We start from the raw sequence: 230,686 nt of genomic DNA on the forward strand, positions 1-230,686 counted from the left end.
TCATTAGCAGTTGCTAAAGCTGCCGCTGATGAATTATATGTGCCCTTATATACATACTTAGGTGGTACTAATGCTTGTCAGTTGCCAGTCCCAATGTTAAATGTAATTAATGGTGGTGCTCATGCTGATAATAATATTGATTTTCAAGAATTTTTAATAATGCCAGTTGGTGCTAAAACATTTTCAAAGGCAATCCAAATGGCTGCTGAAACTTTTCATGCTTTAAAAAGTATTTTAAAAGGTAAGGGTTTAGTTACTGCAGTTGGTGATGAAGGTGGTTTTGCTCCTAATTTAAAATCAACTGAAGAAGCATTAGATTTAATTGTCGAAGCTATTAAAAAAGCGGGTTACACTCCAAATAAAGATATAAAAATTGCTATGGACTGTGCATCATCAGAGATTTATAAAAATGGTAAATATGTTTTTGGCAATAAAGATGGTAAAAGTAAAAATACTGAAAAATTATTAACTTCAGCGCAACTAGTAGATTATTTAGTTGATTTAACTAAAAAATATCCAATTATTTCAATTGAAGATGGTTTGGCTGAAGGTGATTGAGAAGGATTTAAATTATTATTAGAAAAATCAGAAGGTAAATTCCAAGTTGTTGGTGATGATTTATTCGTTACTAATCCAAAAATTATTAAAGAAGGAATTATTAAAAACGTTGCTAATTCAGTATTAATTAAACTAAATCAAATTGGAACATTAACTGAAACTATGGAGGCTATTGAAATGTGTCAAAAAGCTGGGTGAACAGCAGTAGTATCTCATCGTTCTGGGGAAACTGAAGATACAACGATTGCTGACTTAGCAGTAGCTTTTAATACTGGACAAATTAAAACAGGTTCAATGTCAAGAACTGATCGTGTTGCAAAATATAATCGTTTATTAACAATTGAAGCCGATTTAGCAGATCAAGCTAAATTTTTAGGTGACGATGTATTTTATAATATTAATTAATTAAAATCATATTTTATGGTTAAATTTACTGATATCCTTTTTAATTTTAAACAAATTATAATAATTATCACTAAAATAATGTAATTAGAAGAGAGGATGACTAAATATGCAAGAATTAAATAAAAGAAGAATTGGAATCTTAACTTCTGGTGGTGATTCACCAGGTATGAATAATGTTATTAATGCAGTATATAAGACTTTTCGTGGTATAAATCATGAAAATAGTAAAATTGCTACTGCTGATAAAAGACCATTTGAATTAGTTTTAATAAAAAATGGTTATAAAGGAATAATGACAAATGACATTCACGTTATTGATAACAATTGAGCAAATTTAATTGATCTAGGAACTGAGATGGGGGGAACAATCATTGGGTCTGCTCGTTTTAGAGAATTTGAGCAAGAAGAAACTCGTAAAAAATGTATTGAAATTTTAAAATCTAAAAAAATTGAAGGTTTAATTGCTATTGGTGGTGATGGCACATATAATGGTTTGCAAAAATTAAGTAATGAAGCAGCTATTCAATGTGTGGGTATTCCAGGTACTATTGATAATGATATTAGTTCAAGTGAGTTTACTATTGGTTTTGATACCGCTCTTAATACAATTGTTGAAAATCTTGATAAAATTCGTCAAACTGCTAATTCTCACGGAAGAATTATGATTGTTGAAGTAATGGGTCGTAATTGTGGTGATCTTGCTCTTCACAGTGCTGCTGCTGCAAATTGTGATTTAGTTGCAACTAAAGATTTAGGAATTGGAGAACAGTCATTGATTGATATTATTAAACAGTTGTACACTAAAAAACAACGTCGTTCATTAGTAATAGTAGTAACTGAACGTCAATATGATGTTAATAAAATAGCTAAAATCATTGAAAAGGATACTGATTGTGAAACAAGAGCAGTAATATTGGGTCAAATTCAACGTGGGGGAACACCAAGTGCATTTGATCGTTATTTAGCAACAATGATGGGTATTTTTGCTGCTGAAAGATTTGCAAATAGTAATAAATCTAGTATTTGTATTGGATTGCAAGATAATAAATTAGTAGCTATTGAAATTCAAGATGCATTAAACACACCTTCAATAAATAAAAATAACGTTGCTAATAAAATTTTACGTTTGTCAGGAGTTATTTTTAAAAAAAATACTTAATAAAAAGAGGTGAATAATTTGATATCAATTATAAAAAGAACTAAATGTGTAACTACTTTAGGACCTGCTTCAAATTCTGCTGATGTTATTAAACAACTAATAGAAAATGGCTCAATTTGTGGGCGTTTAAATTTTTCTCATGGTACTGATGATGAACATTTAGCAAGGGTTTTAATGATTAGAGAAGTATCTAAACAATTAAATGTACCAGTTGCTATTATGTTAGATACTAGAGGTCCGGAAGTTAGAACACATACCTTTACAAAAGGTAGTGTAGAAATCAAAAAAAATGAAATTATTACGATAATTGATAATAAAGAGATTATTGGTACTGCGGATAAGTTTTCTGTAAATTATGGTAATTTAGCAAAAGATATTAAAGTTAATGATAATTTACTAGTAGATGATGGTAAATTAACATTAAAGGTTACAGCGGTTAAAGACCATACTGTTATTTGTCAAGCTTTAAATACACATACTATTAAAGATCGTCGTGCTATTAATATTCCAAATGTTAAATTGTCTTTACCTTTTATTTCTGAAAAAGATAGAGCAGATTTAATTTTTGGTTGTCAGCAAAAAGTAGATTATGTTGCTGCATCATTTGTTTGTTCAGCAGCTGATATTAAAGAAATCCGCAAAGTTTTAGATGATAATGATGGTAAACATATTCAAATCATTGCTAAAATTGAATCACAATTAGCAGTTAATAATTTTGATGAAATTTTAAAAGAATCAGATGCTATTATGGTTGCTCGTGGTGATTTAGGAGTTGAAATTCCTTTTGAAAAAGTTCCTTTTTTAGAACGTGAATGAATTAAAAAATGTCGTACTGTTAACAAACCGATAATTGTTGCTACGCAAATGCTAGATTCAATGATAGATAACCCTCATCCAACACGTGCTGAAGTTACTGATGTTTGGGTTGCTATGGATTGGGGAGCAACATGTACAATGTTATCGGGTGAATCTGCTAATGGTAACTATCCTGTGTTATCAATTGCAACAATGAGTAAAATTCTTGTTGATGCTGAAAGTCATCAAGAACAGAGTAAAATTGCTACTGATTTATTGCATACAAAAGATCAATTGGTTGCTAAAACTATTAAAAAAATTATTGAAGAAAAACCACAATATTTAATTACTAATAGTCAAGATAGTAATTATATTAGAACTATTGCTAATGCTCATTTGCCAGTTTATATAATTCCTATTGTTAATAATGTTATTGATTATAATAAATTTGCAATAAACTTTGGAATTTATACTTTTTTAGCAACTGAAGGAATTCCAGTAGAATTAAGTAATTCTTCGCAATTAGTTAAAAGCATTAGTAGCACTTATATAATCCCTACTAAATCAAAAGTATTAGTAGTAGATATTAATAATAATACTAATCCTTTTACAACTTTTATTGTTAAATAACCTAGTACTACTGAGGTAAATTAGAAAAGGAATTAGGTAAAACATGAAAATTAATGTAATTAAATTAAATGGCAAAACGATGACTTATAATATTGAAAATCCAATTACTGGTTATCAATTATTAAAACAGGAAAATGAAAATATAGATTCTTCAATTATTGCTTTTACTCTGAATGGACAATTAAAAAATTTATATTGAGAAATTAAAGAAGATGCTGAAATCAAGTTTATTAAAAAAGATGATGCTTTAGGATGAACTATTTTAAATTATGGATGTGCTATGATTTTAGCTCATACTATTAAATTAATGTATCCACAAGCGTTAATTACGATTGCTAATACTAATGATAATGGTTTTTATTTAGATTTTGATTATGAAAAACGACTTTCTAATGATGAATTAATTAAAATTGAAGAGAAAATGCGTGAAATTTTAATAAAAAATATTGAAATTAAAAGAGTTTGTCAAACTAAAGAAGAATCTTTAAAAACTCATAAAGACAATCCTTTTGCTTTAGAATATATTAAATTAAATCATGTTAATGGATTAAAATGCTCTTATTTAGTTGATAATAAGACTTTAGTAGTAGCATCGGGTGTTGCTATTAATAATTCTTCATCAATAAAAGATTTTAAATTATTAAGTATTACTGGTGCATATTGATTAGGAAATGATAAAAATAAACAATTACAGCGCATTTCTGGAATTTGTGATTATTCAAAAGTAAAATTAGTAGATAAACTTAATGAACTTGAAGAACGAAAAAATCGTGATCATCGCAAACTAGGTAAAGAATTAAGTATTTTTACTTTTAATGATGATTGTGGTAAAGGATTACCTATATTTTTACCAAATGGTATGGTTATTAAAAAAGTTTTGCAGGAATATTTGAGAAAACAAGAATTTATGTGAGATTATCAAGAAGTAGCAACACCAGTTTTAGGTTCTGTTGAATTATATAAAAAAAGTGGTCATTGAGATCATTATCGTGAAAATATGTTTACTCCAATTAAAAAAGAAGAAGAACAATTGGTATTAAGACCAATGACTTGTCCTCATCACTGTATGATTTATAAAAGTGCTCTTCGTAGTTATAAAGATTTACCTTTGCGTTTAAGTGAGCATGCTTTATTATATCGTTATGAAGCAAGTGGGGCTTTAACTGGTTTAGAACGAGTAAGAAGTATGGAATTAACTGATTCTCATATTTTTGTTAGATTTGATCAAATGAAAACAGAGTTTAAACGTTGTTATCAGTTAATTGCTGAGGTTTTAAAAACTTTAAATATTAAAATTGATTATTTATCATTATCTTTACGAGATCCTGCTGATAAAGAAAAATATTTTAATGATGATAAAATGTGAAATCAAGCAGAAACAGCATTACGTGAAGTATTAGATGAATTACAATTAGAGTATAAACCAATGATTGGTGAGGCTGCTTTTTATGGACCAAAATTTGATGTTCAAATTAAAACAGCATTAGGTCATGAAATTACAATATCTACTATTCAATTCGATTTCTTATTACCGAAAAAGTTTAATTTAACTTATATTGATGAAAATAATAATGAAACAAATCCAGTTATTGTTCATCGAGGATTAATTGGTACATATGAACGTTTTATTGCCACATTATTAGAACAAAATAAAGGTGTTTTTCCACTATGATTAGCACCAAGGCAAATTGCAATTTTACCAATAAATGAAAAAGAAAAAACCTTAGAATATGCTAATAAATTATTGCAAACTTGTAAACAACATAATTTACGAACTGAAATTATTAGCAGTGGAACTATTGGCAAACGTATTGTTGAAACACAAACTCAAAAAATTCCTTATCAAATTATTATTGGTGATAAGGAAATAGAAAATAATAATTTAAGTTATCGTCAGTATGGTCAAAAAGAAAGTAAAATTGTTACCTTATCAGAATTTTTAAAATTATTAACAAAACAAGTTGAGAATAAAATATAACTATAAAAATTAAAAAACCATTTAAGGTTCTAATTCTTAAATGGTTTTTTAGTTAATTAAGCAATTTAAATTTTACTAAGTATATTAGTAAAATTTAAACCATTTTTTTATACGAAAAAAATATTTATATTTTTACTATTATTTTCATTGACATTGGGTTTTGTTTTCTGTAAGATACTTATTGTGCCCGAAAATAAATGGGTTACAAACTAGAAAAAACGATCTTTGAAAACTAAATAGAACAAGAATTAATCCGTCAATTTTTTATTAAAAATTAAATAAGTCAGACATCATCTTTTAACAAAAACAATTTTATTGAGAGTTTGATCCTGGCTCAGGATTAACGCTGGCGGCATGCCTAATACATGCAAGTCGAACGAAAGTAGCAATCTTTAGTGGCGAACGGGTGAGTAACACGTATCTAATCTACCATTTAGTGGGGAATAACTGTTGGAAACGACAGCTAATACCGCATATGTTATTTATTTGCAATGATAAATAATGAAAGGAGCATTTGCTTCGCTAATTGATGGGGATGCGGCGCATTAACTAGTTGGTAAGGTAATGGCTTACCAAGGTAACGATGCGTAGCCGATCTGAGAGGATGAACGGCCACATTGGGACTGAGACACGGCCCAAACTTCTACGGAAGGCAGCAGTAGGGAATTTTTCACAATGGGCGAAAGCCTGATGGAGCAATGCCGCGTGACTGATGAAGGTCTTCGGATTGTAAAGGTCTGTTGTAAGGGAAGAAGTGCTAGAATAGGAAATGATTTTAGTATCGACCATACCTTACCAGAAAGCCACGGCTAACTATGTGCCAGCAGCCGCGGTAATACATAGGTGGCAAGCGTTATCCGGATTTATTGGGCGTAAAGCGTGCGTAGACGGTTTTGCAAGTCTGAGGTTAAATTTAGGGGCTCAACCCCTAACCGCCTTGGAAACTACATTACTAGAGTATAGGAGAGGTTAGTGGAATTTCATGTGTAGCGGTGGAATGCGTAGATATATGAAGGAACACCAGTGGCGAAGGCGGCTAACTGGCCTATTACTGACGTTGTGGCACGAAAGCGTGGGGAGCAAATAGGATTAGATACCCTAGTAGTCCACGCCGTAAACGATGAGTACTAAGTGTTGCCATGAGGCAGTGCTGTAGCTAACGCATTAAGTACTCCGCCTGAGTAGTATGCTCGCAAGAGTGAAACTCAAAGGAATTGACGGGGACCCGCACAAGCGGTGGAGCATGTGGTTTAATTCGAAGCAACGCGAAGAACCTTACCAGGTCTTGACATACCTTGCGAAGCTATAGAGATATAGTAGAGGTTAACAAGGATACAGGTGGTGCATGGTTGTCGTCAGTTCGTGTCGTGAGATGTTTGGTTAAGTTCAGCAACGAACGCAACCCTTGTCCTTAGTTGCCAGCATTAAGTTGGGGACTCTAAGGAGACTGCTAGTGTAAGCTAGAGGAAGGTGGGGACGACGTCAAATCATCATGCCCCTTATGACCTGGGCTACACACGTGCTACAATGGCTGATACAAAGAGTCGCTAAACCGCGAGGTCAAGCAAATCTCAAAAAGTCAGTCTCAGTTCGGATTGAAGTCTGCAACTCGACTTCATGAAGTCGGAATCGCTAGTAATCGCGAATCAGCAATGTCGCGGTGAATACGTTCTCGGGTCTTGTACACACCGCCCGTCAAACCACGAGAGTTGGCAATGCCAGAAGTCGGTGTCCTAACCGTAAGGAGGGAGCTGCCAAAGGCAGGGTTGATGATTGGGGTTAAGTCGTAACAAGGTATCCCTACCGGAAGGTGGGGATGGATCACCTCCTTTCTATGGAGTTTGGTTTCTTATTAGAAACCAAGACAACAAGAAAAATTAGATGGATGATTTATTGGATTACTTCTTTTGTTCTGTTTAGTTTTCAGGGATTGTTTTCTCTGAGCAATTGTTCTTTAAAAACTGGATAATAGACATCTTTTAAAAAAAAATAAGATAATTTTTATCTTGCAATAAAATATTCTAAAAATAAATTATTAAGAGCGTATGGTGGATGCCTTGGAATTGGAAGACGATGAAGGACGCGATTACCTGCGATAAGCTTCGGGGAGCTGGAAATAAGCTTTGATCCGGAGATGTCCGAATGGGGAAACCCACTATCTTTAATCAGATAGTACTGTACAATGAATTCATAGTTGTGCAGAGTGATACCTAGAGAATTGAAACATCTTAGTACCTAGAGGAAAAGAAAGCGAATGCGATTCCCTTAGTAGCGGCGAGCGAAAAGGGAGCAGCCTAAACCAGTCGTCAGACTGGGGTTATAGGACTGTCTATTAGGTTCGACCTATGAAGAGTTACAAAATTTATATATAGCAGAAGTTGTTGGGAAGCAACGCCATAGATGGTGAAAGCCCAGTATGCGAAATGTATAAATCTCTTGACAGTATCCTGAGTACGGCGAGGCACGTGGAACCTTGTCGGAATTTGCGCAGACCACTGCGTAAGGCTAAATACTAACCAATTACCGATAGTGAACCAGTACCGTGAGGGAAAGGTGAAAAGTACCCCGAGAGGGGAGTGAAATAGTTTCTGAAACCATATGCTTACAACAAGTCGGAGCCCGTTAATGGGTGACGGCGTGCCTTTTGTAGAATGAGCCGGCGAGTTACGATTACATGCAAGGTTAAGTTGAAAAGACGGAGCCTAAGTGAAAGCGAGCCTGAATAGGGCGTTTAGTATGTGGTCGTAGACCCGAAACCAGGTGATCTAGCCATGAGCAGGTTGAAGTTAATGTAACAGTTAATGAAGGACCGAACCAACGTTCGTTGAAAAGACCGTGGATGACTTGTGGCTAGCGGTGAAATTCCAATCGAACCTGGAGATAGCTGGTTCTCCCCGATATAGTTTTAGGACTAGCGTCAGAATTAGTGCAATGGAGGTAAAGCTCTGAATGTATGATGGCCCCACCTCGGGGTACTGAATGCAATTAAACTGCGAATGCCATTGTTACATATCTGGCAGTCAGTCTATGGGTGATAAGGTCCATGGACGTGAGGGAAACAGCCCAGATCATCAGCTAAGGTCCCCAAATCAATGCTAAGTGGAAAACGATGTGGAATTGTTCAGACAGCTAGGAGGTTGGCTTAGAAGCAGCCATCCTTTAAAGAGTGCGTAACAGCTCACTAGTCGAATGATTCTGCGCGGAAAATGTACCGGGGCTAAGCATTGTACCGAAGCTATGGGTCTATATATATGTTTACATATATTGTGGGCGGTAGGGGAGCGTTCTAATCTGCGACGAAGTTAGACCGGAAGGACTAGTGGAGCGTTTAGAAGTGAGAATGCCGGCGTGAGTAACGATTGAAGGTGAGAATCCTTCATGCCGATTGACCAAGGTTTCCTGGGCTAGGTTCGTCCACCCAGGGTTAGTCAGGACCTAAGGCGAGGCCGAAAGGCGTAGTCGATGGATAACAGGTTGATATTCCTGTACCACCATGGTGACTGATGGAATGACGGAGAAGGCTAAAATGTCCCAGTGATTGGTAGTGCTGGGCTAAGTACAAAGAGGGTTGTGTAGGCAAATCCGCACAGCGTTAACCTTGAAGTACGATGGGGAGTGAACGGTTCGCTTAGTAACGAAGCATTTGATGCCATACTTCCAAGAAAAGTTTCTAAAGACATCACCATGGTGCCTGTACCGAGAACGGACACACGTGGTCAAGGAGAATATCCTAAGGCAAGCGAGATAACTATAGCTAAGGAACTCTGCAAAATAACCCCGTAAGTTAGCGAGAAGGGGAGCTCATAGCAATATGAGTCGCAGTGAAGAGGTCCGGGCGACTGTTTAGCAAAAACACAGCTCTCTGCTAAGTCGTAAGACGATGTATAGGGGGTGACGCCTGCCCAGTGCTGGAAGGTTAAAGAGATTTGTTAGCGTAAGCGAAGCTTTGAACTGAAGCCCCAGTGAACGGCGGCCGTAACTATAACGGTCCTAAGGTAGCGAAATTCCTTGTCAGGTAAGTTCTGACCCGCACGAAAGGCGTAACGATCCGGACGCTGTCTCGGCTATAGACTCGGTGAAATCTTAGTACCTGTGAAGATGCAGGTTACCCGCGATTAGACGGAAAGACCCCGTGGAGCTTTACTACAACTTGATATTGAATTTTGGTGTAGTTTGTACAGCATAGGTGGGAGACGTTGATATGCAGACGCTAGTAGGCATGGAGTCACCATTGGGATACCACCCTTGCTATATTGAAATTCTAACTTGAGACCATAATCTGGTCTAAGGACAGTGTCTGGTGGGTAGTTTGACTGGGGCGGTCGCCTCCTAAAAAGTAACGGAGGCGCCCAAAGGTACCCTCAATATGAATGGAAATCATATGTAGAGCGCAAAGGTAAAAGGGTGCTTGACTGTGAGACATACAAGTCGAGCAGGAACGAAAGTTGGGCTTAGTGATCCGGCGGTGCTGTGTGGAAAGGCCGTCGCTCAACGGATAAAAGTTACCCCGGGGATAACAGGCTAATCTCTCCCAATAGTTCATATAGACGGGGAGGTTTGGCACCTCGATGTCGGCTCATCGCATCCTGGAGGTGTAGTCGCTTCCAAGGGTTGGGCTGTTCGCCCATTAAAGCGGTACGCGAGCTGGGTTCAGAACGTCGTGAGACAGTTTGGTCCCTATCTGTCGTGGGCGCAAGAAATTTGAGGAAAGCTGTTCCTAGTACGAGAGGACCAGAATGGACCTACCTCTGGTGCACCAGTTGTCACGCCAGTGGCACAGCTGGGTAGCTATGTAGGGCATGAATAAGCGCTGAAAGCATCTAAGCGCGAAGTCAGTTCCAAGATGATATTTCTCATTCGAAAGAAGTAAGATCCCTTGAATACTACAAGGTTGATAGGTCAGGTGTGTAAGCATAGTGATATGTTCAGCTTACTGATACTAATAGATCGAGGATTTATTGAAGAATATATTCTCTATTGCAAATCAAAAGTAATCAAATTTAAAGATGTCTGTTTCTAGTTTTTAGGGAGCAATTGCTAAACTATTTGGTGTCCATGGCGGAGTGGTCACACCTGTTCCCATCTCGAACACAGCAGTTAAGCACTCCAGCGGCGAAAATACCAGCAATGGGAAAATAGCACGATGCCAAATTTTTTTTATTTATTTTAATGTAAAAATTAAAAAAATCTTAATTTTTACATTAAAATAAGTAAATAATTTTATTAATAAAAATAAAAGGGTGAAAAAACCCTTTTATTTTTAATTTATGATTGTTTTAATCCACTTATACGCTCTGCTATTGATAAATCATTTTTTATTCATCAATAAATAGTAATAATAAATCCAATTAATGATATATAAGTTATATATTGTAGTAAACTGCAAAGTCCATAGATTAGTTTTTCTTTACGATTTGATCCAACATTAATTCCGGTGACGATTTCACCAACGGATCTAATATTAAAAATTCATAAAATAGCATTAATAATAAATAAAAAATTATTAATTAAACTTTTAATTAAACGTTTTGTTTGCATATTATTCTCCTTTAAACTAAAAATATTAACAATAATAATTTTAACATTTTAGCGATAAAATATATTATTTTAAACATTACCTTTATTATTGATATTAAAATAATATTAAATTAAAAATAATCTTGATGCTTTATCATAAGAAATGTAACAAATATTAATATAAAGGAAATTGATATTAATTATTTTTTCATTGGTTTTTTATATATAAAAAAGAAGGAAAAACAATGATAAAATATTATTAATAATTTTTATTAATAAAAATTAAAAGGAAAATAGTATGCCAAAATTATTAAAAAACAGGTATAATTACCAGTCACTTCAAGATCTGGCTGTAACTATTAGAACCATATACCCTCTATTTAAAATTGATGAGTTTATCAATGACATTATAGATGAAACATGAGATAAGTTAGAATTGAAAGCCCGTATGAGGAAAATTGCTATTAATTTAGGAAGATATTTACCAACCAGTTATGAACAGGCACTTGCTATCATTGATAAGATCATTGATCTTTATCCTGTAGGATTTAATGATTTTTCACTAATGTATTTTCCAGATTTTGTTGAAATCTATGGACAAAATGAACATCATTGGGATTTGTCAATAACTGCATTAGAAAGGTATACTCAATTTTCATCTTCTGAATTTGCAGTGAGACAATTTATTATAAAACATGAAAAGCGTATGATGCAGCAAATGCTTGCTTGATCTAAGCATGATAATGAGCATGTGCGACGACTTGCTAGTGAAGGTTGTCGTCCCCAATTACCATGAGGACAAGTATTAACAAATTTCAAAAAAAATCCATATCCAATCCTTAAAATTTTAGAACAATTAAAAGCCGATCCCTCTTTTTATGTTCGTAAAAGTGTAGCAAATAATCTAAATGATATTTCTAAAACACATCCTGACTTGGTTACAAAAATTGCAAAGGAATGATATGGTAAAAACAATCAGACTGATTGGATTGTAAAGCACGGTTGTAGGACCCTTTTGAAAAAAGGCAATATGGAGGTAATGAAAATCTTTGGTTTTACCAATATTGATTGTGTAAATGTGATTGATTTTGCTTTAGGTGCTGAATTTGTTTCTATTGGAGAAAATATGACTTTTTCTTTTAAGATTGAGACAAAAAAAGCAATCAAGGTACGATTAGAATATGGTATTGATTATGTGAAAGCGAGTGGTAAACGGAATCGTAAAATATTCCAAATATCAGAGATATATTTAAAGGAAAATATGAAGAAATTTTACGGAAAAAAACATTATTTTGCAGATATAAGTACAAGGAAACATTACCCAGGAATTCATTCAATTACACTTATTGTGAATGGTACTGATTGAGATACATTAGATTTTAAGATATTGGCTATTAGATAGTGTAACTAATTATTTGATTAACCTAAATATCGATTTTATTAGATTACAAAATTGGAAAATTAAAAGATTTGTTTTTTATTTTAAAAGATTTAATATATATTGTATAGTGTAAAAAACTATTATTAGTATCAAAAAAGGGGTCTTTATGAAAAAAATAATAAAAACATTAAGTGTTTTAACACTTGCAACAACCACAGGAAATTTAACTAATTTATTAAACAGAATTGAGGAAAAATCTAATATTACAACTAATTATATGCAAAATAAAAAACGTTTAGAAAATAAACATAGTGCAATTAACTTAGCAGATATAATAGTAAATAATAATTTAGGACTTATTAATAGTGGTAAGGATTTAGCACCATCTAAAATGAGTTTACTAATAGGTATTATTGAAGCAAATCATGCAATTAAATCATTAACTATTAATGATTTTGATATTAAAAGACAAGATACTAGTATTGCTACAATTATTGGCAAAGGTGATTATATAGGAACAGTTAATTTGTATTATAGTATTACTAATTTTGTTTCTCAAAAATTAACAAATGGAAACATTTATGCTTTAGGTGTTGATTCACAAGGTAATATTTTTAGAGCACAAGAAGATAAGGTTTATAAGATTACTCCAACAGGATTAGAAATTTTAATGGCAGGATTAGAAGGATATTGGGCAGTTAGAGCCTTAGTAATTGATAATGAAGATAATGTTTATGTTGGTAGTGATAATGGCTTTGTTTATAAGAGCGATGGTGTACGTAGTTTTGAAAAAATTATAATACCAGGACCAAAAAACTGAATTTGAGCTTTAACATTTGATAAAAATACTGAAACCGTTTATGTTGGTAGTGATACTGGTGTATGCAAAATCAGTAAAAATGGAAGCATTAGTTTAATGCAAGGAACAAATGGTGATCATATTAGAAGTTTAGCAGTTGGTCCAGATGGTTCAATTTATGCTGGTGATGATGATCGTGGAATAATTTATAAAACTGATAAAATAAGTCAAACTTTTGGAATATTTCAACAAATACACGATGGACATCAAATTGATAGTTTAGTAGTTGACAAGGATAATACTGTTTTTGCTGGTTCTTGAAATGGTCGTCTTTATAAGATAAAGAATGGAATATATGAGGTAATCTTAGAAACAAATCCAAACCACGAGGTTAAACGTTTAGTCATTGATAGAGATAATAATTTATTTGTTGGTATTGACTCCAATAAAGTATATAAAAAAATAGAAGGTACAGATTTATGTTCTGAATTATCTGGAATAAAAAATACTGATGATCATATTTTTGCTTTAGCAGTTGGTCCAGATGATTCAATTTATGCTGCTGGATCGCAAGGAATCTTATATACAGCTAAAAATTTTAATAAAAGATAGGTTATATATAAGTAATTAGTATTAAAATTAATAAAAATAAAAGACTTGCTGGCTAATTATATAGTAAGTTTTTTTATTTTTATTTAAATTTATGTATTAACATATTAAAAAAATCTTGTAATTTATTAAAAATCTAATATAATAATACTTGACATAAAGAAAGTAGTTTTTACGCTCACCTGATAGCTAAGTTGTTATAGGTTCAATGCTTTAAATTTTTATTTTTAAAATAAAGTTTTGTAGTGGTGAGTGTGCGTTTTAGCACACTTTTATTTATGCAAATTAAAGGAGGTATGTATGGCTTTTAAAAATAATGATAATTTATGAAATAGTAATATTCCCTTTTATGAATTTTTATTAATTGGTAATAATGGTACTAATTATGGTTTAATGAAAAAAAATGATGCTTTAAAAAAAGCAGAAGATTTAGGATATGACCTATTATGTATATCACCAAATGCTAAACCACCTGTTTGTAAAATGTTTAAATTTGATACATATCGTTTTGAACAACAAAAAAAGGAAAAAGAAGTTAAAAAAGCACAAAAATTAACAATTGTTGAAGAAAAAGAAATTCGACTAAGTGTTGTTATTGATAACAATGACATTAAAACAAAGGCAAATAAGGCTCGTAAATTTCTAAGTAATGGTAACAAAGTAAAAGTTACATTAAAATATCGTGGTCGTGAATTACATAATCCTGAAGCAGGATTTGAAGTAATTACAAAATTTTATAAAGAATTAGAAGATATTTGTATTTATGATAAAAACTTTGATAAAAAAGAAAAAAATATACAAACTATTTATCTTTTTCCAAAAAAGAAAAATCAAGAAAATTAACAATAGGAGGTAAAATATGCCAAAAATGAAAACAAAAAAAGCTTTAAAAAAAAGAATTAAAGTAACAGGAAGTAGTAAATGAATGCGTAGTGGTGCTTTTGTTTCTCACTTAGCTCAAAATAAAACAACAAAACAAAAACGTCAATTACGTGGGTGAAGTGAAGTATCTGCTTCTGACTATAAGCGTTTAAAAGATTTAATTTAGGAAGGTGACAAAATAAATGGCTAGAGTTAAAGGCGGTTATACAACTAATCATCGCCGTAAAAAAATACTAAAAGCAGCAAAAGGATATTATGGAGCAAAACATAGTTTATATCGTACAGCAAATGAACAAGTAATGAACTCATTAGGATATGCTTATCGTGATCGTAAAAATTGTAAACGTGAGTTTCGCAAGTTATGAATTCAAAGAATTAATGCAGCTGTTCGTAATTATGATTTATCATATTCACGTTTTATTGATGGCTTAAATAAAGCTAATATTAATCTTAATCGTAAAATATTGTCTGAGTTATCAATTAATCAACCAGAAGAATTTGAAAAATTAGTTTTGGCATCAAAATCTGCTTTAGCAAAATAATTAATTGCAAAATTTTATATAAATTAAAAACACTTGAAATAAATTAAATTTATTATAAGTGTGGTAATGTTTAGTAATCTGTGTAACTTACAAAAATAACTATGTTTAATTAGTTCTAGTAAATATAATTAATTTTCTAGAAAGAGTGAGTTACAGATGGCTAAAAAGCAAAATATTAATAACAATGATCCAATATCACAAGCAGTAGATTTATTATTAGAAAATACTGAAGATTTAACAACAGTTTTTAAAGAGGGAGGATTATATAAAGAATTAACAAAAAGATTAGTAGAAAAAATGTTGAATTCTGAGATGCAAAATTATTTAGGATATGATAAGAATCAACATAGTAATAGTGACAATGCTCGTAATGGTATAAGTTCAAAAAAATTAATAACCCAACAAGGTAAAATTGAAATTGATGTACCAAGAGATCGTAATAGTAATTTTAATCCTGTAATAGTTGCAAAAAGACAAAGAAGATTTGATGGTTTTGATCAACAAGTTCTTTCTTTATATGCAAAAGGTATGACATTATCAGATATTAGAATGCAATTACAAGAGTTATATCATGGTGCTGATATTAGTGAAAGTGTTATTAGTCAAATTACTGATGATGTTATTGATGACGTCAAAGCATGGCAAAATCGACCATTAGATAGTGTTTATCCGATTGTTTATTTTGATTGTATAGTAGTTAAAGTACGACAAGATAAACGGATTATTAATAAATCAGTTTATATAGCTTTAGGAGTTGATTTAGAAGGTAAAAAAGATGTTTTAGGTTTATGAATTAGTGAAAATGAAGGTTCTAAATTTTGATTAGCCAATTTCACAGAAATGAAAAATCGTGGCTTAAATGATATTCTGATTGCTTGTAGTGATAATTTAACAGGCATGTCAGAAGCAATACAATCAGTTTATCCTAAAACCGAACATCAATTATGCATCGTTCATCAAATTAGAAATAGTTTGAAATATGTCTCATATAAGCATAGAAAATCTCTAGTTGCAGATTTAAAACCAATTTATACTGCATGTAGTGAAGAACAAGCAATGCAAGCTTTAGAATCATTTGAAAATAAATGAACTAAACAATATCCACAAATTGCTAAATCTTGATATAAAAATTGAGATAATTTAATGGTTTTTATTAGTTATCCTGCAGAAATAAAAAGGGTAATTTATACCACAAATGCTATTGAATCTGTTAATAGTCAATTACGAAAAGTCATCAGAAATAAAAAAGTTTTTCCTAACGATATGTCAGTTTTTAAAATATTTTATTTAGCAATTGACAATATAACAAAAAAATGAACAATGCCCATTCAAAATTGAAATACAGCAATTGCTCATTTTATGATAAAATTTGAAGACAGAATTAATCTGAATTAGTAACTTTGTAAAACAAAGAAACACAGATTATTAAAAAGCCTCATAAGTGTTTTTAATTTATATAATTATGATAAGTTTTAGAAATGTATTTAATATAAATTTCAAAGAATATTTTTTTATCACAAACTTTGTTTTATAATATATTTAATGGTAAAATTAAAAAATAAATTCGCTTCTTAGTATAAAAATAAGAAAGAAATTTAAAAAAAGAGGGGACCATTATGCAATTTGTTTTTCTTGGATTTTTTGATGGTAATCCACAAGCAGTTATTAATCCTTTATTTGGTATGTATTATTGAATTGGCTTATCTATATCATTATTCTTGATAATTAGTTTATTTATTTTTAAAAGGTTTTATGCTAATTTAAGTAAGTGCTATAGTTTTAAATGTAGTTTAGGTATTTTTCAAATACTTTTATATATTAGTTTTTATATTGTTCATGGATTGAATGGTGATAATTATCAATGGTATGATTATTTTCCTTTTCAATTATGTTCGGTATTAAATATTACTAGTGGTATACTATTAATTATTTCTAATAAAAGTTTATTTAATATTACTTTTCCTTTAATTGGTCCTGTTATTTTGGCATTTTTATTACCAGATAAAACAAAATGAGTTTTTGGTCCACAACATTTTCTTTATTGAAATTATTATTTTATTCATATTATTATTCTTTTTTCTTATTTACTTTTATATTTATATGGTCATATTGAATATGACAAAATATATATCAAAAAAAGTATATTATATTTAATTTTATTTGGTAGTGGTGTTTTTATTTTTAATACTTCTTTTGGTACTAATTACTTATTTATTGGTAATGCTGGTTATACAGCAAGTTTTGGTAAAAAAGTATTAGACACTTCAGTGTGGTTACCAATTTTACGTTTTACATTTATGTCTGTTGTTGGTATTTCATTACTAGTTTTAACATATATTTTTATTATAAAAACTTTATCTCCTTTTTATTTAGAAAAAGGAACAAAAATTAATCCTATTTACAAAGATAAAAAATCATTAATTACAAAATTTTATAAAAAATTAAATTTAAAAGATAAGAAAATAATGAAATCTTAATTAATAATTAAAAAAAAGAAAGTGAGTTAATTATGTTAAATTCAAAACAATTTTCAACAATTATCCAACTTCAAAATGAGTTAGATAAAAAAATAATTATTAATCGTGGTGTTAGCGATATTAAAACATTAAATTCTAGATTTTTAGCACTTTTAGTTGAATTAGGTGAATTTGCAAATGAACAAAGATGTTTTAAATATTGAAGTTCAAAACCAAGTAGTGAAAAATCAGTAATGCTTGAAGAATATATTGATAGTCTTCATTTTATTCTTAGTATCGGTAATAGCCTTAATATTGATTTTCAAAATTTTAGTTTTTCAGAAAAAACAAATTATCAAGATCTTAATCTTGCATTCATTGATTTATTTGCTTTTGTTACAACTCTTTTTAAATCAAAATCAAGTAATGATTTTTTTGAATTATTAAATATTTATTTTACAATTGGTAAAAAATGTAATTTTAATAGTGAAGACATTATTTCTTGTTATATTTATAAAAATGAAATAAATCATTTACGACAATCACAAAATTATTAATGGAAATAAGTGATCGTTTTATTTAGGAGATTAAAATGACTAATGTTAAAATTTTCAATTATAATAATACAAAATGAGAGTACATTATTACATATAAACAACAAAAACATATGTATTTAAAAGTGCGCAACGATCAAATTATTATTAGTGCTCCATTTTTTATGCAAGAAAAATTAATTGAAGATTTCATTTTAAAAAGTTTACCTAAAATTTTAAAAAAGAAAACTATATTAAAACCTAATATTGTTATTAATAATAATGACAGTTATCTTTATTTTTTAAGTAAAAAATATCAATTAATTACTAAGTATCATTCAAAAAAAACCATTATTTATTTTGAATTTAATAATTTGGTAGTATGCACAAATATTCAAGATGATAAGCAAATATTAATTAAAATTCAAAAATTTTTAAAAGAAGAGTCAAAAAATATTTTTATGAGTCGCTTACAATATTGATCAGAAATTATGAATATTGAGTTTTCAGTACTAAAAATTCGTTCGATGTTAAATAAATGAGGTGTTTGTCAACCAAATACTAAAATCATTACACTTAATTATAAATTAATTCATTTTGATTATGCTGTAATTGATTATGTTATAATTCATGAGTTAACGCATATAATTCATGCTCATCATAAAAAAACATTTTGAAATTTTGTTGCTCAATATTGTCCAGATTTTCAAGATTGTCAAAAAATATTAAAACAAGGAGTTATGGATGAAACAAATAACCTCACTTAAAAATCCAATAATTCAAGAATTAGTTTTATTACATGAAAGAAAACATCGCAATGTTAAAAAAATGTTTTTAATTGAAGGAGAACATTTAATTAGTATTGCATTATTAAAAAAAAGATTACTTGCAGTATATGTTGATGAGAAGTATTTAGACAAATATGCAAATTTATTAAAAGCTTGTAATAATATTGAAGTTATTGTTGTAAATAGTATGATTATTAAAAAAATTTCACAACAAAAAACACCACAACCAATAATTGGCGTTTGTAATATTGTTAAACCTTTAAATTATTTTTATTCTTCTCATATTATTCTAATTGATACAATTCAAGATCCAGGTAATTTAGGAAATATTTTACGCAGTGTTACTGCTTTTAATATTTCTGAAGTATATTTATCAAATGAAAGCGTTGATTTATATAATCACAAAGTAATTAGTGCAAGTCAAGGAGCTATTTTTTATACTAATGTGTATTATGAAAATTTTGATCAATTTTTATTAAAAGTAAAAAATGCAAATTATATGATTTATGGTACATTTCTACATGAAGATAATAGTACTAATTTATCTGAAATTACCTTTAAGCAAAAGAATGCTTTTTTATTTGGCAATGAAGGACAAGGTATTAATAAAAAGTATAAAGATAAAATTAATAGTAATATTTTTATTCCAACTTCTTTTAATGTTGAATCATTAAATTTAGCAACAAGTGTAGCAATAGTAACGTATTGCTTATTTACTAGTAATATATTAAAATAAATTATACTTATTTTGAATTATAAAATTTAATTATACATATTAACAAATTAATGGAGGAATAGAATGTTATCGGTTAACGATTTAAAAAAAAGATTAGAAATTATTAGACAGCAAGCATTTAATAATATTGATGAAGTTGCTGATTTACATAAATTGCAAGTTTTAAAATCACAATATTTAGGTAAAAATTCGGATATTAATAATATATTAAAATCTTTAGAAAAGTTTCCTCATAATTTTAGAATTGAAATTGGTCAAGCAGCTAATAAATTAAAAAAAGAAATTAATGAATATATAATAAAAAAATTTAATGAAATTGAGAAAGATAACATTAATGAGCGTCTTAAATCTTCAGAAATTGATTTAACACTACCGGGTATTGATTTTAATATTGGTCACATCAATCCTTTATTAAAAACTGTTACCGAAATATCTGAAATTTTTAAAAATTTGGGTTATCAAATCATTAGTGGTAATGAAGTAGAAAATGAAGAATATAATTTTAATCGCTTAAATTTACCATTTGATCATCCAGCAAGAGATATGCAAGATACTTTTTATCTTGAAAATAATAATGACAAACTTAATCGTTGATTATTAAGAACACACGCTACAAATATGACTGCACGCATTCTTAGCGAGCAAGATAAAAATTCAAAAGAAACCACAGCTATTATTAGTTTAGGAAATGTTTATCGAAAAGATGATGATGATGTTACTCATTCTCACCAATTTATGCAAGTTGATGGGTTTTTAGTTGGATCTAATATTACTTTTGCAAATTTAAAATGAACATTAAATTATTTTTGTCAGCAATTTTTTGGCATGGAAACTAAAACAAGATTACGTCCTAGTTATTTCCCATTTACGGAGCCTTCAGTTGAAGTAGATGTAAGTTGCCCAAAATGTAATACAGAAGGTTGTTCATTATGTAAGTATACTGGTTGAATTGAAGTTTTAGGTGCTGGTATGATTCATCCAAATGTTTTTATTGCTGCTGGTTTAGATGAAACAACAGCAGGTTTTGCCTTTGGTGTAGGCATTGAAAGAATTACTATGATTAAATATGGCATTGACGATATCAGATTATTTTATAATAATGATTTTCGATTCTTAAAACAATTTTAAAAATTAAAAGGAGTATAAAATAAAATGATAGTTTCACGTAAAATCATTTCGCAGTGATTGAATATTAATAGCATTAAAGATTATGAAATCGTTGATGCTTTAAATAGTTTAGGTTTTGAGGTTGATCAAGTAAAAAATTTAATGTTCAGTAATACAAACTTAGTTGTTGGTCAAATTACTAAAATTACTAAACATCCTAAATCAAATAAATTAAATATTTGTGAAGTAACAGTAGGCACTGAAATGTTAACTATAGTTTGTGGTGCAGCAAATGTAGTTATTGGTATTAAAGTTGTTGTAGCAAGGATAGGAAGTACTTTAGGTAATGGTCTTACTATTGTTGAAAGAACAATTCAAGACGTTGTTTCTTCAGGAATGCTTTGTTCATTAACAGAATTAGGATTAAGCGGTATTGTTCAGAATAAAGAAGAATTAAGTGGTATTATTCATTTACCAGATGATGCAATGGTTGGTAATATTAATCCATTACAATATTTAAATTTAGATGATACAATTTTTTTTATTGATTTAACAGTAAATCGTAGTGATTGTTTGGGGATTTATAGTATTGCTAGAGAATTAAGCGGTTATTTTAAAATTCCTTTAAAAAACATGGAAGTTAGTAGTATAGGAAAATTTGATAATAAAAGTCAAGTTAGTGTTCTTAATGGTAAAATTCAAGCTTTAGCAACATTAAAGATTGAATTTGATGATAAATCTGTAATAACACCAATTTGAATTAGAAGAACACTACAACTTGCAAATATTGTACCCAAAACTTTATCAGAAGATATTATTCATTTAGTAATGTTAGAATTGGGTCAACCCTTAATTACTTTTAGTGCCGATGTTTTAAAAAAACCATCTTTAAATATTTCACCTAAATCATACCCAGAAGGTAATTTGCAAATTAAAGAGGGTGATATTTTATTACACGATAAATATTTGGCTTTTAGTGTTTTAGGAGTTAGTCATAATATTGAATATGAAGTTAAACCAAGTTCCAAAGAAGTTTTTATATTTTCAATTAATCCTGATGTTACCTTAATGAGTAAACAAGCAAAGCGACATGGTGCTCTTATTAATACATTATTAGAACGTTTAACAAGACCAGTTGTTCCTGATTATTATTTAATTGCTTTACAACGTTATTTGTTTATTTTAGGACAATTACAAGTTAAATATGAAATTACTGGTTTTAGTAATGATGTTCCTTATCAAGTTAAAACAAAAGTGATCAATTTTAATTTTAATTTTATTAATAAAATTTTAGGTACAAATTTTGGGGTTAATGAAATAATTAATTATTTGACTATTATTGGTTGTCAAATTGAAATTGATGCAAAAAATCAAGAAATTTTAAAAGTAACAGTTCCTAATCATCGTAGTGATTTAAATAATGCTAATGATTTTAGTGAAGAAGTTGCAAGAGTATTTGGATATGATAAATTACCAGTTATTAAACCACAATTTAATGTATCATTTAAGTCACCAACGGCAATGGAAAATTTAATGATGAAGTGAAGACAACATTTAACAAGTTATGGTTTTAATCAAGTAAAAACATATAGCTTAACAAGTATGCAGAGATTAAATGATTTTAATTTTTTTAAATATAAAATACCTGTAAAATTAGAAGCACCTTTGACATTAACAAGAGAAGTTATGCGTTTTAGTTTGACAGATAGTTTATTAAGAATTTGTCAATATAATTATGCACGTAAAGAAACACAATTAAAAATTTTTACTGATGAAACTATTTATACAGGTGATGAAACTGATGATAATCATCATTTAGCTTTTATGATTATGGATAATTTTTGACCAAAAATTAATACTAATAAAATTACTAATAGTACGTATTATTTTATTAAAGGTTTTTTAGATGGTTTTTTAGCAAAAGTTATGCCAAATTTATTTAACTCTATTGTTTATAAAACAAATAATAATTCTTTAATGCATCCGTATTTAAGCGCAGATATTTTTTATGAGCAAGAACATATTGCTACTATTGGCGCACTGCATCCACAAACTGAAAAAATAATGAATGTTGAAAAAATATTCTTAGCAGAAATTAATTGTAGTAAGTTAGTTAAAATCATAGAAGAACAACAAAAAGTAGTTTCTAAATTTAAGCTTTGATCAAAATTTAATGCTTTAAGTCGTGATATATCAATTATTGTTAATAGCGATATTCAATTTTCTGATGTAAAAAATGCTATAATATTTGCAAATATTGATTTTTTAGAACAAATATCTTTGGTAGATTTTTATAATGATGAAAAATTAAAATCACAACATCAACACTCATTAACTTTTAATTTGAAATTTAATAGTCAAGAAGAACAATTAGATGAAACAAAAGTAAGTGGACAAATAAGTATTATTCAAGAAATATTAAAGAAAAAATTTCAAGCAATTATTCGTTAAAAATATAACAAAATATTAAATAATAACATTAATATATTTTTTTATTATATTAAATTTTTAAATTGGGTGAGATAATATGAAAACATTAAACAAAGATAATTTAAACTTTTATAAAATGGCGTTATTATTTATGATTCCAATTTGTGCACAATCTTTAATTGAAACATTAATAAACTTAATGAATAATTTTGTGGTTGGTCAATTTGGAAATGATGATGCTATTGCTGGAGTTGCATCATCAAGTAATATTTATGATATGGTTTGATATATCTTTTTTGCTATCGTTGCTACCGGTAATATTTTTACTGCTCAATATTTAGGTATTAAAGATAAGAAGAAAATTCAAGAAACTACTAATATAAAATTATTTTATACTTTAATTTTTTCAATATTTTTTGTTGTAATATTAGAATTATTTAGCAAACAAATTATGGGAGTAATTCTTGGTGCTGAAGATAATTCTCATCAAAATGCTATTGGTATTGCTGAAGAATATAGTAAATTAATTGCTTGAAATTACCCATTGTTAGGTTTTGCTTTTATTATGTCAATTACTATGAATACATGTGGTAATGTTAAAACACCATTGATAACTTCTATTTGCTCATTACTCTTAAATACATTTTTAGTTTGTATTTTATCATTACCATATAGTGGGGGACCACAATTAGGTATTGAAGGATTAGCAATAAGTTTAATTATTTCAAGAGCAGTAGAATGTTTTATATTGTTAGGTTATTTAATTTATAAAAAACCAATTTATGCTCCTAATTGAAATATTTTTAAATTTACAAAAGATTTACATAAAAAATATATTATTACTTTTATTCCTTTATTTGCTAGTCAAGTATTATTTGGTGTTTCAGTAGTAATGTTAACGGCTTTATATTCTCATTTTGGTGATACTGAAGTTGTTGCCGCTGTGCAAATTGTTGGTAGTGTTGTTGCTATTTTTTATTCTACTTTTAGGGGATATAATGCTTTAGTTGGATATGCTGTTGGTAGCAAGTTAGGTTCAGGAGAACTAGTACTGGCTAAAGAAAATGCTAACAAGATATTAAAATTGAATTTTGCTATTTCAACTGTTATTGCTTTAATTATTTTGGGTAGTGCTTTTTGAGTTCCAAAAGTATTATTTCCAAATTTATCTAATAATGCTATGAAACTTGCAGTTTGATATATGGCTTTTTCAGCAGTAACTTATTTTTTCATTAATATGATGCAACCATTATTTAGTTTTCTTTATGCTGGTGGCTATACTTTAATTATTAGTATTGCTGATCTATTTTTAATTTGATTTATTGATATTTTTATTACTTTTGCTTTATTGCAGTGAACTGACTTAAGTATTAAAATGGTAATTATGATTTCGTGTTTAAGTAAATCAGCTGATTTTATTTGTGCTTATGTATTTTATAAAGTAATTCCTTGAAATAAAAATATTATTAATTCTAAAGTAGAAAATGTACCTCATCCGACATTTGAACCACATGGATAATATAAAAATCCCTTTTTAATAATAGATTTTATTTTAATAAATTTTGTTTAAAAAATGTTAAAAAAATTCTATTATATTTTAGCAAATAAATTCATATTTATCGTTTTATTTTTATTGTATTTAATATACAATTATTATAGTTACTGGTGTGATTTTAGAGGATGGTAGAAGTAATGCTTTTTTTATTTTTAGTTATAATTAAACTTTTATAATAATTAAATTTTAATTATAACTAAATAAATACGGACATTAAAAATTTTGACATACCTTTATTATAAGAAATTTTTATTTTTTGAAAGAATTTTAAAAATAAGTTTAAGTAAATATATAAAAATAGTAATAACACCAGAACTAATAAAATCATTTTGGAATTAAAAAAGAAATTAAGAAATAATAAAAAAATAAAAAAAGCATGATTGTTTTAAAATTTTTGGAATGGCAACACTTTTTAGGACTATTTTTTGGTAGACATTTGTTGTTGATATTTAACTGGAGTTAAGTAGTTTAAAGTGCTGTGAATTCTTATATTGTTATATCAATTGATGTAATCAAATAATTCTAATTTTAATTGGATTAATGATGTAAAATTTTTATCATTAATAAATTCGGTTTTAAAAGTTTTAAAAGTTGCTTCAGCAACAGCATTATCATAAGGACAACCTTTTTTACTTAAAGAACGGTTAATGTTGAATGCTAGTAAAAGTTTATCAATAATTTTATTGTTAAATTCATTACCGCGATCACTATGAAATATTTGAATATCTTTTAAACAGCGATTTGATTGCATAAATGCTTGATGTACTAATGATGCATCTTTTTTAACTCCAACACTATGTCCGATAATTTCGCGGTTAAATAGGTCTATTAATAGGCAAATATAGTTTCACCTACCATTAACTTGTACATAAGTTAAATCACTAACAATAACTTCATTTTTAATCCTATTCTTAAATTTTCTATTAACAAGATTAGTTATTTGACTATCGTTAACTTTGTTATTATGATTTTTGAATGATAATTTAGTATATTTTGATATTAAATTATGTTCATTCATAATTTTTTTAATTTTTCTGCGCGATAAATAAATTTCTTGGTTTTCTAGAATTTTTTTTAATCTTCTAGTACCATAAACTTCTTTATTTTCTTTAAAAGCACTAATAACAGCTTCATCATAAATATTATTTTTGATTTTATTTTCTTTTTTCTTTAAATTAAAATAATATGTTGATTTAGATATTTTTAAAAAACGACACATTGTGCGAATTTTATATTTAGCTTTATTTTTGACAATAATTTCTATTTTCTGCCTATTATTAGTGCTGCTTGCTTTAAAATATCATTTTCCATTCGTAATTGCTTTAATTTTTTTCTTAATTTAATTAATTCATTTTCTTCAAAAGAACGATTATCTTTAGTTTTAAAACTTCCTGAATTACTAAATTGCTTAATTCAATTGTAAGTAGCTGCTCTTGGGTGGTTAGCCCTAATTACTGGACCATATTTTGATAGATATTTCTAAATTTTTATTTGTAATATTGGTGGTTTTAAAAATTTAGAATGTATTCTTTCATAATTATAAAACATAACATATTGATTTACATCATTAATAGCTTCATTGATTGTTAAATATTGATTTGAGTCTTTAGGCAATCATTCTTGAGATAAATGTGAAAATCAATTTTCAGATATGACATTACCGCCAATATCATATGGTTGTTTTTTGCTTAAAATTATTTGTTTGTTTTTTGCTCATTTTGTAATTTCTTGACAATAAAATTCGTTGGCGTTATCTGAATGTAAAATAACGTTTTTTATTTGATTTCAAGAAAATTGGTTGTTTATTTTTTCAAGTGCAGGAAGAATTAAATCTTGATATGATTTATTTGAAAATGTATTATAACTAACAACATTATTTGAATAAAAATCAATAATTACAAAAAGATATAGTCAACCTTCTTTGGTGTTTATTTGTTTAGTATCCATTGATCAAATTTGATTTGAAGCGGTTGTACTTTTGTAATCTTTGTTTACTTTATCCATTGTAGGTATTCACTTATTTGGATTTTTTTTGTTTTTAGGATAGTTATTTTTAGTTTGTTTTAATCCTTGAATATTGTGTTTTTTCATAATTTTTCGCATTTGTTTTGTTGATAATTCTATATTTAAAATGATATTTTTCTCTTGTTTTAATCACTCTTTAAAAGCTGAAAAAATTCTTAAATATCCATAAATTCTACCTTTTCTTGTAGAATGAAATTCGATTAAAAGTTGGCATAATTCTTGATATTTATGATTGCAATTAATAATATGATTTTTTTCTTTTTTAATAAGTTTTTGTTTATTTTTTAAAAAGTAATATGTTGATCTGTTTAATTGAAGATATTGACATAAGTTTCTAATTGAATATTGATTTTTGCAATCATCGATAATTTTAATTTTTTCTTTGATATTTAATTTGTTAATTATTAATGCTATTTGTTTAATTTTATCCATTAATAAAAATCCTTTCAGGTCAAAATTAGTGTTCATTATATAACACAATTGTTTTTAGAATACATTCAGATTTTTTAAATTAATGGTCTAGTAAAAAGGGCTAAGTGGCCCCATCCAATATTTATTGAAGAAAAATATCGTAAGCAACAATATGGTAGTTTACTTATTTACAAAATTTTTGAGATATGTCATAGCAATAATATCGAAAACCTTATTTTATTATCAGATCCAACTAATGTTACTGTCGGTGAATTTTATGAAAAATTAGGATTCACTTATGCATGAAATAAAAAAACTTTTTTTTATGATTATGAAATTAATATACCTCATGCAATTTTTAATAAAAGAGATGAAATTGAAAAGTGAAAAAATATTAAAATAAAAGAAATTTTTATTGATTTTGATAAGTCAAAATCAAAAGCTATAAATGATGAACAAAAGATATTAGAGGATAGTGAAATATTATCTAGTATTTTAGATGAAGTTTTAATACATGAAGAATCAATTTTCAAGGAAGATTATCAAAAAGTTATTGATTGATTTAATCAACAAAGAGAACAAATAATCAAAAATCCAAAACAATGATGAAATACTTTAAGCCCCAAACAAGTAGATGTTGTTAAAAATGAGGCAAAAAAATGATGAAATAACTTAACACCAGAACAAAGAAAAATAAAATTATTAGAAAAACAAGCATATCAAAAAAAGACAATAAAAAAAGATGATACTCCTTTATTGTGTGATTTTGATCAAAATATAAAAAATAAATTAGACTGCATGCAGTCTATGAAAACATCAACTCCTGTTTTTAAAAAAGATAATTTTAATATTTAGATTTTTTCTTTTCTCAAATGTCTTGTTTTTTAAAATTAACAATGTAAAATAAAATACATAATTAATTTAAAATATAAAAGAGTAAAATTAAATGGTAATTTAGAGACTTAGTGGTTGCTGTAAACTAAGCAAGTTTAATTTGAAGGTAACTTATATTATTAGCAATTTAAATAATAATTAAGTGCATTTACTTTGTAAATGAATTAGGATGGTACCGCGTTAAAAAACGTTCCTATTTGTGGAATGTTTTTTTATTTTAAAAAGGAGTATAACAAATGAATAGAAATTTAAACAAAAAATATAATCATATTGAAATTGAAAAGGATCGTTATGAACAATGAGTAAAATCTGGATTATTTAAGGCAAATGTTAGTTCTATTAATCCTACATTTTCTATTATCTTACCACCACCTAATGTAACCGGACTTTTACATTTAGGTCATGCTTGAGATAGTACTATCCAAGATTTATTAATTCGTTATAAACGTTTACAAGGATTTAATACTTTATTTATACCTGGTATGGATCATGCTGGCATTGCCACGCAAGTTAAAGTTGCACAACGTATTAAAGAAGAACAAAAACTTAATTTGCAAGAATTAGGTAAAGATAAATTTTTACAACAAGCATGAAAATGAAAAACAGAATATGCACAAAACATAAGAAAACAGTGAGCAAAACTTGGTTTAGCATTAGATTATTCGCATGAAGTATTTACTTTAGATGAAAATGTTAAGCAAGCAGTTAATGAAGTATTTGTAAAGTTATATAAAGAAGGTTTAGTTTATCGAGGAAAAAAGATAGTAAATTGAGATCCAGAATTAAAAACCGCTATTTCTAATATTGAAGTAAATTATCATGAAACAAAAGGAAAAATGTATTATTTAAAATATTTTATAGAAAATAGTAGTGAATTTATTACTATTGCTACTACCAGACCAGAAACAATGTTTGCTGATCAGTGTATAGTTGTAAATAGTAAAGATAAACGTTATTTACAATTTATTGGTAAAATGGTTGTTAATCCGGCTAATAAAATGTTAATTAAAGTCATTGCTGATGATTATGTTGATATGAATTTTGGAACAGGTGCTATGAAATGTACACCAGCTCATGATGCTAATGACTATGAAATTGCATTACGTCACAATTTAGCAATGCCTATTTGTATGAATGTTGATGGAACTATGAATGAATTAGCACAATCATATATTAATCAAGATCGAATGGTATGTCGTAAACAATTAGTTGAACAATTAAGAAAAGAAAATTTAGTTGTAAAGGTTGAAGACCATCTTCATCAAGTTGGTTATTCAGAAAGAAGTAACGCTATTATTGAACCATATTTATCACAACAATGATTCATAAAAATGAAACCATTAGTTGAAATGATTATTTATAAACAAAAAAATAAGAAAACAAAGATTGATTTTCATCCAATATTATTTGAACAACAACTTTTGCAGTGATTAAATAATATTCAAGATTGATGTATTTCTCGTCAATTGTGATGAGGTCATTCGCTTCCAGTTTGATATCATAAAAAAACTAAGAAAATTTATGTTGATACTAATCCACCATCACCAATTAACGATTATATTCAAGAATCAGACGTATTAGATACATGATTTTCTAGTGGTTTATGACCTTTTGTAACCTTGGATTGACCACAAAAAAATGTTGATTTGCAAAAATATTATCCAATATCAGTATTAGTTACTGCTTATGATATTTTATTTTTTTGAGTTGCACGAATGATGTTTATGGGTTGAAAATTTACTAATCAAAAACCATTTACTAATGTTTTAATTCATGGTTTAATTCGTGATGAACAAGGTAGAAAAATGTCAAAATCATTAAATAATGGAATTGATCCAATGGAAGTTATTAAAAAGTATGGTGCGGATGCTTTACGTTACTTTTTAGTTAGCAATTGTGCTCCGGGTCAAGATTTAAGATTTAGTATTATTAAAGTTGAGTCAGCTTGAAATTTCAATAATAAGTTATGAAACGCTGCACGTTATGTACTAATGAATATTGATGATAATTTTCAATTGGATGAAAATATTGTTTATAATAATTCATTATCATTTATTGATCAATGAATTTTACAAGAACTTAATCAATTGATTATTTATGTAGAGCAATATATGGAAAAATATGAATTTGTTTTAGTAGTTAAAGCACTATCAAATTTTATATGAAATAAATATTGTTCTTGATATATTGAATTAAATAAAGTTAATTTACAAAATCAAGAGCAACAAAGTAACTCATTACAAACATTATATTATGTTTTACAACAAATTATTATTATGGTTCATCCCTTTATTCCCTTTATCACAGAAGCAATTTATGAAGAAATGGGGTATAAAAATAGCATTTTAACAAATAAGTTTCCTAAAGTTAAAGTTATGAAAAAAACAAAAGATGTAACACAATTTGTTGAAATATTAATTGAAATTATTGGTAATATTCGAGAAATTCGTAAAGAACTTAATTTATTTTTAAAATTACCGTTAACTATTCATATCAATACGACTAATTCTTTTTTTGAATTAGAAAAAAATACTTTAAATCCTTATTTATTACAATTAACTAATAGTCAAATTGTTACTATTAGTGATAGTCCGTTGTCTGTTAATAATAAAATAATTAAAATTATTAATTCAGCAGTAATAGAAATTAATGTTTCAAATTTATTTAATAAAGAAGAACAATTAGCAAAATTAAAAGAGGAATTAGTTTATATTGAAAATGAAATAAAACGTAGTAAAGATATTTTAAGTAACCAACAATTTTTAGCAAAGGCACCACCAACAAAAGTTGAAATAGAAAAGCAAAAATTAGAAAAGTATCAAAATCAAAAAATTTTAACCAATGCCAAGATTAAAGAATTATAAAAAACTTTTATTTTAATTCAAGTTGAAAAATTTCATTATTTTCCAATTTAATATCATCGATACCTACTGAAAAATCAATAAATTCTTTACCATTTCAGTGTTCAATGTATCAAAATTTTTTATTTTCTTGAGTACCTTTTTTACCTTTTACAGCAACCAAAAATCTTCCAATTTGACTTTTTTCAACAGTAAAATCATTAGAACAAGCACTTAGTAAATTACCAAGTGTATTAAAAGTAGTAATATAATTAGTTTTTTCAAGAATAGTTTCCTTGCCGTTGATAGCTGTAATTTCAATATTAGTAGTAATGCTATTTTGATTAGTAGTACCATTTAAGAATTTTGGGATATAAATAATATTTAGTATTAATGAAGTTCCTAATATTAATATAATAGAATTATATTTGCATCATTTAATAAATGTTTTATTTTTAATTATTTTTATAAAATTATTTTCTCATTTCTTACCATCAGTTTTTATTTTTGTCATTATTATCAGCCTTTGCATTATCTTTTTTATTTTATTATATTAAAAAAAATAAAAAAAGGAAATTGCTTATCTCATTTTTAATAATTATTGAGGTGAAATTAAATGAGATTATTAATTATAACATTGACAATTCTTTTTCTTGCAAGTAATGGATTAGTTGTATTAAAGTTGATTAAAAATTTTAATGAAAATGAAATAGTTAGTAAGGAAAAAAATGATACAAAAATTATTACTATTACTGTTGAAATTAAAGAACATTTACCAATTAGAGAAGATTTATGTATACGAAATAAATATTATGTTAAAATTCTTAATTCAAAAATAAGTATTATTAATTTAATTAATACTTTAAATATTTCTAATGTTTATTTTGACATTTTAGCGTTAAATCTAAATCAAAATATTAGTGAAAATTATAAAGTAATATTATCACCAAGAAATAATGCTATTAAATATTATTCCCGTTATACTATTACTTTAGAGCCTTTAATTAATTTAGGTTTAAATAGTCAAGATGCCAAAAAAGTATTATTATTATTTAATAAAAAAAATTTAAATGCAAAACAGTTGTTAGAGAATTTAGAAAAATTATTAATAACTACAAAAAGAAAATATATACAATTGATGCATAAATTTATTAGTTTTTAATGATGTTTACTTATCATGCTTTATTAGTTTTATTTCTAATATTTTTAGTTTTCTTTTTATCAAGTTTTACGATATTTAGTGGTTTAGTTTTATTATTAATAATAATTATTATTTTGTATTTTATTTTTTTTAAAAAGCAATCATTTTATAAGTATTTCTTTTTATTATTAGTATTTACTTTTACTTCCTTAGTTAACATTAACTTTAAAAAAGATGAACATATAAATATTGAAAATGTTAATTTGAAAGTAGTAGAAACCCATCCAAATTATTTGATAGTACAAGAAGGATGAAAAAATATTATTTATTATCACATTATTATATTAATAATATGCAGTATACTATTAATGCCCAATTAGATGATACACTTATTTTTAAAGGTCAAACTAAAGATTTAAAAACTATTAATAATTTTTATGAGTTTGATTTTAAATTATTTTTAAATGCTAATAATGTTAATAAACAAATAGTAGTTAATGAAAATAAAGTAAAAGTTGTTTTTGGAAAAACTCTTAGAAGTATTTTTTTTAATTATATAAATACTTTTCCAAAGGAAATTAAAACTTGAACTAAATTATTATTATTTGGTCAGCAAACCGAAGAAAACAAATCTACTTTTACCATTTTTAATAAGTTTGGTATTACTCCAATTATTGTTGTTAGTGGTTTACACATTAATTTTTTCTTTGTTTTTTTAAAAAAAAGTTTTTGATTTATCAAAAATGAATTAATTAAACTTTTAATTTGCTTTGTAATTTTATGTTTTTATTTATATTTACTTAATTGATCTATTGCAGCAATGAAAGCATTATTTTTTTTAATTTTTAGTTGTATTTTAAAATTTAATAAAAAAACTATTCATCCAATTTCTATTCTTAGTTTTAGTGCTTATTGTTGTCTTTGTTTATGACCTTTACAATTCTATCTTTTAGGATTTCAATTTTCTTTTGGTATTACTTTTTTGATTTTATTTATTAATAATAAATTTAAAAAATATAGTTATTGGATTAGATTATTATTGATTAATATTGTTTTATTTTTATTCACTATTCCTATTCAGTGACAAATAAATCATGGTTTTAGTTTGTTAACTGTTGCATATTTATTATTTTTTACACCAATCATTATTTTTTCTGATGTTATTTTATTTTTAAATTTATTTTTAAATTCAATTTTAAATTTTTTAATTATTACTATTAAGTTAATAAATATGAGTAATATTTGAATCCCAACTTTTCAAATTGAAATTTGAATTTTACAACTTTATTTTTTAATTTTAATAGTTATTTATAACTGTTGACGATATTTTAATTGAAGAATGTTAACAGTTATTATTATTAATTTTGTTTTAATTTCAACATTATGAATGAATAGTATTATTAAACCTTATTATGAATTAACAATGATTAATGTTGGTAATGCTATGAGTTTTTTACTAACTAGTCCTTAGAACCTGTTTGGAATCTTTTTAATAAAATTATGCTAAAACAAGGAATAATCATTTATAAATACTTATTTAATTTTCATTTTATTTTCTTTTTTAATTTCTGGTTAAAAATATTTTATAATTTAATCAGTTGTCAACTAAAAATTTATTTTTTTACTATAAAATAACATTTATAATATTAATTTAATTAAAAATTAGTCAAAAAAGATTCCAAACAGGTTCTTATAATAAATCTGCTATTTTAATTGATGCAGGTACAGAAGATTTAAAACCAAGTAATCCAACTATTTATAATTATCTTTCAGCAAAAGGAATTCATAGTTTAAAAGCAGTATTTTTAACTCACCATGATTTAGACCATGTTAGTAATATTGGATTTTTAAAAATGCACTTAAAAATAGATAAAATTTATGAAAATACCAATCAATTATCACAATATATTATTGATGGTGGAATGGCAACACTTTTTAGGACTATTTTTTGGTAGACATTTGTTGTTGATATTTAACTGGAGTTAAGTAGTTTAAAGTGCTGTGAATTCTTATATTGTTATATCAATTGATGTAATCAAATAATTCTAATTTTAATTGGATTAATGATGTAAAATTTTTATCATTAATAAATTCGGTTTTAAAAGTTTTAAAAGTTGCTTCAGCAACAGCATTATCATAAGGACAACCTTTTTTACTTAAAGAACGGTTAATGTTGAATGCTAGTAAAAGTTTATCAATAATTTTATTGTTAAATTCATTACCGCGATCACTATGAAATATTTGAATATCTTTTAAACAGCGATTTGATTGCATAAATGCTTGATGTACTAATGATGCATCTTTTTTAACTCCAACACTATGTCCGATAATTTCGCGGTTAAATAGGTCTATTAATAGGCAAATATAGTTTCACCTACCATTAACTTGTACATAAGTTAAATCACTAACAATAACTTCATTTTTAATCCTATTCTTAAATTTTCTATTAACAAGATTAGTTATTTGACTATCGTTAACTTTGTTATTATGATTTTTGAATGATAATTTAGTATATTTTGATATTAAATTATGTTCATTCATAATTTTTTTAATTTTTCTGCGCGATAAATAAATTTCTTGGTTTTCTAGAATTTTTTTTAATCTTCTAGTACCATAAACTTCTTTATTTTCTTTAAAAGCACTAATAACAGCTTCATCATAAATATTATTTTTGATTTTATTTTCTTTTTTCTTTAAATTAAAATAATATGTTGATTTAGATATTTTTAAAAAACGACACATTGTGCGAATTTTATATTTAGCTTTATTTTTGACAATAATTTCTATTTTCTGCCTATTATTAGTGCTGCTTGCTTTAAAATATCATTTTCCATTCGTAATTGCTTTAATTCTTTTCTTAATTTAATTAATTCATTTTCTTCAAAAGAACGATTATCTTTAGTTTTAAAACTTCCTGAATTACTAAATTGCTTAATTCAATTGTAAGTAGCTGCTCTTGGGTGGTTAGCCCTAATTACTGGACCATATTTTGATAGATATTTCTAAATTTTTATTTGTAATATTGGTGGTTTTAAAAATTTAGAATGTATTCTTTCATAATTATAAAACATAACATATTGATTTACATCATTAATAGCTTCATTGATTGTTAAATATTGATTTGAGTCTTTAGGCAATCATTCTTGAGATAAATGTGAAAATCAATTTTCAGATATGACATTACCGCCAATATCATATGGTTGTTTTTTGCTTAAAATTATTTGTTTGTTTTTTGCTCATTTTGTAATTTCTTGACAATAAAATTCGTTGGCGTTATCTGAATGTAAAATAACGTTTTTTATTTGATTTCAAGAAAATTGGTTGTTTATTTTTTCAAGTGCAGGAAGAATTAAATCTTGATATGATTTATTTGAAAATGTATTATAACTAACAACATTATTTGAATAAAAATCAATAATTACAAAAAGATATAGTCAACCTTCTTTGGTGTTTATTTGTTTAGTATCCATTGATCAAATTTGATTTGAAGCGGTTGTACTTTTGTAATCTTTGTTTACTTTATCCATTGTAGGTATTCACTTATTTGGATTTTTTTTGTTTTTAGGATAGTTATTTTTAGTTTGTTTTAATCCTTGAATATTGTGTTTTTTCATAATTTTTCGCATTTGTTTTGTTGATAATTCTATATTTAAAATGATATTTTTCTCTTGTTTTAATCACTCTTTAAAAGCTGAAAAAATTCTTAAATATCCATAAATTCTACCTTTTCTTGTAGAATGAAATTCGATTAAAAGTTGGCATAATTCTTGATATTTATGATTGCAATTAATAATATGATTTTTTTCTTTTTTAATAAGTTTTTGTTTATTTTTTAAAAAGTAATATGTTGATCTGTTTAATTGAAGATATTGACATAAGTTTCTAATTGAATATTGATTTTTGCAATCATCGATAATTTTAATTTTTTCTTTGATATTTAATTTGTTAATTATTAATGCTATTTGTTTAATTTTATCCATTAATAAAAATCCTTTCAGGTCAAAATTAGTGTTCATTATATAACACAATTGTTTTTAGAATACATTCAGATTTTTTAAATTAATGGTCTAGTAAAAAGGGCTAAGTGGCCCATCCACCTTCAATGTTAATAACTACTATTACATCCAATATTAAGGAAGAAAAAACAGTTATTGATTATCATCAATTATACATTCTTGGTGATAGTCTTTCTGATACTGGGAGTTTTGTTGGAGCTGGGAGTGACTTTGTCCAAAAATCACCATTAGCACCTTGATGAGTCGCTCAAGTAGAATTAGGAGATCCATATTATTTAAATCGCTCTTTCAGTAATGGTAAGGTTGCAGCTGAAATTTTAGCTAATAAATTACATTTAAACTTACAAGCAGGATGAAAATATACGATTTTAAATGATGCAGCAACTTATGAACAATTTGGTAATAACTATGCGGTTGGGGGTGCTGTTGCAGCTGAAAATGATTCATGAACAGGAACATTTTATTCAAATCGTTTTAGCCTTCAACATCAAATGGCTGCTTTTTTATCTCAACATCAAGATTTACAAAGTGATGATTTAGTCTTTCTTGAATCAGGAAATAATGATATGTTGGCTGCTATTGATAGTGGTAACTATTATAAAGGACTTGATATTATTTATAATGCAATTATAAAAGAAGGAGATATAATTCAAGAATTAATTAATAAAGGCATCCAACATATTGTTGCTACTGATGTTCCAGATTTTAGTCTTGTCCCAAAATATTATGGAACTAAATCGCAAGTTTTAGCAAAACAATTATCTGATGCTTATAAAACACTTTGAAATCACGAGATATCTTTATATATAACTAATTATCCTAATTTTATTAGAAGATTTAGTTTAAGAGAAGCATTAAGTAAATATGCGCTGATATTTCAACAAGAAGGTAAAAATATTACTCAAAATGCAATTGAATCTGATTATGCTCATATGGCATTAGATGGTGCTGTTACAGCAACATATGTTAATGGTTCAACAAAAGAAACATTAAATAATTATTTCTTCTTTGATGAAGTTCATCCAACAACATTAGTGCATCAAGCGGTTGCTGAAGATCTTTATAATTTAGTTGAAAAGTGATAATGTTTTAAAACATTAGATATAATAATTACTATATAAGATAAAAGTTCAAATTTGGAATATTATCAAAAACAAAAGTATTTTCCGAATATTGAAACACTGAATAATCTTAAAAAAGTTTATTATTGAGGAAAAAATAAAAGTGTGATTATATATGAAACATTATGATATTATAACATTAACATAAAATATATTAATAATTTTGTGAGGTTGGAAACATGGTTTATATTGTTCATGGTCAAGATGAGTATTTAGTAAGAAAAAATATTGAACAATTAATTAAAAAAAATCATAAAAAAGAAAATTATGATTATAATCTATATGAATTACAAGAGGATACAATTGTTAATATTATTAATGAAATTCAAATTATGAGTATATTTGAAGAAAATAAAGTAATCGTAATTAATGATAGCAGTAATTTATGACAAAAATATATTAAAGAAAAAAAATTTGTTAATGCTTTGCTTAATCATAATCAAAAAACAATGATAATTATTAAAAGTTTAAATGTTGATTTTAAAATTAGTAGAGAATTTCAACAATTTAATATTATCAAAATTAAAAATTATACAAAATCACAATTATTATTATTAATTAATAAAGTTTGCAATAATTTTAAAATCAACATTACTCAAGAAGCAACTAATTTTCTTTTAGAATACTTGCCAAATGATGTCAGTATTATTTTAAATGAGTTATCAAAATTAAGATTAATTGGAAAAAAAATAACTTCAGATATTATTATTGAGGTGGTTCCTAAATATTTTGAAACAAATATTTTTAAAACTGTTGAATATATATTAAAAAAAGATTATAACAATTTTTGAACACAATATAACTATTATAATGTTATTAATTATGATAAAATTAAATTGATTAATATTCTTGTATATCAATTAGAATTAATTAGAGATATCAAAATTTTAGTTAAACAAAAAAAAAGTAATGAAGATATTTCCAATATATTAAATATTTCTAAGTTTCAAGTAAAAATATTAGAACAATATTTAAATATTAATTTAAATATTAATAATATTTTGTTAAAATTATATGAATTAGATTACAATATCAAAAAAGGAAAGTTTAATAAAAATATTGCAATTGATTTATTTTTTTTGAATATTTAGTATATAATTATAGATGTTTTAAACTCAAGAGGTGATACATATAATGAAAAGTAATAAAAATACTGATGTTACAGAAAAAAAGTTAGTAGAAGAAAATAGTGACATTACATTGGTTAAACCAAAAGTAAAAAGAGTTACAAAGAAAAAAACCGAAAAAGTGTACTCAGAAGAAGATTTAAATGTTGCATTATACTATGAAATATCAAGTACTATATATAACAGTTTAAATAATTTAATTGTTAGAAAATCTATTTTTGCTAATGAAGAACTTTTAAAAATTTTAGAATTACAAATTTCTAATTTATTTTTTCTTGAAAAAGAACTAAAAGAATTAAAAGATAAAAAGTATGCAATAGAATTTTTGCAGTTAATTTCTAATTTGGTAAATCGTAGTTTGAGTATTACTAAAAGTTCTCCTAAAAATCGTATTGAAATTCTTGAAGAGCGTAACTTATTAATAGTTACAATTACTAATATTTGTAAGACTGTGGAAAAAGAAAGTCTTGAACGAATAAGACAGTTTGATAATAATACTTTTAATGAATTAAATGATCAAATTACTGCATTAAATAATTTTAGTGATGATGCTACTGAGGTTAAGCCAAGTGTTACTCCAAATAATCAGAATGTTGATACAAATCCTAATATTGGTGGCATTGGGAATCTAGGTAATAATTTAAATATTAATAATCTTGATAATAATAGTTTAGCAAATTTAGCGAAGTTAGGTGTATTACCGCAACATCCCGCCACAAATCCTAAATTTTACCCGTATATGAATAAACCAAAATATATTCCACTTTTAAAGAAAATATTATCAGCTTTTTTCTTATTAACAACAGTGCTAGCAATAGCTACTTATATACTAACTTATTTTATAGCAGGTACTTTTCAAATTAAAAATAATAGTGCACCTGACTATTATAATTTTGCAAAACAATCAAAAACTATAGTTTTCACTATTGTTACAACAATAGTTCTAAATGGAGGCTTTTTATATTCAATTTTAAAACCACCAAAATTAGGTCGTGATTTATATCGAACATCATATTTTTTAATAGTTATTTTAATTTTTTGAATAATTTATACAATTTCAAATTTAATTTATATGACAACAGATGATTCATTAAAAAGAACATTTACTTCTTTTTTAGATAAACCTGATGATTTTAATCCTAATGCTTTACCTTGATTAAAAGGATTAGCAACTTTTAAAGCTTTTCAAATATTAACATATATTACAGCAGCATCAGCAATTTTACCAATTGCTATTATACTAGTTATTGCTATTCTTAATCCAAAAATTGATCGTAATAAAATTATGAGAGCCAATTCGGAATATCAAAATGCTATTAATAATGCTTTAAGTGGTAAACCCTATGAAATCGATCCATCACTTTTTGATGATAGTTTAGATAATGATAATAAAAAAGATACAAAAGATTATAAATTTTGACGTAATAGTGATTTATTTAAATAATAAAATTAAAAAGGACTTTTAGTCCTTTTTAATTTTATTATTTTTAATTATTAGATTTAATATCTTATGCTTGTCAACGTAATTTTGAACTTGCAACTATTGTGTAAATACCAATTAATCCAAGCGCAACTCCTAGATATATTCCATAAGTTGTTGTAAAAGTAAAACTTGTTCCACTTCAAGCTTGAATAAATGGATCCATAGCGTATTTAAATGGATTAAAGTAAGTTGCGTATTTTAAAACAGGACTACTATTAATTAACTCAGCTGGGAAAAATACCCCACTTAAAAGTGCAACTGGAAAATAAATTACATTTGATGCTGCAACTAAAGCAGTTACTGATTTGAAAATTGAGGCCAATAACATTCCTAAACCCATTGATGAAAAGAAAATTAAGATAATAAATGGGATAGATTCTCCAATAAAATTTGCTGTTACTATATTATTTCACCCATAAGTACCACCAAACATAATTCCAGCTCATAATAAAGATCATAAGAATGTTGCTATCATAAAGAAAAATCGGTAATGTTTAGTAATCTGTGTAACTTACAAAAATAACTATGTTTAATTAGTTCTAGTAAATATAATTAATTTTCTAGAAAGAGTGAGTTACAGATGGCTAAAAAGCAAAATATTAATAACAATGATCCAATATCACAAGCAGTAGATTTATTATTAGAAAATACTGAAGATTTAACAACAGTTTTTAAAGAGGGAGGATTATATAAAGAATTAACAAAAAGATTAGTAGAAAAAATGTTGAATTCTGAGATGCAAAATTATTTAGGATATGATAAGAATCAACATAGTAATAGTGACAATGCTCGTAATGGTATAAGTTCAAAAAAATTAATAACCCAACAAGGTAAAATTGAAATTGATGTACCAAGAGATCGTAATAGTAATTTTAATCCTGTAATAGTTGCAAAAAGACAAAGAAGATTTGATGGTTTTGATCAACAAGTTCTTTCTTTATATGCAAAAGGTATGACATTATCAGATATTAGAATGCAATTACAAGAGTTATATCATGGTGCTGATATTAGTGAAAGTGTTATTAGTCAAATTACTGATGATGTTATTGATGACGTCAAAGCATGGCAAAATCGACCATTAGATAGTGTTTATCCGATTGTTTATTTTGATTGTATAGTAGTTAAAGTACGACAAGATAAACGGATTATTAATAAATCAGTTTATATAGCTTTAGGAGTTGATTTAGAAGGTAAAAAAGATGTTTTAGGTTTATGAATTAGTGAAAATGAAGGTTCTAAATTTTGATTAGCCAATTTCACAGAAATGAAAAATCGTGGCTTAAATGATATTCTGATTGCTTGTAGTGATAATTTAACAGGCATGTCAGAAGCAATACAATCAGTTTATCCTAAAACCGAACATCAATTATGCATCGTTCATCAAATTAGAAATAGTTTGAAATATGTCTCATATAAGCATAGAAAATCTCTAGTTGCAGATTTAAAACCAATTTATACTGCATGTAGTGAAGAACAAGCAATGCAAGCTTTAGAATCATTTGAAAATAAATGAACTAAACAATATCCACAAATTGCTAAATCTTGATATAAAAATTGAGATAATTTAATGGTTTTTATTAGTTATCCTGCAGAAATAAAAAGGGTAATTTATACCACAAATGCTATTGAATCTGTTAATAGTCAATTACGAAAAGTCATCAGAAATAAAAAAGTTTTTCCTAACGATATGTCAGTTTTTAAAATATTTTATTTAGCAATTGACAATATAACAAAAAAATGAACAATGCCCATTCAAAATTGAAATACAGCAATTGCTCATTTTATGATAAAATTTGAAGACAGAATTAATCTGAATTAGTAACTTTGTAAAACAAAGAAACACAGATTATTAAAAAGCCTCGAAAAATCCAATTATCATAACTGAAAGAACAAAGAAAATTGGTTTAATATTTGTTGCTCCAATTCGCTTCATTAAAACACTATTTTTAAATTCAACAATTGTTTGTGGAATAATGAAAATTCCTACTGCCATTGGTTGTAACATTGAAATTGAACCAACTAAAGTATGTAAACTTTTTACAGTATCACCTTCCATTTGTTTAAAAGCAAAACCTTCTAAGAACAACATTAGAATTGGAAATAAAACTAGAAAGAAGGGTACAAAAAATCCTCGATAATAATATTTAAACATTAAGTTTATTAATGGTCGACTTTTTTCGGGCATTTTGGCTTTATGAATTCATTTATTTTTTTTCTTTGTTTTTTTGATTTCAGCATTTTTTTTATTTCTTCATATTGTTTTTTTAAATCAGCTTTTTTATTTTTATCAAACATTTTTCATGTAAAGTTATGAACTGAACCATATTTTTTAACAATATCTTTAACATTTCCTGCTTCTTTTATAATTCCATTATGAATGTAAATATACTTTTCACAAAATTCTTCAACTTCGCTCATATTGTGAGTAACTAAGATCATTGTCTTATTTTTGTCAATAATATTTTTTCTAAAAAATTCAAAAATTTCTGAACGAACTTCAATATCTAATCCTGTGGAAACTTCATCTAAAATAATTAGATCAGGATCATGAATAACAGCAAGTAAAATATTTAAACGTTGTTGTTGTCCACCTGAAAGTGTTTGAATAAACTTATTTTCAATTCCAAGTAATTGGTATGTCTTCAGTAACTCTAATAACTCATCTTCTTTCATTGAAATATTAAAAGTATGTAAATAATATTTAATCATATCCATAACAGATATTCCGGCCGGATATCTAGATTCTTGAAATTGTAAACCATTTACTAGATGTTCTTGACGAATTATTTCACCAGATGTTGGTTTACGAATACCACCAATAATTTCACTTAAAGTTGATTTACCACTACCATTTGCACCAATGATTCCAATTCGATCACCGGGATTAATAGTTAAATTAACTTTATCTAAGGCTACTTTATTTTTATATTCCTTTGTTAGATTCAAAATTTCTACTAATGGCCGAGATTTATCTATTTTTTTCTTATTTTGTTCATTATTTTCTATATATAATACCTCCTGCATTAGATTGTACTATAATTAAGTGTTAAAAAGCAATTATTGAAATTTGTAACAATAAAATAAACAGTATTAATTCTAAATATTTTGGAAAAATATTTTTTAATTTTTGTTTTTCATGTATATATAATATAGATTTGAAAATAGTGATTATGTAGTATAGCAATTTAACATATGCTTTAAATCAACATTTATGAATTCAAATCCCATTTAATTATAAAATCATATACTATTAATGATTACTTTTGTTGTTTTATAAATAAAAGTTATTATATTGTATAATTAATTATATTTGAGAAATTAGATAGAAACTCAGGAGGAACCATTGTGGAAAATTTAGTAAGTGAAGAAGTAATTGAAGAAACGTATTCAAAAATTAAAGATAAAATTAGTAAGACAAGTTTGATAAAAGCAGATAAACTTTCTTCATTTTCTGGTAATAATATATTTTTAAAGTTAGAAAATTTACAAAAAACAGGTAGTTTTAAAATTAGAGGAGCTTTAAATAAAATTCTTAATTTATCAAAGGAACAGCAAGCAAAGGGTTTAATTGCTGCTAGTGCTGGTAATCATGCACAAGGAGTCGCTTTAGCAGCTTCAAGTTTAAATTTAGTATCCAAGATAGTTATGCCTGTAACAGCACCACTAGCCAAAATTGCCGCTACTAAAGAATTTGGTGGTGCTAAATGTACTGTTAAACTTTGTGGTAATATGTTTGATGATGCAATGTCTGAAGCATTAAGACTTGAAAAAGAAGAAGGGTTAACGTTAGTTCATCCATATGATGATAATTTTGTTATTGCTGGTCAAGGTACAATTGGTTTATAAATATATGAGCAAATGAATGCAATGGGTAAAGAAATTGATTATTGTTTAGTTCCAATTGGTGGAGGAGGACTTTTAAGTGGTATTTCAATTTATTTAAAAAGTAAAAATCCAAATATTAAATTTATTGGGATTGAGGCACAAAATGTTGATTCTTATAATCAAGCTTTAAAACAAGGAAAACCATTTAAAATTCAAGGTAAAAGTTCAATTGCTGATGGAATTGCTGTTAAACAAACAGGAGAATTAACATTTAATATTTTAAAGAAAAATGTTGATAAAGTTGTTACTGTTAGCGAAGAAGAAATTGCGCAAGCAATGTTATTTTTATTAGAAAAATGTAAAATTGTAACTGAAGGTAGTGGCGCTGTTAGTGTTGCTGCTATTCTTTCTGGTAAATTAGATAAAATCATTGGTAAAGATAAAAATGTTGTTTGTGTAATTAGTGATGGTAATGTTGATATTACTACATTAGGAACAATTATTAATAGCGCCTTAATTAGTTCACATCGACGAGTTCCTTTTTCAGTTAACGGTAAAATTAATAATAGTACTATTAGCGAAATTATTAATATTATTACTAAAAATGGTGCCTCTATTTATAAAATTCACAGTACATTTGATCGTAATAAATTAGATATTAGTAATTTTAGTATTTTTATAGTTATGGATACATCAGATGAATTTCAAAAAAATAAAATTTTTGCTGAGATTAGAGCATCAAGTTCTAACTTTACATTATTAGCTAAATAGTTTTTAAATTTGGTATTTTATTAAAACAAAAATTTAGTTTAAAAATATCAATTATATTTTAAAAAGAGACACTATTAATAGTGTCTCTTTTTAAAATAAATTATAGTTATTTTGCTTTTGCTAATTTAGTCATAATTTTAGATTTTTGACGAGCAGCTTTATTAATGTGATAAATGCCTTTAACAACAGCTTTATCAATTAAACTACATACTTCATTAACAAGTACTGCAGCATTTTCTGCTTTGTTTTTTATTGATATTTCAGCTTTTTTTAAAGCAGTTTTAACTTTAGATTTATAACTTTTATTAATTTCATTTCTTTTTTGGTTTGTTTTAATTCTTTTAATTTGTGATGCAATGTTAGCCATTTTTTCTCCTTTTTTGTTTTGAACATGTTTTATAGATTAATTACAACAAAAATAATTATAACAAAAATCATAAATGTTGTATAATATTTTTTATTTTTTCAGTATAATTAATGTGTTAGCTTTTTGTTAATAGTATATTTTAATTTTTTTACACTTTTAATGTAAATTATTTATTTAAAAACTTTAATGATAAATGTAGGTGTGGTAAATAAATGAGTTACTATTTTCGTAACCCTTATCAATTTTCTTACCATAGTATTGGTAGGATTAGAACAAGATTAAAATTGCAAGACTTAAATGATATCCAATTACGTGAATATTGTTTAAAATTGATTAATGAGTCTTATGATATTGAAGAGACAAAAAGTTTTAAATATATTAGAGTAAATAAAACACATCTTTATTTTGTAATTAAAAAAGATGTTAATTTAATTTTAACAATTTCACCGATGAGTCCAACTAAACTATTAGCAGTAATCGAGGAAAATTTATAAATCAAAAAAGAGGAATAAAAAATGGGAAATTTATCTAGTCAATGATGAATGTTAGCGCTTATAGGAGTAGTTTTAATAATTTTTATTTTTACAACCATTTCAGCAAAAAAGAAGAAAAAAGAAGAGAAAAAACAACGTCAAAAAGAAGTAAAAAATATTATTAAATCCTTTATGCGTGATGAATTAAAATTGCAACATAAAACAGTAGAATTTGAACAAGTAGTTTCACGTAGTAGTAAAGAATATCGCTATCGTGATGTTTTTGATGTAATTGTAAAATTATATGATTCTAAGAAAAATGATTTATTTGCAACTAAAGCATTTGAGGTAGAAGGGTTTACTAAACAATTATCAAAGAAAGAATTTGAAACAATTTGAAAAGTAAATTGTGAATTAGATTTAGAAGAAACACTTAAGAAAATTGAAATGTCAAAAAAACGTAGTGGTAAAATTAAAATAAAAAGAAAGACAGCAGAAGAAAAAGCAACAATTAAAAAAGAAAATGAAGCCGTTAAACTTGCAATTGAAGAAGAACGTTTACAAAATAAAGAAAATAAAAAACGTGCTAAAAATTTAGAAAAACCTAAAATTGCAATTCATGATAAATTTTCTGGATGAAAAGATAAATAAATCTTTATTTTTAAGTAGGCAATTGGGTGATATGTAATGAAAATTTATAAAGATGATTATAAGCATTTCCGTATTTGTCGAAAACTTTCGTGATTTTTAAATGCAAAAAATTATGCTTTAGCTAAGCATTTAATTGAAGAGAAAAAGATAATAAATTTTGTTGAACTAACGCATACTAAAACAAGTAGTAAATTTAAATCTAATTTAATTACTATTTCTGATTTAGACGATGATACATTTGAAAATAATTATAATGAAGAAGATGATTCTGAATTTTATCTTGGTGAAACAATTGCAGACGGTATTGAAACTGGGCACTATGCTCAAGAATATTTTAAAGTAAAATATTCTTGTTTTAATTTTGAGTCTGAACCGGGTAATAATGTTATAGAAATTATTAATAATAAAGAGTATGATGTTTTATTTGAACCAAGATTTCAATATCAGGGCTGTGTTACTAAGTGTGATATTTTAAAGCGAAATAATGATGGTTGGGATTTAATTGAAGTAAAAGCAGTAACTTGAGTTAAAGAAGAACATATGTGAGATTTACTTTATCAGTATGATATTTTAACCAAATGTGGAATTAAAGTAGTTAATACTTATATTATGTATTTAAATAATAATTATGTTAAGAAAGAAAAAATAGATTTAAATGAATTATTTATTGTTAATGGATCAACTTGGCAAAAAAGTCCAAATACTAAAAAAAGTTTTAGTCTTTTTGAATCAATTCAAGATGAAATTTTAAATAATAATTTGAAATTACAATATGAAAATATTAAGAATATTATTAAAATTAGTGATATTGACGAAATAGTTAAATTATTAACTTTACCTTATTGTCATGAAAATAGTAATCAATTTTGTCCTCATATTTTTAAATATTTTTCTATTCATAATACTATTTTTGAATTATATCGTTTAAGAAAAACTAAGAAAGCATTGTGATATTATGAAGAAGATTTCTTAGAAATTAATGATGAAAGATTATTACCATTTTTAACAAAGTCTAATTTACATTTAAGACAATATGATGTAATTAAAAATGGTGAAAAATTAATTGATGGCAATAAATTTGTTGATTTAAAAATTGAATACAAAAAATACCAATATCCAATTTATATGTATGATTTTGAGACTATGAAATCTGCAATACCTAAGTTTAAAAATAGTAAACCATATCAACAAATTCCTTTTCAATATTCTGTCCATGTATTATTAGCACCAGATTTTGATTTTAAAACTTATAAATCAATTAAACATTATGAATTTTTAGCAGATGGCAATGATGATCCAAGAGAAATGTTAACAAAAAAATTATGTCATGATTTAATTAATATTCATGGTAAGGGTACGTATGTTGCTTATAATCAATCATTTGAGAAATCTGTTCTTAAAAAATTAGCTTATTATTACCCTCAATATAAAAATAAATTATCATTAATTCATGATGGTACTATTGATTTACAAGATTTTTTTAAAGAATTTAAAATTTATAAAGAACAGTTTTATGGTTCTCTTTCAATTAAAAAAACTTTACCAGCATTTGAACCTTCCTTTTCTTATGAAGGATTAGTTATTAAAAAAGGAGATATGGCATCAGAAGTTTTTCGTAGAAGAGTTGAAAATAACATTAGTTTAACTAATTGAATTCATAATTTTCGTGAAAATATGTTAAAATATTGTGCTCAAGATACTTTAGGTATGGTAGTATTATTCTGACATGTAAAAAATATTATTGAAATGTACAAAGCAAAAATTGAGGGCGAAAATTATGAAAAAATTTAAAATTTTATTTATGGGTTCTTCTTTTTTTTCTGAAAATATTTTAAAAACATTGTTATTAACAATGAAAAATGAAATTGAAATAGTTGGTGTTGTTTGTCAGCCAGATCGTAAAATTGGTCGTAAACAAGAAGTTGTTCCTTTAGCAATTAAACAATTGGCACAAGAATATCAAATCCCTGTTTTCCAACCCGAAAATATTATTGACAGTTTAAAAGATTTACAATTATTAAATATTGATGTTATTCTTACTTGTGCTTATGGTCAATTTTTACCAAAAGCAATTTTAAATTTACCAAAATATAAATGTTTAAATATTCATGCTTCATTATTACCATCATTGCGTGGTGGTGCCCCTATTCAATGAGCAATTATTAATGGATTACAAACTACTGGTATTACATTAATGAAAATGGTAAGTAAAATGGATGCAGGAGCAATTTATGTTCAAGAACAAGTTTCAATTGGTATTGAGGATACATATACTTCTTTAGTTAATAAGTTGATAACTTTAGCACAAAATATGTTAATAAAATATTTATTAAAAATCATTAATAATGAAATTGAAGAACAAGAACAAGATGAAAATAAAGTAACTTTTGGTTTAAATATTAAAAGAAGTGATGAAAAAATTAATTGAAATCTTTCAGCACAATTAATTTCATGTCATGTTCGTGGATTGTATAATACACCAATTGCTTATACTACGTTGAATGATAATATATACAAAATTCATCAAGTAGCAGTAACTAATGAATTATCAAATGCTCTGCCAGGAACAATTGTTGCAATAAATAAATTAGGTATTATTGTTGCCACTAAAACTAATAACATAGTAATTAAAGTTATTCAACCAGCAGGTAAAAAAGAAATTATAGCAGCTTGTTACTATGGTTCTAAAATTAATCCAATTGCAATTGGTTTTATCTTTAAATAATAAAAAAATAACTAATATTTTTTGGTAATCTAGGAGGAAAAGATGTATCGTTTTCGCTCAATTAAATATTTAGCAATGACTGGTATTATTACTGGTTTATTAGTAACAATTGGTTATTGTTCAACTTTTCTTTTTGGTTGAGCAATTACTAGTTTATTTGGTGGAAATTCTACTTTGCAATTATTTGATGCTGTTTTTATTCCATTTTGTGCTTTTTTTGAAGGACCAATGCTGTTATTTGCAGGACCAATTGCGGGTGGCATTTTTGATTTAATTAGTGGTGTTAAAATTGTGGTTATTCCTATTACAATTTTTATTAGAATTTTAATGTTTTTTGTTATTAAGTTATTAATTAATAAATCTTGATGAAGTACTGTTTATACTTTCTTTTTTGCTTCTATTTTACTACTTATTTACCCATTGTCTTATTTAGTAATTTATCAAGATTATGCTATTACAGTTAATGAATTAATTACTGATAGTATTCAAGCTATCTTTGCTTATTTTGTTGCTATTCCACTTTATTATGCTCTTAGTAAAAATAAAATTAGATCAAATTATAGTTTTTGAAATGATCAAGAATTTGATTATTTAAAAAATAAAAAAATAACTGTTTTAGAATAGTTTACTTATTATCCATTATTTATATCTAATATAGACAATATGGTATAATTTTATAAACTTAATATAAGTTTATACCCATTTACTTAAGTTTTAAGGTAAAGGGTTTTTAATTAAAATAAGGAGAAAAAGGTTTTATGAATAAAAAAATTAAAAAAAGTTTTAAAAAAATATCTAAGTTAAAAAGTGGATGGGGCCACTTAGCCCTTTTTACTAGACCATTAATTTAAAAAATCTGAATGTATTCTAAAAACAATTGTGTTATATAATGAACACTAATTTTGACCTGAAAGGATTTTTATTAATGGATAAAATTAAACAAATAGCATTAATAATTAACAAATTAAATATCAAAGAAAAAATTAAAATTATCGATGATTGCAAAAATCAATATTCAATTAGAAACTTATGTCAATATCTTCAATTAAACAGATCAACATATTACTTTTTAAAAAATAAACAAAAACTTATTAAAAAAGAAAAAAATCATATTATTAATTGCAATCATAAATATCAAGAATTATGCCAACTTTTAATCGAATTTCATTCTACAAGAAAAGGTAGAATTTATGGATATTTAAGAATTTTTTCAGCTTTTAAAGAGTGATTAAAACAAGAGAAAAATATCATTTTAAATATAGAATTATCAACAAAACAAATGCGAAAAATTATGAAAAAACACAATATTCAAGGATTAAAACAAACTAAAAATAACTATCCTAAAAACAAAAAAAATCCAAATAAGTGAATACCTACAATGGATAAAGTAAACAAAGATTACAAAAGTACAACCGCTTCAAATCAAATTTGATCAATGGATACTAAACAAATAAACACCAAAGAAGGTTGACTATATCTTTTTGTAATTATTGATTTTTATTCAAATAATGTTGTTAGTTATAATACATTTTCAAATAAATCATATCAAGATTTAATTCTTCCTGCACTTGAAAAAATAAACAACCAATTTTCTTGAAATCAAATAAAAAACGTTATTTTACATTCAGATAACGCCAACGAATTTTATTGTCAAGAAATTACAAAATGAGCAAAAAACAAACAAATAATTTTAAGCAAAAAACAACCATATGATATTGGCGGTAATGTCATATCTGAAAATTGATTTTCACATTTATCTCAAGAATGATTGCCTAAAGACTCAAATCAATATTTAACAATCAATGAAGCTATTAATGATGTAAATCAATATGTTATGTTTTATAATTATGAAAGAATACATTCTAAATTTTTAAAACCACCAATATTACAAATAAAAATTTAGAAATATCTATCAAAATATGGTCCAGTAATTAGGGCTAACCACCAAATATCAACAACAAATGTCTACCAAAAAATAGTCCTAAAAAGTGTTGCCATTCCACTTTTCATATATTGTTAAGTGATAGTTTAATATATTTATAACATTATCTGCAACTTTCGATTTAATTTTATTTAAACTTTGGTATACTAAAACATAGTAAATAGTTTATAAGCAAAAGATAGGTGAATAAATAATATTATGAGTATCGATAAAAAATACATTAGAAATTTTTCAATTATTGCCCATATTGATCATGGTAAATCAACTTTGGCTGATCGTATTTTAGAATTAACTAATGCTGTTTCAAAAAGGGAAATGAAAAATCAATTGTTAGATTCACTAGATTTAGAACGTGAACGTGGCATTACAATTAAATTAAATAGTGTACAACTTAAATATCAATCATTAGATGGTCATACTTATTTGCTTCACTTAATTGATACTCCAGGTCATGTTGACTTTACTTATGAAGTATCGCGTAGTTTAGCAGCATGTGAAGGTGCCATTTTAGTAGTTGATGCTGCTCAGGGTATTGAAGCACAAACTTTAGCAAATGTATATTTAGCATTAGATAATGATTTAGAAATTATTCCTGTTATTAATAAAATAGATTTACCAAGTGCTGAACCAGAAAAAGTTAAGGAAGAAATTGAAAAAGTATTGGGTTTACCTGCTGATTATGCGCCTTTAATTTCTGCAAAAACAGGTATTAATATTCGCGATGTTTTAGAAGCAGTTATTAAATATATTCCTTATCCAATTGATGCTGATGATAATGAACCATTGCGTGCTTTAATTTTTGATTCATTATATGATAAATATCGTGGAGTGATGGCATTTATTAGAATCAAAACTGGTGTAATTAAAGTTGGCGATAAAGTAAGAATGATGTCAACTGGTGCCGAATATGAAATTACTGAATTAGGAGTACGCACACCAAAAGAAGAAAAGAGAGAAATGTTAACAGCTGGTGAAGTTGGTTGAATTAGTGGTGCAATTAAAATAATTAGTGATATTCATGTTGGTGATACGATTACTAGTGTTATTAATCCTGCTGATGCACCATTACCGGGTTATAAAACTTTAAAACCAATGGTTTATTGTGGTTTATATCCAATTGATACTAATAAATATCAAGAATTAAAGGATGCATTATATAAAATTCAATTATCGGATGCCTCATTAATTTTTACTGCTGAAACATCACAAGCATTAGGTTTTGGTTTTCGTTGTGGTTTTTTAGGGTTATTACATATGGATGTTATTCAAGAACGTTTAGAGCGTGAATATAATTTAGTTTTAATTTCAACAGCTCCTTCTGTAATTTATGAAGTAAATTTAACTAATGGTGAAAAGTTAATAATTGATAATCCAGCAAAATGACCAACTGTGCAGACAATTAAAAGTGTAGAAGAACCATTTGTGCAAGTAACAATAATGACACCAGAACAATATGTTGGTGCATTGATGCAATTATGTCAGGATAAACGTGGAACTTATTTAGATTTAAAATATGCTGATAATTTACGAAGAACTCTTATTTATAATATGCCACTGAATGAAATTGTCATTGATTTTTTTGATAAATTAAAATCAATATCAAAAGGTTATGCTTCATTAGATTATGAATTAATTGGTTATCAGGAAAGTAAATTAGTGAAAATGGATATTTTATTAGCAGGTAATATTGTTGATGCATTATCTGTTATTGTTCATAAGGATTTTGCTTATGATCGTGGGCGTGTTTTATGTGAAAAATTAAAAAAATTAATTCCAAAACAAAATTTTGAAGTTGCTATTCAGGCTGCTATTAATAATAAAATTATTGCTCGTCAAACTGTGCAAGCAGTTAGAAAAGATGTTATTGCTAAATGTTATGGTGGTGATATTACAAGAAAAAGAAAACTTTTAGAAAAACAAAAAGAAGGAAAGAAAAAAATGAAATCGATTGGTAATGTTGAATTACCACCAGAAGCATTTCGTGCTGTTTTAAAAATAGATGAAGAAAATTAATAAAAAAGTTATAAATATTTGATTTGTTTTTTTCTAAATTGGATTATTTGAAAATAAAAAATTAATTGATCTATTTAAGTCAATTAATTTTTTATTTTCATAAAGCATATTTTGAAATAAAAATGAGATTTCTCACAATTTTATGTTAAATATATAGTATTTTTTTTAATTCTGCAATTATTTCCATTTTAATTTTTATGTAATTTTTTTGCATTTCAATATTATGGATGGGGCCACTTAGCCCTTTTTACTAGACCATTAATTTAAAAAATCTGAATGTATTCTAAAAACAATTGTGTTATATAATGAACACTAATTTTGACCTGAAAGGATTTTTATTAATGGATAAAATTAAACAAATAGCATTAATAATTAACAAATTAAATATCAAAGAAAAAATTAAAATTATCGATGATTGCAAAAATCAATATTCAATTAGAAACTTATGTCAATATCTTCAATTAAACAGATCAACATATTACTTTTTAAAAAATAAACAAAAACTTATTAAAAAAGAAAAAAATCATATTATTAATTGCAATCATAAATATCAAGAATTATGCCAACTTTTAATCGAATTTCATTCTACAAGAAAAGGTAGAATTTATGGATATTTAAGAATTTTTTCAGCTTTTAAAGAGTGATTAAAACAAGAGAAAAATATCATTTTAAATATAGAATTATCAACAAAACAAATGCGAAAAATTATGAAAAAACACAATATTCAAGGATTAAAACAAACTAAAAATAACTATCCTAAAAACAAAAAAAATCCAAATAAGTGAATACCTACAATGGATAAAGTAAACAAAGATTACAAAAGTACAACCGCTTCAAATCAAATTTGATCAATGGATACTAAACAAATAAACACCAAAGAAGGTTGACTATATCTTTTTGTAATTATTGATTTTTATTCAAATAATGTTGTTAGTTATAATACATTTTCAAATAAATCATATCAAGATTTAATTCTTCCTGCACTTGAAAAAATAAACAACCAATTTTCTTGAAATCAAATAAAAAACGTTATTTTACATTCAGATAACGCCAACGAATTTTATTGTCAAGAAATTACAAAATGAGCAAAAAACAAACAAATAATTTTAAGCAAAAAACAACCATATGATATTGGCGGTAATGTCATATCTGAAAATTGATTTTCACATTTATCTCAAGAATGATTGCCTAAAGACTCAAATCAATATTTAACAATCAATGAAGCTATTAATGATGTAAATCAATATGTTATGTTTTATAATTATGAAAGAATACATTCTAAATTTTTAAAACCACCAATATTACAAATAAAAATTTAGAAATATCTATCAAAATATGGTCCAGTAATTAGGGCTAACCACCCCATTCCATTAATTAAATTCTCTTGACTTTTTAAATGATTATTTTCTAAATTATTTTTTATTATTGCGTGACACTCAATTTCTCTAGAGTAATTTTTAATCATATTTTTTATGTTATTAATCATTTTATATTCCCCATTTCAAAGTTTTATAAATAATTTATTTATATTTTTTATTATATCATTTTATTTATAAAAATTATAAATAAAATGATATAATTTTCTATAATAAATCTAGTATTCATAGAAAAATAAATTAAAAGCAAGTTTAAATAAAATGATATAATAAAAAAACAATTCCCTAAGAACCTGTTTGGAATCTTTTATAAAATAACGTAAAATGACTATATATTTTAAGATAAGGGGTATATATGCATAAAAATTATCCAAGTCATGTTACTAAAGAACAATTTGAGAACATAAGATCAATTTTAGAAAATAACAAAAAGAAAACAAAACCAAGAAATTTAGATTTATATGAAGTATTTTGTGCAGTTTTATATGTATTAAAAAGTGGATGTCAATGAAGAATGTTACCAAAAAATTTTCCAAAATGACAAACTGTATATTATTATTTTCAAATTTGAAGTAAAAATAGTGATAAAGAACCTAGCACTTGACAAGTAATTTTAAAAAAAATTAGTTAGAAAAGTTCGTATCAATAATGGTAGAAAAGAACAAACTAGTTTTTGTATAATTGATTCACAAAGTGTTAAAAACACAGATACTGCTAAAAATAAAGGTTATGATGCTGGTAAAAAAATTTCAGGAATAAAGCGTCATATTGCTGTTGATTCTCAAGGCTTACCACATGCAATTTACATAACCACAGCAGAAAAAACAGATCGTAACAGTGCTATAATAATGATTGAAAATGAAAAAGAAAATTTATCTAAAGTTCAAAAAATACTAGTAGATGCTGGTTATACTGGTGAAAAATTTGCTTTTAAAATCAAAACAATCATAAATGCAAATGTTGAAGTTATCAAACGTAATGAATTACATTCTTTTGTAGTATTGCCAAAAAGATGAGTTGTAGAACGAAGTTTTGCATGATTAGAAAAATGCAGAAGATTATGAAAAAATTGTGAAAGAAAATTAAATACTAGCTTACAAATGGTTGTTCTCTCATTTATTTCAATTTTATTAAAAAGATCCTAAACAGATTCTAAGAAATTGATAAAATTTTAATTTATAATAAGTATATTAATAATAATTACTTAAATGGGGAGTAGGGGGTTATGTGAAAATTTTATTAAAAATAATTGATTGTTTGAACCCAATTTCTATTTTTAAAAGTATTAAAAAGTATATAGAAAATAGAGCTAAGATTGAAACAAAATTAATTGATAAAGAAAAGCAAAGACAACATGAAAAAGATTTACAAGATTCTAGATTTAAACATGAATCACTTGAAAATGAAAAAGACAGAAAATTACAAAAAGAATTAGCTGAAGAAAAAACTAAAAGATTAGGGTTAATATTAGAAAATAAATTAATTATAAATAGACAAAATTATTATTTAAAACATGATAATAATCCTAAATTAGAATTAGAACTTAAAAGAAAACGAATTAAAGGTAAAAAAATAAAGTAATATTGTATTTACAAAAATATGAGGTTAAAATTGATATAATCACTCTATTGAAGGTGATTTTAAGGAGTTTTGATAATGGATTTAAATATCAACAAAAATTTAAAAACAAAAGTTTTAAATAATTTTTTAAATTTATTAGCAATTAATTTAGCAGATACTTATTTAGAAACCTTAAAAAAATATAAATCAAAAGATGTAGATGAATTAGTATTAAATTTTTTAGATCAAGTAGTTTATTTAGTGGATGAAGAAATTGATATAACAAACGTTAAAAATAGTTCTAAAATATCCAAAATGAATACTAAACAAAAAGAAAAATTTAATAATGCTTTAAGAAAAGATAATAAATATCGAAAAATGTGTTCAGTTCTTAATTTTATATATCGAGTAATAAAAGAAGAAGAAACACAAGAGCAAGTATTCAATAATATATATCATTTTTATGAAAAATCTGATGCTGAAACTTTAGAAATATTTTCTAATGATTATAAAGAAAAAGAAAAATTTGATTTTTTTAAAGAAATAAAATTAAAGTTAAAAAATAGTAATAGTTTTTTATATAAATCAAATTTACAAGCAAATATATAAGTTTAATATATTTATAAAGTATCTTTAAAAACATCTCTAATAAAATATTAGAGATGTTTTATGAATAAACAAAATTATAAAAAATTAAAATTATTTATAATTTTACTATTAAATTTTCAATAAGTATTACAATTTTTTTAAAAAAAGAACTAACTTAAAATTAGTTATTTTAAATTAGATTATTTATTTTTATATATTCCATCAGTAGTTGTTGCATAAATAGTAAAATTATTAGAATTATAAATCAATTGATTAATTGAATTAAGTTTATTTTCATAGAATAAAGTGAAGTTTTTTTCTTGATAACTTTTTCATATATTACCATCTTTATCACCAACTAAAACCCCTGTTCCAAAAGTTATTACTGTTGTATTTATTGTTTCTAAAGTTTGCTTATATGGTAAAAAATTAGCAATAGTAATACGTTTATAATAAACTTGTTTACTCTTGTTAGTAACAAAGATTGTTTCTTTATTATCAACAGCAATACTTGTAATACCACCATCTTTTAGTTGCTCAACTAAATTAAAAGGATTACCCCCAATACTTTTAAAAATCATTCCTTCTGTATTACCAGCATAAATTAAACCATTTTTAGTTGTTTTTAAAACTGTAATGTTACCTATTGCCCCATCTATTTTTTTTAATTCAGTTGTTGGACTTGAATTAGTATATACCCCTTGATTTGTTCCTATATAAATATTATTTTCTTTGTCAAAAGTCATTGCTAATAATTGATGTGAACTTAAAGTATATTTTTCAGCAAGTTGATCATTTTTAAGAATATAAACTTTTAATTCATTATTTTTTTCATTATAAGTTCCAACATAAATTGTGCCATTAGGTGTTGTAATTAGTGATTTTATTTTATAATCATAATTAAGTAAATTTATTTCTTCAAAAGATTGACCATTGTCACTTTTATAAACAATACCTTCACTATTAACGGCATAAGTTTGTTCCCCCTTAAAAGTTAAACTATTAATTTCACCAGTAGTGCCTGTCATTTTGTTAAAGCTAATTTTAGAAACATTGTTTTTATTTAAAAAAGTAGTATTTTGATTGCTATTAATTATTTTATTATTTGATAATATCATCCCTAAACTTGTAACAGTGGTAATTAATAATAACAATTGTTTAAATTTCATTTTTATTCCCTCCTTTTTTTAAAAATTAAATTAAGATTTAGCAAAAATACATTATTTTTTGTATTTGTTTTTTGGTAAATCTTAATTTAAGTTTATATTTGCAAAAAATAATATACAATAAAAAAACTAAAAAAATGTGAATTACAATTACACTTTATCAAAATTATATATGTAATATGTATTGTTTGCCTTTATTTATATTGTGATTCTTAGTTAGTTATGGTATTCTATTATGGTATTCTATATTAAAAGATGGTCTTGTAAGTGAGGTGTTTGTTATGTTAAATTTAGATTTTGTTGGACCTCACGGCATTACTGATACTTATGGTGGATGGTTTCATGTTTATGCATTTGCTATTATGTCAGGTATTTTTGCTTCAATTATTGCTTCTTGAGTAAAATTTAAACGTTATCGTGTTCCTACTGATTCTTTAGCATGATCAATAATATTTATTATTCCTGCTTCATTATTTGGTGCTAGTTTTCTTGGTAAGGATGATCCTGATAAGTCAATTAGTTTTTTTGAAAAATTTGCATTTTGAAAACCAGGGATGTCTATTCATGGTGGTGTTTTATTTGGCATTATTGCTGGTGCAATTATTTTTTACTTTGTTGGTCGTAAGTATAAAATATCATTATGAATATATGGCGATTTAATTATTCCTAATATTTTATTAGGGCAGATATTAGGACGTTGAGGTAATTTCTTTAATCATGAATTACTTGGTAACGTTGTAAGTTATGATTCATTATCATGATTACCTGCTTTTATTCGTGATAATTGTTTTAAATTAATTGGTGGACCAAGTGGTAATCCCGAAATGATTAATGGTGAAATTGTTTATCGTGCACCAATATTTCTTTATGAATCAATTGCTAATTTAGGTTTATGATTAGCGATTACATTTATTGTTCCAAATCTTGGTAAATGATTTGGTAAAAAGCCATGAAAAGTAGAGCCAGATAAGTTTCAATTTGATTTTAAAGATAATTTTAAATACTGAGGAAAAATAACTTTTAATCCAAAATATTGAAATAAAATAAATCGTGATCCAAAGCATTTGACTTGAACTAAAATGTGAAATGAAGTTTACTATTATAATCAAGTACCAAAAAATGTAGTAAATAAAGCATTAGCAGAAGTCAAACCTTCTGGTAAGAAAATTAATGATTATATAAATAAAAGCAAAAAACTTTATGAAATAAATAATCCACATCATTATCGAATGATGCATGCAGGTGTTCAAATGGGACTTTACTTTTTTGGATGAAATTTAATTAGATTTATTTTAGAGTTACAGCGCCCACCAGAAGATTTATTTTTAATTAATCGTCCAATCCTTGATTATACAATTTTATTATTGATTACTTTCTTTGGTCTGTTTCTAGCAATATTTGCACAATTTGTTGCAGCAAAATATTTACGTAGCGAAGGATGAACATATGAAAAAGAATATTAATAATATTCTTTTTTATTATTAAAATAATTATTATAACAGAAAATAAGCTATTAAATAGATAATATTAATTAGATTTGGTGTTTTTGTTATAATATTTATATACTAATGTATGAGGTGAAATTAGTGTTAGCAGTAGTAAGTGATGATAGTAGTACTAATACCATTAAGTTTTTAGGTTTTGAGATTCCAATTACTACTTTTTTATATTCAATGGGTGGGTTAGCACTTTTGATTTTTCTGTTATTATTATCAATTTTATTAATAATGTATTTACGCAAAAGGATTTCTATTAAAGGATACTTAAGTTTAGAAGAAAAAGATTATCAATTTGAAGATAAAATTTTGGAAATTGAACATGAAATTGCCAAATTACAAAGAAAATTTTATTCAAGTAAACATATTTCTAAAAAGACAAAAAAATATTTTAACTAATTAAATGTAGGTGATGTATATGTCTAAAATAAAATTTAAATTATTTGATAAATTTTTTTCACAAAAAAATAGGTTATCAGATAAAGAAGGTTATCAAAAATCAACTAATAATAACACTTATTTTAGAAATGTTGTACCACCAATTAATAAAAATAAAGAAAATATTCATAATTCTGATTTTAATGAAAATGATTATAATGAAAAAAAATATGATGGTAAAAATATACAAGTTACTAGTTCTTATATAATACCTTTACAAGAAAAAAAGACAGTGCCGATCAATGAAAACTTTACTAAAGAAAAAGATATGTATTATGATCAACCACAAACATTTAATACTATGGAAATAGTTAGTTATAAAAATAGTTTTAAAATTCCAAAACCAATTAGCAGAGAAATTAAATCAGAGAAGCTAAAACAATTGATTTTATTATTTATTGGTGTTATGACATTAATTATTGCTTCAACTTTTATTGGTTTATATTTTGGTATGATTAACATAAAAATTATTCCTCATCCTGTAATTACTATTCCATTAGCAATTATTGCTCTTACTATTATTTTGATTAATATTATTGAATTTGTGACATTAAGAAGAGAAGTGGATTTATATATTGAAAGAACACTAAAAGGATCGCTATTACCTCCTAATTTTATAATTAGAAATTATCGTAAAATTCATGCTAACTTGATAATTGTTAATTGAATAAGTATTAGTAGTTATATTGTTCTTGGTATTATTATTGGCATTATGTTTTTGATTAGTGGTCAGAAATTAACTTTTATTATTCAAAAATGAACAGTTAATGTTCCTGATATTATTAAAGATGCAATAACATTAACAATTATTTTAGGTGTTATTTTCTTTATTCATATGATTAATATTGTTATTTTTAAATTTCGTAAACGTAATATTATAAGTTATTATGGCTATGAAATTATTAATCCACAAGAGTTAAATCAATACAAAAAAAAGATAAATAGAATATGTATGATTATTACTATTGGTTTTACTGCTTTAATATTTTTTGCAATTGTTATTCCAATATTTGTATTAAAAAGAAGAAAGAAAAAGTAGTTATTATTTATAATATATATAGCTAACTAAAGTAATGTTTACTCATATCTTGAAAAACAAAATCAATCGCGTTTTTAATATTTGGTCAATAATTTGGTAATATTTTTCTTATATTATGTTTTATAGCAAATCAAAAATGTTCAATTGGATTTAAATTAGGAGAATATGGTGGAAGAAATAATAGTTTGCATCCAGCATTTTCAATTAATTGTTTTGTTGCTTTAGATTTATGAAACGTCGCATTATCTAAAACTATAATTTGTCCACACTTTAATACTGGAATTAGTATATTTTTAACATATGATTCAAAAATTTTACTATTGCAATGTCCTTCAAATGCTCATAGAGCTTTTAATTTACCTTTATTTAGTGCACCAATTATACTCATTCTCTTTATTTTATATGCAGGTTTATTATCAAATAATCTTTTACCTTTTTCAGACCAACCATATTTATAAAATTCATTATCATCAATTCCAGATTCATCAATATATACCAAATCTTCATTCATTATTTTCGCTATTTCTTTTAAAAAATCTTCTTGTTTATTTTTATCTCTTTGTTCATATAGAAAAGTTTTTTTTATATGTATAATTTAGTTTTTTGAAATAGTTATAAACTGTTTCTTTTGTCATATCACCAAATTTTTCAATTACTTTTTGAACTGTAACATCTTTATTTTCTGCTAAATAATTTTTTAATTCATCTAAATCCTTTATTTTGTGGCTATGTCCTTTTTGATAATTCAAAATTGGTTTTATATTTCCGGTTTTTTGCTTTCTTTTTCTTCATAAAAATAAAGTCTTTCTAGTGATATTGAACACTTTACAAATTTCTTTAATTTTCATGTTTTTACTTTCATAAACTTCTATTACTTTTCTTCGTAAGTCCTCACTGTATGGTTTTGGCATAATTTAATCTTCCTAATCTATTTTAATTATTGCTGAATTATACTTGTAAGTGCAAGAATTGTTTAAATTACATATTATTATTTTACATTATTTATGAGTAAACATTACTTTCGTTAGCTATATATAGTAATAATCATTTTTATAAGGTGTTAATTATGTCAAAAAATTTAAATAAATGAGGAAGAGAAACAATTACTTTCAATGAATTCCAAAATAAAAAATGTCAATTTAAAAGTTGTGAAGAAAATATTTTTAGTCATAGTTTAGATTTAAATTATTTTAAAAAAATGATTTTTGAACATTTAACAAATTTAAATAAATTAGAACAAAATAAAGAGTTATTTAAATTTAGTAACTCTATATATGCATCTGATTTTTGCAAAAATCATTTATTTGAAATATATTTTTCTTATTTAACTAAACTTAAGATTATTGATTTTTTAATTCCTCGTTCAAATAAAATAATAGAGTCATGATTTTTTGATTTTTTAATATATAATCAAACTAATGATGAATGATTAAGATGTTACCATGATAATAAAGGTATTGACATTTTAAAACCTAGTTTGATAAAAATAATTCCTGATGATTTTTTTCAAATAAATAATAGTGAAATTAAGTGATTTAATGACTCTAATCATTATTTAGGAATTTCTATTAAAATAAGAAAGAATTATATTTTAAAAGAATATATAGGTACTACAAAAGAACAAGGTAGATTAAATGGCCCAGATTTTATTTTAGAAAATATAAATAATAAAAAAACATTAGGACTTGAAATTGTTGAATTAAATCCTGTGTTGTTTGTTTTTCCTAATGGAGTAAGAGATTTTGAAAAAGTTGGTAAAAAGTTAGATAAACAAATTAATGAACAAAAAGGTGGAAATTTTTATAGAAATTGAATTAATTTAATTAAAATAGTTGAAGATAAAATTAATAAGTGAAAAAAATTTCAAAAAACTGATGAAAAGGCAATTGAAATAATATTAAATAATTGAGTTCCCGATATTTGATATTATATTTTTGAAATATCTTTAAAATTTTCCAAATTTAATAATTAAATTGATTATTTTTTTATTCTTTAAAACAAAATTATTTTTTTTATTTTGAAATGATTATTTTAGTAAATTTATTTTTTATGAAAGCAATAAAAGAATTTTAGAAAACAATTATTAGTAGATGAAATTAATGATTATAGATTGACATATTATAATAAAAGTTACCTAATGGTAACTTTTATTATAATTAAATTTTTAAATATGATTACTTCCATAAGAAGGTAAATCAATTATTGCTCATTCATCTTCATCATTTATTGCTTCTTTTGCATCATCTAACATATCATATTCTTCTTCAACATTTTTGCTATTGTTATTATCTAAAATTATTTGATTAATTTTAGTTGCATTATCTAATGTCATATTATATTCATATTTACTTATATTACTTGATTGATTTGTTAGATTCTTTGAGTTTAATGTAGTTTTCTTTTCATCATTTTTTTGTATTACTTTTATATTTAATTCTTGTTTTTTATTTTTGTAAAAATTTCATGAATAGTAACCAATTCCACCAGCAAGACACACTAGTCCCACTGTAAGAAGATTATTTGGAAGTATTGATTGTAATAAATTAGAAAGTATTTCAGAATTAATTTCGCTCTCATTTGTGTTTAAAAATTTCATTTTTATGTTCCTTTCAAATCAAAATAAAAACCTATTTATTTACAAAAATAAATAGGATAAAAACTTATATTAAATTTTTACTAAATAAATATAGCATAATTTATATATTAATTGTTAATAAGTTATTTAAAATTTTTATAAAAAAGCATATATCCAAAAAAATATTGACTTTCGCGTTAAAGTTATATATATTACAAAATAGTATTTGAATAAAGCTAATAAATTATATATAGAGGAAGATATAAGATGCCATCAAAATTAGTAATCATGGAATCTCCAGTTAAAAGTAAAGCAGTACAATCATATTTAGGTAATGATTATTTAGTGTTATCTTCGGATGGACACATTCGTAATTTAGCAATTAAAGGTCAATATGGTTTGGGAATTGATTTAGAAACTTTTGAACCAATTTACAAAATTGATCGCAAAAAAATGCCAAAGGTAAAAGAATTAAAAAGTAAATTAAAAAGTATTACTCATGTTTATCTAGCAACCGATCATGATCGTGAAGGAGAAGCAATTGCTTATCATTTAGATCAAGTATTAGCAACAAGTAATATATCATCACGAATAACTTTTAATGAAATTACTAAAGATGCAATTTTAACAGCATTTAAATCTCCACATAGTATTGATTTACCATTAGTTCGTAGTCAAGAAGCAAGAAGAATGGTTGATCGTATCATTGGTTTTCGCTTAAGTAATCTATTACAAAAGAAGATCGGTTCACGTAGTGCAGGGAGAGTACAATCAGTAGCATTAAAATTAATAGCAACAAGAGAACGTGAAATTACTAATTTTATTAGCAAAGAATTTTGAACAATTAATAGTACTTATCAAAAAAAAATAATATTAAATTGTGAAAAATATAAAGAAGAACTGTTAGTTATTAATAATGAACAAGAAGCAGTTGCTATTAAAAATGCATTAAGTGATAGTTATCAAGTAATTTCTGTTACTGAACAAAATCGTAAGCGTAATTCATTAAATCCATTTACTACTAGTAGTTTATTACAAGCAGCATCAACACAATTAAATTTTAGTACTGCTAAAACAACGCTTATTGTTCAGCAATTGTATGAAGGAATTGATGTTAATGGAACACTTACTGGATTTATTAGTTATCCTCGTACTGATTCAATACGTTTAAATGATAAATTTATTGAAAATGCCAAAACATTAATTGTTAATGAATATGGTGAACAATATCTTGGGCAGAAGAAAGAACAGACTAATAAAAAAAATGTGCAAGATGCTCATGAAGCAATCAGACCAACTGATTTAACAATGAATAATAAACGTGCTATTGATTTTTTAAATAAAGATCAATTAAAACTTTATAATTTAATTTATTTTCGTGCCCTTAGTTCATTAATGGCACCAGCACAATTAATTAGTACTACTGTCTTATTTAAAAATAATGATTATCAATTTCGTTTAACAGGACAACAAATCAAGTTTAAAGGATTTTTAATGCTTGATGTAGAAAGTCTTGAAAATGAAGAACTTTTAGTTTTACCAAAATTTGAAAAAAATCAAATTATTAAAGTTGAGTCAGTAAATTTACAGCAACACTTTACTAAACCAAAACCAAGATACACAGAAGCTAAATTAATTAAAACATTAGAAGAACTAGGAATTGGTCGACCATCGACTTATAATCCAATTATGAACACTATTAAAGAACGCGGTTATGTTATTATTGAAAATAAGTCTTTTAAAGCTACTGAGAAAGGTCTTTTAACTAATGATAAACTTCAAGAGTTTTTTTATGATATTATTAATGAGACATATACTTCACAAGTTGAAACTCAATTAGATCAAATTGCTCATGGTAATTTTGATATGCATCAAGTGGTAAAAGACTTTTGAGTTAAGTTTGAACCAAGGATTGATGATGCTTTTGATAAAATGACTGAGTTTAAAATTAAACCGGTTTTATTAGATCAAGATTGTCCACTTTGTGGTGCCCCACTTGTGCAAAGAACAGGAAGATATGGTAAATTTAACGGTTGTTCAGCATTTCCAAAATGTCGATATATTCAAAAACAATTAGAAAAAATTAAACCTTGTTTAGTATGTACAGATGGTTGAATGGTTGTTAAATCTTCAAAACAAAATCGAAAATTTTTAGGATGTACTAATTATCCAAATTGTAAACATGTTGAAAAGTATCAAGAAGTAACTTCTGATAAAGAAGTAAAGTAGGTGAAACGCATGTTAAAAGATTATATATTATTAATAGATAAACCTTCATTTATGACATCACAAGATTGTCTTGTTGTTATTAAAAAACGTTTGAAATTAAATAAAATTGGTCATACAGGTACGTTAGATCCTTTAGCAACAGGACTAATGGTAGTACTTGTGAATGAAGCAACCAAAATTAGTGATTTTATTTTAAAAAGTGATAAAGTTTACATTGCAAAAATGCAACTATTTTTAAAAACCGACACCGGCGATATTACTGGTAAAATTATTGAATCAAAACCACATCTTGATTTAAAAGAATCAGAAATTGTTAAAGCACTTGAATTTTATAATAATCGTCAATATGGGCAAATAATTCCTGCTTATGCAGCAGTTAAAATTAATGGTAAAAAACTTTATGAATATGCTCGTGAGAATATTCCTGTTGAATTACCAAAACGTAAGGTTTATATTAAATCTTTAAAATTAATTAGTTTTAATAATGATTTAGTTACTTTTGAAGTAGTATGTTCAAAAGGAACTTATGTTCGAGCTTTGGTTACTGACATTGCTAGAATTTTACATACATCAGCAACTTTAACTTATTTGAGAAGAATTCATCAATCGGGTTTTGATTTAAGTAATGCCCTAAATTTAGATGTTATTAATGAAGAAACAGTTAGTAAAAATCATATTAGTATTTATGATGGTGTTAAAAATATTATGCCAGCGATTGTTGTTGATAATAGTAAAAGTGTTATTGATGGTAAACCCTTAGTTATTGATAGCACTAATGAGCCATATGTTTTAGTTGTTAATTCTGAACATTTGCCATTAGCTATTTATCGTAATCAAAAAAATAATTTATACGTAAGCCAACGAGGTTTTAAATGTAATGAAGATATTAAAATTGAAAAATCTAAATATTCAAAATCAAAAATTGATGTCTAAACCAATTATTGCTTGTTGAGGTTTTTTTGATGGTATTCATCAAGGTCATCAAGCCCTATTTAAACAATTATTAGTTAATTCAACAATAAATAATTATCAAACATGTATTATTAGTTTTGATAGAAAACCACAAAGTGTAATTAGTAATAAAAATAATGAGGTTTTATTAAGTAATGAAGATAAAATTAAAACAATTGCTAAATACAATTTTGATTATTATTGGGAAATTAAGTTTAGTAAAGAAATAGCAACACTTTCACCAGAGCAATTTATTTCGTGATTATTGGCAAATAATGTTAAAGCAGTAGTTGTTAACCCAAATATTAGGTTTGGTTATCAAGGGCAAGGTAATATTAAAACATTACAACAATCTTCATTACAAGTTTATCTTTGTAATGATATTATTGTTAATAATAACAAAGTTTCTTCAACTTATATTAAACAACTTTTACAAAATAAAGATATTAGTAGTGCTAATCTTTGTTTACAACAAGAGCCATATACAATTAGTGGTAAAGTAGTTCATGGTATTAAAGAGGCTAGAACGATTAATTTTCCAACTGCTAATTTATCGTTATTAACAAACTATGCATTACCGGGTCTTGCTACTTATATTACGCTTACTGAAGTAGATAATAGATGATATCAAAGTATGACAGTAATTATGTTACGTAATAATAAGCCGTTAGTTGAAACTTACTTATTAAACTTTAATCAAGATTTATATGGAAAAATCATTAAAGTTAGATTTTTAGATTTTCTTCGTGATAATTTAAAGTTTACTAATTTAGATGATTTAAAAAAACAAGTCGATAAAGATTTAATAGAAACAATTAAATATTTTGCTAATTCTAGTACTAAATTATTAAAGCCATAATAATTGTGATATTCTTTATATTTACAATAATTATTAACATTATAAATACTATTTATTAAAAACTATTTCCAATAAAATTTAATTTTATTGTATATGCTAATGAAAAATAAAAAAGAAAAAAGGGAGTAAATAAATAATGAAATATTGAGTAAAAGAATTTATAAATCAAATAAAAGATAATAATGAAATTTGCGCAAACTGTGATTATAAAGAAAATTTACAAAAAAATATTACTTCAAATGATAATTGTCAAATTGTAAATGATGAAAGAATGCCATTGTTACAAGAACACGCTTCAAATAATAAATGTATAGTTATTGAAATAGAATCAAACATTTCAGCTGTTAATAATATAGTAGAAATAAATTTACAAGGAAAACAAATTGAACAAAAAAAACAGACTACTAATAAATTACCTAATTATGGTTCAATTTGTTAAGAAGTTAAAACTACATAATCAGACTTAAAATGATGAATTATTTAAATAACTTATTTTAATAGATTAGTTAATTTACTTTCACTAATTTCTTTATATATGTTTAAATTAGTTTGTTCGTATAAATAACAAGCTCAATAATATCAAATTAAATTTTGATAATTCATTCATTTTTTAGCAATAATTATTTGTTCATTATTTAAATTAAAACAATTAAATCAAGTATTAATTTCGGTTTCAGAAGTTAAACTTTCAGAAGCAAAAGAGGCAATATCAAATAATTCATCATTTCAACAAGCAAAATCTCAATCAATTAAATATCAACAATTATTTTTTTTAACAAAATTATTTAATGTTAAATCATTATGAGATAAAACAATTGTTGTTGGTTGATAAGTAGCAATTCATTTGATTACCTCACTGGTTATTTTTTCTAAGCAAGGATTACTAGTAGTTAAATTACAGTATAAATTAAGTTGTTCTAAACCTTTTCAAGTTTTAATTAATGATTTATTATCAAATTTAATATTATGTAGTTGTTTTACCAATGATGAAATTTGTTCTAATATTTGTTTATTAATTATTTGTTCGCTTAAATTAATTAAATTATGATAATATGGCATTAAGGTTAATAGTTTATTATTATTAATATTGACTTCATTAATAGGTAATGTAAATTTTTTTGATTTAATTAATTTAATAACATTAATTTGATTTGTAAAATTCAAAAAAGGTTGCAAAATATCTTTAGATTGTTTTAAAAAAAAATGTTTATTTACTAAAAATAAGTCATTGGTTAAACCTTTTGTTTTTAATAGTTCTAATTGATATGGTGGTTTAATAGTTTTAAATTTCAAAATGACACCTCTATTTTGCTTGTATTGTCTGTAATAAAATTATACAATTTATTAAATAAAAAATATTGAAAGTAAGTGATAGTATGTTAAAAAAAGGTTATATTCATATTTATAAAGGTGAAGGAAGAGGTAAAACCTCAATTCTTAATGGTATGGTAATTAGAGCATTGGGTAATAATCTTAATGTTAGCTACTTACGTTTTTTAAAAAATCGTCCTTCTGGTGAAATTAATTTTTTAAAACAAAATACTAAACTTAAAATTGAAAGTTTTTATGAATCTTCGCAAAAATTTTTTTGAGAAATGGATGAAGAAGAAAAAAATAAATTAAAACAAGAAACTAATTATGGTCTTACTAGATTAAAACTGTTAAGTCAAAATGATAATACTGATCTTATTGTTGTTGATGAAATTTTAGGGTGTATTCAAAATAATTTGATTAAAGAACAAGACTTAATTGAAATTTTAAAAAATAAAAAATCACATATTGAAATTGCATTATCTGGTAGATATGCATCTTTTGCCTTAGAGCAATGTGCTAATTTAATTAGTGAAGTTAAATCAATTAAACATTATTTTGAAAAAAGTCAAATTGCTCGTGAAGGGATTGATTATTAATGACTGCTAAAACCTTATGGTTTGCATCTAATAATATCGGTAAAATTAATGAATTAAAGAGTATCTTACAGACAAAGGGATATAATGTCAAATCAATGTTAGATCTTAATTCTCCTCTTGAAATCAATGAAACAGGTACATCATTTATTGAAAATGCAATTTTAAAAGCAACAACACTTGCAAAATTAGTGAATGGTCCTGTAATTGCTGATGATTCAGGGTTAGAAATATTAGCTTTAAATAATTTTCCTGGTATTAACTCAGCACGATGAAAGGGTGAAATGTCCTATCATGATGCAATGTTAGACATTTTAGAACAAATGGAAGGTGAAACTAATCGTGCAGCAGTATTTATTTCTGCTATTGCTTATGTTGATTTTGATCATAAGATTACTAAAGCATTTATTGGTAAACTTGAAGGTGAAATCACTACTGAGATAAAAGGTAATGATGGTTTTGGTTACGATCAAATATTTTATGTTCCAGTAGTACATGCTACTTTAGGTGAATTGTCATTGGCAGATAAAAATAAAATTTCTCATCGTAATTCAGCAATTCAGCAATTATTAACATTTTTACAAGAACAAAATTAGATAGTTAAAATGAAAAATAAAAAGGATGGTTTAATTCTTTTTTATAGTTTTTCTTTTTTAAAGATTGAATTTTGTTTAGAAACTATTTTAAATAATAGTTTAAGTAAAATAGATAAATTAAAAAAAATTAGTAAAGATACTATGTTAGTTATATCATTTTAGTAATAGTTTACTTGTTTATTTTTTAGTGATATTTTTAAAAAATGAAAGAATGGTTTATATAAAAAAATAACGCAAAATGAAGTTGATTCATTACAAGAAGTAGTTGTTATTGGATTTCCTAGAACATATAATACTTTTGGTAATACTGAACTTTAATATTAAAACATAGTATTAGTTTTGATAGTTTTTTAATATTCAAGAAATAAATGAAAATGGTAAATGAGATTTTACTATTAATAGTAGTCAAAAATTTAATTTTATATCAATATAATTTGTTTAAAAATTAATTTTTAAAAAGCTTGTAACTTTTAAGTTACAAGCTTTTTTTACATTTTGGGTAAATTTGGTTTAAATTCACTTGTTGTTGATTGAGTTTGCAAATCCATAGTGTTAATCTTTGTGATTACTTGTTTTGGTCAAAATACTTCTTTTTGTTCTTCTGTAAAGTATTCAATTTGTTCTTTGGTAAATGATTGTATTTGTTGAATTGTAAAACTTTGTATTTGTTCTGCTGTAAGTTCTTTAATTTGTCAATTTGTTAATCATTTTATTTGTTTTGGTGATAATCTTTGTATTTGTTCTGTTGTTAGTGTTGAGACTAATATATTTGTGCTTCTTTTTTTATGTCTGTTTTTAATTTTAGTTGTTGTTAATGGTGTTGTTATTTGTTGTCTTAACTTTTTTCCTCATTCTTGTGATTTTAAAAAAATTTGATATGTTTGTTCAACTTTATTTTTGTGTTCTTGAATAGAATTTTTTCAAGTAATATTTTTTATATTAGTAGGATCTGTACTGTTAGTATTAAAAGTTACCAATTCACTGGTATTATTAATAAGTAAATCATTCATTTTAGATACCTCTTTTTAACTATAAAACTCATTACTTTAAAAAAAGTAATGAGTTAGAAATGTTTAGAATTATTGTTATTTTTACTAAATCTGCTTATCTACTAAAATTTTAGCACCTTATAAATAAAATACAATAAAAAATAAACACGTATCTTAGTTATATCAATTTATAAAAAATGGAATAATCAATATTAAGAAATAAAAAAGTAAAAGAAGATAATTATATATCTTCTTTTAAAAATTATATAGTTTTTTTAGCAGCAGTTTTTAATAGATTACCTGTGATTAAAGCTGTTAGTTGATCAAAAAACTGATTTGGATTATCAATAGTTCCTCATTCTTGGCCAACAGTTATTAGTTTACCTTTATTAACAATAAAAACAATTGGTAAAGCTTTAAATGCTCTTTCTTTATCAACAGGATTTTGAATTTCCTTGACACCTGAATCAGCAACAGGTGCTGAACTATTATCAGAAATTTTATGGTCAAGTAGTCAATGATAAATTTGTTGTTGTCAACTAATTTTTTTATCATTTCAAAATTGGTTAACAATATCACTACTAGGGTTGGCATAAGGAGATTTTTCATAAATTTTAATATCAATAGTCCCATTAGTAGTAACACTGTTTATTTCAGTTTTCTTTTCTGTTAATCAGTTATCTCATTTACTTGGTACATTATTATTTTTGATTTGCATTGTGTGTAAACCGTCAATAATTTGTTTAGAAAGTGGATTATCAGCAGCACCAAGTATGCCAAAAAAAGCATGCCCACTATTAACATCACTAATAAATTCTTGATATTTTGAATCATCTGTACAAGCACTAACTTGTAAACTAGTTGTTGTGCCTATTATTAAGGCTGCTATTAGTCCAAATTTTTTACGCATTTATTTTCATCACCTTCAATATAATATCATAAAGTTATATGAGTAATAAATTAATAATTAAATATAACGTACTAAGTATACTATGTTATAATCTTAATAACAATATAAAAATCAAAAGGAGTAGTTTTTTTTCTATATGGACAGTAATTGGTATATTTATTTAATAATATTGCTAGTTTTATTATTTTTAAGTGGTTTTTATTCATCTGCTGAAACATCATTAACTTCTTTAAATGTTATAAGAATTAAATCTATTGGTAAATTACGTAGTAAGAAAAGTCGTCGTGCTAATATTGTATTTAAGTTAGTTAAAAATTATAATGTAACTTTAACAACAATTTTACTTGGTAACACAGTAATTAATGTTGGAATTGGTACTTTAAGTACCATATTATTTATTGATTCTTTTCATGTTTCTCCTACTTATAGTCCTTTAATATCAACTTTAGTTTCAGCAATTGTTGTTTTAATTATTGGTGAAATTATACCTAAAAGTGTTGCAAAATTACATCCCGAGACAATAGCTTTAAATTATGCATATATTTTGTATATTCTTAATATTATTTTTTATCCAATAACTTTTATTGTTACTTTATTTCAATTTAAAAGTAAAAAACCAACAAGTTCTGAACAAGAACTTATTGAATTGATTTCAATAATTGAAAGAGAAGGAGTTCTTGAAAAAGCAGAACGTGATTTAATTGAATCTGCAATTAAATTTGATGAAAAATCAGTTTTTCAAGCTATGCATCCCAAAAGTAAAATTAAATATATTTATGATGATACGCCACCTAAAGTTATTAAACATCTATATTTAGAAGAAAAATATAGTAGAATTCCTGTTTTAGATCATGTTAATCAAAATGTAATTGGTATTTTAAATATTAAAGAATTTATTATTAATATGTTAGAAAATGAAAATCCAGATTTATTACAATTAATGTTACCAGCAATTTTTATTTCTAAGCGTACTAAGTTAAATGAAGCATTGGAAATTTTACAAACCGAAAGAATGCATATGGCTATTGTCTGCAATAATAAAGATAAAAAAGATTTTAATGGTATTATTACACTTGAAGATATTCTTGAAGAATTAGTTGGTGAAATTTATGATGAAACTGATGAAATTGGATTGATACAAGAAATAGGAACACATAAGTTTCGTGTTGATGGTTCTTCAAAACTTGAAGTATTATTTAAACGTTATTTAAAAAGAAAACCTCCAAATTATATTAAACAAACTGTCCAAGAATGATATATGTTCAAAACAAAAGTAAAGAAAGTAAGGAAAAATAGTCCACTTTTAAAATTTCGAAATTTTTCATTTAAAGTTATAAAGGTTCGCAAAGAATTTGCTGTTTTTGAAGTTGAAATTTTTACTAATAAAAAAATTAAAAATAAATGAGAATAGTTAGTGCAGGATTTTTATTTAAATGCTACAATGTAAAATCATAATTATAATTATGATATGAAGGAGAGGTTAATTATGAAAAAAGGTATTAAATTAGTAACTATGATTACAGCATTAAATCTTGTAACAGTTAATGGTTTAATGTTAACGTTTTCTCCAGACAGTGATCATTATGTCTATTTAAATAAGCATGATGCTAATGCTAGTTTATTAAAATGAAAACTTTCACCAGAAGATGCAAAGATGGTAAAAAAATATGAATATAAAATCCATCAAATGGCAAGTAAAGAAAGTATTGATGAATTTAATAACTTGTATGATAATAATAAAAGTGATGTAATTTGAAGTAATTATGATAGTTTACAATATGATTTAACTCATACTAAAATTGGTGGTAAAACCATTGATGTTAATTGAGTTGAAATGTATAAAAAAGCTGGTTTAAATAATGAACAATTACAATTAGCAGAGCAACAACAATTACGTTTTTATAATATTTTTGCTAAAGTTTTTCATAAAAACACTGTTATTAAACTAATTCAAAAAGTAGCACCAGTTGCTGTAAGTGATAGCACAGTAGCATGAACTGCTTTTAATTCAGAAGCTGATAATCAACGTATGGGTTATGGTCCTGAATTTGCAAATATTAATTTAATTGATCAACAATTTCAAGAGGGATTTTGATCTTCAGATCAAATAATTAGTGTTACAACTCACGAATATGGTCATGCTTTAAGTAATTTTATTGGTTGTAGTGCTGATGAAAGAAATTCATTTAATGCTAATTGAAAGTGACCAGATAGCAGTTATAGTGATGTTAATACTAATATGACATCAGTTTATCATAAACTAACTGTTAACAATGATAACAAACAAATTTATGATCGTACTTGATATTTAATTGATTATTTAGGTCAACAAGCAAAATTAACTAATATTAAGCAAAAATTATTATTTGATTTAATAACAGTTAATAGTAATTATGGTCGTAGTGCCTGATTTAATGGTAAATATAATATAAATCTTGATGATGAATTTTTTGCTGAAAGTTTTGCTAGATGAATTTTAACACCTCAGAATCAGCGTGATTGAGGATGAGAATTGGAAAATAGTTTTTTCTTACATTATTTACCAACGGTTTTATAACATTTTACTAGTTAAAAAGGAGAAATAATTCTCCTTTTTTATTATTTGGTATAATAAATTTAAGTAAAAGAATTGAGGAAAGTAGGTAATTTTATGTTTGGCAAAAATATCCATGATCATGAATCACAGCAAAATAGTTGTTTAAAATGTCAGTATGAAAAACTTTTTAAAACAGGTAAAACATTATTTGATGAATGAGATAAACAACCACCAGCACCTGCTCAATTACTTAAAATAAAAAAACAATTAAATGAATTAAAAATTAAAATTGAAGAACAAAAAAATGATTCGGAATTAAAGTTTTGTGCCAATCACCCAGAAATTTTTGACTTCTTGCCTTTAGAAGTTTTATAGTTTTTTGTATTAATAGTATTAAAATATTTATATTTAGTAGAAGTTTAATATAATTAATGCCCTATTGTTTTGAAAAATAAAACAATAGGTTTTTTATTTTAGTATATTAAATTTATAAAAAACTTTTTTAAATAAAAACCTATTTACTTTAAAAATAAAGTAAATAGGTTAAAAACTTATATTAATGTTTAAAAACTATATCATATTACAAGTATAGAAATAATAGTTAATATATTTTCATTTCCATTAAATATAAATTTCACTTTCTTCATAAAGATTTAATAATTTTGATAAATGATCACCAACGCCACCCTCATCATTAGTTTTAGTAGTAATATCATTGGCAATACTTTTAATAACAATATTACCATTTTTCATTGCTACACCATAGCCAACTTCCATCAACATTTCTTTATCATTAATTTCATCACCATAAGCAATAACATCTCTAATATCAACATTATAATATTGAGCCAAAATGCGAGCTGTCATTCCTTTATCAATAAATTTACTTGAAATTTCAAAGATTAGTTTATTATTATCATAACGATTTCAAGTATTTACCTTAATTGAGTTTGAATATTTTTCCAAGTCACGATATACTTGATCAAGATTAGTATTTTCTTTAAATTCAATTAAAATGGCATTAGCGCTCCCTTTTCAATCACGAATTAATTTACTAATTGTAAAAGTATCATTTTCAATAGTATCTAAATGAAAATAAGTTTCAAAGAAATCATCTTTTTTTCAACATACTGCTTTGTTGTAATATTCAATAACCGCGTTTTCAATTTGTTGAAAAATATAGTCTTCATTTAAAATATGTTTAACAATTGTTTCAGAAATTGGAAAAACTAATCGTTTGAATTTTTTGATTTTTGGATCATGAATATGGCCACCATTAAAATTGCATAGTAATGTATTAAGACCTAATTCACGATAAAATTTAATTGATCCACGATAAGGTCGACCAGTGACAATACAAACAATATGACCTTGTTTTTGAGCATCAATTAGTGCTTTTTTAGTATTAATATGAATTTCTCGACCACCACTTTTTAATAGAGTACCATCTAAATCAACTAGGATTAAATGTTTTTGTTTTTTATTGTATAAAGACATTGTCTCTTCCTCCTATCTTTCTTTCTCGATAAAATTAATACCCATTGTGTCTTGAACAAAGTTTAATTTTTTAGTAGCAATATTATTAGCAAAATTTGCACCTTCTTCTAAATATTTTGCTAATTGTGATGATTTTTCATTAATAAATTCTTGGTGTTTTTTTTGCATTGGTTCTAATAAATCATTTATTACTTTAATTACTTCTTCTTTTAAAAAACCATAATTGTGATTGCTGAAGTATTGTTCACAAGTTTTGATATCTTTTTTAGTAATGCTAGCATAAATAGTTAATAAATTACTAACTCCAGGCTTATGTTCTGGATCAAATTTAATAATATTTTCTGAATCAGTAACTGCTTTTTTAATTTTATTGGTAACTTCTTGTTTGCTATCGCTTAAAAAAATAGTATTTTTTAGATTAGTATCAGATTTTGACATTTTTTTTTCAGGTTCTTGTAAACTCATAATTTTCTGTGCTTGTTTATCAATAATTATTTTAGGAATTTTGAATAAATCAGTTTTATAATTGTTATTCATTCTTGTTGCTAAAGTTTTTGTCAATTCTAAATGTTGAGTTTGATCAACACCAACTGGCACAAAATCAGCGTCATATAGTAAAATATCAGCAGCCATTAATGCTGGATATGTAAGAATGCCTGTTGGAATACTAATCGTTTTATTTTGTTGATTTGTCATTTTTTGACTTTTATCTTTAAATTGTGTCATTCGTTCTAATTCACCGACATAACTATTACATAATAATATATATCCTAATTGACTATGGGCTAAAACATCAGATTGAATAAAAATATGAGATTTATTTGGTATAATACCAGCAGCAAAATATCAAGCGGCAATATCTTTAATATTATCTCTTAATTCTTGTGCTTTTATTGGTAGTGTTAATCCATGTAAATTTGCAACAAATATTAAGAGTTCATGTTCTTCTTGCAATTTTAAAAAATTATTAATTGCTCCCAAGTAGTTACCAAGAGTTAATTTTCCAGTGCTAGTTATTCCAGATATAATACGAGCCATATATTTTGCTTCCTCCAAATTAATTTTTTAATATAATTAATTATCAATGATAAAGTTAAATAATTTAATTAATTATATTAAAATTTGTTTGATTTTGATATAATAAAAACATAAATTAAAAATAGTTTTTGACCCATAGCTTTTATTTTTTTAAGAGTAATGGGTTTTTTACTTTATAAAGGAGTTTTTTTATGTTATTTGGAGAAGAAAAATATAAGGATGATTTACAAAAATATTTAAAGAAAATAGAAGATCGAAACAATGTGAAAGAATATCTTCAAACTCTTGGGTTAAAACTTGAGGAATTAGAAATCAAGAAACAAAATATTGCCGAAAAACAAGCAAGTTTTGAATTTGAAAGAAAACAACTAGAAGATATATTGAAGAAAGCTGAAAGTCAATTAAGAAATATCAAAGATAGTGAAGATAAAAAAACATTTATTGAACAATATGTTAATCAGATGACTGATAAATTAAAAGCAGTTAATGAAAATATATATACTTTAGAAGTTGAAAGTAAAGAAACTGATAAAGATATAAAAAACAGAAATCTAGACAAAGTAGATAACAGAAGAACCTTAGAAAGAATTAGAAATGAATTATTTAATTTAAAAGAAATAATTCAAGAATCATCTTTTTTTAATGGTAGTTTAAAAGCATTAAAAGAAAATATGACAAAATTACAAGAAGAAAAAACTAAAATATTAAATTTAAAAAAAGAAATTTTAAAAAAAGAAGAATTGAAAGCGGAATTACAAAGTTTAGAAAATTTAATTGCATTAATAAAACAAAAATCAGAAATTGAATTAGAAATTGAAAGATTAGAAAAAAACAAGGAACAATTAACAACAGACATTGATGCAAATAAAGGTCAAATACAATCTATTTTAAATGATAATGAAAGTTCTAAAGAACAATTAATCACAAAAATAGATGAAATAAATTTAAATATTAAAACATTAAATGACAATATAGATGCAAAAACTAATTCAATTTCTTGTTTAGAAAAAGAAATTAAAAGTAATGAAGAAAATATTAGTTTAAAACTAAAAGATTCAGAAAATATTTTTCAAAATATTATAGTTTTACAAGATTGAAGAGATAGTATTTGACATCGTGTTATTTCACTATTAACTTTTGGCATTTTTTGTAATTACAAAAGTGTTCAAAAAAAATTAGATAAAGAATTTGTTAATCGAAGTAATATATAGCTAACGAAAGTAATGTTTACTCATAAATAATGTAAAATAATAATATGTAATTTAAACAATTCTTGCACTTACAAGTATAATTCAGCAATAATTAAAATAGATTAGGAAGATTAAATTATGCCAAAACCATACAGTGAGGACTTACGAAGAAAAGTAATAGAAGTTTATGAAAGTAAAAACATGAAAATTAAAGAAATTTGTAAAGTGTTCAATATCACTAGAAAGACTTTATTTTTATGAAGAAAAAGAAAGCAAAAAACCGGAAATATAAAACCAATTTTGAATTATCAAAAAGGACATAGCCACAAAATAAAGGATTTAGATGAATTAAAAAATTATTTAGCAGAAAATAAAGATGTTACAGTTCAAAAAGTAATTGAAAAATTTGGTGATATGACAAAAGAAACAGTTTATAACTATTTCAAAAAACTAAATTATACATATAAAAAAAACTTTTCTATATGAACAAAGAGATAAAAATAAACAAGAAGATTTTTTAAAAGAAATAGCGAAAATAATGAATGAAGATTTGGTATATATTGATGAATCTGGAATTGATGATAATGAATTTTATAAATATGGTTGGTCTGAAAAAGGTAAAAGATTATTTGATAATAAACCTGCATATAAAATAAAGAGAATGAGTATAATTGGTGCACTAAATAAAGGTAAATTAAAAGCTCTATGAGCATTTGAAGGACATTGCAATAGTAAAATTTTTGAATCATATGTTAAAAATATACTAATTCCAGTATTAAAGTGTGGACAAATTATAGTTTTAGATAATGCGACGTTTCATAAATCTAAAGCAACAAAACAATTAATTGAAAATGCTGGATGCAAACTATTATTTCTTCCACCATATTCTCCTAATTTAAATCCAATTGAACATTTTTGATTTGCTATAAAACATAATATAAGAAAAATATTACCAAATTATTGACCAAATATTAAAAACGCGATTGATTTTGTTTTTCAAGATATGAGTAAACATTACTTTAGTTAGCTATAAATAAAGAAATTACTGATTTACGAATGGCAAATGAAAAAAAATAAAACAAGAAAAAGATTTGTTTAATGAGATATTAAAACATAAAAAAGAGACAAATATATTAAAGGAAAATTGACTAGTATTAAAAGCACAATTAAGCAAAAAGAATAGTACTAAAGAAATAGAAGATTTAAAAGTGACTAATAGTCAAAAACAATTTTTATTAGAAAATACAATACTAAAAATTAAACAACAAAGAGAAAAATTAAAAAATATTTCAATTGAAAATATGCAACCATTCATTAACCGATTTAGAAATACTTCAAAAAGAAAAAAGTGATAAATTAAATTCATTAAATGCCATTAGTTTAGATAAACTTGATAAAGATATAGAAACACTAATAGTAAGAGAAAGTGAATTAAAAATAAAAATTAATGAAAATAAATCATCTATTTCAGATTCTAGTTTAGATAATTTTAAGATAGAAGTAGAAATTGAAACAAAAAAACAACTTTCAGAAGTAGAACCATTTACTAAAGTAAAGCCACTCTTAGAAAAGAGTAATTCTAATGATTCTGGTATTGATATAATAACAGAATCAATTAAAATGATAAAATCAGTTTAATTTATTAAGCTATTTAAATTAAATTTTATTTGTCTTTAAAAGATAAATATTTATAAAGTATTAATTGTTACTTTATTATTTATATTATTGACTGGGTTTTGTAATTCAAAGTTATTGATGTTCGTTACATCATTATTTGCTAATAAAGGAGTTCTTTTTTTAGATTTTGAAAATGATACTAGCATATTTTCTATTAATCCTTTAGTGGCATTTGTTATTTTTTTATTACCAACTTGTGTTATGTTTAAACTATGAATTAAAGGTACAGAACCCATTATGCATACTACTAAATTATTTGGATTTAAAATAGTATTTAATTTATCTTTTATTGATTTTCCATTTTTTGTATTATCATAAAAAAATAAAATAGTGGATAAACTAAGACCAGTTAATAATATTCCGGTGGAACTAATTATAGTTCCAATTATGAATTCTTTAAAATATTTACTGTTATTATTTTGAATAGGCATGTTTAGTTAACTCCTTGTTTTTTTACTCATAAAAATTATTTATTTTTAATTATTTACTTTAAAATAAAGAAAATTTAATTTTATAATTTCATTATATTATAATTCAAATTATTAATAAAATTTGATAGTAAAATATATGTTAAATTTTTTTATAAAATTTAAGGAATAAAAGTATCTATTTTTCAAAAAATAATATGATATAATATGTGGGTGAAGGATATAGCGGAAAAAGTCTTTCATGTACTTATTTTCTAAGTTTGGTCAAAGATAGTGTGGAAATATATATTATTATAGTAATGTAGAGTTTATTAACTTTTATCTTTTAAAGATAAAAAAATATTAATTTTAAAAAAGAGTATTTAAATCAAATGTAGTCTAAAAGCAAAGAGGGGTATTGTCATGATTAAAATATATGTTTCGCCAAGTTGTTTGTCTTCAAAAAAAGTTATTCAATTTTTTGATAAACATAAAATTCCATATATTAAACGTAATATTATCCATAATCCATTGACCGATACTGAAATTAAATTATTATTAAGATTTGTACCAAATGGTGTTGGTGATATTATTTCAACAAGAGCAAAGTTTATTAAAACACATGCTATTAATATTGAAAAGTTAACAATGTTACAAGTTTTTGATTTAATTAAAACTTCACCAACTGTTTTAAAACGTCCAATTATTGTTCAAGAAAATAAACAACGTATTCAAATTGGTTATAATGAAGATGAGATTGAATTATTTTTACGTGGTTCTATTGAAAACGAATTTGAAGATTCTTGTGAAATATTTTAATTCAAATATGATTGGAATACATGATGAAAAATTATAAATTTACAATTATTGCTAATAAATATGAGAATTCTCAATCATTAGCTAAGGAATTAAGGGCCAAGTTATTGGCCCTTAAAGCACTTGAAGATACTTCTTTTCCAGATATTGTTTTTATTATTGGCGGTGATGGAACATTTTTAAAAGCTGTTCATGATTATAATAATATACTCAATACTGTTAAGTTTGTTAGTTTTAAATGTGGTAATCTTGGTTTTTATGAAAACTTTTTAAACACAGAAGTTGACAAAGTATTAATGTGAATTGATAAAAATGATAATAATTTAATAGTAAATAAATTTTCATTATTAGAAGTAAATATTAATAATAAGATTTTATATGCTATTAATGAAGTTAAATTTGTTAATTTAACAACAACTCTTTCATGTCAAGTGTTAATTAATAATCAATTATTTGAAAACTTTCGTGGTTCTGGTTTAGTTATTGCAACAAGAACTGGTTCGACGGGTTTAATGAAATCACTTGGTGGTGCTGTTTTAATTTCAAATCATAACTTAATGCAATTTCATGAAATTGCTCCAGTAGCTAATAATAGTTATCGCAGTTTAAATTCACCACTAATTTTGGATGAAAATCATGAAATTACTTTGAAAAATATTCAAAAAGATAGTAAATTGAGCGATTTTGGAAAATTAATTGTTGATACTTTTGATTTTAATGATAAACTAAATGATAAGGTAACAATTAAATTATCAGAATTAACGTTACAAGTTTTAGAATATCGACTTAATCATTATTCTTTACTTGCTAAAGTAAAAAAAGCTTTTATTCAAGAAGATTAAGAAAATATTTAAAAATATATTAATTAAGGAAGGTAATCATGCCAATTTGACAAATAGTATTATTAGTTATTGCATTGTTATTTGCTGTGGCTAGTATTGGGATTTGAATATGAAATGTTAGTACAGCTAAAAAATTACGCAATCAACAAGAAAGTAATTCAAAACCTATTAATAAACCACAAAAATTCCCATTTAAATTACAAAATTTTATTGTTGATTTAGGGGGAATTGATAATATTAAAGAGACAACAGCAACAGCAAATAAAATTAAGGTAGAGATTATTGATCATTCAAAAATTAATTTTAATAATCTTAAAAAAATTAAAAATCGTGGTATTTTAGACCAAGACGATAGTGTTAGTTTAGTCTTAGGAACTTATTGTAATAATTTAAGTATTGCTATTAATGATCTTATTAAATTAAATAATGAGAAATAAGTTATTTTTTGTAATATCCATAAATACCATTAATTAAAACATAAGTGTTAGTATAGCCCAATTCTCTGAGTGTTAGTGCAGCAGCAGTTGAACGATTTCCTGCATTACAAATAGTTATAATCACTTGATTTTTGTTTTCAATATATTTACTAGGATTTTTAATCAAATCATAGTAAGGAATATTAACAATATTAAGTTCACCATTATCATTTGTTATTTTTTTTAAAATTTGATATTCAGCAACATCACGAACATCAATAATTAAAGCTTTATTTTTAATTTTATCAAAGTCTTTATTTGAAATTGAAATTTCATTTTGTATTTTATGTTTAAACATAAGTTATGACCTCCTAAAATAAAATTGTTCTATAACTTATTTTAACATTTTATTATGCTATAATGCTCATAGTTGCGACAAAAAATGGAAGCTAAGGAGTAAATAATGTTAAAAGAAAAATTCCTTTTTAAAGAAGGAAAATATGAATTAATTGTTGAATTAGGTACAATGGCTAATTTAGCAGAAAAATCAGTAAAAATTACTTATGGAAATACAGTTGTATTAACAACTGTATCATATAATGAAGTTATTAATAATCAAGATTTTTTTCCATTACAAATAGTTTTTCAAGAAAAGTTATATTCAGTTGGTAAGATTCCAGGTGGTTTTTTAAAGCGTGAAGGTCGACCTAGTGAATATGCAACACTATGTGCTAGATTAATTGATCGTTCAATCCGTCCATTATTTCCAAAAGGTTTTGTTAATGAAGTGCAAGTTGTAAATAATGTTTTTGCGTTAGATGATGCTTGTGATGTTAGAGTAAATGCAGCTTTTGGTACTTCACTTGCTTTAGGATTAAGTAGTTTGCCATTTCAGGTTCCTAGTGCTACTGTTGTTGTTGGTAAAATAAATGATGAACTTGTCCTTAATCCAACACAAGAGCAATTATTAAATTCAAAAATGGAATTGATTGTTGGTGGAACAAAAGATGCCATCAATATGGTTGAAGCTGGATGTCATGATATTTTAGAAAAAGATATGATTAAAGCATTAAAATTTGCACATGAACATATTATTAAATTAATAATTTTTCAAGAAAGTATCATTGAAAAATTAAAACCAAATAAATTTAAACCACAGTTAGCATTAATTCCTGTTAATATTGAACAATTTGTAGAAACAAATTGTCAATCACAAATTAGTAAAATTAGTACTACTGTTGATAAAAAAAGTCGAAGTAACTTGATTAAAAATTTAGTTGAAGAAACATTTCAAAGTTTTAAAAATAAATTTAATCAAGAAGTTTTAAATGCTGGTGAAGAAACAACTATTCATAATTTACGCAAAAGTATTGATCAATTATTACAAAAAGCAATGCGTACTATGATTTTAAAAAATAATGTACGAGTTGATGGACGAAAAGCAGATGATATTAGAAAATTAACAAGTATGATTGATGTTTTACCTATTGTTCATGGTAGTGCAATGTTTACTCGTGGTGAAACACAAGTTTTATCAGTTTTAACTTTGGGTGCACTTGCGGAACATCAAATTATTGATGGATTAGGTAAAGAAGAGTATAAACGTTTTATTCATCATTATAATTTTCCTCCATTTTCTGTTGGTGAAACCGGAAGAATGGGTGTTCCTTCACGACGTGAGATTGGTCATGGCGCCCTTGGTGAAAAAGCATTATTACAAATTATTCCTCTTGAAAAAGATTTTCCTTATACAATTAGATTAGTATCAGAAGTATTAGCATCAAATGGTTCAACTTCACAAGCAGCAATTTGTGCTTCATCAATGGCATTAATGGCTGGTGGTGTACCGATTAGAGCTGCAATTGCTGGTATTGCCATGGGTTTAATTAAAGAAGAAAAAGATTTTACAATTTTAACTGACATTCAAGGATTAGAAGATCACTTAGGTGATATGGATTTTAAAGTGGCGGGAACAGCTAATGGTATTTGTGCTTTACAAATGGATATTAAAATTACTGGTATTGATTTTAATATTATTACACAAGCTTTAGAAAAAGCCAGAATTGCGAGATTACAAGTATTAGCAAACATGAATGAAGTAATTAAAAAACCTAGAACTACATTGGCACCTAATGCTCCAAAAATTATTCAAAAGTTAATTCCAATTGATAAAATTCGTGATATTATTGGTGTTGGTGGGAAAGTTATTAATAAAATTATTACCGACTGTGATAATGTTAAAATTGATATTGAAGATGATGGACGATTGATGATTTATCATAATGAACAATCAGCCATTGATAAAGCTTGACAAATTATTGAAAGTATTGTTAATCCTGTTCAAATTAAAATCGGTTCTGAATTTGATAGTAAAGTTGTAAAAATTGTTAATTTTGGTGTTTTTGTTAATTTACAAGATAAGATTGATGGTTTAATTCATATTTCAGAATTTTCAAAAAAATTTAATAAACGTATTGATAATTTAAATAATGTCGTTAAAATCAATGATATAATTAAAGTTCGAGTAATTAAAGTTGAAGATAATAGTAAGCTTAGCTTAGAAATTATTGATAAATAATTTGAAACTATTTTTAATGAAAATTAATTACAGTTTTATTATTAAATTAGTGTTAAAATACTAATAACATAATATAGCAGCATCTTGGGAATTTAAGTTAAAGTTTTAATTTTTATGTTCTTCTAAGATATTAAATTTTATAAAATAAAAATAAAGAAAGTAGAAAACTGGTGAAAACATGGCAAAGATAAAAGTATTTGCTCTGGGTGGATTAGATGAACGTGGTAAAAACTTATATGTTGTTGAAGTAAATGATAAGATATTTGTATTTGATGCCGGCATTAGACTCCCAGAAAGAGAAATTTTAGGAATTGATATTATTATTCCAGATTATACATATTTAAAAGAAAATAAACATCGTATTCAAGGTATATTTATTTCAAAACCATCTGATGATGCTTTTGGAGCACTACCTTATATTTTAAAAGATTTTAATAAAATAAAACCCGAGTATAAAGTTCCAATCTTTACTAGTAAACTAACTGATTTTATGATTAAGCAGAAATTAGAACGTTTTCGTTTTATTAATCAAAATGAAATTATAATTAAAACTATTGAACCTGAACAAAAAGTATCATTTGGTAATGTTGTTGTTAAAACATTTAAAACAACTACTTCAATTCCAGGTAGTTTAGGTTTTGTTCTAACTGTAAATAATGGTGAAAATATTAAATTAAATGAAACAATTGTTTATACGGGTGATTATATTTTTGATGGTGAACATCGTAGTGATTTTACTACTGATATTCAACATTTAGCTAGTGTTTCTAAAAATGATGTTTTATTATTAATTAGTGAAGCAACATGCGCCAATAGAAAAGCTTTTACAGCTCCTAAGCATAAAATTCAAACTATTATTGAACCAGTATTAAAAGAAGCACCAGGAAGAGTTATTCTTGCATGTTATGATCAAGATTTATATCGTGTTAGTGAAATTCTTAATGCTATTAAAGAAACTGACTCTAAACGTAAAATTGCAGTTTATGGTGCAACTTTATATGATATTTTATTAAAAGTTAATGATTTAAACGCTTTCAATATTGATAAATCACAAATTATTAATTTAGCACAAACAATTGGTACTAAAGATACAGTAATTATTGTTACTGGTAGTGGTGAGCGTTTATTTACTAGAATGAATAAAATTGCTATTGGTAATGATGATTATTTAAAACTTGAATCCCAAGATACAATAATTTTAGCAACTCCACCAATTCCAGGAAATGAATTGGCTCATGCAGCCTTATTAGATGACTTAGCACGTACTGATGTTAAAGTTATTAATATATCAGAAAAACAAGCTTGAAGTTTAAATGCTTCTTATGAAGATATTAAGTTAATGGTTAATATTATTGAACCAAAATATTTTTTACCAGTTAAAGGTTTATATAAAGATTTTGTAGCAGCACAAGCAGCAGCCATTGATGCTGGTGTATTACATAACAATGCTTTAATTCATGATAATGGTGAAGTTATTACTTTTGAAAATGCTAAATTAATTGATACTTTTGTTAAACAGTATGTTGCACGTCCTTCTCGTTTTAATGATAAAAATGCTACTAATAAAACAACAGATAACTTAATAAAAACTGGTGATGTATATGTAGATGGTATTGGTGTTGGTGATATTGGTTCTATTGTTATTAGTGAAAGAAAACAATTACAACGTGATGGTATTTTAATTACAGGAGTGACAATAAATCGTAAAACTAAAGAAATTATTTCTTTAATTGATGCACAAATGCGTGGTGTTGTTTATTTAACTAATAATGAAGAAATGTTGAAAAAATTGCAAAACATTATTATTAATGTTATTGAAAAATATAAAACTAATAATGCTTTTAGTCTTAGTGAAGTTAAGACTAAAATGAAAAATGACTTACAAGATTATATTAAAAAAGAAACTGGTAAGTTACCTATGATTTTAACAGTTGTTAATGAAATTTAAGGTTAATGATAATATCATTAACCTTAACTTATATAATTTTTCATATTTAAACTAATTTTAAAATTTATATAATGTTTAGTAAATTAGAACCAGTTTAGAAAAATTACTAAAAACTATTGAAAATAATTTATAGTGCATTTAGTAAAAAAACATGAAAATTATTGCTGGAGAATTTGAGGTAATGTTTAGTAATCTGTGTAACTTACAAAAATAACTATGTTTAATAATTAGTTCTAGTAAATATAATTAATTTTCTAGAAAGAGTGAGTTACAGATGGCTAAAAAGCAAAATATTAATAACAATGATCCAATATCACAAGCAGTAGATTTATTATTAGAAAATACTGAAGATTTAACAACAGTTTTTAAAGAGGGAGGATTATATAAAGAATTAACAAAAAGATTAGTAGAAAAAATGTTGAATTCTGAGATGCAAAATTATTTAGGATATGATAAGAATCAACATAGTAATAGTGACAATGCTCGTAATGGTATAAGTTCAAAAAAATTAATAACCCAACAAGGTAAAATTGAAATTGATGTACCAAGAGATCGTAATAGTAATTTTAATCCTGTAATAGTTGCAAAAAGACAAAGAAGATTTGATGGTTTTGATCAACAAGTTCTTTCTTTATATGCAAAAAGTATGACATTATCAGATATTAGAATGCAATTACAAGAGTTATATCATGGTGCTGATATTAGTGAAAGTGTTATTAGTCAAATTACTGATGATGTTATTGATGACGTCAAAGCATGGCAAAATCGACCATTAGATAGTGTTTATCCGATTGTTTATTTTGATTGTATAGTAGTTAAAGTACGACAAGATAAACGGATTATTAATAAATCAGTTTATATAGCTTTAGGAGTTGATTTAGAAGGTAAAAAAGATGTTTTAGGTTTATGAATTAGTGAAAATGAAGGTTCTAAATTTTGATTAGCCAATTTCACAGAAATGAAAAATCGTGGCTTAAATGATATTCTGATTGCTTGTAGTGATAATTTAACAGGCATGTCAGAAGCAATACAATCAGTTTATCCTAAAACCGAACATCAATTATGCATCGTTCATCAAATTAGAAATAGTTTGAAATATGTCTCATATAAGCATAGAAAATCTCTAGTTGCAGATTTAAAACCAATTTATACTGCATGTAGTGAAGAACAAGCAATGCAAGCTTTAGAATCATTTGAAAATAAATGAACTAAACAATATCCACAAATTGCTAAATCTTGATATAAAAATTTAGATAATTTAATGGTTTTTATTAGTTATCCTGCAGAAATAAAAAGGGTAATTTATACCACAAATGCTATTGAATCTGTTAATAGTCAATTACGAAAAGTCATCAGAAATAAAAAAGTTTTTCCTAACGATATGTCAGTTTTTAAAATATTTTATTTAGCAATTGACAATATAACAAAAAAATGAACAATGCCCATTCAAAATTGAAATACAGCAATTGCTCATTTTATGATAAAATTTGAAGACAGAATTAATCTGAATTAGTAACTTTGTAAAACAAAGAAACACAGATTATTAAAAAGCCTCGAATTTGAAAGTAATAAAAAAATTTCTTCAACTGGTATATTAGTTTTGGTTGAAGAAATTTTTTATTTTATTAATTAAAAATCTAATAACTTTGTAAACTACATTATATAAATTAATAGAAAAATTTAAAATTTAAAAATTTCATGGATTATAATGTCCTTTACCTTTTATTTTTGCTGCATTTTCTGCTTCTGCACGTTCTCTTTTTTGTCTTTCATCTTCTTCAGCTGCTCTGGCGCGTTCTCTTAATTCTTTAGCTCGATCTTCTTTTAATTTTTCTTGAAAAATTTTTTCTCGTTTTGCTTCTCTTTTATTCTTTGTTTTTTCCATATATTCATTTGCTTCTTTTACACGTTGGCTTTCTTCTTCAGCTTTTCTATTTTTTTCTTCTCTTTCTCTTTCTTCTTTTTGTTTTTGTCTTTCTTCTCTTTCGGCTTTTAATCTAGCTTGGTCTCTTTCAATTTTTCGTAGTTGTTCTGCTTGTTTTTCGGCTTCTCTTTGTCTTTCTTGTTCTTCTTTTTTATTTTTATTAAAACCCCACATTGTTTATGTCCCCTTTAAAATTAGAAAATAAAAACCCATTTTACTTTAAATAAAGCAACGGGTAAAACTTATATTAAGTTTACAATGATTATATAATATTATATAAATTAATTGTTAAATAAATATAAATAAGAAAAATGATTTATTTTAAATTTTTAAAATCTAGAAAATAATGAATATGAAATTTAAATAATACATTTTTTATGATAAAAGTATTAAAAAATTAATATTGTTTTTTGCAATAATAAATCAAAAATCGATTATAGAAAGATATTACATATATCAATTATGTTATACTATTTTTATAAGTTATTTTGTGGAGAATGTTAAGAGGTGATGTTCTTATGATTAAAAATGGCATTAAAATATCAAAATCTCAATCTCGTGGTGATGAAGTTGGATTACTTTTTTTCTTATTAGTAATCTTCTTTTTCCTAATAGTTAGTTTAACTAGATTTTCAATAATTGGTAAAGTACTTGATGATTTTCTTTTTTCTTTTTTATTTGGGTGAATGAAATATGCTGTTTATTTCTTTCTTTTTTTAATGATTATTCCTTTAGCTTTTGGTTATCGCATGCAATTTAAATTGAAGTATATTTTTGTTTATTTTTTATTTTTAGTGATTAGTTGTTGGACAACGCAAACTTTAACTTTAATAATTTTAGGAAAGAATAATTTATGAACTAGTTATTATAATTTAAACCTATTAAATATTAGTGAAATATACGTTAAAACATGATGAAATACAAATGGTATAAATAATTATCTAGGTTTTTTTGCTTCACCAATTTCTTTTAAAGATTTTAGTGTTGAAACCTTTTTTCCAGCATATGCTACTGGTGGCATTATTAGTAATGTTTTAATAGGTATTTTTAATTATGGTTTTTTTGTTACTAATTTAATTGCAAACTTTATTAGTATTTTTTCTTTAACTTGTTTATTTATTTTTAATAAACCTTTTATTTTCTTTAGCAAAATGAAACAAATTATTAAACAAATTATTATTAATAATAAAAATAAAAAGCAAAAAAATAAAATAAATGCTGATTTAAAACAAAAACATATTAAGTTAAAAAAAGAAAAATTATTAATTGATAAACAAGTTAAAAAATCTTTTAGAAAAGAAAATAATTTCAATAAGGAATCAAAGAAAGAACCACTTATATCACCAGTAAAAAAAGCAGAAATAAAACAAAATGAAATAAAACAAAATGAAATAAAACAAAATGATAATAGTGACATTATCAATAAACCTTCTTCGCCTATTGTTTATTTTAATGAAAATAGTTATTTAACTCCTTTTGGTAAAATTGACCCTGAAAAACAAAAAGATGTAATGAGTAATAGCAAAGGTACTCTGGTAGTTAAAAAAAGTTTAGAAGATAGTATTTTAAATCGTGAAATTCTTAATGATAACGAAACTATTATTAATAACAAATCATAAGTAATTAATAATGAATAAAATTAAGAGTTTACTTTAGGATAAAACATTATATTAATGTTAAAATCAAAGTATCTTTTAATTTGTTAATAAATTTAGGTGAACTAATGGCAGAAAAATCTTTACTACAAATGAAAATTAAACTTTTACCTAATATTGCTGGATGTTATTTATTTAAAGATATACATAATAATTTAATTTATGTTGGTAAAGCTAATTCATTAAAAAAACGAGTAACTTCATATTTAAATAAAGCCAGTAATTTTAAAACAATGTTATTAGTTAATGATATTCATGATGTTGAATACATTACGACATCTAATGAAAAAGAGGCTTTAATTTTAGAACAAACATTGATTAAAAAACATCATCCTAAATATAATATTTTGTTAGCAGATGATAAAAAATATCCTTATATTCAAATTACTAATAATCGTGATCCACAATATCGTTATGTACGTAGTGCTACTAAAAAAGAGGGACATTATTATGGACCATTTCCAGATGGTACTGGTGCGCGTGAAATTTTAAAGTTATTGGAACGAATTTTTCCATTACGAAAATGTGCTGGTAATCTTGGTAAACCTTGTTTATATTATCATTTACAGCAATGTTCTGGTGCTTGTTTTAAATCAGTACCTATTACTTATTATGAAGATATGATTAGTAAAATTGATCAATTTTTCAAAGGGAATGTTACTGCTGTTAAAAAAATATTAATTAATAATATGAATATTAGTGTTGAAAACTTACAATTTGAAAATGCTAATCGTATTAAAATTTTGTTATCAAAAATAGATTTATTTTTATCACAACAAGTTGTTGAGTTTCAAGATTATGGAAATCGCGATTTTATTAATTTTTTAATTGAAGATGAAATGGTTGTTTTAATTACTTTATTTTATCGTAATGGTAAATTGCAAGCTAAAGATGAACAAATAGTTCAAAATAATTACTTAGAAATTCAAGATTTAATTCGTAATTATTGTCAACAACTATATAGTAAAAATACATTGCCAAATGAAATATATTTACCATCAAATATTGATTTAAAACAATTAAAATTATTATTTCCACAAATAAAATTTATTAATCCAATTAAAGGAACAAAAGAACATATTTTAACATTGGCAAAAACCAATGCCATTTACGCATGAAATAATTATTTACAAACTAATCAATTTAATGCACCGTTAAATATGATGAAAGTATTATCACAATGATTAAAAATTCCTAATTTAAATCATTTAGAGGTTTTTGATGTTTCTAATCTTCAACAAAGTGCTAGTGTTGGCGGTATGATTGTTTATAAGAATGGTAATCCTAGTTTTAATGATTATCGCAAATTTTTATTAGATCCAAAAATTATTGATGATTATCATCGTTTTTGTGAAATGATTTATCGTAGATATCATCACTTAGTTATTAATAAATTGCCACTTCCTGATTTAATTATTATTGATGGTGGAAAACCACAAATTAGTGCTACATTAGAACAACTAACATTATTAAACTTAACAATTCCTATTATTGGATTAGTTAAAAATAAAAAACATCAAACTGATAAAATTATAAATGATAAAATGCAAATTATTAATATTCCTAAAACTGATGCTTGTTTTTTATTTTTGAGTAAATTACAAGATCAAGTTCATAATTATGCAATTAAATATCATAAAACAAAACGAAGTCAATCAATGATAAGTAGTGTTTTATCATCAGTACCAGGAATTGGTTTACAATTACAAAATAAAATATTACAGCAATTTCCAACTTGACAATTATTGCAAAATGCTACAAAAACACAACTTTCATCATTAGTTAAATCAAAAGTAATTTTAGAAAAACTATGAAAAGAATTACATAGTTTTGAATAATATATTATTAAGAAATAAATAATAACGTAAATAAGATATTTATCTAAGTTACTAATGTAAAAATATCAAAAATTAGATAAAAAATATCTTAATGTTTGGTAATGTTTAGTAATCTGTGTAACTTACAAAAATAACTATGTTTAATTAGTTCTAGTAAATATAATTAATTTTCTAGAAAGAGTGAGTTACAGATGGCTAAAAAGCAAAATATTAATAACAATGATCCAATATCACAAGCAGTAGATTTTTTATTAGAAAATACTGAAGATTTAACAACAGTTTTTAAAGAGGGAGGATTATATAAAGAATTAACAAAAAGATTAGTAGAAAAAATGTTGAATTCTGAGATGCAAAATTATTTAGGATATGATAAGAATCAACATAGTAATAGTGACAATGCTCGTAATGGTATAAGTTCAAAAAAATTAATAACCCAACAAGGTAAAATTGAAATTGATGTACCAAGAGATCGTAATAGTAATTTTAATCCTGTAATAGTTGCAAAAAGACGGTGGTTAGCCCTAATTACTGGACCATATTTTGATAGATATTTCTAAATTTTTATTTGTAATATTGGTGGTTTTAAAAATTTAGAATGTATTCTTTCATAATTATAAAACATAACATATTGATTTACATCATTAATAGCTTCATTGATTGTTAAATATTGATTTGAGTCTTTAGGCAATCATTCTTGAGATAAATGTGAAAATCAATTTTCAGATATGACATTACCGCCAATATCATATGGTTGTTTTTTGCTTAAAATTATTTGTTTGTTTTTTGCTCATTTTGTAATTTCTTGACAATAAAATTCGTTGGCGTTATCTGAATGTAAAATAACGTTTTTTATTTGATTTCAAGAAAATTGGTTGTTTATTTTTTCAAGTGCAGGAAGAATTAAATCTTGATATGATTTATTTGAAAATGTATTATAACTAACAACATTATTTGAATAAAAATCAATAATTACAAAAAGATATAGTCAACCTTCTTTGGTGTTTATTTGTTTAGTATCCATTGATCAAATTTGATTTGAAGCGGTTGTACTTTTGTAATCTTTGTTTACTTTATCCATTGTAGGTATTCACTTATTTGGATTTTTTTTGTTTTTAGGATAGTTATTTTTAGTTTGTTTTAATCCTTGAATATTGTGTTTTTTCATAATTTTTCGCATTTGTTTTGTTGATAATTCTATATTTAAAATGATATTTTTCTCTTGTTTTAATCACTCTTTAAAAGCTGAAAAAATTCTTAAATATCCATAAATTCTACCTTTTCTTGTAGAATGAAATTCGATTAAAAGTTGGCATAATTCTTGATATTTATGATTGCAATTAATAATATGATTTTTTTCTTTTTTAATAAGTTTTTGTTTATTTTTTAAAAAGTAATATGTTGATCTGTTTAATTGAAGATATTGACATAAGTTTCTAATTGAATATTGATTTTTGCAATCATCGATAATTTTAATTTTTTCTTTGATATTTAATTTGTTAATTATTAATGCTATTTGTTTAATTTTATCCATTAATAAAAATCCTTTCAGGTCAAAATTAGTGTTCATTATATAACACAATTGTTTTTAGAATACATTCAGATTTTTTAAATTAATGGTCTAGTAAAAAGGGCTAAGTGGCCCCATCCACCCATTCAAAATTGAAATACAGCAATTGCTCATTTTATGATAAAATTTGAAGACAGAATTAATCTGAATTAGTAACTTTGTAAAACAAAGAAACACAGATTATTAAAAAGCCTCTAATGTTTTAAGATATTGAAAATTTTAAGGTATTGCTTTCGTTTGTGAAAGAATTTTGCATTTGTAAATCGATACTACTAATATGTTCTCAACTTTCAATACTATTTTTATCTTTTGGCATATAATAGTCAATAATTTTTTTCTATTTTCACTGGCATTTTTATTAATTTCTTTTTTTTCAATTGGATTTCAATTTGGAGATGAAGGAATTAATTGTTTTATAAATACTTTATTTTTATAAGTTAATTGATGTTCTTTTTTAATAGTCAAAGTATTTTTTGATTGTAATAACATACAAGCATGATTTCATGCCGAATTTCCTGAATTATCTTTATAATCAATATCAACTGGTCATTCATTTATTAAATAAGTTACTAATTTTTGTCAATCATTTAATACTGCTATATGTAATAATGAATAATTTTCTTTTCCAAACTTGATAATATTAATAAAATCTTTTTTTAGAGAATGATTATTAAGTTCTGAATTAATATTTTTAAGTTTTTGATTTAAATTATGTTCATAGTTATCAATGATTTCAATAATTTCTTCTTGATTATTTTTTCAAATTTCATTATCATTTTCATTATCTTTTATTTCATTAGTTTTTTTTAGTTGTTCATTTAAAACCTTATTAATGTTTAGTATCATTTCTTTAGCATTTATTAAATTTTCTGCTTTTAGTTGATTTAGTTGATTTATTTGCTCGATTATTCTTGCTATTTTTATATGGTTATTTTTATTGGCCATCATTAAAGCTGTATTACCATTTTGATTTGCATAATTAAGATTAGCGTTATTTTCTATTAAAGCATTAGTAATTTCTAAAAAACCATTTTCAGCAGCTAAGATTAAAGCCGTATCGCCAACTTGATTTGTATGATTAACATTGGCGCCCTTTTTTATTAAAGCATTAGTAATTTCTAAAAAACCATTTTCAGCAGCTATCATTAAAGGACTGTAACCAGATTGATCTGAATAATTAACATTAACATTTTTTGTTAGTAAAGTGTTAACTATTTCCAAATAACCTTTTCAAGTACTTCATATTAAAGCTGTATCACCTTTTTCATTTACATAATTAATATTGGTATTATGTACTATTAAACTATTAACTATATTTAGATAACCATTTCGCGCGCTTCATATTAAAGCATTATTATTTATTTGATTTGTATGATCAGCATTAGCATTATGCGCTATTATAACATTAGCTATATCTAAATATCCGTTTCTGGCGGCTCACTTGAAAGCAGTGTAACCTTCTATATTTTCATGATTAATATTAATATTATGTTGCATTATTAAGCTATTAACAATATTTAAGTGTCCGTTTCTAACGGCTCATATTAAAGCTGTATCACCATAACGATTTTCATGATTAATATTAGCAAAATTATCGATTAAGAGATTAATGATTTCATGGTGTCCGTTTCTGGCGGCTAAGATTAAAGCGGTTTCATCATTATCTTCATTTATATGATTAACATTGGCATTATGTGTTATTAATACATTAACGATATTTAAGTGTCCATTTTTAGCAGCTAGTGTTAAAGCAGTATTATTAAAATTATTAGGATGATTAATATTAATATTATGTTGCATTATTAAACTATTAACGATATTTAAGTGTCCATTTTTAGCAGCTAATAATAAAGCGGTTTCATTACCATTATTTTCATGATTAATATTAGCGTTATTTTCTATTAGTGTATTAACTATTTCAATATGATTATTTTCAGCAGCTAATAATAAAGCAGTATTACCAAATATATTAGCATGATTGATATTAGCACCATTTTCTAGTAAAGTTTTAACGATATTTAAGTGTCCATTTCAGGCGGCTAGTGTTAAAGCACTAAAATTATTTATAGTTAAATAATTAACATCAGCACCATTATTTGTCAGTAAAATATTAATTGTATCTAAATCACCATTTCAAGCACTATTTATTAATTTTTCATTTAAATCGTCATTCATTTTTTTACTCCTTTAACAATAAAAACCCATTTACTTTGTAAATATTAAAATAAGTAAGCGATAAAATTCTATAATCTTTATAAGATTATTATATTTATTTTTTTTATGATTCAAATATTAACTTTTAAATTAATTAAAAGTTAATAGTTTTTTTATATTTATTTTATAACTGTTTTATTAATAATTAAAAATTATTAGATAAATATTTATTTTAAATCTATTATATTAAATTTTGTATAGAAACCTTTAACTTTAAATTATAAAATTGATTTAGTTCTTTTATCAACATTATCTTTAAATAAATAAATATATGATAAAATGAAAATGAAATAAATTGTAGTAAGGAGTTTTTTCATGGCAAATAAACCAAAAAGCAGTGTTTATAATGAATCATCAATTCAAATTTTAGAAGGTCTAGAAGCAGTTAGAAAAAGACCTGGAATGTATATTGGTTCTACTGATAATCGTGGTCTTCATCATCTAGTTTGAGAAATTGTTGATAATGGTATTGATGAAGCATTAGCTGGCTTTTGTACTAGTATTGTTGTTACTATTAATGTTGATAAGTCAGTTACTGTTGAAGACAATGGTCGTGGTGTTCCAACTGGTATGCATGCTTCAAAAAAAAGTACTCCCGAAGTTATTTATACGGTTTTACATGCTGGTGGAAAATTTGACACTAATAGTTATAAAACCTCGGGTGGTTTACATGGTGTTGGTGCTTCAGTAGTAAATGCTTTAAGTAATTGAATGATTGTTACTATTCATCGTGATAAAAAAATTCATGAAATTAAATTTAAAAATGGTGGTAAGATTGATCAAAGTTTAAAAATGATTGGTAGCACTTATAAAACAGGAACTAGGGTACAATTTTTACCTGATTTTCATCGTGTTTTTCTAGGTTGTGATTGAAATGTTCATTTATTTGAACAACATTTACGTGAAAGTGCTTTTTTAATTAATGATTTAAGTATTCAATTAATTGATAAGAGGACAGGTACTGAAGAAACTTTTCATTATGAAAATGGCTTAGTTGCTTTCATGCAATATTTAAATAAAGATAAAAAAAATTTATCACCAATTGTTAGTTTAAAAGGTAAACAAAATAATATTGACGTTGAAATTGTATTACAATATACTGAAGATTATAGTGAAACGTTAGTAGGGTTTGCTAATAATGTTAAAACTGTTGATGGTGGAAGTCATTTAGTTGGTTTTAAAAGTGGTTTAACGAAAGCTATTAATGAATATGCAAGAAAACAACAATTATTAAAAGCAAAAGATAAAAATTTAGAAGGTAATGATTTGCGAGAAGGTTTGGTTGCTATTGTTTCGTTGCGTATTCCTGAAAATTTAATTCAATATGAAGGTCAAACAAAAGGTAAATTAGGAACGCCCGAAGCAAGAATTGTTGTTGATAATATTGTTAATGAAAGATTTTCATTTTGACTTCACGAAAATAGTGATGCTGCTAAAAAAATTATTGATAAAGCCATTAAGGCTCGTGATATTCGTAATGCTTTAAGAAAAGAACGCGAATCATTGCGTAATAAAAGTAAAGATACGCAAAAATTTTTAGTAGGTAAATTGGTGCCTGCACAAAGTAAAAATCCTAACATTAATGAATTATTTTTAGTGGAAGGAGATTCCGCTGGTGGCAGTGCCAAGTCAGGTCGTGATCGTAAGTTCCAAGCGATATTACCGTTAAAAGGAAAAGTAATTAATGCCGAAAAAACTAAAGTAATTGATCTTTTTAATAATGAGGAAATTAGTATGATTATTAATGCGATTGGTGCTGGTGTTGGTAACGAATTTAGTATTGAAACTTGTAATTATAATAAAGTCATTATTATGACTGATGCCGATACTGATGGTGCCCATATTCAAATTTTATTACTAACTTTTTTCTATCGTTATATGCGAGATTTAATTACTTCGGGTAATATTTATATTGCATTACCGCCTTTATTTAAAATTTCTTTTAAAGAAGAAGAGCAAGAGAAACATGTATATGTTTGAAATGAGTTAGAATTAAAAGATAAAGTTGAAACAATTAAAGGTAAATATGACCTGCAACGTTATAAAGGTTTAGGAGAAATGAATGCTGAACAATTATGAGAAACAACTATGGATCCAAATGTCCGTCAATTAATTAAAATTACTATTGAGGATGCTCTATCAGCAGAAACAGAAATTCAAATATTAATGGGTGATAAACCAGAAAAAAGACGAAAATGAATTGAAGAAAATATTTCTTTTGAAGCTAGTGATTATTAAGAAAAAGGAGTTTATAAGTTATGAATAGTAAAGAAGAGATTCAACAAAATAATGAACAAATTTTATCTTATCCTATTGATGATATTGTTGCAGAACGTTTTGGTCGATATGCCAAATATATTATTTTAGAACGAGCATTGCCCGATGTCCGTGATGGTTTGAAACCAGTTCAACGTCGAATTTTGCATGCTATGAATGATTTGGGTTTAACCAATGATAAAGCATATAAAAAAGCAGCTCGTGTTGTTGGAGAAGTAATTGGTAAATATCATCCTCATGGTGATACAGCGGTTTATGCTGCGATGTGTAGAATGGCACAAGAGTGAAAGGTAGCATGACCATTAGTACAAATGCATGGTAATAAAGGTTCAATTGATGGTGATAATCCTGCTGCGATGCGATATACAGAAGCGCGTTTATCATTAATTTCAGAATTATTATTGAAGGATATTAAGAAAAATACTGTTAGTTTAATTAAAAATTTTGATGAATCAGAAACAGAACCAACAGTTTTACCTGCCTATTTTCCTAATTTATTAGTAAATGGTGCTTCTGGAATTGCTGTTGGAATGGCAACTAATATTCCACCTCATAATTTACAAGAAGTAATTAATGCAATTGTCATGAGAATTAATAATCCACAATGTAATTTAAGCGAATTAATGCGTGTTATTAAGGGTCCTGACTTTCCAACCGGAGGAATTATTCAAGGTATTAAAGGTATTAAAGAAGCTTATCGTTCTGGTAAAGGGCGAATTGCAATTCGTGCTAAAACTCATATTAATAATGAAGGTGAAATTCCACAAATAATTATTACCGAAATTCCATTTGAAGTTATTAAACAAGATTTGATTAAAAAAATTGATGATGTTAAAACATTAGCAAAAATTCATGGTATTAAAGAAGTACGTGATGAAACGGATCGTTTTGGTTTACGAATAGTTATTGATTTAGTAGAAGATAGTAAACCGCAAGAAATTTTAAATTATTTATTTAAAAATACCAATTTACAAATTTATTATAACTTTAATTTAGTAGCAATCGCTAACAAAAAACCAGTACAAATGAGTTTAATTAATATGTTAGATTTTTATATTAATCATCAAATTGATGTTGTTACTAAGCGTTCACAATATGACTTAGCACAATTAGAACGAAGATTAGAGATTGTTAATGGTTTAGTTATTGCATTAAGTGAAGTTGATAAAGTAATTAAAATTATTAGAACATCAACTGACCGTATGCAAGCAAAATTAAATTTAATATCAGCTTTTAATTTTACTGATATTCAAGCAGAAGCAATTGTACAATTGCGTTTGTATCGTTTAACTGCTACTGATATTCAATCATTAGTTTTAGAAAAAGCAGATATTGAAAGTAAAATTATTGTTTTACAAGAAATTCTTAATAATGAAAATTCACTACGTCAAGTTATTATTACTGAGTTAGAACAAATTAATTCTCATTTTTCTGGACTAAGAAAATCACAAATTCAAGGTGAAATTTCTGAAATTACAATTGATGAAAAAGCAACATTGCGACAAGAAAATGTATTTGTTAGTATTAGTTATGATGGTTGAATTAAGGTAATAAGTAGTAAAGTATTTTTACAAAATCTTGATTATCAAGATTTTGGACGTAAGCCAAATGATGTTATTATTGGTGGAGCAATGTTCAATAATTTTAATAATTTATTATTTTTTACAAATAAAGGTAATTATTTTTTAATACCAATTTTTAAATTAGAAGAAAATAAATGAAAAGATAATGGTATTCATGTTAATACGTTATGTAAACTTGAAGGAAATGAAAAAATTATTAGTGTTGCGCAAGTTAATAGTTTTGAACAGCCAAATATAAATATAGTAGTCGCTACTAGATATGGTTTAATTAAAAGAATGCCACTTTTAGAGTTAGCAACTACTAGATTTAATAAAACCGCCAAATATGTTAAGTTAAAAGAGAACGATAGTGTTATTAGTGTTAATAGTACTACCGGTCATGATTTTATTGTTATTAGTACTCGCAAGGGTATGACTTTAAAATATTTAGAAACGAAAGTTCCATTATTAACTAAAACTGCAACAGGTGTTAAAGCTTTGAAAATTAATTCTGAAGAAGATGAAGTGGTAGGAATGGCTTGTGGTAATAGTAATGATATTTATGCAATGTTAACATCAGTTGGAACAATTAAACGAATGTTATTCAATACTATTGAACAAACTTCACGAACAACAAAAGGTAATAAAGTAATAAAAGTTCCTAAAAGTAAAAGTATTAGTATTATTAAAACCTTCTTATCACCAGCAACATCTTTTATTAATATATTAACGAAAAAAGAAAAATGATTAGTGATTAAAGCAAGTGACATTAATCTTAGCAAGGTAAATGAAGGAACTGGCAAAGTAGTTGCTGATGATATTATTGCTGGTGGTAATAATTTAGTGATTGATTTAAAAACTGATGTTATTGATGCTGATATATCATCAATATCAGAAAATTTTAATACAAAAGAAAGCAACAATGGTATTTAAAATAAACTTTTTTATTGAAAATTATGAACTTTTTTAAAGAATTAGTTTTTTTGAATTTCATAATATAAATTTAAATAATAATTTTAGTTAAGAGTGAATAGGATAGGACTTATATCAATGCTATAATTATTATAGTAGTGATTTAAGGAGGAAGTATAGATGACAAATAATATTATTAAATATCAATCTCTAATTAATGGTGAGTTGTATGAAAATGGTAATTGAATATCAGTTATCAACCCCACTACTAATAAAATAGCAGGCCAAGTTCCTGCCTTAACTAAAGTTGAAATTAAAAAAGTATATGAATCTGCAAAATTTGCTCAAAAAAATTGAGAACAAATGCCTATTTTAAAAAGAATTTCTTTTTTAAATTCTTGAAAACAATTAATTATTCGCGATAAATTAATACTTGCTGAATTAATGACCAATGAAATTGCTAAAGGCACAAAAGCGGCTTGCAGTGAAATTGATAGAACAGTTGAATATATTGAATATACTTTACAAGAAGCATTACGTCTTCATCCTGAATCTTATACAGGTGATAGTTGAGGAAGTATGAACAAATTAGCTATTTTTGAATACGTACCAAAAGGAATTGTTCTTGCTATTTCTCCTTTTAATTATCCGATAAATTTATCAGTCTCTAAAATATTTCCAGCACTTGTGACCGGTAATAGTGTTGTTTTTAAACCCGCAACACAAGGATCATTGGTGGGATTACACTTAGCTAAATTAGCCAAAGAAGCTAACATTCCTAATGGTGTTTTTAATGCTATAAGTGGTAAAGGTAGTGAAATTGGTGATAGTTTAGTTGAAAGTGAAGCAATTAATGTTATTTCTTTTACTGGTAGTGCTGTTGTTGGTAATCGTATTTCACAGAAATCTTTAAAAGCTGATTTGATTTTAGAATTAGGAGGTAAAGATCCAGCAATAGTGCTTAATGATGCTGATCTTGAAGATACAGCAACCAAAATCATTAAAGGTGCATTTAGTTATTCAGGACAACGATGTACTGCTATTAAGAGAGTGTTAGTGCAAAGAACAATTAGTAGCAAATTAATTCCAATTTTAAAAGAAAAAGTTGAAAAATTAACTGTTGGTTTGCCCACAGATGATTGTGATATTACTCCTGTTATTGATCAACCAACAGTTGATAATGCTAAAAAATTAATTAAAGATGCTTTAGATAAAGGAGCCAATTGTTTAATTGGTAATAAATTTAAAGAAAATTTAATGTGACCAACTATTATTACTGACGTAACAACAAAAATGAATTTAGCATGAGAAGAACCTTTTGCACCATTGTTGCCGATTATTATTTTTGATGAAGTAAAAGAAGCAATTAATATTGCAAATGATTCACAATATGGTTTACAAGCTTCTGTTTTTACTACTAATATTAATAGTGCAATGAGTATTGCTAAATTATTAGAAGTTGGAAGTGTTAATATTAACGATCAGTCACAACGTGGTCCCGATCACTTTTCTTTTGTTGGTGTTAAGGATTCAGGTCTTGGCGTACAAGGTATTCGTCCTTCGTTACTTGCTTTTACTAGACCAAAAGGTATTGTTATTAATTGAAAAACAAAAATTTAAAAGAAAAAATAAAACTTATTTTAATAAAAAAATAAGTTTTATTTTTTTATTAAAATAGTGGTAAGATAAAAATGTAATAAATGTTTGTCCTTGTTAATTAGATTTTTATTTTTTTAACATTCTTATATAAAAAGCATAATAAAAATATTACATATCATTGTAACTTTTATTTTAAAAAGTAAGTTATTAAAATAGTGCCGAGGATAAAGTACTGTTACATGAAATGCAAAAAATATGGAGGTAAATATGGCAAAACGAAAAATTGTACTTGTTGGATGTGGAGCTGTTGGTAGTAGTTTTATTTACAGTGCCATTAATCAAGGTTTAGCCCAAGAATATGTATTAATTGATGCTTTTGAAGGTATAGCTGAAGGTAATGCAATTGATTTTGCTGATTGTCAAGCAGCTTTAGATCATCCTTTTATTTCAATTAAGGCTGGAAATTACAGCGATTGTAAAGATGCTGATATTATTGTTATTACTGCTGGAAGACCACAAAAAGATGGTGAAACAAGATTAAATATGGTAGCAGATAATGCCAAAATTATGAAGAGCATTGCTTTAGAAATTAAAAAATCAGGATTTAAAGGTGTTACTATTATTGCATCTAATCCTGTTGATATAATGACAACTGTTTATCAAAAAATTACACAATTTGATTATCATCAAGTATTAGGTTCTGGTACGATTTTAGATACCTTACGTTTACAATATTTAATTGGAGAAAAAATTGCAGTTAATCCAAAGTCAGTTGCTGCTTATGTAATTGGTGAACACGGTGATTCTTCAATGATTCCTTGAAGTTCGGTTTCGGTAGGTAATAAAACTATTTATCAACAAATTACTGAAGGTAGAATTAAAGAAAAAGATTTAGAAGAATTAAGAAAAGAAGTAGCACAAAGAGCTTATAAAATTATTAAATTAAAACGTGCAACTTTTTATGGTATTGGTGCAGCATTGGCATTATTAGTAAGAAATATCCTTGAAGGACAAAATCACGTTTTAGTAGCGGGTGCTTATTTACAAGGAGAATATGGACAGCAAGGTTTTTATATTGGTGTACCAACAATACTTTACGAAAAAGGTTGAAAAAGAGTAGTTCAGTTACCATTAACGAAAGAAGAGCAAACGGCATTTGATAAATCTTGTGCAATTATTAAAGAAACTTTAGAAACAGCTTTTGCTGCTATTAAATAAAAGATAGGAGTAGTTTATTCGTGAATACAAGTGTAGAAAATATGAATAATGAAGAAACATTAACAAGTATTGAAACTTATATTGCTGTTTATAAGTATGCATTAAAGAAAGCACAAAGTCCGTTATTAAAAACTTTTTTAATGGGTATTGCGGCCGGACTTTTTGTTGGTATTGCTTATATTGCGGCTATTTTTGGTAGTAGAGGATTAAGTGATAATGGTATTAAAAATTTAACATTTGGTTTTATTTTTACTTTAGCAATTACTATGATTGTCTTTATGGGTGGTGAACTTTTTACTTCTAATTCCATGATATTTATGCCATTAATAAAAAAACAAGTTAAGTTAACAAGAATGTTAATTAACTTACTAGTAGTATTAATTGGTAATTTTATAGGTTGTTTTATTCTTTCATTATTTACATGATGAGCAGGATTTTTTGATAATCAAGCTTTTTTGGATAATGCTGTTAGTATTTTTAATCATAAATTAGTAATGTCTTGATGAAAAGCCTTTTTTAGTGGTATATTATGTAATTTTTTAGTAGCAGGAAGTGTTTATATTTCTCATGCTACTCGTTCATCTACTGCTAAATTTTTATTAATAGGATTAGTAATTATGGTTTTTGCCTTATCTGGTTTTTCTCACGTTGTAGCAAATTCTTATGTTTGAGGATTAGGACCTTTGTTTAATATTTATGGAATTCATAGTGGATTTAATGACTTTTTACAATTTGGTTATCAAGTACAACTTCCAACCTTATTTGGTAATTTTATTGGTGGTGGTATTTTATTACCTGGTATGTATTATTTAATCTTTAGAAAAGAATTACCAAAAATAACATTATAAATATATTATTAGTTTAATATAAAAATAAATCCATTACTTAAAATTAAAGTAATGGATTTATTAATTTTATGAAAATAAATTAATTGTAAATAGAAGTTATTTGATAAGTATATTTTAAAATTTGTCAAATTAAAGATTTTAAAAAGGAGAATGGTTTTGATAAAAAATATTTTTTAGAAAATAGATTAGAATACCATGAATATTAATTTTTTATTGCATTTATTTTTTTTGAAAATTAAAATGTAATTAACTTCTTAAATTTAAGAAGTTAATGGGGAAAAAAGGGGGTTTTCATCATGAAAGCATTATTAAAAACATTAAGTGTTTTAACACTTGCAACAACTGTTAGCAGTTTAAGTAGTATTTTAAATACTAATAATATAGGTACGAATGCTAATCAGTTACAAGATTTAAAATGTAATCTTCAACAAAATAAAGATGATATTTCTTTAATTAATTTGAATAAAAAAGGTAAATTTTATTTTTTTAATAATAATCTTGGTTTAGTGATTAATGGAAATCAATTATGATTTTTAGATAAAGATAAGAAGTTTCAAGAAATTTCTAATCCTGATCATATAAGATTCACTGAATTCACTAATGGTCAAGGAGGAAATTACGGAATTTTAACAGAAAAATCTACCAAAAACCTGTATTTATTAACTTCTAATGGTGTTTTAACTTCATTAAAAATAGAAATATTTAAAGAATTTAATCTTTATGGCAAAGTAACAGCAATTAGTAATACAAAATTTTTAATTGAAACAAAAATTTTAAATCACACTATACTTACTCTTGGAGAAATAAAAGATCAAAAATTAATGCCATTAAAATTTGTTTCTTTATTTCATGCAATAAAAGAAATTAACTATATTCGTGATGATGAAGTTATTATTAAGTCAGATAATGGAGACTATAGTCTTTTAATAAGTAATTCCGATTTTACTATTAATAAATTATCGTGAACAGCAAAATATTTTTTTAAAACTAATAGGGAAGTTTGAGTAATTAAAGATGATAATAATCAAGTATTAATTTATGATTATGTAAGTAATACATATTCTGAATTAGATCTTTATGGAATTGATATTATTAGATTAAATAGTAAAACATATATTTTAAAAGCAGATAGTAAAAATATTCAAATTATTGATTCATCAGGTCAAGTCATTAAAGGAAAATATAATTTTGAAATTTCTGATGATTATGATTTATTGAATATTAATAGTCAATTATTACTTTTATTTGATCGACAACAAAAAATGACAGTTAGAATAATTGAGAGAAATCTTAATTCTGAAAATGAATTAGTTGTATTAAAAACAATTAATTTAACTAATGAAATAAGTGAAATAAAATTATTAAATAATCAAGAAAATAAGGGTAAATTTTCAACTAATTTTTTCGTTAAAACATTAAATAATACAAATTATGTTCTTAATATTGATGCAAATATAAACAAAATTGAGAATTTAGAAGTTAATACTAAAAGTATTCCTGATGGAATGAATGGCGAAATTAATAGATATAATAAAACAGTTAGTATTTTTACACAGTATAAAACTGATGACTTATATTGATATCAAGTGTTTTAAATAATATTATTTAAATAATTACCTAGTTACTGATATTTTTTATTTTTAATATTAGTAACATTTTTTCATATAAGGAAGTTTAAAAATAATTCCTTTATTTAATTGAACTAACTATTTAATTATGCAATAATATTGTATTGTATATAACTCAATTATTATTAAGGAGGCGCACAATGCGTGATGGATTAACTTTAAGATGTGAAGTTTGCAAAGAAGAAAATTATATTGCTGATCGTAATAAAAAAACTAAGCCTGAAAAATTAGAAACAAAAAAACATTGTTCTCGTTGTAATCAACATACACTACATAAAGAAAAGAAATAAGTTTTACTTATTTCTTTTCTTTAATTTGCAGTACAATATACTTAGTTATTAATTAATGATTTATTAAAAGGATTGAATTTAAAATGAAAAATTTAAATAAAAAAGAAATTATTGAAACAATATTAACCAAAAATAAAATAGATGCTATGTTATTTTATTCTCCAGAAAATCGCTTTTGATATAGTGATTTTATTTCAACGTTAGGTTATTTATTGATTAGCAAAAATGATGCAAATTTATTATTAGATGGAAGATATATTACTGAGGGAAAAGAAAATGCCAAAAATGTTAAATGCATTCAATTTAGTAATATTTTTTCTTCATTGAAAGATTTATTAAAATCACAAAAAATTAAAAAAATTGGTTTTGAAGCAGAATATATTACTATTGCTCAACTAGAAAGTTGAAAGCAAGAAATTAAAGATATTGAATTTGTTCCAATTTATGTTAGTTCACTAAGAATGATTAAAGATGAAATCGAAATTGCACGAATTGCAAAAGCTTGTGCTATTGGTGATTTGGCTTTTAATGAAGTTTTAAACTTTATCCGACCTGGTGTTAGTGAAAAAGATGTTGAAGATATAATATTACGTTCATTTGTTAAAAATGGTGCAACAAAAGCATCATTTGATACTATTGTTGCTTCTGGAGAAAGAGGAGCAATGCCTCATGGTAAAGCCAGTAATAAAAAAATTGGCAATAATGAGTTAATTACTTGTGATTTTGGTTGTGTATATGAAGGTTTTTGTTCAGATATGACTAGAACTTTTGCGATTGGTAAAGTTAATCCAAAATTAATTGAAATTCATGAAATAGTTAAGTCAGCACAAATGGCAGGAATTAAGGCTGTAAAGCCGGGTATAGCTATTGGTGAAATTGATAAGATTTGTAGAGAATATATTAAAGAAAAGGGTTATGAACAATATTTTACTCATGGTACTGGTCATGGACTTGGTATTGAAATTCATGAATCACCTTGAGTTATTAAAAATGAATCTACTATTTTAGTTCCGGGAATGGTTATTACTGTTGAACCAGGTATTTATATTCCTAATTTAGGTGGTGTTAGAATTGAAGATGATATTTTAGTTACCAAAGATGGTTATCAAATTTTAACAAAATCATCTCGTGAAATTGATATTTGAAAGGAGAAAAAATAAAAATGATTAACGTTAATGATTTTAAACCAGGAATTACTTTTTTACATAATAAAACTGATATTTTAATAGTTATTGAATCAGCACATTCTAAAAGTGGACGTGGACAAGCGCATGTGAAAGTAAAAGCAAAAAATTTAAGAACACAAGCTATTATTAGTATTACTTTTACTGGTGGTGATACAGTTTATCCAGCTATTATTGATAAACGACCAGCAATTTATAGTTATGATGATGGTATGTATTCAGTTTTTATGGATAATGAAGATTATAATGAAATTAGGATTGATCAATCACGCTTATCATGAGAAAAAAAATTTTTAGTTCCTGGTAATGAAGTATCATTAAGGGTTTATAAAAATTTAGAAATATTAGGTATTGATTTACCTCCTTCGGTAGTATTAGCGGTTGTTGATGCTCCACCAGGAGTAAAGGGAAATAGTGTTTCTAATACGACAAAAACAGCTATTTTAGAAACTGGTTTACAATTACAAGTACCAATGTTTATTAATAATGGTGATAAAATTGTAGTAAGTACAGATGAAGGGAAATACAAAACTCGCGCTTAAGAAAGGTGAATATTATGGAAATACTTATTGAAGAAAGTAAAGTTGGAACATTAAAATTATCTTCGTTAGTTATTAAAAAATTTATTTATATGTTATTAATTAATGATAACTATCAATTAACATTAGAAGATGTTGAAGTTCTAATGTTAGAAACAAATGATATTACTGCTATTAATAATAATATTGTTGTGCGAATAAAATTAATTGTTAATCCAAATGAAGATTTAGTAAATTTAAAAAATAAAATTAATAATTTAATTTTAAGACGTACTGAATCAGCTTTAAATTTATTTTTATTAAATATTCATATAATATTTATTGCTCAAACTAAGGAAGTAGAAATCAACAATGCAAGAACAAAAGAAGATAACCCAGCATCATAAAAGAATTGGCATGATGGAAGTATTATATCAATATTTCCTTGAAGGCCAATCACAACAAGCGTTTAAACAATTTCTTTTTGAAGAAGAAGGTAAGAGTTTAATTACTGAACAATGCGAGATATTAAATAAAATAATTGATTATGAATATGATTTAATAGATTTAATCAATAATAATTTAAAACAAGGATGAGATTTTGAAAATTTAAAACCAATTGAACAAGCAATTTTAATTTTAGCAGTGTATGAAATTGTCCATACTAAAACAGATAAAAAAATTATTATTAATGAAGCTATTATTATAACTAAAGATTATTGTCCAAATGATGCTTATAAATACATTAATGGTGTTTTAGATAAAATAAATAAGTAATTATAACTAGTATATGATTGAATTTAGTTAATAACTATATTTCTAATATAAATATATTATATTATTTTAAAGATAGTTTTTTATTTTATAATCCAATATTTTTGTTCAATATAACTATTTTTTAAAAATTAATAGTTAAAAAATAAAAAAATAAAGTATAATATACTTTAATAAACTTAATATAAGTTTTTACCCATTGTTTTTTAAAGCAAATAGGTTCTTTTGTTTTTAAAAAGGAGAAGTATATATGCCATTAACTAAAGAAAAATCTTTTTTAATATTAGATAAAGAAATTAAAGAATTAGATGAAAAAATATCTTATATTGATAAAAAAAATACAGAATTAAAATTGAATATTTCATTAATCAAAGAGGAGGAATTTTTTACATTAGATGAAGAAATCAATGAATTAACTGGACAAATATTTGATGAAGAAGATAAAAATATAAAATTAATTGGAGAAATTAAAGTATTAGAAAAAAATATTAAAGTTCTAGAAAAACAAAAAAACCAAAAAAATTGAAAACTAACTTTTTTAAATGTATTTACTTTTGGTATTTTTAAATATTATAAAAATAAAAATATTGATAAGCAAATTAAAGAAATAAAAATTAATAGAGAATGTTTGAAACAAAGGATAAATAATAATAAAAATATTATTAAATTGTTAAAAATTAAAAAATTAAAAATTATTAAAAAAACTAATATTCTTTTAAAAAACTTATTTTTTGTTAACAATCGATTAATTAAAATTAATAAAGAATTTTTTCAACAGTTAGATAATTTAAAAAATCAAATAGCAAAAAAAATAGTAGTTCCTATTAATAATGATTCTTCATTAGAACAAAATTCTTCTGGATATAATAGTGATGATGATAGTGATATTGAAGTACTTTCTGAATCTGAGAAAAAAGATGATATGTTAAAAGTATCTTTAAATAAAAAAAGTATCTTTAGTGAAGAAATGGAAGTAGATGTTACTGTTAATAAATTAAATTTTAATGATGATGATAGTGATATTGAAGTACTTTCTGAATCCGAGCAAGAAGATGATATATTTTTAAGTAAAGATAGTGGTTTTAATGATGATGATGGCAGTGATATTGAAGTACTTTCTAAATCAGTGGAAGAAGAAGATGCTAAAATATTTGGAAGTTGTTGTTTTAGTCAAAATTTAATAAATAATTTTGCGAAAAGTTTTTCTACAGTACCTCCTATTTTACAACAAAGTATTTTAACTAGTTAAAATACTTTTTTTAAAACATATTAGTGAAAAAAATAAAAATAATAATTAAAAATAAAAAAGTAACTATATTTAGTTTATAAACTAAATATAGTTTTTAACCTATTGCTTTATTTATAAGTAAATGGGTTTTTTAATTTTTAAAGAAGAAAAAAATGTTAATTGAAAAAATTAATATATTAAAAAAAGCAAAAGAAGACTTGGATAAAGAAATATTTTTTATTGAGAAAAAAAGTGAAGAAATAGTTGAACAAATTGAATCTTTAGAAAATAAAATTAAACGTTTAAAAAAACTAAAAAAATCAAAAAAAATACAACTATTTTCAAATATTAATAAACAAATTAAAGAAACAGAATTAAATATAAAAACTTTAATAGAAGAAATTGATGAAAATGAAAAAAATGCACAACCATTTAAAAATTCAAAATTAAATATTTTAAAAGAAATTATTGATTTACAAGGTCAGTTATATGAAAATAAAGTTAAGAGATATAAAGAAATATTTGAACAATTAGATTTTATTTTAAAAAATAAAAACTTTGAAGAATTAGAACATTCTATATATCCATCTAAATATCCATCTAAGAAAAATCCTTTTGAAGAAGATGGTGATACAGAATTATTTGATAGTATTAGTTTCTCAGTAATTCAAATTAAGGATTTAGAACAAAAAATATTTGATTTTGAAGAAAAAAATAAAGAAATATTAGATAAAATTGATTTACTTGAACTTGATATTAAAAATTTAAGAGAAAAAAAAGCAGAAAAAAATTGAAAACTAACTTTTTTAAATGTATTTACTTTTGGTATTTTTAAATATGTTAGAAACAAAAAAGTTAATAAAGAAATTAAAGAAATAAAATTGAAAACAAGAAATTTAAGAACCTGTTTAGAATCTTTTAGAAAATAATGTAAAATTACTATATATTTTAAAATAAGAGGTATATATGCATAAAAATTATCCAAGTCATGTTACTAAAGAACAATTTGAGAACATAAAATCAACTTTAGAAAACAGCAAAAAGAAAACAAAACCAAGAAATTTAGATTTATATGAAGTGTTTTGTGCAGTTTTATATGTATTAAAAAGTGGTTGTCAATGAAGAATGTTACCAAAAAATTTTCCAAAATGACAAACTGTATATTATTATTTCCAAATTTGAAGTAAAAACAATGATAAAGAACCTAGTGTATTGCAATTAATTTTAAAAAAAATTAGTTAAAAAGATTCGTATTAAGAATCATCGAAAAGAAAAAACTAGTTTTTGTATAATTGATTCGCAAAGTGTTAAAAATACAGATACTACTGAAAATAAAGGTTATGATGCTGGTAAAAAGATTTCAGGAATAAAACGTCATATTGCAGTTGATACGCAAGGTTTACCACATGCAATTTACATAACTACAGCAGAAAAAACAGATCGTAATAGTGCTATCATAATGATTAAAAGTGAAAAAGAAAATCTTTCTACAGTTCAAAAAATAATAGTAGATGCTGGCTATACTGGTGAAAAATTTGCTTCTGCAATCAAAACAATCATAAATGCAAATGTTGAAGTTGTAAAACGTAATGAATTACATTCTTTTGTAGTACTACCAAAAAGATGAGTTGTAGAACGAAGCTTTGCATGATTAGAAAAATGCAGAAGATTATGAAAAAATTGTGAAAGAAAACTAAATACTAGTTTACAAATGGTTGTTCTTTCCTTTATTTCAATTTTATTAAAAAGATTCTAAACAGGTTCTAAGAGAAGAAATAAATGAAAATGAAAAAAATATTAAACCACTTAAAGTTTTAAAATTAAATATTTTTGAAAATATTATTAATTTACAAGTCAGTTTGATTAATAAAATTACAAATGAAAAAAATGAAGAAATTTTTGATAAATTAAATTTTATTTCAGAAAATGAAATATCAAAGCAATTTGATGAAGACAATCCTTTTTCTAGTAAAAAAGAATTAATTTCAAGAGTTAATAGTCAATATAGTGATCTTGGTTTTGAAACAGATATTGAAAAAAATCAATCTTGTTTTAGTTTGCCAAATGAAGATAAAGCAGAAGAAAAATTAAGTTCTTCTTTGAAATCAATAAATTCTTTATAAGAAAAAAAATTTTAGTTAAAAATGAATTTAAAAAGTTATTATTTAAAATAACTTTTTATTTTTATATATTAAATATAATTAATTATCAATGATATTATTGGCAATTAAATATAATAAATAAGTAACATTATGTACTTATTTATTTCAATGTTATAATTATTTTAAGATTAAATTTAAAAATATATAATTAGATTGGAAGTAAAAAATGATTCCCGAATATCGATTATTTAACCATCTTTTGCTTTTAAAAAGTAATTATTTTTTTAAGCGCGAAATTAAAAAAAAATTAGGTCATTTAAAAGCAAAAGATTATCGTAATACTTATAACTTAATATTTAATAGTAATCAAAATTTAATGTTTATGAAAATAATAAGTGTTTATTTATATTTTAATAAAATTTCTTATAAAGAATATTTAAGATTAGTTGCAAATTTTATATTAACTATTTCTGCTTTAATTCCTACTTTTAAGCGTCAAGAAAAACAGTTAGATGATTATCAAAATGCCAAGGAACTTTTATTATTACTTGGATGTAAAGACCAAATAAAAGTTTGGTTTGATGATACTTCAAAAGTAGTATTACCTGATTTTTTGATAAATAATTCTAATTTGAAAAAAGAAAGTTTGCTAATAATTAAAAGATTGGTAAATATTAGTGGTAATATTTTTATTAATTTAACTAAGAATGAAACAAACATAAAAAATAATTATGAGTTTGGAAGTTTATTAATGTTATTTTACTTGTTGGATTTAGAAACTAGAAAAACATTGCTAACAAAAGATAGTACTGATTTAAATTTAAAAGCTTTTTTTTCATATGAAACTTTATTTACTAATAAGTTGATAATTTTAGATGAATTGGTTAAATGTGCTATGCGCTTAGAACAAACTAATTTTAATTTTTATATTAGAATAATGAATTATTCTTTGTTAGGAAATTATCAATAAATTAAGGAGAAAAAATATGAATAATTATGATGTAAAAGTTGAAAATATTAAAAGTAAATTTTTAAATATTAATAAAGATATTATTATTGCTTTACCTTCTATTTATGATCAAAATATTGCTTATGAAGTTTATTTAGTTTTTGATGGTAAAGATATGTTACTTAATAGTAATAGTAATATTTTATTTGAAAATAATAGTAATTGTATTTTTATTGGTATTGGTAGTACCAATAATATGACTCGTTTTAATGATTTAGCAACTTATACCAATGATGATGTAAAAATATTAATGACAAAATATTTTCCTGAATTAAAAAAAAGTAAGATTGATTTTCTTGGTGGTAATGGTAAAAATTACTTAGAATTTATTATTAATGAGGTTATACCATTTGTTATTAAAAAGTTTAATTTAAAAATTAAAAATTTAAATGCCATTGGTTGTTCTTTGGGAGCATATTTTTGTTTACAAATGTTATATTTATCAAAATTACAATTTACAAAATTATTATTATTTTCGCCAGCAATTTGATTTAATTCACAAATTATTGAAGATTTAAAAACTAAAGTTTTAAATAATAATCAACCTTTAATAGTTGAACTATGGGTAGGAAAAAAAGAACCAAAGTTTTTTGAAGGCAAATTAGTAACAAATTATGAAAGTAATACTATTGAATTAAAAAAAATATTAACTAATAGAAAAATTACTACTAATTTAGTAATTGATGAAAATGGTAGTCATTGTTTTAAATGATGAATTAAATATATTAATGAAAATCCTTTAATTCTTATTACCTAATTGAAACTATGGTTTTTCTTTTTTTCTAAAAATATTATTAATTTTTAGAATTAAAATAATACTTGCAAAAAATAATACAATAGTATTAGTTGTAATAATAGCAGGTTGATTAGACAATATTGCAAAAATAATTCATGTTATTGCTGATAGTACAAAAATAATATACATATATAATGATAATGATTTTGTATCTCTGGTGCGAATTATTTTAAAACTTTGAGGAATTAAAACAATACTAGTTAAAATTGCTCCAATCCAAGATAAAATATTAATTGTAAGTTCCATATCTTTCTCTCCTAAATTCTTACTATATTTTAGTATTCTAAATGTTATTATAAGATATTAATGGTTAAGTTGATAGTAAAAATAATAATTTTAAGTATAATTATTTTAATAAATTAATATATGGGAGGAAAAATGAGCAGAAATAATAGTATTATAAAGTTTAATGAGAATGAATTAAAAATTATTAAAGAAAATATACATTCAATTTATAACAAGATTTTAAATACTTCCTTTAAGCGAATGTTTATAAGCAATGTATATAAAATTATTGCTTATATTATTTTGGCATTAGGTTTTTTTACTATTATGTTAGGGATAATTTTTCTGAGTAGTTTATTACCTGAAAAAGTGTCTAGCACATTTTATTTAGTAATAGTTATTATTGGTATTATTTTTATTTTAGTTGGAACATTGTTAGTAACAGTTGGACAAACTTTTTCTAAAAAAATAAAACGAGAATTTTTAGAATATAATATTAATTATTTAAAAATGGCAGTTAATTCTACTTTTAAAGCAGTTGAAATTACTAATGTTACTAATAATTTTACCATTGTACCACAAAAATTCTTAGTTATTGGTAGTGATTTTAATCATCGTGTTTGAACTGAAAAAGTTATTATTGGTAGTATTAATGATAAAAATTTTAATTGTGGAACAACCTTAGAAAAGATTACTAGAACTTACAAGACAGGAAAAACTACAACTACTAGTACTACATATAATCGATATCTTTATTTTACGTGTTTAATTGATATACAAGATGTAATAACAACGATTGTTCCTGAAACATTAGGTTCAAGAATTATGGGTTCAAATCGTGGTGATCAACTTGAATCAGCAGCATTTGAAAAGTTATTTGCTCTTGATTATAGTGATCCAATTAAGTTAAGAAAGTTATTAGTGCCGAAAGTAATGAGCAAAATGGTTGATTTAGCAAATACACAAGAAAAAATACCACGTATTTATGTTAATAAAAATCAAGTCACTATAATGTTTCCTTATATGAATATTGGTTCTGATAATAGTTCTACTGCTAATTTATTAAATTTAGTTATTGCTAATAGTGAAGAAAAATTATTAGAAAATGTTGTTGAAATGTTAAATTTTACATTAGATATTATAATAAACTCTTATCAATGAGTAGTAAGTTTAGATTTAAGTAAGGAATTATTATTTAAATAATTAAAAAATATTAAAAGTGATTGGGAATCCCAATCACTTTTAAATTTAGATTATTAATCTTGTCATTTTAATTTGCGAGCAGCAATTCCCATAAAAATTGCCAGTATTATTAAACTAATACCTCCATATAAATACATTTCTCATGTCATTTTAAATGTTCCATTTCAACATTCAAAGTAAGGCAAAGTAGAGTATTTAAATGGTGAGAAATAACTAATAATATTTAATACTTTACTACTTGTAATTCAATCAATAGGCATAATTGAGCCACTTAAGTAAGCAACAGGTAAATATAATACGTTGGCAACAGCAATAAATGAAGTAATAGTCTTAAATAGTGATGCTAACATTATTCCTAAACCAATAGTAGTAATAAAAATAATAATAATTCACGGAATCGAAGCACCAATTTGAGTAGGAAGAGCAATAACACTTCAGCCATACGTACCATTAAAGTAAATGCCACCTCATAATAATGTTCATAAGAAAGAAATTATTGAAGCAAATACACCGATGATAATTACAGCAGTAACAAAAAATAAAGGATGAATATTAGTTGCACCAATTCTTTTTAGTAATACAGATAATTTAAATTCAATAATTGTTTGAGGAATAATAAATATTCCAACTGAAATAATATTAACAATCGCAATACCAGCAATCATTTGTTTAACAGCAGTAATGGTGCCAGCAACATCAGCACCAGTATGCCGTATTGATTCTCCTTGAATTCCCAAAATTAGAATTGGATAAACAATTAGAAAAAATGGGACAAAGAAGCCTTTTAGATAATATTTAAACATTAAATTCAATAACGGTATTTGTTTAGAAGGGCGTGTTTTTGCGGCATTTACAATTTTGTTTGGATCTTGCTGACCTTTTTTCTTAGATAATGCTTCTTTTTCTGCAGCAATAGTAGGTTTTTTATATTTTTGAAATTGTTGAGATGTATAGTTATGAACTGAACCATATTCTTTAACGACTTCTTTAACAGTCCGTTTTTCAATAATGTCACCATCATGCATATAAATGATACGTGTACAGAAATGTTCAATTTCACTCATGTTATGAGTAACTAAAATCATTGCTACATTTTTTTCAACAATATTTTTTTGTAAAAAATCAAATATTTCTTCCTTAACTTCAATATCTAAACCAGTTGATACTTCATCTAAAATAACCAAGTCAGGTTTATGAATAACACTTAATAATATATTAAGTCGTTGTTGTTGACCACCAGATAGAAACATAATATTTTTATTTTTAGCAGCTGATAATTGATAGGTATTTAATAATTCATTTAATTGACCAACATTGATTTCGATATTAAATGTTTCTAAATAATAAGTAAGCATATCCATAACAGTAATCCCTGGTGGATATTTTGATTCTTGAAATTGAAAACCAATAACAATACCTTCTTTTTTTTCAATAACTCCTGAAGTTGCATGTCTAATACCAGCAATAATTTCTGTTAGTGTTGACTTACCACTACCATTTGCACCAATGATTCCAATTCGCTCACCAGCTTTAATTTGAATATTTAATTTATTTAAAACCGTTTTATCACCGTATACTTTAACAATGTCAGTAGCATTAATTAGAAAGTCACTATTTTTAACTCTTTTTTCATGTGTTGTTTCTGTTAAATTTGTTTTCATTTCTTTTTCTAACATTTTTTATTTCCTCTCCTTTCAATCTAAACTACTATTTTCACTATCTAAATTTGGTTCTAATAAATCATTATATATCATCTTGGTGCTGTTAACAATTAAAATATGAGTAAATAATTTTTATTTTAGTTAAGTAATATTATTAATATTTTTTAAATATGTTTTTAAAAGTTATCTTTTTATAAAAAATTGAATTAATAGTATTATTTATAACACTATTTTAAAATAGTGTATTATTACGATAATATTAAAAGAATATAAGTTTTTAACCCTTTACTTTATTTTTGAAAGTAAGTGGTTTTTTTATCTCTAAAAAGAAAGGATAGTATATATTATGAAAATTTTTAATATAAATTATTGATTTAAAGTATGAACATTAACTGCTTTTAGTTTTGAACAACAAAATAAAAAAACACATGATCTATCAATAGCAATACCTATGACAAATAATGAAATGATAACAAGAAATCAATTATTAATTGATAATAAAAATATTACAACGATATTAGATTTTAATTTAAATAGAATTAAAAGGGAAACTAATTCAATTGATAATATAAATATAATGAAAATTTATGAATTAAATTTATTACAAATTCAAGAATTAACAAAAAAACAGATTCAAAACATTCAAGTATGAGATATTACAATAATTAGAGAAAAACAAATATCATGATTTAAACTAGAACAAATTTCATGATTTAAACCAGAACAAATTTCATGATTCAAATCATGACAAATTTCAGAATTTACAGAAAAACAAATTCAAGAGTTTTTACCACTACAAATTAGATCATTGACGCCAGTACAAGTTAAATCATTGACGAAACAACAAGTAAGTTCATTTTATTTATGACAAATTTTAGAATTTAAAGCAAGTCAATTAGTGCAACTATCACCATTGAAAAAACAATATTTTACATCAATTATAAATGGTAATAGTTTTAACATTAAAACATGAGATGGTAAAATTAAAAGTTGTATACATGAAGCAGGACATATTATGAATGATTTTAATTCCGTTTTTTTTAAAGATTTTATTATTTCAATGGAAGTTTTTAATAGAGAAAATGTTACAGGAATAACCAAACTTAATATTACTGGTTATATAACAGATGTTGAAAATACACAATATATATATTCTTGACTTAGATCTGTACTTGGTGGTGCTTCAGCTGAAATAGTTATGAAATATCCGTACCCTTATCGTCGTAATGGTCATGAAGTAGCACCAAATATAAAAATAGTGCATGAAATGTTAGTAATAAAAAGAAGGCAAATTTCAAATTTAGATTTTCAAATTTTAATTGAACAATTAAAAAAGGATTCAATAAAAGTAATAGAAGATAATAAAATAGCATTTAGTAAAATAATCGAAATATGTAGTATTTGGAATGGCAACACTTTTTAGGACTATTTTTTGGTAGACATTTGTTGTTGATATTTAACTGGAGTTAAGTAGTTTAAAGTGCTGTGAATTCTTATATTGTTATATCAATTGATGTAATCAAATAATTCTAATTTTAATTGGATTAATGATGTAAAATTTTTATCATTAATAAATTCGGTTTTAAAAGTTTTAAAAGTTGCTTCAGCAACAGCATTATCATAAGGACAACCTTTTTTACTTAAAGAACGGTTAATGTTGAATGCTAGTAAAAGTTTATCAATAATTTTATTGTTAAATTCATTACCGCGATCACTATGAAATATTTGAATATCTTTTAAACAGCGATTTGATTGCATAAATGCTTGATGTACTAATGATGCATCTTTTTTAACTCCAACACTATGTCCGATAATTTCGCGGTTAAATAGGTCTATTAATAGGCAAATATAGTTTCACCTACCATTAACTTGTACATAAGTTAAATCACTAACAATAACTTCATTTTTAATCCTATTCTTAAAGGTAATGTTTAGTAATCTGTGTAACTTACAAAAATAACTATGTTTAATTAGTTCTAGTAAATATAATTAATTTTCTAGAAAGAGTGAGTTACAGATGGCTAAAAAGCAAAATATTAATAACAATGATCCAATATCACAAGCAGTAGATTTATTATTAGAAAATACTGAAGATTTAACAACAGTTTTTAAAGAGGGAGGATTATATAAAGAATTAACAAAAAGATTAGTAGAAAAAATGTTGAATTCTGAGATGCAAAATTATTTAGGATATGATAAGAATCAACATAGTAATAGTGACAATGCTCGTAATGGTATAAGTTCAAAAAAATTAATAACCCAACAAGGTAAAATTGAAATTGATGTACCAAGAGATCGTAATAGTAATTTTAATCCTGTAATAGTTGCAAAAAGACAAAGAAGATTTGATGGTTTTGATCAACAAGTTCTTTCTTTATATGCAAAAGGTATGACATTATCAGATATTAGAATGCAATTACAAGAGTTATATCATGGTGCTGATATTAGTGAAAGTGTTATTAGTCAAATTACTGATGATGTTATTGATGACGTCAAAGCATGGCAAAATCGACCATTAGATAGTGTTTATCCGATTGTTTATTTTGATTGTATAGTAGTTAAAGTACGACAAGATAAACTGATTATTAATAAATCAGTTTATATAGCTTTAGGAGTTGATTTAGAAGGTAAAAAAGATGTTTTAGGTTTATGAATTAGTGAAAATGAAGGTTCTAAATTTTGATTAGCCAATTTCACAGAAATGAAAAATCGTGGCTTAAATGATATTCTGATTGCTTGTAGTGATAATTTAACAGGCATGTCAGAAGCAATACAATCAGTTTATCCTAAAACCGAACATCAATTATGCATCGTTCATCAAATTAGAAATAGTTTGAAATATGTCTCATATAAGCATAGAAAATCTCTAGTTGCAGATTTAAAACCAATTTATACTGCATGTAGTGAAGAACAAGCAATGCAAGCTTTAGAATCATTTGAAAATAAATGAACTAAACAATATCCACAAATTGCTAAATCTTGATATAAAAATTGAGATAATTTAATGGTTTTTATTAGTTATCCTGCAGAAATAAAAAGGGTAATTTATACCACAAATGCTATTGAATCTGTTAATAGTCAATTACGAAAAGTCATCAGAAATAAAAAAGTTTTTCCTAACGATATGTCAGTTTTTAAAATATTTTATTTAGCAATTGACAATATAACAAAAAAATGAACAATGCCCATTCAAAATTGAAATACAGCAATTGCTCATTTTATGATAAAATTTGAAGACAGAATTAATCTGAATTAGTAACTTTGTAAAACAAAGAAACACAGATTATTAAAAAGCCTCTTCTTAAATTTTCTATTAACAAGATTAGTTATTTGACTATCGTTAACTTTGTTATTATGATTTTTGAATGATAATTTAGTATATTTTGATATTAAATTATGTTCATTCATAATTTTTTTAATTTTTCTGCGCGATAAATAAATTTCTTGGTTTTCTAGAATTTTTTTTAATCTTCTAGTACCATAAACTTCTTTATTTTCTTTAAAAGCACTAATAACAGCTTCATCATAAATATTATTTTTGATTTTATTTTCTTTTTTCTTTAAATTAAAATAATATGTTGATTTAGATATTTTTAAAAAACGACACATTGTGCGAATTTTATATTTAGCTTTATTTTTGACAATAATTTCTATTTTCTGCCTATTATTAGTGCTGCTTGCTTTAAAATATCATTTTCCATTCGTAATTGCTTTAATTCTTTTCTTAATTTAATTAATTCATTTTCTTCAAAAGAACGATTATCTTTAGTTTTAAAACTTCCTGAATTACTAAATTGCTTAATTCAATTGTAAGTAGCTGCTCTTGTAAGAACCTGTTTAGAATCTTTTAGAAAATAATGTAAAATTACTATATATTTTAAAATAAGAGGTATATATGCATAAAAATTATCCAAGTCATGTTACTAAAGAACAATTTGAGAACATAAAATCAACTTTAGAAAACAGCAAAAAGAAAACAAAACCAAGAAATTTAGATTTATATGAAGTGTTTTGTGCAGTTTTATATGTATTAAAAAGTGGTTGTCAATGAAGAATGTTACCAAAAAATTTTCCAAAATGACAAACTGTATATTATTATTTCCAAATTTGAAGTAAAAACAATGATAAAGAACCTAGTGTATTGCAATTAATTTTAAAAAAAATTAGTTAAAAAGATTCGTATTAAGAATCATCGAAAAGAAAAAACTAGTTTTTGTATAATTGATTCGCAAAGTGTTAAAAATACAGATACTACTGAAAATAAAGGTTATGATGCTGGTAAAAAGATTTCAGGAATAAAACGTCATATTGCAGTTGATACGCAAGGTTTACCACATGCAATTTACATAACTACAGGAGAAAAAACAGATCGTAATAGTGCTATCATAATGATTAAAAGTGAAAAAGAAAATCTTTCTACAGTTCAAAAAATAATAGTAGATGCTGGCTATACTGGTGAAAAATTTGCTTCTGCAATCAAAACAATCATAAATGCAAATGTTGAAGTTGTAAAACGTAATGAATTACATTCTTTTGTAGTACTACCAAAAAGATGAGTTGTAGAACGAAGCTTTGCATGATTAGAAAAATGCAGAAGATTATGAAAAAATTGTGAAAGAAAACTAAATACTAGTTTACAAATGGTTGTTCTTTCCTTTATTTCAATTTTATTAAAAAGATTCTAAACAGGTTCGGTGGTTAGCCCTAATTACTGGACCATATTTTGATAGATATTTCTAAATTTTTATTTGTAATATTGGTGGTTTTAAAAATTTAGAATGTATTCTTTCATAATTATAAAACATAACATATTGATTTACATCATTAATAGCTTCATTGATTGTTAAATATTGATTTGAGTCTTTAGGCAATCATTCTTGAGATAAATGTGAAAATCAATTTTCAGATATGACATTACCGCCAATATCATATGGTTGTTTTTTGCTTAAAATTATTTGTTTGTTTTTTGCTCATTTTGTAATTTCTTGACAATAAAATTCGTTGGCGTTATCTGAATGTAAAATAACGTTTTTTATTTGATTTCAAGAAAATTGGTTGTTTATTTTTTCAAGTGCAGGAAGAATTAAATCTTGATATGATTTATTTGAAAATGTATTATAACTAACAACATTATTTGAATAAAAATCAATAATTACAAAAAGATATAGTCAACCTTCTTTGGTGTTTATTTGTTTAGTATCCATTGATCAAATTTGATTTGAAGCGGTTGTACTTTTGTAATCTTTGTTTACTTTATCCATTGTAGGTATTCACTTATTTGGATTTTTTTTGTTTTTAGGATAGTTATTTTTAGTTTGTTTTAATCCTTGAATATTGTGTTTTTTCATAATTTTTCGCATTTGTTTTGTTGATAATTCTATATTTAAAATGATATTTTTCTCTTGTTTTAATCACTCTTTAAAAGCTGAAAAAATTCTTAAATATCCATAAATTCTACCTTTTCTTGTAGAATGAAATTCGATTAAAAGTTGGCATAATTCTTGATATTTATGATTGCAATTAATAATATGATTTTTTTCTTTTTTAATAAGTTTTTGTTTATTTTTTAAAAAGTAATATGTTGATCTGTTTAATTGAAGATATTGACATAAGTTTCTAATTGAATATTGATTTTTGCAATCATCGATAATTTTAATTTTTTCTTTGATATTTAATTTGTTAATTATTAATGCTATTTGTTTAATTTTATCCATTAATAAAAATCCTTTCAGGTCAAAATTAGTGTTCATTATATAACACAATTGTTTTTAGAATACATTCAGATTTTTTAAATTAATGGTCTAGTAAAAAGGGCTAAGTGGCCCCATCCATTTCAGTAAAGTTACTAAAGAAGAAATTGAATATATTTTTAAATATAAAAGTTTGCCAGTAATAGTCGAAAATATAAAAAGTCAAATTCAACAACGTATAGATAATATTGATTGAAATGAAATAAATTCATTTCGTTTACAAAGTATAGAAAAAGTATTAGTAAATGCCAAAGATAATTTTGTCGGAAATGAATGATTATTATTTTTAGCCTGTGCTATTTTTGTTTCAATGGGATTTGGTTTTGTTTATAATAAACCATTTGCTTTAAAATCACAAATCGATAAAACAATAGCAGAAAGTAATTTAGATAATTTAACAGAGTTAGTTACTATTGATCGACAATTTCATCAAACAGAAATAAGCATGAAAACAGTATTTCTAATTAATAATGCAAGTAATGAAGATTTAGATCAACATCAAAAAGAAATCGAAAAAGAGCATCATAAAGGAGAAATAATTCCTTTATTACAAGATGAAATAACTTCAATAAATAATCTTGATTTGCAAAATCAACTTTCAATAAGTAGACATAGTAGATTGTTATTTACTTAAATGGTTTTAATAATTATTATCATTAAAATTAGAATATATAGCTAACTAAAGTAATGTTTACTCATATCTTGAAAAACAAAATCAATCGCGTTTTTAATATTTGGTCAATAATTTGGTAATATTTTTCTTATATTATGTTTTATAGCAAATCAAAAATGTTCAATTGGATTTAAATTAGGAGAATATGGTGGAAGAAATAATAGTTTGCATCCAGCATTTTCAATTAATTGTTTTGTTGCTTTAGATTTATGAAACGTCGCATTATCTAAAACTATAATTTGTCCACACTTTAATACTGGAATTAGTATATTTTTAACATATGATTCAAAAATTTTACTATTGCAATGTCCTTCAAATGCTCATAGAGCTTTTAATTTACCTTTATTTAGTGCACCAATTATACTCATTCTCTTTATTTTATATGCAGGTTTATTATCAAATAATCTTTTACCTTTTTCAGACCAACCATATTTATAAAATTCATTATCATCAATTCCAGATTCATCAATATATACCAAATCTTCATTCATTATTTTCGCTATTTCTTTTAAAAAATCTTCTTGTTTATTTTTATCTCTTTGTTCATATAGAAAAGTTTTTTTTATATGTATAATTTAGTTTTTTGAAATAGTTATAAACTGTTTCTTTTGTCATATCACCAAATTTTTCAATTACTTTTTGAACTGTAAGAACCTGTTTAGAATCTTTTTAATAAAATTGAAATAAAGGAAAGAACAACCATTTGTAAACTAGTATTTAGTTTTCTTTCACAATTTTTTCATAATCTTCTGCATTTTTCTAATCATGCAAAGCTTCGTTCTACAACTCATCTTTTTGGTAGTACTACAAAAGAATGTAATTCATTACGTTTTACAACTTCAACATTTGCATTTATGATTGTTTTGATTGCAGAAGCAAATTTTTCACCAGTATAGCCAGCATCTACTATTATTTTTTGAACTGTAGAAAGATTTTCTTTTTCACTTTTAATCATTATGATAGCACTATTACGATCTGTTTTTTCTGCTGTAGTTATGTAAATTGCATGTGGTAAACCTTGCGTATCAACTGCAATATGACGTTTTATTCCTGAAATCTTTTTACCAGCATCATAACCTTTATTTTCAGTAGTATCTGTATTTTTAACACTTTGCGAATCAATTATACAAAAACTAGTTTTTTCTTTTCGATGATTCTTAATACGAATCTTTTTAACTAATTTTTTTTAAAATTAATTGCAATACACTAGGTTCTTTATCATTGTTTTTACTTCAAATTTGGAAATAATAATATACAGTTTGTCATTTTGGAAAATTTTTTGGTAACATTCTTCATTGACAACCACTTTTTAATACATATAAAACTGCACAAAACACTTCATATAAATCTAAATTTCTTGGTTTTGTTTTCTTTTTGCTGTTTTCTAAAGTTGATTTTATGTTCTCAAATTGTTCTTTAGTAACATGACTTGGATAATTTTTATGCATATATACCTCTTATTTTAAAATATATAGTAATTTTACATTATTTTCTAAAAGATTCTAAACAGGTTCTAACATCTTTATTTTCTGCTAAATAATTTTTTAATTCATCTAAATCCTTTATTTTGTGGCTATGTCCTTTTTGATAATTCAAAATTGGTTTTATATTTCCGGTTTTTTGCTTTCTTTTTCTTCATAAAAATAAAGTCTTTCTAGTGATATTGAACACTTTACAAATTTCTTTAATTTTCATGTTTTTACTTTCATAAACTTCTATTACTTTTCTTCGTAAGTCCTCACTGTATGGTTTTGGCATAATTTAATCTTCCTAATCTATTTTAATTATTGCTGAATTATACTTGTAAGTGCAAGAATTGTTTAAATTACATATTATTATTTTACATTATTTATGAGTAAACATTACTTTCGTTAGCTATATATCATTAATTTAATTAATAACAAAATATTTAATGAAAAATATTTTGTTATTTTTCTTTTTAAATGTTACAATTAATCTTAAAAATATTAAGGAGGAAAAAATAATGAAGAGTGATGAATCTCATAAACGATTATCGTTAAAAGAATTTGTTTGATTAGGTTTTAATTATGCAGTAGGAATTGGTTTTATTGGTAATTTTGCAATATTATCTAATATTGGAAAACCTAACTCAATTGGAATTAATGCAATATGAGTGTATTTATTAATTGGTTTTGTGGCGGGTAATTGTGCATGAGCTTTTGCAAAATTATCTAGAATTCATAATTCTGATAATAATGGTGGTGCATATATCTATGTTAGGACAACTTTTGGTAGATTCTGAGGTTGATTAGTAGGTTTTATGCAATATGCTTGTTTACCATTTGTTGTGACAATTCAAGTAATGATGTTAATTAGAGGAACTTTTTCTCCAGAATTTATTAGTAATGGTCAACCACAATGATATAGTGCTAATTGAGGACCATTTTCTGATTTATATTTAGATTTCATTGGAATTTTTATTTATATGATTTCAGCTTCTGTTATTTTTGCTGGGATTAAAATATATAAAAAAATGGCACATACAACATCAATTATTAAGTGATTAACAGCCGGATTTTTAGTTATTGCTGGAATTAGTTTAGCAATAACTAATGGTTCATCAAATTGAAATTACTGAACTACTGAGAGTACATTTTCTTTTGCTGGATTTATGAATACTTTTACTTCATGTTTCTTTTTCTTTGCTGGTTTTGAAATTTTTTCAACAGCAGGTAAAAACGTTAATAACCCTGAAAAAAATATTGGTAAAGGTATTACTTTAATTATGATAATTATGACAGTTTTCTATGTTGTTATTTCATTAATTTTCTTTTTAGGATATAGCGTCTTTGTGCAAAATATGAATATGGGTGCGTGAAGTCCTTTTACAAGCAAAATAATTATCTATGGTGGTCCAATTATAATGATTATTAGTGGGTTAGCTTTAAAAATTAATATCGCAATGCAAAATGCTTTATATGGTGGTACCACATTACAACCACTTTCTAAAGAAGGATATATTTCTAATAAGTTATTTAATTTAAATAAAGATGGCATTCCTGTTAAAGCAGCAGTTATTAATTTAATAGTAACATCTGTTATGTTAATTTTATGATTAGTTATTCCTGATTTGATTAAAGGAATTTGGTTAGTTTCACATCCTGATCAACAATATTCATCAGCTTTTAATGTTGCTAATTTATCATCAGCTTTTTCTGTAATTACAATGTTTATTTATATCATGGTTTTAATTACAGTATTAAAATTAGCATTAGATAAAAAATTAAAACTGAATTGATATGAAAAAATTACTTTTCCATTTATTTTGGTAACTTTAGGTTTAATGTTCGTTTGACATTATTATTCTATTATTTATGATGCAGTTACAGCAACTGATTCAAGTGCAATAGTTGCTATGGTTATTGAGTTAGTATTTATTTTAAGTAATGTGATTTTTGCAATAACTTGATACTTTGCTTATTACTCTAAAAAATATAAACTTCGTTTAAAAACAAATCCTAATTTACAAGTAGAATTGAATAGTGAATTTTCTTTTAATTTAGAACATCAAGCAAAATTAGCAAAATGTAATAGTTAACAAAAAAAATAAGTTACTCTATAGAGTAACTTATTTTTTTATTAAATTAGTTTTTTTATATTTGTTGTTTATTTCTTCTCTTAAATTATTAATTATTTTGTGTTCTTGTTCTCAATTTATTTTTATTTGATTTCTTTCTTCAAGTGTTTTCTTAAATTCATGTTGATGTTTATTTATTCATTCATTAACTTTTCGCATTTTTTCTCCTTATTAAAATGTAAAGGTATTTATTTAAAATAATTAAACTTATATTAAGTTTATAAATAATTATACTATGAGAAATTAAAAAGATTAGAAATTTTATAGTTAAATTTTTGTTTTTTTATTTTATAAAAAATTTTTTAAATGTGATAAATCTATTTCTTTTTCATAAAGATTTTGAATACCAATTTTATATTTATTTAAAATTGAACTAAGATTATCAATTTTTTCTTGTGCATCTAAGCGAATTAAGATTTCATTTAAATCTTTAAGATATTTAAATTGATATTGATATTTTGTTAATATAGTGGCTGTTAATGGTAAATTGTTGGTAGTTAAAATAAAAATTTTGCCAACATCAAATTTTGCTATTGGTCCACTATAAAGCATTTTTCCCAAATCAATAATAGTACAATCATCAATAATATCTTTAACCTCGTTAATCATATGAGTTGTTAAGAAAATAGTTTTACCTTCTGCTTTTAATCTTTTTAATACATTTGTAAAATATTTTCGTGACTCTGAATCTAAGTTTGCACCCGGTTCATCAAGAATTACTAGTTCTGGATCATGTGCTAAGGCTTGAATTAGCATAATTCTATTTTTCATTCCTGAAGAGAAAGAATTTAAACCCTTATTACGATGTTCTCATAAATTAAAATTATTTAATAATTTTTGTAAATTAACTTCTAAAGCACTATCGGTAATAGTAGTTGTTTGTCCTAAATATTTTAGAAAATTATAAGCTGTTAAACCTTGTGGAAAGTTTTCTAAATTTAAGGAATAACCTAAGCTTAATTTTGATTTTGCACTTCCTGCTTTGTAATCATTAACCTTAATTGTACCACTGTATCTGTTACTGGGCATTGCACCAATGATAGACTTTAATAAAACGGATTTTCCGCTACCAGATTGACCAACCAAAGCATGAATAGTTCCTTTAAATACAGTAAAATTTATATTACTAATATTAAACTTTTTAAATTTTTTGTTATAGTTTCTGACACTAATCATAATGTCTTCTGTAGTTCCCATAATAAGTTTTCTCCTAACTAACAATTTTTCGATTATACATTAAATAAGAAAGTAAGAATAAAAAGATAGAAAATCCACAATATATTTCAAGAACTGATTTATTATTTTGAAAATAATCAATGTTATCGGTTTTTATTTTTTTATTATTTAATGTTAGTTTAAAATCAGGATAACTAAATAAAGTATTTTTTTGTGTATCAAAATCGATACTAGATGTTGCATAAGGTTCAAATCAAAAATCACCATAGTAGTCCATAAAATAAGTCCAAATTTGATTTCAATGTTCAATAAAATTTATTGCATTGATAAATTGATAACTATTTGCAATACTAATGTAATTTTTATAATTTTTATCATTAGTAACAGAATTATTAGTAATCTGACGATAAATATGAATTTGATTATAAATATATTCTTCGGTTGTTCTAACTAAAAAATAAACAGGATTATAAAAAATTTTATTAAATTCATTACGAAAATCAAATTTATATGCATATGTATCAATAAAAATATTTTTAATTTCCTTGGGTGATAGTGGAACGGGTTGTTCTAATATTGGACCTGTAATTTGTATATAAGTATTATTAATATCAGTATCGTATGTTAATAGTGAAGGTGCTTTACCGCTTTGCAGATCCATAAATGAATCAATATTATATTTTTTATCATAATCATTAATTATATTAATTAAGTCTTCTGTAATTTGATTATTATCAACATTGTTTTTTAATTCATCTAAGTTTTTAAAATAACTATTAAAAGTAATTTTCATAAATATATTTTTATTTTGAAATTCAGGTGGTTTTCAAGAGGTTGTTTTACTACTAAGAGTTTTAACAGTAGGATTTGTTTTAATAAATCCTAATTTTTGATAAAAATCAATACGCTTATTAATAACATTATTTTCTTTAATATCCTTTAATTCTTGATCACTAAGATTAGAATAAAAATCAAAAATAGCTTTTGTTAAATTTGGATATTTAATTAATCCTTTTTCTAAATTTTGTTTAAATAAAATTGCTTCTTTGATTTCACTAACAGTATATTGGATATTATTTTCAAAATTAATTTTAATAATGTCACTATTTATTTTGGTTAATGAGTAAGGCAAACCACCTAATAAAAATAGACTACAGAAAATAACAAAAATTAAAAAAACTGTTTGTGATGGAGTAAAAGCTAACATTGTTACTACACCAACAGTAACTAAAGCAGCAAATAAAGAGCAAAAGCCAAAAAATTTTAGGATTGTTAATACGTAAAAAGTTAAATAAGAAACTTTTATAATAATTCCGCAAATCCCGCCAAAGATTAATAAAGCAATAATATTTATGAAAATAAAAGTTAAACTCATAAAAAATAAAGCAGCGTATTGAGTTAAAATAATAACATTTCTTGTATAAGGTTTAGTAAGTAATAATAGGAAAGAACTATCTTCAAATTGAGTACCAAAAATTTTTATAGCATTTAATAAAATAAAAATAAATAGAAATATACTATAAAAAATCATAATATAGTATTGTAAATCAATAATAAAATCTTCTATTGATAAATTTAAAAAAAACAAAACACTAATGATCAATACCGAAATTACTATTGAAAATAAAAATAAAAATGCTGTAATAAAACTGTAACTAATTTTAATTATAATTAATCTAAATAACTTAAATCAACTTGTCTTTTTGGTTTTAGTTTTTTCTATAGTTTTCATTGTGGTTTCTAGTAATCTGTCCATTATTTTTTTCTCCTTTACATATTATCAATTATAATCAATTATTTTTTTTGTTTATAAAATATAATTTAATGAAAATGAAAAATTATTGAAAAAAGATTCTAAACACTAATATTTATGTTAGTATTATATTACCTAAATATTAGTGTTTAACCTATTTACTTTCATTTTAAAGTAAATAGGTTTTATATTTTAAAGTAGAAAGTGAGAAAAAATATGCGAAGTGGAATTAAACAAGAAAAATCAAAAAAACAAATAATTAAAAAATATGCGAAAAATGGTGCTATTGTTGGTGGTACTATCGGTGGTGGTGTTGGGTTTGTTGCTGGTATTGGTTGTGTGGTTATCTCACCTAGTCCAGGTGAGGTTATTGCTGGTGCCACTCTTCTTGGTGTTGGTGTTGGTGCTGTAAAAGTAGTAATAGATGAGATAAAACAAAAAGCAGTAAGACAACAAAGAGAACCATTTAACTCTTTTCAAGTAAATGCTATGGATTTACAAAATCCAAATTCAACAAGCAGAAATCAACCACCAACATTATAAAAACTAAACATTACCGATTAATGTTCTAAACAGGTTCTAAGAAGTATGAGTTCTAAGGAATAAAATTAATCAAATTTAAAAGATATGTTGAAAATATTTATTAATTTTATTTAATTATTTTAGGATTTTACTTTTTTAATCACAAAAATACCTATTGTTAGGTGTTTGTTTATTTTTTAATTGAAAGGATGGAAAATTATGAATAATATTTCTAACTATTCCATTGATTACGAATTTAAGGATTCCTATAACGGATTACATTCTAATTTTACAGATAGTTCTAATACATATAAATTACTAAAATGAAGTACTTTTTCTAATTCCTGAGATAATTTTACAGAAAAATATAAAACATTTCATTTTAATAAATCTCTTAATAATTTTTCTGTTAGATTAGCAAACGACACAAATAGTATTTAAAACTTAGAAACACCCATTAATACAAAAAAATTTGCAAAATATGGGGACAGGAAACAGTAATAGTATGTATAATATAAAAATAAACACAATTGATAGTGCTGGTCGTGGAAATAGTATAAATGTTTCTTTAAATATTTGACGCGATAAGGATTATATTTATTTTAGATGATTTTTATCAAATTATGCAAATTTTGGAATTGATTCATTTTTTCACATCAAAATTTTTTCTATCATTTTAAATTAAAGTATATTGTTTTAGTAATAATGCCTATTTATCCAATATTTTAATTAACTAAAATATTTTAAAACTACTCAATTTGAGTAGTTTATTTTTTCTTTTTAAAAATTTAAATATTACAAAAATTATAATAAATTAATTTATATATAGAATATGAATAGTTTAGTTTCTTATAATATATTATTAATACTTATAATATATTATAAGTAGAAAAATAATCAAATTATTAGTTTACATAAATATTAAAATTAATATATTCACAACATTTTAATTATAAATATTATAGAATATACTAAAACTTTAATAAAAGATATTAAAAGAAATTTTAGGAGGGTACTAGAGTGAAGAGAATATTAAAATTATTAGCAATTTTTGGATTAACAGCACCATTAGCAGTAAATGTAGTGGCATGTGGAAATGGTAATAGTTCTGATACTGATGATGAAGTATCGGAAAATGCTGATGTACAAGAATTATTAAAAAAAGCTAAAGAGCAAATTAGTTTAGGACTTGCAAATTTAATTAGTGAATATAAGAATTTAACTTTTGAAGATGAATTTGGTGAATCTGGAAAAGATATTACTAATAATTTAAATAGTTTATCTAAAGATAGTGACACTCTAGTTGATAGTAAAATAAAAGATATATTTTTAACTAGGCTTCAAAAAGATATTACAAATCTTATTATTGAGGATTATTTATTACAACCATCTGATTTAAAACCATTATTTAATAATATAACTACTAGTGAAATTTTAAAAATTGATTTTAATGAAACAACAATGACAAATAAACAATTCAATTGAACTAAGGAAAATGCTGATTTTGGTATTGAAAATTATGATCCAGCAACGTATAACATAACAATGTGATATAAACTTACTGCAGATTTAAAATTAAAATTATCTTATAAAGATGAAAGTAACAAAAAGACAGAAATTGAAGTATCTAATATTTTTGATTTTAATTACGCTAATACTGGTGCTAATTTAAAAGATTTAATTGAAGCTTCAACTAGTAATGTAACAAAAGTATTAAAAAATTTTATGATAGAAATGGAAAACGCCACTACTGATAGTGAAAGTTTATTACAAAAAGCAAAAAAATTAATTACTGAAAAACTTAATAACAATAAAGTTAATATTACTAAAGTTGATATTAATGCTCAATCAGAAGTGCTTCAAAAAAATGATGTTTATGCTAGTGGTGATCATATGTATGAAGCGCTTACTAAACCTACAATTGATGAAGCAATTGATTCTTTGAAAAATTATTTATCACCAACAGCAACAGCTTTTTCAGATGAGATTACTAAGTGACTTGTTGGAAAACAAGGAGTGCCTGAAGAAAATAAAAAGAAAATTAATGCTTTTGGAAAAATCACTATTAGTGATTGAAGCATTTCAGGATTAAGATTAACACCAATGACTTTAGATTTTATTAATATTAGTCCTAATCAAACGCAAGGTGAATGAGCAGAGCAAACAGCAACAGCATTAGGTAAAATATTTTATACAAAAAGTGCATTTGCTGAAGGGCGTATTGATATAACTACTGATAATAATTTAACAATATATATGAATCTTGGAGATTTTGATGACTTTGTTCAAAATAATAAAAAAATGAGTGATATTAGTGACTATATTAGTTCAAAAATAAATTCTAAAGCTACAACCGAAGATCTTATTAAAGGTAATATTTCAGTTACTTTAAATGGTCTTTGAAAAGGAGCAAAAAATCCTACTTTAAGTGATAGAACTAGTGTGGAAAAATTAGATGATAATACATTTAAAGTTAAAAGAAATGCGGGTGGTATGCATGGTTATAATTATTTAACTATTCGTTATGCAAACACTAGTTTTTTAACTGGAATGATTAAGAATCATAAAAATAATCATATTTTATTTGATAATTGAATTATTAAAAAAGCAGATACTAATGTTTGATAATTTATATTATTTTTCAAATTTTTTTGTTATGATAAAAAATTTCTAATATAATTTAAATTTTTAAATTGATTAAAATTAAAAATTTGTATAGTATTTTAATTATTATTTTTATATTTTCATTTCTAAAAATTTATCTTTACATTTAATTAAAAATAGTGTATTATATTTAAGTTGTTGATTAATTCGCAATTTTCTTTTAAGATATGATTGATAAAAAAATATCAAAAAGTTGTTAATGATGTCAAAGAAATAAATAATATCATGAAATTATTTGACAACTTTTAATTTTAGAAAAATTAGATGAATTAATACTTTAAAATGTAAGTAAGTATATTATATATAAATAATAAATAAAACTAATCCTTTTTTAAAATAATCCTCTTTTAGAGGTTATTTTTCAGGTTATAATTATCATTTTTTCTAAATTTATTCAAAATTTATTTTTAAGGAGAAATATATGAGTTTTACAGAACTAAATTTAAAACAAGAATTAACTGCTGCTATTGCTAAATGAGGTTATACTGCCCCAACACCAATTCAAAAGAAGACAATTCCAGTTTCTTTACAAAAAAAAGATATTATTGGAAAAAGTCATACCGGAACCGGAAAAACTGCTGCTTTTGTCTTACCTATATTACATAATTTAGATATAAAATTATATCGTAATCAAGCCATTATTGTTTGTCCAACTAGAGAATTGGCAATCCAAGTTGCTAAACAAGTAAAAAAATATGCTTATTTTTTAAATGGTGTTAATGTTGCTTTATTATGTGGTGGTGTTAATATTAGAAATCAATTATATGATTTAAGAACTAGTAATATAGTTGTTGGAACACCAGGAAGAATTACTGATCATATTAATCGTGGTAGTTTAAGATTAAATTCAATTAAAACATTAGTTTTAGATGAAGCAGATGAAATGTTAAAAATGGGATTTAAAAAAGATATTGATTTCTTATTTGAGAATTCACCACAAAATATTCAAACTGTCCTTTTTTCAGCAACAATGTCAAAACCAGTTTTAAAAATTGCTGATGATTATCAAAATAATCCAGTTAGTATTACTGTTGAAGATGAAAGTCAAAAATTACAACAAGCAAATATTAAACAATATTATTTTGATTGTCGTAATATAACAAAAGAAACTGCATTAGTTACTTTATATCAAAAATTACAACCACAATTAAGTATTGTTTTTTCAAATACAAAAGCTTTTACTAACAAAATTGCACAATTATTAGAACAAAATAATATTAAATGTGCTGTTATTAACGGCGATAAAAGTCAAAGAGAACGTATGGAAGCAATGAGACAATTTAAAAATGGTAAGGTTAGAGTATTAATTGCTACTGATGTTGTTGCTAGAGGAATTGACATTAATGGCATTGATTATGTTTTTAATTATGATATTCCACGTGAATATGAATACTATACTCATCGTATTGGTAGAACAGCTCGTGCTGGAGCACAAGGAACTGCTATTACTTTAGTAAGTAATAGAGTTCAATATAATGAAATTCAAGAAATTCAATATTATCAAAATCATGAAATTACTTTACTAGATACTACAGGTTGAGATTTACCTAAAAATGTTGTTAAAGTACCAACTAAATTAAATTTTTCATCTCATAATAATAGAAATGATTTTAAACGTAATGTTGATAATAATTCAAAATGAAAAAGAAAACCAAAATATTAAAATTATTCATTTTTATAAAAAAATCACTTAATAATTAAGTGATTTTTTCTTTAAATATTAATTTTATAAAGTTTTTTTATTTTCATTTTTTTTCTTATTTTCGATTTCTTGTTGTTGTCTTTCTTTTTCAGCTTTTTCGGATTCTTTTTTTAATTTATTAGCTGCAATTTTTTCTTTTATTCTTGCTATTTCTTTTTCTCTTTTATTTTTTTCATCCATAAAAATCCCTTTCTCACTACTTTTTTGGTATATTTATTCTTATACATCTAAAATACCCAAAATAAGTGTACATTTTTTAGAAAAAAAATAAATATAAAATATTAAAAAAGTCACTCTTTTTAAAAGAGTGACTAAAAATTAAATTTAAATAGTGCTTTTAATTGAATGGCATTGGATGGTATATTCCTGTACTTGTTGATGGTTGGTTATTTATATCATTTGCAAATTCATATGGATTGTCAATAGGAAATTCTTCTATTGATGTTTCGTCATCAGTTTCTTTTTCATTTGATGATTTTTCTGATTCTATTTGTTGTGATAAAACTTCTTCAATACCAGAATCTTCAAATTCTTCTTCCTGATATTTTTTAAACAATTCATCAAAAGTTGTGAATTTCCCATTGTTTTCTAATTTTTCTAAATGTTTTTCAAGAAAAACTGCTTCTTTTTTAGTAAATCCACAACAACTAGTTAATATTTCTGTTATTTTTTTTATAGTTATTGGTTGATTAAATACATCTTTATAAAAATCAGAAATAGCAAAAGCAATCATATCAATTGCTGTTACACCAATTGAAAATCCTAATGTTGTTCATCTAACAAATTTTTCATAAAATAATTTTGTGGCTTTTTGAAATCCATATTCAGTAACTAATGCAGCTTCTGTTTTAACAGCATTAACAGTACAAGTGACTGATAAAAATAAAGGGATTGCCATTAATATTTTTTTATATCGAGTTTGTTTTTCAACTCATTTTGAAAGTTTTTCAGGACAAAGATTAGTTGGAATTCCTAAGTTTGTTAAACCCGATTTAAAAATATTATTAATTGGTCTCATAACAAAATAACGACTTATATTTGCTGCTAAAGCACCTGTAGTAAAAATGTCTTTCGTGATTCAATCATGTAAATTAAAATCTTCTTTAGAAGTATTTTCTGATGAACCAGTTAGAATAATATGACTACCTGCCCATGTTAGTGTTTCTAAAGTTAAATTAACTAAAAGATTACGTCCTCAATTAGTTACTAATGCTATTGGTTTATTATTTTGTTGTTCCATAGTTTTAATTGTTTTATTTGCTAAAGATATTACTTGTTTAATTTCACTATCATTATTAGCATTATTATTTTCATTTTGTGAATTAATAATTAGTTTTTTAATTCGTTCAATTTCTTTTTTAAAATTTGGATGAAATTCAAATTCTGTTTCTACACAATTTTCAATTTGATTAAATTTCTGTATTAAATCATTAAGTATGGAAATATTTGAAAAATATTTCATTAATTTTTGATGGTCTTCTTCAAATAAAAGTGTTTCAAATATTTCTTTATATTTTTCAAAGTCACTGGTATTAAATTGATTGATTTCAATGGGATTTGTTTTGTTTTTTTTATTAAAAAAAACATCTCGTGATCAACTTGAAGCTGCTGAAGTGAAAAATGTGCCAAGTGCAGTATCAAGTAATACCATAACATAATTTTGTCAATTTCAAAATATAGCATCAATATAATCTTGGGATGTATGTTCTTTACCATCAATGGGAAAATTAGAAACTACTCTTTGTAAATTTTTACCAGTAAGTCCAATATAAATTTCTAATAATCCTAAAAATTTATATGCAATATTTCTTATTATTCCTGGTTTTGTTTGATCAATAAAATTTTGTATTATTGTTAAATATTTATATAGTTTTAATAAAACATTTAAATCTCTATTATTAGAATTTTCTTTAAATAATTTTAATTGTTCATTAAGTGAGTTGGTATTTGTTATAAATTTATTAAGATTATTAATAGTTTTTATAGTAATACCTTCTAAGAATTGATCTTCAAGTGATAATTTTCTTTCTTTTTTTTGAAAAGTTTTTAAATCTAAATTATCATCAATATATTCATCAAAATCATTGTATTCTTTTTTATATATTTCTATTGTATTTCTATTAAAGTTTATTTTTAATAATTCTAAAATCACTATTCCATTTTTTTCAACAAATGTTAGTTTTTGTCAGTATTGATTGTTATTAATGGTAATAGTGCTTTCATTAAAAAAAGTTAAACTATCAAAGTTATTTCTAATTTGGGTTTCATATTTTCAATTTCCATTATCATCGAGTTTTTTTTGTGTTGTTCCTCCATAACGACTATTACAAGTTATTCAATTATTTTCTTCACTATCTTCTATTTCGATGATTGTACTTGAACTATTAAGACTTTCAGTACTACTTGAATTACTATTATTTATAGAAGATTGTTGCTGGGTAATTCCATAATTAGTATGTTTATTTTTTTCTAATAAAGCTTTTTTTTCTTCTTTTGGCATTTTATTTTCTCCTTTAAGTATAAAAGTCCTATTTTGTTTTTATAAACAAAATAGGACTTAAAAATATATTTAAACATATATCTGATTTGGATTATATCATTTATTTGATAGTTTTTAAATAAAAAATATTTTTTATATATAGTTAATAAAAATTAAGTTTTAATTATTTATTTAAAAAATTCAGTAAATGATTTTTTGCTATGACGTTCAAGAAATTTATTAAATTCAATTGTTTTTTCATTTTTAATTTTTTCTAAAAATATATTAACTTCTTTTCCAGTACCTAATGGAATTGTATTAGTGTCAATACTTTTTATTTTTTTAATTTCTTCTAAAAATAAATAACGACTAATAATAGTACTACAAGCGATAGCTAAATACTTACTTTCTGCATTAGTAACAAATTGAACTTTATCTTTAATAATTTTATTACGATTATCTTTCATATTTTCAATGTATTTGTAATATGTATCTTCATTAATATATTGATCAATAACTATAGTATCATATTGAATTCTATGTTGTAACATACGAACTAATGCTTGATTTTCTCCTCAGGTTTTAATAATATTGGGGCTATAACCCGCATCAATTCATTGATTATATTTACGATTGTTAATGATTACTGACTCAAAAATAATTGTTTTCATAATATCTTGTGCTAATTCAATAAATTTACTTTGTGATAAGTCTTTATAATCGCGAATGTTAAGTAAACGTAATTTTTCTAAATTACCCGAACCAATATAAGAACTAATAATAACAAGTGGACCAAAAAAATTATTAATACCAAATTCAGCATTGCCAATGACTGGTGATTGATTTTCATCAAGTTGATTTCAAATTCTACGATATTCTGCAATAATATCCTCTTTAGTACCTTTAAAAATAACTTTTTCTTGATAAATTTCAATTGTTATATTATGATATTGAAATAATTCATAACTACTATTTTTATTATCAACTTTATAGTTTTGGTAGTGTTCTTTAATTAATGATTTTTGTTTTTGATTTAAGTAAAATGTCATTAATATACCACCATCTTTTCAAAATTTATTTGATTTATTGAAATTAATATCACACTTTCTTTCATATTAATTATATAATAAAAACAAGGATTTTAGGGTTTTAACCTTTTATTTTATATAAGGAGTTAACAATGCGTAGTGTAGGTATAGATATTATTGAAGTAAATCGAATAGAAAATATTGAAGAATTTGCTAAAAGAATTTTAAGTAAGAAAGAAATTATACTTTTTAATCAATATTCTTTACAACGTCAACAGGAATTTTTGGCAGGAAGATGAGCATTAAAAGAAGCAATTTTTAAGGCATTACCACAAGAAAAGTTAACATTTAAAAATATTGATATTAGTTATAATCAATATAATCAACCAATAACTATCATTAAGAATTATCAATTACTTTTATCTTTATCACATAATGAAACTAATGCAATTGCAATTGCAATTGTTATTTAATAAAAAGAAAGTAAGGTGTTTTATTAAAATGTATATGATTGATTTAATCTCTAAAAAGAAATTAGGACAAAGTTTAAATAAAGAAGAACTAAAATTTTTAACAGAAGGTATTGTTAATGAAACAATACCAGACTATCAAATTAGTGCTTGAGCAATGGCTGTTTATTTTCAGGGAATGACTAATGATGAATTAGTAGAATATACAAAAGCCGTTATTAATAGTGGTGAAACCATGGATTTATCACAAATTATTGGTTTTAGTATTGATAAACATTCAACTGGTGGTGTTGGTGATAAAACTAGTTTAGTATTTGGTCCATTAGCTGCTGCTTGTGGATTAAAGGTTGCAAAAATTTCTGGAAGAGGATTGGGTATTACTGGTGGTACTATTGATAAATTGGAAATAATTCCAAATTTTAAATGTGATTTGGCAATATCAGATTTTATTAAAGTTGTTAATAAAGTTGGTATGAGTATTATTAGTCAAACTAGTAATTTAGTGCCTGCTGATAAAAAATTATATGCATTACGTGATGTTTCAGGAACAGTTGATTCATTACCATTAATTGCTGCTAGTGTTATGTCTAAAAAAATAGCGATGGGTGCTGATTTAATTTTACTAGACATTAAATGTGGAAAAGGTGCCTTTGTTCAGGATATAGTAACTGCAAGAAAGTTAGCAAAATTAATGGTACATATTGGTAAAGCTTTTAATAAAAAAATTTATGCTATTATTAGTGATATGAATAAGCCTTTAGGACAAACAATTGGTAATGCACTAGAATTACAAGAAGTTATTTTAAGCTTAAAAAATAAAGGACCAGAAGATTTGAAAATTCTTGTTAGTAATTTAGTAGCTTTAGCCTTATTGGGAGCTAAAAACGTAAAAACCTTAAAAGAGGGTATTGATAAAGCTAATGCTATGTTTACTAGTGAAAAACCACTACAAATTTTTTATGATTTTGTTAAAAGTCAAGGTGGAGATACTAAATATCTTGATAATATTGATAAATTACCACCAGCTAAATATATTATTAAAGTTAAGGCACAATTATCGGGCTATTTAGATGTTACTAATAATTATGCTTTAGGTGAATTATCAGTAATATTAGGAGCAGGAAGAACTACTAAAACTGATATCATTGATCCAGTGGCAGGAATTTATTTAAAACAAATTCATGGTCAAAAAGTTGAAAAAAATAGTGTAATTATGGAACTCCATACTAATAAAGATCAACATTTTCATCAACAATTTTTAGATTTGGCAATTTCTACATTTCAGATTACTAATAAAAAATACGATATTAAACCAATAATTTTAGAAATAATAATGTAATTTAGTTTAAAATTGTTTATAATGTTACAGTATTTTAAAAATATTAATTAAATGAAATGATAAGGAGCGTTTTTGTGAAATCTTTATTAAAATTACTGGGCACACTTGCTTTAGCAACAACACCAGTTGTAACAGTTGTTGCTTGTGGTAGTGAAAATAATCAAATGACTCCAAGGGATATTCTTAATTTTGCTGCCTCTTTTGTTACTGATAGTAGTGTGCAAATTAAGGCTGATCTTAATTTATCAGATGATACCAATATAGGAGAAATGAAAGGTAAAATTTTTAGCGAATTAGATACTTCTGTGCAAACAGCTATTGGTAACTTTTTCTCTAGTAAACTTAAAGAAAGTACCAATGAACATCCAACAAATTGATATCACCCTGATGCACATGTCAAAATTATGGACTATGTTCCAAAAAAAGATAATGATAATGATGAAAAAGACAAACCTAAGTTTGTTTTACCAACTGGTAGTGAATTAGTCAATGGTCATTTATGAGTAAAAGCAGAAATCTCTTATTTAAATTTACGATCAGTTACTAAAAATATTAAAATTACAATTAATAATGATACAAGTCATACTAGTGATCAAAAAAAAGCTGATGCAATTAGAGACTTTATTAAAGAAGAAATTACTAAAGATAATCTAAATATTAATGTTGAAAATTTACCAATAACCGGAGAAATTAAAGGAGCAGAAAAAAAAGATAAAGAAGAAATTGCTAGAACTCAGTTATCATATATTAAACAAAATTTAAATGTTGCCATTAAAGATAAAGTTCAATATTCTGGTTTAAGTTTAAGTTTTGAATTTTCAGGTGATTTTTCAAATGTTCCTAAATCAACTTTATTTAAAATGACAGATCCAACGGTGACCAATAATGATGATAAATCAATTGTATTTAATGGTAATGTTAGTAATATTACTATTGATTTCTTAGTTGGTAATGATGGTAAATCTACTTTTAATACTGGTGATATTGAAAGTACTACTGCTATTAAGATTAACCAAACTTTTGTTGATGCAACAACACAAATTTCAAAAATATTTTCTGACTGAACAGTTGATACAGTAAAGGAATTACCAAAAGCTTCAGATAAGTATTCAGATTATGACAAAGATGGAAAAATAAAAGAACAAGTTATAACAAATGGTTATTTTGCTAAAATTAATAAAATTTATAGTATTCTTGCTTCTAAATGAAATGATAGTGTAATAACTATTACTAACGCTGAAAGTGGATTTAATCTTAATCCTAATGAAAAAAATGGTTATTTTAATTTAAACTTTAAATTAGAATATGATCTAAGTAAAGGCTTTCCAGATATAAAGACAGCTTCAGAATTTGAAATATCTGCCGAAAATATTCATATTACGTTACGTGAAGTTAAATAATAATATTTAAATATATAATAACTTTTAAAACTTATTTTAATCATTAAAAAATTAAAAATAAGTTTTTTTATTTATTAAAGATTAATCAAGTACTATTAAATTAAGTTATAATTAATATTAATAAGTATAAAATGATATTGAGGGAACGAGAATAATGTTACAACCAGTAATTACAATTGAATCTTTTCAAGGACCAATGGATTTGCTTTTGCATTTAATTAAAGAAAAAAATATTGATATTTTAGATTTAAATCTAAATGATGTTACTAACCAATATGTTCATTTTATTAATGAAGAATTAATTAAAAACATTGATTTAGTAAGTGAATATTTACCGATTGCTGCTTATTTATTAGAATTGCAATCAAAACAATTATTACCAAAACAAGAACTAGTAGTAGATAGTGCTTATGAAAATGAAGTTAATCGTCAAAAATTAATTGCTCGTTTATTAGAATATAAAAAATTTAAAGAAATAAGTAATTATTTTAAAGAACAGGCTGTATATAGAACCCAATTATTAACAAAAGCACCTAGTGATTTAAAAACATATTTAGTTGATGAAATTACACCAATTTTGGTAAAAAATAATGTTAATAAACTAACACAAGCAATGTTAAATTTATTTAATAGATTACAAAATGAAAATAAATTACCAGTTAATTTAGCATTAAACTTAATTTCAGCTGAAGATCGCGCTAAAGAAATTAAACAGTTACTGAAAAAAAATCCCAAGCAACACTTTACTTTAGAACAATTATTTTTTACTAAAACATTAACTTTACATTATTTTATTATTACTTTTATTGCAATTTTAGATCTTGCAAATCATCAAATGTTACATATTATACAAACTAATACTTTTACTGAAATTACAGTAATTTATCGAGGTGAGAAAAATGAATAATAGCAATTGAAAAACAAACGAAAGATTAGCAGTTTTACAAGGTTTATTATTTATTGCTGGGAATGAAGGCCTTGATTTATTAACACTTGCTGAATATTTAGAATTAACAAAAAAACCAAAAACTGTTGAAAATTTAATTGTATCTTTACAAATGAAATTAAATGATGATGATACCAGTGGTTTAAGTTTAATTAAAGTTGGTAATATTTATAAATTAACAACAAAACCTATTCATTATAATCGTTATCAAGTATTAAAACAACAACCTTTAATACGTTTATCACAAGCAGCTTTAGAAACACTTGCTATTATTGCTTATAATCATCCAGTTACTAAACCACAAATTGAAGATATTCGTGGTGTAAATTGTGATTCTATTATTTTTAAACTAAAAAGTTTAAATTTAATTACCGAGATTGGTCGTAGTGAATTACCAGGAAAACCAATTTTATATGATTTAACTGATGAATTTATGGATCATTTTAATATCGAATCTTTAACTCAATTACCAACTTTGCCCCAATTTAATAACCAAAATGATGAACAAGAAATCTACAACTTTACTAATGAATAATGATTTAGAACGCTTGCAAAAAGTTATTGCTAATTCTGGAGTATGTTCACGACGAAAAGCAGAATTACTAATTATTAATGGGCAAGTAACAGTTAATGGGCAAATTATTACAACGTTAGGTTTTAAAGTTACAAGTAGTGATATTATTAAGGTTAATAATCAAATTATTCAACAATCCAATCATATTTATTTAGTATTTTATAAACCACCCAATTGTTTAACAACAGTAAGTGATCCTAAAAATCGACCAACGGTAATGAATTATTTTACTAATATTAATAGTAGAATTTACCCAGTCGGTCGTTTAGATTTTGATACTTCAGGTTTGTTGTTAATGACTAATGATGGTGAATTTACTAATGCTATTATTCATCCTCGTTATAAAATAGATAAGGTATATGAAGTATTGGCAAGTGGTATTTTGTCATCAAATGCTATTAAAAAACTACAAGACGGTATTATTTTATCAACTTCATTTACAACTTCTCCTGCTATTGTTAAAATAATTTATAAAAATATAAAAAAAGAAAATACTTTACTACATCTCACTATTCATGAAGGACAAAATCAACAAGTTAAACGTATGATTAAAGCAGTAGGAAGTAGAGTAATTACTTTAAAGCGTTTACAAGTTGCTAATATTACTTTAAAAGGTTTAGCAATGGGTGAATATCGTTATTTGACAGAAGAAGAAGTAACAACATTGATGAAATTGAGTCAAAAGAGTTAAAATAAAAGAATAATTTATTTTTTAAATATAACAACTTTTTATATTTTCTGGGTTTGTCTTTATATCAAAAACCTTATTTATTTCAATAATATTATCAGCAAAATCTTTTGCTGTTTTTATTTCGTCTTGTAATTTTTTATTTGTAATAATATCATTTTTAAAATTTTTCAGTATTTCAATAAGATTATTTAAGTTTTGAAATTTATTTATTTCTTTAGCAATAGCGTATTTTTGTTTTTCACAGATTTTAATACCGATATCTATTCAATCTTGTAATTTTTTTATTTTTCATTTTTGATTTGGAGTTATTAATGGTGGATTTTGATAATTGTTAATTGCATGATACATGCTTGTGTTAAAAACCATTATTCTTAATCCATTATTACTTAATTCTTGGTGAAAATATTTATTTAAGTTACCTTTATTATTTAAAAGATAATTAATAGCATTATGTGTTCCGCGATCTCAATTTCTTATAATTTTTTGAAAAAAAACTCAACTTTGTATTATTGGATTTATAGGTCTTTGACTTTGAAGAATAAAATATTTAACACTTCTGAAACGAATACTTTCTGATGTAGCTAGAATTACTCCTATTAATGAGCATTTAATTTGATTTTCATTTAAGTTAGAATTTGTTAACAATAAAAAATCATTATGTATTGTTTGTCAAGAATAATTATTATGTGCCTGGAGTCCATTACTTGCTACATAACTTCCTACAAAAGGTAAAGATTGGCAAAAAATATTTTTTATATTAGGATTTATTAATGTGCTATCTTCAAAATAATAATAAGTTGTTTCAAAAGTAAATCCTTGTAGGTATAAACTTTTTGAACAAAAAAATAATTTTAACGCTTTTTGTTCAATATTTACAGTAATTGAAAAGTAATCATATTGTGCTTTTTGATTTATATAATAAAACTCTGAGTTAGCATTTGAACCATATGTATTTGGCATTTTTAATAAAATAGTTTCTATATATAGTTCTTTAATAATATGATTTAATTTTTTAAAAAATATTATAGGATTATCATTTAAAACTTCTAAAATTGTTATTGTATGAAAAATACTTGAGTGGATTATTTGTTCTTCATCAAATTTTTCTTTTTCTTTTCAATCTTTTTTTCAAAATTTGATTTTTTTGGCATATTTAATTTTCCTTTCAAAATAAAAAACTCATTTACTTTTTATGAAAGTAAATAGATTAAAAACTAATATTTAGTTATATACATTATAGAAAATAAAAAAAATTTGTCAACTTTAGAATCTTTTATATTATTTCAAAATAAGTCAAATTTCAAAAAAAAGTAATAATAAAAACTTTAATAGTGTTAAAAGCATTTTTTATGTTTTTTAGATAATCATTTATTATTATTATTTATAGTTTATTTTAAAAATTAAAATAAATTAATTTTTTTGAAAGGAAAAAAAATGAAAGAAGAACATTTAAAAGAGATAAATGAAAAAATATTAAATATAAAAAAATTATATAAACGTAATAATGAAATTTTAAATGAAATCATATTTAATAGAAATAACTATTGTGACGAAGATATAGATATGATAAAAGATTCAATTTTAGAACAAAATTATAATTTTCAAGAAATAAAAATTCAACTTTTAGAACATCAAAATTTTTTATTAAGTAAAAATATAAATAATGAATTCTTAGTTAATAATCTTGAGTTAGAATTATCAATCAATAAATTCTGATATAAATTTTCTATTAAACTTTATAAAAAAGAAAAAGAAATAGTTAAATATTGAAAAGAACAGTATTTTGAATGTTATAAAAAACAATTTTTTGTAAAGAAAAACTTAGAAAATGATAATAAAATATCAAATTTTGTTATTAAAAAAATTAATAAAGATGTACAAAATATTTCGGTTTCAACTCCTTCATTAAAAGTACATACATTAAAAATGTAAAATATATAACACGTTATTTTTTAATAAAATCATATAAAATTCTAGGATTTAATTTTTTTTAAATTATGATATAATCACTTTAAAATAATTATTAATTTTTTACAATATTTAAATGAGGTATATATATGAAAAAACCATTATCATTTATGGGTGCATTATTATTATCAAGTGCAGTCACTGCTAGTACAACGGCATGTAATAATCTAACTATATTCAAAAAAGATTTAAAAAAAGATTTAACACAAACAGATTTAAAAATTGTACCAGAGGAACATCGAGGAACAATACCTACAGATTATGAATTAAAATCACAACTATTTATTTTAAATCATGAACTTCATACTGATAATATTAAAATTATTAATAAAACCACTAATTATGCTTTTGTTATTGGTGATGGTATTTTTTATAATCAAGATAAAATTAAAATTACTTATCAAATCCAAACTATTGATATTAGAACAATAATTGTTGATGGAGCATCCATTGGTAATTTTAGTACTAGTGGTCAAAAACCTACTGTGGAAGCTGTTTACAGTCGTATTCAAGAAAAATATTCTAATTTAGAAATGGATCGCCTTAAAATTGACGTTATTTCTAATAAAGAAGCAACTATTACAGGTATTACGGGTGATGATGTTATTCCTCTTTATACTGGTAAGGTAACAGTTACATTTAGTACTAATGATAGTGTTGATTTAAGCACTATTATTAATAAAAAAGATTTAACGGTTAAGACCAACGGTCATGATATACCATCAAATAATGATGTAATGAGAGCATTACGTGATACTTACCAAGAAAAGTTAGATACTTCTTTTATTGCAATAGAAATTACTGCTACTAATAGTGCCACTATTACTAGTACAAATCAAAAAAAATATACTGGTAAAGTAATACTAAATTTAAATCTTGATATTAGAATTGCTCTTAAAGACGTTATTAATAAGGGATTAGGTAAAATTGCTATTATAGGAAAAGTAATAACTTTAGAAGATGTTAATAGTGCATTGAAAAAACAATATTCAAACTTAAATATGAATGCTATTCAAGTAACATTGGAAAATAATAGTGTTACTATTAAATCTATTAATCAATATGTATATACTGGTCCTAATGTAGTAATTGATAATTTACTTATTGATTTGAATAGTGTTTTAAATAATAAATTACCAACTTTTAATATTCCTGGACAAAACAAACCAAGTAAAGGACAATTAATTTCAGCACTTAAAACCGCTAACTATAATCTTGATGTAAGCAAAATTATAGTTGATAAAATTACTGATAATAGTGCAGGTATTAATGGTGATGGTAAATTTTATAGCAATGATAGTATTGTTGTTACTTATGATTGTGATAAAACAGAACTTTTAAGTGATGTTTTTAAAAATTTAAATTTAGGAACAATCAAAACTAATGGATTATCAAAACCAAATATTGAAGAAATTAAAACTGCGATTAGTAAAAGTAATCCAAATGTAAAGTTAGATGCAATTAAATTTAGTGAAGATGATATTACTAATCAACAAGTAACTATTAGTGGTGATGAAACTATTTATAAAGGGAAGATAGTTGCTGATTTTACTATTGATAGTAGTATTATTAATAATGATCAACTAAATTATAATTATAGTGAAACTAATAGTGTTGGTTCATTAAAAAGTACTTGAACCAGCCCCGATATTACTCTATTATCTAATTGAACAAATTATGCACCAGATTGAGATAGTTTTTCTAATAAGTTTAGTAAATTAAGTTTTGGTGATAATTCGTATTTTAGTCTTTATTGTAATACTTATACTGATCAAAAATTAAAAGGTTCGCAATTAAGTATTAGTACTAATGATATTAATAATGATAGAAACAAAAATATATTTGAACTTAGTTATTATTATGATGGTGGATTTTGAGGAGCCTTTCTTGAATTACATGGTTATATTCATATTTGACATGATGAAGAAAATGTTTATGTAAGCATTAATTGAAGCATTGATACAGTTAAATGTTTCCGTGATCGAGTATGGAATATTAACTTGCAAGGTGTAACCTTTAGTTAGAATTTAACAGATTATATTTATTTAGTTTTACTGTTAATCATATAATTTTGAAATATTAATTTTTATTAAAAAGATAAATGAGAGATAATACTCTCATTTTTAATATCTTTTTATATAAATTAAGTAAATAACTAAAAAAGGATATACAAAGTAAGTTTAAAAATTAAAATTAAAAATTATTAATTTATAATTATTATAAACTTAATATAGTTTTTATTTTAAAATAAATGAGTTTAGATTGAAAGGAAAAAAATGATGAATAGAGAGCAAGAAATAAATATATTAAATGTAGAAATAAGTTTAATTGAACAAAAAATGGCTATTATTAAAAGTAATTTAGCAACTTTTATCAAAATATAAGTGATAATCAAAGACAAGTATCTAATTATTTAGAAGAACTTAAAAGAGAAGATTCAGAACATAAAAAATTATTATCTTCACCATGTTTAGAAAAAAGTGGAAATTGTCAAGAAAATAGAGCAATGAGAGAAAGAATTACATTTCATTGAAGACATATTAAATATATTGAAGGAAAAATTATTAACTTAGAATTTTTAATTAAAAATCAAGAACAAGAAAAAAACAATTTAAAATCTGAAATGAATTTATTAAGGATAGAAAAAGATAAAAAAAATAGAATTTTAGAACAACAAAAAAATAATTTCAATAACATTAGGAGTATTGTTAATCATGAAAAAAAGTATAATGATAGTAATAAACCCAATACAAGTTATAGTAAATTAATATAATTGAAGTAATTATATAAATTTTATATTTAATTTATTTAATAAAAAGTTATCATTTCTGATAACTTTTTTATATGTTTATTTATATTATTAAAAATTTCATTTAAGTAATCTTGTTGAAAGTTGGTTTTAAAAATTTTGAAAGTGTTGAAAATCAAATTTAATTTATTCTGTAGGAGCTATTCCACAATCAATTCTATGGATACTTACATTACCAAAATGGATTTCTAAAAAACTTTTGAGTTTGGAAAATTTCCTGTTACTGGTGTTCAAGTGTTACTATCACTAAAAAATTGTGTAGAAATTTTTGTATTTAGTATTTTAACTAGTTCATCAAATTGCTTTTGTTTATCATTAGTTTTAAATTTTAATTTAAAACTAGTAATCGGATTACCTTGTCTAAAACCTTCTTCTGTTGTTAATTTTAAAGTACTTTTATTAAATATAATATTAGTAATAATTATATTATTAATACCTAATTGATTATTTTTGCTTGTATTGATAGTATAAGATGTAATAAGTTTATCAATTTTGTCATCTTTGTTTACAATATCAATTTGACAAGTACCGTCACTAACTTGAAAGTCATTTTCATTATTTTCTGTAATTTTACCTGGATTACTATTTCTAACTTTTGCAATTAAATTACTAATTTCATTAACATCATAACTTGAATAATCCTGATTTTCATTACCAGATGTATATCCTAATTCTTGTAAAAATGCTGCAGCATGCTCATTTCTTGCTTTATATTTTTTTGAAGTAGAACCTGTAATTAATAATTTATTTTTAATTTGCATATCTAGAATTTAAATCAGGCACTTTTATTGAATCATACTCACAAGCAACAATTGAACTTGTGCTAATAGAAGTTAAAGTAATTGCACTCATAATTTTCAATGTTATTTTTATACTTCTCATATTTGTACCCCCATAAATAGTATTAATTACTTTTAATGATTTATAACTATCATTAAAAGTAATATTCTAGTATAAATTATATATTAATTTTATAAATTGAGTTTTATGAGTAAAAGTAGTTTAGTAAATAACACCGATAATATATCATATATTATTGAACAAAAGCATAAGCAATAAAGTAACCAATGAACATTAGATCAAGAATATAAGTAATAATATGAATATCTTTATATTTTTTATTAATTATTGATACCAAAGTATAAATCAAATAACCAATTGCAATACCATTAGTAATTGAATAAGTAATTATCATAATAATGATTGTAAAGAAAGCCGCAATACTAATCTCAGATTTTTTTCATTCGATGTTTATTAATTGTTTTATCATTAAACTACCAACAAAAATTAAAGCTGCTCCAGAAACACAAGGAGTAATTAGCTTAAATATTGGATATAAAATAATAGCAATTAAAAACATTGTTCCAGTAATTATTGCTGAAAATCCGGTTCTAGCACCTTGTGCAACACCAGTTGAAGATTCAATATAAGTAGTAATTGGTGAACAACCAATTAAGCTAACTGATAATGTACCAAATGAGTCAGCCATTAATGCTTTTTTATTTAATTCATAATTACTATTAACTTGTTCATTAATTTGATGAGTAATTGAATATAAACAACCTGTTGCATCAAAGAAAGAAACAAATAAAAAGACAAAAATAGCAATATACATTGTTGGTGAACTTCAAATTTTCGGATTTACAATTGCATTATAGGTATTGTTTAAATTAATTTTTCAAGAACTAAAATCTGAGTAACTTCAATTAGTTCAATGTGCAAAGTTTTTTTTAATAAAATCACTATTACTAACATTACCAATAATTAATGAGATTATTAGACCGCATAAAATTGCTAATGCAATTGCTCCTGGAACTTTTTTAAAATATAAAATGAATATTAGAGTTAAAACAAAAATTCCCATTAAAATTAATGGTCAGTTATCTTTTAAATTTGCTAATGAGGCAATTGGTAAACCGCTACCACTAATTTCTACTAAGCCAATATTTTTAAAACCAATATATGCAATAAAAAAACCAATACCAGTACCAATTGCTAATTTCATTGATTGTGGTAATGATTGTATTATTAACATTCTAATTTTTGTAGCAGATATTAAACAAAATAAAATACTTAAAAGTAAGTAATTACTGCAATTAAAGCTCCTTCATATCCAATTCCATTATTAGCAATATTAAAAGTAAATACAGCATTTAATCCCATACTTGGTGCTAATCCAACTGGCATATTAGCAGATAATCCCATAATCACTGTACCAATGAATGCAGCAATAGCAGTAGAAATAAAAATTCCCCCAAATTGCATATTCCCATTATTGACATTAATACTTGGTGCACTTGATAAAATGCTAGGTTGTACAGATAAAATGTAAACCATTGCTAAAAAAGTTGTTAAACCACCAATAATTTCTTTTTTAAAAGTAGCATTAAGACTATCAAATTTAAAAAACTTACTAATTGTTTTTTTATAAAACATATTTTATTCCTTTCTTATAGTTAATTTAAAAATAAAAAAATCAACATTTCCCAAGTGCTTGATGTTGATTTATCATGACAAAAAATCATTAATAAACCCATAGTGTTTAATTTCTGGTTAAACGTAGAAACACTAGTCCATATTACTAGCATATAAGGGCAAAATTTATTTAATTATATTGATATTTTATACTATATAAGTATTTTAATGTCAAATTTTATGTTAAGTTTAATTTTTGTTTTCTTTCAATAATTTTTATATCTGAAAATAATATTTCTTGATTTACTATGTTTGCTATTTTATTTTCAGTTTTATTTATTTTAAATGTTATTTCTAAAAAGTGTTTTATTCCTTTGTTTTTTATTATTTCTTTATTTTCTTTTAATAATTTTCAAAATTTTTTTTCTTCTTTTTCTTTTGCTTTTTGATAAGCAATATTTAGTAGTGTTTGTTCTTCTATAGTTAAAATACTATTAAATCATTTTGGTCATAGATTTTCTAAAAAATGAGAAGATAGTTTTTTATTATTACATTTAGTGATATTATTAAATGATTGATTTGTTTTAGGTATTATGGATGTGGTAATTAATGAATTTTGTTGTTTGTTATCTTTTTTAGTTTCACAAATGAAAAGTGATTTTTGATTTTCTAATCATGACTTTAAAGTATAGAGTTCATTTTGTAGTTGTTGCTTTTCAATAATTAGATTTGGTATAAAAAAATTTTTTAAGTATTGTTGATAGTTTGTTTTATTTTCATTATCAAGGTAGTTATTAATTGTTTCTAATATAATATTAGTTTGTTGTAATAACGTATATTTTGTTTTAAATTTTGGAATATTAATATTTATTTTTGAAAGTTTAATTTTTATTTCTTTTAATTCATTAAAAGTTAATTTTTCAGATAAGTTAAAGATTTTTTTCATTTCTTTTGTTATTGGTTTATTAGGAAAAAAAATTTGTTGGTATAAAATTTCTATTATTGTTAATGTAGTAAGAGTTATGCCAAAAATAACAAAAATTTTAGAATAGTATTCTAATCAAGTAATATAGTCAGTTAAAGTTGTTTTTAATTTTTTATATTCAAGTTCATTTATATTTTTTTCTGAACTATTATTTATTTTATCTAGTTCTTCAGTACTTTTTTTATGTAATATTCAAACTGTGATAATTGTAATTCAGTTTAATGCTAATATACATTTTGTTTTATTGCTAATTTTTTTCATATTTTTTACCCCCGTAAAAATAAAATACATTTTTTTAAATTTTTATTTTAAAAAAATGTAAACACTAGTTTTTAAATAATATATTAAAGTATAACATTTATAATATTTAAAAATATATTTTTATTAAATTTAATTAAAACTTAAAATTTTATTTATTTTTTGAATTATGGAAATTTATTGTAAAAAAGACAAAATTTGATAACATATAATTATTATTGAGTTTATATCACCCATTTACTTTAATTTAAAGTAAATGGGTTTTTGTTTAAAAAAAGGAGAAAAAAGAATGGCTGATAAAACAAATTTGCAAACATTTCATCAAATCATTAAACAACAAAGAATAAATGATATTTTAAATAAGTCAGAAATTGCTATAAAAGCAAGACATGGGGGCTTAACAATAAGATTTGAAAAAAATAAAAAAAATATAAATAATACTGAATTTACTAGTTCTTTTAATTCAAGTCAAATATCAAAAACTAAAATAATTGAAAATGGATCACAAAAGTATAGATATATAGCTAACGAAAGTAATGTTTACTCATAAATAATGTAAAATAATAATATGTAATTTAAACAATTCTTGCACTTACAAGTATAATTCAGCAATAATTAAAATAGATTAGGAAGATTAAATTATGCCAAAACCATACAGTGAGGACTTACGAAGAAAAGTAATAGAAGTTTATGAAAGTAAAAACATGAAAATTAAAGAAATTTGTAAAGTGTTCAATATCACTAGAAAGACTTTATTTTTATGAAGAAAAAGAAAGCAAAAAACCGGAAATATAAAACCAATTTTGAATTATCAAAAAGGACATAGCCACAAAATAAAGGATTTAGATGAATTAAAAAATTATTTAGCAGAAAATAAAGATGTTACAGTTCAAAAAGTAATTGAAAAATTTGGTGATATGACAAAAGAAACAGTTTATAACTATTTCAAAAAACTAAATTATATAGCTAACGAAAGTAATGTTTACTCATAAATAATGTAAAATAATAATATGTAATTTAAACAATTCTTGCACTTACAAGTATAATTCAGCAATAATTAAAATAGATTAGGAAGATTAAATTATGCCAAAACCATACAGTGAGGACTTACGAAGAAAAGTAATAGAAGTTTATGAAAGTAAAAACATGAAAATTAAAGAAATTTGTAAAGTGTTCAATATCACTAGAAAGACTTTATTTTTATGAAGAAAAAGAAAGCAAAAAACCGGAAATATAAAACCAATTTTGAATTATCAAAAAGGACATAGCCACAAAATAAAGGATTTAGATGAATTAAAAAATTATTTAGCAGAAAATAAAGATGTTACAGTTCAAAAAGTAATTGAAAAATTTGGTGATATGACAAAAGAAACAGTTTATAACTATTTCAAAAAACTAAATTATACATATAAAAAAAACTTTTCTATATGAACAAAGAGATAAAAATAAACAAGAAGATTTTTTAAAAGAAATAGCGAAAATAATGAATGAAGATTTGGTATATATTGATGAATCTGGAATTGATGATAATGAATTTTATAAATATGGTTGGTCTGAAAAAGGTAAAAGATTATTTGATAATAAACCTGCATATAAAATAAAGAGAATGAGTATAATTGGTGCACTAAATAAAGGTAAATTAAAAGCTCTATGAGCATTTGAAGGACATTGCAATAGTAAAATTTTTGAATCATATGTTAAAAATATACTAATTCCAGTATTAAAGTGTGGACAAATTATAGTTTTAGATAATGCGACGTTTCATAAATCTAAAGCAACAAAACAATTAATTGAAAATGCTGGATGCAAACTATTATTTCTTCCACCATATTCTCCTAATTTAAATCCAATTGAACATTTTTGATTTGCTATAAAACATAATATAAGAACCTGTTTGGAATCTTTTTAATAAAATTATGCTAAAACAAGGAATAATCATTTATAAATACTTATTTAATTTTCATTTTATTTTCTTTTTTAATTTCTGGTTAAAAATATTTTATAATTTAATCAGTTGTCAACTAAAAATTTATTTTTTTACTATAAAATAAAATTTATAATATTAATTTAATTAAAAATTAGTCAAAAAAGATTCCAAACAGGTTCTAAGAAAAATATTACCAAATTATTGACCAAATATTAAAAACGCGATTGATTTTGTTTTTCAAGATATGAGTAAACATTACTTTAGTTAGCTATACATATAAAAAAAACTTTTCTATATGAACAAAGAGATAAAAATAAACAAGAAGATTTTTTAAAAGAAATAGCGAAAATAATGAATGAAGATTTGGTATATATTGATGAATCTGGAATTGATGATAATGAATTTTATAAATATGGTTGGTCTGAAAAAGGTAAAAGATTATTTGATAATAAACCTGCATATAAAATAAAGAGAATGAGTATAATTGGTGCACTAAATAAAGGTAAATTAAAAGCTCTATGAGCATTTGAAGGACATTGCAATAGTAAAATTTTTGAATCATATGTTAAAAATATACTAATTCCAGTATTAAAGTGTGGACAAATTATAGTTTTAGATAATGCGACGTTTCATAAATCTAAAGCAACAAAACAATTAATTGAAAATGCTGGATGCAAACTATTATTTCTTCCACCATATTCTCCTAATTTAAATCCAATTGAACATTTTTGATTTGCTATAAAACATAATATAAGAAAAATATTACCAAATTATTGACCAAATATTAAAAACGCGATTGATTTTGTTTTTCAAGATATGAGTAAACATTACTTTAGTTAGCTATAATTCTGTAACAATTTTAGATCTTGATAAACAAATAGCAAAGAAAATAATAATTGAAGAAGCAAGAGCACACAGAATATTAAATTTACAAAAAGAAAATAATGATGAAACTTTAAAAATTGAATTTGAATTTGAATTAAAAAAAGCAAAGGAAAATTTAGAAAAAATTAAAAATGCAATAGTTAGTGGTCAATTATTTGGTAAAAAAACATTAAAGAAAAGAAAAAGAGAATTAGCCAAATATGAACATGAAATTAAAGAAAAAACAACTAGGTTAAGGAAATTAAAACAAAGAAAAGAACAATTAAATGAATATCAAAAGATAAATAGCAATATCCAAAATGAATTAAAAAATGATATTAAACAATTTTTAAATAATGATGAAAAGAACAAAACCAAAATATTAACAAAAAATAGAAAAAAAATAAAAAAAATAAAAATTAAACTTAATAAAATTAACATTCTACAAAAAGAATTAAAATATGAAAATAAAATATTAAAATTAGAAAACGAAATTAAACAAGAAAAAGTTGAAAATGGTAAAAAAGTTAAACAAATATATGAAGAAATTTTGACAATAAATAATAATTGTTATTATATAGCTAACGAAAGTAATGTTTACTCATAAATAATGTAAAATAATAATATGTAATTTAAACAATTCTTGCACTTACAAGTATAATTCAGCAATAATTAAAATAGATTAGGAAGATTAAATTATGCCAAAACCATACAGTGAGGACTTACGAAGAAAAGTAATAGAAGTTTATGAAAGTAAAAACATGAAAATTAAAGAAATTTGTAAAGTGTTCAATATCACTAGAAAGACTTTATTTTTATGAAGAAAAAGAAAGCAAAAAACCGGAAATATAAAACCAATTTTGAATTATCAAAAAGGACATAGCCACAAAATAAAGGATTTAGATGAATTAAAAAATTATTTAGCAGAAAATAAAGATGTTACAGTTCAAAAAGTAATTGAAAAATTTGGTGATATGACAAAAGAAACAGTTTATAACTATTTCAAAAAACTAAATTATACATATAAAAAAAACTTTTCTATATGAACAAAGAGATAAAAATAAACAAGAAGATTTTTTAAAAGAAATAGCGAAAATAATGAATGAAGATTTGGTATATATTGATGAATCTGGAATTGATGATAATGAATTTTATAAATATGGTTGGTCTGAAAAAGGTAAAAGATTATTTGATAATAAACCTGCATATAAAATAAAGAGAATGAGTATAATTGGTGCACTAAATAAAGGTAAATTAAAAGCTCTATGAGCATTTGAAGGACATTGCAATAGTAAAATTTTTGAATCATATGTTAAAAATATACTAATTCCAGTATTAAAGTGTGGACAAATTATAGTTTTAGATAATGCGACGTTTCATAAATCTAAAGCAACAAAACAATTAATTGAAAATGCTGGATGCAAACTATTATTTCTTCCACCATATTCTCCTAATTTAAATCCAATTGAACATTTTTGATTTGCTATAAAACATAATATAAGAAAAATATTACCAAATTATTGACCAAATATTAAAAACGCGATTGATTTTGTTTTTCAAGATATGAGTAAACATTACTTTAGTTAGCTATATAACAACTTTTATACATAATAATCAATCAATTTCAGAAAAAATAATGTTTTTTCACAACTTTGATAATGATAATATACAAATATTAACGCAAACAAAACAATATAAAAATTTAAGTCAATACAAAAATGATCTTTTATTAATAAATAATAATAATAATAATTTTGATAGAATACCAATCAAAGAGTTTATAAAAGAACAAACAGAATGTAAAGAAAAACCATCTATAGCGGAATTCACAATGTGGGCTGTTATTTCAGTACTTTCTGTTGGTGTTCCAATATTGATTTCTTGTTTACCCTTTGTAAGGAGGGAAATTGCAACAGAATTAAAAGACAAACTTATAGTTGGTTTAATTTCAATTACGCTTGGCTTATTTATTAAAACTGCTGCAACAACAGTTTCAACTGCAATAAAAAAAGTTGATTCATGAATTTATAATAAAATGTTTAAAAATCAAGAAAAAATTGAAAAAGATAAAAAAGAATTTAAAACAATAATTAGAGACTTGACAAGTGATAAAGTAGAAACTCAATTAGAAAGACAATTTAATATTTTAAAACAAGAATTAGATAATAGGAAAAAGCAAAAAATAAATAAACTATTAAGTAATAAAACAACGTGAGAAAACCCAGATAAAGCAAAACCAACAGTTACTAATCCTGTTGCTAAAAATTTTGATTTAAGTGTTATAGTTAATTCTTCTGATATACAACCCCCAATTAGTCCAGTAACAAAACAACGAATTTATTCAATATAAAATATTGTTTTAAAAATAATTTTACTGAGTATTTAAAGGGTAGAAAAAATATTCAAAAAATAATAAAGGAAGTAAAAAATATGCCATGAGAACCATATGAAAAATGAAGTACAAAAGATAAAGATTCACTTGCAAAAAAATTAGATGAAGTAAATAATAGTTTTGGAAAAGAAAAATAAAGAGAAAGACGAGGAAAAGTTGCTGCTACATTCGAAGAAAGTAATAAAAATAAGAACATAATAAATGATAAACCTTTAGTAAACATAGATAATAATGCTACTACTAAAGTTGCAAAATGTATTATTTTATAAATAATTAAAAACTACTTAATTAATTAAGTAGTTTTTAATTTAGTTTCATGATAAAAGAAAAAAAATTTTATATTTTATAAATTAAAGATGATAGTTAAAACTTGTTAATTTGAGTTTTACCTTATGTTATAATCAAATTAGAGGTGGACTATGGAATGCTACTTTACTAACCATAAAACTAATAATATTTTAATATTAGATGAAGAAGATAGTAAACATCTAATTAAAGTATTACGTCATAAAATTAATGATGAAATAGTTATTATTCATCAAGAACAAAAATATTTAACAAAAATTATTGAAATTACATCAGTTATTAAATGCGAAATTATAAAAACAGTGCCAAATAGTAATTCAGAATTAAGATGTAAAATCACATTAGTAATATCGTTATTAAAAGAACAAAAATTTGATTTAGTCATTCAAAAAGCAGTAGAATTGGGAGTTTATCAAATTGTGCCATTGCAGTTAAAACGATGTGTTAGTATTTTAACAAGAACAAAAGCAGAACAGAAAGTTTTACGTTGACAAAATATTGCAAAAGCTGCTGCCAAACAATCAAATCGCAATTTAATTCCGATTGTTACACCCGTTGTTTTTGATTTAAAACAATTAGAACGATATCGGTCTCATCTTAATTTGGTTGCATATGAAAATTCATCAGAAACTAGTTGGATTAGTCAAATAAATAATAAATTATCATCAATAACAATTATAGTTGGACCCGAAGGAGGAATCACTAAAGAAGAAATTGCAACTTTAACACAACTTAATTTTAGTAATATTAGTTTAGGAAAATTAATTTTACGTGCCGAAACTGCACCTTTATTTTTAATGTCAATCATTAATTATGAAACAAGTTTAAAAAGTTAAAGGAGTACAAGATGATTAGAATTGGTATTATTGGAACTGGAAAAATTGTTCAAAGATTTATAAAGCAATCGTTAACTAATAAAAAAGTTAAAATAACTTGTATATATTCAAGAAGTTTAGATAAAGCAGAAACATGAGCAAAAAAATATAATATTGCCCATAGTACTGATGATTTAAATAAAATGATAGAACATATTGATGCTATTTATATTGCTTCACCAAATGGTTTGCATTACAAACAAAGTAAATTATTTTTAAATAATAATATTCATGTTTTAGTAGAAAAAACTATTACTTTTACAGTTGAAGAAGTTAAAGACCTAATTTCTTTAGCAAGAAGTAAAAAATTAATTTTATTAGAAGCTTATGTTACTGTTCATTTACCTATTTTTTATAAATTAAAAAAATTAGTTCATGAAATAAATCCAGAAGTAGTTAACCTTAATTTTAATCGTATTTCTTCAAGAATGCCATCAGTTGAAAAAGGAATATATGATTCTGTTTTTGATAAAGATTTTGGTAAAGGTGCAACTTATGATAGTTTAGTATATCCATTACAATTAGTATTGTATTTATTAGGTAAAGTAAAAACAGTTAAAGCGATGGCAATTAAATTACCTAATGGTGTTAATTTAAGTAATCATGTTATTTTGAAGCATGAAAATGGAACTATTACTACTATTACTTGTAGTAAAGGAGTAACCTCTTATGCACAAAGTGAATTTATAGGTCATAATAGTAGTCTTGTTTTATCACAAGTTCATCCATTAAGTGGAATTAAGGTTTATACTAAAAACGGAATAAAAGAAATCGCAGATAATACTAATGAAGAAAGTTTAATGACATATGAATTAAATGATTTTGTAAAAATGATTAAAAATAAAGATTATTTAAGTCGAGATTATTGATTAAATCATAGTTTAATGAATCTTGAAGTTATTGAAGCAATTATTAAAAGTGAAAATGAATTAGGAGTTGAAGTTTATGAAAAGTAATATTAATTTAAATGAATATATTGATCATACATTATTAAAACCAGAAGCAACATTATCAATGATTGATACATTATGTAAAGAAGCTAAAACTTATTATTTTAAAGCAGTTTGTATTAATCCATTTTATGTTAATCGTGCTGTTACTTTATTAAAAAATAGTAATGTTAAAGTATGTACAGTGGTTGGTTTTCCATTGAGTGCCAATACTACACAAACTAAAGTAGCAGAAACAATTAATGCGATTAAAGATGGTGCTCAAGAAATTGATGTTGTTATTAATATTGGTGCATTAAAGGATAATGATCAAAAACTTGTATTGCAAGATCTACAAGCAGTTCGTAATGCATGTCCACAAAATATTATTTTAAAAGTAATAATTGAGTGTAGTTTATTAACAACAGAACAAAAAATTATTGCTTGTCAGTTAGTAACTAAAGTAAAAGCAGATTTTATTAAAACTTCAACTGGTTTTGCTAATGGTGGTGCCACGGTTGCTGATATTAAATTAATGAAAGCAAATATTGGTCCTCATGTTGCAATTAAAGCTTCTGGTGGTATTAAAAATCAAGATGATGCAATGGCGATGATTAATGCTGGTGCTACTAGAATTGGTACTAGTAATGGTGTTGCTATTATTTCAGGACAAGAAACTAAGGGTGGTTATTAATTAATGTAAATCAACAATTATATATAGCTAACTAAAGTAATGTTTACTCATATCTTGAAAAACAAAATCAATCGCGTTTTTAATATTTGGTCAATAATTTGGTAATATTTTTCTTATATTATGTTTTATAGCAAATCAAAAATGTTCAATTGGATTTAAATTAGGAGAATATGGTGGAAGAAATAATAGTTTGCATCCAGCATTTTCAATTAATTGTTTTGTTGCTTTAGATTTATGAAACGTCGCATTATCTAAAACTATAATTTGTCCACACTTTAATACTGGAATTAGTATATTTTTAACATATGATTCAAAAATTTTACTATTGCAATGTCCTTCAAATGCTCATAGAGCTTTTAATTTACCTTTATTTAGTGCACCAATTATACTCATTCTCTTTATTTTATATGCAGGTTTATTATCAAATAATCTTTTACCTTTTTCAGACCAACCATATTTATAAAATTCATTATCATCAATTCCAGATTCATCAATATATACCAAATCTTCATTCATTATTTTCGCTATTTCTTTTAAAAAATCTTCTTGTTTATTTTTATCTCTTTGTTCATATAGAAAAGTTTTTTTTATATGTATAATTTAGTTTTTTGAAATAGTTATAAACTGTTTCTTTTGTCATATCACCAAATTTTTCAATTACTTTTTGAACTGTAACATCTTTATTTTCTGCTAAATAATTTTTTAATTCATCTAAATCCTTTATTTTGTGGCTATGTCCTTTTTGATAATTCAAAATTGGTTTTATATTTCCGGTTTTTTGCTTTCTTTTTCTTCATAAAAATAAAGTCTTTCTAGTGATATTGAACACTTTACAAATTTCTTTAATTTTCATGTTTTTACTTTCATAAACTTCTATTACTTTTCTTCGTAAGTCCTCACTGTATGGTTTTGGCATAATTTAATCTTCCTAATCTATTTTAATTATTGCTGAATTATACTTGTAAGTGCAAGAATTGTTTAAATTACATATTATTATTTTACATTATTTATGAGTAAACATTACTTTCGTTAGCTATACTAAATATAAAAGAAAGAACAAAATATCTAAAACAGAAAATGAGAAAACAATAATCATTAACTTCATTTATTTATTATCTTTAAATAATTAAAATCAATTTATGAAAACTAATAATTTTGATAAAAATTGATATTTAAGGATTGTTTTTAAAGAAGTTTTTTCTTTAATAGACAAAATTATTTTTGAAAAATGCTTATATTATTTTTTAAAAAAGATTGATTTTGATAGGAAAATTATTGAAAATAATACTGTTTAAAAATATTTAACATTGAATTTACTAAGCAAAGATAATTAATCATCAATTACAAAAAGTCATCAGAAATAAAAAAGTCTTTCTTAATGATATGGCAGTTTTTCAAAATATTTTACTTAGTAATTAAAATATAACAAAAATTGAACAATTCATTTCAATTTTGAATAGGAATTGTTCAATTTATAATAAATTTAAAGATAGAATTAATCTGAACTAGTACTTTGCAAAACAAATATGTACAGGTTTCTAAAAAACCTCTTTCATTCTTTTATTTAGAGATCTTTGCTTTGATAGTGTACTGTAAAATCTCATTTATTTCAATCGCCATCTCTATTTGTTTTGACTACTAAACCTTGTGATCCATCTGTTGGTAATTTTGTTCAAAAATTTCTTATTTCTGGAAAGTTTTTATAAAAAATTGGATGGGGCCACTTAGCCCTTTTTACTAGACCATTAATTTAAAAAATCTGAATGTATTCTAAAAACAATTGTGTTATATAATGAACACTAATTTTGACCTGAAAGGATTTTTATTAATGGATAAAATTAAACAAATAGCATTAATAATTAACAAATTAAATATCAAAGAAAAAATTAAAATTATCGATGATTGCAAAAATCAATATTCAATTAGAAACTTATGTCAATATCTTCAATTAAACAGATCAACATATTACTTTTTAAAAAATAAACAAAAACTTATTAAAAAAGAAAAAAATCATATTATTAATTGCAATCATAAATATCAAGAATTATGCCAACTTTTAATCGAATTTCATTCTACAAGAAAAGGTAGAATTTATGGATATTTAAGAATTTTTTCAGCTTTTAAAGAGTGATTAAAACAAGAGAAAAATATCATTTTAAATATAGAATTATCAACAAAACAAATGCGAAAAATTATGAAAAAACACAATATTCAAGGATTAAAACAAACTAAAAATAACTATCCTAAAAACAAAAAAAATCCAAATAAGTGAATACCTACAATGGATAAAGTAAACAAAGATTACAAAAGTACAACCGCTTCAAATCAAATTTGATCAATGGATACTAAACAAATAAACACCAAAGAAGGTTGACTATATCTTTTTGTAATTATTGATTTTTATTCAAATAATGTTGTTAGTTATAATACATTTTCAAATAAATCATATCAAGATTTAATTCTTCCTGCACTTGAAAAAATAAACAACCAATTTTCTTGAAATCAAATAAAAAACGTTATTTTACATTCAGATAACGCCAACGAATTTTATTGTCAAGAAATTACAAAATGAGCAAAAAACAAACAAATAATTTTAAGCAAAAAACAACCATATGATATTGGCGGTAATGTCATATCTGAAAATTGATTTTCACATTTATCTCAAGAATGATTGCCTAAAGACTCAAATCAATATTTAACAATCAATGAAGCTATTAATGATGTAAATCAATATGTTATGTTTTATAATTATGAAAGAATACATTCTAAATTTTTAAAACCACCAATATTACAAATAAAAATTTAGAAATATCTATCAAAATATGGTCCAGTAATTAGGGCTAACCACCCTAAATATAAAATTCGCACAATGTGTCGTTTTTTAAAAATATCTAAATCAACATATTATTTTAATTTAAAGAAAAAAGAAAATAAAATCAAAAATAATATTTATGATGAAGCTGTTATTAGTGCTTTTAAAGAAAATAAAGAAGTTTATGGTACTAGAAGATTAAAAAAAATTCTAGAAAACCAAGAAATTTATTTATCGCGCAGAAAAATTAAAAAAATTATGAATGAACATAATTTAATATCAAAATATACTAAATTATCATTCAAAAATCATAATAACAAAGTTAACGATAGTCAAATAACTAATCTTGTTAATAGAAAATTTAAGAATAGGATTAAAAATGAAGTTATTGTTAGTGATTTAACTTATGTACAAGTTAATGGTAGGTGAAACTATATTTGCCTATTAATAGACCTATTTAACCGCGAAATTATCGGACATAGTGTTGGAGTTAAAAAAGATGCATCATTAGTACATCAAGCATTTATGCAATCAAATCGCTGTTTAAAAGATATTCAAATATTTCATAGTGATCGCGGTAATGAATTTAACAATAAAATTATTGATAAACTTTTACTAGCATTCAACATTAACCGTTCTTTAAGTAAAAAAGGTTGTCCTTATGATAATGCTGTTGCTGAAGCAACTTTTAAAACTTTTAAAACCGAATTTATTAATGATAAAAATTTTACATCATTAATCCAATTAAAATTAGAATTATTTGATTACATCAATTGATATAACAATATAAGAATTCACAGCACTTTAAACTACTTAACTCCAGTTAAATATCAACAACAAATGTCTACCAAAAAATAGTCCTAAAAAGTGTTGCCATTCCAAAATAAAATATTTGATTTATTAGTATTTTATTTCCAAAAATTTGAAAAACTTATCAAAAAAAATAGATTTTTCTGATAAATCAATATATAATTTATGAGATACGAAAGTAAGGAGGCAACAGACTATGGCAGTACCAGCAAGAAGAACGTCAAAAATGCGTAAAAATACACGTCGTGCCCATGATAGTTTATCTGCAACAACTACAACTAACTGTTTAAATTGTGGAGCAATTACTAAACCACATCATGCCTGTATGAAATGCAAGACATACAAAGGTGTAAGTATTACTAATCCATTACAAGCAGAAAAAACATCATCAACAGAAAAAAAATAAAATATGAATATATCTTATCTTAGATTACCTTCCTCTTTATTTATTTAAAATAATATTTTAAATATTAGAGGTTTTTTACTTTACAAAATTATTTTATAATAGTTAATAATTTATTAAAATATAGATTATAATTTATTAAAATAGACACTATTTATTATTAGGAAGTGTAGAGTATGAAAAATAAGGGCTATTATGATTTATTATTAAAGATTAGTGATGATATTACCAATAATTTCCAAACATCACATATTAATGATGAAAAAGAATTAATTAAAGACATTGATCATTATTTAGTTAAACAATTAAATAATACTTTAATTGAACAATTAAAAAGGATTAAATCACCAGAAGCAAAAATTGATTTTTTAAATCAAATCATAAGTAATTTTACTACTAATAAATTTAGTAATAACATTTTATTACAAGTAAATGATAGTATAATTGATAATCCTTTAACTTCTAATATTAGATTAAGTGACAATTTTCTATTTACTAATGAAAACCAACAAGTATTAATTAATCATTTAAATCAGGAAATCAGAACTTGTGATGAAGTATACTTTATTTATCCTTTTATATCAAATTCAATTATAAATAAGTTACGTTCATCATTTACTTATGCTTTAAATCATAATATTACTATTAATTTTATTACTACTACTTTTGATGATATGGCTTTATTTGTTAATTTATATGCATTAGTTAAAATAATAAAAAAGTATCCTAATATTAAAGTTAAAGTTGAAAATAATTTAGAAAAACGTAGTGAAAGAATTCATATTAAAGCTGCCATCTTTAAACGAAATTCAGGTTTTTCTTCAGCAATAATTGGTTCATCAAATTTAACGCAAAAAGGTTTAGCTAGTGGTCGTGAATGAAATATTAAAATTAATGAATTTGATAATAAGCAACTATATCAAAATATTTTAAATCAGTATTATAAATTATGAAATGATAATTTAGTTGATTTAAATAATGAACAACAACGATTACAATTACTATCGCGAATTGAATATAATCGATTGCTTGTAAATAAAAAAGATGAACAATGATTAGCAACTAATTATTTTCTTTATGATTTTCAAATTGCCTTAATTAATAAATTAAAGTTAAGAAGAAAACTTAAAAAAACAAAACATTTAATTGTCATGGCAACAGGTGTTGGTAAAACAGTAGTATCTGCTTTTGACTATTTAAATCAAATCAAAGAAAATAATAATCAAAAACCTTCAATTTTATTTTTAGCACATCAAAGAGAAATTATTGAACAAGCAATTATTACTTTTCGAAAAGTAATAAATGATAAAAAATTTGCAACTATTTTAAATAGTAAACAAAATAATTTTCAAGAACAATATTTATTTGCAACAGTACAAACTGTACATAGACATCTAAATAAGTTTAAACGTCAACAATTTGATATTATTATTTTTGATGAAGCTCATCATTTGGCTGCCAAAACTTTTCAGACAATTTTAAATTATTTTCATCCTAAACAAATTATTGGTTTAACAGCAACACCAGAACGAGAAGATAATAAAAACATTATTAATTATTTTGATAATGAGTTTGCACATGAATTACGATTGTGAGATGCAATTAATGAAAAACTTTTATCACCATTTGATTATTATTGTATTGATGACATTACTGCTGATTTAACTGGTATTGATTTAAATAATGATCAACAATTATTTAAAAAATTAAATACTGAAGCAAGAAATAAGTTATTATTAGATGTAATTAATGACTATATTGGATTTTATAGTAATCGGATTTGTTTAATTTTTTGTATTAATATTACTCATGCACAAATTGTTGCTAGATTTTTGCAAAATCAGGGCTTAAAAGCAGACTTTTTAACAAGTAAAAATAAAACTAATCGTAGTAAAATAATTAATGATTTTAAAAATAGAATTATTAATTATTTATGTGTAGTAAATATTTTTAATGAAGGAATTGATATTCCTGAAATTGATACTATTATTTTATTACGACCAACTAATTCAAAAACAGTATATTTGCAACAGTTAGGAAGAGGATTGAGAAAAACAGAAACTAAACATTGTTTAGAGGTTTATGATTTAATTGCTAATATTGATAAAAAATATGACATAACGATTGGTATTAAAAATCTTTCAAATTCACATATTATCAATGTTAATAAACAATTACCTAATAGTTTTAATTTACCTTATGGATGTACTATTACTTTAGAACCAAGAAGTCAAAACGTCATTTTAACTAATTTAAAGCAATGATATCAATCGCGAAAAAAAATTTATTTGGTAATTCAATCATACTATCAACTTTATAATGATAATGCTATTTTTAAAATATTAATTGATTATGATTTGACAATTCAAGAATTTTATAATTTTTTAAATGATTTTTATTTACGAATAGCAAAAAAAATAAAAAATTATCAAACCCATGATAATGATACTAATCGTAATCAAAATATCTTAAAACAATTCTTATTTTTAAATGATTATCAAATAGTTAATTATTTTTATTTAAGATTAAGTCAAGAATTAGATACTAAATTAATTAATTATCATTATGACAATTTATTAATAGCATCATTATTATATGAGGTTACAAGTAATAAAGTATTTAATCGTATTTTTCCAAATTTTAATGAAATACCATGTTTAGTTACAAATTTCATTGAAAATAACAAATTAGTTGTTAATGAACTAAAAATTATTCTTAAATATAAACTAGATTATGAAACATTATTACTCAATGAACATTTTAATCAAGATTACCCTTTATTATCTTATCAATCAACATTTACTGTGCATCAGGCACTATGTGCAATTAATCGTGTTAATTTTAATAAAAAACTTGGAGCTTTAAAAATTATTGCCTTTCAAGCAGGTCATTTGACATTTAATGAAAATAAATCAGTAATTTTTGCAGATATTGATGGAACAAATTATGGTAAATTAACTAGTTATAATAAATTAACAAAAGAATATTACTGATCAATACCAGAAAATAAAACGATTAATTCAAAATTAGTGAAAGATTTACAAAATAATAATATTGAAAAAATATTATTTTTAAATAATGATTGTAATAAAAAATTTAAAAATCTTGCTTTAAAGTTGTATGACTTTATTGGTATTGGTCAATATCAATTAACAATTAAAAGTGATTATATTACTATTAAATTTTTAATAGAATAAATAATATTTTATTTTTTTAATTTTATAAAAAATTTTAAAAATTTTAATTTTAAAAAAATAATGCTTTTTTATGATAATTAGGTTGACAATAATTATGGCATGTTGTACTATTATTATTGTCCCAAAAATAAATGGGTTACAAACTAGAAAAAACGATCTTTGAAAACTAAATAGAACAAGAATTAATCCGTCAATTTTTTATTAAAAATTAAATAAGTCAGACATCATCTTTTAACAAAAACAATTTTATTGAGAGTTTGATCCTGGCTCAGGATTAACGCTGGCGGCATGCCTAATACATGCAAGTCGAACGAAAGTAGCAATACTTTAGTGGCGAACGGGTGAGTAACACGTATCTAACCTACCATTTAGTGGGGAATAACTGTTGGAAACGACAGCTAATACCGCATATGTTATTTATTTGCAATGATAAATAATGAAAGGAGCATTTGCTTCGCTAATTGATGGGGATGCGGCGCATTAACTAGTTGGTAAGGTAATGGCTTACCAAGGTAACGATACGTAGCCGATCTGAGAGGATGAACGGCCACATTGGGACTGAGACACGGCCCAAACTTCTACGGAAGGCAGCAGTAGGGAATTTTTCACAATGGGCGAAAGCCTGATGGAGCAATGCCGCGTGACTGATGAAGGTCTTCGGATTGTAAAGGTCTGTTGTAAGGGAAGAAGTGCTAGAATAGGAAATGATTTTAGTATCGACCATACCTTACCAGAAAGCCACGGCTAACTATGTGCCAGCAGCCGCGGTAATACATAGGTGGCAAGCGTTATCCGGATTTATTGGGCGTAAAGCGTGCGTAGACGGTTTTGCAAGTCTGAGGTTAAATTTAGGGGCTCAACCCCTAACCGCCTTGGAAACTACATTACTAGAGTATAGGAGAGGTTAGTGGAATTTCATGTGTAGCGGTGGAATGCGTAGATATATGAAGGAACACCAGTGGCGAAGGCGGCTAACTGGCCTATTACTGACGTTGTGGCACGAAAGCGTGGGGAGCAAATAGGATTAGATACCCTAGTAGTCCACGCCGTAAACGATGAGTACTAAGTGTTGCCATGAGGCAGTGCTGTAGCTAACGCATTAAGTACTCCGCCTGAGTAGTATGCTCGCAAGAGTGAAACTCAAAGGAATTGACGGGGACCCGCACAAGCGGTGGAGCATGTGGTTTAATTCGAAGCAACGCGAAGAACCTTACCAAGTCTTGACATACCTTGCGAAGCTATAGAGATATAGTAGAGGTTAACAAGGATACAGGTGGTGCATGGTTGTCGTCAGTTCGTGTCGTGAGATGTTTGGTTAAGTTCAGCAACGAACGCAACCCTTGTCCTTAGTTGCCAGCATTAAGTTGGGGACTCTAAGGAGACTGCTAGTGTAAGCTAGAGGAAGGTGGGGACGACGTCAAATCATCATGCCCCTTATGACCTGGGCTACACACGTGCTACAATGGCTGATACAAAGAGTCGCTAAACCGCGAGGTCAAGCAAATCTCAAAAAGTCAGTCTCAGTCCGGATTGAAGTCTGCAACTCGACTTCATGAAGTCGGAATCGCTAGTAATCGCGAATCAGCAATGTCGCGGTGAATACGTTCTCGGGTCTTGTACACACCGCCCGTCAAACCACGAGAGTTGGCAATGCCAGAAGTCGGTGTCCTAACCGTAAGGAGGGAGCTGCCAAAGGCAGGGTTGATGATTGGGGTTAAGTCGTAACAAGGTATCCCTACCGGAAGGTGGGGATGGATCACCTCCTTTCTATGGAGTTTAGTTTCTAATAAGAAACCAAGACAACAAGAAAAAATAGATGGATGATTTATTGGATTACTTCTTTTGTTCTGTTTAGTTTTCAGGGATTGTTTTCTCTGAGCAATTGTTCTTTAAAAACTGGATAATAGACATCTTTTAAAAAAAAATAAGATAATTTTTATCTTGCAATAGGATATTCTAAAAATAAATTATTAAGAGCGTATGGTGGATGCCTTGGAATTGGAAGACGATGAAGGACGCGATTACCTGCGATAAGCTTCGGGGAGCTGGAAATAAGCTTTGATCCGGAGATGTCCGAATGGGGAAACCCACTATCTTTAATCAGATAGTACTGTACAATGAATTCATAGTTGTGCAGAGTGATACCTAGAGAATTGAAACATCTTAGTACCTAGAGGAAAAGAAAGCGAATGCGATTCCCTTAGTAGCGGCGAGCGAAAAGGGAGCAGCCTAAACCAGTCGTCAGACTGGGGTTATAGGACTGTCTATTAGGTTCGACCTATGAAGAGTTACAAAATTTATATATAGCAGAAGTTGTTGGGAAGCAACGCCATAGATGGTGAAAGCCCAGTATGCGAAATGTATAAATCTCTTGACAGTATCCTGAGTACGGCGAGGCACGTGGAACCTTGTCGGAATTTGCGCAGACCACTGCGTAAGGCTAAATACTAACCAATTACCGATAGTGAACCAGTACCGTGAGGGAAAGGTGAAAAGTACCCCGAGAGGGGAGTGAAATAGTTTCTGAAACCATATGCTTACAACAAGTCGGAGCCCGTTAATGGGTGACGGCGTGCCTTTTGTAGAATGAGCCGGCGAGTTACGATTACATGCAAGGTTAAGTTGAAAAGACGGAGCCGAAGTGAAAGCGAGCCTGAATAGGGCCTTTAGTATGTGGTCGTAGACCCGAAACCAGGTGATCTAGCCATGAGCAGGTTGAAGTTAATGTAACAGTTAATGGAGGACCGAACCAACGTTCGTTGAAAAGACCGTGGATGACTTGTGGCTAGCGGTGAAATTCCAATCGAACCTGGAGATAGCTGGTTCTCCCCGATATAGTTTTAGGACTAGCGTCAGAATTAGTGCAATGGAGGTAAAGCTCTGAATGTATGATGGCCCCACCTCGGGGTACTGAATGCAATTAAACTGCGAATGCCATTGTTACATATCTGGCAGTCAGTCTATGGGTGATAAGGTCCATAGACGTGAGGGAAACAGCCCAGATCATCAGCTAAGGTCCCCAAATCAATGCTAAGTGGAAAACGATGTGGAATTGTTCAGACAGCTAGGAGGTTGGCTTAGAAGCAGCCATCCTTTAAAGAGTGCGTAACAGCTCACTAGTCGAATGATTCTGCGCGGAAAATGTACCGGGGCTAAGCATTGTACCGAAGCTATGGGTCTATATATATGTTTACATATATTGTGGGCGGTAGGGGAGCGTTCTAATCTGCGACGAAGTTAGACCGGAAGGACTAGTGGAGCGTTTAGAAGTGAGAATGCCGGCGTGAGTAACGATTGAAGGTGAGAATCCTTCATGCCGATTGACCAAGGTTTCCTGAGCTAGGTTCGTCCACCCAGGGTTAGTCAGGACCTAAGGCGAGGCCGAAAGGCGTAGTCGATGGATAACAGGTTGATATTCCTGTACCACCATGGTGACTGATGGAATGACGGAGAAGGCTAAAATGTCCCAGTGATTGGTAGTGCTGGGCTAAGTACAAAGAGGGTTGTGTAGGCAAATCCGCACAGCGTTAACCTTGAAGTACGATGGGGAGTGAACGGTTCGCTTAGTAACGAAGCATTTGATGCCATACTTCCAAGAAAAGTTTCTAAAGACATCACCATGGTGCCTGTACCGAGAACGGACACACGTGGTCAAGGAGAATATCCTAAGGCAAGCGAGATAACTATAGCTAAGGAACTCTGCAAAATAACCCCGTAAGTTAGCGAGAAGGGGAGCTCATAGCAATATGAGTCGCAGTGAAGAGGTCCGGGCGACTGTTTAGCAAAAACACAGCTCTCTGCTAAGTCGTAAGACGATGTATAGGGGGTGACGCCTGCCCAGTGCTGGAAGGTTAAAGAGATTTGTTAGCGTAAGCGAAGCTTTGAACTGAAGCCCCAGTGAACGGCGGCCGTAACTATAACGGTCCTAAGGTAGCGAAATTCCTTGTCAGGTAAGTTCTGACCCGCACGAAAGGCGTAACGATCCGGACGCTGTCTCGGCTATAGACTCGGTGAAATCTTAGTACCTGTGAAGATGCAGGTTACCCGCGATTAGACGGAAAGACCCCGTGGAGCTTTACTACAACTTGATATTGAATTTTGGTGTAGTTTGTACAGCATAGGTGGGAGACGTTGATATGCAGACGCTAGTAGGCATGGAGTCACCATTGGGATACCACCCTTGCTATATTGAAATTCTAACTTGAGACCATAATCTGGTCTAAGGACAGTGTCTGGTGGGTAGTTTGACTGGGGCGGTCGCCTCCTAAAAAGTAACGGAGGCGCCCAAAGGTACCCTCAATATGAATGGAAATCATATGTAGAGCGCAAAGGTAAAAGGGTGCTTGACTGCGAGACATACAAGTCGAGCAGGAACGAAAGTTGGGCTTAGTGATCCGGCGGTGCTGTGTGGAAAGGCCGTCGCTCAACGGATAAAAGTTACCCCGGGGATAACAGGCTAATCTCTCCCAATAGTTCATATAGACGGGGAGGTTTGGCACCTCGATGTCGGCTCATCGCATCCTGGAGGTGTAGTCGCTTCCAAGGGTTGGGCTGTTCGCCCATTAAAGCGGTACGCGAGCTGGGTTCAGAACGTCGTGAGACAGTTTGGTCCCTATCTGTCGTGGGCGCAAGAAATTTGAGGAAAGCTGTTCCTAGTACGAGAGGACCGGAATGGACCTACCTCTGGTGCACCAGTTGTCACGCCAGTGGCACAGCTGGGTAGCTATGTAGGGCATGAATAAGCGCTGAAAGCATCTAAGCGCGAAGTCAGTTCCAAGATGAGATTTCTCATTCGAAAGAAGTAAGATCCCTTGAATACTACAAGGTTGATAGGTCAGGTGTGTAAGCATAGTGATATGTTCAGCTTACTGATACTAATAGATCGAGCATTTATTGAAGAATATATTCTCTATTGCAAATCAAAAGTAATCAAATTTAAAGATGTCTGTTTCTAGTTTTTAGGGAGCAATTGCTAAACTATTTGGTGTCCATGGCGGAGTGGTCACACCTGTTCCCATCTCGAACACAGCAGTTAAGCACTCCAGCGGCGAAAATACCAGCAATGGGAAAATAGCACGATGCCAAATTTTTTTTATTGTGTTAATATTTAATTTAAAATTTAAATTTTTTTTATGTTAAGATTGAGAATATTAAAATGTAAAAAAGATTTTAAGAAAAAAAGAGAAAAAATGGATAAGGTTGAAAAGAAATTAGATAAAAAATTATACATTGGAGCTAAAATTGGATTCATAACAAATATTATAAGTATTATTTGAAGTGTAATTATTACAATTATTTTAGCTACAGCAAGTAGTGTTATTTTTAACAGTTTTACAAAATATGATCACACTTCATTAACATCAGGAGTTAGTACAATATTTATTGTTGGATTGATTTTTGGACTTTTAATTGCTATTGGATTTTCAATTGCAATAATTATCATGTGCAATAACGTTTTAAAAGGAAATGCTAATAGTGGTTTAGCTGTTGGAATTGTAACTTTAGTTTTAGCAGGTTTTTCTTTAATAGCTATGTTTTCATCACATTTTAATTTTATTAGTAGTATTAATATTATTTTTTAGGACTTAATATTGCTTCAGGTGTATTATTAATTATTGGTAAATATCTTCCAGTTACTAATAAACCAGAAGAAGTAGTTTCTATGGTAAATGAATAATTAAAAATATTTAATAAATTATATAAATAAGGCTTTTAATTTCTAAAGCCTTATTTTATTTTTTGGGAGCATACCGATGTTGTCAATAATATTCAAATTTGTCTTAAAATTATAAAGTTAGACGAGAATAATTTTGACTTCAATATGCAATTGTATGTTAATCTTAACACTTGTAAAATATTAGTCAACAATAATACTTACTTTGTCATTATTTAGTGATAATTTCCCATTGATTATCGAGTAAAAATTTCCCAAAAGTAAAGTTATTTTATACTACCAAATGTTTAATTTAAAACATCTCTAATGAGAGATGTTTATTTTTTGAATACAAAACCATATAAATTTTTAAATCGTTTGTATATAAGCAAATTAGATATCTTAAAATTGATTTTAAATATAAAAGATATTGTAATTACAATATCTTATTTTTTACATTTTTGGTGAGCTTGGTTTAGTGCTACTTGTTAAATATTTAATATTTTTTGATATTTTATTTTCTATTTGGTTAATTTCCAACGCCATTTTTTAAGATTTAAAAGTTTTTTGTCTAAATGTTTTAATCTTTCATTAATTTGTTTATTTTCAACTATAAGATTGTTATTTTTTTTATTTAAATAATTTACTTTTTGATTTATATTTTCTATAAATAAATTGTCATTTCTTTTTTTCGATTTATTAATTTCATCTTTAAAATAATCAAAGGCTTCAATACCAATTTCATTTTTATTAGTATTTATTCTTTTTAATTCAATACTATCTTGTTTTTGTTCTTTATTTTCTAAAAACATTGTTTCTCATTCTGGATTCATTTTCTTTTTGATAATAAGTTCAGTCCTTAATAATTTAAATTTTTACTGAGTTTAATTTAGTACTACTTGTTGAAAGTTGATTTTGCAAATCTATAGAATTTATTTCATTTTTACAATTCAATGAAAAAGTTTCGTTTGATTTTAGAAATTTAGGATTAAAAATGTTTCCTGTTATTAAACAAGGTTTATTTGAAAATAAATTCATCTGTTTTAGTATTTCACTTTTATTAATTAAAAATTTTCTTTCTTGTTTTTTATTTTGAAAAATAGGTGATTGATTAATATAATTTGCACCTAAATTAACAAATTTTTGTTTTTCATCACTTAATCTATCTTTTCACATAAGGCCAAATAACTCTTTAAGAGCTTCTTTATCAAGACCATCAAATTCTGGTTCTCCCTTATCGTTACACTTAAATTTAGACTTTTCTATAAAATCAATCATTTTTTTAGTTTCTATTAGTTTTTTAAATATTACTTTATAAGTATTTTTATACATTTGTCGAAATATAATTTTATTCATAAAATCTTCCTCTCAAATAAAAAAACTCATTTATTTTAAAATAAAATAATGAGTTAAAAACTTATATTAAGTTTAATTAAATTATACAAAAAAAGTTCCTATATGAAAACAAGGAACTAAAATTTTTAAGCTGGAATGGCAACACTTTTTAGGACTATTTTTTGGTAGACATTTGTTGTTGATATTTAACTGGAGTTAAGTAGTTTAAAGTGCTGTGAATTCTTATATTGTTATATCAATTGATGTAATCAAATAATTCTAATTTTAATTGGATTAATGATGTAAAATTTTTATCATTAATAAATTCGGTTTTAAAAGTTTTAAAAGTTGCTTCAGCAACAGCATTATCATAAGGACAACCTTTTTTACTTAAAGAACGGTTAATGTTGAATGCTAGTAAAAGTTTATCAATAATTTTATTGTTAAATTCATTACCGCGATCACTATGAAATATTTGAATATCTTTTAAACAGCGATTTGATTGCATAAATGCTTGATGTACTAATGATGCATCTTTTTTAACTCCAACACTATGTCCGATAATTTCGCGGTTAAATAGGTCTATTAATAGGCAAATATAGTTTCACCTACCATTAACTTGTACATAAGTTAAATCACTAACAATAACTTCATTTTTAATCCTATTCTTAAATTTTCTATTAACAAGATTAGTTATTTGACTATCGTTAACTTTGTTATTATGATTTTTGAATGATAATTTAGTATATTTTGATATTAAATTATGTTCATTCATAATTTTTTTAATTTTTCTGCGCGATAAATAAATTTCTTGGTTTTCTAGAATTTTTTTTAATCTTCTAGTACCATAAACTTTTTTATTTTCTTTAAAAGCACTAATAACAGCTTCATCATAAATATTATTTTTGATTTTATTTTCTTTTTTCTTTAAATTAAAATAATATGTTGATTTAGATATTTTTAAAAAACGACACATTGTGCGAATTTTATATTTAGCTTTATTTTTGACAATAATTTCTATTTTCTGCCTATTATTAGTGCTGCTTGCTTTAAAATATCATTTTCCATTCGTAATTGCTTTAATTCTTTTCTTAATTTAATTAATTCATTTTCTTCAAAAGAACGATTATCTTTAGTTTTAAAACTTCCTGAATTACTAAATTGCTTAATTCAATTGTAAGTAGCTGCTCTTGTAACATTATATTCTTTAGCAAGGCAAGATACTGATTTGCCACTTTGATATAAAGCTACTATTTGTTTTTTAAATTCATCGGTATATGAGTTAATATTGGCCATAATTATAGTTCCTTTCTTTTAACAAATTTGTTTACTTGTCTACGTAATTAGTGTCCAATAAATTGTAACCCATCCATAATGATTGGAAAATTTGGTTTATCATCATCATGCTTTTTTTTATATTGTATATTATTAATTCATAAATAAAGGTATTGTAAACCAATACTAATAATTAACAGAAAAATAATAGCAGTAATTAATACTCCTACACCATATTTTTGGTAGTTGAAAAAAAGTAAGGATAACAAGTATTAATATTTTCTCCTTGTTTAACACGTAATACACCACGAACCATTACCATTACTACATAAAAACAAGGATAAAATAAAATAAATCACATATAAAGTTTATGATGATTTTTTAGTGAATAAAAATCACGTCCACATGATAAAGCAAAATTTAAAATCATAACAATTGGCATAATTAGATTTAGAATTATTGTTTTAAATCATAAATAAATATCAGTTCCATATTTACTTCTTTCTTGGCTATTACTAATGATACCTATTCAAAATACTAACATTGTAATTGTAATATAAATAGTAATGCTTAATAAAATATAAAAACTTGGTTTTGAGTTTTCTTTAAATTTACTTTCAAATAAAAAAGCAAATAAATAAATGAGTACTAAATAATTAGTTTGAGTTGTAAAATAAAAATAATAAATTGCTAATCTTTCAGTTGGTTTATCAACATTAGGAACAATGAAAGCATTGGGATAATTAATAGTAATTATTAAATCAAAAATTAAAAATAAAGAAATAATAAGTAGGCCAAATAAACGTCAAATAAATTTAATAAGATTTCTTTTTTTTAATCGGTATTCACTACTATTTTTTCAATTCATATTTTTTCTCCTATTTATATTAGAATTAAATTTAATTAAATTTTTGATAGGAAATTTAATTTTTTATTATGATTGAATATGCTACTTATTTAGTATATCAAGTTTTTCCTTATCACTATTAATATTTACTAACTGATTATTTAAAACACTTAATAAGTTAAAAAAAATTAACTTATTAATTATTTAATCTTGATTTTTTGCTAATAAAGTTTATTATTAATGTTAAGGATATAATTTTTATCCTTATAATTTTAATGAATATATAAATAATTATATAAGTATTAAAATTATATATGTTGATTTAACAAAAAGTTTAATAATTGATTATATATCCTTAGTTTTATTTTATTAAAACTAAGATTTTAAGTATTTAATTAAATATGCTTAATTTAATATTATAATTATAAACACAAATAATAGGTAAAAAAGGAGTAATCATAATGACAAATTTCTTATCTTTTAGTTTTTTTAAAACTAAAAGTTTTAAAACAATAAGTTTGGCTTTGGCATTATCTCTTACTAGTAGTTTAATGATAGTTACTAATCATCAATCTAATATTAGTACTGTTAATGAGAGTAACAAACTTTCTGGGTTTCATATTACTGTTAAGGAAAATAATAAAAATTTAATTAGTGAAGCTAATACTTGAAATTCAATTAATAATAATTATGAAGATTTTATTAGATTGCATAAAGAAGTAATAACAGAACAATTTAATGATATTAATAAGGTTAATAATAATCCAAATGATAATCTTAGTAAAGATGTTAATGAGAAATTTAAGAAACAAATTAAAAACAAAGCTAATAATATCTTGCCAGATAATGGTATTAAATATTTTACTGATAAAGTTATTGGTCGTAGTGTTGCTAAACAAAGTTTTAATGATATTGCTAGTTTTGGCTATGTTTATGTTGGTTACCATGATAATAGTTTACCAGCGCAGATTAACAATGGTATTTTTGCAACGGTAAATCCTAGGGCAGATTTTAATAATTATTTTAGTATTCCTTATATGATTAAACCAAGCGATGATTTTTTAAATAGTCATAAAAGTGTTCAAGATCGGTTAGCAATTTTACCACTTAATAATGGTAATCCCAATGATACTAATCAACCAATGTTAGCTATTTTAGCAAAAAATAAAAATGATAAGAATGAACAATTATTAATAAATGATAAAAATGATGAAGTTTTTGATAATGGTTCAATTAGTTATGCAATATTAAATCATAAACCAGATGATCATTTAAAATCAACTATTTTTAATGTTAGTGTTAAAGATAGTGGTTATAGTAAAACTATTAAGTTAACAAATAATAGTTCAAATATTCAATTTAGTACTATTAGTGATGAAAAAGTTAAAGAAAATCCTGTAATTGTACCTCAATATTTAGTTCAAAATAATTCACAAGATAATAAAAATACATTAATAGTTATGAATAAAGCTATTGAGAAAGCTAAAGTAAATATTAGTGATTCACAACAACATTGACTAAAATGAAAAGTTGATTCACAAACTTTACAAAAAGCAAAAAATGATTTGGGAACACCTATTAAAGATGGTGATAATTTAACTCTTAATCAAGGAAGTAATTTTCAAGTTTATTGTATAGGTTTAGATACATCTGACTTACAACGTCAAGCTGCTTCTGAACAATATATTACTGTTTATAGAAGCAATACAAAAATACCTAATTTTCCAAATTGTACTGATTTTTTTGAAAAAACTAATAATTTATTAGCGGGTTTTCAACAATATTTAACTAGTGCTACTAACAATAGTATTAAAATTGAAGATTTAAAAAATAATGCTGCTGGTGAGTTTTTATCATGATTTATTCAATATCAAGGTGATATTACTAAACAAAATTATGTTAATTATTTACAAAGTAATAATTCAGATCGTCCCTGAGATGTTAATATATCATTAACAACTAAAATGTTAGTTAATAATTGAAATATTATTATCATTTGTGGATTCATTATTAGTTTTTTAACTATAATTCCAATAGTTGTTGTTATTATTCGTAAAAAGAAATATTTAAAATAAAGTTTGTTATTTTTAAGTAGTACTTGTTAAAAAACAATATTTTATATAAAAATATAAAATGATAAGTGTAAAAAATGTTATTACTTGTTTTTTCTTTTTAGTGAGTTACAATAAAAATGGCAGTTATAAATGTTTAGAAAATATTTAGGTAATGCCGGTTTTAATTTTATATTTGACTTTAAGTCCTTGTATACTATATATGCTATACAAGGAGTTTTTATATAATTTTAAAATAAAATATATTAAGAAAAAGGAGGCAAAAAATAACAAAATAATATTTAAAAAAAATAATACAATTTCAAATTTTTACTTTTCACAAATATATATTCCTCCCTACAATTATTTTTCAATATTTTTTAAATAATAAATAATAGTAATAAAGTGTACTAGTTTATAAACTAGTACACTTTATTTATAAATTATTTTACATTAAAAATTTGTATCTCTTAAAGCCGCTATTGGTTTATTATTTTTTTTATAAAGGATATTATTATAAAGAGTAAAAAGTAACATCAAAATTATGTATAAGATTAAAATTGCAAAGATATAAATAAAGAAAGTAGTTAAACTTTTATGAAAATCTAAAAATGGATATGGAAATGAATAATCAATTTCTGTTGTTCCTTTTCTTAAAAAACCAACAAAATTTCCTTTAGCAAGTGCATAACCTAAATATACAAACATGTAAATAGAAATAATTGGTATTCAAAGATATGTTTGTTTTCCAAGTTTTCAGTAGTATTTACCAGCAGAAAACATAAAATATAAAATCACTATCACTGGTACTATTAAATGTAATAAAAATGTATTTATAAAATTTAATATGCTAATACTATTACTACTATCTAAATTATTTATCATTGGTTTAAATAATACAGCAAAAAATACGATAAGAGTTACGGTAATATAAACAGTAATTGCTAATGAAAAGCGCCCAAAAACAAATTGTGCGCGATTGTCATGAAAACGATTTGTTAATACAAAACAAAAGAAAAGAAAAACTAAAAAATTTGACTGAATAGTAAAGGTAGAAATCATTGTTCAAATACCAACTCATGGGCCATCTGGAGTTCATAAATTATGAGGATTAGGTGTTCCAACTGTTATTGGTTTATACTCAATTAAAACTATTGCAAATTGCATTATTAGACCTATAACAGCAATAATTAGTCCAGATCAAAGTAAAAAATCAGAAAATTTACTTTTAAATCCTATATTTTTTCCTATTCCCATATGGATCAACTCACAATTCTATATTTTTTCTATTTTAATTACATTATACATGATATTATAATAAGTATGTAAGATATTAGAAAATTATTAATAGCAACTAAATGAAATAATAAGGTGATGTTATGTATCAATTATATTTAGATACAACAAATAACAAATTAACAGTGGTGATTTTGCAAGCTAATAAAATTTTAGCAAGTTCATCATTTATTGCTTGACAAAAACAAACAGAATTGGCAATTCCAACTATTACTAATTTACTTGTAAAATGTAAAATAAAATTAAAAGATATTTCAAAAGTAGTTATTGCAAATGGTCCTGGCAGTTATACTGGAATTAGAGTAGCAATTACTTTTGTCAAAACACTTAAAGTTTTGAATAGTTTTTTAACGGTTTTTACTATTAATAGTTTATTATTACAGGCAGGATTAATAAAATCAATAAGTGTTTTGTCAGCATACAATAATAAAAGTTATTTGTCAGTATGTGATAATGGAAAAATAATTATTCAGCCGCAATTAGTAGATGAAAATGCTAAAATTGGTATTATTAGTGATTTACTAGATTATAAAATAATTGAAAATTTAGAAAAGTGTAATATTGTGGAAAATTTTCAAAAGTTGTCACCATATTTTATCGAAGTAAAAAACATGGAAGATTTGCAACCATATTATATTAATGATCCATTTTCATCACATAATTAAAAAATAATAATATTTAAATATTTTACATTAGTTTAAAAAGGAGTTTTTACATGCTTATCAATGATAATTTTTGATCTAGAGTATCAAAGGAAGAAAATAATTTCACAAAAAAAGAAAAAGTTCTTATTAACTATATTAATAAGAATAGTCAAAAAATGGATCAAGTTACTATTAGTTCTTTGGCTAAAGAAAATACTGTTGGTTATAGTGTTGTTTATAATTTAATTAAGAAATTGGGATTTAAAGGTTATCGTGAATTTATCATTAGTTTAGCTGCGCAAGAAACTACTTTCAAAGCTTTAAATCGTGAGTTTTTTGGTGATCGTAGTGTTTTAAAAGAACATTATAAAAAACTAATGGATTTAAATGATTCAACGATTAATTATGAGGAATTACAAAGATTTATTAATTGAATAGATGATAATCGTAAAGCTTGTATTTATTTAGCAGGTATTGGTCATTCTGGTTTAGGTGCGGAGGATTTATCAAATAAATTATATCGGTTTGGTTTACGATCAATCTGTTTAAATAAAGATGATGATAGTATTTTAATGCATGCTTCTTTAATTATTCCAGAAGATGTAATAATTCTTTTTTCATTATCAGGTAAAACCGCTACTATTGTTGAAGCAGCTAAACTTGCTAAAAAGAATAATGCTAAAATTGCAGTTGTTACATCACAAGATAAAACTGAATTAGTGACTTATGCTGATTGAACATTTAATATTGTTTCTTCAGGACTTTATGAAGCACAAGAAATATTTATTTCTCCATTATTTGCTATTACTTATTTTAATGATTTAGTAACAACATATTTATTAAAATCAAAGCATAAAGATTGATATTTAGAAAATAGAATTAAAACTAATAAAGTAATTAAAAAATTTAATTAATTTTTTAAATAAAAAAACTGTTTTTTTTAAAATAATAATTTAATATTATGTCATGAATATTTATTAAGTAAGGAGATGAAGTATGTTGTCTAAACAAGATGATATTTTGACAGTAGAACACGTTTTTCTTGAATCTGATTGTAAAACACAAGCAGAAGCTTTTCAAGAAATAGCAACTTCTGCTAAAAAATTAGGTTTTTTGAAAAAAAATATTAGTGAAAAATCACTAGTTAATAGTTTTCTACAAAGAGAAGGAGAAGGAACTACTGGTTTTGGTGGTGGTGTTGCTGTGCCACATGCTCGTAATGAAGATATTGTTAAATCAGGAATTTTTATTATGCGTTTTAAACAGCCAATTCCTTGGAAAGCACTAGATGAACAACCCGTTAAAGCAATTATTGCTTTAATTGTGCCACTAAAAAGTGCTGGTAATGAGCACTTGGAAATTTTATCAAAAGTGGCACAAAGATTAACAAAACCGGAATTTCAATCAATATTATTTAATTCAAAAGATAAAAAAGTAATTATTCAATCACTAAATATTAATAATAAATCTAATGTTGAAACTAGTAGTAAAACTATTAGTGAAGATATGAAAGGTTCTTCAAAAAAAACTAAAAATATTATAGCAATTACTGCTTGTCCAGTTGGGGTAGCACATACTTATATTGCACAAGATAAATTAGAAATTGCTGCAAAAAATTTAGGCTATAATATTAAAGTTGAAACTCATGGTAGTATTGGTATTAAAGGTGCTTTTACAGCAACTGATATTGCCAATGCTGATTTAGTTATTATTGCAGTATCGGCCGGTGTTGCAGATTTAAAATTAGAACGTTTTAATAATAAACCATTATATAAAGTAGAAATTAGCAAAGTTATTAAAAATCCTGAAAGTATTGTTAATGATGCTTTTGCTAACGCAAAACCTTATGAAATAAACAAGTCAGAATCGGGACAAAAAGCGGAAAAAGAAAATAAATCAAATGATTTATTTACTACTGATAAACAGGGAATTATGAAACATATTATGGCTGGTGTTGGCTATATGGTGCCATTTGTTGTTTTTGGTGGAATTATGTTAGCATTATCAATTGGTATTGCTAAAGCAGTTTATGGTGCTGACTTTGATATTTCCAAGTTACCACATAATCATTTTCTTTATTTTATGAATCAAGCTGGAAGTATTGCTTTTACATTAATGATTCCAATTTTAGCTGGTTTTATCGCTAATTCAATTGCAGGACGTGCTGCCTTGGTTCCGGCAATGGTAAGTGCATATGTTGCTAATACAGCAGGATTAGTTTATCCAATTGCTGGTTTAGAGCCAAAGGTTTCTGCTGGATTTTTAGGAGCATTATTAATTGGTCCAAGTGTTGGATATTTAGTAAGATGAATTATTACTTGAAAAGTACCAAAGACTATTGCTCCAATTATGCCAATTTTCTTTATTCCTATTGTAGTAACATTTTTAATTAGTTTCACTTTTATTTATGCAATTGGAGCTCCAATTGGTTGAATAATGGAACAATTTCAAAATGGGTTAACCCACATGCCACGTGAAGCAATGGCAGCAATTGGAATGTTGCTAGGAGCCATGGTTGGATTTGATATGGGTGGTCCAATTAACAAAGTTGCTTTTTTAGCAGCTTCAACAACGATAACTGCTGATCCTAGCTCACAATTATTTATGGGAGCAGTAGCTGCAGCTATTCCTGTTGCACCACTTGGAATGGGTTTAACAACTTTGATTTTTCGTAAATTCTTTAATGAAAGTGAACGTACATTAGGTTTAACAGCAATGTTAATGGGGTGTATTGGTATTTCTGAAGGTGCGATTGTTTTTGCAGTAAGAGATCCAAAACGTGCTATTATTAGTAATATTATTGGTAGTGCTGTTGCTGGTAGTATTGCTGGTGCTTTCTTATTAACTGATGCTGCTGGTCATGGTGGTCCTATTGTTGCTATCTTAGGTGCAGTTAGTTCAGTTAATTATGTGCTTTGGGTAAGTATTCTTTTATTCTTTTTAGCCATTATTGTTGGAAGTATTGTTACTTGTTTAGTATATGGTGGATTATTAATTATTCAATCACGTAATATTAAGGTTTTTAAATTAATGAATGAAAGAATCATGAAAATATTTAATAGTAAAAAAAACTAAATCTAAAAATAGTAAAAATAAAGTTTAATTGAAGAAATAATCAAAATTTAGGAGAGTGAATATGAATAATAGCACATCACAAATAATTTTTTTAAAACCTGCTTTTATTCGCAAATTATGAGGTAGTCAAAAATTAGCACACAAATTTAATTTTGATTTACCTAAAAATACACCAATTGGTGAAGCATGATTAGTTAGTGCTCATCCCAATGGAATGAGTTATGTTTTAAATGGCGAGTATAAAGGATTAAGTTTAGCAGAATTGTTTAAACAGCAACCTAGTTTATTTGCTAATCTTGATAGTTCAGGTAGTGTGATTAATAAAGAATATCCGTTGTTAACAAAAATTTTAGACGCAAATGATAGTTTAAGCGTTCAAATTCACCCCGATGATAAATTCGCAGAAAAAAATCATCAATGTTTAGGAAAAACTGAATGTTGGTATATATTAGAATGTTTACCCAAAGGTAGAGTTATTTTGGGTCATAATGCTAAAACCAAAGATCAGTTTAATCAATGATTGGCAAAAGAACAATGACATAAACTATTAAAATATATACCAATTAAAAAAGATCAATTTATTTATGTTCCTTCTCTAAAAATTCATGGTTTATTGGCACATACTATGGTTTTTGAATTACAACAATCATCAGATATTACATATCGTTTATATGATTATGATCGTAAAGATGAACTTGGTAATTTACGAAATTTGCATTTGAAAGAAGCATCAACTATTGTTTTAGCTCCTGATTTAAATAGTAGTGAAGCTAATGGTCATGATAATTATTTAGTTGATAACAAGTTTTTTAAGTTAATTAAATTAATTAATGAGGGAATTAAGCATTATAGTTATCCTAATACTAGATGATTGCAAATCTCAGTATTGGATGGTAATGGTATAATTGATGATACTATTATTAAAAAAGGTGACTCATTTATTTTACCAAATGGTTATACTGATTTTTGTTTAAGTGGTAATATGTTGTTGATGGTTGCATATTGCTAATAAATTGTTTCATTTATCAAGTATATAGGGACTACGTCCCTCGCCACTACGTGGCTCACCCAAATTATAGTCGCAGTAGGTTCACTGCGACTATAACTATTTTTATTTATATTTTTGGTGAATTTTGTTTAGTGCTAGTTGTTAAAGATTGTGAATTTTGTAAATCTACTAAATTTATTTTTTTTCTAAAATCATCACATTCTTTTGAATTTAAAATAGGACTAATGTTATCATTATATTTATCCAATAATTTATTATTTAAACGTATTTTATCTGTGAAAAATGAAATAGTTTCATTTGCTCCAAATATTTTTTTATCAATTTTTCTGTTTCAATCATATAATCCCAAAGATATTATTTTCAATAATATATTTTTAAATTTTCCTACTTTTTTGTTTTTTAAATCTGATATTTTTTGCATTGATTTTTTTATAACTTCTTTATATTGTCTAGTAACTTCTTTTATTTGTTCTTTTTCATATTCATTCATTTCTTTTTTTCCTTTCAAAATAAAAACTCATTTACTTTAAAATTAAAATAATGAGTTAATATGTAAACTTATATTAAGTTTATATAGTAATTTTAACATCTTTCTAAAAAATAAAATTATTTATTTTTTTTCTTTTTTCTTTAAAATATTATCCAATTTATCTAAACCAGCAGATTTAATATCAGTATAAGTCATATCAATACTACTTGCTTCTTTAAGGTATTTCTTAGGTGACAATTCACTTTTAAGTTCATGCACATAATGTAAAGCACGTGAATTATACCTCTTTAATCAATGTCTAGGAAAAAATAAAGTCATAGCCATTGCTTCACCACTATAACTTGGAGGCATAATACCTCTTTTAATCATTTTCTTTGTTCTACGACGTGAAAACACTACTTTATTATAATCCTCAATATTAGTATATAAATTAAGATTAAATATAACAATAAAACCCAAAAAACGCATACGTTTAACTTGAACAACATATTCTACTTTTTCTCTTGCTTGTACTGGTATTCTATTAGGGTGTTGTTCAATCAAATACATAGTACCATTAAACATATGACCTATTAACTTACAAAATTGTCCTAAACTTTCTTGTTGATTTTTAAACTGTACTCCTAAATCATTAGAATTTATTTTTAATGCTAATTCATCTAAAATTATTAAATCTTGTTCCTCAAAAGCATAATTACTTGCTAACTGATTAAAAGTAAAAACATCGTTATAATTAACCAAATAAGAATAACCAGTCTTTAACTTAATAGGGAAAGGACTAACTACTCTTTTCTTATGAGTTTGTGCTAAACAACAAGCAAGAGCAGACTTACCAGTTCTTGGAGGTGCTGAAATAATATAACTACCAACTCGTTTTAAAATTTTAACATTACGAATAGTTATAAGAATTGGATAAATAATTATAATCAAACCTATAACTAATAACACATAACCATATCAAGGCATAATAAACTCCTAACCTATAATTAAACTAATTGCTCTAACAAATAATCATAAAGGTATAATATTTTCTATTCCACTAACAATATCAACATTTAAAGCAGTACTAATAGTATCTGAAAAAATATGTCGTAATAAACTATCTGTTGTAAAAAGAAATTGTCTTAATGGTTCAACTGGTAAAACTTTACCAACAACGCCATAAAGTAATCATCTAAAAGCATTACGCAAATGACCAAAAACATCATATCAACTAACACGTTCATACTCAGGGTTAAAAGGACTATTTGGTGGTACTGGAACAATATCTTTGGAAGAAAAAATATTCATCTGACCAAATTTAACATGCAAACCGTCACGATTAGTTAATGAAGATAAATCAAAATTAATCGTTAAATGTTTTAAATTAGGAACACGAACCGGCATAGTAACAAAATTATATTTTCCTAAATTATAAACACTATCTTTATCATTTAATACACCTTTAAAATTATAACGAATATTACCCTCATAATCTAAAAACGAAAATGTATAAATAGAAGAAAAATAACTAAAATATTCAGCAGAAATATAAAACATAAAACCTTGTATATAAAAACTCAAAGGTTTTGTAATTTCAAAAGTCAATTTAAAACTTAAATTATTAGAAACATTATAATTCCAAAAAACTAACTCATTAAACTTACCAGTTTGTATATAATTATGATTAAATAAAATAAGAGATAATTGGTCTAAGTCTTGTTCTGTAAATCTATAATCTGTGGACAAATCACTAACTCGCCTATCAAAATTACCTACAACATCAGAATGAAATTGAATTGAATAAGGAGTAACAGTAGTTTTATGAACAACAGCAGAAACTAATTTTAAATCTGGTTGACCAACATCAAAATAAGCAGAATTTCAAGGAATAGTTGCTCAATCATTAAAATCATTATATTTAACGGGTTTAACCATATCGCTAGTTATAGTGTAATTACTTTCACTAGGTGCATTAGAAACAATTAAACTAGTGGGTGCTTGAACAGTACTATTTACAACAAAAAATAATTTAGCAAACTTAAATCACATAATTATTTACCAAATAAACATTTTAAAATTCACCATGAACCATAAAATATAATAAATCCAATAAAAAACTGAGTTCCATAAACTACTAAATTTCATAAAATAGTAGTAAAATCATCAACTGGACTACCTATAAACATAGTTCAATAATCAACTATACATTGATGTATTTTATTGTAAATATCTCAAACACTCATAATTAACACCTACCCAAACAATGACCTAAAAATAAATTTAATACTACGATAAATAAAATTAAAAAATACACCTAATACCAACCAAAAAGTCAAATTAAACAAAATATAAACTTCATCAGTAATATTTGGTTGATTTAAAAATATTTGAATATCTTTACTAGAAAATATAAAAATCAAATGCAAAATACTATTCACAAAATCACTCATAATTAAGTACCTACAAACTTCCCTTTTTTATTTTCAATACCCTTAGCCTTATTTCTTAAACGTTTTCTTTCATGTTGTTTAGCAATTTGCTTTCCAACAAATTTTGAACTTCCCTTAATATTTTTATAACTTTGCTTTACAGTACCCGATGTAGAAACTGGCTGAATATCAATATTTAAAAAAACTGACATAGCAAACTTTATTAAAAGAATAAAAACAACAAAAGTTCCTAAATTAAAACCTAAATCTGCCATTGGCAAATTTCAAAATTTCATAAAGATTTGTGCAAATAATTCTAAAATTTTTGAAATAAAAGCAACACCCATAATAAACTACTCCTATATTATTTTTAATAATTTTAAAATTAATGAAAAAGTAAAAAGTACTAAAATAATTGCTAACAATGGTGCTGGCATTGAAACTATTTGTTGTGAACTATCACCAAAAATAAAACTTTTAATAACCAAAGATAAATTATGTAAACCGGAAAAATCAGTAATATAACTTTGCAAAATATTTTGCACAATATTATTTAAAGAAGGTAAAAGTTTACCTAATAAAGGAAAAACAAAAATTATTGCAAAAAATAATTTAATCATAACTATTACCTCCTAAAAACAACTTTAATTTTTTCTATCTAAATCCACGAATAATATGTCCTATAAATTCTTTAATAAATACTAAGACCATCATAAATATTGGAATTAATACCGGTCAATTTGTCATAATTGAGTCACCAGCAAATACTCAATCAAATACATAACTAAAAGATTCTAATAATTTTTGGCCAATACCTCCAATCATTTCTATTAAAGCACTTAAACCTTTTGGCATACTAATCACCTCCCTCCTCTAAGTCTTTTCTTGCTCTTTCTTTACGCTTTTGTTCTTTACAATATCAACAATCCGGGTCAACTACATTGTGTTTTCTATGTTTAAATTTTCAAACTAACTTTTTAATAGTACCTTTAAAAGCCCAAGAAGTACCAAGCACAGCAATTATCACAACTATTCATTTAACCATTATTTTTTACCTCCTAAAAAATTATCAAAACTCATATTTTCATATAATCTCTGTTCAAAATTTCTTTTTGATTTTTTCTTATGTAACTTTTGTCTTGGCATATTTTTTCATTTATCTTTTTTCATTTTAAACAGCACCACCTAACGTATAAGCGTAAGAATAATCCCAATTTAAACTTGCCCTATCTAAATTAATCTCTGACATACTATCATCATTTAAATCAACATCAACCATACCGTCATCTGTACTTTGATAATCATTAACACTGCCATTAATTAATCTTGCTCTTTCATCTGTAAATACTTCTTGTAATTCTGTATTATTATATGTACTTCCCAAAGGTAACAATTGGAATGGGCCACTTAGCCCTTTTTACTAGACCATTAATTTAAAAAATCTGAATGTATTCTAAAAACAATTGTGTTATATAATGAACACTAATTTTGACCTGAAAGGATTTTTATTAATGGATAAAATTAAACAAATAGCATTAATAATTAACAAATTAAATATCAAAGAAAAAATTAAAATTATCGATGATTGCAAAAATCAATATTCAATTAGAAACTTATGTCAATATCTTCAATTAAACAGATCAACATATTACTTTTTAAAAAATAAACAAAAACTTATTAAAAAAGAAAAAAATCATATTATTAATTGCAATCATAAATATCAAGAATTATGCCAACTTTTAATCGAATTTCATTCTACAAGAAAAGGTAGAATTTATGGATATTTAAGAATTTTTTCAGCTTTTAAAGAGTGATTAAAACAAGAGAAAAATATCATTTTAAATATAGAATTATCAACAAAACAAATGCGAAAAATTATGAAAAAACACAATATTCAAGGATTAAAACAAACTAAAAATAACTATCCTAAAAACAAAAAAAATCCAAATAAGTGAATACCTACAATGGATAAAGTAAACAAAGATTACAAAAGTACAACCGCTTCAAATCAAATTTGATCAATGGATACTAAACAAATAAACACCAAAGAAGGTTGACTATATCTTTTTGTAATTATTGATTTTTATTCAAATAATGTTGTTAGTTATAATACATTTTCAAATAAATCATATCAAGATTTAATTCTTCCTGCACTTGAAAAAATAAACAACCAATTTTCTTGAAATCAAATAAAAAACGTTATTTTACATTCAGATAACGCCAACGAATTTTATTGTCAAGAAATTACAAAATGAGCAAAAAACAAACAAATAATTTTAAGCAAAAAACAACCATATGATATTGGCGGTAATGTCATATCTGAAAATTGATTTTCACATTTATCTCAAGAATGATTGCCTAAAGACTCAAATCAATATTTAACAATCAATGAAGCTATTAATGATGTAAATCAATATGTTATGTTTTATAATTATGAAAGAATACATTCTAAATTTTTAAAACCACCAATATTACAAATAAAAATTTAGAAATATCTATCAAAATATGGTCCAGTAATTAGGGCTAACCACCATTTTATTAATGCCAAAGATGGCGTATTAAACCAAGCACTAGTTGAAAATATTGGTTGCTTTACTGAAACTAATATTAAACAAATTTTAAAGCATATGATTGGCGATAGAACTTATAATATTGATATGTATACAAAAATGGTTAATTTTAAATGCTATCAAATAAATACCGCCATCCAGTTATTATAAAATAAAAACTTAAATTTAAAAATAACTAAAAATAAAATAAAATTTATTAAAGTAACTATTAATAAGGATTTTTGAATTGTAAAAGTAAGTATTATTGTGTCATTATTTAGTGATAATTTCCTATTAGTTATCGAGTGAAAATTTCCCAAAAAGTGAGGTTAAATATACTTGGTGATAAATATGGAAAGAAGCATGACTATGAAAGAAAAATATAAATATAAAATTATAAATGACATTATTATTAATAAATTATCTAAACATCAGGCCAAGAATAAACTTAACCTAACTATTAGAAGAATTAACCAATTAATTAAAATTTTCAATAGAGAAGGTAAAGTTGGTTTTATTCATAAATCTAGAAATAAAATTTCTAATAAAGTAACAAAAATTGAAATCAAAAATAAAATTATAAACTTATATAAAACAAAATATTATAATTTTAATTTTCAACATTTTCATGAAAAAATAATTAGTGAAGAAAAAATTAAAATTTCATATAGCACACTTTATACTATATTAATCAAAGAAAAAATTATTTCACCAAAAAGACATAAAAATAAAAAAAATAACTTACATCCAACTAGAAATCGTAGAACAAATTTTGGTGAATTAATTCAAATGGATGCAAGTAATCATCATTGATTTGGTAATGATAAACCAAAAGCATTTTTACATGCTGCAATTGATGATGCTACAGGAAATATTGTTGGACTATGATTTGATCATCAAGAAACATTAGATGGTTATTATAATGTTTTTTATCAAATTTTAACTAAATATGGCATACCAAAAACATTTTATACTGATAACAGAACAGTTTTTGGATATAAGAAAAAAATTGATGCAGGAAATATAAATACAGAAAATGATACTTATACTCAATTTCAAAAGTGCTGTAATGATTTAGGTGTTGAAATAATTAGAACTTCAATTCCACAAGCTAAAGGTAGAATCGAACGCTTATTTGGAACGCTTCAAAGTCGATTAATTAGTGAACTTAGACTTAATAAAATTAAAAATTTAAAAGAAGCTAATCAATTTCTTAAAATATACATAAGTATTTTTAATAAACAATTCGGTTTTCCTATTGATGATAATAAATCTGCTATGATTAAAGCTCCTATACAAGAAGAAATAAATATTTATCTTTCAAGATTTTCTAAAAGAAAAACAGATAGTGGTTCAACTATAACATACTATGGTAAAAAGTATTTTTCTTATAAAAATAATAAAGTTCAATATATACAACCCAGAACTGACGTAATTGTACTTAAATCGTTTATTAATGAGTTATATCTTAGTTATAATAATCAAATATATCAACTAAAAGAAATACCACTAAAGCCAATTATCAAAGAAGATTTGATAAAAACTAAAAAAGTTTATATACCAAATAAAGACCATCCTTGAAGATATGGTTATTAATAATACATAATTAAAATTAGGCAAAAAATAGAATTCTATAAGAGATTTTATTTTTTGAATACTAAATCATATAAATTTTTAAATCATTTGTATATGAGCAAATTTGGTGTCTTAAAATTAATTTTAAATATATAAAGATATTACAATTGTAATATCTCGTTTTTAAATTTGTGGCAAGCTTGGTTTATATCCGCTTGTTGAAGATTGAACTTGTAAATCTGTTGAATTTATTTCTGAAATATTTAAATTTGATTCCATTTTGTTATTTAGATTTAATTTTCCATAAATTGCTAAACTTAAGACATCATTACACATATCTAAAATAGTTTTATTAATAAATTTAGCAAAACTTTTTTCTTCTGCAATAGAACCATCACCACTTCCCTTATAAGTTGCATTCAAATCTAAATTCGTATTTGTCAAATCAATTCCATATAAATATCATTCTTTGGTGCTGATTTTGTTTGCATAATGTTTTCCTAAATAGTAAATTTTGTCTTTTTTGTTAGTAACATTAATGCCAGTTTCTTCTCACATTTCATCAATAACTGTTTGATAATGAGTCTTATTTTCAACTCCACCAGTTATAGTGCTATATTCACCTATTTGCTTATTTTTAAATAATGGATTGTATTCTTTATTTAATAAATAATGATATTCATTATCTTTTAAAACATAGGGCAAAATGGCAACTCCTTTATTATTATTTCAAGGTTCTTCAACACCACAGTAAAAGTCTTCTTTAATTAATTTTACAAAAGTAGTTCCTCCATTTGTACATGTACCATTAAAAAATTCTAAATTTTCTAAACCACCATTAACATGTCTTTTTTTATTATACTTTTTATGACGATGTTTATGATTAAAAATTTCAGGTTGTTTTAAATTAATTGGTAGTTGTTGTAAATTAGTTAATGATTCTTGTAAAGTTATTGAGTTAGTTAATGATTTTATTGGCATAGATTGTACTTTTTGTTTTTCATTATGAAATAAAGGAATACTTAATATTCATAATTTAAATAAATAACTTGGATTAAAATATTTCATTTTAATACCTCTTTCAAAATAAGAATTAATAAAAATATATCTAAAATTATATATTGATTTTAACATTTTTTTTAATTTTGTAGAAAAATAGTGATATTGATAAAATTTAATTTTAATTAATGATTTTGGGAAATTTTTACTCGATATTGACAAAGTAAGTATTATTGTTGACTAATATTTTACAAGTGTTAAAATTACAATACAATTGCATATTGAAGTCAAAATTATTCTCGTCTAACTTTATAATTTTAAGACAAATTTGAATATTATTGACAACATCGGTATGCTCCCTTAATTTATAATTTATTTTTAAAATTAAGATTTATTTAGAATGTATTTTATTATTGTTTTAAGTATAAAATATTTAGAATTTTGAGAAAAGTGTGAAATTGTAGTAAGAATATTAAATTGGAAAGTGTAGTAATGTATCATTATTATATGAATAAAACTTTTTAAATTTTAAAGTACTTTTTCTAAATAAATCTTGACTTAATTTTATAGTTAAAAATTTAGATATGCAATAAAAAAATAAAATTAGAAAAATTATTTTAAATAAGCAATTGCTTCAATTTCAATTAATGCATCTTTGGGAATTCTAGCAACTTGAACTGCTGCTCTTGCTGGAGCGTGTGTACCAAATATTTCTTCATAAACTTTATTCATTTCAACAAAGTGATTTAAGTCTTTTAAGAAAATATTAACTTTTACAATATTATTTAAAGTAATATTAGCAGCTTCACAAATTGCTTTAATATTTAATAAACTTTGCTTAGTTTGTGAAGAAATGTCAGTGCCAATAAATTCACCTGTTTTACTATTAATTGGTAATTGTCCAGAAATATATAAAAAGTCACCTGCAATTATTGCTTGACTATATGGCCCAATAGCAGCAGGAGCATTAGGCGTATGGATAATATTTTTCATAGTTTATCACTCTTTCTAAAATTATTATGTTTTTGCATCATTGAATATATTAGTAAAATGTAGCGTTATTTTTAAGTTATTTACGTGGTATTAAATAATTAATTAGTAATATAAAATTAGCATCATTAATTATTAAAACTTGAACAACTATAAATATATTTTACATGTTTTTCTTTTCGTTTTTTTAATAATTATTTTTCATTTTAATATTTTTTCATTTTAATATTTTTTCATTTTAATTTTAATTAAATATTTATTTAATATTTTATTATCAGTATTGAAAATTAAATTTTATTTTTATTTTTTAACCTTTATAAGTGTAAAAAAAATATTATTCAAATAATTTTATCATTTTTTTAGAAAAAAAATACATTTTATGGTTCACTTTATAAAATGTTACTATATAATTTGATTACAGACCAGTAACATTTTTAAATTGGTTTGAAGATAAGGTAGTTATAATAATATCTATAATAGACATTATAATTATAATTCTTAAAACATTAGGAGGAAATTTTTTATGGCAAAAAGTAATTCTAAAACAAAGACAGAAATTATTAAGATAGTGGCGCAAAAGTCTGACGTCACAATTGCCTTAGCGACTAATATTATTGATTTATTTTTTGAAGAGATAAAAGTTGAAGTTGCAAATGGTGGTAAAATTAATATACCAAAATTTGGAATATTTGAAACTATTATTCGTGAAGCAAGAACAGGTCGTAATCCCCAAACTGGTGAATCTATTGTAATTAGTGCTTCTAAAGCACCTAAATTTAAAGCGAGTTCTGAATTTAAAAAACATACTAATCAACAAACAGAAACTTTAGCTTCTTAAATTAAAAATTTTAAAAAATCAAGATAAAATGGATATATAATTTCTAATTTATATCCATTTTGTTCTACTTTTTTATATGTCAGTGCTTTTTTTTGAACTTTTAAAAATTTTAATTTTTCTCAAAAAACTAAAAAAAAGGCATTATGTTCTGAAAAATAAATAATAACAAAACTAATAGCATTAAGATAAAAAGCATTTTCTAAGTATTCAAGTTGATGTTTTTTAAAATTATTTCATGGTAATGTTAAAGACTTAGTACTTTTTGCTTCAAAACAAAAATATTTACCATGATAAACTCCATGATAATCAACATTACTTTTTTCTTTAAAAATTTTATTGTTTTGATATAAAATTGATGGATTTTGTTTAAAAATTAGTGCTTGTTTTTCATTATTTATAATTTCAATAGTATAATTAATTATAGTTTCAAGAAACATTCCACGGTTAGCATAAAACATTATTTTAATTCCCCCTTACATATAGAATATTACTAACTTTGGAATAGTTTTCCTTTTAATTAAAGGAGGTATAAGTATGAATATTTGTAAAAAGGATATTATAGATAAAGAATTTACTGTTGATTATAAAGGCTATGATTCTAAAGAAGTAGATTTATTTCTTGATTTAGTAGCTACTAATTATGAAATACTAGAAGAATTTGTAAATAAACTAAAAAAGCAAAATGCAATTTTAGAAAATAATAATTACAAGTTACTTAAAGAAATTGATGTTTTAAAAACACAAATTTTAGTTTTAAAACAAGAAAAACAAAAATTAGAAGAAAAAGGTGTAGAAAATGTTGATATTATTACGAGGTTAAGCAAATTAGAAAGTATTGTACATGAAGAATAAATATGTTATAATTTTTTCTAAAAGAATAAAAAATGAGCTAATCGCTGCATTAGTATGTAGAGGAAAGTCCACGCTCGCACTTTCTGCGATGAAAGTAATGTTTGTGTTAGAGAAAACAATAACTCTAAGCAGTAATTCTGACGGCTGACAAAAACCTAAGTTTTTTATTAAATAAGGTTCTAGTCTATAAAAGTGTCATAGAGACGAGTTTTAAGGAAACTTAAAAGCTGGAACGAGATAAACCCCACAAGCGAGAAACCCAAATTTAGGTAGGGGCATTGGTTTATTAGAAATGAATAATAAACCGAACTATTGTTTACAATAGTAGATAAATGGTTAGCACTTGCAAGAAGCAAGAACAGAACGTGGCTTATGATTTTTTTATTCTTTTTTTGTATTGTAAATTATTTGATTGAAGGTTTAAAAATGACTGAACTTTTAGTTTTATTAGATAAATTTAATTTTAGAATTAGTTGTTGTGAAAGTATTACTGGTGGACTTTTTGCTCAAGAGATTACTAGTATTGCTGGTGCTTCTAAATATTTTAGTGGTGGTTTTATAACGTATACTAATGAATCAAAAATCAATATTGTTAAAATTAAAAAAACAACCATTGAAAAATATGGTGTAATAAGTAAACAATGTGCTATAGAAATGGCTTTAAATACACAAAAAATTTTAAAAACAAATATTGCTATTAGTTTTACTGGAAATGCAGGACCTAATGCTCTAGAAAATAAACCGGTTGGTTTAGTATATGTAGGTATTGTTATCAATGATAATGTTTGATGTGAAGTGTTAAATATTTCAGGTAATAGAAACGAAATTAGATCAACTATAGTAGCAAAAGCAGTAGTTATTTTAAAAAAAATTTTATTAAGTTTTTAAATTTTAAAAAGGAATTATCTTACAGAGTTATTAATATTTTGTAGGGTGATTTTATGGAAATAAATATTAAAGAAAAAGAGCAATTATTAGAAAAGGCCATTAAGCAAATTGAAAAAAAATTTGGCAAAGGTGCTATTATGTTATTAAGTGATAGTAGTATTGGCGATATTGAAGTTATTAGTTCAGGAAGTATATTATTAGATGATATTTTAGGTGTTAAAGGTTTTCCAAAAGGTCGTATTATTGAAGTTTATGGACCAGAATCGGCAGGTAAAACTACATTAGCATTAATGGCTTTAGCAGAAGTTCAAAAACAAAATGGTAGAATAGCATTTATAGATGCTGAACATGCATTAGATCGTCAATATAGTCAAAAATTAGGTGTTGATATTAGTCGTTTATTAATTACACAACCAGATTCAGGAGAACAAGCATTAGAAATACTAGATATTCTTGTTAAATCAGAAGCTTTAGATATGATTGTTGTTGATTCAGTAGTAGCATTAGTTCCACAAATTGAACTTGATGGTGATATGAATGATCAAACAATTGGTGCTCAAGCGCGATTAATGTCTAAAGCATTACGAAAAATTAGTGGAAGTATCGCAAAAACTAATTGTATTGTTTTATTTATTAATCAAATTCGAGAAAAAGTTGGTATTATATATGGTAATCCTGAAATAACACCCGGAGGAAAAGCATTACGTTTTTATAGTACAATTAGACTAGAAGTACGTAAAGGTGAACAATTAATCAAAAGTAATCAAATAATTGGTCATAAAATAAAAATAAAAGTTGTAAAAAATAAAGTAGCACCACCATTTAAAACAGCAAGTCTTGATTTTTGTTTTGAAGAAGGATTTTCAAAAATTAGTGAAATCATTACAATTGCTGTTGAGAAAGAAGTTATTAATAAATCTGGTGGTTGATACACTTATGAAGATGTAAAATTAGGACAAGGAAAAATAAAAGCAAAAGAAAGTTTAGAAGCAAATACTTTTCTTTTAGAACAAATTAAGGAACGAATCAAGTTTTAAAAATTAATATTTAAAACATGCTAAAATTAATGTAGGATTATTATCCTACTTATTTGTGTGTAGATATTAAAGAAGAAAAATATAAAATTTTAATTTTATTTAAGTTTTTGAGTGTAAGGATTCTTTTTCTTGTAGGTGTTTTACAGCAAGGAGAGAAATATAAATGGAAAAAAATATGTTAGCTATATTATCAAATATAAGTAGTCAACAGTTTGGAATGTGAGTAGGTATATCAATTTTTCTAGCAATGATAGTAGGGATAATTGCTGGATTTCTAATTAGAAAAATGTATTTAAAAATTAAAGAACAACAAAGTTTTACTAATATTTTAAAGAGAGAAAAAGAATCTCAAAAATTAATTCAATCCTCAAGAGCCGATGCAAAAATTGAAATAAGTAAAATGAAAAAAGATTTGTATTTAGAGATTGAATATCGTAAAGAACAAAATTTAGAATATGAGAAACTTTTAAATAAAAGAGAACGCAAATTAAGTGAACGTGAAGAAATAATTGAAACACAAACACAAAATCTTTATCATCAACGTGAAATTGTAAAAAATGTTAAATTAGAATATCATCAAAAAATTGATCAAATTATTATGGAATTAGAAAAAATTTCTGGTATGAGTCGAAATGAAGCAAAAGATGAATTGTTTAGTAAATTAAAAGAAAAATTATCATTAGAATTTAATAAAATTATTAAAAATCATGAATATAATATTAAACTTCAATCTAAAGAGTTAGCCAATAATATTGTTAGTGAAGCAATAGAACGTTATGCAAGTAATTTTATTGTTGATAAGTCAGTATCATATGTTAAGTTACCTAATGAAGAAATGAAAGGCAGAATTATTGGTAAAGAGGGTAGAAATATTAAATCTTTTGAGTTAACAGCGGGTGTAGATATTATCATTGATGATACGCCAGAAACAATTCAAATTTCTTCATTTAATCCGATCAGAAGAGAAATTGCAACTAGAGCTTTAGAAGATTTAGTTAAAGATGGAAGAATTCATCCAATTAGAATTGAAGAAATCTTGAGATTTCATGAGCAGGAATTAAATGAAGGTTTTAAAGTTGATGGTAAAAAAATTATTGATGAGTTAAAATTAACTGGTTTTGAACCAGAGTTAGTATCTTATATTGGAAGATTAAAATATCGTACAAGTTATGGGCAAAATGTTTTATTGCATTCCTTTGAAGTTGCCAAACTTGCAGGAGCAATGGCAGCTGAATTGGGTTTAGATGTTAATATTGCAAAACGTGCTGGTTTATTACATGATATTGGTAAAGCTGCTGATTATGAATTAGAAGGTTCACATGTTTATAATGGTGTGATTTTAGCAAAAAAATATGGTGAAAGTGATATTATTATTAATGCTATTCATTCTCATCATGGTGATGTTGCAAAAGATAATGTTTATTCTTCTTTAGTTTCAGCTGCTGATACATTATCAGCAGCTAGACCTGGTTCAAGAAATAATTCATTAGAAGAATTTATAACTAGAATTAAAGAAATTGAAGATTTGTGTAAATCTGTTAAAGGCGTAGAAAAAGCATATGCTGTTCAGGCAGGAAGACAAATTAGAGTTATTGTTGATCCTAAAGTTATTAATGATTTTGATGCTCATATATTAGCAAGAAACTTAAAACAAAAATTAGAACAAATGATTACAATACCAGGCGATATTCATATTACTGTTATTCGTGAAGTAAGAGCAACAGAATTAATTAATTAATTTTTAGAGAACCCTTAGGTTCTCTTTTTAACTTTATAAAATATATAATTTGTTAATTCAAATATTTATTTTTTTATGTTTAATTTATTTTTTCATTATTATTTTAGTGTTAAAATAATATAGTCTTAAAAATAGAGGAGAATATAAATATGAGTTTTGCTGACATTATGTCAAAAAAAGTACAAAAAACATTAGAAAAAAATTTAAGTAAAAAAACTTTAACCATGGAAAATATGGAAGCAACAATTAAAGAATTCAGATTAATTTTGTTAGAGGCTGACGTTAATTTTAGAGTAGTTAAAACTTTAACTAATGAAATTATTAATAAAGCAAAAGGTGAATTTATTAAAGAAGGCTTAGATCAAAAAGAAATGTTAATTAAAATTATTCATGATGAATTAACAAAGATTATGGGTACTAAGAATGTTGAGTTAGATTTATCTACTAATCCCACTGTTATTATGATAGTTGGTTTACAAGGTTCTGGTAAAACAACAACAATATCTAAACTAGCAAAGTTGTTAACAGATAAATATCAAAAAAAATGTTTACTAGTTGCAGGAGATATTTATCGTCCAGCTGCTGTTGAACAATTAAAAGTTTTAGGAAAACAATTGAATATTGAAGTTTTTTCCCAAAAAAATGAAACTCCTACTAATATTGTTAAAAATGCTCAAATATATGCTAATAAAAATAAGTTTGATGTAATATTAATTGATACAGCTGGAAGATTACACATTGATGAAAAATTAATGCAAGAACTAGCAGAAATAAGAAAAATTACTTCACCAAAAGAAGTTTTACTTGTTTGTGATGGTATGGCAGGACAAGATATAATTAATGTTGCTATTGAGTTTAATAATACTATTCCTATTACTGGAAGTATAATCACTAAATTAGATGGTACTGCTAAGGGTGGTTCAGCTCTTTCAATTTCTTATTTAACAAAGATTCCTGTTAAGTTCTTAGGAATGGGTGAAAAGGTAACTGATTTAGAAGTTTTTTATCCAGAAAGAATGGCAGAACGTATTTTAGGAATGGGTGATCTTACTACATTAATGGAGAAGGCCGAAAGTATAGTTTCAACTCGTGATGTTGAAGAAACTATGAATAGAATGATGTTAGGTCAATTTGATTTGAATGACCTTGTTAATCAAATGAAGCAAATTCAAAAAATGGGTAAATTGGGCTCACTTGTAAAAATGATTCCTGGTATGTCTGCTAAAATTAGTGATGCTAAAATTAGTGATGCTGAAACTGATTTAAAAATAGCAGAATATATTATTGCTTCAACAACTGCTCAAGAACGTGAAAAGCCACAAATTTTACGTTATCCAACTAGAAAAGCAAGAGTATTAAAAGGCTCAGGTCGTTCAGAAAAAGAATTAAATAAAGTGCTAAACCAATTTGAAAAAACTAAAAAAGTTATGGATCAAATTGCTGGTCAGATTAAAAAAGGAGAAATGCCAAATATTCCAGGATTAGATAAGTTAATAAAAAGTTAGAAAAATAAAAAAAATTTGTTATTTTTTGTTAATTTGTTAAAATTTATTTAACTCAAGAAATGTATAAAACTTTGATTTCTTGAGTTTTTATAGATATTATTTTATTAAAATTTTTTTAAATTTTCTTCTTTGTTTTTAAAAATTTAATTTATTTTTTAAAGTAAAACTAGATTTTAAAAAGAAAATAGTGTTTAAATAGTGGGTTATTTTAAATTAAAAATATAGCAAAAATTTATTTTTTCTTTTTCAGTTGCTTAATAATATTTAGGGAACAAGATAACTTTGAATTGTGTTTAGTAAACAAATTAAATTCAGTTAGGAGACAATGATTATGAAAGATACGTATACATCTGTTCGATTAGCTCAAAAGCCACAAAATTCTTTTGCTTGCTATCGATGTGGTAGAGTAATTTTGATAGCTGATTACTTAGAAGGAATAAATATTCAAGTTAATTGCAGTCGTTGTGGCTTTAAGAAGCGTGTTAATAGTATAAAGATAGAGAAAATAAACAGTAAACCAAATTCAGCGCTAAATTCTAATGAAATTTCAAAAGAAAAGATAAATGAAATTTTTAATTCCTAAAACTATTAAATTTGTAAAATTACAAATTTGGAGAAGTGTTGGTTTAATTGATTTATTAATTATTTTAATGGTAGTTGGATTTGCTTCAATTATTATTTTATTGTTGCAAATTGATATTATTTTTAAAATATTAGCTGTTATTTTAGTTGGTTGTGCTACTATTCCGCTTACTTTTTATTGACAGCCAAGAAAAAAAGGATGAGAAATTATTTTATTATGATTTAAATTTCATAGTAAAAATCGTTATTATAAATCTGAAAAAAATTCACAAATATTAGTACCATTTAAAAAAATTATTAGTAAGAATGTGATGCAATTAAATGTGAAAAATACAAATTATACTAGAGCTTTATTATTGGAGGGTTTTAATATTACATTATTATCTAATGAAGAAGCCTCAAATAAAATTAAAGATTTAGCTGCAGCTTTTAAAATTATTAATATTTCTATGTCTTTAATAAAGATTGATATGCCTTTAGATATAACTGCGCAAACTAATTTTTATAAAGAACAACTCGAAAAAATTGATTTAGAAAATATTAGTGAAAAAGCAAAATTAGCAAGAAAATTTCAAATGATATCAGCAATTAATGCTAATAATGAAATTCAAAATCAAAATGAAATGACGCAACCATTTTTTTACTTATTTTTTTATTCATCAAATCAAGAAAAATTAAAAGAAGAACTAAATGCTTTTAAAAATTATATCAGTCGTAGTGGTGTTAAAGCTAGTGATATTAATTGTTTTGAAATGATGGTTGTTTATAGTAAATTAATAAATTCTAATGAAAATGCTTCGTTAGAAGAAATGTTTACTACAAAAAAAGAAGAAACTGTTAAAAGTAAAGATTTAACTAATGATTTAGCGATTAAAGAATTATTAGTTCATAAGAATAATTTAGAATTTGCTAATTGTTTTCAAACTGTTTATAACATATATGATTATCCATTTGAAGTTTCAGCAGTCTGATTAGCAAATTTAGTAAATATTCCGAATACTAGTTTAATCTTTACTTTTAATAGTATCAGTGAAGAAAGTGCTAAAAAACAATTGAATAAAGCTATGCAAAATTTAGCAACTTTAAATTTTATGACAAAATCATTATCAGAACGAAGAGATTATGATTATCATTATCAATCATTAAATGAATTATTAGATCAAATTGCTGGTGGTGGTGAGAAAATATTTAATACTAATATGTATTTATTAATTAATGGTGCTGATCGTAAGCAACTTAAGCAAAATATTAGTACTGCCGAATACGAAATAAAAAACAATAATATGAAGTTTGATAAATTATATTATCGTCAATTAGAAGCTTTTTTATCAGTAATGCCAGATAGTGCTGATTGATTTAAAGAAACAGGTCACGAAATGCCATGTTTAACAATAGGTGCTAGTTTTCCTTTTTTAAATCAAGAATTAAATGATAAACAAGGACTGTTTCTTGGATTTAATGAAAGTGGTAATAAAGTATTTTTTGATCAAAGAACTAAAAGTAGTACTCGTAAAAATCATAATCAATTAATTATTGGTACTAGTGGTTCGGGAAAATCTTATACTTCTAAAAAAGAAGTAAATTATCAAATTATGCTTGGTCATAAAGTAATTGTTATTGATCCTGAACGTGAATATCGCGATTTATGTAATTATCATGATGGAAGTTGAATTGATGTTGGTGACGGTTCTTCTGGTAATATTAATCCATTTCAAATTACATTGGCACTGAGTGATGATAATACTAATGATAATAATACTCGTGATATTTTAGCACCACATATGCAATTCTTAGAACAATTTTTAAACGTTGCTACTGGTGGATTAACGAGAAATGAATCAAGTTTATTAATGATTTATGTAAATTTAATGTATGAAAAATTTGGTATTACTTCTCGAACAAAAATTCATTTATTAAAACCAAATCAATTTCCAATTTTTCAAGATTTATATGATATTATTGAATCTGATATGGTTAAAGAAGAAGAGATTAGAAGTAAAAATGAATTAAAAAATTTACTAATTATATTATCAAGATTTGCAACTGGTGGTACTGATGCTAATTTATGAAATGCTCATACTAATATTAATAGCAGTAGTTTATTACAAGTTTATGATTTATATACTTTAACGCAATCAGGGAATAAACGTTTAGTTAACGCTCAAATGTTTTTAATTTTGAAATATATTGAAAATGAAGTACGAAAAAATAAAAATGATAATGAAATTAATAATAAACAACAATGAATTTCAATTACTATTGATGAAGCCCATTTACTTATTGATAAAGAATTTCCAGCAGCATTATTATTTATGTATCAAATTGTTAAGAGAATTCGTAAGTATACAGGTATGATAAATATTATTACACAAAATATTAACGATTTTCTTGGTTCTGAAGAAATTAAAAAATATACTACTGCTATTATTAACTCAAGTCAATATTTAAAAGTATTAAATTTACAACCTCATGATTTAGCGGCATTAAATGAATTGTATTCTTCATATGGTGGCATTTCTGCTAATGAAACTGATTTTATTGCTCGTGCTAAAGTTGGTGAATGTCTTTTTGCTATTTCTAGTTTATATCGTATGTGTTTAAATATTAATGTTAGTGATGCTGAAACACAAGCAATTAAAAATATAAAAAATAACGAAATTGAAAATTAGTATATTTTTATACATTATCGATTTCATCAATAATTGTTAATTTATTTTAAATTAAATATAAAGATACTTTCATATTAATAAAACTTATAAGTTTTATTAATATGATTTTATTTAAATAAAAAATTTTATAAAACAATAAAAAATAAGTTGATAAAATTGAAAATTTTTATTTACTTTATTTTAAAACCAACTATAATTAAAGTGTATCAACATTATTTATAACATATGAATTTGACTGTAAGTCCTAATTTATCTCTTTAAGGAGTAAAATAAGGCTTATTATATTATTAGATAAATTCATGCTTTATAAACAATTTTGATTAGTAAATAATTTTATTTTTTTTATTATTTAAGGAGGAAAAACTTATGATTTTTAATTATCTATCAGATGGACCTGATATAAATAAAATCATTGATGTAGCAAAACCTTATGTTTCGGCAGTTGCAGGATTGCTAATTGCTGCTTTAATTGCATTTAGTGTTTTTAAAATAATTATATTGGCAAAAGATTTAGCGGCTGCTGGTGATGATCCACAACGTAGAAGTGAGATTAAAAAAGCGTTTATGTATACATTAATTGCACCAATTATTGGCATTACTGCATCAGCAATAATAATTGCTCTTGTGCAAGCTTTTGGTGGTAATCCAAATATTCTTCCTAGCTAACTAAAGAAAGTTATATATTAACTTAATATTAAGTTATGAAGAGAAAAGAGATGAAAATATGGATTGACTAACAGATATTATACTAGGAGCTTTATTATTTATACCTTGACTTATTTTCATTCAAGGACCATTATATTTAATTGATATTTTATTGAGATCACCTAATCATGGTCATGGCGGCATATTTGATTATTTAACAACTGATGCGATAACTAATTTAGTTTTTGGAGATTTTACTAAAGATCCACTTAATAGTAAAAATTTACCAGTATTTTTTTCAGCATTAGCAATTGTTTCAATTGGCGTAATACTTATTATGTTTATTATGCAATTAATTATTATTCAATTTACTGAAACACATACAATTAGAGAAAAATTAGGTAAAGCTATAAAAAATACATTTTTAGCTTTTTTAGTAATTGTTTTCATTCCATTTTTTATGAGTACTATAAATTATTTAATAACAGGATTATTGGCAGTTTTACAAATTACAGCTTTAGGAAAAAATGCTAGTTTAGCTGATTTATTATGAGGTATTGGTGCTCCGGATGCTAATGCTGCTCAGCATGATCCTGGTGTTTATTCAATGCCACCTATTTCTCAATTAAAACATTGAAACTTTATTCTTGAAATTATTGCGGTGTGATTTACTTTATATGTATTATTTGTTGCATCAATGACGTTGGTTGAAAGAATTATTGATTTATTACTTTTATTTTCAATATCACCAATTGTTGCTTCTATGATGCCTGTTGATCAAGGAAAAAGATTGGGTGTTTGAAAAGAAATGGTAATAGGTAAGTTTATTATTGGTCCAGGAACGATGTTACCTATTTATATCTTTCTTCAAATATTACCAAAGGCAATATTAGATATTACTAATAATACTAATTTTAGTTGACTTGAAAAACAAGTTTTATATACGTTATTTTGTACAGCCGGTGCTATTAGTTGTTTAAGAACTCAAAAAATTATTAATCACTTAGTAACACAAAACTTAGGTGTACAAAGTGCTATTGATTCTAATGGAGCAGCTATTGCTGGAAATATTATGGGTAAAGCTCGGACTTTTGCTAGCCTTGCAGCAGGTGGTGCTGGTGCATTAAAACTTGGGAAACAAATTGCATTTGGTAGTGCTAAAGATGGAAGAAATCCTGATGGTAGTCAAAAGAAAGCAAATGGACTATTAAAAAATGGTATCACAGGTTATTTAGGTAAAGGTACTAAAGGAGTTGCTAAAGGAATTGGTAAATTTCAAAATTCTCATGATCAAGGTACTAAATGACAAGATACAAAAAATAATTTAAAAAGCCCTTTTGTTGGATTAAATAATATGGCTAAGGGTGCTTTTGTTGAACCTTTTGTAAATTTAAATAACACTAGAAAGAGTGCAAGAAGAGGAGATCCTGATGAATAAAAAAGTAAAATATTAAAATCTTGGAGAAATAATCATGAAATTTAAAAAAACAAAAAATGAATTTAAAAAGAAAAAAAGTTATCGTTGAAGACGTAATGTAACTATTGGTGTTTTATTATTAATAATATCAGGTATTGCTGGTGTTATTTCCCAATATGGGTAAAATATAAATTATTATAAAATATATAAAAAATAAAGGAACATAAAAATGAAATTTATTCGTCAAAAAAAATGAGTACTACCAGCAGTAATTATAATTGTTATACCCTTTTTAGTATTAATAAATACTTTATTAGTTTATGCTTTAGTCTTTGTTCGTAACATGTTTTCTCATAGTGGAGATAATCAACAACCATTTACACTTAAATTTTTAATACAGGATGTTATTAATTATTGATTAATATTTTTAATTCTATTTCTTATTGAATTTTCAGTTTTATTATCTTACTTTATGATTCATAAATATAAAATTTATCGTGAAACTCATAATAAAAGTCGCTTTTTACGTGATTCAAAAAATAAAGTGTATGGATCTGCTGCTTGATTAACACCCACTGAAATTGCTAATACTTTTCCTTTATCAAAAACTGTTGAAAATGATTATGGTATTGTTGTTCAAACAACAAAGACTAAAATTGGTGGTGTCCAATTTAATATTAAGTCTGATGCTCATAATATTGTAATTGGGGGAACAGGAAGTGGTAAAACTCAAAAATTAGTTATTCCAACTATATATTTAAATGCCCAATCGAAAATTAAACCATCAATGGTTATTACTGACCCAAAAGGAGAATTATTTCAAAATCATTCTAAAATATTAAAAGATAATGGTTACGATGTTTATGTTATTAATTTACGTGATACATCAGTATCTAATTCATGAAATCCTTTTGTTAAAGTATATGATTTTTATGTAGAATCAATGCGTTTAAAAAAAGAAAATAATCCTTTAAATGAATCAATTACTTATGAATCAATGGCATTATCATGAATTAATGATATTGTTGAAGCTTTATTTCCTGAATCAGATCCAAAACAAAAATTTTGAAATCAATCAGCGATGCAAGTTGTCAAATCAATTATGTTATTTATGTTAGAACAACTTGAAGATCAACCTGATGTTCCTTTAAAATACTTTAGTATGTCAAATGCTGCTATTGTTGCTACTAATCGTCAACGATATGTTGAAATTCTAAAAAAAATGCCAACTCATAGTTTAGCTCGTCAAATTGGTTTAGGTGCATTAGAAGGTGCTGAAGAAACTGCGGGATCAATTAGTCAAATGGTTGCTAATGGATTACGTTTATTTACTGATCCAGTGACGCGAAATATTAGTTGTAGTAATGATATAAATTTAGATGAAATTGTAAAAAAACCAAGTGCTGTTTTCTTAGTTGTTCCTGATGAAAGTAATGAACGTAATGCTTTTGTATCAATGTTTATTGCACAGTTATATAAAAATACAATTCGTTATGCAAGTACTTTACCTGATATTAAATTACCACGTCCTTTATACTTTTTATTTGATGAGTTTGGTAATATACCAACGATTGCTAGTATGGCACAAATGATTACTGTTGCACGAAGTCGTAATATTTTTTTCATGATGATTATGCAAGATTTACAACAATTAACACAAAAATATGGTAAAGAAACAGCAGAAACTATTTTTAATAACTGTATTTTGCATACTTTTTTGCAAACTATGGATTTACAAACCGCTAATAAATATTCAGATATGTTCGGTGAAAAAACAATTATTAATTATAGCCATTCTGGTAATAAAGATAAAAAAGCTGATAATATTAATTCATCATTACAAGGTAAAAAATTAATTACAGGTAGTGAGTTAATGAAATTAGATTTTGATACTGCTGTTATTTTTTTAGCAAAACATAATCCAGCAAAAACACGTTTAATTCCGTTTTATGAATGAGGAAGTAAACCGGCAGGACAAGCAACTGTTACAAATGCTTCACGTTTAATTGATTTTAATAAAGATTATTATTTAAGTTATATTGGTTTATTCTATTATATTGAGAAAAGAAAAAATCCACAAGCTGCTGCCGAAAGAGAAAAATCAGAAAAATAAAAAACAAACAATAGTTAAGAAATTGTATATAAAAGAATATTTATTTTAATATATAAATGTATATTATTGATAGATATAGAAAATAACGATATACTTATTTCATGAATAGATTAAAAATATAAGTTTTACTTTTTATAAATTATGCTAAAAAAGGTAAGTACATAATAATATTAAATATTATAAATAAACTTATATGAAAGGATTTTAAATATGAATGTTCCCAATATTATTTCTTTAATAAGATTAATATTAGTCCCAATTATTGTTAGTTTAATGATTATCGGTCCAATAGATAATGATAATTTTTATCATCTTTGAATAACAAGTATTAATATTAATAGTTATAGTTTACCGATTAGTTGGTTAATAGCAGCAATTTTATTTATTATTGCTGCCATTAGTGATTTTATTGATGGATGATGAGCAAGAAAATTTAATCAGGTAACAACTTTTGGTAAATTTTTTGATTCAATTGCAGATAAACTTTTAACTAATGGTGTTTTAATTGTAATGGCATGTGCTACTATAATTCCCGTTTGAATGGTAATTATTTTGGTATTACGTGATTTTATTATTGATGTAGTTCGTCAAATTTTGGCTACTAAAGGTACAGTAATGGCTGCTGATAAATATGGTAGAATAAAGGCAGCATTACAAATGTTAGGAATTACAATTTTATTTTTTATTAATTGACGATTTTTAAATGGTAGTGTTAATGGTCATAGTAATAATGATCAATATGGTTTAATTAATCAATTAGTAATGATACCAATGTACGTTGCTACAGTATTAAGTATTTTTAGTGCTTATAATTATATTAGTTCAAATAGTAAAAAATTGTTTAATATCTAAAAATAAAAGGAGTATTAATATAAATGATAAATAAAGTAATTGTTTTGAATCAGTGAGCAGTAGTTACAGGAGCGTCTAAAGGATTGGGATATTATTACTGTCAAGCATTATTAGCACAAGGTTATCACGTATTAGGGGTATCACGTGATAGTAAAAAAATATTAGAATTAGCAGATAAGTATCCACACTTACAAGTTAAAAATTATGATTTAGATTTATCTGATTTAAAAAATATTTATAAATTATTTGAGTTATCAAAAGAATTAAATGTAACAGTAGTTATTAATAATGCTGGTTATGGTGTTTGAGGAACATTTGCAGATAGTATGTTAGAACAAGAATTAAATATGATTAATTTAAATATTTCTTGTTTACATATTTTAACAAAGTTATTTGTTCAACGTTTTAGTAAAAATAATTATGGTCGTGTTATTAATATTGGAAGTATGGCAGCTTTTAGTCCAGGTCCTGTTTTTGCTAGTTATTATGCTTCTAAATCATATGTTTGAAGTTTAGGTGTTGCAGTTAATTATGAATTAAAAAGAGCAAAAAGTAAAGTAAGAGTAATTACAATTTGTCCAGGTCCATTAAAAACTGAATTTTGAAATCGTAGTAGTAATGGTAAAGGAAATAAAGAACATTATAGTTCATTATTACCAGTTTTAGATACTGAAACTTATGCTAAAAAGTCTTTACAAACAGCCTTAAAAACAAAAAGAAAAAGTTTTATTATTACAGGAATTTCTAATAAAATTACAAGAACTATTATTAGAATATTACCTTTAAAAACAGTACTTAAGTTAGTATATAATTATCAAAAAAATCGCTAATAATGAATTTCATTTTTTATTTTAATCGTAAAAATTATTAAAAAAACATTTATTTATTATAAATGTTTTTTTATTGTTTTCTTTAAAAGAAAGGTTTATGATGTATCCAACTTCTTAAGATTTTAAGAAGTTATTAAAAAAGAGGTGTTATTTATGAAAAAATATTTATCAATGTTAACAACAATAGCATTATCAGCAGCATCAATATTTTCAACTTCTTCGATATTAAATTCATATGTAAAAAATTACAATTTAATAAATGTTGATAATTTACATGATGTAATACAACCAATTGATATTGTTGAATACCCTATTTTTGCTGATAATGGAGAAACTACAGTTAAAACTTTTGAAAAAAATGTTATTGTTCTTTTAGTGATCCTTCAAAATTAAAATATATAGAATTAACTGATATAAAAAGTCATGTCGATTTTCATATAAATGGAAAAGATTATTATTATAATGATCAAAGTAAGAATTTAGTTATTGTATCTAGTGATACAAAGTTTATTGATAATAGTATTTCACATGAAGGAAATATGAATAAAGTTCAGCAAACAGTTAGTTACGATTATGATTGAAATCAAAAAGCATTTATTTTTAAATTTGTTAGTGTTGAAACGGTTACAGCAAATAATGAAAAAGATACTCAGTTTGTGAGAGGTTATTTTACTACTAGTTTAAAGTTAAATTTGCATGAATTTTAATTTATAGTTTAAAATATTATTTTTTTAACTTAATTAGAGAAATTATATTATAAAAGTAGTATTTAAGGTACTGCTTTTATTTATTTTTTTGTTTTTTAAAATAAAATAATTATAATAAAATAAATAATATTTATATTATAAAATTAATTAAAGCATTAATAATAATTTATAATAATGATTAATCAAAATATATTATATACAGTATGAGATTCTATTGTAATTTGGTTTAAATTTGTTATTATTATATTTGTCCTAAAACTTTAGGACAAAACATCAGTTTAATTAATTTAAAATTGTAAATTTGGCTTTATGCCCTTATATGAGTAATTTTCATGTAAGGGTTTTGTATTTTAATTTATTGATATGAGTCTTTAATTTAATTTAAAAACTCAATTTAATATCTATTCCAATTTCATAAATTAATATTCCCACTTACCCTTAAACCAAAATTTATACAGACTAATAATTAAAAACATTTTAAAATTTATATCATTATAATTTAAAAGTATTAAGTTTAAAGTCAAATTTACTCTTTTATGGTAATTAAGTTTGTTTATAGTAAAAGTATTATTAAAACTTTAGAAAATGAGGTTTATTAAATGCAGAATATTATAAATTGTGGCATTTATTTTGCCAATGTGCCATTAACAAAAACAACTAACGAAACTAGATGTGAAAATATAAATTGTAATTATCAATATTGTAATGGTTGCAAACTTGAAACAGTTATCATTTGAACACAAACTCCTGATCAAAAATGTTTGGGAGGTTCCCAAAAAAGTAGGAAGATGAATTACTATAAAAATAAATTCTTTTCAAAATTACCATTTTAAAATGATGATAGACAAATTAAATTCTCTTTTACCCTTAAATTTAATATTCGACGTATTTTAAAAAAAATAAAAGATACATTTTGTAAGTTAAATTAAAATTATTATCAAGGAAAAAGACAAGAAATAATCTTGTCTTTTTTTGTAATTGTAAAATTTTAAAATTTTTAATAACCCTCTTTAATACTATTATCAACACGTGTTAAGGAACTAAAAAAGTGAACTACAACACAGTTGTTAAAAATAGTAGCTAGCATGTGGACTTGCATGGATAAATAAAAAGTGGAGTGATACCTAATAAAATATACTAACCATTAATGGTAATTCTTGGGGTGGGAGCGAATTGGAAACTAGTATATATAGACCTGTTGTAGGGACCTATTGTATTAATTCTATTATTTATTTAACCAACCTTGCCACTCCCCAGTGAGCAAGTGTTGGTTTTATTTTTTATTTTTTTTGAAAAATTTTTTTGGGCGAGAAAATAAATTTCAAACTTGTAAAAAAAATTGAGCGGTGCCGGTTCAATTAAAATATTAATTTGTTTAACACAAATTAAATAAATATTGAATCGAATGCCTCAATGTTTTTTAAAATTTCACAATTTATTTTTGAGCCCAGAATTGCTGGAATGAATAAAACGAATAGTAGTATTATTAATAATCTAAAAATCAAAATATATGTTCTTTATGCTAGAAGCAACAGAACATATTAGGAAAGGATTATTATGCAAATAGAATTTAAAAAAGAACAAATTGTTAAAGATAGACCACAATCTATTCTTATTGATTATGGTGAATATAAATTACAATGTCCAAAATGAATGGTTAAAAATAATAGTTTTATTGCTGATGATAAATATACATATTGAGTTTTTAATTTAGAAAATATTAAAAGAGAATTAAGTGGTAATGAATTAATAAAATTATTAGAACCATATATTAAAGACCAAAAAATAACTGTTAATAAACCAACCGCTCCAAAAGAATATTATCTTAATGATATAAAACTTGAATCATTAATATTTTATGAACAGCATAATAGTTGATTTATGGGTGAAATAACAGATAACAAAACTAAAATTACTAATCCTTGTTTTAAATATAACATTACGTGAGAAGAAAACAGAAAAGGTTTTAAAATAAATAATCCATATAAACATGATGATTTATCAATTAATTATATAGTTACTTCTTATAAAGAAATTTCAATTCATAATGAAAAAGTATTTTTGTTGAACATGTAAACAAAATAAATTAGATTATTTATTCTTTAATACTAATGATATAAAAACAAGAAAATATTTTTTAAGAGATAAAAATAGTAAAGCAATTTGTTATGACTGTATTTTAAATGTTAGGTTAAGTAGGAGGTATAAATATGAATAAACAAAAACCATTTTCTTATAAAGACCAAGAAATTATTAATAAATATAATAAAAAACGTAATCAAGAAATAACAAAAGAACATTTAAATAATATAGAAAAATTAAGAGAAATTTTTAAAAAAGAAGTAATTAATCAATATAAGGAAAATTTAATTTGTTCATTAAATATATTTTTGGGTCATTATATAGATGAATTTAAAAAAGAAGAAGATACATTTTATTTAAATAAATTAAAAGGTTCAATTGATATTATTCAAGTTTTAATTAATAAAATAAAATCCAATGAATTTGATTAATAATGCAATATGACTTAATTATTGGAATTGACCCCGCTGGAATTGGTAATAATGGAATTGTTATATATTCAAATGAAACTAATAATATTGTTTTTAATGAAACATTCAAAACTAAAACAGTTTTAGAAAGTAAAAATATATATAAAGAATATTTTAAATTAATTAAAAAACAATTTATTAATCAAAAAATATTAGTTATTGTAGAAAATTTCTTTTTAAGCTCAAAACAATTATTAACTAATCCATTAGCAACACCCAAAATTATTGGTGCATTAATGGTATTAGTAGAAGATGTTATGAACTGAGATTATTTAGAAAGTGAACCAAAAAATAAAACTAAAATAGAAAATTATAAAGGAAATATAAAATTAACAAAACATGAACAAGATGCTTATAAGCATATTCAATATTATTTAAGGAATTATAAAAATGAAAGATAAAGCAAATTATGTCAAATTAACAGTAAAACTCAGTAACACTATTGAAGCAAAATATTACGAAAAAGGTAATAAAGAATTATATTATAGTGTTCGTGGTCAATGAAATGGATTAAACTACGTTACTTTAATTTTTAATAACCCAAAACTTTATAGACGCTGTATTTTATTAAACAAAAATGATGAAATTATTGTAACTGGTCAAATATTTAACACTTTAAACATTCCTAAAAATCGTGCATTTTGTTCAATAAATGTTAAATGATTTAAAAAATGAAAGGAATAAAAATGAATAAATGTAAACAATGTAAGAAAAGAATATGGTTAAGTAAAAATTGATGTATGAAATGCTTAGAAATAATGGTTAATAATTTAACTAAAAATAAGGAGAATTTGATTAATGAAGTGTAAATTAGATTGTAATAATGAACAATATATATTAGAAAAATACGAAAATGGAAGTCTAGAATCATTGTATTGTCTAAATCATTATATGAAAAAAAATGGTGAATTTGATAATGAATAAAGAAAAATTAATTGAAGATTTAGAAGAACGAATAACATGACTTACAAATGAAATATCTAATGTTAAATATTTTAAACAAATAGAATTTTATATATGAGAAAAAATATGTTTAAAAAATCTATTAATTAAAATTGAACAAGGAGAATTTGAATAATGATAATATTACCTACTTTGTTTGAAAATAAAGATGAAATTGAAATATTATCACCATTTCCAAAAGCAATTCATACAAGTAATGATATTATAGCAATTATTTTAAGACAATATCCAAATGTTAAATCAAAACACATAATTGTTTCTGACCCCGAAAGTAATGTTGCATTAATAGTTGGTGATAATGATGTTTATCAAGGTTGAATTAAAGTAACAATTAAAAAATTAGAAATAGAAAGAGAATAACCATGACTAAACGCGAATTTTTAATTAAATGAAATGTAGATGAAAAATTATTTTTTATTGATAATGTTGAATTTTGTACAAGTGACACATGTGTAATGTTTAATTGAAATGATAATTATTTAATGATTGATTGTTATTCAGAATACATGAATAAATTTATAGAACTATTAAATGATTTAAAACAAATTAAAGGAGAATAAACAAATGAAAAAGGAAAAAATTAAAATTAGAAATTATGAATTTGAATTAAATTCTTATGTAGTAGATTCCTTATTAGATGTTATAAGAGAACTGATAAAAACAAATAAAGGAGAATAAAATATGTTAGATGAAATTTTAAAAGTAATTTTTGATAGAGCAGATAAAAAAGAATTAATTAATATGATAGAAAGATTAATTCTTTGTACTAACAATAGAAAAGAAACAAAAAAATGAATTATTAGAGAATTTGATAAAAATGATTATGTTTTAGAAAAATTATTACAATTAGAAATACAAGGAGAAAAAAATGGATTATAAAGAAAAAATTAAAATTAGAATTCATGAATTTGAATTATATGATTATCAAGTAAATACTTTATTAGATATTGTAAGAGAAATGTTAAAAGCAAATAAAGGAGATTAAAATGCCAAACGAAAATACACAATCAAATTATACTTTAACTAAGTTAATAAGAACTGGTATAAGTCCAATTTGTGCAATGATTGGTACAAGTGCTTATTATGGTCAAGTAATAGATAATCCATTATTAGGTTCAATTAATAGTTTATTATTTGGTAAAAAATTAGGTTTAGATATTTGAAATTTAAATCAAAGACCAAATACAAAAACTAAATTAATTAATAGTAGTAAAAAAATCTTATTAGGTTTAGGAACAATTGGTTTAGCAAATTATAGTAAATGAACAAAAAATAATATTACTCCAATTATTCCAACAACACCAACTCCAATCACTACTACAACTACAACAGAAGGTCCACCATGATTACTATTAAATAAGCAAGAAAATCAGTCATTAATGGATTGAGATACATATATTAGTTTAAATGCTTATGGTATATCAAATATTATTAGTGGATTAACTGAGTTAATACCTAATAAATTTGAAGCAATAAGAAATGTTTGTAATATGGCAACTGGTGGATGTTTGATTAGTAGTGGTGTTGCTATGGGTATAAATAATGATTTTAATAATGCTTATGCAGTACCTACCATAATTGCTGGTGCAAGTGAAATAATCCATAATTTACTACCAATGGAAACAACTAATCATATTCAAGAAATGCAAGAAACACCATTTAATAATGAAACTGCAAGATTAATTAATGATAATAGATTCACAATTAATAGTCAAACAACTAGTCAATATGGTAGTGATAATATGAGCGAAGTACCATTAAATAATGATAATGCTTCATTAAATTGAGATTATAATCACATGAGTTTATAAAGGAGGTGAATAATTTATGAATAAAGAAAAATTACTTGAATATTATAATAATGAAATTCAGACATATAAAGAGAGAATGGAACAATTAAATAAAGAAATTGCCTTATTAGTAAGCATTATAAGTAATTCAAAATCGATGATTGAAAGAATTAATGGTGGTCAATTTGATGAATAATTAAAAAATAAATAATTGAAAGGAAAATATTGAAATGAAAGAATTTTTACATGAATTAATAATTATTGGAACAAGTGTTGGAACATTAATTTGCAGAGAAATTATTGTTTTATTAAAAAGATTTATCACAACTCCAAAACATGTTAGAGCAAATAACAAAATTATAAAACATCAAAAAAAATTAGCAAAATTAAATGAAAAGATTAATAAAGGAGAAAAATAATATGACAAAAATTGAATTTAATAATAAATATCATGATTTAGAACTTACCATTGATGCTGATTATGAATTACGCATTAGTAATGAATATTTTACATATGAAGATGTAGAAAAATTAGAACAAGCAATTATTGATTATAAAAAACTAATAAGTGAAATGCCACAATTAGTTAAAGATTGATTATTGGGATAAGATTAGGAGAATGTTAAATGTTAGAAAATGAAAATAATGTTCAACAAACAACTGAACCTTTAAATGAAAATAATGCTTCTTCACAAGAAATAGAAAATAAAGTTAATGAAGCAGAAAATAAGTTAAATAAACTTAATCAAGAAATTAAAGAAAAAGAAATGATTAATATATTTAAAAAATATCAAATTAAAACTGAATTTTATGATTATTTAAAATTTACAACAAGTAATATAGAAAATTCAAAAATTGAAGAAACTATTAAAAAAATGATTAAAGAACAACCAGTATTTAAACAAACAATTAATACAGGTGGCAATAAACAAATAATTATTAATAATAAAACAAATGATAAAGAAAATTTTTTAATTAATTATAAAAAGAAAAATTATTTATAAACGAAAGGAAGAAATAAAATGTCAGTACCATTTAATCAAAATTTAGACAATACAGAGAGATTAGTAGAAGCACCAGAATTTATAGAGTTTTTTAAAATTTCAAATAGTCCATGGGCAAACTTTTTCCCTACTGAAATTGTTGACTCAGTAAATATTGAGTTTATTGTTAAAAAACCAAAAAAACCAGAAGTAAAAATTATTGCTTGAGATGATAAAAGTAAAAGATATGAATTACCATATGTTGATACAGATAAAATTAGTAAAAAAATAACTAAAAAATATCTTGCAGGAGAAATTATTACAGATGTAGATTTAAAAGCAAATAATGGACAAAATTTATTAGATAGTATGCAATATGAAGTTGCAAATGATTTAGCAGATAAATTGGCAATTGATGATACACAAGCAATTGCAAAATTTGCTACTAAAATCGATATTGAAGATACAACACCAGTAGGCTATTTAAAATCAATGTTATCGGCTTGAAATACTTTGTTTCAATTTAGAAATATTGCAAATAGTAAATTTTTTATTACTAATGGTCTTTATGATAGTTTAGTTTATTTAGCAGATAATAAAGGTTTAATTACTGATAATCAGTTGGCACAACAATTACGTTTAAATGGAAATAATTTATATGTAAAAGGTGTATTATGTGAAATCGTTCTTGATGACTATATGATTTTTACTAATGATAAAAATGAACAACAATTAATGACCTTTATTTTAGCAACACCAAGAGCGATGAAAAGATATATGATAGAAAATACAGTTATTTATGTAGATTTTATTAAAGATGATAAAGCAGGAAGAGCATATAAAGTTGCTGGTGAAGTTGTTGGAGAAGCAATACCATATATTTCTAATAATGAAACAACATCACGTTGAATGTTATGTGGAGTTATTAAAACAGAAAAAACTGATTTAAAAAGTAAAATTACAAGTTTAACAACTGATATTACTGCAAATATTAATAACAATAATAGTGAATTAAATACACAAATAAAAAGTACTAATGAACTTAAATCATTAAATCCAAATTTAACAAATCCAACTATTAAATATTTTAGTGATGCACAAGGTAAAACTAATGTAAGTAATCAAAAACAAAAAGCAGGTGACTTATATATAACTATTAGTGCAAATGTTAATGACTTAAATTATAAAGGAACAACTAATCCTATTAAAATAACTCTTAAATAAAGGAAATTAAATGCCATGCCAATTGGTACAACTAGTACAGCAATACTTTTAAACATAAATAAACCAAAACATACTAGAATAAGCAAACAACAAGAAAATAAAAGTTTTTGATGAGAAATTTTAGAAATGATTGGTGTACAAGTTATAGCAGTAGCACTTGCTCCTTTTACTGGTGGATTAAGTGAAAGTGTAGCCCTTGGATTAGGTGCAAGTGATTTTATTGCAAGTACTATTAATTTTGGTATTTATGCTACAACTGATTTTACTATTAATCAAGTTTATGATTATTTAAAAGGAAATGTAACAAAATTAAATACTTTTTTAAATTTATTACCTGCATTTGCTGGACTTAATAAAATTAGTCGTGGTTATCGCACAACTAAATTTATTAAACTAGCACAAGAAACTAAAACATTAGAACAAGTTGGTATTAAAGAAGCAAAAAATTTACAAGAAATTATTAGTCAAGTAAGTGGAAAAGAAATTTTAACAGATAAAATTATTGGTAATAAACGTTATTTAATGAATTATAGTTTTACTCCTAATCGTGAAACAGTATTACGAGATTTAGGTTATGTTGCTGAAAGACAATATAAAAATAATTTTCAAAAATTAGAAGCACAGGAGTTAAAAGATTACTTATTATTACAAAATACATTAATAAAATTAAGTCCACAATTAACTCCTAAATTTAAAATCAAAGATATTGAAAAAGCAAATAATTTTTTAAAAAAATATAATACTGATTTAAAAAAAGTATTATCTATGAACCAACATGATTGATTAAATTTAGTTCATACAATACACACAGAAAATAGATATGGAAAAACTTTAATTTTGGATTTACAAAAAATTCGTGCTAATTCTATTAAATTTAATTTTAAAAATAATGTTATTCATCAACTTGTTTTAAAAGCAAATCAAAGTTTTAAATATTTTGATATTAGATTTTATTTAAAAAAAGGTTTAAATAAATTTTGAAAAGATACTCCATATTTTGAAAAAATAAGAGAAAGTATATATAAATTACAAGAAAAATTTGAAAAGTTAGAAAAACAAGCATTTGAAAAAATTAATAAATTAAAACAAAAAGCAACTGATTTATTTACTAGTGCAGAAAAAAGAGCAATTAAACATGCACAATTAATTCCATTAAATTCACCAGTATTTATGGGTTGTAAAATTCAACCTTTGTCATTAGATAAATGTGCAATTACTATTTATCATCGCAATCCTAAATATAAACCAATTACAGTTGTTGATAGTATTCTTAAAGCAAAAACTTTTGTTACTCAAATACATCCATTTCATTGATATCGTTGATATAGTGGTTGATACATTGGTTATGGTGTTAATCATAATAAATGATTAAAAGCAATAGCATTTGCTCCACCAGTGGTGCAACAAGTAATTAGAGATAGTTTTAAAGTATATAGAGAAATATTTAGAACTATTAGAACCTGTTTAGAATCTTTTTAATAAAATTGAAATAAAGGAAAGAACAACCATTTGTAAACTAGTATTTAGTTTTCTTTCACAATTTTTTCATAATCTTCTGCATTTTTCTAATCATGCAAAACTTCGTTCTACAACTCATCTTTTTGGCAATACTACAAAAGAATGTAATTCATTACGTTTTACAACTTCAACATTTGCATTTATGATTGTTTTGATTTTAAAAGCAAATTTTTCACCAGTATAGCCAGCATCTACTATTATTTTTTGAACTGTAGAAAGATTTTCTTTTTCACTTTTAATCATTATGATAGCACTATTACGATCTGTTTTTTCTGCTGTAGTTATGTAAATTGCATGTGGTAAACCTTGCGTATCAACTGCAATATGACGTTTTATTCCTGAAATCTTTTTACCAGCATCATAACCTTTATTTTCAGTAGTATCTGTATTTTTAACACTTTGCGAATCAATTATACAAAAACTAGTTTTTTCTTTTCGATGATTCTTAATACGAATCTTTTTAACTAATTTTTTTTAAAATTAATTGCAATACACTAGGTTCTTTATCATTGTTTTTACTTCAAATTTGGAAATAATAATATACAGTTTGTCATTTTGGAAAATTTTTTGGTAACATTCTTCATTGACAACCACTTTTTAATACATATAAAACTGCACAAAACACTTCATATAAATCTAAATTTCTTGGTTTTGTTTTCTTTTTGCTGTTTTCTAAAGTTGATTTTATGTTCTCAAATTGTTCTTTAGTAACATGACTTGGATAATTTTTATGCATATATACCTCTTATTTTAAAATATATAGTAATTTTACATTATTTTCTAAAAGATTCTAAACAGGTTCTTAGAACTTATCATAAAGTAGTAAATGTTATTAATAATCCTATTGAAAATATTAACAAATCATTTAAAAGTGTTGGTTTAAAATTTTCAGTTAATACTTTATTTGGTACTGGATTATTACATCATTTAGAAAAGTTTGCATATAGTCAAGTTATAGCAAAAAGTAAGAAAAAATTAAGAAAAAACAAAAATAAAATACAAAAAGAAATTGAACATATAACACATAGAAAAACAAAAAAACATACTCATCATTATAAACAAGCATTTTTTAAGGAATGATAAATTATGATTAATAAACTTTGAACTGGTGTCAGTCTTGAAAATTATAATAACTGATATCCATTAACTGGAAAAATTACAGAAACTCCACAGCAATACATACAAACATGACCTAATGTTAATGATTGATTTAAAACTTTTGCTATTCGTGCTCAAAATGATATTAATGCTTATCTTGATTTTATTTTATCTAAATTTCCTTTTGATAGTTTTAAAGATGAGTTAATTAAAGAAACATTAAGAGATATGGTTTATGTAATGGTTGAACATTGAGTATTTAATCGTACACCAATTGAATTTAATGTTGATGCTACTATTCAATTTAATAATGGTAGTCAATTTAGTGCAAATAGTACTCCTACAATTAATATTTGAGATTTAGCACCTAGTAGAATGAAAATATGAGCAAGATTAACAGAATTAAAACAAATATTTTCAAGTTATAATGATGATGAAATAGATGTTGAAAAAATTGACTTAAAAGCATTTTATACTAGAAATCAAGTTGATGAATTAATTGAACAACAAAAAGAATTTACATTATTAAAACAAATTAAATTATATGATGATTTAGTTGATGATAATGAAAATGAAATATATAGAGGTCCTGTTAGTAAATTTGTTAATAAAGGTTATGTAGCAACTGATTATGATAAAGAAACTGAAACAATGATTTTAGATTGACCTGATGAAATTGGTACATTACCACCCGAAGCATTACAAAATAATCCACAAATTGGTGATTATACACATGCACCAACTTGTGATTTTTCTGCTAAACAACAAAAACGAATTACTACTAATGAAAATGAAATTATCAAATTAAATACTGAATTAATTAAAGCAAATGAAAATATTAATGATGTTAAAAATAATTGATTTAATATTGAAACTAGTCCTTTATGAAAGAAAGTTGAAAATAATAATATAGAAATATTTAAATGATATTTTATTAAAATCAGTTATCAATATTCAACAGAAAATAACTTTATGAAATTTTATAAGGTAATTAAAATTTATTTAAATAATGTTTTTAATGAATTTGAATTGCTAAATGTTGATTCCATGACGTATAGTGAACAAATCCAAAATAAAAGAATTTTAAATACCGGAACGATTTACTATAACAATAAAAAGAAAGAATTTAGTGGTGGCGGTAATTCTTATCCTGAACGTGGAAAAATTAATTTAATTGGTGATATAGAAGAAATATATCAATATCAAGGAATAGATACACCAACTGAATTTATAGCAGAGAAAAATACTGAACGTGATTATTATACAAAAATAGAAACTAATAATTTATTAGATAAAAAACAAGATAAGTTAATTGCTGGTGAAAATATTAAAATTGATGAAAATAATAAAATTAGTGCTACTGGTGGTAGTGGTGAATCATTGTGAATAATAGACCCTAATAGTCCAAATATTATTCAACCTAAAGAAAAAAGATTAATTACTGCTAATAATCAAAGAATTGTTTATATTGGTGAACCAGAACAAGAAAAAGATGCAACTACAAAAAAATATGTTGATGAAAAAATTGAAAAAAAACAAGATAAATTATTATTAATAAATGAAAATAATCAATATGGAGAATTAAAATATAATAAATTACCAGAGGGAAAATTTGGTGATGATTTAGGAATACCACCTAATAAAGTTATTAAAGAATGAATTAGTGAAAGTGTAAATAAAAAACAAGATAAAATAGAGAATTTACAAGATAAGATTTTTAATAATAAAGATGATAAAGATAGTACTACAAGATTAGTTAATGATGTTATTAAAGTAGGAGTAAGAACTCTTATTTATAAAAATGAAAGTGGTCCCTCTATTGTTGATGATAATGATATTCCAAATAAAAAATATGTTGATGATAAAATAAAAGATTTAAAAATTTTTAAATGAAAAAATGTAGGAAAAAAAATAAGTAGTACGATAATAGATTATGATTTTAAAATAAATACTTTATATAAAGTTGGTTATTCTTGAAATACTGATGAAAAAAGTGCAATTTCATATATTGAATTTTTATGACAAGGAAAAGGTACAGTATTAGATAGTTTTATTCAAGGCACTCATGGAAGAATTGCTGTAGATAGTTATGTTGATTTACTTGTTAGTGATAAAGATATAGTTATAGAAAGATTTAATTATAATGAGGGACAATTACATTCATTAGAAGAAGAGATAAAAGAAGATACTTATCAAATTAATAGTAAAACATTAAATATTATTTCACCTGAAAAAATTAATATAGAAAAACCTATTAAAATTAATTCATATAGTTTAGAAACTAATGAAATTAGAGAAAATGAATGAGATATTGAATTAAAAAATAATCCAACACCAAGTATTCCACAATGAAAAGAAGTAGGAACAAGAGAAAAAAATAAATGAGATAATTGACAAATTACTTATGATTTTCAAGAGAATAAACATTATAGAGTTTATTATTCTTGAAGTATATATAATCCAGTTTATACTATTCAAGAATTTATTATAACTGATAACAAAATTGCTGGTGTACAAATACAAACCTTTAATGATAGTGCTAATATAGTAATTTTATCAGTTCAACATGCTAAATTGATTACTATTTATACTGTAAAAGGTAATTTAAAAGGTAATGTATGAAAATTAGAAGAATTACAGGAATAAGATTATGTTTTTTAAAATTATAAAAATTATTTTAGGTTTAATAGGAGTAATTTTATCATCAGCAACAGCAGGTTTAATTATATTTATCATTGTAAAAATCATATTAAAAATTAATCAAATATTTTAAGAAAGGTGGTGAATATTATGTTAGGTAAATTTTTTAGAAAAGATAAAAGTAATATTAGTGATAATCAAAATGAAAAAGTAAAATTTTTAACTAATAAAAATAAAAGTACTCATGCTTCAATTTTAAATTATTTTGGTTTTAATGACTTTAATCATGAAACTTATTTTACTGATTTTGTAGCAGAAAATAATGCTAATTTATATAATGCTCCATTAGATGTTAATAATGAAACTATTAAACAGTATTTAATTCAACAAGAATTTTATAGAAAAAATTGAAATTCAATTTTTAAATTAAGTAAATTAGGAATTGGTGGTTATTTAATTTTTATTGCTAATGATGATTTATATTTTCAAGTAGTAGATATCCAACAAAGAGTTTATGATATTACTGGTAAATTAATTCAATGTACTATTTTTTATGATAGTTATCAACAAAATGCACAAACTGTAAGATTATTTGAAATTTATACATTAAATAATGAACAAGTAATTATTAATCGTGCAATTTATAGTATTAATGATAATAAAAAACAATTTCCATTAGATTTTAAATCATTTATTAATAATCCTAATCTATTACAAGAACAAACACTAAATATTAATTATATACCAATATCAATTATGCGAAATAAAGCAAATGAGTTAGCAGATTGTGATAAAGTAATGGATAAAATTAAAGCATTAGATGTTATTTATGAACAAATTGTTTTAGATACCATTTTAAATTCACCTAAATTTATATTTAGTCAAACTTATGGTAATGTTCAATCAGCATTAGAAGAAGCAGTAAGAACTTTGGTTACTAAAAACTACATATTTAAAAGTGGTGGAGATAATAATGAACAAAACGAAAATATCAATATGACAAATAGCAACTTTAAAGGTAAAAACTTAACTGATATATAGCTAACGAAAGTAATGTTTACTCATAAATAATGTAAAATAATAATATGTAATTTAAACAATTCTTGCACTTACAAGTATAATTCAGCAATAATTAAAATAGATTAGGAAGATTAAATTATGCCAAAACCATACAGTGAGGACTTACGAAGAAAAGTAATAGAAGTTTATGAAAGTAAAAACATGAAAATTAAAGAAATTTGTAAAGTGTTCAATATCACTAGAAAGACTTTATTTTTATGAAGAAAAAGAAAGCAAAAAACCGGAAATATAAAACCAATTTTGAATTATCAAAAAGGACATAGCCACAAAATAAAGGATTTAGATGAATTAAAAAATTATTTAGCAGAAAATAAAGATGTTACAGTTCAAAAAGTAATTGAAAAATTTGGTGATATGACAAAAGAAACAGTTTATAACTATTTCAAAAAACTAAATTATACATATAAAAAAAACTTTTCTATATGAACAAAGAGATAAAAATAAACAAGAAGATTTTTTAAAAGAAATAGCGAAAATAATGAATGAAGATTTGGTATATATTGATGAATCTGGAATTGATGATAATGAATTTTATAAATATGGTTGGTCTGAAAAAGGTAAAAGATTATTTGATAATAAACCTGCATATAAAATAAAGAGAATGAGTATAATTGGTGCACTAAATAAAGGTAAATTAAAAGCTCTATGAGCATTTGAAGGACATTGCAATAGTAAAATTTTTGAATCATATGTTAAAAATATACTAATTCCAGTATTAAAGTGTGGACAAATTATAGTTTTAGATAATGCGACGTTTCATAAATCTAAAGCAACAAAACAATTAATTGAAAATGCTGGATGCAAACTATTATTTCTTCCACCATATTCTCCTAATTTAAATCCAATTGAACATTTTTGATTTGCTATAAAACATAATATAAGAAAAATATTACCAAATTATTGACCAAATATTAAAAACGCGATTGATTTTGTTTTTCAAGATATGAGTAAACATTACTTTAGTTAGCTATATATGATTGAAATGTTAATGAAATATTTAAACGTTGTGGTATTCATATACCAAGTCAAAAGAAATCTGCACAACAATCAGTACCCGAAAGTACAGCAGTAAATATTTCAACCATTAATTATATTGAACAAAAATTATGACAATTTAATATTGATATTCTTAAATTTATTCAAATATTAGTACGTTTAGATAAAGATTTATTAAATAGTAAAACATTTAATATTAATGATGAACAAGAAATTAATAATTTAACAGTTAAATTAAAATTATTTAATCCCGAAAATAACCAATTAATAGGAGAAAACAATGGAAAACAACAACAAACCACAAACGAAGTTTCCACAGAAACAGAAGCAAACTAAACTTAATCAAGCAGAAGTAGAAAATGATTATTTAATTGATAATATTCCTTATGACTTTACTAATATGATGCATGCTACTAGTGACCCTGATATTAATAGAGCGTATGATGAATTTAAAAAAAGAACCATATATATTTATGAAATTGAACGTTTATTTAAAAATAATGAAAATAATAGTTTAAAATTTTCAGCAAATACTATTAAAATTGGTTTTATTGATATTGATAAAGTATTAAAAACTACTGCTGTTGAAACATCTGATTTTACTATGCAATTAAATCAAAGAGCAAGTACTAATATTAATGACAATACAATTGAATATAGTATGACTGATATTAAAAATTTAATATTTCAAGAAATAAATTTATTAAATCAATTTAAATTATATGCTGTATCTATTAATGAACCTTTAAGTGAAAATAATATTGATAATTTATATATCATTAATAATTATTCACAACCTTATCAAAATCCAAAAACTAGAAGTACTAAAAGTATAACTATTATTAAAATTAAAGATTTTAAAACAAGAGATGGTTATCCAATTATTATTAAATTACAAAAACCATTAGATAAAGATACCAAAGTAACTGGTTTAAAAATTAAAGCTCCTAGAAGCATGATTTTTGGCAATATAAAGGTACTTGGTGAAGTTGACAATATGGAAGTATACCCTAAGTTATTTGTTAAAGACAAGATAGCATTTCCGCTATTATCAATGCCTATTGAAACTCAACCAAAAGTTAGAATATTACAACAATGATTTAGTCAACAAATCTTACCTTGAAAATTAGCAAAACAATTTATAGGACAAGAAAAATCAGTTTTAGATTTAATTGCTATTGGTGGTGGAACTGAAACAAGAAAAGAAATTATTAATAATGCAAAAATAACATATGCAAAAATTGGTAAATATGATGGTGGAAAACCAGTACCGAAAAAATTACTAGATTTTGAAATGAAAAAGAACGAACAATATTTCTTATATAGTCATCAAGAACCAAACCCACCATATCCAAGTAGAGCTATTGCTATTGAATTATCACAGAACTTTAATTCAATTGAAATTGAAGTAAATGATAAACCACCAATTGATAGTTTACAAAAAGTATTATTAGATATGCTAACTTACACATATAGTTATAATAGAAACTTCGATGGGGCAAAATATGAAAATGGTAGCCCAAATAATCATATTGCTTATTTAAAAGTTAAATTTGAAGGACAAAAACCAGAAGATGTAATTACTAATTTATTTAAACAATGAAAATTAGATTATCCTAACTATATTAATTTAGAGCAAGTAAAAATATTTAAACAAATAGTCATTAGACTTCTTGCGAGACTTATCTATTAAAATTTTCATTTTTAAAATATAATTAAAATTAAAAAAAGATAGGTAATTTATGATGTTTGATAAATTAAAAGCTATTAAAAATGCAGAACTATTAAGATTAACTGGTATAAATGAGATTGTTTTTAAAAAAATGATAGAAATTTTAAAAAAAGAAGAATTAAAAAAGTTTAAAAATGGTGGTACACCTAATAAATTAACTTTAGAAAATAGATTATTAATGACGTTAGAATATTGACGTGAATACCGAACATATTTTCATATTGCTAAAAGTTATGGAATTAGTGAAAGTAATTGTTATAGAAATATCAAGTGAATAGAAAATACTTTAATAAAACATCCTGATTTTCAGCAACTTAATGGAGCAAAATCATTGTTAAATAATAATTTTAAAGATAAAACAGCTATTATTGATGTTACTGAAAGCGCTATCCAACGCCCAAAAAAAGACAAAAGAAATATTATTCAGGAAAAAAGAAAAAACACACAATAAAAACACAAATTATAATTGAACAAGATAGTAAAAAAATTATAAGTTCTTATTTTTCTTGTGGTAAAAACCATGATTTTAAAATTTTAAAAGATTCAAAAGTTAAATTTTTATCACAAACAACTATTTTAGTGGATTTGGGATATCAAGGAATACAAAATATACATCCTAATGTTTTAATTCCAAAAAGAAAATCAAAGAAAATTCCTTTAACTAGAGAAGAAAAGAAAAATAATAAACAAATTTCAAAAATGAGAGTTGTTATAGAAAATATTTTTGCTATACTGAAAAAATTTAAAATTATTAGTGAAAAATATCGAAATAGAAGAAAAAGATTTGCTTTAAGATTTAATTTAATAGCTTCAATTTATAATTTACAACTTTTAAATTAAAAATCTTCAAAAATTTAATATTTTAAATTTTGTTATTTTAAATAATAATTTTTGTTCTATTTTAATGAAGAAAAAATAAGACATATTTTGAATAATAATTTTTAATAAATATTAAAAGTGTTATTAAAATAAAATTTTAAATTTAAAAACTATGATAATAATCACAGTTTTGCAAGAAGTCTATTATGTTATCTAATAATATTTATTCAAGTATGTCAATTAATAAAGGTTTAAATGATGATTATAAACTATTATTACCTTATTATTTTGAATTAAAATCTAATCCTATACATACTACTACTGATGAAATTTGAGAATTTAAAGATGTAAAAGTATTATTAAAATCAGAGTATTTTGATTTTACAGATATGAATAATATTAAATTAAAAAATAATGATATTAGTCAAAATGAATTATTTAAGCTAGATGATAATCAATTAAATTGATTATCTATTACAAATGAATTAGAAAGTAATAATATTCCGTCATTAATTCCAGCAGATTGAACATTAGGAAATGGCGAATATGGAAAATATTTTACAAGAGTAATTATTGATAAAAATAAAATTGAAAGCGTATTAAATTTATATGGTTCAAATAAATCTCAACTATTTTCTAAATTAGAATTTTATAAAGAAATATCAAAAATAGATAATAATAGTGAATTTGAATTACAAATTGAAAATCCGATTAATAATTTAAATCGGATTGAAATTAGTGGAATATTTGGTGCTGGTAATTATGATTTAATTTTAATAACTGATAAACAAGAAATTAATTTAACTAATATTAGTTTATTTGATAAGTATAATGAAAATATTTCTTATATTAACTTAGAAATTTAATTAAAATAATTTGATGTATATTTACCATCTCATTTTATATCTTCATTATGTTCTTTTACACTATTGAAGTATAAAGAAGTTTTGTTTGGACTCAAAAATTTATTTCATCAAATAGTTGTTGTTCCAAATACTCTTTCTCCATTTGGTTTTAAGTAGGAATTTTCCATGTTATGGATAAGCACCCCCCCATGATTAATCCTATTGTTCCAGTTGTAGCACCAGTTAGTGCTAATGCTAATGTTATTTTACTTAAATTTGTTTTTATTCATGTTTTCATATTAAATTACTCCTTTTTTCCTTGATTTTACTTTTAAATTGTACTATTTTTGATTATTTTTACAAGCATGCTTTTAAATGCAAAATAACGCCTAAATTAAAGGCGTTTATTTTGTGAGACCTATACTATTAATTATATTGAAATTGTTTATTGTATTTTAAATATGAAAGTGGTTTTTTAAATATTTTTGATTTAATTTTAAATTACACTTATATATGTATATAATAAACAAGTAAATTAATTTTTTAAAAATATTTACAATAAATTTAGATTTTTTTAAAATAGTTAGGAGAAAAAATATGAGTTTTAATTACTTATGAACTTTAAATGAAGCAACTAAAAGAATGTATCAATCATTTAGAGATGATGTAAAAAATCAATGAGAAAAAACAGATTGAAGAATATTAAAAGAAAGAGATAGAAAATATATTCCAGTTAAAATTAAAGAAAGAACTAGAAATACTATCAATGGTCTTGTTACTTATAACTGTCGTGATTATAAATATTATGATGAACAATTAAAAAAATGAGTAAGAGTTTGTTTATTAGATGAAGAATTGCAATTACCTAAATACAAAAGGACTTGTCAAGATATCAAAAATAATGTTATTGAACATTTTGCAGATGGAAAAAAATATCGTGATATTTTACATACTATGAAACAAACAAAATTTAGTACAACAAGTATTGGAAGAGTATTTCAAGAATATCAAGTCAATAAATTGGATGTTCCTAAAATAAAATTAGAACCAAATCAATTTATTTATATTAGTATTGATGATGGAGATCGTAAGTTTTGAAAATTTAAACGTAATTCTGGTAAATATTCAATGCGCTTAGTATTATTTTGTACAGATAATATTAATCATAAATTAGTTAATAAAAGAGTAGATGTAATAATAAGACCAACAAAAACAGCAATTGGTGTTAAAAAAACTGCTGAATTTATTTTACAACAAGGAAATAGATTTTTTGAAAATTTTGACCAAGCAAAAATTATTATTTGTGGTGATAGTGCAGAATGAATTAAAGATGTTGCTGATTATTTAGGTGCACAATTTGTTTTAGATAAATTCCATTTAGTTAAAAAGTTATATGTAGGAATAATTGCTGGAAATAAAGGAAAATATTGAAACGAATATAATACTTGTAGAAATTTTATTGAAAATGGTCAATATGATGAGTTAATAAAATATATGAATGAAATATTAAAAAATCATAAAAAATTAAAAAAACAATATTTTAAAAATAATAAACAAGGTATTCAAAATCAAGGTGCTAAATGAAATATATAGCTAACTAAAGTAATGTTTACTCATATCTTGAAAAACAAAATCAATCGCGTTTTTAATATTTGGTCAATAATTTGGTAATATTTTTCTTATATTATGTTTTATAGCAAATCAAAAATGTTCAATTGGATTTAAATTAGGAGAATATGGTGGAAGAAATAATAGTTTGCATCCAGCATTTTCAATTAATTGTTTTGTTGCTTTAGATTTATGAAACGTCGCATTATCTAAAACTATAATTTGTCCACACTTTAATACTGGAATTAGTATATTTTTAACATATGATTCAAAAATTTTACTATTGCAATGTCCTTCAAATGCTCATAGAGCTTTTAATTTACCTTTATTTAGTGCACCAATTATACTCATTCTCTTTATTTTATATGCAGGTTTATTATCAAATAATCTTTTACCTTTTTCAGACCAACCATATTTATAAAATTCATTATCATCAATTCCAGATTCATCAATATATACCAAATCTTCATTCATTATTTTCGCTATTTCTTTTAAAAAATCTTCTTGTTTATTTTTATCTCTTTGTTCATATAGAAAAGTTTTTTTTATATGTATAATTTAGTTTTTTGAAATAGTTATAAACTGTTTCTTTTGTCATATCACCAAATTTTTCAATTACTTTTTGAACTGTAACATCTTTATTTTCTGCTAAATAATTTTTTAATTCATCTAAATCCTTTATTTTGTGGCTATGTCCTTTTTGATAATTCAAAATTGGTTTTATATTTCCGGTTTTTTGCTTTCTTTTTCTTCATAAAAATAAAGTCTTTCTAGTGATATTGAACACTTTACAAATTTCTTTAATTTTCATGTTTTTACTTTCATAAACTTCTATTACTTTTCTTCGTAAGTCCTCACTGTATGGTTTTGGCATAATTTAATCTTCCTAATCTATTTTAATTATTGCTGAATTATACTTGTAAGTGCAAGAATTGTTTAAATTACATATTATTATTTTACATTATTTATGAGTAAACATTACTTTCGTTAGCTATAGGTACTTTTGCTGAAAGTAA

235 protein-coding genes, 6 rRNA genes, 1 other RNA gene, 3 pseudogenes and 1 riboswitch (1 of these 246 running past the window's edge) are annotated in these 230,686 nt (G+C 24.6%); of the genes and pseudogenes, 175 read left to right on the forward strand and 70 right to left on the reverse strand.

Annotated elements, in window-relative coordinates; translation table 4 throughout:
* The 7 genes from eno to rrf (AACL11_RS04430) form a co-directional block, all read left to right on the forward strand.
* On the forward strand, positions 1–963 hold the 3' portion of the coding sequence (gene eno / locus AACL11_RS04400; RefSeq protein WP_338957874.1) for a phosphopyruvate hydratase. The gene continues 342 nt to the left of window position 1, outside the view; the window shows 963 of its 1,305 coding nt (coding positions 343–1,305); its start codon lies beyond the left edge, outside the window; its stop codon occupies positions 961–963.
* A 106-nt stretch (positions 964–1,069) separates the two neighbouring features.
* A complete protein-coding gene (locus AACL11_RS04405; RefSeq protein ID WP_252319488.1) occupies positions 1,070–2,122 on the forward strand; it encodes an ATP-dependent 6-phosphofructokinase in 1,053 nt (350 codons plus the stop codon).
* A gap of 18 nt (positions 2,123–2,140) precedes the next feature.
* A complete protein-coding gene (gene pyk / locus AACL11_RS04410; protein WP_338988296.1) occupies positions 2,141–3,547 on the forward strand; it encodes a pyruvate kinase in 1,407 nt (468 codons plus the stop codon).
* A 43-nt stretch (positions 3,548–3,590) separates the two neighbouring features.
* Positions 3,591–5,525, forward strand: coding sequence for a threonine--tRNA ligase (thrS, locus tag AACL11_RS04415; protein WP_338988298.1), 1,935 nt, complete (start codon positions 3,591–3,593; stop codon positions 5,523–5,525).
* Positions 5,526–5,836: 311 nt separating this feature from the next.
* A 16S ribosomal RNA gene (locus AACL11_RS04420) occupies positions 5,837–7,357 on the forward strand.
* Between the two features lie 193 nt (positions 7,358–7,550).
* A 23S ribosomal RNA gene (locus tag AACL11_RS04425) occupies positions 7,551–10,488 on the forward strand.
* Between the two features lie 82 nt (positions 10,489–10,570).
* Positions 10,571–10,677, forward strand: a 5S ribosomal RNA gene (rrf, locus tag AACL11_RS04430).
* Together the 16S, 23S and 5S rRNA genes form the textbook arrangement of a ribosomal RNA operon.
* 113 nt (positions 10,678–10,790) lie before the next feature.
* On the opposite strand, the gene AACL11_RS04435 is transcribed toward rrf (AACL11_RS04430), so the two are convergent.
* Positions 10,791–11,063: a hypothetical protein gene (locus tag AACL11_RS04435; RefSeq protein WP_338988300.1), complete on the reverse strand. Its 273-nt coding sequence runs from the start codon at positions 11,061–11,063 to the stop codon at positions 10,791–10,793.
* Positions 11,064–11,340: 277 nt separating this feature from the next.
* On the opposite strand from AACL11_RS04435, the gene AACL11_RS04440 reads away from it, so the two are divergent.
* From AACL11_RS04440 to AACL11_RS04500, 13 genes are all read left to right on the forward strand, one after another.
* Positions 11,341–12,444: a DNA alkylation repair protein gene (locus tag AACL11_RS04440; RefSeq protein ID WP_338988301.1), complete on the forward strand. Its 1,104-nt coding sequence runs from the start codon at positions 11,341–11,343 to the stop codon at positions 12,442–12,444.
* Positions 12,445–12,589: 145 nt separating this feature from the next.
* Positions 12,590–13,834 (forward strand): hypothetical protein, encoded by a 1,245-nt coding sequence (locus tag AACL11_RS04445; protein WP_338988302.1) that lies wholly within the window; start codon positions 12,590–12,592, stop codon positions 13,832–13,834.
* Positions 13,835–14,131: 297 nt separating this feature from the next.
* Positions 14,132–14,674 carry a translation initiation factor IF-3 gene (gene infC, locus AACL11_RS04450; RefSeq protein WP_338988303.1) on the forward strand — a complete coding sequence of 181 codons (543 nt, stop codon included), beginning with the start codon at positions 14,132–14,134 and terminating at the stop codon, positions 14,672–14,674.
* 16 nt (positions 14,675–14,690) lie between these two features.
* Complete coding sequence (gene rpmI, locus AACL11_RS04455; RefSeq protein WP_338988304.1) at positions 14,691–14,879, forward strand: 50S ribosomal protein L35; 189 nt, start codon at positions 14,691–14,693, stop codon at positions 14,877–14,879.
* Positions 14,880–14,895: 16 nt separating this feature from the next.
* Positions 14,896–15,255 (forward strand): 50S ribosomal protein L20, encoded by a 360-nt coding sequence (gene rplT / locus AACL11_RS04460; RefSeq protein WP_338988305.1) that lies wholly within the window; start codon positions 14,896–14,898, stop codon positions 15,253–15,255.
* Positions 15,256–15,411: 156 nt separating this feature from the next.
* The gene (locus tag AACL11_RS04465; RefSeq protein ID WP_338986680.1) at positions 15,412–16,650 is read left to right on the forward strand and encodes an IS256 family transposase; all 1,239 of its coding nucleotides are present in this window, start codon (positions 15,412–15,414) and stop codon (positions 16,648–16,650) included.
* 221 nt (positions 16,651–16,871) lie between these two features.
* Complete coding sequence (locus tag AACL11_RS04470) at positions 16,872–17,732, forward strand: hypothetical protein (protein WP_338988306.1); 861 nt, start codon at positions 16,872–16,874, stop codon at positions 17,730–17,732.
* Positions 17,733–17,764: 32 nt separating this feature from the next.
* Complete coding sequence (locus tag AACL11_RS04475) at positions 17,765–18,268, forward strand: dUTP diphosphatase (protein WP_252320316.1); 504 nt, start codon at positions 17,765–17,767, stop codon at positions 18,266–18,268.
* Positions 18,269–18,303: 35 nt separating this feature from the next.
* Positions 18,304–19,011 (forward strand): M48 family metallopeptidase, encoded by a 708-nt coding sequence (locus AACL11_RS04480; protein WP_252320314.1) that lies wholly within the window; start codon positions 18,304–18,306, stop codon positions 19,009–19,011.
* Positions 18,989–19,768, forward strand: a complete 780-nt coding sequence (locus AACL11_RS04485) for a TrmH family RNA methyltransferase (RefSeq protein WP_338988307.1) — start codon at positions 18,989–18,991, stop codon at positions 19,766–19,768. The genes AACL11_RS04480 and AACL11_RS04485 overlap by 23 nt, the downstream gene beginning before the upstream one ends.
* Before the next feature lie 63 nt (positions 19,769–19,831).
* Positions 19,832–20,896: a phenylalanine--tRNA ligase subunit alpha gene (gene pheS / locus AACL11_RS04490; protein WP_338988308.1), complete on the forward strand. Its 1,065-nt coding sequence runs from the start codon at positions 19,832–19,834 to the stop codon at positions 20,894–20,896.
* Positions 20,897–20,920: 24 nt separating this feature from the next.
* Positions 20,921–23,326 (forward strand): phenylalanine--tRNA ligase subunit beta, encoded by a 2,406-nt coding sequence (gene pheT / locus AACL11_RS04495; protein WP_338988309.1) that lies wholly within the window; start codon positions 20,921–20,923, stop codon positions 23,324–23,326.
* A 76-nt stretch (positions 23,327–23,402) separates the two neighbouring features.
* Entirely contained in the window at positions 23,403–24,824 is a 1,422-nt protein-coding gene (locus AACL11_RS04500) for an MATE family efflux transporter (protein WP_338988310.1), read from the forward strand.
* A 454-nt stretch (positions 24,825–25,278) separates the two neighbouring features.
* Here AACL11_RS04500 and AACL11_RS04505 read toward each other — a convergent pair whose 3' ends face one another.
* Positions 25,279–26,199 (reverse strand): IS3 family transposase, encoded by a 921-nt coding sequence (locus AACL11_RS04505; protein ID WP_338988488.1) that lies wholly within the window; start codon positions 26,197–26,199, stop codon positions 25,279–25,281.
* A gap of 140 nt (positions 26,200–26,339) precedes the next feature.
* Positions 26,340–27,353 carry an IS3 family transposase gene (locus AACL11_RS04510; RefSeq protein WP_338986622.1) on the reverse strand — a complete coding sequence of 338 codons (1,014 nt, stop codon included), beginning with the start codon at positions 27,351–27,353 and terminating at the stop codon, positions 26,340–26,342.
* An 81-nt stretch (positions 27,354–27,434) separates the two neighbouring features.
* Here AACL11_RS04510 and AACL11_RS10540 point away from each other — a divergent pair, with 81 nt between their 5' ends.
* Both AACL11_RS10540 and AACL11_RS04515 read left to right on the forward strand, forming a co-directional pair.
* A complete protein-coding gene (locus AACL11_RS10540) occupies positions 27,435–28,151 on the forward strand; it encodes a GNAT family N-acetyltransferase (protein WP_422397943.1) in 717 nt (238 codons plus the stop codon).
* 275 nt (positions 28,152–28,426) lie between these two features.
* Entirely contained in the window at positions 28,427–31,054 is a 2,628-nt protein-coding gene (locus AACL11_RS04515; protein ID WP_338988311.1) for a valine--tRNA ligase, read from the forward strand.
* Positions 31,055–31,061: 7 nt separating this feature from the next.
* Here AACL11_RS04515 and AACL11_RS04520 read toward each other — a convergent pair whose 3' ends face one another.
* Positions 31,062–31,544: a hypothetical protein gene (locus AACL11_RS04520; RefSeq protein WP_338988312.1), complete on the reverse strand. Its 483-nt coding sequence runs from the start codon at positions 31,542–31,544 to the stop codon at positions 31,062–31,064.
* A 102-nt stretch (positions 31,545–31,646) separates the two neighbouring features.
* On the opposite strand from AACL11_RS04520, the gene AACL11_RS04525 reads away from it, so the two are divergent.
* The 3 genes from AACL11_RS04525 (at position 31,647) to AACL11_RS10545 (ending at position 34,126) form a co-directional block, all read left to right on the forward strand.
* A complete protein-coding gene (locus AACL11_RS04525; protein ID WP_338988313.1) occupies positions 31,647–32,192 on the forward strand; it encodes a hypothetical protein in 546 nt (181 codons plus the stop codon).
* A gap of 289 nt (positions 32,193–32,481) precedes the next feature.
* Complete coding sequence (locus AACL11_RS04530) at positions 32,482–33,642, forward strand: ComEC/Rec2 family competence protein (protein WP_338988314.1); 1,161 nt, start codon at positions 32,482–32,484, stop codon at positions 33,640–33,642.
* A 235-nt stretch (positions 33,643–33,877) separates the two neighbouring features.
* Entirely contained in the window at positions 33,878–34,126 is a 249-nt protein-coding gene (locus AACL11_RS10545; RefSeq protein WP_422397944.1) for an MBL fold metallo-hydrolase, read from the forward strand.
* Here the strand turns inward: AACL11_RS10545 and AACL11_RS04535 are convergent.
* Entirely contained in the window at positions 34,113–35,033 is a 921-nt protein-coding gene (locus AACL11_RS04535; RefSeq protein WP_338988472.1) for an IS3 family transposase, read from the reverse strand. The two genes, AACL11_RS10545 and AACL11_RS04535, sit on opposite strands and share 14 nt — an antisense overlap.
* Positions 35,034–35,173: 140 nt before the next feature.
* Positions 35,174–36,187 (reverse strand): IS3 family transposase, encoded by a 1,014-nt coding sequence (locus AACL11_RS04540; protein WP_338986622.1) that lies wholly within the window; start codon positions 36,185–36,187, stop codon positions 35,174–35,176.
* A 68-nt stretch (positions 36,188–36,255) separates the two neighbouring features.
* Here AACL11_RS04540 and AACL11_RS04545 point away from each other — a divergent pair, with 68 nt between their 5' ends.
* From AACL11_RS04545 to AACL11_RS04555, 3 genes are all read left to right on the forward strand, one after another.
* Positions 36,256–37,272 carry an SGNH/GDSL hydrolase family protein gene (locus AACL11_RS04545; protein WP_338988315.1) on the forward strand — a complete coding sequence of 339 codons (1,017 nt, stop codon included), beginning with the start codon at positions 36,256–36,258 and terminating at the stop codon, positions 37,270–37,272.
* 215 nt (positions 37,273–37,487) lie between these two features.
* Positions 37,488–38,399 (forward strand): DNA polymerase III subunit delta, encoded by a 912-nt coding sequence (holA, locus tag AACL11_RS04550; RefSeq protein ID WP_252320471.1) that lies wholly within the window; start codon positions 37,488–37,490, stop codon positions 38,397–38,399.
* A 43-nt stretch (positions 38,400–38,442) separates the two neighbouring features.
* The gene (locus tag AACL11_RS04555; protein ID WP_338988316.1) at positions 38,443–39,879 is read left to right on the forward strand and encodes a hypothetical protein; all 1,437 of its coding nucleotides are present in this window, start codon (positions 38,443–38,445) and stop codon (positions 39,877–39,879) included.
* A 64-nt stretch (positions 39,880–39,943) separates the two neighbouring features.
* On the opposite strand, the gene AACL11_RS04560 is transcribed toward AACL11_RS04555, so the two are convergent.
* Positions 39,944–40,351 (reverse strand): ABC transporter permease, encoded by a 408-nt coding sequence (locus AACL11_RS04560; RefSeq protein WP_338988319.1) that lies wholly within the window; start codon positions 40,349–40,351, stop codon positions 39,944–39,946.
* Between the two features lie 147 nt (positions 40,352–40,498).
* Between AACL11_RS04560 and AACL11_RS04565 the strand changes: the two genes are divergently transcribed.
* On the forward strand, positions 40,499–41,737 hold the full coding sequence (locus AACL11_RS04565; RefSeq protein WP_338986680.1) for an IS256 family transposase: 1,239 nt from the start codon (positions 40,499–40,501) through the stop codon (positions 41,735–41,737).
* A 30-nt stretch (positions 41,738–41,767) separates the two neighbouring features.
* On the opposite strand, the gene AACL11_RS04570 is transcribed toward AACL11_RS04565, so the two are convergent.
* Together AACL11_RS04570 and AACL11_RS04575 are read right to left on the reverse strand one after the other, a co-directional pair.
* Positions 41,768–42,007 (reverse strand): hypothetical protein, encoded by a 240-nt coding sequence (locus AACL11_RS04570; protein ID WP_338988320.1) that lies wholly within the window; start codon positions 42,005–42,007, stop codon positions 41,768–41,770.
* Between the two features lie 71 nt (positions 42,008–42,078).
* A complete protein-coding gene (locus AACL11_RS04575) occupies positions 42,079–42,942 on the reverse strand; it encodes an ABC transporter ATP-binding protein (protein WP_338988321.1) in 864 nt (287 codons plus the stop codon).
* 321 nt (positions 42,943–43,263) lie between these two features.
* On the opposite strand from AACL11_RS04575, the pseudogene ilvA reads away from it, so the two are divergent.
* Positions 43,264–44,514, forward strand: a pseudogene (gene ilvA, locus AACL11_RS04580) (threonine ammonia-lyase).
* Between the two features lie 106 nt (positions 44,515–44,620).
* Here the strand turns inward: ilvA and rpsT are convergent.
* Positions 44,621–44,881 (reverse strand): 30S ribosomal protein S20, encoded by a 261-nt coding sequence (gene rpsT / locus AACL11_RS04585; RefSeq protein WP_252320564.1) that lies wholly within the window; start codon positions 44,879–44,881, stop codon positions 44,621–44,623.
* Between the two features lie 212 nt (positions 44,882–45,093).
* Between rpsT and AACL11_RS04590 the strand changes: the two genes are divergently transcribed.
* The 8 genes from AACL11_RS04590 to AACL11_RS04625 all read left to right on the forward strand — a co-directional run bounded on the left by AACL11_RS04590 (position 45,094) and on the right by AACL11_RS04625 (position 54,004).
* Positions 45,094–45,375: a hypothetical protein gene (locus AACL11_RS04590; RefSeq protein WP_174480491.1), complete on the forward strand. Its 282-nt coding sequence runs from the start codon at positions 45,094–45,096 to the stop codon at positions 45,373–45,375.
* Between the two features lie 21 nt (positions 45,376–45,396).
* A complete protein-coding gene (locus AACL11_RS04595) occupies positions 45,397–46,005 on the forward strand; it encodes a hypothetical protein (RefSeq protein ID WP_338988324.1) in 609 nt (202 codons plus the stop codon).
* A 36-nt stretch (positions 46,006–46,041) separates the two neighbouring features.
* Positions 46,042–47,796 carry a DUF2779 domain-containing protein gene (locus AACL11_RS04600; protein ID WP_338988326.1) on the forward strand — a complete coding sequence of 585 codons (1,755 nt, stop codon included), beginning with the start codon at positions 46,042–46,044 and terminating at the stop codon, positions 47,794–47,796.
* A 10-nt stretch (positions 47,797–47,806) separates the two neighbouring features.
* A complete protein-coding gene (fmt, locus tag AACL11_RS04605; RefSeq protein ID WP_256468430.1) occupies positions 47,807–48,730 on the forward strand; it encodes a methionyl-tRNA formyltransferase in 924 nt (307 codons plus the stop codon).
* A 42-nt stretch (positions 48,731–48,772) separates the two neighbouring features.
* On the forward strand, positions 48,773–49,354 hold the full coding sequence (locus AACL11_RS04610) for a hypothetical protein (RefSeq protein ID WP_338988328.1): 582 nt from the start codon (positions 48,773–48,775) through the stop codon (positions 49,352–49,354).
* A gap of 265 nt (positions 49,355–49,619) precedes the next feature.
* Positions 49,620–50,633 (forward strand): IS3 family transposase, encoded by a 1,014-nt coding sequence (locus tag AACL11_RS04615; RefSeq protein WP_338986622.1) that lies wholly within the window; start codon positions 49,620–49,622, stop codon positions 50,631–50,633.
* A 243-nt stretch (positions 50,634–50,876) separates the two neighbouring features.
* Complete coding sequence (gene lepA, locus AACL11_RS04620) at positions 50,877–52,685, forward strand: translation elongation factor 4 (RefSeq protein WP_422397462.1); 1,809 nt, start codon at positions 50,877–50,879, stop codon at positions 52,683–52,685.
* 305 nt (positions 52,686–52,990) lie between these two features.
* Positions 52,991–54,004, forward strand: coding sequence for an IS3 family transposase (locus AACL11_RS04625; protein WP_338986622.1), 1,014 nt, complete (start codon positions 52,991–52,993; stop codon positions 54,002–54,004).
* On the opposite strand, the gene AACL11_RS04630 is transcribed toward AACL11_RS04625, so the two are convergent.
* Positions 54,001–54,171, reverse strand: coding sequence for a hypothetical protein (locus tag AACL11_RS04630; RefSeq protein WP_338988330.1), 171 nt, complete (start codon positions 54,169–54,171; stop codon positions 54,001–54,003). The genes AACL11_RS04625 and AACL11_RS04630 overlap by 4 nt on opposite strands.
* Before the next feature lie 245 nt (positions 54,172–54,416).
* On the opposite strand from AACL11_RS04630, the gene AACL11_RS04635 reads away from it, so the two are divergent.
* From AACL11_RS04635 to AACL11_RS04645, 3 genes are all read left to right on the forward strand, one after another.
* A protein-coding gene (locus AACL11_RS04635) for an IS5 family transposase (RefSeq protein ID WP_422397922.1) occupies positions 54,417–55,206 on the forward strand; the annotation gives its coding sequence in 2 pieces (ribosomal slippage) (positions 54,417–54,685 and positions 54,684–55,206; 792 coding nt in all).
* 82 nt (positions 55,207–55,288) lie between these two features.
* On the forward strand, positions 55,289–55,642 hold the full coding sequence (locus AACL11_RS04640) for a hypothetical protein (protein WP_338988331.1): 354 nt from the start codon (positions 55,289–55,291) through the stop codon (positions 55,640–55,642).
* 75 nt (positions 55,643–55,717) lie between these two features.
* Positions 55,718–56,230: a hypothetical protein gene (locus tag AACL11_RS04645; protein ID WP_252320984.1), complete on the forward strand. Its 513-nt coding sequence runs from the start codon at positions 55,718–55,720 to the stop codon at positions 56,228–56,230.
* A 179-nt stretch (positions 56,231–56,409) separates the two neighbouring features.
* Here the strand turns inward: AACL11_RS04645 and AACL11_RS04650 are convergent, their stop codons facing one another.
* Entirely contained in the window at positions 56,410–57,378 is a 969-nt protein-coding gene (locus AACL11_RS04650) for a hypothetical protein (RefSeq protein ID WP_338988333.1), read from the reverse strand.
* A 278-nt stretch (positions 57,379–57,656) separates the two neighbouring features.
* Between AACL11_RS04650 and AACL11_RS04655 the strand changes: the two genes are divergently transcribed.
* The 3 genes from AACL11_RS04655 (at position 57,657) to AACL11_RS04665 (ending at position 60,348) form a co-directional block, all read left to right on the forward strand.
* A complete protein-coding gene (locus tag AACL11_RS04655) occupies positions 57,657–58,838 on the forward strand; it encodes a prolipoprotein diacylglyceryl transferase (RefSeq protein WP_338988335.1) in 1,182 nt (393 codons plus the stop codon).
* A gap of 123 nt (positions 58,839–58,961) precedes the next feature.
* Positions 58,962–59,270, forward strand: a complete 309-nt coding sequence (locus AACL11_RS04660) for a hypothetical protein (RefSeq protein ID WP_174480536.1) — start codon at positions 58,962–58,964, stop codon at positions 59,268–59,270.
* Positions 59,271–59,289: 19 nt separating this feature from the next.
* Positions 59,290–60,348, forward strand: a complete 1,059-nt coding sequence (locus tag AACL11_RS04665) for an MSC_0882 family membrane protein (RefSeq protein WP_338988336.1) — start codon at positions 59,290–59,292, stop codon at positions 60,346–60,348.
* 22 nt (positions 60,349–60,370) lie between these two features.
* Here AACL11_RS04665 and AACL11_RS04670 read toward each other — a convergent pair whose 3' ends face one another.
* The gene (locus AACL11_RS04670; RefSeq protein WP_338988471.1) at positions 60,371–60,943 is read right to left on the reverse strand and encodes an IS630 family transposase; all 573 of its coding nucleotides are present in this window, start codon (positions 60,941–60,943) and stop codon (positions 60,371–60,373) included.
* Entirely contained in the window at positions 60,900–61,259 is a 360-nt protein-coding gene (locus AACL11_RS04675; RefSeq protein ID WP_338973555.1) for a helix-turn-helix domain-containing protein, read from the reverse strand. Before AACL11_RS04675 ends, AACL11_RS04670 begins: the two co-directional genes overlap by 44 nt.
* A 155-nt stretch (positions 61,260–61,414) precedes the next feature.
* Here AACL11_RS04675 and AACL11_RS04680 point away from each other — a divergent pair, with 155 nt between their 5' ends.
* Positions 61,415–62,320, forward strand: coding sequence for a hypothetical protein (locus AACL11_RS04680; protein ID WP_338988337.1), 906 nt, complete (start codon positions 61,415–61,417; stop codon positions 62,318–62,320).
* A gap of 192 nt (positions 62,321–62,512) precedes the next feature.
* Here AACL11_RS04680 and AACL11_RS04685 read toward each other — a convergent pair whose 3' ends face one another.
* A complete protein-coding gene (locus AACL11_RS04685; RefSeq protein ID WP_338988339.1) occupies positions 62,513–62,944 on the reverse strand; it encodes a hypothetical protein in 432 nt (143 codons plus the stop codon).
* Between the two features lie 246 nt (positions 62,945–63,190).
* On the opposite strand from AACL11_RS04685, the gene topA reads away from it, so the two are divergent.
* The 4 genes from topA to AACL11_RS04705 all read left to right on the forward strand — a co-directional run bounded on the left by topA (position 63,191) and on the right by AACL11_RS04705 (position 67,401).
* Positions 63,191–65,152, forward strand: a complete 1,962-nt coding sequence (gene topA / locus AACL11_RS04690) for a type I DNA topoisomerase (RefSeq protein WP_338988340.1) — start codon at positions 63,191–63,193, stop codon at positions 65,150–65,152.
* Positions 65,153–65,161: 9 nt separating this feature from the next.
* Positions 65,162–66,085: a tRNA pseudouridine(55) synthase TruB gene (gene truB, locus AACL11_RS04695; protein ID WP_338988341.1), complete on the forward strand. Its 924-nt coding sequence runs from the start codon at positions 65,162–65,164 to the stop codon at positions 66,083–66,085.
* Complete coding sequence (ribF, locus tag AACL11_RS04700; RefSeq protein WP_252320748.1) at positions 66,078–66,962, forward strand: riboflavin biosynthesis protein RibF; 885 nt, start codon at positions 66,078–66,080, stop codon at positions 66,960–66,962. Before truB ends, ribF begins: the two co-directional genes overlap by 8 nt.
* A gap of 136 nt (positions 66,963–67,098) precedes the next feature.
* Positions 67,099–67,401: a hypothetical protein gene (locus tag AACL11_RS04705; protein WP_252320869.1), complete on the forward strand. Its 303-nt coding sequence runs from the start codon at positions 67,099–67,101 to the stop codon at positions 67,399–67,401.
* 50 nt (positions 67,402–67,451) lie between these two features.
* Here AACL11_RS04705 and AACL11_RS04710 read toward each other — a convergent pair whose 3' ends face one another.
* Positions 67,452–68,255 carry a phosphotransferase gene (locus AACL11_RS04710; protein WP_252320871.1) on the reverse strand — a complete coding sequence of 268 codons (804 nt, stop codon included), beginning with the start codon at positions 68,253–68,255 and terminating at the stop codon, positions 67,452–67,454.
* An 83-nt stretch (positions 68,256–68,338) separates the two neighbouring features.
* On the opposite strand from AACL11_RS04710, the gene AACL11_RS04715 reads away from it, so the two are divergent.
* From AACL11_RS04715 to AACL11_RS04725, 3 genes are read left to right on the forward strand one after another with little or no spacing between them, the layout of a single operon-like run.
* Positions 68,339–68,872, forward strand: a complete 534-nt coding sequence (locus tag AACL11_RS04715) for a cob(I)yrinic acid a,c-diamide adenosyltransferase (RefSeq protein WP_338988342.1) — start codon at positions 68,339–68,341, stop codon at positions 68,870–68,872.
* Entirely contained in the window at positions 68,872–69,465 is a 594-nt protein-coding gene (rdgB, locus tag AACL11_RS04720) for an RdgB/HAM1 family non-canonical purine NTP pyrophosphatase (RefSeq protein WP_174480548.1), read from the forward strand. The genes AACL11_RS04715 and rdgB overlap by 1 nt, the downstream gene beginning before the upstream one ends.
* Before the next feature lie 9 nt (positions 69,466–69,474).
* The gene (locus AACL11_RS04725; protein WP_252320877.1) at positions 69,475–69,627 is read left to right on the forward strand and encodes a hypothetical protein; all 153 of its coding nucleotides are present in this window, start codon (positions 69,475–69,477) and stop codon (positions 69,625–69,627) included.
* A gap of 326 nt (positions 69,628–69,953) precedes the next feature.
* On the opposite strand, the gene AACL11_RS04730 is transcribed toward AACL11_RS04725, so the two are convergent.
* A complete protein-coding gene (locus AACL11_RS04730; RefSeq protein ID WP_338988343.1) occupies positions 69,954–70,475 on the reverse strand; it encodes a hypothetical protein in 522 nt (173 codons plus the stop codon).
* A 241-nt stretch (positions 70,476–70,716) separates the two neighbouring features.
* Complete coding sequence (locus tag AACL11_RS04735) at positions 70,717–71,364, reverse strand: hypothetical protein (protein WP_338988345.1); 648 nt, start codon at positions 71,362–71,364, stop codon at positions 70,717–70,719.
* A gap of 136 nt (positions 71,365–71,500) precedes the next feature.
* Here AACL11_RS04735 and AACL11_RS04740 point away from each other — a divergent pair, with 136 nt between their 5' ends.
* From AACL11_RS04740 to AACL11_RS04750, 3 genes are all read left to right on the forward strand, one after another.
* Entirely contained in the window at positions 71,501–72,775 is a 1,275-nt protein-coding gene (locus tag AACL11_RS04740; protein WP_338988346.1) for a hemolysin family protein, read from the forward strand.
* A 75-nt stretch (positions 72,776–72,850) separates the two neighbouring features.
* The gene (locus AACL11_RS04745; RefSeq protein ID WP_338988347.1) at positions 72,851–73,921 is read left to right on the forward strand and encodes a hypothetical protein; all 1,071 of its coding nucleotides are present in this window, start codon (positions 72,851–72,853) and stop codon (positions 73,919–73,921) included.
* 93 nt (positions 73,922–74,014) lie between these two features.
* Entirely contained in the window at positions 74,015–74,275 is a 261-nt protein-coding gene (locus tag AACL11_RS04750) for a hypothetical protein (RefSeq protein ID WP_174480370.1), read from the forward strand.
* Between the two features lie 246 nt (positions 74,276–74,521).
* Here AACL11_RS04750 and AACL11_RS04755 read toward each other — a convergent pair whose 3' ends face one another.
* The gene (locus AACL11_RS04755) at positions 74,522–75,397 is read right to left on the reverse strand and encodes a Cof-type HAD-IIB family hydrolase (RefSeq protein WP_174481248.1); all 876 of its coding nucleotides are present in this window, start codon (positions 75,395–75,397) and stop codon (positions 74,522–74,524) included.
* 12 nt (positions 75,398–75,409) lie between these two features.
* Positions 75,410–76,435 (reverse strand): tryptophan--tRNA ligase, encoded by a 1,026-nt coding sequence (gene trpS, locus AACL11_RS04760; RefSeq protein WP_338973834.1) that lies wholly within the window; start codon positions 76,433–76,435, stop codon positions 75,410–75,412.
* A gap of 191 nt (positions 76,436–76,626) precedes the next feature.
* Between trpS and AACL11_RS04765 the strand changes: the two genes are divergently transcribed.
* The 5 genes from AACL11_RS04765 (at position 76,627) to AACL11_RS04785 (ending at position 79,263) form a co-directional block, all read left to right on the forward strand.
* Positions 76,627–77,646 carry a hypothetical protein gene (locus AACL11_RS04765; RefSeq protein ID WP_338988348.1) on the forward strand — a complete coding sequence of 340 codons (1,020 nt, stop codon included), beginning with the start codon at positions 76,627–76,629 and terminating at the stop codon, positions 77,644–77,646.
* A 117-nt stretch (positions 77,647–77,763) separates the two neighbouring features.
* Complete coding sequence (locus tag AACL11_RS04770; protein WP_338973555.1) at positions 77,764–78,123, forward strand: helix-turn-helix domain-containing protein; 360 nt, start codon at positions 77,764–77,766, stop codon at positions 78,121–78,123.
* Between the two features lie 28 nt (positions 78,124–78,151).
* On the forward strand, positions 78,152–78,652 hold the full coding sequence (locus tag AACL11_RS04775) for an IS630 family transposase (RefSeq protein WP_338988468.1): 501 nt from the start codon (positions 78,152–78,154) through the stop codon (positions 78,650–78,652).
* Positions 78,653–78,716: 64 nt separating this feature from the next.
* Complete coding sequence (locus tag AACL11_RS04780; RefSeq protein WP_338988349.1) at positions 78,717–78,980, forward strand: hypothetical protein; 264 nt, start codon at positions 78,717–78,719, stop codon at positions 78,978–78,980.
* Positions 78,919–79,263 carry a hypothetical protein gene (locus AACL11_RS04785; protein WP_338988350.1) on the forward strand — a complete coding sequence of 115 codons (345 nt, stop codon included), beginning with the start codon at positions 78,919–78,921 and terminating at the stop codon, positions 79,261–79,263. Before AACL11_RS04780 ends, AACL11_RS04785 begins: the two co-directional genes overlap by 62 nt.
* 50 nt (positions 79,264–79,313) lie before the next feature.
* On the opposite strand, the gene AACL11_RS04790 is transcribed toward AACL11_RS04785, so the two are convergent.
* Positions 79,314–79,733 carry a hypothetical protein gene (locus AACL11_RS04790; protein WP_338988351.1) on the reverse strand — a complete coding sequence of 140 codons (420 nt, stop codon included), beginning with the start codon at positions 79,731–79,733 and terminating at the stop codon, positions 79,314–79,316.
* 399 nt (positions 79,734–80,132) lie between these two features.
* On the opposite strand from AACL11_RS04790, the gene AACL11_RS04795 reads away from it, so the two are divergent.
* The 3 genes from AACL11_RS04795 to AACL11_RS04805 are packed head-to-tail and all read left to right on the forward strand — an operon-like array spanning position 80,133 to position 81,804.
* Positions 80,133–80,528: a Spx/MgsR family RNA polymerase-binding regulatory protein gene (locus tag AACL11_RS04795; protein ID WP_174481244.1), complete on the forward strand. Its 396-nt coding sequence runs from the start codon at positions 80,133–80,135 to the stop codon at positions 80,526–80,528.
* 20 nt (positions 80,529–80,548) lie between these two features.
* Entirely contained in the window at positions 80,549–81,367 is an 819-nt protein-coding gene (locus AACL11_RS04800) for an NAD(+)/NADH kinase (RefSeq protein WP_338988353.1), read from the forward strand.
* 38 nt (positions 81,368–81,405) lie between these two features.
* On the forward strand, positions 81,406–81,804 hold the full coding sequence (locus AACL11_RS04805; protein ID WP_252320546.1) for a hypothetical protein: 399 nt from the start codon (positions 81,406–81,408) through the stop codon (positions 81,802–81,804).
* Position 81,805: 1 nt separating this feature from the next.
* Here AACL11_RS04805 and AACL11_RS04810 read toward each other — a convergent pair whose 3' ends face one another.
* On the reverse strand, positions 81,806–82,141 hold the full coding sequence (locus AACL11_RS04810; RefSeq protein ID WP_252320544.1) for a rhodanese-like domain-containing protein: 336 nt from the start codon (positions 82,139–82,141) through the stop codon (positions 81,806–81,808).
* A gap of 105 nt (positions 82,142–82,246) precedes the next feature.
* Here AACL11_RS04810 and AACL11_RS04815 point away from each other — a divergent pair, with 105 nt between their 5' ends.
* The 3 genes from AACL11_RS04815 to AACL11_RS04825 all read left to right on the forward strand — a co-directional run bounded on the left by AACL11_RS04815 (position 82,247) and on the right by AACL11_RS04825 (position 87,822).
* Positions 82,247–84,361 carry a polyribonucleotide nucleotidyltransferase gene (locus AACL11_RS04815; RefSeq protein ID WP_338988356.1) on the forward strand — a complete coding sequence of 705 codons (2,115 nt, stop codon included), beginning with the start codon at positions 82,247–82,249 and terminating at the stop codon, positions 84,359–84,361.
* Between the two features lie 178 nt (positions 84,362–84,539).
* Entirely contained in the window at positions 84,540–86,309 is a 1,770-nt protein-coding gene (locus AACL11_RS04820; RefSeq protein WP_338988358.1) for a ribonuclease J, read from the forward strand.
* A gap of 274 nt (positions 86,310–86,583) precedes the next feature.
* A complete protein-coding gene (locus tag AACL11_RS04825; protein ID WP_338988360.1) occupies positions 86,584–87,822 on the forward strand; it encodes an IS256 family transposase in 1,239 nt (412 codons plus the stop codon).
* Positions 87,823–87,996: 174 nt separating this feature from the next.
* On the opposite strand, the gene AACL11_RS04830 is transcribed toward AACL11_RS04825, so the two are convergent.
* A complete protein-coding gene (locus tag AACL11_RS04830; protein WP_338988362.1) occupies positions 87,997–88,407 on the reverse strand; it encodes a hypothetical protein in 411 nt (136 codons plus the stop codon).
* 344 nt (positions 88,408–88,751) lie between these two features.
* Between AACL11_RS04830 and AACL11_RS04835 the strand changes: the two genes are divergently transcribed.
* The 3 genes and pseudogenes from AACL11_RS04835 to AACL11_RS04845 all read left to right on the forward strand — a co-directional run.
* Positions 88,752–89,852 (forward strand): hypothetical protein, encoded by a 1,101-nt coding sequence (locus AACL11_RS04835; protein WP_338988363.1) that lies wholly within the window; start codon positions 88,752–88,754, stop codon positions 89,850–89,852.
* Between the two features lie 104 nt (positions 89,853–89,956).
* Positions 89,957–91,726: an excinuclease ABC subunit UvrC gene (uvrC, locus tag AACL11_RS04840; protein WP_338988364.1), complete on the forward strand. Its 1,770-nt coding sequence runs from the start codon at positions 89,957–89,959 to the stop codon at positions 91,724–91,726.
* 191 nt (positions 91,727–91,917) lie between these two features.
* Positions 91,918–92,238, forward strand: a pseudogene (locus AACL11_RS04845) (transposase); the annotation flags it as partial.
* A gap of 41 nt (positions 92,239–92,279) precedes the next feature.
* Here AACL11_RS04845 and AACL11_RS04850 read toward each other — a convergent pair.
* A complete protein-coding gene (locus AACL11_RS04850; RefSeq protein WP_338986622.1) occupies positions 92,280–93,293 on the reverse strand; it encodes an IS3 family transposase in 1,014 nt (337 codons plus the stop codon).
* A gap of 219 nt (positions 93,294–93,512) precedes the next feature.
* Complete coding sequence (locus tag AACL11_RS04855; RefSeq protein WP_338988368.1) at positions 93,513–95,468, reverse strand: ankyrin repeat domain-containing protein; 1,956 nt, start codon at positions 95,466–95,468, stop codon at positions 93,513–93,515.
* 354 nt (positions 95,469–95,822) lie between these two features.
* On the opposite strand from AACL11_RS04855, the gene parE reads away from it, so the two are divergent.
* The 17 genes from parE to AACL11_RS04940 all read left to right on the forward strand — a co-directional run bounded on the left by parE (position 95,823) and on the right by AACL11_RS04940 (position 113,413).
* The gene (parE, locus tag AACL11_RS04860) at positions 95,823–97,745 is read left to right on the forward strand and encodes a DNA topoisomerase IV subunit B (RefSeq protein ID WP_338988370.1); all 1,923 of its coding nucleotides are present in this window, start codon (positions 95,823–95,825) and stop codon (positions 97,743–97,745) included.
* Between the two features lie 20 nt (positions 97,746–97,765).
* A complete protein-coding gene (parC, locus tag AACL11_RS04865) occupies positions 97,766–100,279 on the forward strand; it encodes a DNA topoisomerase IV subunit A (protein WP_338988372.1) in 2,514 nt (837 codons plus the stop codon).
* Between the two features lie 159 nt (positions 100,280–100,438).
* Entirely contained in the window at positions 100,439–101,878 is a 1,440-nt protein-coding gene (locus AACL11_RS04870) for an NADP-dependent glyceraldehyde-3-phosphate dehydrogenase (RefSeq protein ID WP_338988373.1), read from the forward strand.
* A 246-nt stretch (positions 101,879–102,124) separates the two neighbouring features.
* Positions 102,125–103,075, forward strand: a complete 951-nt coding sequence (locus tag AACL11_RS04875) for an L-lactate dehydrogenase (protein ID WP_252320496.1) — start codon at positions 102,125–102,127, stop codon at positions 103,073–103,075.
* 20 nt (positions 103,076–103,095) lie between these two features.
* On the forward strand, positions 103,096–103,923 hold the full coding sequence (locus AACL11_RS04880; protein WP_338988374.1) for a formate/nitrite transporter family protein: 828 nt from the start codon (positions 103,096–103,098) through the stop codon (positions 103,921–103,923).
* A 296-nt stretch (positions 103,924–104,219) separates the two neighbouring features.
* Entirely contained in the window at positions 104,220–105,518 is a 1,299-nt protein-coding gene (locus AACL11_RS04885) for a hypothetical protein (RefSeq protein ID WP_338988375.1), read from the forward strand.
* A 173-nt stretch (positions 105,519–105,691) separates the two neighbouring features.
* Positions 105,692–105,841, forward strand: a complete 150-nt coding sequence (gene rpmG, locus AACL11_RS04890) for a 50S ribosomal protein L33 (RefSeq protein WP_174481164.1) — start codon at positions 105,692–105,694, stop codon at positions 105,839–105,841.
* Positions 105,842–105,924: 83 nt separating this feature from the next.
* The gene (locus tag AACL11_RS04895; protein WP_252320433.1) at positions 105,925–107,001 is read left to right on the forward strand and encodes a M24 family metallopeptidase; all 1,077 of its coding nucleotides are present in this window, start codon (positions 105,925–105,927) and stop codon (positions 106,999–107,001) included.
* A gap of 2 nt (positions 107,002–107,003) precedes the next feature.
* Positions 107,004–107,567, forward strand: a complete 564-nt coding sequence (efp, locus tag AACL11_RS04900; RefSeq protein WP_174481165.1) for an elongation factor P — start codon at positions 107,004–107,006, stop codon at positions 107,565–107,567.
* Positions 107,568–107,581: 14 nt separating this feature from the next.
* A complete protein-coding gene (locus tag AACL11_RS04905; protein ID WP_252320429.1) occupies positions 107,582–107,950 on the forward strand; it encodes a hypothetical protein in 369 nt (122 codons plus the stop codon).
* Complete coding sequence (gene nusB / locus AACL11_RS04910) at positions 107,916–108,320, forward strand: transcription antitermination factor NusB (RefSeq protein ID WP_338988378.1); 405 nt, start codon at positions 107,916–107,918, stop codon at positions 108,318–108,320. Before AACL11_RS04905 ends, nusB begins: the two co-directional genes overlap by 35 nt.
* A gap of 247 nt (positions 108,321–108,567) precedes the next feature.
* Complete coding sequence (locus tag AACL11_RS04915) at positions 108,568–109,566, forward strand: hypothetical protein (RefSeq protein ID WP_338988380.1); 999 nt, start codon at positions 108,568–108,570, stop codon at positions 109,564–109,566.
* Between the two features lie 152 nt (positions 109,567–109,718).
* A complete protein-coding gene (locus AACL11_RS04920; RefSeq protein ID WP_338988381.1) occupies positions 109,719–110,474 on the forward strand; it encodes a hypothetical protein in 756 nt (251 codons plus the stop codon).
* A 37-nt stretch (positions 110,475–110,511) separates the two neighbouring features.
* Positions 110,512–111,301 (forward strand): IS5 family transposase gene (locus tag AACL11_RS04925; protein WP_281747819.1). Its coding sequence is split into 2 segments (ribosomal slippage): positions 110,512–110,772 and positions 110,774–111,301, totalling 789 coding nucleotides; the frame shifts between segments, so codons are not numbered across the junction.
* Between the two features lie 103 nt (positions 111,302–111,404).
* On the forward strand, positions 111,405–111,668 hold the full coding sequence (locus AACL11_RS04930) for a hypothetical protein (RefSeq protein WP_338988383.1): 264 nt from the start codon (positions 111,405–111,407) through the stop codon (positions 111,666–111,668).
* Between the two features lie 205 nt (positions 111,669–111,873).
* Positions 111,874–112,617, forward strand: a complete 744-nt coding sequence (locus tag AACL11_RS04935; protein WP_252320766.1) for a hypothetical protein — start codon at positions 111,874–111,876, stop codon at positions 112,615–112,617.
* A 16-nt stretch (positions 112,618–112,633) separates the two neighbouring features.
* Positions 112,634–113,413 carry an alpha/beta hydrolase-fold protein gene (locus tag AACL11_RS04940; protein ID WP_338988384.1) on the forward strand — a complete coding sequence of 260 codons (780 nt, stop codon included), beginning with the start codon at positions 112,634–112,636 and terminating at the stop codon, positions 113,411–113,413.
* A 6-nt stretch (positions 113,414–113,419) separates the two neighbouring features.
* On the opposite strand, the gene AACL11_RS04945 is transcribed toward AACL11_RS04940, so the two are convergent.
* Positions 113,420–113,698, reverse strand: coding sequence for a SemiSWEET family sugar transporter (locus AACL11_RS04945; protein WP_286641432.1), 279 nt, complete (start codon positions 113,696–113,698; stop codon positions 113,420–113,422).
* A gap of 132 nt (positions 113,699–113,830) precedes the next feature.
* Between AACL11_RS04945 and AACL11_RS04950 the strand changes: the two genes are divergently transcribed.
* Positions 113,831–114,880, forward strand: a complete 1,050-nt coding sequence (locus tag AACL11_RS04950) for a DUF3137 domain-containing protein (protein ID WP_338988385.1) — start codon at positions 113,831–113,833, stop codon at positions 114,878–114,880.
* A gap of 53 nt (positions 114,881–114,933) precedes the next feature.
* Here the strand turns inward: AACL11_RS04950 and AACL11_RS04955 are convergent, their stop codons facing one another.
* Entirely contained in the window at positions 114,934–116,556 is a 1,623-nt protein-coding gene (locus AACL11_RS04955) for an ABC transporter ATP-binding protein/permease (protein ID WP_338988386.1), read from the reverse strand.
* Positions 116,557–116,887: 331 nt separating this feature from the next.
* Between AACL11_RS04955 and AACL11_RS04960 the strand changes: the two genes are divergently transcribed.
* Positions 116,888–117,964, forward strand: coding sequence for a hypothetical protein (locus AACL11_RS04960; RefSeq protein ID WP_338988388.1), 1,077 nt, complete (start codon positions 116,888–116,890; stop codon positions 117,962–117,964).
* Positions 117,965–117,966: 2 nt separating this feature from the next.
* Here the strand turns inward: AACL11_RS04960 and AACL11_RS04965 are convergent.
* Positions 117,967–118,464, reverse strand: a pseudogene (locus AACL11_RS04965) (IS3 family transposase); the annotation flags it as partial.
* 94 nt (positions 118,465–118,558) lie between these two features.
* On the opposite strand from AACL11_RS04965, the gene AACL11_RS04970 reads away from it, so the two are divergent.
* Positions 118,559–119,797, forward strand: a complete 1,239-nt coding sequence (locus AACL11_RS04970; RefSeq protein ID WP_338988390.1) for an IS256 family transposase — start codon at positions 118,559–118,561, stop codon at positions 119,795–119,797.
* Here the strand turns inward: AACL11_RS04970 and AACL11_RS04975 are convergent.
* Both AACL11_RS04975 and AACL11_RS04980 read right to left on the reverse strand, forming a co-directional pair.
* The gene (locus AACL11_RS04975; RefSeq protein ID WP_338988392.1) at positions 119,794–120,150 is read right to left on the reverse strand and encodes an IS3 family transposase; all 357 of its coding nucleotides are present in this window, start codon (positions 120,148–120,150) and stop codon (positions 119,794–119,796) included. The two genes, AACL11_RS04970 and AACL11_RS04975, sit on opposite strands and share 4 nt — an antisense overlap.
* A gap of 41 nt (positions 120,151–120,191) precedes the next feature.
* On the reverse strand, positions 120,192–120,455 hold the full coding sequence (locus tag AACL11_RS04980) for a hypothetical protein (protein ID WP_338988393.1): 264 nt from the start codon (positions 120,453–120,455) through the stop codon (positions 120,192–120,194).
* On the opposite strand from AACL11_RS04980, the gene AACL11_RS04985 reads away from it, so the two are divergent.
* Positions 120,437–121,226, forward strand: a protein-coding gene (locus AACL11_RS04985; RefSeq protein WP_338988396.1) for an IS5 family transposase whose coding sequence is annotated in 2 segments (ribosomal slippage) — positions 120,437–120,697 and positions 120,699–121,226 — 789 coding nt in all. Because the reading frame shifts where the segments join, the coding sequence is not laid out codon by codon here. The genes AACL11_RS04980 and AACL11_RS04985 overlap by 19 nt on opposite strands.
* Before the next feature lie 51 nt (positions 121,227–121,277).
* Here AACL11_RS04985 and AACL11_RS04990 read toward each other — a convergent pair.
* On the reverse strand, positions 121,278–122,291 hold the full coding sequence (locus AACL11_RS04990) for an IS3 family transposase (RefSeq protein WP_338986622.1): 1,014 nt from the start codon (positions 122,289–122,291) through the stop codon (positions 121,278–121,280).
* Positions 122,292–122,424: 133 nt separating this feature from the next.
* Here AACL11_RS04990 and AACL11_RS04995 point away from each other — a divergent pair, with 133 nt between their 5' ends.
* Positions 122,425–122,925, forward strand: coding sequence for a hypothetical protein (locus AACL11_RS04995; RefSeq protein ID WP_338988398.1), 501 nt, complete (start codon positions 122,425–122,427; stop codon positions 122,923–122,925).
* Between the two features lie 41 nt (positions 122,926–122,966).
* On the opposite strand, the gene AACL11_RS05000 is transcribed toward AACL11_RS04995, so the two are convergent.
* From AACL11_RS05000 to AACL11_RS05010, 3 genes are all read right to left on the reverse strand, one after another.
* The gene (locus tag AACL11_RS05000) at positions 122,967–123,539 is read right to left on the reverse strand and encodes an IS630 family transposase (protein ID WP_338988471.1); all 573 of its coding nucleotides are present in this window, start codon (positions 123,537–123,539) and stop codon (positions 122,967–122,969) included.
* A gap of 83 nt (positions 123,540–123,622) precedes the next feature.
* Positions 123,623–124,412, reverse strand: a protein-coding gene (locus AACL11_RS05005; RefSeq protein ID WP_281747819.1) for an IS5 family transposase whose coding sequence is annotated in 2 segments (ribosomal slippage) — positions 123,623–124,150 and positions 124,152–124,412 — 789 coding nt in all. Because the reading frame shifts where the segments join, the coding sequence is not laid out codon by codon here.
* Between the two features lie 37 nt (positions 124,413–124,449).
* Entirely contained in the window at positions 124,450–124,722 is a 273-nt protein-coding gene (locus AACL11_RS05010; protein WP_338988400.1) for an IS630 transposase-related protein, read from the reverse strand.
* Positions 124,723–124,948: 226 nt separating this feature from the next.
* On the opposite strand from AACL11_RS05010, the gene AACL11_RS05015 reads away from it, so the two are divergent.
* Positions 124,949–126,523: an APC family permease gene (locus AACL11_RS05015; protein WP_338988402.1), complete on the forward strand. Its 1,575-nt coding sequence runs from the start codon at positions 124,949–124,951 to the stop codon at positions 126,521–126,523.
* Positions 126,524–126,553: 30 nt separating this feature from the next.
* Here the strand turns inward: AACL11_RS05015 and AACL11_RS05020 are convergent, their stop codons facing one another.
* The 3 genes from AACL11_RS05020 to AACL11_RS05030 all read right to left on the reverse strand — a co-directional run bounded on the left by AACL11_RS05020 (position 126,554) and on the right by AACL11_RS05030 (position 129,494).
* On the reverse strand, positions 126,554–126,721 hold the full coding sequence (locus AACL11_RS05020) for a hypothetical protein (RefSeq protein ID WP_338959267.1): 168 nt from the start codon (positions 126,719–126,721) through the stop codon (positions 126,554–126,556).
* A 129-nt stretch (positions 126,722–126,850) separates the two neighbouring features.
* Positions 126,851–127,759 carry an ABC transporter ATP-binding protein gene (locus AACL11_RS05025; RefSeq protein ID WP_338988403.1) on the reverse strand — a complete coding sequence of 303 codons (909 nt, stop codon included), beginning with the start codon at positions 127,757–127,759 and terminating at the stop codon, positions 126,851–126,853.
* A 13-nt stretch (positions 127,760–127,772) separates the two neighbouring features.
* Positions 127,773–129,494: a hypothetical protein gene (locus tag AACL11_RS05030; protein ID WP_338988406.1), complete on the reverse strand. Its 1,722-nt coding sequence runs from the start codon at positions 129,492–129,494 to the stop codon at positions 127,773–127,775.
* Positions 129,495–129,707: 213 nt separating this feature from the next.
* Here AACL11_RS05030 and AACL11_RS05035 point away from each other — a divergent pair, with 213 nt between their 5' ends.
* The 3 genes from AACL11_RS05035 (at position 129,708) to AACL11_RS05045 (ending at position 134,340) form a co-directional block, all read left to right on the forward strand.
* The gene (locus AACL11_RS05035; protein WP_338988408.1) at positions 129,708–130,034 is read left to right on the forward strand and encodes a hypothetical protein; all 327 of its coding nucleotides are present in this window, start codon (positions 129,708–129,710) and stop codon (positions 130,032–130,034) included.
* Positions 130,035–131,033: 999 nt separating this feature from the next.
* Positions 131,034–132,641 carry a hypothetical protein gene (locus AACL11_RS05040; protein WP_338988409.1) on the forward strand — a complete coding sequence of 536 codons (1,608 nt, stop codon included), beginning with the start codon at positions 131,034–131,036 and terminating at the stop codon, positions 132,639–132,641.
* Positions 132,642–133,098: 457 nt separating this feature from the next.
* Positions 133,099–134,340, forward strand: a complete 1,242-nt coding sequence (locus AACL11_RS05045) for a DEAD/DEAH box helicase (RefSeq protein ID WP_338988411.1) — start codon at positions 133,099–133,101, stop codon at positions 134,338–134,340.
* 63 nt (positions 134,341–134,403) lie between these two features.
* Here the strand turns inward: AACL11_RS05045 and AACL11_RS05050 are convergent, their stop codons facing one another.
* The 3 genes from AACL11_RS05050 to AACL11_RS05060 form a co-directional block, all read right to left on the reverse strand.
* Entirely contained in the window at positions 134,404–134,559 is a 156-nt protein-coding gene (locus AACL11_RS05050) for a hypothetical protein (protein ID WP_174479916.1), read from the reverse strand.
* Between the two features lie 157 nt (positions 134,560–134,716).
* Positions 134,717–136,879, reverse strand: coding sequence for a hypothetical protein (locus AACL11_RS05055; protein WP_338988415.1), 2,163 nt, complete (start codon positions 136,877–136,879; stop codon positions 134,717–134,719).
* A gap of 167 nt (positions 136,880–137,046) precedes the next feature.
* Positions 137,047–137,907 (reverse strand): ribonuclease HIII, encoded by an 861-nt coding sequence (locus AACL11_RS05060; RefSeq protein WP_338988418.1) that lies wholly within the window; start codon positions 137,905–137,907, stop codon positions 137,047–137,049.
* A gap of 131 nt (positions 137,908–138,038) precedes the next feature.
* Between AACL11_RS05060 and acpS the strand changes: the two genes are divergently transcribed.
* The 6 genes from acpS (at position 138,039) to AACL11_RS05090 (ending at position 143,306) form a co-directional block, all read left to right on the forward strand.
* The gene (gene acpS / locus AACL11_RS05065; RefSeq protein WP_174479919.1) at positions 138,039–138,359 is read left to right on the forward strand and encodes a holo-ACP synthase; all 321 of its coding nucleotides are present in this window, start codon (positions 138,039–138,041) and stop codon (positions 138,357–138,359) included.
* Between the two features lie 34 nt (positions 138,360–138,393).
* Positions 138,394–139,695, forward strand: coding sequence for a thymidine phosphorylase (locus tag AACL11_RS05070; RefSeq protein WP_338988420.1), 1,302 nt, complete (start codon positions 138,394–138,396; stop codon positions 139,693–139,695).
* Positions 139,696–139,769: 74 nt separating this feature from the next.
* Positions 139,770–141,095: a hypothetical protein gene (locus AACL11_RS05075; protein ID WP_338988422.1), complete on the forward strand. Its 1,326-nt coding sequence runs from the start codon at positions 139,770–139,772 to the stop codon at positions 141,093–141,095.
* 154 nt (positions 141,096–141,249) lie between these two features.
* Entirely contained in the window at positions 141,250–142,002 is a 753-nt protein-coding gene (locus AACL11_RS05080) for a segregation/condensation protein A (RefSeq protein ID WP_252319677.1), read from the forward strand.
* Positions 141,995–142,576 carry an SMC-Scp complex subunit ScpB gene (gene scpB, locus AACL11_RS05085; RefSeq protein WP_252319679.1) on the forward strand — a complete coding sequence of 194 codons (582 nt, stop codon included), beginning with the start codon at positions 141,995–141,997 and terminating at the stop codon, positions 142,574–142,576. The genes AACL11_RS05080 and scpB overlap by 8 nt, the downstream gene beginning before the upstream one ends.
* A complete protein-coding gene (locus tag AACL11_RS05090) occupies positions 142,569–143,306 on the forward strand; it encodes a pseudouridine synthase (RefSeq protein WP_252319681.1) in 738 nt (245 codons plus the stop codon). Before scpB ends, AACL11_RS05090 begins: the two co-directional genes overlap by 8 nt.
* 21 nt (positions 143,307–143,327) lie before the next feature.
* On the opposite strand, the gene AACL11_RS05095 is transcribed toward AACL11_RS05090, so the two are convergent.
* Positions 143,328–144,266: a ribosome-inactivating family protein gene (locus AACL11_RS05095; RefSeq protein ID WP_338988425.1), complete on the reverse strand. Its 939-nt coding sequence runs from the start codon at positions 144,264–144,266 to the stop codon at positions 143,328–143,330.
* Positions 144,267–144,740: 474 nt separating this feature from the next.
* On the opposite strand from AACL11_RS05095, the gene AACL11_RS05100 reads away from it, so the two are divergent.
* The 3 genes from AACL11_RS05100 to AACL11_RS05110 all read left to right on the forward strand — a co-directional run bounded on the left by AACL11_RS05100 (position 144,741) and on the right by AACL11_RS05110 (position 148,047).
* Positions 144,741–145,238, forward strand: coding sequence for a hypothetical protein (locus AACL11_RS05100; protein WP_338988426.1), 498 nt, complete (start codon positions 144,741–144,743; stop codon positions 145,236–145,238).
* A gap of 125 nt (positions 145,239–145,363) precedes the next feature.
* Positions 145,364–147,298, forward strand: coding sequence for a hypothetical protein (locus tag AACL11_RS05105; protein ID WP_338988427.1), 1,935 nt, complete (start codon positions 145,364–145,366; stop codon positions 147,296–147,298).
* Positions 147,299–147,780: 482 nt separating this feature from the next.
* Positions 147,781–148,047 (forward strand): hypothetical protein, encoded by a 267-nt coding sequence (locus tag AACL11_RS05110; protein WP_338988428.1) that lies wholly within the window; start codon positions 147,781–147,783, stop codon positions 148,045–148,047.
* 224 nt (positions 148,048–148,271) lie between these two features.
* Here AACL11_RS05110 and AACL11_RS05115 read toward each other — a convergent pair whose 3' ends face one another.
* From AACL11_RS05115 to AACL11_RS05130, 4 genes are all read right to left on the reverse strand, one after another.
* Positions 148,272–148,844, reverse strand: coding sequence for a hypothetical protein (locus AACL11_RS05115; protein ID WP_338988430.1), 573 nt, complete (start codon positions 148,842–148,844; stop codon positions 148,272–148,274).
* 272 nt (positions 148,845–149,116) lie between these two features.
* Complete coding sequence (locus AACL11_RS05120; protein WP_338988431.1) at positions 149,117–150,118, reverse strand: NCS2 family permease; 1,002 nt, start codon at positions 150,116–150,118, stop codon at positions 149,117–149,119.
* Positions 150,119–150,156: 38 nt separating this feature from the next.
* Entirely contained in the window at positions 150,157–150,519 is a 363-nt protein-coding gene (locus AACL11_RS05125; RefSeq protein ID WP_338988432.1) for a solute carrier family 23 protein, read from the reverse strand.
* An 80-nt stretch (positions 150,520–150,599) separates the two neighbouring features.
* Positions 150,600–150,697: riboswitch (purine riboswitch) on the reverse strand.
* A gap of 39 nt (positions 150,698–150,736) precedes the next feature.
* Entirely contained in the window at positions 150,737–151,744 is a 1,008-nt protein-coding gene (locus AACL11_RS05130) for a hypothetical protein (protein WP_338988433.1), read from the reverse strand.
* A 286-nt stretch (positions 151,745–152,030) separates the two neighbouring features.
* Here AACL11_RS05130 and AACL11_RS05135 point away from each other — a divergent pair, with 286 nt between their 5' ends.
* From AACL11_RS05135 to deoC, 12 genes are all read left to right on the forward strand, one after another.
* A complete protein-coding gene (locus AACL11_RS05135) occupies positions 152,031–152,291 on the forward strand; it encodes a hypothetical protein (RefSeq protein ID WP_338988434.1) in 261 nt (86 codons plus the stop codon).
* A gap of 91 nt (positions 152,292–152,382) precedes the next feature.
* Positions 152,383–152,733: an IS630 transposase-related protein gene (locus AACL11_RS05140; RefSeq protein WP_338988435.1), complete on the forward strand. Its 351-nt coding sequence runs from the start codon at positions 152,383–152,385 to the stop codon at positions 152,731–152,733.
* A gap of 91 nt (positions 152,734–152,824) precedes the next feature.
* The gene (locus AACL11_RS05145) at positions 152,825–153,184 is read left to right on the forward strand and encodes a helix-turn-helix domain-containing protein (RefSeq protein ID WP_338973555.1); all 360 of its coding nucleotides are present in this window, start codon (positions 152,825–152,827) and stop codon (positions 153,182–153,184) included.
* Positions 153,185–153,212: 28 nt separating this feature from the next.
* Entirely contained in the window at positions 153,213–153,650 is a 438-nt protein-coding gene (locus AACL11_RS05150) for an IS630 family transposase (protein WP_338988489.1), read from the forward strand.
* Positions 153,651–153,944: 294 nt separating this feature from the next.
* Positions 153,945–154,508 carry an IS630 family transposase gene (locus tag AACL11_RS05155; protein WP_338988490.1) on the forward strand — a complete coding sequence of 188 codons (564 nt, stop codon included), beginning with the start codon at positions 153,945–153,947 and terminating at the stop codon, positions 154,506–154,508.
* Positions 154,471–155,139, forward strand: coding sequence for a hypothetical protein (locus AACL11_RS05160; RefSeq protein WP_338988436.1), 669 nt, complete (start codon positions 154,471–154,473; stop codon positions 155,137–155,139). Before AACL11_RS05155 ends, AACL11_RS05160 begins: the two co-directional genes overlap by 38 nt.
* A gap of 91 nt (positions 155,140–155,230) precedes the next feature.
* Positions 155,231–155,590: a helix-turn-helix domain-containing protein gene (locus AACL11_RS05165; protein WP_338973555.1), complete on the forward strand. Its 360-nt coding sequence runs from the start codon at positions 155,231–155,233 to the stop codon at positions 155,588–155,590.
* Between the two features lie 28 nt (positions 155,591–155,618).
* Positions 155,619–156,119, forward strand: a complete 501-nt coding sequence (locus tag AACL11_RS05170) for an IS630 family transposase (protein ID WP_338988468.1) — start codon at positions 155,619–155,621, stop codon at positions 156,117–156,119.
* Between the two features lie 49 nt (positions 156,120–156,168).
* The gene (locus AACL11_RS05175; RefSeq protein WP_338988437.1) at positions 156,169–156,882 is read left to right on the forward strand and encodes a hypothetical protein; all 714 of its coding nucleotides are present in this window, start codon (positions 156,169–156,171) and stop codon (positions 156,880–156,882) included.
* 461 nt (positions 156,883–157,343) lie between these two features.
* A complete protein-coding gene (locus AACL11_RS05180; protein ID WP_252320509.1) occupies positions 157,344–158,066 on the forward strand; it encodes an RsmE family RNA methyltransferase in 723 nt (240 codons plus the stop codon).
* A gap of 11 nt (positions 158,067–158,077) precedes the next feature.
* A complete protein-coding gene (locus AACL11_RS05185; protein ID WP_338988438.1) occupies positions 158,078–159,061 on the forward strand; it encodes a Gfo/Idh/MocA family oxidoreductase in 984 nt (327 codons plus the stop codon).
* A complete protein-coding gene (gene deoC, locus AACL11_RS05190; protein WP_338988440.1) occupies positions 159,051–159,728 on the forward strand; it encodes a deoxyribose-phosphate aldolase in 678 nt (225 codons plus the stop codon). The genes AACL11_RS05185 and deoC overlap by 11 nt, the downstream gene beginning before the upstream one ends.
* A 27-nt stretch (positions 159,729–159,755) precedes the next feature.
* On the opposite strand, the gene AACL11_RS05195 is transcribed toward deoC, so the two are convergent.
* Together AACL11_RS05195 and AACL11_RS05200 are read right to left on the reverse strand one after the other, a co-directional pair.
* On the reverse strand, positions 159,756–160,328 hold the full coding sequence (locus AACL11_RS05195; RefSeq protein WP_338988471.1) for an IS630 family transposase: 573 nt from the start codon (positions 160,326–160,328) through the stop codon (positions 159,756–159,758).
* The gene (locus AACL11_RS05200; protein ID WP_338973555.1) at positions 160,285–160,644 is read right to left on the reverse strand and encodes a helix-turn-helix domain-containing protein; all 360 of its coding nucleotides are present in this window, start codon (positions 160,642–160,644) and stop codon (positions 160,285–160,287) included. The genes AACL11_RS05195 and AACL11_RS05200 overlap by 44 nt, the downstream gene beginning before the upstream one ends.
* 876 nt (positions 160,645–161,520) lie before the next feature.
* On the opposite strand from AACL11_RS05200, the gene AACL11_RS05205 reads away from it, so the two are divergent.
* The 8 genes from AACL11_RS05205 to AACL11_RS05240 all read left to right on the forward strand — a co-directional run bounded on the left by AACL11_RS05205 (position 161,521) and on the right by AACL11_RS05240 (position 172,532).
* Positions 161,521–162,534, forward strand: a complete 1,014-nt coding sequence (locus tag AACL11_RS05205; protein ID WP_338986622.1) for an IS3 family transposase — start codon at positions 161,521–161,523, stop codon at positions 162,532–162,534.
* 27 nt (positions 162,535–162,561) lie between these two features.
* Positions 162,562–163,398, forward strand: a complete 837-nt coding sequence (locus tag AACL11_RS05210) for an IS3 family transposase (protein WP_338988491.1) — start codon at positions 162,562–162,564, stop codon at positions 163,396–163,398.
* A 148-nt stretch (positions 163,399–163,546) separates the two neighbouring features.
* Positions 163,547–163,756: a 50S ribosomal protein L32 gene (gene rpmF / locus AACL11_RS05215; protein ID WP_281747878.1), complete on the forward strand. Its 210-nt coding sequence runs from the start codon at positions 163,547–163,549 to the stop codon at positions 163,754–163,756.
* A 173-nt stretch (positions 163,757–163,929) separates the two neighbouring features.
* Positions 163,930–166,950: a DEAD/DEAH box helicase family protein gene (locus AACL11_RS05220; protein WP_338988441.1), complete on the forward strand. Its 3,021-nt coding sequence runs from the start codon at positions 163,930–163,932 to the stop codon at positions 166,948–166,950.
* A 245-nt stretch (positions 166,951–167,195) separates the two neighbouring features.
* A 16S ribosomal RNA gene (locus tag AACL11_RS05225) occupies positions 167,196–168,717 on the forward strand.
* A 193-nt stretch (positions 168,718–168,910) separates the two neighbouring features.
* A 23S ribosomal RNA gene (locus tag AACL11_RS05230) occupies positions 168,911–171,848 on the forward strand.
* An 82-nt stretch (positions 171,849–171,930) separates the two neighbouring features.
* A 5S ribosomal RNA gene (gene rrf / locus AACL11_RS05235) occupies positions 171,931–172,037 on the forward strand.
* 102 nt (positions 172,038–172,139) lie between these two features.
* Positions 172,140–172,532, forward strand: a complete 393-nt coding sequence (locus AACL11_RS05240) for a hypothetical protein (RefSeq protein WP_338988442.1) — start codon at positions 172,140–172,142, stop codon at positions 172,530–172,532.
* Positions 172,533–173,124: 592 nt separating this feature from the next.
* On the opposite strand, the gene AACL11_RS05245 is transcribed toward AACL11_RS05240, so the two are convergent.
* From AACL11_RS05245 to AACL11_RS05260, 4 genes are all read right to left on the reverse strand, one after another.
* Positions 173,125–173,436, reverse strand: coding sequence for a hypothetical protein (locus AACL11_RS05245; RefSeq protein ID WP_338987219.1), 312 nt, complete (start codon positions 173,434–173,436; stop codon positions 173,125–173,127).
* Positions 173,437–173,470: 34 nt separating this feature from the next.
* The gene (locus AACL11_RS05250; RefSeq protein WP_338988443.1) at positions 173,471–173,959 is read right to left on the reverse strand and encodes a hypothetical protein; all 489 of its coding nucleotides are present in this window, start codon (positions 173,957–173,959) and stop codon (positions 173,471–173,473) included.
* Positions 173,960–174,113: 154 nt separating this feature from the next.
* A protein-coding gene (locus tag AACL11_RS05255; RefSeq protein ID WP_338988444.1) for an IS3 family transposase occupies positions 174,114–175,234 on the reverse strand; the annotation gives its coding sequence in 2 pieces (ribosomal slippage) (positions 174,114–174,991 and positions 174,991–175,234; 1,122 coding nt in all).
* Between the two features lie 205 nt (positions 175,235–175,439).
* Entirely contained in the window at positions 175,440–176,081 is a 642-nt protein-coding gene (locus tag AACL11_RS05260) for a hypothetical protein (RefSeq protein WP_338988445.1), read from the reverse strand.
* A gap of 440 nt (positions 176,082–176,521) precedes the next feature.
* On the opposite strand from AACL11_RS05260, the gene AACL11_RS05265 reads away from it, so the two are divergent.
* Positions 176,522–178,135, forward strand: a complete 1,614-nt coding sequence (locus AACL11_RS05265; protein WP_252320359.1) for a hypothetical protein — start codon at positions 176,522–176,524, stop codon at positions 178,133–178,135.
* Positions 178,136–178,564: 429 nt separating this feature from the next.
* Here AACL11_RS05265 and AACL11_RS05270 read toward each other — a convergent pair whose 3' ends face one another.
* Positions 178,565–179,278 (reverse strand): hypothetical protein, encoded by a 714-nt coding sequence (locus tag AACL11_RS05270; protein WP_338988448.1) that lies wholly within the window; start codon positions 179,276–179,278, stop codon positions 178,565–178,567.
* 212 nt (positions 179,279–179,490) lie between these two features.
* Between AACL11_RS05270 and tsaB the strand changes: the two genes are divergently transcribed.
* The 4 genes from tsaB (at position 179,491) to AACL11_RS05290 (ending at position 184,135) form a co-directional block, all read left to right on the forward strand.
* A complete protein-coding gene (gene tsaB / locus AACL11_RS05275; RefSeq protein WP_338988449.1) occupies positions 179,491–180,072 on the forward strand; it encodes a tRNA (adenosine(37)-N6)-threonylcarbamoyltransferase complex dimerization subunit type 1 TsaB in 582 nt (193 codons plus the stop codon).
* 50 nt (positions 180,073–180,122) lie between these two features.
* Positions 180,123–180,965 (forward strand): MurR/RpiR family transcriptional regulator, encoded by an 843-nt coding sequence (locus AACL11_RS05280; protein ID WP_252320354.1) that lies wholly within the window; start codon positions 180,123–180,125, stop codon positions 180,963–180,965.
* An 82-nt stretch (positions 180,966–181,047) separates the two neighbouring features.
* Positions 181,048–183,126, forward strand: a complete 2,079-nt coding sequence (locus AACL11_RS05285; RefSeq protein ID WP_338988450.1) for a fructose-specific PTS transporter subunit EIIC — start codon at positions 181,048–181,050, stop codon at positions 183,124–183,126.
* Between the two features lie 61 nt (positions 183,127–183,187).
* Positions 183,188–184,135, forward strand: coding sequence for a type I phosphomannose isomerase catalytic subunit (locus AACL11_RS05290; RefSeq protein ID WP_338988452.1), 948 nt, complete (start codon positions 183,188–183,190; stop codon positions 184,133–184,135).
* Between the two features lie 106 nt (positions 184,136–184,241).
* Here the strand turns inward: AACL11_RS05290 and AACL11_RS05295 are convergent, their stop codons facing one another.
* From AACL11_RS05295 to AACL11_RS05340, 10 genes are all read right to left on the reverse strand, one after another.
* Positions 184,242–184,625, reverse strand: coding sequence for a hypothetical protein (locus tag AACL11_RS05295; protein ID WP_338988454.1), 384 nt, complete (start codon positions 184,623–184,625; stop codon positions 184,242–184,244).
* Between the two features lie 120 nt (positions 184,626–184,745).
* Positions 184,746–185,591, reverse strand: coding sequence for a hypothetical protein (locus tag AACL11_RS05300; RefSeq protein WP_338988456.1), 846 nt, complete (start codon positions 185,589–185,591; stop codon positions 184,746–184,748).
* A 9-nt stretch (positions 185,592–185,600) separates the two neighbouring features.
* Positions 185,601–186,656: a hypothetical protein gene (locus AACL11_RS05305; protein ID WP_338988458.1), complete on the reverse strand. Its 1,056-nt coding sequence runs from the start codon at positions 186,654–186,656 to the stop codon at positions 185,601–185,603.
* Between the two features lie 2 nt (positions 186,657–186,658).
* Entirely contained in the window at positions 186,659–186,850 is a 192-nt protein-coding gene (locus AACL11_RS05310; protein WP_174481228.1) for a hypothetical protein, read from the reverse strand.
* Positions 186,851–187,059: 209 nt separating this feature from the next.
* A complete protein-coding gene (locus AACL11_RS05315; protein WP_338988460.1) occupies positions 187,060–187,383 on the reverse strand; it encodes a hypothetical protein in 324 nt (107 codons plus the stop codon).
* A gap of 12 nt (positions 187,384–187,395) precedes the next feature.
* Complete coding sequence (locus AACL11_RS05320) at positions 187,396–187,656, reverse strand: hypothetical protein (protein WP_338956747.1); 261 nt, start codon at positions 187,654–187,656, stop codon at positions 187,396–187,398.
* A 34-nt stretch (positions 187,657–187,690) separates the two neighbouring features.
* Positions 187,691–187,891: a hypothetical protein gene (locus AACL11_RS05325; RefSeq protein WP_338988462.1), complete on the reverse strand. Its 201-nt coding sequence runs from the start codon at positions 187,889–187,891 to the stop codon at positions 187,691–187,693.
* 1 nt (position 187,892) lies between these two features.
* Positions 187,893–188,081, reverse strand: coding sequence for a hypothetical protein (locus tag AACL11_RS05330; protein ID WP_338988464.1), 189 nt, complete (start codon positions 188,079–188,081; stop codon positions 187,893–187,895).
* The gene (locus tag AACL11_RS05335; RefSeq protein WP_338988466.1) at positions 188,081–188,206 is read right to left on the reverse strand and encodes a hypothetical protein; all 126 of its coding nucleotides are present in this window, start codon (positions 188,204–188,206) and stop codon (positions 188,081–188,083) included. Before AACL11_RS05335 ends, AACL11_RS05330 begins: the two co-directional genes overlap by 1 nt.
* Position 188,207: 1 nt before the next feature.
* Positions 188,208–188,420 carry a hypothetical protein gene (locus tag AACL11_RS05340; protein WP_338988467.1) on the reverse strand — a complete coding sequence of 71 codons (213 nt, stop codon included), beginning with the start codon at positions 188,418–188,420 and terminating at the stop codon, positions 188,208–188,210.
* A 91-nt stretch (positions 188,421–188,511) separates the two neighbouring features.
* Between AACL11_RS05340 and AACL11_RS05345 the strand changes: the two genes are divergently transcribed.
* Positions 188,512–189,525, forward strand: coding sequence for an IS3 family transposase (locus tag AACL11_RS05345; RefSeq protein WP_338986622.1), 1,014 nt, complete (start codon positions 188,512–188,514; stop codon positions 189,523–189,525).
* A gap of 411 nt (positions 189,526–189,936) precedes the next feature.
* A complete protein-coding gene (locus tag AACL11_RS05350; RefSeq protein WP_252319108.1) occupies positions 189,937–191,181 on the forward strand; it encodes an ISNCY family transposase in 1,245 nt (414 codons plus the stop codon).
* A 162-nt stretch (positions 191,182–191,343) separates the two neighbouring features.
* Here AACL11_RS05350 and AACL11_RS05355 read toward each other — a convergent pair whose 3' ends face one another.
* Both AACL11_RS05355 and AACL11_RS05360 read right to left on the reverse strand, forming a co-directional pair.
* Positions 191,344–192,228, reverse strand: coding sequence for a hypothetical protein (locus AACL11_RS05355; RefSeq protein WP_338986545.1), 885 nt, complete (start codon positions 192,226–192,228; stop codon positions 191,344–191,346).
* A gap of 543 nt (positions 192,229–192,771) precedes the next feature.
* On the reverse strand, positions 192,772–193,152 hold the full coding sequence (locus AACL11_RS05360; RefSeq protein ID WP_252320861.1) for a RidA family protein: 381 nt from the start codon (positions 193,150–193,152) through the stop codon (positions 192,772–192,774).
* 520 nt (positions 193,153–193,672) lie between these two features.
* Here AACL11_RS05360 and AACL11_RS05365 point away from each other — a divergent pair.
* On the forward strand, positions 193,673–193,987 hold the full coding sequence (locus tag AACL11_RS05365; RefSeq protein WP_252320859.1) for an HU family DNA-binding protein: 315 nt from the start codon (positions 193,673–193,675) through the stop codon (positions 193,985–193,987).
* Here AACL11_RS05365 and AACL11_RS05370 read toward each other — a convergent pair.
* Positions 193,984–194,445, reverse strand: a complete 462-nt coding sequence (locus AACL11_RS05370) for a Holliday junction resolvase RecU (RefSeq protein WP_252320857.1) — start codon at positions 194,443–194,445, stop codon at positions 193,984–193,986. The two genes, AACL11_RS05365 and AACL11_RS05370, sit on opposite strands and share 4 nt — an antisense overlap.
* A gap of 76 nt (positions 194,446–194,521) precedes the next feature.
* Here AACL11_RS05370 and AACL11_RS05375 point away from each other — a divergent pair, with 76 nt between their 5' ends.
* The 33 genes from AACL11_RS05375 to AACL11_RS05535 all read left to right on the forward strand — a co-directional run bounded on the left by AACL11_RS05375 (position 194,522) and on the right by AACL11_RS05535 (position 218,813).
* Complete coding sequence (locus AACL11_RS05375; RefSeq protein WP_338959370.1) at positions 194,522–194,839, forward strand: DivIVA domain-containing protein; 318 nt, start codon at positions 194,522–194,524, stop codon at positions 194,837–194,839.
* A 28-nt stretch (positions 194,840–194,867) separates the two neighbouring features.
* An RNA gene (gene rnpB / locus AACL11_RS05380) (RNase P RNA component class B) lies at positions 194,868–195,217 on the forward strand.
* Positions 195,218–195,265: 48 nt separating this feature from the next.
* Entirely contained in the window at positions 195,266–195,727 is a 462-nt protein-coding gene (locus AACL11_RS05385; RefSeq protein WP_338959371.1) for a CinA family protein, read from the forward strand.
* Positions 195,728–195,780: 53 nt separating this feature from the next.
* A complete protein-coding gene (gene recA / locus AACL11_RS05390) occupies positions 195,781–196,764 on the forward strand; it encodes a recombinase RecA (RefSeq protein ID WP_338986548.1) in 984 nt (327 codons plus the stop codon).
* 163 nt (positions 196,765–196,927) lie between these two features.
* Positions 196,928–198,502 carry a ribonuclease Y gene (gene rny / locus AACL11_RS05395; protein ID WP_252320144.1) on the forward strand — a complete coding sequence of 525 codons (1,575 nt, stop codon included), beginning with the start codon at positions 196,928–196,930 and terminating at the stop codon, positions 198,500–198,502.
* Positions 198,503–198,651: 149 nt separating this feature from the next.
* Positions 198,652–200,007 carry a signal recognition particle protein gene (gene ffh, locus AACL11_RS05400; protein WP_252320142.1) on the forward strand — a complete coding sequence of 452 codons (1,356 nt, stop codon included), beginning with the start codon at positions 198,652–198,654 and terminating at the stop codon, positions 200,005–200,007.
* 331 nt (positions 200,008–200,338) lie between these two features.
* On the forward strand, positions 200,339–200,590 hold the full coding sequence (locus AACL11_RS05405; RefSeq protein WP_174480064.1) for a hypothetical protein: 252 nt from the start codon (positions 200,339–200,341) through the stop codon (positions 200,588–200,590).
* Positions 200,571–203,258 carry an Mbov_0397 family ICE element conjugal transfer ATPase gene (locus AACL11_RS05410; RefSeq protein ID WP_338986551.1) on the forward strand — a complete coding sequence of 896 codons (2,688 nt, stop codon included), beginning with the start codon at positions 200,571–200,573 and terminating at the stop codon, positions 203,256–203,258. The genes AACL11_RS05405 and AACL11_RS05410 overlap by 20 nt, the downstream gene beginning before the upstream one ends.
* Before the next feature lie 366 nt (positions 203,259–203,624).
* Entirely contained in the window at positions 203,625–203,924 is a 300-nt protein-coding gene (locus AACL11_RS05415; protein WP_174480067.1) for a hypothetical protein, read from the forward strand.
* Between the two features lie 58 nt (positions 203,925–203,982).
* Positions 203,983–205,341, forward strand: a complete 1,359-nt coding sequence (locus AACL11_RS05420; RefSeq protein ID WP_338986553.1) for an Mbov_0396 family ICE element transmembrane protein — start codon at positions 203,983–203,985, stop codon at positions 205,339–205,341.
* Between the two features lie 34 nt (positions 205,342–205,375).
* Positions 205,376–205,504, forward strand: a complete 129-nt coding sequence (locus AACL11_RS05425) for a hypothetical protein (protein ID WP_256468397.1) — start codon at positions 205,376–205,378, stop codon at positions 205,502–205,504.
* A gap of 45 nt (positions 205,505–205,549) precedes the next feature.
* Entirely contained in the window at positions 205,550–207,433 is a 1,884-nt protein-coding gene (locus AACL11_RS05430; protein ID WP_281749401.1) for a VirD4-like conjugal transfer protein, CD1115 family, read from the forward strand.
* Positions 207,434–207,643: 210 nt separating this feature from the next.
* The gene (pgsA, locus tag AACL11_RS05435; protein ID WP_252320134.1) at positions 207,644–208,285 is read left to right on the forward strand and encodes a CDP-diacylglycerol--glycerol-3-phosphate 3-phosphatidyltransferase; all 642 of its coding nucleotides are present in this window, start codon (positions 207,644–207,646) and stop codon (positions 208,283–208,285) included.
* Between the two features lie 23 nt (positions 208,286–208,308).
* Complete coding sequence (locus AACL11_RS05440) at positions 208,309–209,115, forward strand: SDR family NAD(P)-dependent oxidoreductase (RefSeq protein ID WP_252320132.1); 807 nt, start codon at positions 208,309–208,311, stop codon at positions 209,113–209,115.
* Between the two features lie 153 nt (positions 209,116–209,268).
* The gene (locus AACL11_RS05445; RefSeq protein ID WP_338986560.1) at positions 209,269–209,508 is read left to right on the forward strand and encodes a hypothetical protein; all 240 of its coding nucleotides are present in this window, start codon (positions 209,269–209,271) and stop codon (positions 209,506–209,508) included.
* Positions 209,509–209,654: 146 nt separating this feature from the next.
* Positions 209,655–209,822 carry a hypothetical protein gene (locus AACL11_RS05450; protein WP_338986562.1) on the forward strand — a complete coding sequence of 56 codons (168 nt, stop codon included), beginning with the start codon at positions 209,655–209,657 and terminating at the stop codon, positions 209,820–209,822.
* 599 nt (positions 209,823–210,421) lie between these two features.
* On the forward strand, positions 210,422–210,655 hold the full coding sequence (locus AACL11_RS05455; protein WP_338986564.1) for a hypothetical protein: 234 nt from the start codon (positions 210,422–210,424) through the stop codon (positions 210,653–210,655).
* A 724-nt stretch (positions 210,656–211,379) separates the two neighbouring features.
* Positions 211,380–211,898, forward strand: a complete 519-nt coding sequence (locus AACL11_RS05460; RefSeq protein WP_338986566.1) for a hypothetical protein — start codon at positions 211,380–211,382, stop codon at positions 211,896–211,898.
* A gap of 134 nt (positions 211,899–212,032) precedes the next feature.
* Complete coding sequence (locus tag AACL11_RS05465) at positions 212,033–212,335, forward strand: hypothetical protein (protein ID WP_338986568.1); 303 nt, start codon at positions 212,033–212,035, stop codon at positions 212,333–212,335.
* A gap of 2 nt (positions 212,336–212,337) precedes the next feature.
* A complete protein-coding gene (locus AACL11_RS05470) occupies positions 212,338–212,775 on the forward strand; it encodes a hypothetical protein (RefSeq protein WP_338986571.1) in 438 nt (145 codons plus the stop codon).
* Positions 212,765–213,058 carry a hypothetical protein gene (locus AACL11_RS05475; protein ID WP_338961240.1) on the forward strand — a complete coding sequence of 98 codons (294 nt, stop codon included), beginning with the start codon at positions 212,765–212,767 and terminating at the stop codon, positions 213,056–213,058. Before AACL11_RS05470 ends, AACL11_RS05475 begins: the two co-directional genes overlap by 11 nt.
* A gap of 114 nt (positions 213,059–213,172) precedes the next feature.
* The gene (locus tag AACL11_RS05480) at positions 213,173–213,298 is read left to right on the forward strand and encodes a hypothetical protein (protein ID WP_338986573.1); all 126 of its coding nucleotides are present in this window, start codon (positions 213,173–213,175) and stop codon (positions 213,296–213,298) included.
* Entirely contained in the window at positions 213,291–213,452 is a 162-nt protein-coding gene (locus AACL11_RS05485; protein WP_338986574.1) for a hypothetical protein, read from the forward strand. The genes AACL11_RS05480 and AACL11_RS05485 overlap by 8 nt, the downstream gene beginning before the upstream one ends.
* Entirely contained in the window at positions 213,452–213,697 is a 246-nt protein-coding gene (locus tag AACL11_RS05490; protein ID WP_338986576.1) for a hypothetical protein, read from the forward strand. Before AACL11_RS05485 ends, AACL11_RS05490 begins: the two co-directional genes overlap by 1 nt.
* A gap of 2 nt (positions 213,698–213,699) precedes the next feature.
* On the forward strand, positions 213,700–213,897 hold the full coding sequence (locus AACL11_RS05495; protein ID WP_338986578.1) for a hypothetical protein: 198 nt from the start codon (positions 213,700–213,702) through the stop codon (positions 213,895–213,897).
* Positions 213,898–214,018: 121 nt separating this feature from the next.
* Positions 214,019–214,216 carry a hypothetical protein gene (locus AACL11_RS05500; protein WP_338986580.1) on the forward strand — a complete coding sequence of 66 codons (198 nt, stop codon included), beginning with the start codon at positions 214,019–214,021 and terminating at the stop codon, positions 214,214–214,216.
* Positions 214,217–214,323: 107 nt separating this feature from the next.
* Positions 214,324–215,148: a hypothetical protein gene (locus AACL11_RS05505; RefSeq protein WP_338986583.1), complete on the forward strand. Its 825-nt coding sequence runs from the start codon at positions 214,324–214,326 to the stop codon at positions 215,146–215,148.
* Positions 215,149–215,164: 16 nt separating this feature from the next.
* Complete coding sequence (locus AACL11_RS05510) at positions 215,165–215,323, forward strand: hypothetical protein (protein ID WP_281747961.1); 159 nt, start codon at positions 215,165–215,167, stop codon at positions 215,321–215,323.
* A gap of 34 nt (positions 215,324–215,357) precedes the next feature.
* Positions 215,358–215,546 (forward strand): hypothetical protein, encoded by a 189-nt coding sequence (locus AACL11_RS05515; protein ID WP_174481134.1) that lies wholly within the window; start codon positions 215,358–215,360, stop codon positions 215,544–215,546.
* Position 215,547: 1 nt separating this feature from the next.
* Positions 215,548–215,736: a hypothetical protein gene (locus tag AACL11_RS05520; RefSeq protein WP_338986585.1), complete on the forward strand. Its 189-nt coding sequence runs from the start codon at positions 215,548–215,550 to the stop codon at positions 215,734–215,736.
* A gap of 17 nt (positions 215,737–215,753) precedes the next feature.
* Entirely contained in the window at positions 215,754–216,131 is a 378-nt protein-coding gene (locus AACL11_RS05525) for a hypothetical protein (protein WP_338986587.1), read from the forward strand.
* Positions 216,132–216,149: 18 nt separating this feature from the next.
* A complete protein-coding gene (locus AACL11_RS05530) occupies positions 216,150–217,334 on the forward strand; it encodes a hypothetical protein (protein ID WP_338986589.1) in 1,185 nt (394 codons plus the stop codon).
* Between the two features lie 15 nt (positions 217,335–217,349).
* The gene (locus AACL11_RS05535) at positions 217,350–218,813 is read left to right on the forward strand and encodes a hypothetical protein (RefSeq protein WP_338986591.1); all 1,464 of its coding nucleotides are present in this window, start codon (positions 217,350–217,352) and stop codon (positions 218,811–218,813) included.
* Here AACL11_RS05535 and AACL11_RS05540 read toward each other — a convergent pair.
* Positions 218,799–219,588, reverse strand: a protein-coding gene (locus AACL11_RS05540) for an IS5 family transposase (RefSeq protein ID WP_338986592.1) whose coding sequence is annotated in 2 segments (ribosomal slippage) — positions 218,799–219,326 and positions 219,328–219,588 — 789 coding nt in all. Because the reading frame shifts where the segments join, the coding sequence is not laid out codon by codon here. The two genes, AACL11_RS05535 and AACL11_RS05540, sit on opposite strands and share 15 nt — an antisense overlap.
* Between AACL11_RS05540 and AACL11_RS05545 the strand changes: the two genes are divergently transcribed.
* The 9 genes from AACL11_RS05545 (at position 219,570) to AACL11_RS05585 (ending at position 228,083) form a co-directional block, all read left to right on the forward strand.
* The gene (locus AACL11_RS05545; RefSeq protein ID WP_338986594.1) at positions 219,570–219,935 is read left to right on the forward strand and encodes a hypothetical protein; all 366 of its coding nucleotides are present in this window, start codon (positions 219,570–219,572) and stop codon (positions 219,933–219,935) included. The two genes, AACL11_RS05540 and AACL11_RS05545, sit on opposite strands and share 19 nt — an antisense overlap.
* A 3-nt stretch (positions 219,936–219,938) precedes the next feature.
* Positions 219,939–222,596 carry a hypothetical protein gene (locus AACL11_RS05550; RefSeq protein ID WP_338986596.1) on the forward strand — a complete coding sequence of 886 codons (2,658 nt, stop codon included), beginning with the start codon at positions 219,939–219,941 and terminating at the stop codon, positions 222,594–222,596.
* A 4-nt stretch (positions 222,597–222,600) separates the two neighbouring features.
* Positions 222,601–222,723 carry a hypothetical protein gene (locus tag AACL11_RS05555; protein WP_255495924.1) on the forward strand — a complete coding sequence of 41 codons (123 nt, stop codon included), beginning with the start codon at positions 222,601–222,603 and terminating at the stop codon, positions 222,721–222,723.
* A gap of 17 nt (positions 222,724–222,740) precedes the next feature.
* Complete coding sequence (locus tag AACL11_RS05560) at positions 222,741–223,631, forward strand: hypothetical protein (RefSeq protein ID WP_338986599.1); 891 nt, start codon at positions 222,741–222,743, stop codon at positions 223,629–223,631.
* 117 nt (positions 223,632–223,748) lie between these two features.
* Positions 223,749–224,108: a helix-turn-helix domain-containing protein gene (locus AACL11_RS05565; protein ID WP_338973555.1), complete on the forward strand. Its 360-nt coding sequence runs from the start codon at positions 223,749–223,751 to the stop codon at positions 224,106–224,108.
* A gap of 28 nt (positions 224,109–224,136) precedes the next feature.
* Positions 224,137–224,637, forward strand: coding sequence for an IS630 family transposase (locus tag AACL11_RS05570; RefSeq protein WP_338988468.1), 501 nt, complete (start codon positions 224,137–224,139; stop codon positions 224,635–224,637).
* Between the two features lie 309 nt (positions 224,638–224,946).
* Entirely contained in the window at positions 224,947–226,359 is a 1,413-nt protein-coding gene (locus AACL11_RS05575) for a hypothetical protein (RefSeq protein WP_338986602.1), read from the forward strand.
* Positions 226,360–226,408: 49 nt separating this feature from the next.
* Positions 226,409–227,238 (forward strand): IS5 family transposase gene (locus AACL11_RS05580; RefSeq protein WP_338986605.1). Its coding sequence is split into 2 segments (ribosomal slippage): positions 226,409–226,805 and positions 226,805–227,238, totalling 831 coding nucleotides; the frame shifts between segments, so codons are not numbered across the junction.
* A 185-nt stretch (positions 227,239–227,423) separates the two neighbouring features.
* Entirely contained in the window at positions 227,424–228,083 is a 660-nt protein-coding gene (locus AACL11_RS05585; protein ID WP_338986607.1) for a hypothetical protein, read from the forward strand.
* Here the strand turns inward: AACL11_RS05585 and AACL11_RS05590 are convergent.
* Together AACL11_RS05590 and AACL11_RS05595 are read right to left on the reverse strand one after the other, a co-directional pair.
* Positions 228,080–228,250 carry a hypothetical protein gene (locus AACL11_RS05590; RefSeq protein ID WP_338986610.1) on the reverse strand — a complete coding sequence of 57 codons (171 nt, stop codon included), beginning with the start codon at positions 228,248–228,250 and terminating at the stop codon, positions 228,080–228,082. The genes AACL11_RS05585 and AACL11_RS05590 overlap by 4 nt on opposite strands.
* Positions 228,232–228,360: a hypothetical protein gene (locus tag AACL11_RS05595; protein ID WP_338986612.1), complete on the reverse strand. Its 129-nt coding sequence runs from the start codon at positions 228,358–228,360 to the stop codon at positions 228,232–228,234. The genes AACL11_RS05590 and AACL11_RS05595 overlap by 19 nt, the downstream gene beginning before the upstream one ends.
* Positions 228,361–228,659: 299 nt before the next feature.
* Here AACL11_RS05595 and AACL11_RS05600 point away from each other — a divergent pair, with 299 nt between their 5' ends.
* Positions 228,660–229,655, forward strand: a complete 996-nt coding sequence (locus AACL11_RS05600) for an Mbov_0401 family ICE element transposase-like protein (protein WP_338986615.1) — start codon at positions 228,660–228,662, stop codon at positions 229,653–229,655.
* On the opposite strand, the gene AACL11_RS05605 is transcribed toward AACL11_RS05600, so the two are convergent.
* Together AACL11_RS05605 and AACL11_RS05610 are read right to left on the reverse strand one after the other, a co-directional pair.
* Positions 229,656–230,228: an IS630 family transposase gene (locus AACL11_RS05605; RefSeq protein ID WP_338988471.1), complete on the reverse strand. Its 573-nt coding sequence runs from the start codon at positions 230,226–230,228 to the stop codon at positions 229,656–229,658.
* Positions 230,185–230,544: a helix-turn-helix domain-containing protein gene (locus tag AACL11_RS05610; RefSeq protein ID WP_338973555.1), complete on the reverse strand. Its 360-nt coding sequence runs from the start codon at positions 230,542–230,544 to the stop codon at positions 230,185–230,187. Before AACL11_RS05610 ends, AACL11_RS05605 begins: the two co-directional genes overlap by 44 nt.
* Positions 230,545–230,686: the final 142 nt, after the last annotated feature.

It is taken from the genome of Spiroplasma endosymbiont of Dasysyrphus albostriatus (assembly GCF_964019495.1).
In the GTDB taxonomy this organism is placed as follows: domain Bacteria; phylum Bacillota_I; class Bacilli_A; order Mycoplasmatales; family VBWQ01; genus Spiroplasma_E.